The sequence below is a fragment of the Pseudonocardia sp. ICBG1293 genome, from assembly GCF_020131355.1.
Taxonomy (GTDB): Bacteria; Actinomycetota; Actinomycetes; order Mycobacteriales; family Pseudonocardiaceae; genus Pseudonocardia.
In genome coordinates, this window is the sequence record NZ_JAHLEL010000006.1 from 336,925 (window position 1) to 566,583 (window position 229,659).

General features: G+C 74.3%; 208 protein-coding genes, 1 other RNA gene, 6 pseudogenes and 2 riboswitches (1 of these 217 only partly in view). Of the genes and pseudogenes, 122 read left to right on the plus strand and 93 right to left on the minus strand.

The window, feature by feature from the left end:
* The first annotated feature begins 89 nt into the window (after positions 1–89).
* Positions 90–1,115, plus strand: a complete 1,026-nt coding sequence (locus KPF47_RS02215) for a M28 family peptidase (protein WP_224386509.1) — start codon at positions 90–92, stop codon at positions 1,113–1,115.
* A 24-nt stretch (positions 1,116–1,139) separates the two neighbouring features.
* Here KPF47_RS02215 and KPF47_RS02220 read toward each other — a convergent pair whose 3' ends face one another.
* On the minus strand, positions 1,140–1,490 hold the full coding sequence (locus KPF47_RS02220) for a VanZ family protein (RefSeq protein ID WP_224386510.1): 351 nt from the start codon (positions 1,488–1,490) through the stop codon (positions 1,140–1,142).
* A gap of 111 nt (positions 1,491–1,601) precedes the next feature.
* Here KPF47_RS02220 and pyk point away from each other — a divergent pair.
* The 5 genes and pseudogenes from pyk to KPF47_RS02245 all read left to right on the plus strand — a co-directional run bounded on the left by pyk (position 1,602) and on the right by KPF47_RS02245 (position 6,485).
* Positions 1,602–3,025 (plus strand): annotated as a pseudogene (gene pyk / locus KPF47_RS02225) (pyruvate kinase).
* A 24-nt stretch (positions 3,026–3,049) separates the two neighbouring features.
* Entirely contained in the window at positions 3,050–3,970 is a 921-nt protein-coding gene (locus tag KPF47_RS02230) for an acyl-CoA thioesterase II (RefSeq protein WP_224386511.1), read from the plus strand.
* A complete protein-coding gene (locus KPF47_RS02235) occupies positions 3,967–4,677 on the plus strand; it encodes a dienelactone hydrolase family protein (RefSeq protein ID WP_224386512.1) in 711 nt (236 codons plus the stop codon). The genes KPF47_RS02230 and KPF47_RS02235 overlap by 4 nt, the downstream gene beginning before the upstream one ends.
* Before the next feature lie 18 nt (positions 4,678–4,695).
* The gene (locus KPF47_RS02240; protein ID WP_224386513.1) at positions 4,696–6,009 is read left to right on the plus strand and encodes an O-acetylhomoserine aminocarboxypropyltransferase/cysteine synthase family protein; all 1,314 of its coding nucleotides are present in this window, start codon (positions 4,696–4,698) and stop codon (positions 6,007–6,009) included.
* Positions 6,006–6,485 carry a CoA-binding protein gene (locus KPF47_RS02245; RefSeq protein ID WP_224386514.1) on the plus strand — a complete coding sequence of 160 codons (480 nt, stop codon included), beginning with the start codon at positions 6,006–6,008 and terminating at the stop codon, positions 6,483–6,485. Before KPF47_RS02240 ends, KPF47_RS02245 begins: the two co-directional genes overlap by 4 nt.
* Before the next feature lie 354 nt (positions 6,486–6,839).
* Here KPF47_RS02245 and KPF47_RS02250 read toward each other — a convergent pair whose 3' ends face one another.
* From KPF47_RS02250 to KPF47_RS02260, 3 genes are all read right to left on the minus strand, one after another.
* On the minus strand, positions 6,840–7,061 hold the full coding sequence (locus tag KPF47_RS02250; RefSeq protein WP_224386515.1) for a hypothetical protein: 222 nt from the start codon (positions 7,059–7,061) through the stop codon (positions 6,840–6,842).
* A 251-nt stretch (positions 7,062–7,312) separates the two neighbouring features.
* On the minus strand, positions 7,313–7,987 hold the full coding sequence (locus KPF47_RS02255) for a hypothetical protein (RefSeq protein WP_224386516.1): 675 nt from the start codon (positions 7,985–7,987) through the stop codon (positions 7,313–7,315).
* Between the two features lie 112 nt (positions 7,988–8,099).
* The gene (locus tag KPF47_RS02260) at positions 8,100–9,341 is read right to left on the minus strand and encodes a DUF418 domain-containing protein (RefSeq protein WP_224386517.1); all 1,242 of its coding nucleotides are present in this window, start codon (positions 9,339–9,341) and stop codon (positions 8,100–8,102) included.
* Between the two features lie 99 nt (positions 9,342–9,440).
* Between KPF47_RS02260 and KPF47_RS02265 the strand changes: the two genes are divergently transcribed.
* Positions 9,441–10,427 (plus strand): malate dehydrogenase, encoded by a 987-nt coding sequence (locus tag KPF47_RS02265; protein ID WP_224386518.1) that lies wholly within the window; start codon positions 9,441–9,443, stop codon positions 10,425–10,427.
* A 395-nt stretch (positions 10,428–10,822) separates the two neighbouring features.
* Here the strand turns inward: KPF47_RS02265 and KPF47_RS02270 are convergent, their stop codons facing one another.
* The 5 genes from KPF47_RS02270 to treZ all read right to left on the minus strand — a co-directional run bounded on the left by KPF47_RS02270 (position 10,823) and on the right by treZ (position 17,026).
* The gene (locus KPF47_RS02270) at positions 10,823–11,905 is read right to left on the minus strand and encodes an ABC transporter ATP-binding protein (protein WP_224386519.1); all 1,083 of its coding nucleotides are present in this window, start codon (positions 11,903–11,905) and stop codon (positions 10,823–10,825) included.
* Between the two features lie 15 nt (positions 11,906–11,920).
* A complete protein-coding gene (locus KPF47_RS02275) occupies positions 11,921–13,252 on the minus strand; it encodes an ABC transporter substrate-binding protein (protein WP_224386520.1) in 1,332 nt (443 codons plus the stop codon).
* 47 nt (positions 13,253–13,299) lie between these two features.
* Positions 13,300–14,175, minus strand: a complete 876-nt coding sequence (locus KPF47_RS02280; RefSeq protein WP_224386521.1) for a carbohydrate ABC transporter permease — start codon at positions 14,173–14,175, stop codon at positions 13,300–13,302.
* Complete coding sequence (locus KPF47_RS02285) at positions 14,172–15,134, minus strand: carbohydrate ABC transporter permease (protein ID WP_224386522.1); 963 nt, start codon at positions 15,132–15,134, stop codon at positions 14,172–14,174. Before KPF47_RS02285 ends, KPF47_RS02280 begins: the two co-directional genes overlap by 4 nt.
* 146 nt (positions 15,135–15,280) lie before the next feature.
* Complete coding sequence (gene treZ / locus KPF47_RS02290; RefSeq protein ID WP_075305672.1) at positions 15,281–17,026, minus strand: malto-oligosyltrehalose trehalohydrolase; 1,746 nt, start codon at positions 17,024–17,026, stop codon at positions 15,281–15,283.
* 83 nt (positions 17,027–17,109) lie between these two features.
* On the opposite strand from treZ, the gene KPF47_RS02295 reads away from it, so the two are divergent.
* Positions 17,110–17,622, plus strand: coding sequence for a DUF5709 domain-containing protein (locus tag KPF47_RS02295; protein ID WP_224386523.1), 513 nt, complete (start codon positions 17,110–17,112; stop codon positions 17,620–17,622).
* Between the two features lie 67 nt (positions 17,623–17,689).
* On the opposite strand, the gene treY is transcribed toward KPF47_RS02295, so the two are convergent.
* The 3 genes from treY to KPF47_RS02310 all read right to left on the minus strand — a co-directional run bounded on the left by treY (position 17,690) and on the right by KPF47_RS02310 (position 22,865).
* Positions 17,690–20,056, minus strand: coding sequence for a malto-oligosyltrehalose synthase (gene treY / locus KPF47_RS02300; RefSeq protein ID WP_224386524.1), 2,367 nt, complete (start codon positions 20,054–20,056; stop codon positions 17,690–17,692).
* Positions 20,057–20,059: 3 nt separating this feature from the next.
* Positions 20,060–22,228: a glycogen debranching protein GlgX gene (gene glgX, locus KPF47_RS02305; protein WP_224386525.1), complete on the minus strand. Its 2,169-nt coding sequence runs from the start codon at positions 22,226–22,228 to the stop codon at positions 20,060–20,062.
* Positions 22,229–22,397: 169 nt separating this feature from the next.
* Positions 22,398–22,865, minus strand: a complete 468-nt coding sequence (locus KPF47_RS02310; RefSeq protein WP_224386526.1) for a PPOX class F420-dependent oxidoreductase — start codon at positions 22,863–22,865, stop codon at positions 22,398–22,400.
* 78 nt (positions 22,866–22,943) lie between these two features.
* On the opposite strand from KPF47_RS02310, the gene KPF47_RS02315 reads away from it, so the two are divergent.
* The 4 genes from KPF47_RS02315 to KPF47_RS39830 all read left to right on the plus strand — a co-directional run bounded on the left by KPF47_RS02315 (position 22,944) and on the right by KPF47_RS39830 (position 27,099).
* A complete protein-coding gene (locus tag KPF47_RS02315) occupies positions 22,944–23,369 on the plus strand; it encodes an HIT family protein (protein WP_224386527.1) in 426 nt (141 codons plus the stop codon).
* A gap of 4 nt (positions 23,370–23,373) precedes the next feature.
* On the plus strand, positions 23,374–23,970 hold the full coding sequence (locus KPF47_RS02320; protein WP_224386528.1) for a histidine phosphatase family protein: 597 nt from the start codon (positions 23,374–23,376) through the stop codon (positions 23,968–23,970).
* A 281-nt stretch (positions 23,971–24,251) separates the two neighbouring features.
* Positions 24,252–25,580: an MFS transporter gene (locus KPF47_RS02325; protein WP_224386529.1), complete on the plus strand. Its 1,329-nt coding sequence runs from the start codon at positions 24,252–24,254 to the stop codon at positions 25,578–25,580.
* Between the two features lie 274 nt (positions 25,581–25,854).
* Positions 25,855–27,099: a GGDEF domain-containing protein gene (locus tag KPF47_RS39830; protein ID WP_224386530.1), complete on the plus strand. Its 1,245-nt coding sequence runs from the start codon at positions 25,855–25,857 to the stop codon at positions 27,097–27,099.
* Here the strand turns inward: KPF47_RS39830 and KPF47_RS02335 are convergent.
* Entirely contained in the window at positions 27,021–28,397 is a 1,377-nt protein-coding gene (locus KPF47_RS02335) for a GGDEF domain-containing protein (protein ID WP_224386531.1), read from the minus strand. The genes KPF47_RS39830 and KPF47_RS02335 overlap by 79 nt on opposite strands.
* 657 nt (positions 28,398–29,054) lie before the next feature.
* On the opposite strand from KPF47_RS02335, the gene dxs reads away from it, so the two are divergent.
* Genes dxs through KPF47_RS02350 form a run of 3 tightly spaced genes read left to right on the plus strand, consistent with a single transcriptional unit; the run spans position 29,055 to position 32,852 of the window.
* The gene (dxs, locus tag KPF47_RS02340) at positions 29,055–30,995 is read left to right on the plus strand and encodes a 1-deoxy-D-xylulose-5-phosphate synthase (RefSeq protein WP_224386532.1); all 1,941 of its coding nucleotides are present in this window, start codon (positions 29,055–29,057) and stop codon (positions 30,993–30,995) included.
* Positions 30,995–31,672: a response regulator transcription factor gene (locus tag KPF47_RS02345; RefSeq protein ID WP_224386533.1), complete on the plus strand. Its 678-nt coding sequence runs from the start codon at positions 30,995–30,997 to the stop codon at positions 31,670–31,672. Before dxs ends, KPF47_RS02345 begins: the two co-directional genes overlap by 1 nt.
* 4 nt (positions 31,673–31,676) lie before the next feature.
* A complete protein-coding gene (locus KPF47_RS02350) occupies positions 31,677–32,852 on the plus strand; it encodes a cell wall metabolism sensor histidine kinase WalK (protein ID WP_224386534.1) in 1,176 nt (391 codons plus the stop codon).
* An 81-nt stretch (positions 32,853–32,933) separates the two neighbouring features.
* On the opposite strand, the gene KPF47_RS02355 is transcribed toward KPF47_RS02350, so the two are convergent.
* From KPF47_RS02355 to KPF47_RS02365, 3 genes are all read right to left on the minus strand, one after another.
* A complete protein-coding gene (locus KPF47_RS02355; protein WP_224386535.1) occupies positions 32,934–34,121 on the minus strand; it encodes a ribonuclease D in 1,188 nt (395 codons plus the stop codon).
* Between the two features lie 80 nt (positions 34,122–34,201).
* Positions 34,202–34,855 (minus strand): response regulator transcription factor, encoded by a 654-nt coding sequence (locus tag KPF47_RS02360; protein ID WP_224386807.1) that lies wholly within the window; start codon positions 34,853–34,855, stop codon positions 34,202–34,204.
* Positions 34,856–35,180: 325 nt separating this feature from the next.
* Positions 35,181–35,798 (minus strand): DUF3000 domain-containing protein, encoded by a 618-nt coding sequence (locus KPF47_RS02365; protein WP_224386536.1) that lies wholly within the window; start codon positions 35,796–35,798, stop codon positions 35,181–35,183.
* Positions 35,799–35,893: 95 nt separating this feature from the next.
* Between KPF47_RS02365 and hemE the strand changes: the two genes are divergently transcribed.
* Genes hemE through hemQ form a run of 3 tightly spaced genes read left to right on the plus strand, consistent with a single transcriptional unit; the run spans position 35,894 to position 39,279 of the window.
* Positions 35,894–36,988 carry a uroporphyrinogen decarboxylase gene (gene hemE / locus KPF47_RS02370; RefSeq protein ID WP_224386537.1) on the plus strand — a complete coding sequence of 365 codons (1,095 nt, stop codon included), beginning with the start codon at positions 35,894–35,896 and terminating at the stop codon, positions 36,986–36,988.
* Entirely contained in the window at positions 36,985–38,550 is a 1,566-nt protein-coding gene (gene hemG / locus KPF47_RS02375) for a protoporphyrinogen oxidase (RefSeq protein WP_224386538.1), read from the plus strand. The genes hemE and hemG overlap by 4 nt, the downstream gene beginning before the upstream one ends.
* 33 nt (positions 38,551–38,583) lie before the next feature.
* Positions 38,584–39,279: a hydrogen peroxide-dependent heme synthase gene (gene hemQ / locus KPF47_RS02380; protein ID WP_062404609.1), complete on the plus strand. Its 696-nt coding sequence runs from the start codon at positions 38,584–38,586 to the stop codon at positions 39,277–39,279.
* A gap of 39 nt (positions 39,280–39,318) precedes the next feature.
* Here the strand turns inward: hemQ and msrB are convergent, their stop codons facing one another.
* Entirely contained in the window at positions 39,319–39,771 is a 453-nt protein-coding gene (gene msrB, locus KPF47_RS02385; protein WP_224386539.1) for a peptide-methionine (R)-S-oxide reductase MsrB, read from the minus strand.
* A 42-nt stretch (positions 39,772–39,813) separates the two neighbouring features.
* Positions 39,814–40,095: a hypothetical protein gene (locus KPF47_RS02390; RefSeq protein ID WP_224386540.1), complete on the minus strand. Its 282-nt coding sequence runs from the start codon at positions 40,093–40,095 to the stop codon at positions 39,814–39,816.
* A gap of 35 nt (positions 40,096–40,130) precedes the next feature.
* Here KPF47_RS02390 and ligD point away from each other — a divergent pair, with 35 nt between their 5' ends.
* Both ligD and KPF47_RS02400 read left to right on the plus strand, forming a co-directional pair.
* Positions 40,131–41,159, plus strand: a complete 1,029-nt coding sequence (ligD, locus tag KPF47_RS02395; protein ID WP_374108774.1) for a non-homologous end-joining DNA ligase — start codon at positions 40,131–40,133, stop codon at positions 41,157–41,159.
* Between the two features lie 79 nt (positions 41,160–41,238).
* On the plus strand, positions 41,239–41,451 hold the full coding sequence (locus KPF47_RS02400) for a hypothetical protein (protein WP_224386541.1): 213 nt from the start codon (positions 41,239–41,241) through the stop codon (positions 41,449–41,451).
* 79 nt (positions 41,452–41,530) lie between these two features.
* Here KPF47_RS02400 and KPF47_RS02405 read toward each other — a convergent pair whose 3' ends face one another.
* The 16 genes from KPF47_RS02405 to KPF47_RS02480 form a co-directional block, all read right to left on the minus strand.
* The gene (locus KPF47_RS02405; RefSeq protein ID WP_224386542.1) at positions 41,531–42,493 is read right to left on the minus strand and encodes a DNA polymerase domain-containing protein; all 963 of its coding nucleotides are present in this window, start codon (positions 42,491–42,493) and stop codon (positions 41,531–41,533) included.
* 3 nt (positions 42,494–42,496) lie between these two features.
* Positions 42,497–43,471: a glycine betaine ABC transporter substrate-binding protein gene (locus KPF47_RS02410; protein WP_224386543.1), complete on the minus strand. Its 975-nt coding sequence runs from the start codon at positions 43,469–43,471 to the stop codon at positions 42,497–42,499.
* A gap of 155 nt (positions 43,472–43,626) precedes the next feature.
* Positions 43,627–44,598, minus strand: a complete 972-nt coding sequence (locus KPF47_RS02415) for a glycine betaine ABC transporter substrate-binding protein (protein WP_224386544.1) — start codon at positions 44,596–44,598, stop codon at positions 43,627–43,629.
* Between the two features lie 55 nt (positions 44,599–44,653).
* A complete protein-coding gene (locus KPF47_RS02420; RefSeq protein ID WP_224386545.1) occupies positions 44,654–45,460 on the minus strand; it encodes an ABC transporter permease in 807 nt (268 codons plus the stop codon).
* Entirely contained in the window at positions 45,457–46,530 is a 1,074-nt protein-coding gene (locus KPF47_RS02425; RefSeq protein WP_374108775.1) for an ABC transporter ATP-binding protein, read from the minus strand. Before KPF47_RS02425 ends, KPF47_RS02420 begins: the two co-directional genes overlap by 4 nt.
* Positions 46,523–47,206 carry an ABC transporter permease gene (locus KPF47_RS02430; protein ID WP_224386546.1) on the minus strand — a complete coding sequence of 228 codons (684 nt, stop codon included), beginning with the start codon at positions 47,204–47,206 and terminating at the stop codon, positions 46,523–46,525. The genes KPF47_RS02425 and KPF47_RS02430 overlap by 8 nt, the downstream gene beginning before the upstream one ends.
* A gap of 409 nt (positions 47,207–47,615) precedes the next feature.
* On the minus strand, positions 47,616–49,226 hold the full coding sequence (locus tag KPF47_RS02435) for an alpha/beta hydrolase (RefSeq protein ID WP_224386547.1): 1,611 nt from the start codon (positions 49,224–49,226) through the stop codon (positions 47,616–47,618).
* A 75-nt stretch (positions 49,227–49,301) separates the two neighbouring features.
* Entirely contained in the window at positions 49,302–50,054 is a 753-nt protein-coding gene (locus KPF47_RS02440; protein ID WP_224386548.1) for a 3-hydroxybutyrate dehydrogenase, read from the minus strand.
* Between the two features lie 67 nt (positions 50,055–50,121).
* A complete protein-coding gene (locus tag KPF47_RS02445; protein ID WP_224386549.1) occupies positions 50,122–50,796 on the minus strand; it encodes an alkaline shock response membrane anchor protein AmaP in 675 nt (224 codons plus the stop codon).
* Positions 50,796–51,344: a DUF6286 domain-containing protein gene (locus tag KPF47_RS02450; protein ID WP_224386550.1), complete on the minus strand. Its 549-nt coding sequence runs from the start codon at positions 51,342–51,344 to the stop codon at positions 50,796–50,798. Before KPF47_RS02450 ends, KPF47_RS02445 begins: the two co-directional genes overlap by 1 nt.
* A 36-nt stretch (positions 51,345–51,380) precedes the next feature.
* Positions 51,381–51,809 carry a hypothetical protein gene (locus KPF47_RS02455; protein ID WP_224386551.1) on the minus strand — a complete coding sequence of 143 codons (429 nt, stop codon included), beginning with the start codon at positions 51,807–51,809 and terminating at the stop codon, positions 51,381–51,383.
* Positions 51,806–51,982, minus strand: coding sequence for a hypothetical protein (locus KPF47_RS02460; protein WP_167410056.1), 177 nt, complete (start codon positions 51,980–51,982; stop codon positions 51,806–51,808). Before KPF47_RS02460 ends, KPF47_RS02455 begins: the two co-directional genes overlap by 4 nt.
* Positions 51,979–52,326 carry a hypothetical protein gene (locus KPF47_RS02465; protein WP_224386552.1) on the minus strand — a complete coding sequence of 116 codons (348 nt, stop codon included), beginning with the start codon at positions 52,324–52,326 and terminating at the stop codon, positions 51,979–51,981. The genes KPF47_RS02460 and KPF47_RS02465 overlap by 4 nt, the downstream gene beginning before the upstream one ends.
* A 20-nt stretch (positions 52,327–52,346) precedes the next feature.
* Positions 52,347–52,715, minus strand: coding sequence for a hypothetical protein (locus KPF47_RS02470; protein ID WP_224386553.1), 369 nt, complete (start codon positions 52,713–52,715; stop codon positions 52,347–52,349).
* 2 nt (positions 52,716–52,717) lie between these two features.
* Positions 52,718–53,212, minus strand: coding sequence for an Asp23/Gls24 family envelope stress response protein (locus KPF47_RS02475; RefSeq protein WP_224386554.1), 495 nt, complete (start codon positions 53,210–53,212; stop codon positions 52,718–52,720).
* Between the two features lie 116 nt (positions 53,213–53,328).
* Positions 53,329–54,030 carry a dihydrofolate reductase family protein gene (locus tag KPF47_RS02480; RefSeq protein ID WP_224386555.1) on the minus strand — a complete coding sequence of 234 codons (702 nt, stop codon included), beginning with the start codon at positions 54,028–54,030 and terminating at the stop codon, positions 53,329–53,331.
* Between the two features lie 159 nt (positions 54,031–54,189).
* Between KPF47_RS02480 and KPF47_RS02485 the strand changes: the two genes are divergently transcribed.
* Genes KPF47_RS02485 through KPF47_RS02500 form a run of 4 tightly spaced genes read left to right on the plus strand, consistent with a single transcriptional unit; the run spans position 54,190 to position 58,440 of the window.
* Positions 54,190–55,215 (plus strand): iron ABC transporter permease, encoded by a 1,026-nt coding sequence (locus KPF47_RS02485; RefSeq protein ID WP_224386813.1) that lies wholly within the window; start codon positions 54,190–54,192, stop codon positions 55,213–55,215.
* Positions 55,215–56,312, plus strand: coding sequence for an iron chelate uptake ABC transporter family permease subunit (locus KPF47_RS02490; protein WP_224386556.1), 1,098 nt, complete (start codon positions 55,215–55,217; stop codon positions 56,310–56,312). The genes KPF47_RS02485 and KPF47_RS02490 overlap by 1 nt, the downstream gene beginning before the upstream one ends.
* On the plus strand, positions 56,309–57,205 hold the full coding sequence (locus KPF47_RS02495) for an ABC transporter ATP-binding protein (RefSeq protein ID WP_224386557.1): 897 nt from the start codon (positions 56,309–56,311) through the stop codon (positions 57,203–57,205). Before KPF47_RS02490 ends, KPF47_RS02495 begins: the two co-directional genes overlap by 4 nt.
* An 8-nt stretch (positions 57,206–57,213) precedes the next feature.
* A complete protein-coding gene (locus tag KPF47_RS02500) occupies positions 57,214–58,440 on the plus strand; it encodes a PLP-dependent aspartate aminotransferase family protein (RefSeq protein ID WP_224386558.1) in 1,227 nt (408 codons plus the stop codon).
* Here KPF47_RS02500 and KPF47_RS02505 read toward each other — a convergent pair.
* Positions 58,430–59,572 carry an acyl-CoA dehydrogenase family protein gene (locus KPF47_RS02505; RefSeq protein WP_224386815.1) on the minus strand — a complete coding sequence of 381 codons (1,143 nt, stop codon included), beginning with the start codon at positions 59,570–59,572 and terminating at the stop codon, positions 58,430–58,432. The two genes, KPF47_RS02500 and KPF47_RS02505, sit on opposite strands and share 11 nt — an antisense overlap.
* Positions 59,573–59,656: 84 nt before the next feature.
* Here KPF47_RS02505 and KPF47_RS02510 point away from each other — a divergent pair, with 84 nt between their 5' ends.
* The 7 genes from KPF47_RS02510 (at position 59,657) to KPF47_RS02540 (ending at position 67,721) form a co-directional block, all read left to right on the plus strand.
* Positions 59,657–60,751 (plus strand): alpha/beta fold hydrolase, encoded by a 1,095-nt coding sequence (locus KPF47_RS02510; protein ID WP_224386559.1) that lies wholly within the window; start codon positions 59,657–59,659, stop codon positions 60,749–60,751.
* Positions 60,752–61,233: 482 nt separating this feature from the next.
* A complete protein-coding gene (locus KPF47_RS02515) occupies positions 61,234–62,298 on the plus strand; it encodes an IS630 family transposase (protein WP_255658826.1) in 1,065 nt (354 codons plus the stop codon).
* 140 nt (positions 62,299–62,438) lie between these two features.
* A complete protein-coding gene (locus KPF47_RS02520) occupies positions 62,439–63,101 on the plus strand; it encodes a FadR/GntR family transcriptional regulator (protein ID WP_224386560.1) in 663 nt (220 codons plus the stop codon).
* Positions 63,098–63,874, plus strand: coding sequence for a creatininase family protein (locus tag KPF47_RS02525; RefSeq protein ID WP_224386561.1), 777 nt, complete (start codon positions 63,098–63,100; stop codon positions 63,872–63,874). The genes KPF47_RS02520 and KPF47_RS02525 overlap by 4 nt, the downstream gene beginning before the upstream one ends.
* 134 nt (positions 63,875–64,008) lie before the next feature.
* Positions 64,009–65,154 carry a PHB depolymerase family esterase gene (locus tag KPF47_RS02530; protein ID WP_224386562.1) on the plus strand — a complete coding sequence of 382 codons (1,146 nt, stop codon included), beginning with the start codon at positions 64,009–64,011 and terminating at the stop codon, positions 65,152–65,154.
* Between the two features lie 50 nt (positions 65,155–65,204).
* A complete protein-coding gene (locus KPF47_RS02535; RefSeq protein ID WP_224386817.1) occupies positions 65,205–66,686 on the plus strand; it encodes an AbgT family transporter in 1,482 nt (493 codons plus the stop codon).
* A gap of 42 nt (positions 66,687–66,728) precedes the next feature.
* The gene (locus tag KPF47_RS02540; RefSeq protein ID WP_224386563.1) at positions 66,729–67,721 is read left to right on the plus strand and encodes an aldo/keto reductase; all 993 of its coding nucleotides are present in this window, start codon (positions 66,729–66,731) and stop codon (positions 67,719–67,721) included.
* Positions 67,722–67,725: 4 nt separating this feature from the next.
* On the opposite strand, the gene KPF47_RS02545 is transcribed toward KPF47_RS02540, so the two are convergent.
* On the minus strand, positions 67,726–68,430 hold the full coding sequence (locus tag KPF47_RS02545; RefSeq protein ID WP_224386564.1) for a dienelactone hydrolase family protein: 705 nt from the start codon (positions 68,428–68,430) through the stop codon (positions 67,726–67,728).
* 120 nt (positions 68,431–68,550) lie between these two features.
* On the opposite strand from KPF47_RS02545, the gene KPF47_RS02550 reads away from it, so the two are divergent.
* From KPF47_RS02550 to KPF47_RS02560, 3 genes are read left to right on the plus strand one after another with little or no spacing between them, the layout of a single operon-like run.
* On the plus strand, positions 68,551–69,915 hold the full coding sequence (locus KPF47_RS02550; RefSeq protein ID WP_224386565.1) for an FAD-binding oxidoreductase: 1,365 nt from the start codon (positions 68,551–68,553) through the stop codon (positions 69,913–69,915).
* A gap of 38 nt (positions 69,916–69,953) precedes the next feature.
* The gene (locus KPF47_RS02555; protein WP_224386566.1) at positions 69,954–71,231 is read left to right on the plus strand and encodes a class I SAM-dependent methyltransferase; all 1,278 of its coding nucleotides are present in this window, start codon (positions 69,954–69,956) and stop codon (positions 71,229–71,231) included.
* A gap of 47 nt (positions 71,232–71,278) precedes the next feature.
* Positions 71,279–71,731 carry an IS5 family transposase gene (locus tag KPF47_RS02560; RefSeq protein WP_224386567.1) on the plus strand — a complete coding sequence of 151 codons (453 nt, stop codon included), beginning with the start codon at positions 71,279–71,281 and terminating at the stop codon, positions 71,729–71,731.
* 165 nt (positions 71,732–71,896) lie between these two features.
* On the opposite strand, the gene KPF47_RS02565 is transcribed toward KPF47_RS02560, so the two are convergent.
* Both KPF47_RS02565 and KPF47_RS02570 read right to left on the minus strand, forming a co-directional pair.
* Positions 71,897–72,754: an IS5 family transposase gene (locus KPF47_RS02565; protein WP_224386568.1), complete on the minus strand. Its 858-nt coding sequence runs from the start codon at positions 72,752–72,754 to the stop codon at positions 71,897–71,899.
* Between the two features lie 254 nt (positions 72,755–73,008).
* Positions 73,009–73,851, minus strand: coding sequence for an IS5 family transposase (locus tag KPF47_RS02570; RefSeq protein WP_224386276.1), 843 nt, complete (start codon positions 73,849–73,851; stop codon positions 73,009–73,011).
* 180 nt (positions 73,852–74,031) lie between these two features.
* Here KPF47_RS02570 and KPF47_RS02575 point away from each other — a divergent pair, with 180 nt between their 5' ends.
* Positions 74,032–74,625, plus strand: a complete 594-nt coding sequence (locus tag KPF47_RS02575; protein ID WP_224386178.1) for a plasmid pRiA4b ORF-3 family protein — start codon at positions 74,032–74,034, stop codon at positions 74,623–74,625.
* A gap of 31 nt (positions 74,626–74,656) precedes the next feature.
* Here KPF47_RS02575 and KPF47_RS02580 read toward each other — a convergent pair whose 3' ends face one another.
* Positions 74,657–75,496: an IS5 family transposase gene (locus tag KPF47_RS02580; RefSeq protein WP_224386569.1), complete on the minus strand. Its 840-nt coding sequence runs from the start codon at positions 75,494–75,496 to the stop codon at positions 74,657–74,659.
* Positions 75,497–75,576: 80 nt separating this feature from the next.
* Positions 75,577–77,001 (minus strand): NF041680 family putative transposase, encoded by a 1,425-nt coding sequence (locus tag KPF47_RS02585; protein ID WP_224386384.1) that lies wholly within the window; start codon positions 76,999–77,001, stop codon positions 75,577–75,579.
* A 100-nt stretch (positions 77,002–77,101) separates the two neighbouring features.
* On the opposite strand from KPF47_RS02585, the gene KPF47_RS02590 reads away from it, so the two are divergent.
* Both KPF47_RS02590 and KPF47_RS02595 read left to right on the plus strand, forming a co-directional pair.
* Entirely contained in the window at positions 77,102–77,473 is a 372-nt protein-coding gene (locus KPF47_RS02590) for a transposase (RefSeq protein WP_374108776.1), read from the plus strand.
* A 54-nt stretch (positions 77,474–77,527) separates the two neighbouring features.
* Complete coding sequence (locus tag KPF47_RS02595) at positions 77,528–78,751, plus strand: IS701 family transposase (RefSeq protein WP_374108788.1); 1,224 nt, start codon at positions 77,528–77,530, stop codon at positions 78,749–78,751.
* 132 nt (positions 78,752–78,883) lie between these two features.
* On the opposite strand, the gene KPF47_RS02600 is transcribed toward KPF47_RS02595, so the two are convergent.
* Both KPF47_RS02600 and KPF47_RS02605 read right to left on the minus strand, forming a co-directional pair.
* Complete coding sequence (locus KPF47_RS02600; protein ID WP_374108777.1) at positions 78,884–79,723, minus strand: fructosamine kinase family protein; 840 nt, start codon at positions 79,721–79,723, stop codon at positions 78,884–78,886.
* Positions 79,720–80,178, minus strand: a complete 459-nt coding sequence (locus tag KPF47_RS02605) for a low molecular weight protein-tyrosine-phosphatase (RefSeq protein WP_224386570.1) — start codon at positions 80,176–80,178, stop codon at positions 79,720–79,722. The genes KPF47_RS02600 and KPF47_RS02605 overlap by 4 nt, the downstream gene beginning before the upstream one ends.
* A gap of 106 nt (positions 80,179–80,284) precedes the next feature.
* Between KPF47_RS02605 and cobC the strand changes: the two genes are divergently transcribed.
* The 5 genes from cobC to KPF47_RS02630 all read left to right on the plus strand — a co-directional run bounded on the left by cobC (position 80,285) and on the right by KPF47_RS02630 (position 84,782).
* Positions 80,285–81,376, plus strand: a complete 1,092-nt coding sequence (gene cobC, locus KPF47_RS02610) for an Rv2231c family pyridoxal phosphate-dependent protein CobC (RefSeq protein ID WP_224386571.1) — start codon at positions 80,285–80,287, stop codon at positions 81,374–81,376.
* On the plus strand, positions 81,373–82,557 hold the full coding sequence (locus tag KPF47_RS02615) for a Nif3-like dinuclear metal center hexameric protein (protein WP_224386572.1): 1,185 nt from the start codon (positions 81,373–81,375) through the stop codon (positions 82,555–82,557). Before cobC ends, KPF47_RS02615 begins: the two co-directional genes overlap by 4 nt.
* Positions 82,554–83,279 carry a zinc ribbon domain-containing protein gene (locus KPF47_RS02620; RefSeq protein WP_224386573.1) on the plus strand — a complete coding sequence of 242 codons (726 nt, stop codon included), beginning with the start codon at positions 82,554–82,556 and terminating at the stop codon, positions 83,277–83,279. The genes KPF47_RS02615 and KPF47_RS02620 overlap by 4 nt, the downstream gene beginning before the upstream one ends.
* 2 nt (positions 83,280–83,281) lie before the next feature.
* A complete protein-coding gene (locus KPF47_RS02625) occupies positions 83,282–84,427 on the plus strand; it encodes a bifunctional RNase H/acid phosphatase (protein WP_224386821.1) in 1,146 nt (381 codons plus the stop codon).
* Between the two features lie 187 nt (positions 84,428–84,614).
* A complete protein-coding gene (locus tag KPF47_RS02630) occupies positions 84,615–84,782 on the plus strand; it encodes a hypothetical protein (protein WP_224386574.1) in 168 nt (55 codons plus the stop codon).
* 160 nt (positions 84,783–84,942) lie between these two features.
* Here KPF47_RS02630 and KPF47_RS02635 read toward each other — a convergent pair whose 3' ends face one another.
* Positions 84,943–86,199 (minus strand): SLC13 family permease, encoded by a 1,257-nt coding sequence (locus tag KPF47_RS02635; protein WP_224386575.1) that lies wholly within the window; start codon positions 86,197–86,199, stop codon positions 84,943–84,945.
* Complete coding sequence (locus tag KPF47_RS02640) at positions 86,196–86,960, minus strand: sulfite exporter TauE/SafE family protein (RefSeq protein ID WP_224386576.1); 765 nt, start codon at positions 86,958–86,960, stop codon at positions 86,196–86,198. Before KPF47_RS02640 ends, KPF47_RS02635 begins: the two co-directional genes overlap by 4 nt.
* A gap of 73 nt (positions 86,961–87,033) precedes the next feature.
* On the opposite strand from KPF47_RS02640, the gene KPF47_RS02645 reads away from it, so the two are divergent.
* The 3 genes from KPF47_RS02645 to KPF47_RS02655 all read left to right on the plus strand — a co-directional run bounded on the left by KPF47_RS02645 (position 87,034) and on the right by KPF47_RS02655 (position 89,781).
* Positions 87,034–88,464, plus strand: coding sequence for a YdiU family protein (locus KPF47_RS02645; RefSeq protein WP_224386577.1), 1,431 nt, complete (start codon positions 87,034–87,036; stop codon positions 88,462–88,464).
* Positions 88,465–88,614: 150 nt separating this feature from the next.
* Positions 88,615–89,017, plus strand: an RNA gene (gene rnpB, locus KPF47_RS02650) — RNase P RNA component class A.
* Between the two features lie 419 nt (positions 89,018–89,436).
* Positions 89,437–89,781 (plus strand): hypothetical protein, encoded by a 345-nt coding sequence (locus KPF47_RS02655; RefSeq protein WP_224386578.1) that lies wholly within the window; start codon positions 89,437–89,439, stop codon positions 89,779–89,781.
* Positions 89,782–90,003: 222 nt separating this feature from the next.
* On the opposite strand, the gene KPF47_RS02660 is transcribed toward KPF47_RS02655, so the two are convergent.
* Both KPF47_RS02660 and KPF47_RS02665 read right to left on the minus strand, forming a co-directional pair.
* On the minus strand, positions 90,004–90,537 hold the full coding sequence (locus tag KPF47_RS02660) for a GNAT family N-acetyltransferase (RefSeq protein ID WP_178375149.1): 534 nt from the start codon (positions 90,535–90,537) through the stop codon (positions 90,004–90,006).
* Positions 90,534–91,319: a GntR family transcriptional regulator gene (locus tag KPF47_RS02665; RefSeq protein ID WP_178375148.1), complete on the minus strand. Its 786-nt coding sequence runs from the start codon at positions 91,317–91,319 to the stop codon at positions 90,534–90,536. Before KPF47_RS02665 ends, KPF47_RS02660 begins: the two co-directional genes overlap by 4 nt.
* A gap of 105 nt (positions 91,320–91,424) precedes the next feature.
* Here KPF47_RS02665 and KPF47_RS02670 point away from each other — a divergent pair, with 105 nt between their 5' ends.
* From KPF47_RS02670 to KPF47_RS02705, 9 genes and pseudogenes are all read left to right on the plus strand, one after another.
* Positions 91,425–91,847, plus strand: coding sequence for a plasmid replication, integration and excision activator (locus KPF47_RS02670; protein ID WP_178375147.1), 423 nt, complete (start codon positions 91,425–91,427; stop codon positions 91,845–91,847).
* A gap of 168 nt (positions 91,848–92,015) precedes the next feature.
* Positions 92,016–92,411: a hypothetical protein gene (locus tag KPF47_RS02675; protein WP_178375146.1), complete on the plus strand. Its 396-nt coding sequence runs from the start codon at positions 92,016–92,018 to the stop codon at positions 92,409–92,411.
* A complete protein-coding gene (locus KPF47_RS02680) occupies positions 92,408–92,767 on the plus strand; it encodes a WhiB family transcriptional regulator (protein WP_224386579.1) in 360 nt (119 codons plus the stop codon). Before KPF47_RS02675 ends, KPF47_RS02680 begins: the two co-directional genes overlap by 4 nt.
* Positions 92,764–92,934, plus strand: a complete 171-nt coding sequence (locus KPF47_RS02685; RefSeq protein ID WP_178375144.1) for a hypothetical protein — start codon at positions 92,764–92,766, stop codon at positions 92,932–92,934. Before KPF47_RS02680 ends, KPF47_RS02685 begins: the two co-directional genes overlap by 4 nt.
* A complete protein-coding gene (locus KPF47_RS02690) occupies positions 92,931–94,352 on the plus strand; it encodes a hypothetical protein (RefSeq protein ID WP_308015297.1) in 1,422 nt (473 codons plus the stop codon). Before KPF47_RS02685 ends, KPF47_RS02690 begins: the two co-directional genes overlap by 4 nt.
* Entirely contained in the window at positions 94,327–94,584 is a 258-nt protein-coding gene (locus tag KPF47_RS39835) for a hypothetical protein (RefSeq protein ID WP_308015298.1), read from the plus strand. The genes KPF47_RS02690 and KPF47_RS39835 overlap by 26 nt, the downstream gene beginning before the upstream one ends.
* Positions 94,581–96,266: pseudogene (locus KPF47_RS02695) on the plus strand (replication initiator). Before KPF47_RS39835 ends, KPF47_RS02695 begins: the two are co-directional and overlap by 4 nt.
* The gene (locus KPF47_RS02700) at positions 96,256–96,456 is read left to right on the plus strand and encodes an AlpA family transcriptional regulator (protein WP_075305716.1); all 201 of its coding nucleotides are present in this window, start codon (positions 96,256–96,258) and stop codon (positions 96,454–96,456) included. Before KPF47_RS02695 ends, KPF47_RS02700 begins: the two are co-directional and overlap by 11 nt.
* 2 nt (positions 96,457–96,458) lie before the next feature.
* Positions 96,459–97,718: a site-specific integrase gene (locus tag KPF47_RS02705; RefSeq protein WP_224386580.1), complete on the plus strand. Its 1,260-nt coding sequence runs from the start codon at positions 96,459–96,461 to the stop codon at positions 97,716–97,718.
* Positions 97,719–97,794: 76 nt separating this feature from the next.
* Here KPF47_RS02705 and KPF47_RS02710 read toward each other — a convergent pair whose 3' ends face one another.
* Both KPF47_RS02710 and KPF47_RS02715 read right to left on the minus strand, forming a co-directional pair.
* On the minus strand, positions 97,795–98,436 hold the full coding sequence (locus tag KPF47_RS02710; RefSeq protein ID WP_224386581.1) for a LysE family translocator: 642 nt from the start codon (positions 98,434–98,436) through the stop codon (positions 97,795–97,797).
* 118 nt (positions 98,437–98,554) lie between these two features.
* Complete coding sequence (locus KPF47_RS02715) at positions 98,555–99,319, minus strand: 3-keto-5-aminohexanoate cleavage protein (protein WP_224386582.1); 765 nt, start codon at positions 99,317–99,319, stop codon at positions 98,555–98,557.
* 134 nt (positions 99,320–99,453) lie between these two features.
* On the opposite strand from KPF47_RS02715, the gene KPF47_RS02720 reads away from it, so the two are divergent.
* The gene (locus KPF47_RS02720) at positions 99,454–100,047 is read left to right on the plus strand and encodes a DinB family protein (protein WP_224386583.1); all 594 of its coding nucleotides are present in this window, start codon (positions 99,454–99,456) and stop codon (positions 100,045–100,047) included.
* 118 nt (positions 100,048–100,165) lie between these two features.
* Entirely contained in the window at positions 100,166–100,870 is a 705-nt protein-coding gene (locus KPF47_RS02725) for a hypothetical protein (protein ID WP_224386584.1), read from the plus strand.
* A gap of 12 nt (positions 100,871–100,882) precedes the next feature.
* Here KPF47_RS02725 and KPF47_RS02730 read toward each other — a convergent pair whose 3' ends face one another.
* Positions 100,883–101,296 (minus strand): VOC family protein, encoded by a 414-nt coding sequence (locus tag KPF47_RS02730; RefSeq protein ID WP_224386585.1) that lies wholly within the window; start codon positions 101,294–101,296, stop codon positions 100,883–100,885.
* A 99-nt stretch (positions 101,297–101,395) separates the two neighbouring features.
* Between KPF47_RS02730 and KPF47_RS02735 the strand changes: the two genes are divergently transcribed.
* The 3 genes from KPF47_RS02735 to KPF47_RS02745 all read left to right on the plus strand — a co-directional run bounded on the left by KPF47_RS02735 (position 101,396) and on the right by KPF47_RS02745 (position 103,416).
* On the plus strand, positions 101,396–102,313 hold the full coding sequence (locus KPF47_RS02735) for a LysR family transcriptional regulator (RefSeq protein ID WP_224386586.1): 918 nt from the start codon (positions 101,396–101,398) through the stop codon (positions 102,311–102,313).
* Positions 102,314–102,364: 51 nt separating this feature from the next.
* Entirely contained in the window at positions 102,365–102,874 is a 510-nt protein-coding gene (locus KPF47_RS02740) for a hypothetical protein (protein WP_224386587.1), read from the plus strand.
* A gap of 65 nt (positions 102,875–102,939) precedes the next feature.
* On the plus strand, positions 102,940–103,416 hold the full coding sequence (locus KPF47_RS02745; RefSeq protein WP_374108778.1) for a hypothetical protein: 477 nt from the start codon (positions 102,940–102,942) through the stop codon (positions 103,414–103,416).
* Between the two features lie 11 nt (positions 103,417–103,427).
* On the opposite strand, the gene secD is transcribed toward KPF47_RS02745, so the two are convergent.
* Entirely contained in the window at positions 103,428–105,734 is a 2,307-nt protein-coding gene (gene secD, locus KPF47_RS02750; RefSeq protein WP_224386588.1) for a protein translocase subunit SecD, read from the minus strand.
* A 699-nt stretch (positions 105,735–106,433) separates the two neighbouring features.
* On the opposite strand from secD, the gene htpG reads away from it, so the two are divergent.
* Both htpG and KPF47_RS02760 read left to right on the plus strand, forming a co-directional pair.
* On the plus strand, positions 106,434–108,299 hold the full coding sequence (htpG, locus tag KPF47_RS02755) for a molecular chaperone HtpG (RefSeq protein ID WP_308015302.1): 1,866 nt from the start codon (positions 106,434–106,436) through the stop codon (positions 108,297–108,299).
* An 82-nt stretch (positions 108,300–108,381) separates the two neighbouring features.
* Complete coding sequence (locus KPF47_RS02760; protein ID WP_224386590.1) at positions 108,382–109,437, plus strand: ABC transporter substrate-binding protein; 1,056 nt, start codon at positions 108,382–108,384, stop codon at positions 109,435–109,437.
* Between the two features lie 324 nt (positions 109,438–109,761).
* On the opposite strand, the gene KPF47_RS02765 is transcribed toward KPF47_RS02760, so the two are convergent.
* Both KPF47_RS02765 and KPF47_RS02770 read right to left on the minus strand, forming a co-directional pair.
* Positions 109,762–110,382 carry a TetR/AcrR family transcriptional regulator gene (locus KPF47_RS02765; protein WP_224386591.1) on the minus strand — a complete coding sequence of 207 codons (621 nt, stop codon included), beginning with the start codon at positions 110,380–110,382 and terminating at the stop codon, positions 109,762–109,764.
* Positions 110,383–110,404: 22 nt separating this feature from the next.
* On the minus strand, positions 110,405–111,619 hold the full coding sequence (locus KPF47_RS02770) for a cytochrome P450 (RefSeq protein WP_224386592.1): 1,215 nt from the start codon (positions 111,617–111,619) through the stop codon (positions 110,405–110,407).
* Positions 111,620–111,796: 177 nt separating this feature from the next.
* Here KPF47_RS02770 and KPF47_RS02775 point away from each other — a divergent pair, with 177 nt between their 5' ends.
* From KPF47_RS02775 to KPF47_RS02795, 5 genes are all read left to right on the plus strand, one after another.
* Positions 111,797–113,500, plus strand: coding sequence for an L-lactate permease (locus tag KPF47_RS02775; protein ID WP_224386593.1), 1,704 nt, complete (start codon positions 111,797–111,799; stop codon positions 113,498–113,500).
* A gap of 37 nt (positions 113,501–113,537) precedes the next feature.
* Positions 113,538–114,086, plus strand: a complete 549-nt coding sequence (locus tag KPF47_RS02780) for a GNAT family N-acetyltransferase (protein WP_224386594.1) — start codon at positions 113,538–113,540, stop codon at positions 114,084–114,086.
* 95 nt (positions 114,087–114,181) lie between these two features.
* Positions 114,182–114,856: an HAD family hydrolase gene (locus KPF47_RS02785; protein ID WP_224386595.1), complete on the plus strand. Its 675-nt coding sequence runs from the start codon at positions 114,182–114,184 to the stop codon at positions 114,854–114,856.
* A 62-nt stretch (positions 114,857–114,918) separates the two neighbouring features.
* Complete coding sequence (locus tag KPF47_RS02790; protein WP_224386596.1) at positions 114,919–116,277, plus strand: MFS transporter; 1,359 nt, start codon at positions 114,919–114,921, stop codon at positions 116,275–116,277.
* A gap of 7 nt (positions 116,278–116,284) precedes the next feature.
* A complete protein-coding gene (locus KPF47_RS02795) occupies positions 116,285–117,184 on the plus strand; it encodes a pseudouridine-5'-phosphate glycosidase (protein WP_224386597.1) in 900 nt (299 codons plus the stop codon).
* Positions 117,185–117,199: 15 nt separating this feature from the next.
* On the opposite strand, the gene KPF47_RS02800 is transcribed toward KPF47_RS02795, so the two are convergent.
* The 3 genes from KPF47_RS02800 to sigB form a co-directional block, all read right to left on the minus strand.
* Positions 117,200–117,745, minus strand: a complete 546-nt coding sequence (locus KPF47_RS02800) for an NAD(P)H-dependent oxidoreductase (RefSeq protein WP_224386598.1) — start codon at positions 117,743–117,745, stop codon at positions 117,200–117,202.
* The gene (locus KPF47_RS02805) at positions 117,742–118,272 is read right to left on the minus strand and encodes a flavin reductase family protein (protein WP_224386599.1); all 531 of its coding nucleotides are present in this window, start codon (positions 118,270–118,272) and stop codon (positions 117,742–117,744) included. The genes KPF47_RS02800 and KPF47_RS02805 overlap by 4 nt, the downstream gene beginning before the upstream one ends.
* A gap of 259 nt (positions 118,273–118,531) precedes the next feature.
* Positions 118,532–119,674 carry a sigma-70 family RNA polymerase sigma factor gene (gene sigB, locus KPF47_RS02810; RefSeq protein ID WP_224386600.1) on the minus strand — a complete coding sequence of 381 codons (1,143 nt, stop codon included), beginning with the start codon at positions 119,672–119,674 and terminating at the stop codon, positions 118,532–118,534.
* Positions 119,675–119,924: 250 nt separating this feature from the next.
* On the opposite strand from sigB, the gene KPF47_RS02815 reads away from it, so the two are divergent.
* Positions 119,925–120,770: an IS5 family transposase gene (locus KPF47_RS02815; protein WP_224386179.1), complete on the plus strand. Its 846-nt coding sequence runs from the start codon at positions 119,925–119,927 to the stop codon at positions 120,768–120,770.
* 31 nt (positions 120,771–120,801) lie between these two features.
* Here KPF47_RS02815 and KPF47_RS02820 read toward each other — a convergent pair whose 3' ends face one another.
* The gene (locus tag KPF47_RS02820; RefSeq protein ID WP_224386178.1) at positions 120,802–121,395 is read right to left on the minus strand and encodes a plasmid pRiA4b ORF-3 family protein; all 594 of its coding nucleotides are present in this window, start codon (positions 121,393–121,395) and stop codon (positions 120,802–120,804) included.
* Between the two features lie 180 nt (positions 121,396–121,575).
* Here KPF47_RS02820 and KPF47_RS02825 point away from each other — a divergent pair, with 180 nt between their 5' ends.
* On the plus strand, positions 121,576–122,418 hold the full coding sequence (locus KPF47_RS02825) for an IS5 family transposase (RefSeq protein WP_224386276.1): 843 nt from the start codon (positions 121,576–121,578) through the stop codon (positions 122,416–122,418).
* A gap of 36 nt (positions 122,419–122,454) precedes the next feature.
* Here the strand turns inward: KPF47_RS02825 and KPF47_RS02830 are convergent, their stop codons facing one another.
* Entirely contained in the window at positions 122,455–123,879 is a 1,425-nt protein-coding gene (locus KPF47_RS02830; RefSeq protein ID WP_224386384.1) for an NF041680 family putative transposase, read from the minus strand.
* 401 nt (positions 123,880–124,280) lie between these two features.
* Between KPF47_RS02830 and KPF47_RS02835 the strand changes: the two genes are divergently transcribed.
* The gene (locus KPF47_RS02835) at positions 124,281–125,162 is read left to right on the plus strand and encodes an IS5 family transposase (RefSeq protein WP_224386601.1); all 882 of its coding nucleotides are present in this window, start codon (positions 124,281–124,283) and stop codon (positions 125,160–125,162) included.
* A gap of 260 nt (positions 125,163–125,422) precedes the next feature.
* Positions 125,423–126,265 (plus strand): IS5 family transposase, encoded by an 843-nt coding sequence (locus KPF47_RS02840; protein WP_224386276.1) that lies wholly within the window; start codon positions 125,423–125,425, stop codon positions 126,263–126,265.
* A 54-nt stretch (positions 126,266–126,319) separates the two neighbouring features.
* On the opposite strand, the gene KPF47_RS02845 is transcribed toward KPF47_RS02840, so the two are convergent.
* A complete protein-coding gene (locus KPF47_RS02845) occupies positions 126,320–127,606 on the minus strand; it encodes an alpha/beta fold hydrolase (RefSeq protein WP_224386602.1) in 1,287 nt (428 codons plus the stop codon).
* A 333-nt stretch (positions 127,607–127,939) separates the two neighbouring features.
* On the opposite strand from KPF47_RS02845, the gene KPF47_RS02850 reads away from it, so the two are divergent.
* The 4 genes from KPF47_RS02850 (at position 127,940) to KPF47_RS02865 (ending at position 132,356) form a co-directional block, all read left to right on the plus strand.
* Complete coding sequence (locus KPF47_RS02850; RefSeq protein ID WP_224386603.1) at positions 127,940–129,730, plus strand: alpha/beta hydrolase; 1,791 nt, start codon at positions 127,940–127,942, stop codon at positions 129,728–129,730.
* A 219-nt stretch (positions 129,731–129,949) separates the two neighbouring features.
* Complete coding sequence (locus KPF47_RS02855; protein ID WP_224386604.1) at positions 129,950–130,444, plus strand: helix-turn-helix domain-containing protein; 495 nt, start codon at positions 129,950–129,952, stop codon at positions 130,442–130,444.
* Between the two features lie 108 nt (positions 130,445–130,552).
* Entirely contained in the window at positions 130,553–130,912 is a 360-nt protein-coding gene (locus KPF47_RS02860) for a hypothetical protein (protein WP_224386605.1), read from the plus strand.
* A gap of 118 nt (positions 130,913–131,030) precedes the next feature.
* Positions 131,031–132,356, plus strand: coding sequence for a patatin-like phospholipase family protein (locus KPF47_RS02865; RefSeq protein ID WP_224386606.1), 1,326 nt, complete (start codon positions 131,031–131,033; stop codon positions 132,354–132,356).
* 5 nt (positions 132,357–132,361) lie between these two features.
* On the opposite strand, the gene KPF47_RS02870 is transcribed toward KPF47_RS02865, so the two are convergent.
* The 3 genes from KPF47_RS02870 to KPF47_RS02880 all read right to left on the minus strand — a co-directional run bounded on the left by KPF47_RS02870 (position 132,362) and on the right by KPF47_RS02880 (position 134,764).
* Positions 132,362–132,646: a YggT family protein gene (locus tag KPF47_RS02870; protein ID WP_224386607.1), complete on the minus strand. Its 285-nt coding sequence runs from the start codon at positions 132,644–132,646 to the stop codon at positions 132,362–132,364.
* Positions 132,647–132,716: 70 nt separating this feature from the next.
* On the minus strand, positions 132,717–133,187 hold the full coding sequence (gene dtd, locus KPF47_RS02875) for a D-aminoacyl-tRNA deacylase (RefSeq protein WP_224386608.1): 471 nt from the start codon (positions 133,185–133,187) through the stop codon (positions 132,717–132,719).
* A complete protein-coding gene (locus tag KPF47_RS02880; RefSeq protein WP_224386609.1) occupies positions 133,184–134,764 on the minus strand; it encodes a methyltransferase in 1,581 nt (526 codons plus the stop codon). The genes dtd and KPF47_RS02880 overlap by 4 nt, the downstream gene beginning before the upstream one ends.
* 10 nt (positions 134,765–134,774) lie before the next feature.
* Between KPF47_RS02880 and KPF47_RS02885 the strand changes: the two genes are divergently transcribed.
* From KPF47_RS02885 to KPF47_RS02895, 3 genes are read left to right on the plus strand one after another with little or no spacing between them, the layout of a single operon-like run.
* Entirely contained in the window at positions 134,775–135,365 is a 591-nt protein-coding gene (locus tag KPF47_RS02885; RefSeq protein WP_224386610.1) for an HhH-GPD-type base excision DNA repair protein, read from the plus strand.
* Between the two features lie 27 nt (positions 135,366–135,392).
* Positions 135,393–135,800, plus strand: a complete 408-nt coding sequence (locus tag KPF47_RS02890; RefSeq protein WP_224386611.1) for a helix-turn-helix transcriptional regulator — start codon at positions 135,393–135,395, stop codon at positions 135,798–135,800.
* Positions 135,797–136,987 (plus strand): AMP nucleosidase, encoded by a 1,191-nt coding sequence (locus tag KPF47_RS02895; protein ID WP_224386612.1) that lies wholly within the window; start codon positions 135,797–135,799, stop codon positions 136,985–136,987. The genes KPF47_RS02890 and KPF47_RS02895 overlap by 4 nt, the downstream gene beginning before the upstream one ends.
* 70 nt (positions 136,988–137,057) lie before the next feature.
* On the opposite strand, the gene KPF47_RS02900 is transcribed toward KPF47_RS02895, so the two are convergent.
* The gene (locus KPF47_RS02900; protein WP_224386613.1) at positions 137,058–138,794 is read right to left on the minus strand and encodes a GNAT family N-acetyltransferase; all 1,737 of its coding nucleotides are present in this window, start codon (positions 138,792–138,794) and stop codon (positions 137,058–137,060) included.
* A 40-nt stretch (positions 138,795–138,834) separates the two neighbouring features.
* Here KPF47_RS02900 and KPF47_RS02905 point away from each other — a divergent pair, with 40 nt between their 5' ends.
* The 3 genes from KPF47_RS02905 to KPF47_RS02915 are packed head-to-tail and all read left to right on the plus strand — an operon-like array spanning position 138,835 to position 140,442.
* Entirely contained in the window at positions 138,835–139,734 is a 900-nt protein-coding gene (locus KPF47_RS02905) for an alpha/beta fold hydrolase (RefSeq protein ID WP_224386614.1), read from the plus strand.
* Positions 139,727–140,161, plus strand: coding sequence for a DUF3099 domain-containing protein (locus tag KPF47_RS39840; RefSeq protein ID WP_308015299.1), 435 nt, complete (start codon positions 139,727–139,729; stop codon positions 140,159–140,161). The genes KPF47_RS02905 and KPF47_RS39840 overlap by 8 nt, the downstream gene beginning before the upstream one ends.
* 26 nt (positions 140,162–140,187) lie before the next feature.
* Positions 140,188–140,442 carry a DUF3039 domain-containing protein gene (locus KPF47_RS02915; RefSeq protein ID WP_062404655.1) on the plus strand — a complete coding sequence of 85 codons (255 nt, stop codon included), beginning with the start codon at positions 140,188–140,190 and terminating at the stop codon, positions 140,440–140,442.
* 7 nt (positions 140,443–140,449) lie between these two features.
* Here KPF47_RS02915 and KPF47_RS39845 read toward each other — a convergent pair whose 3' ends face one another.
* From KPF47_RS39845 to KPF47_RS40725, 3 genes and pseudogenes are all read right to left on the minus strand, one after another.
* Positions 140,450–140,998 (minus strand): GNAT family N-acetyltransferase, encoded by a 549-nt coding sequence (locus tag KPF47_RS39845; protein ID WP_224386615.1) that lies wholly within the window; start codon positions 140,996–140,998, stop codon positions 140,450–140,452.
* Positions 140,999–141,057: 59 nt separating this feature from the next.
* A complete protein-coding gene (locus KPF47_RS39850) occupies positions 141,058–142,770 on the minus strand; it encodes an alpha/beta fold hydrolase (RefSeq protein ID WP_224386616.1) in 1,713 nt (570 codons plus the stop codon).
* Positions 142,771–143,017: 247 nt separating this feature from the next.
* A pseudogene (locus KPF47_RS40725) lies at positions 143,018–143,848 on the minus strand (hypothetical protein); the annotation flags it as partial.
* A gap of 171 nt (positions 143,849–144,019) precedes the next feature.
* Here KPF47_RS40725 and KPF47_RS02935 point away from each other — a divergent pair.
* The gene (locus KPF47_RS02935) at positions 144,020–144,655 is read left to right on the plus strand and encodes a class I SAM-dependent methyltransferase (protein ID WP_224386617.1); all 636 of its coding nucleotides are present in this window, start codon (positions 144,020–144,022) and stop codon (positions 144,653–144,655) included.
* A gap of 165 nt (positions 144,656–144,820) precedes the next feature.
* The gene (locus KPF47_RS02940) at positions 144,821–146,548 is read left to right on the plus strand and encodes a DEAD/DEAH box helicase (protein WP_224386618.1); all 1,728 of its coding nucleotides are present in this window, start codon (positions 144,821–144,823) and stop codon (positions 146,546–146,548) included.
* Between the two features lie 308 nt (positions 146,549–146,856).
* On the opposite strand, the gene KPF47_RS02945 is transcribed toward KPF47_RS02940, so the two are convergent.
* Positions 146,857–147,720, minus strand: coding sequence for a DMT family transporter (locus tag KPF47_RS02945; protein ID WP_224386824.1), 864 nt, complete (start codon positions 147,718–147,720; stop codon positions 146,857–146,859).
* 362 nt (positions 147,721–148,082) lie between these two features.
* On the opposite strand from KPF47_RS02945, the gene KPF47_RS02950 reads away from it, so the two are divergent.
* A complete protein-coding gene (locus tag KPF47_RS02950; RefSeq protein WP_224386619.1) occupies positions 148,083–148,268 on the plus strand; it encodes a hypothetical protein in 186 nt (61 codons plus the stop codon).
* An 89-nt stretch (positions 148,269–148,357) separates the two neighbouring features.
* Here the strand turns inward: KPF47_RS02950 and KPF47_RS02955 are convergent, their stop codons facing one another.
* Positions 148,358–150,061, minus strand: coding sequence for a choline dehydrogenase (locus KPF47_RS02955; protein ID WP_224386620.1), 1,704 nt, complete (start codon positions 150,059–150,061; stop codon positions 148,358–148,360).
* Positions 150,062–150,179: 118 nt separating this feature from the next.
* On the opposite strand from KPF47_RS02955, the gene KPF47_RS02960 reads away from it, so the two are divergent.
* Entirely contained in the window at positions 150,180–150,608 is a 429-nt protein-coding gene (locus tag KPF47_RS02960) for a hypothetical protein (protein ID WP_224386621.1), read from the plus strand.
* 76 nt (positions 150,609–150,684) lie between these two features.
* On the opposite strand, the gene KPF47_RS02965 is transcribed toward KPF47_RS02960, so the two are convergent.
* On the minus strand, positions 150,685–151,407 hold the full coding sequence (locus tag KPF47_RS02965) for a hypothetical protein (RefSeq protein ID WP_224386622.1): 723 nt from the start codon (positions 151,405–151,407) through the stop codon (positions 150,685–150,687).
* Between the two features lie 228 nt (positions 151,408–151,635).
* Positions 151,636–151,749: riboswitch (TPP riboswitch) on the plus strand.
* Between KPF47_RS02965 and KPF47_RS02970 the strand changes: the two genes are divergently transcribed.
* The 7 genes from KPF47_RS02970 (at position 151,741) to KPF47_RS03000 (ending at position 159,313) form a co-directional block, all read left to right on the plus strand.
* Positions 151,741–152,757 carry an ABC transporter substrate-binding protein gene (locus KPF47_RS02970; protein ID WP_224386623.1) on the plus strand — a complete coding sequence of 339 codons (1,017 nt, stop codon included), beginning with the start codon at positions 151,741–151,743 and terminating at the stop codon, positions 152,755–152,757. Its footprint overlaps the riboswitch before it by 9 nt.
* Positions 152,754–153,521, plus strand: coding sequence for an ABC transporter permease (locus KPF47_RS02975; protein WP_224386624.1), 768 nt, complete (start codon positions 152,754–152,756; stop codon positions 153,519–153,521). The genes KPF47_RS02970 and KPF47_RS02975 overlap by 4 nt, the downstream gene beginning before the upstream one ends.
* Positions 153,518–154,246, plus strand: a complete 729-nt coding sequence (locus KPF47_RS02980; RefSeq protein ID WP_224386625.1) for an ABC transporter ATP-binding protein — start codon at positions 153,518–153,520, stop codon at positions 154,244–154,246. The genes KPF47_RS02975 and KPF47_RS02980 overlap by 4 nt, the downstream gene beginning before the upstream one ends.
* Positions 154,247–154,643: 397 nt before the next feature.
* Positions 154,644–155,789, plus strand: a complete 1,146-nt coding sequence (locus KPF47_RS02985) for a sugar ABC transporter substrate-binding protein (RefSeq protein ID WP_224386626.1) — start codon at positions 154,644–154,646, stop codon at positions 155,787–155,789.
* 74 nt (positions 155,790–155,863) lie between these two features.
* Positions 155,864–156,637 carry an ATP-binding cassette domain-containing protein gene (locus tag KPF47_RS02990; RefSeq protein WP_224386627.1) on the plus strand — a complete coding sequence of 258 codons (774 nt, stop codon included), beginning with the start codon at positions 155,864–155,866 and terminating at the stop codon, positions 156,635–156,637.
* The gene (locus KPF47_RS02995) at positions 156,637–158,139 is read left to right on the plus strand and encodes a sugar ABC transporter permease (RefSeq protein ID WP_374108779.1); all 1,503 of its coding nucleotides are present in this window, start codon (positions 156,637–156,639) and stop codon (positions 158,137–158,139) included. Before KPF47_RS02990 ends, KPF47_RS02995 begins: the two co-directional genes overlap by 1 nt.
* A gap of 1 nt (position 158,140) precedes the next feature.
* The gene (locus KPF47_RS03000; protein ID WP_224386628.1) at positions 158,141–159,313 is read left to right on the plus strand and encodes an ROK family protein; all 1,173 of its coding nucleotides are present in this window, start codon (positions 158,141–158,143) and stop codon (positions 159,311–159,313) included.
* A gap of 45 nt (positions 159,314–159,358) precedes the next feature.
* Here the strand turns inward: KPF47_RS03000 and KPF47_RS03005 are convergent, their stop codons facing one another.
* Positions 159,359–160,021 (minus strand): haloacid dehalogenase type II, encoded by a 663-nt coding sequence (locus KPF47_RS03005; protein ID WP_224386629.1) that lies wholly within the window; start codon positions 160,019–160,021, stop codon positions 159,359–159,361.
* 18 nt (positions 160,022–160,039) lie between these two features.
* Here KPF47_RS03005 and KPF47_RS03010 point away from each other — a divergent pair, with 18 nt between their 5' ends.
* Complete coding sequence (locus KPF47_RS03010) at positions 160,040–160,795, plus strand: cobalt-precorrin-6A reductase (protein ID WP_224386630.1); 756 nt, start codon at positions 160,040–160,042, stop codon at positions 160,793–160,795.
* Between the two features lie 100 nt (positions 160,796–160,895).
* On the opposite strand, the gene KPF47_RS03015 is transcribed toward KPF47_RS03010, so the two are convergent.
* From KPF47_RS03015 to KPF47_RS03025, 3 genes are all read right to left on the minus strand, one after another.
* Positions 160,896–161,222 (minus strand): transcriptional regulator, encoded by a 327-nt coding sequence (locus tag KPF47_RS03015; RefSeq protein ID WP_224386631.1) that lies wholly within the window; start codon positions 161,220–161,222, stop codon positions 160,896–160,898.
* Positions 161,219–161,683 (minus strand): hypothetical protein, encoded by a 465-nt coding sequence (locus tag KPF47_RS03020; protein ID WP_224386632.1) that lies wholly within the window; start codon positions 161,681–161,683, stop codon positions 161,219–161,221. Before KPF47_RS03020 ends, KPF47_RS03015 begins: the two co-directional genes overlap by 4 nt.
* A 218-nt stretch (positions 161,684–161,901) precedes the next feature.
* Entirely contained in the window at positions 161,902–162,642 is a 741-nt protein-coding gene (locus tag KPF47_RS03025; RefSeq protein ID WP_224386633.1) for an SDR family NAD(P)-dependent oxidoreductase, read from the minus strand.
* Positions 162,643–162,680: 38 nt separating this feature from the next.
* Here KPF47_RS03025 and KPF47_RS03030 point away from each other — a divergent pair, with 38 nt between their 5' ends.
* Positions 162,681–163,307: a TetR family transcriptional regulator gene (locus tag KPF47_RS03030; protein WP_224386634.1), complete on the plus strand. Its 627-nt coding sequence runs from the start codon at positions 162,681–162,683 to the stop codon at positions 163,305–163,307.
* A 37-nt stretch (positions 163,308–163,344) separates the two neighbouring features.
* On the opposite strand, the gene KPF47_RS03035 is transcribed toward KPF47_RS03030, so the two are convergent.
* The 6 genes from KPF47_RS03035 to KPF47_RS03060 all read right to left on the minus strand — a co-directional run bounded on the left by KPF47_RS03035 (position 163,345) and on the right by KPF47_RS03060 (position 169,590).
* Positions 163,345–164,361 (minus strand): alcohol dehydrogenase catalytic domain-containing protein, encoded by a 1,017-nt coding sequence (locus KPF47_RS03035; protein ID WP_224386635.1) that lies wholly within the window; start codon positions 164,359–164,361, stop codon positions 163,345–163,347.
* A 141-nt stretch (positions 164,362–164,502) separates the two neighbouring features.
* Positions 164,503–164,979: a GNAT family N-acetyltransferase gene (locus KPF47_RS03040; RefSeq protein ID WP_224386637.1), complete on the minus strand. Its 477-nt coding sequence runs from the start codon at positions 164,977–164,979 to the stop codon at positions 164,503–164,505.
* 58 nt (positions 164,980–165,037) lie between these two features.
* Positions 165,038–166,594, minus strand: coding sequence for a precorrin-2 C(20)-methyltransferase (locus KPF47_RS03045; protein ID WP_224386827.1), 1,557 nt, complete (start codon positions 166,592–166,594; stop codon positions 165,038–165,040).
* A gap of 68 nt (positions 166,595–166,662) precedes the next feature.
* On the minus strand, positions 166,663–167,304 hold the full coding sequence (locus tag KPF47_RS03050; RefSeq protein ID WP_224386829.1) for a precorrin-8X methylmutase: 642 nt from the start codon (positions 167,302–167,304) through the stop codon (positions 166,663–166,665).
* Positions 167,301–168,500: a precorrin-3B synthase gene (locus KPF47_RS03055; RefSeq protein ID WP_224386639.1), complete on the minus strand. Its 1,200-nt coding sequence runs from the start codon at positions 168,498–168,500 to the stop codon at positions 167,301–167,303. The genes KPF47_RS03050 and KPF47_RS03055 overlap by 4 nt, the downstream gene beginning before the upstream one ends.
* A gap of 76 nt (positions 168,501–168,576) precedes the next feature.
* The gene (locus KPF47_RS03060) at positions 168,577–169,590 is read right to left on the minus strand and encodes a C40 family peptidase (RefSeq protein WP_224386641.1); all 1,014 of its coding nucleotides are present in this window, start codon (positions 169,588–169,590) and stop codon (positions 168,577–168,579) included.
* 106 nt (positions 169,591–169,696) lie between these two features.
* Between KPF47_RS03060 and KPF47_RS03065 the strand changes: the two genes are divergently transcribed.
* The 6 genes from KPF47_RS03065 to KPF47_RS03090 all read left to right on the plus strand — a co-directional run bounded on the left by KPF47_RS03065 (position 169,697) and on the right by KPF47_RS03090 (position 176,247).
* The gene (locus KPF47_RS03065) at positions 169,697–171,010 is read left to right on the plus strand and encodes an extracellular solute-binding protein (protein WP_224386643.1); all 1,314 of its coding nucleotides are present in this window, start codon (positions 169,697–169,699) and stop codon (positions 171,008–171,010) included.
* 108 nt (positions 171,011–171,118) lie between these two features.
* Positions 171,119–172,390, plus strand: a complete 1,272-nt coding sequence (hisD, locus tag KPF47_RS03070; RefSeq protein WP_224386645.1) for a histidinol dehydrogenase — start codon at positions 171,119–171,121, stop codon at positions 172,388–172,390.
* A gap of 6 nt (positions 172,391–172,396) precedes the next feature.
* Positions 172,397–173,737: an ABC transporter substrate-binding protein gene (locus KPF47_RS03075; RefSeq protein WP_224386647.1), complete on the plus strand. Its 1,341-nt coding sequence runs from the start codon at positions 172,397–172,399 to the stop codon at positions 173,735–173,737.
* Between the two features lie 39 nt (positions 173,738–173,776).
* Positions 173,777–174,643: a carbohydrate ABC transporter permease gene (locus tag KPF47_RS03080; protein WP_224386649.1), complete on the plus strand. Its 867-nt coding sequence runs from the start codon at positions 173,777–173,779 to the stop codon at positions 174,641–174,643.
* On the plus strand, positions 174,640–175,536 hold the full coding sequence (locus KPF47_RS03085; protein ID WP_224386651.1) for a carbohydrate ABC transporter permease: 897 nt from the start codon (positions 174,640–174,642) through the stop codon (positions 175,534–175,536). The genes KPF47_RS03080 and KPF47_RS03085 overlap by 4 nt, the downstream gene beginning before the upstream one ends.
* A 3-nt stretch (positions 175,537–175,539) precedes the next feature.
* A complete protein-coding gene (locus KPF47_RS03090; RefSeq protein ID WP_224386653.1) occupies positions 175,540–176,247 on the plus strand; it encodes an alpha/beta fold hydrolase in 708 nt (235 codons plus the stop codon).
* A gap of 547 nt (positions 176,248–176,794) precedes the next feature.
* Here KPF47_RS03090 and KPF47_RS03095 read toward each other — a convergent pair.
* From KPF47_RS03095 to hisD (KPF47_RS03105), 3 genes and pseudogenes are all read right to left on the minus strand, one after another.
* Positions 176,795–177,271, minus strand: a pseudogene (locus tag KPF47_RS03095) (aldolase/citrate lyase family protein); the annotation flags it as partial.
* Between the two features lie 237 nt (positions 177,272–177,508).
* Positions 177,509–178,270 (minus strand): SDR family NAD(P)-dependent oxidoreductase, encoded by a 762-nt coding sequence (locus tag KPF47_RS03100; RefSeq protein ID WP_224386655.1) that lies wholly within the window; start codon positions 178,268–178,270, stop codon positions 177,509–177,511.
* Positions 178,267–179,586: a histidinol dehydrogenase gene (gene hisD, locus KPF47_RS03105; RefSeq protein ID WP_224386657.1), complete on the minus strand. Its 1,320-nt coding sequence runs from the start codon at positions 179,584–179,586 to the stop codon at positions 178,267–178,269. The genes KPF47_RS03100 and hisD (KPF47_RS03105) overlap by 4 nt, the downstream gene beginning before the upstream one ends.
* Positions 179,587–179,722: 136 nt before the next feature.
* Here hisD (KPF47_RS03105) and KPF47_RS03110 point away from each other — a divergent pair, with 136 nt between their 5' ends.
* The 5 genes and pseudogenes from KPF47_RS03110 (at position 179,723) to KPF47_RS03130 (ending at position 185,028) form a co-directional block, all read left to right on the plus strand.
* Positions 179,723–180,718: a LacI family DNA-binding transcriptional regulator gene (locus tag KPF47_RS03110; protein WP_224386659.1), complete on the plus strand. Its 996-nt coding sequence runs from the start codon at positions 179,723–179,725 to the stop codon at positions 180,716–180,718.
* Between the two features lie 96 nt (positions 180,719–180,814).
* Entirely contained in the window at positions 180,815–181,810 is a 996-nt protein-coding gene (locus tag KPF47_RS03115) for an ester cyclase (protein ID WP_224386660.1), read from the plus strand.
* 13 nt (positions 181,811–181,823) lie between these two features.
* Entirely contained in the window at positions 181,824–182,990 is a 1,167-nt protein-coding gene (locus KPF47_RS03120; RefSeq protein WP_224386662.1) for a hypothetical protein, read from the plus strand.
* A 10-nt stretch (positions 182,991–183,000) separates the two neighbouring features.
* Positions 183,001–183,816, plus strand: a pseudogene (locus tag KPF47_RS03125) (nitrilase-related carbon-nitrogen hydrolase); the annotation flags it as partial.
* 156 nt (positions 183,817–183,972) lie between these two features.
* Positions 183,973–185,028 carry an ABC transporter ATP-binding protein gene (locus tag KPF47_RS03130; RefSeq protein WP_224386833.1) on the plus strand — a complete coding sequence of 352 codons (1,056 nt, stop codon included), beginning with the start codon at positions 183,973–183,975 and terminating at the stop codon, positions 185,026–185,028.
* A 53-nt stretch (positions 185,029–185,081) separates the two neighbouring features.
* Here the strand turns inward: KPF47_RS03130 and KPF47_RS03135 are convergent, their stop codons facing one another.
* Together KPF47_RS03135 and speB are read right to left on the minus strand one after the other, a co-directional pair.
* Positions 185,082–186,560 carry a sodium:solute symporter gene (locus KPF47_RS03135; RefSeq protein WP_224386664.1) on the minus strand — a complete coding sequence of 493 codons (1,479 nt, stop codon included), beginning with the start codon at positions 186,558–186,560 and terminating at the stop codon, positions 185,082–185,084.
* 5 nt (positions 186,561–186,565) lie between these two features.
* Positions 186,566–187,507 (minus strand): agmatinase, encoded by a 942-nt coding sequence (speB, locus tag KPF47_RS03140; protein WP_224386665.1) that lies wholly within the window; start codon positions 187,505–187,507, stop codon positions 186,566–186,568.
* A 90-nt stretch (positions 187,508–187,597) separates the two neighbouring features.
* Here speB and KPF47_RS03145 point away from each other — a divergent pair, with 90 nt between their 5' ends.
* The 3 genes from KPF47_RS03145 (at position 187,598) to cobN (ending at position 193,690) form a co-directional block, all read left to right on the plus strand.
* Positions 187,598–189,124, plus strand: a complete 1,527-nt coding sequence (locus KPF47_RS03145; RefSeq protein WP_224386667.1) for a PucR family transcriptional regulator — start codon at positions 187,598–187,600, stop codon at positions 189,122–189,124.
* A gap of 7 nt (positions 189,125–189,131) precedes the next feature.
* Positions 189,132–189,758 carry a hypothetical protein gene (locus tag KPF47_RS03150; RefSeq protein WP_224386669.1) on the plus strand — a complete coding sequence of 209 codons (627 nt, stop codon included), beginning with the start codon at positions 189,132–189,134 and terminating at the stop codon, positions 189,756–189,758.
* Positions 189,759–189,812: 54 nt separating this feature from the next.
* Positions 189,813–189,886: riboswitch (cobalamin riboswitch) on the plus strand.
* 90 nt (positions 189,887–189,976) lie between these two features.
* A complete protein-coding gene (gene cobN / locus KPF47_RS03155) occupies positions 189,977–193,690 on the plus strand; it encodes a cobaltochelatase subunit CobN (protein WP_224386671.1) in 3,714 nt (1,237 codons plus the stop codon).
* A 528-nt stretch (positions 193,691–194,218) separates the two neighbouring features.
* Here cobN and KPF47_RS03165 read toward each other — a convergent pair.
* Positions 194,219–195,307 (minus strand): MFS transporter, encoded by a 1,089-nt coding sequence (locus KPF47_RS03165; RefSeq protein WP_224386673.1) that lies wholly within the window; start codon positions 195,305–195,307, stop codon positions 194,219–194,221.
* A gap of 382 nt (positions 195,308–195,689) precedes the next feature.
* Between KPF47_RS03165 and KPF47_RS03170 the strand changes: the two genes are divergently transcribed.
* Together KPF47_RS03170 and KPF47_RS03175 are read left to right on the plus strand one after the other, a co-directional pair.
* Positions 195,690–196,322 (plus strand): hypothetical protein, encoded by a 633-nt coding sequence (locus tag KPF47_RS03170; protein WP_224386675.1) that lies wholly within the window; start codon positions 195,690–195,692, stop codon positions 196,320–196,322.
* Positions 196,319–197,599 (plus strand): hypothetical protein, encoded by a 1,281-nt coding sequence (locus KPF47_RS03175; protein ID WP_224386677.1) that lies wholly within the window; start codon positions 196,319–196,321, stop codon positions 197,597–197,599. Before KPF47_RS03170 ends, KPF47_RS03175 begins: the two co-directional genes overlap by 4 nt.
* Before the next feature lie 216 nt (positions 197,600–197,815).
* Here the strand turns inward: KPF47_RS03175 and KPF47_RS03180 are convergent, their stop codons facing one another.
* Complete coding sequence (locus tag KPF47_RS03180) at positions 197,816–199,372, minus strand: acetolactate synthase large subunit (RefSeq protein ID WP_224386679.1); 1,557 nt, start codon at positions 199,370–199,372, stop codon at positions 197,816–197,818.
* A gap of 114 nt (positions 199,373–199,486) precedes the next feature.
* Between KPF47_RS03180 and KPF47_RS03185 the strand changes: the two genes are divergently transcribed.
* Complete coding sequence (locus KPF47_RS03185; protein ID WP_224386681.1) at positions 199,487–200,962, plus strand: MFS transporter; 1,476 nt, start codon at positions 199,487–199,489, stop codon at positions 200,960–200,962.
* Positions 200,963–200,965: 3 nt separating this feature from the next.
* On the opposite strand, the gene KPF47_RS03190 is transcribed toward KPF47_RS03185, so the two are convergent.
* The 3 genes from KPF47_RS03190 to KPF47_RS03200 all read right to left on the minus strand — a co-directional run bounded on the left by KPF47_RS03190 (position 200,966) and on the right by KPF47_RS03200 (position 204,714).
* Positions 200,966–202,294, minus strand: coding sequence for an MFS transporter (locus KPF47_RS03190; protein WP_224386683.1), 1,329 nt, complete (start codon positions 202,292–202,294; stop codon positions 200,966–200,968).
* A 107-nt stretch (positions 202,295–202,401) separates the two neighbouring features.
* Positions 202,402–203,604: an MFS transporter gene (locus tag KPF47_RS03195; RefSeq protein ID WP_224386684.1), complete on the minus strand. Its 1,203-nt coding sequence runs from the start codon at positions 203,602–203,604 to the stop codon at positions 202,402–202,404.
* 99 nt (positions 203,605–203,703) lie between these two features.
* On the minus strand, positions 203,704–204,714 hold the full coding sequence (locus tag KPF47_RS03200; protein ID WP_224386686.1) for a glycosyltransferase family A protein: 1,011 nt from the start codon (positions 204,712–204,714) through the stop codon (positions 203,704–203,706).
* A gap of 247 nt (positions 204,715–204,961) precedes the next feature.
* Between KPF47_RS03200 and KPF47_RS03205 the strand changes: the two genes are divergently transcribed.
* Together KPF47_RS03205 and KPF47_RS03210 are read left to right on the plus strand one after the other, a co-directional pair.
* Positions 204,962–205,852 carry an ATP-grasp fold amidoligase family protein gene (locus KPF47_RS03205; protein ID WP_224386688.1) on the plus strand — a complete coding sequence of 297 codons (891 nt, stop codon included), beginning with the start codon at positions 204,962–204,964 and terminating at the stop codon, positions 205,850–205,852.
* Positions 205,853–206,404: 552 nt separating this feature from the next.
* Complete coding sequence (locus KPF47_RS03210; RefSeq protein ID WP_224386690.1) at positions 206,405–207,637, plus strand: IS110 family transposase; 1,233 nt, start codon at positions 206,405–206,407, stop codon at positions 207,635–207,637.
* A gap of 316 nt (positions 207,638–207,953) precedes the next feature.
* Here KPF47_RS03210 and KPF47_RS03215 read toward each other — a convergent pair whose 3' ends face one another.
* Positions 207,954–209,402: a lipopolysaccharide biosynthesis protein gene (locus tag KPF47_RS03215; protein ID WP_224386692.1), complete on the minus strand. Its 1,449-nt coding sequence runs from the start codon at positions 209,400–209,402 to the stop codon at positions 207,954–207,956.
* Between the two features lie 219 nt (positions 209,403–209,621).
* On the opposite strand from KPF47_RS03215, the gene KPF47_RS03220 reads away from it, so the two are divergent.
* Both KPF47_RS03220 and KPF47_RS03225 read left to right on the plus strand, forming a co-directional pair.
* Positions 209,622–210,857 carry an FAD-dependent monooxygenase gene (locus KPF47_RS03220; protein WP_224386694.1) on the plus strand — a complete coding sequence of 412 codons (1,236 nt, stop codon included), beginning with the start codon at positions 209,622–209,624 and terminating at the stop codon, positions 210,855–210,857.
* 146 nt (positions 210,858–211,003) lie between these two features.
* On the plus strand, positions 211,004–212,257 hold the full coding sequence (locus tag KPF47_RS03225; protein ID WP_224386696.1) for an FAD-dependent monooxygenase: 1,254 nt from the start codon (positions 211,004–211,006) through the stop codon (positions 212,255–212,257).
* A 21-nt stretch (positions 212,258–212,278) separates the two neighbouring features.
* Here the strand turns inward: KPF47_RS03225 and KPF47_RS03230 are convergent, their stop codons facing one another.
* Positions 212,279–213,760 (minus strand): amino acid permease, encoded by a 1,482-nt coding sequence (locus tag KPF47_RS03230; RefSeq protein ID WP_255659034.1) that lies wholly within the window; start codon positions 213,758–213,760, stop codon positions 212,279–212,281.
* 213 nt (positions 213,761–213,973) lie between these two features.
* Between KPF47_RS03230 and KPF47_RS03235 the strand changes: the two genes are divergently transcribed.
* From KPF47_RS03235 to KPF47_RS03255, 5 genes are all read left to right on the plus strand, one after another.
* On the plus strand, positions 213,974–214,960 hold the full coding sequence (locus KPF47_RS03235) for a hypothetical protein (protein ID WP_224386700.1): 987 nt from the start codon (positions 213,974–213,976) through the stop codon (positions 214,958–214,960).
* 64 nt (positions 214,961–215,024) lie between these two features.
* Positions 215,025–217,538: an ATP-dependent Clp protease ATP-binding subunit gene (locus KPF47_RS03240; protein WP_224386702.1), complete on the plus strand. Its 2,514-nt coding sequence runs from the start codon at positions 215,025–215,027 to the stop codon at positions 217,536–217,538.
* A 52-nt stretch (positions 217,539–217,590) separates the two neighbouring features.
* The gene (locus KPF47_RS03245) at positions 217,591–218,514 is read left to right on the plus strand and encodes a cation diffusion facilitator family transporter (RefSeq protein WP_224386704.1); all 924 of its coding nucleotides are present in this window, start codon (positions 217,591–217,593) and stop codon (positions 218,512–218,514) included.
* Positions 218,515–218,552: 38 nt separating this feature from the next.
* A complete protein-coding gene (locus tag KPF47_RS03250) occupies positions 218,553–219,689 on the plus strand; it encodes an NADH:flavin oxidoreductase/NADH oxidase (protein ID WP_224386707.1) in 1,137 nt (378 codons plus the stop codon).
* Positions 219,690–219,903: 214 nt separating this feature from the next.
* Positions 219,904–221,076, plus strand: coding sequence for an NADH:flavin oxidoreductase/NADH oxidase (locus KPF47_RS03255; RefSeq protein WP_224386709.1), 1,173 nt, complete (start codon positions 219,904–219,906; stop codon positions 221,074–221,076).
* A 46-nt stretch (positions 221,077–221,122) separates the two neighbouring features.
* Here KPF47_RS03255 and KPF47_RS03260 read toward each other — a convergent pair whose 3' ends face one another.
* Positions 221,123–224,605 carry an ABC transporter ATP-binding protein gene (locus tag KPF47_RS03260; RefSeq protein WP_224386711.1) on the minus strand — a complete coding sequence of 1,161 codons (3,483 nt, stop codon included), beginning with the start codon at positions 224,603–224,605 and terminating at the stop codon, positions 221,123–221,125.
* 280 nt (positions 224,606–224,885) lie between these two features.
* Here KPF47_RS03260 and KPF47_RS03265 point away from each other — a divergent pair, with 280 nt between their 5' ends.
* Positions 224,886–225,455 carry a CHRD domain-containing protein gene (locus KPF47_RS03265; RefSeq protein ID WP_224386713.1) on the plus strand — a complete coding sequence of 190 codons (570 nt, stop codon included), beginning with the start codon at positions 224,886–224,888 and terminating at the stop codon, positions 225,453–225,455.
* A gap of 182 nt (positions 225,456–225,637) precedes the next feature.
* On the plus strand, positions 225,638–226,495 hold the full coding sequence (locus tag KPF47_RS03270; RefSeq protein WP_224386715.1) for an alpha/beta fold hydrolase: 858 nt from the start codon (positions 225,638–225,640) through the stop codon (positions 226,493–226,495).
* Positions 226,496–226,556: 61 nt separating this feature from the next.
* Here KPF47_RS03270 and KPF47_RS03275 read toward each other — a convergent pair.
* Positions 226,557–228,017 (minus strand): annotated as a pseudogene (locus KPF47_RS03275) (RNA polymerase sigma factor); the annotation flags it as partial.
* A gap of 229 nt (positions 228,018–228,246) precedes the next feature.
* Here KPF47_RS03275 and KPF47_RS03280 point away from each other — a divergent pair.
* Entirely contained in the window at positions 228,247–229,098 is an 852-nt protein-coding gene (locus KPF47_RS03280; RefSeq protein ID WP_224386719.1) for an inositol monophosphatase family protein, read from the plus strand.
* 15 nt (positions 229,099–229,113) lie between these two features.
* Here the strand turns inward: KPF47_RS03280 and cei are convergent, their stop codons facing one another.
* Positions 229,114–229,659 carry the 3' portion of an envelope integrity protein Cei gene (cei, locus tag KPF47_RS03285; RefSeq protein ID WP_224386721.1) on the minus strand. Its footprint extends 84 nt past the window's final position, so the window shows 546 of its 630 coding nt (coding positions 85–630); the start codon falls outside the window, past its right edge; it ends in the stop codon at positions 229,114–229,116.

Genomic DNA, 229,659 nt, shown 5'->3' on the forward strand with positions numbered 1-229,659 from the left:
CGAGACCCGGCGCGGTGATCCGGACGACGGCCGGGTCACGAACACCGGAGACGGACGGACGTCGTCCGGGCGACGCACGGGGGAGTGGCATGGGAGTGCAGGGGCGGGGCCGAGGCACCCGGGACGGGCTGCTGGCACTGGCGGCGGCGACGCTCGTCGTCGCCGGGTGCACCGCAGCCACGCCCGCCACCGCGCCGCCGCCCGCCGGGGCGCTGTCCCAGCAGGTCACGGGCGCCGCGACCGGCGAGGCCGCGATACCGCACCTGGCGGCCCTGGAACGCATCGCCGACGACAACGGCGGCAACCGCGCCGCCGGGACCCCCGGCTACGACGCGACGGTCGACTACGTCGCCGGCGTGCTGCGTGACGCCGGGTTCGACGTCACCACCCCCACCTACGACGCCGGCGACGGCCGCGAGCTGCGCAACGTCGTCGCCCGCACCCGCGGTGGCGACCCCGGCCGGGTCGTGCTGGCCGGCGCCCACCTCGACTCCGTGCCGGACGGCCCCGGGATCAACGACGACGGCAGCGGCATCGCCGGGCTGCTCGCCGTCGCCACCGCGCTCGGCCCGCAGCCGGGCGTCGGCGCCACCGTCTCCTTCGGGTTCTGGGGCTCGGAGGAGGACGACCTGCAGGGCTCGACCGGCTACGTGTCGTCGCTGTCGGAGGAGCAGCGCGACCAGCACCTGCTCTACCTCAACGCCGACATGCTCGGCTCGCCCAACGGCGGCTACTTCGTGCAGGGGGGACGCGGGGAGGACGAGGAGGAGCGGGGCCCGTCCGGGTCCGGGGTGGTGGCCTCGGTGCTGGCCGAGGAGCTCGCCGCCGCGGGTGCACCGCAGCCGGAGACCATCGGCCTCTACGGTGACGACGACGCGCCCTTCGCCGAGGTCGGCATCCCGGTCGCCGGTGCGGTCACCGGTGACGAGGACACCAAGTCCCGCGAGCAGGCACGGCTGTGGGGCGGCGAGGCGGGCCGTGCCTACGACGAGTGCTACCACTCGGCCTGCGACCGGACCGGCAACGTCGACACGGTGACGCTGGACCGCTACACCCGCGCGATCGCGGCGACCCTGGCCCGTTTCGCCGACGCCACCCAGCGCCCCTCCGGCTGAGCGGTCCCGTCCGCCCGGCCCGGCTCAGAGCCGGGACGACGCCGTACGGCCCGGGCGGCGCCGCGCCACCAGGGCGGCCAGGCCCAGCCCGAGCGCCGCGCCGGCCACGTCCACGAGCGCGTCGAGGACGTCCCCGCTGCGCCCGATCGGCAGCAGCGCCTGCGCGACCTCCGAGGCGGCCGCGTACCCGGCGAGCCCACCCAACAGCGGCCACACCCGGATGCCCGCGGTCCGCCCGGTCCACGCCAGCAGCGCGAACAGCAGCAGGTGGACGAGCTTGTCGGTGCCCGGGGGTGCCGTCGGGACCCCCGACGCCGGGGTGAACAGCACCACCAGGCTCAACAGGACCGACAGGACGAACGGCTGGACGCGCACGGCCCCAGTCTGCTCCACCGGTGACCGCCGGGATGAACACCGTCGACCCGGACGCCGACAGGCCGGGTTCCCGTCCTCCTGATCGTTCCAGACAGCGCTACCCTGATAGCCGTGACACGTCGAACCAAGATCGTCTGTACCATCGGTCCGGCCACGGCGACCCCGGACCGGATCCGTGACCTCGTGGAAGCGGGCATGGACGTGGCCCGGCTCAACTTCAGCCACGGGGACCGCGCCGACCACAAGCGCGTCTACGAGATGGTCCGCGACGCCGCCGACTCGACCGGGCGCGCCGTCGGCATCCTCGCCGACCTGCAGGGCCCGAAGATTCGACTCGGCCGCTTCACCGACGGGCCCACCGAGTGGGCGACCGGCGAGGAGGTGCGGATCACGGTCGACGACGTGGCCGGCGCCCGCGACCGGATCTCCACCACCTACAAGGGCCTCGCCCAGGACGCACAGGTCGACGACCGGATGCTGGTCGACGACGGCAAGGTCGGCCTGCGGGTCGTCGCCGTCGACGGCAACGACGTGGTCTGCCGGGTCACCGAGGGCGGCCCCGTCTCGGACAACAAGGGACTGTCGCTGCCGGGGATGAACATCTCGGTGCCCGCGCTGTCGGACAAGGACGTCGCGGACCTGGAGTTCGCGATGTCGCTGCGGGTCGACGTCGTCGCGCTGTCGTTCGTGCGCAGCCCCGCCGACATCGACCTCGTCCACAAGATCATGGACAACACCGGCGCCGGCCGCGTCCCGGTGATCGCGAAGCTGGAGAAGCCGGAGGCCGTCGACAACCTCGAGGCCGTCGTGCTCGCCTTCGACGGCATCATGGTCGCCCGCGGCGACCTCGGCGTGGAGCTGCCGCTGCAGAACGTGCCGCTGGTCCAGAAGCGCGCGGTGCAGATCGCCCGGGAGAACGCCAAGCCGGTCATCGTCGCGACCCAGATGCTGGAGTCGATGATCACCAGTTCGCGCCCGACCCGCGCCGAGGCCTCCGACGTCGCCAACGCCGTGCTCGACGGCACCGACGCGGTGATGCTGTCCGGCGAGACCAGCGTCGGCCGCTACCCGATCAAGACCGTGCGCACGATGGCCGAGATCGTCGAGGCCGTCGAGGCGGGCCCGGCGGACGTGCCGCCGCTCAACCACGTGCCCCGCACCAAGCGCGGGGTGCTGTCCTACGCCGCCCGTGACATCGGCGAGCGGCTCTCGGCGCGGGCGCTGGTCGCGTTCTCCCAGTCCGGCGACACCGTCCGCCGCCTGGCCCGGCTGCACACCCGGCTCCCGCTGCTGGCGTTCACCCCGGAGCCCGCGGTGCGCAGCCAGCTCGCGATGACCTGGGGGTGGAGACCTTCCTCGTCGACAAGGTCGACTCGACCGACGCGATGATCCGCCAGGTCGACCACGCGATCCTGTCGATCGGGCGCTTCAAGCCGGGGGACCTGGTGGTCGTCGTCGCCGGGTCGCCGCCCTCCACGGTCGGCTCGACCAACCTGATCCGCGTGCACCGGCTGGGCGAGGACGACCACGCCTGAGCGGCGCCGGGCATACTCCCCGGCGTGAGTGCCGATCCCGTACCCGCTCCCGAGACCGCAGCCGACGGTGAACCGCGCGGCCAGGCCGTCCTCGACGACCTGGCCGCGCTGCTGGACCTGGAACGCCTGGAGGACAACCTCTTCCGGGGCGTGAGCCCCCCGGTCTCGCTGCCGCGGGTGTTCGGCGGCCAGGTGGCGGGGCAGGCGCTCGTCGCGGCCGGGCGGACGGTGCCCGCCGATCGGGGCGTACACTCCCTGCACGCCTACTTCATCCGCCCCGGGGACCCGAGCATCCCGATCGTCTACGCGACCGAGCGGGTCCGCGACGGCCGCTCGTTCACCACCCGCCGGGTGCTCGCCATCCAGCGCGGCGAGGCGATCTTCTCGCTGTCGGCGTCGTTCCAGCTGCCGCAGAACGGTCTGGAGCACGCCCAGCCGATGCCGTCGGACGTCCCCGCCCCGGACGCCGTCGACGACCTCGGCACCCGGGCCGCCCGCGGGGACGGTGGCTGGATGGCCGGGCTGCCCCGGCCGCTGGACATCCGGCTGATCGACGAGCCGTCGTGGTCGCAGGACCACCCCGGCCCGTCCGACGACCCGATGCGGCTGTGGCTGCGCGCCGACGGCGAGCTGCCCGACGACCCGTTGCTGCACGTGTGCCTGCTCACCTACGCCAGCGACCTCACCCTGCTCGGGTCGGTCGTCGCCCGGCACGACGTGCCCCGCACCGGGCTGCAGATGGCGAGCCTGGACCACGCGATGTGGTTCCACGCCCCCGTCCGTGCCGACGAGTGGCTGCTCTACTCGTGCTTCTCCCCGGCCGCGTCCGGGGGCCGCGGCCTGGCGAGCGGCCGGTTCTTCACCGCCGACGGCCGTCTGGTCGCCACCACCATGCAGGAGGGACTCGTCCGGGTCCCCCGTGACCGGAGGGACACCCGCCCGTGACCGTCGAGTCCGAGGTCTCGCTGCCCAGCGTCAACGGCGGGAGGCTGCCCGGTTTCCTGGCCCGCCCCGAGACCGACACCCCCGGCCCCGCCATCGTGATGATCTACGAGATCTTCGGGATGACCCCGGAGATGCGCCGGATCGCCCGCGAGCTGGCCCGCGACGGCTACACCGTCCTGATCCCCGACCTGTTCGCCCGCGGCCGGGTGAAGCCGCTGTGCATCGCCTCGACGGTCGCGACGATGGCGACCGGCCGCGGCGCCGCGCTCGGCGACTGCGAGTCCGCGCGACGCTGGCTGGCCGACCAGCCGACCGTCGACGCCGGGCGGATCGGCGTCATGGGGTTCTGCATGGGCGGCGGTTTCGCGATGCTGCTGTCCCAGAGCGGCCTGTACCGGGTCGCCGTGCCGTTCTACGGCCGCGCCGGCACCGCCGTGGAACCGGTCTGCCCCGTCGTCGCGAGCTTCGGCGGGCGGGACGCGCAGTTCGCCGACGGCTACCCGCAGCGCCTGGAGGCCGACCTGGAGCAGCGGGGGATCCCGCACGACGTCGTCGTCTACCCCGAGGCGGGACACTCGTTCATGACCCGCACCCCGGGCGTGAAGGGGGCGGTCGCCCGGCGGACGCCGCTGCACGCGGAGTACCACGAGCCCTCGGCGACGGATGCGACCGAGCGGGTGCGGGCCTTCCTGCGCGAGCACCTGTAGCCGGGGCAGGATGGGGGTGTGAGCGAGCGCGATGATCAGCAGGACCGGGCCTGGGGCTTCCGCACCCGAGCCGTGCACGCCGGGACGGTGCCGGACGCCGCGACCGGGTCGCGTGCGGTCCCGATCCACCAGACGACCAGCTACGTCTTCCGCGACACCGACGACGCCGCGGCGCTGTTCGCGCTGCAGAAGTACGGGCTGATCTACTCCCGGATCGCGAACCCGACGGTGTCGGCGCTGGAGGAGCGTCTGGCCAGCCTCGACGGCGGCATCGGTGCGGTGTGCACGGCCAGCGGGCAGGCCGCCGAGTTCCTGACCTTCGCCGCCCTCGCCGGGGCGGGCGACCACGCCGTCGCCGCGGCGGGGCTCTACGGCGGCACCATCACCCAGCTCGACGTGACGCTGCGCCGCTTCGGCGTCGACACCACCTTCGTACCGGGTACCGACCCGGCCGACTACGCCGCCGCGATCCGGGAGAACACCAAGTTCGTCTTCGCCGAGGTCGTGTCCAACCCCGGCGGCGAGGTCGCCGACATCGCCGGGCTCGCCGAGGTCGCGCACGCGGCCGGGCTCCCGCTGACCATCGACGCGACACTGGCGACGCCCTACCTGTGCCGGCCGCTGGAGCACGGCGCGGACATCGTGATCCACTCGGTGACCAAGTTCCTCGGCGGGCACGGCACCACCCTCGGCGGCGTCGTGATCGAGTCCGGCCGGTTCGACTGGGGCAACGGCCGCTTCCCCGGGATGACCGAGCCCGTTCCGTCCTACGGCGGGCTCACCTGGTGGGGCAACTTCCAGGAGCTCGGCTTCCTCACCAAGCTGCGTGCCGAGCAGCTGCGCGACGTCGGCGCCACGCTGTCCGCGCACTCGGCGTTCCTGCTGATGCAGGGCGTCGAGACGCTGCCGCAGCGGATGGAGGCCCACGTGGCAGGAGCGCGAAAGGTCGCGGAGTGGCTCGAGGCCGACCCGCGGGTGGAGTACGTGACCTACCCCGGGCTGCCGTCGCACCGTCACCACGAGCGGGCCCGCCGGTACCTGCCCGCGGGGCCGGGCGCGGTCTTCGCGTTCGGGGTGCGCGGTGGCCGGGCGGCGGGGGCGCGGTTCATCGAGGCGGTACAGCTGTGCAGCCACCTCGCCAACGTCGGCGACGCCCGCACCCTCGTTCTGCACCCCGGGTCCACCACCCACCAGCAGCTGACCACCGAGCAGCTCGAGCACGCCGGCGTCCCCGAGGACATGATCCGGATCTCGGTCGGCCTGGAGGACCCGGACGACATCGTCTGGGACCTCGACCAGGCCCTGACCGTCTCGCAGAAGGAGGACGCGTGAGCTGGGAGAACCCGCCGGCCTGGCGGAGGCAGCAGATCCTCGCGGCGACCCGCACCGTCGCCGTCGTCGGGGCGAGCGCGAACCCGGCCCGGGCCAGCAACTTCGTCGCGACCTACCTGCTGGCCTCGACCCGGTTCGAGGTGTACTTCGTGAACCCGAACGCCCGCGAGATCCTCGGGCGGCCGGTGTACCCGTCGCTCGCCGAGCTGCCGGTGGTGCCGGACCTGGTCGACGTGTTCCGTCGCCCGGAGGACCTCGGCGGGGTGCTCGACGAGGTGCTGGCGCTCGACCCGCACCCGTCGACGTTCTGGCTGCAGTTCGGCCTGTTCGACGATGACCTGGCCCGACGCGCGGAGGCCGAGGGCCTGAGCGTGGTCATGGACCGCTGCCTCAAGGTGGAGCACGCGCGGTTCGCCGGGGGGCTGCACCTCGCCGGGTTCGACACCGGAGTGATCACGTCGCGACGCCGCGAGTGATCTGCCACGACCGGCCCGTCGCCGGGGGACAGCCGCGAGGGATCCGCCGCGGTTGATCCCGCGCGGATGAATGCAGCGGATGCCCCGCGTCCGGCCCGTCATGGGGACCGCCGCGAGTGACGCGCCGCGACCGGCCTGCCGCGAGTGACGCGCCGCGATCGACCTGCCGTGCCCGACCCGCCGTGCCCGACCCGTCGCGGGTGGCCGCAGCAGATGATCCGCTGCGACCGAGGTGCGGAGACCGACGTGCTGCGATCGACGTGCCCCGACCGACGTGCCCCGACCGACGTGCTGTGACCGGTCTGCGGCGACCGATCTGCTCGGGACCGGTCCGCGGCCGGGGCGCCGCGGAGGTCAGATCCGCTCGGGGGCCCGGCCGTCGTCGTCGAGGACGTCGTCGACCGCAGGCTCCCGCCCGGCCGGCGGGCCGGCCTCGGCGCGGGCCCGCTCCGCCGCGTCCTCGGCCTCGTCCCGCGACGCGTACTGGGTGAACACCCCGCATCCGCAGTCGCACCGCACCACCCACCGGTCGGCGACGTCGGCCATCTGCAGCACCTGCGGGTCGTGATCGTCCACCAGGACCTCCTCGGCGGCGGGTGAGTGAGCGGCATCATTGCGCGCCGCAGCACCCCCGCGCCATTCGGGACCGGGCGTCGTCTGCCGACGGTCCGGGCGCGACGCGCCACGGCACCGCACGCGCGACGGCCGCCCCGATCCCGGCGGCGGGATCGGGCGCCGCGCCCGCGTACACACCCGTCCGGACGCGACGCCCGACGCCGGCCGCACGACACCCCGGCCGGCCGGTGTCGGGCGGGACCGCGGCCGCCTCACCAGCCGAGCAGGCCGACCAGGAAAGCGTGGACGATCCAGAACGGGGCGAACGCCAGCGCGACCAGCCCGCCCGGCCCCACCCCGCGCCGGGCGGGGAACACCAGCGCGAGGGACGCGAGCCCCCACGGCACGACCAGCGCGAGCCCGCGCAGTGGCCACGATCCGACCCCGGCGAACAGGGCGAGCAGCAGCGCGACCGCGACCCACCCGGCCGCGGCGGCCACGCAGCGGGGCAGCACCGCGCCGGTGCCCGGCGTCGCGGACCCGTCGGCCACCGCGGCGCGGTCCGGCTCGGTACCCAATGGGTACGGCGGTGCCCCCGGCAGCGGGGCGTGCGGCGGGACCGACGCGGGGTCGACCCCGGAGAACCCCGGGGCCCCCTGCCACGACGGTGTCGCCTCGTCCGTGCCGGGACGTCCCGGCCGCCCCGACCGGTCCAGCTGCTCCGGCTGGTCGGACTGCTCCTGCTGGTCGGGATCGTCCGGCCTGACAGGCTGCGCCGGCTGGTCGGGGTGGTCCGGCCTGACAGGCTGCGCCGGCTGGTCGGGGTGCTCCGGCCTGACGGACTGCGCCGGCTCGTCGGGGTGCCCCTGGCCGATGGGCTGCACCGGGTCGCCCGGCCGCACCGGGTCGCCCGGCCGGGGCCGGTCGGCGGGGTCGGTGCCGCTCATGTCGGGAGCCTAGACCGCCACCCGCCCCGCGGACCCGGCCGAACCCCACCATGATCGGCACGGGTCGAACGCGGGACGCAGCGGACGCCCTCCGGCGCTCCACCCGTGGCGTTCACTGTCCGGCCGGGCGGTCCGCGGGAGCCGGGTGGCGGCCGTAGGTGAGCCTGCGCAGCAGCACCTCGGCCGGCCCGCGGTGACCACGGCGCCCGGCCACCACGGCGACGAGGACGGTCACCAGCCACACCCCGGCCCCGCACAGCGTCGCCGCCCACAGCGGCAGGCCTGCGCCGAGACCGAGCGTCCAGGCCGGGAACAGGGTCACGAACGCGAGCGACTGCGCCAGGTAGCCGCTGAGCGAGCGCCGCCCCAGCGCGACCAGCGCACGGGCCACACCCCCGCCCGGAACCGGCCCCGTGTCGCCCGGGACCCGGTCCGTCGCCCACGGACCGTCCGGCGCCGCGTCCGCGGACCGTGTCCACCGGGCGACGACCAGCCCGGCCAGCGCGGCGTACCCGGCGCCCGCGGCGTAGCCGGTCACCGCGTGCAGTACGCCGACCACGAGGGCCACCGGCTCCGACGGCGTCCACACCCCGGCGGCGACGAGCCCCAGCGGCAGCCCGCCCAGCACCCCGGCCCCGATCCCGAGGACCGCGGCCCGGCGCAACGCGCGACGGTGCCGGGCCGGGTCGTCGAGCCACCCGGCCCGCGCCACGAGTACCCCGGCGACCGCTGCCCCCAGCAACCCGACCGCGCTGATCAGCAGGTTGCCGAACAGCCACTCGCCGAACCGCTCCGCCGCCGCCGACAGCGCATCCGGTGCGACCAGCGACGGCGACGCCGACGCCGCGTCGGACCGGGTCAGGGCGACGGGGGAGTAGAGCAACGCGAGCACCGTCGTCGCGGCCGTCCCGAGGAGCACCAGGACGGCGGTGGACCCACGGACCAGCACCGGCGCGAGGACCACCGCGATCAGCCCGTAGGCGGCGACGAAGTCCCCGTGCCACAGCAGCACCGCGTGGGCCGCGCCGATCGCACACAGTGCCCCGCCCCGGCGTCGCACCAGGGCCAGCACCTCCTCGGGCCCGGCGCCGGCCCGGGCGGCGCGACGGGCGAGCCCGGCGATGCCGTAGCCGAACAGCAGCGCGAACAGCGGGTAGGCACGGCCGTCGACCAGGGTCAGCTGCGCCGCGGCGAGCCAGGCGTCGACGCCGGTCGGGTCCAGCGGGTACGTGCGCACCCCGATCCCGCGATGGGTGATGAAGGTGTGCACGTTCGCGACGGCGATCAGCAGCAGCGCCGCACCGCGGGCCAGATCCGGCGCCGGTGCACGACCGGCCACCGGGACGTCACGCATCCCGGCCCACGCTACCGTCGGTGTGGTTCCCGCCACGCGTGGCGGTGGGTGTGCTCCCCGTCGCGGTACGCAGGTGCGATCCGGGCTAGGGTCCGTGGCGTGTCTGCTACCCCCGTTACCGTTACCGTCACCGGAGCCGCTGGCCAGATCGGTTACGCGCTGCTCTTCCGGATCGCCTCCGGGCAGCTGCTGGGGTCCGACACCCCGGTCAAGCTGAACCTGCTGGAGATCCCGCAGGCCGTCAAGGCGGCCGAGGGCACCGCGATGGAGCTCGACGACTCGGCGTTCCCGCTGCTGCGCGGGATCGACATCTTCGACGACGCGAACGCCGCGTTCTCCGGCACCAACGTCGCGTTGCTGGTCGGCGCCCGCCCCCGGAGCAAGGGCATGGAGCGCGGCGACCTGCTCGAGGCCAACGGCGGCATCTTCGGCCCGCAGGGCAAGGCGATCAACGCCGGTGCCGCGGACGACGTGCGCGTCCTGGTCGTCGGCAACCCGGCCAACACCAACGCCCTGATCGCCCAGGCCTCCGCCCCGGACGTCCCGGCCGACCGGTTCACCGCGATGACCCGCCTCGACCACAACCGTGCGCTGGCGCAACTGTCGAAGAAGCTCGGCGTGGGCCTGGACGAGATCAGCAAGCTCACGATCTGGGGCAACCACTCGGCGACCCAGTACCCCGACCTGTTCCACGCCGAGGTCGGCGGCAAGATCGCCGCCGAGCAGGTCGAGCGGGAGTGGCTGGAGAACGACTTCATCCCGACCGTCGCCAAGCGCGGCGCCGCCATCATCGAGGCCCGGGGCGCGTCCTCCGCCGCGTCGGCCGCCAACGCCGCCATCGACCACGTCCACGACTGGGTCAACGGCACCCCGGCCGGCGACTGGACCTCCGCCGCGATCCCGTCGGACGGCTCCTACGGCGTCCCCGAGGGCATCATCTCCTCCTTCCCGGTCACCTCCGAGAACGGCGAGTGGAAGATCGTCCAGGGTCTGGAGATCGACGAGTTCTCCCGCGGGAAGATCGACGCGAGCGTCGCGGAGCTGGTCGAGGAGCGCGACACCGTCGCCAAGCTCGGCCTCATCTGAGCCGACCGCACGCACGCCGCGGCCCCGCCCCCGTCCCGGGTGCGGGGCCGCGGTGCGTCCGGGCCCGTCCCATGGACGCCCCCTCGCCCCACCGAACGCCCCTGCCCACGGAACGCCGCCGCCCACGGAGCGCGCCGGAACGCCTCGCCCACGGAACGCCTCGCGCACCGACCGCCGCGCGCACCGAACGCCCCGCCCCGCCTTCGCACGAGCGGGCCGTTCGCACGAAAGGTTCGTACGAAGGGTCCGCTCGTGCGAACGAGGCGGGTCGTGCGAACGGGGCGAGGCGTGCGAACCGGGGGCGTGTGGACGGGGCGAGGCGTGCGAACGGGGTGAGGCGTGTGGACGGCGAGGGGGAGGCGACGTGGGGGGGCGAGGACGGGGACCGGGCCCGGTCAGGACAGGCGAGCGCCGGTGTCGCCGTCGAAGACGTGCGTCCGGTCCGGGTCGGGTACCAGACGCAGCCGGGTCCCCCGCTCCGGCGGGGTGCGCGCGTCGACCCGGGCGACCAGCGTCGTCCCGGCCCCGTCGTGCCCCGAGCCCTCGGTGAGGGTGCCGTAGACGTAGGCGTCGGCCCCCAGCTCCTCGACGACGTCGACGGTCACCTCCAGCCCCTCCCCGGCCCCGGCCGGACGCAGGTCCTCCGGCCGGATCCCGACCGTCACCGCGCCCGAGGACGGGGAACCGGGGACCGCGACGTCGACGCCGCCGAGCGACACCCGGCCCGCGGTGGCCACCGGCACCGTCACCAGGTTCATCGCCGGCGACCCCACGAACCCGGCGACGAAGGCGTTCACCGGCCGGTCGTAGAGCTCGCGCGGGGTGGCGCACTGCTGCAGCACCCCTCCCGAGAGCACCGCGACCCGGTCGCCCATCGTCATGGCCTCGACCTGGTCGTGGGTCACGTAGACGGTGGTGACCCCCAGGCGCCGCTGCAGCGACGCGATCTGGGTGCGGGTCGAGACCCGCAGCTTCGCATCCAGGTTCGACAGCGGCTCGTCCATGCAGAACACGGCGGGCTCGCGCACGATCGCCCGGCCCATCGCGACCCGCTGCCGCTGCCCGCCGGACAGGGCACGCGGTTTGCGGTCCAGCAGCCCTTCCAGGTCGAGGATCGTCGCCGCCTCGGCGACGCGGCGGGCGATCCCGTCGCGCGGGCGGCTCGCGTTGGTCAGCGCGAAGCCCATGTTCGCCGCGACCGTCATGTGCGGGTAGAGGGCGTAGTTCTGGAACACCATCGCGATGTCGCGGTCCTTGGGCCGGACGTCGGTGACGTCGCGGTCGCCGATCCGGATGGCGCCGGCGTCGACGTCCTCCAGACCCGCGAGCATCCGCAGCGATGTCGACTTCCCGCAGCCCGAGGGCCCGACGAGCACCAGGAACTCGCCGTCGGCGATCTCCAGGTCGAGCCCGTCGACGGCCGGGGTGTCCGACCCGGGGTAGATCCGCGTCGCCGCGTCGTAGGTGACCGTTGCCATGTCAGCGTCCCGCCGTCAGATGTTGGGCTTCACGTCGGTGTCGAAGATGCCGGTCAACGTGGTCCTGAGCGTGGTCAGCTCGGTCTGTACGTCGGCCCGTTGGTTGAGGATGTTGGCACAGGTCCGTGCGATCTCCTGGTCGGCGCCCGGGAAGAACGCGCGGGCCCGGTCCTGGGTGCGGGTCCGGTCGAGCTGGTCGATGGCGATCTTGCGCAGCGGCGTCTCGGCGAGCAGCGGGCCGGTGTCGGCCGAGGTCCGCAGCGGCAGGTACCCGGTGGCCTGGGAGAACAGCACGGTGTTCTCCGGGCTGGTCAGGAACTTCGCGAACGCCGCCGCGGCGAGCTGGCGCTCCGGCGGGACCCCGGCCGGGATCCCGAGCCCCGCGCCCCCGGTTGGGCACACCGGCCCGGCGACCGGGCCCGCGGGCAGGAAGCCGGCGCCGACGTCGAACTGGGCCGCGTCGAGCACGGTGACCAGCGAGCCGGTGGAGCCGACCGTCGCCGACACCGCCCCGGCACCCAGGTCGGTGGTGCCGTCGGTGGCGGCGACGCCCGCCCAGCCCGAGGTCACCGCGTTCTGCAGGGCCGAGACCGCGCGGACCGCCTCGGGGGAGTCGCAGGTGACGTCCCACTCGTTCGACCAGGCGCCGCCCTCGCCCCAGAGGTTGTTCTGGAACGACCAGCCGGCGTAGTCGGCCAGGGCGGGGAGCTGGTACGCCTTCTGCGCGCCGGTGCCGGCGGCCTGCAGCCGCGGGCCCCACTCGGCCATCTCGGTCCAGGTGGCGGGTGCGCGGTCGGGCAGACCGGCCTTCTGCCAGTGCGCCTTGTTGTAGTAGAAGATCGGCGTCGAACGGGCCCAGGGCAGCGCCCAGAGCTTGCCGTCGTAGCGGTAGTCCTCGATCAGCTGCTGCCGGTAGTCGGCGGTGTCGATGCCGGTCGCGGCGATCAGCGGGTCCATCGGCACGATGGAGCGCTGCATGTAGTAGCGGAACCACCAGACGTCGGAGAGCACGACGAGGTCGGGCAGCTGGGAGCCGCCGCCGGCCTGCGCGGTCTGGAAGCGCTGCGCGATCTCCTCGTAGTTCGCGCCCGCGGTCACCAGGTTGACCTTCGTGCCCGGGTTGGCCCGCTGGTAGGCATCGATGATCTGGCGCGACACCGTCTCCGAGCTGCCCGGGTTGTTCGTCCACCAGGTGATCTCCTTCGCCGGCTGCACGCCGGAGTAGTCGACCTCCGGGACGTCGGCGGGCCCGCCGCCGCTGGTGGACGGGCCACCGCAGGCGGCCAGCGCCGCGGCGGCGCCGGTGATGCCGGCGAACTTCAGGAATCCGCGACGGTCGAGGTGCATGGCAGCTGGCGTCCTTTCGGGGAGGGGAGAGCGGGAGCGGAGTGGTCTCAGTCCTTGACCGCGCCCTGGGTCAGCCCGGCGATGATGTGGCGCTGGAGCGCGATGAACACGATCAGGACCGGCACGATCACGGCGACCGACCCGGCCATGAGCTGGCCGTACGCCGCGGCCCGGTTGTCCACGTTGGCGAGCAGGGTGAGCCCGACCGGCAGCGTCATCATCTCCGGCCTGGAGATGATCACCAGGGGCCACAGGTAGTCGTTCCACTCGTAGACGATGGTGATCAGCGCGACCGTGGCGACGGTCGGCGCGGACACCGGCAGCACGACCCGGGTGAGGCGGCGCCAGTGCCCGGCCCCGTCGAGCTCCGCGGCCTCCAGCAGGCTCGGTGGCAGCGTGCGGAAGTGCTGGCGCAGCAGGAACGTGCCGAACGCCGTCCCCAGGCCGGGCAGGATGATGCCCCAGTAGGTGTCCGCCCCGCCGAGCGCGGTGATCAGGGTGTAGTTGGGCAGCAGCGCCACCTGTGGCGGCACCATCAGCGTCACCAGCAGCCCGGCGAAGATCCAGTTCTTGAACGGGAACCGGACGAACACCAGCCCGTAGGCGGTGAACACCGCCAGGGCCACCTTCAGCGCGGCGCCGACCGCGGTGACCAGCACCGAGTTCAGGAAGACCCGGCCGAACGGCAGGCGCTCGGCGACGGTGGCGTAGTTCTCCGTCGTCGGCGCCGCCGGCAGCAGTGCCGGGGTCTGGGTGATGATCTCGGTCAGTGGCTTGAACGACGACAGGGTCATCCACAGCAGTGGGAACAGCACGACCAGCACGGCCACCAGCAGCGGCACGTAGGCGCTGGTCACGACGTCGAACAGGGCCCGGGGCGACAGCGCGCGCGACGACCGGGGCCCCGGAGCGGTGGTGGTCATGCGTAGTGCACCCGCCGTTCCATCCACCGCAGCTGGACCAGGGTGAAGACCACCAGCACCACGAACAGGACCGTCGACACGGCCGCCGAGTAGCCTGCCCGGTTGCTCGACCCGAACGCCTGCAGGTACGCCTCGTAGATCAACGTCGTCGTGCCCTGCCCGAGCGGGGTCATGATCCGGATCAGGTCGAAGGCCTGCAGGGAGTTCAGCGCGCTCGTGACGACCAGGAAGAACGTCACCGGCGAGAGCAGCGGCAGCACCACCCGGAAGAACGTCCGCGTCGCCGACGCCCCGTCCAGCGCCGCGGCCTCCAGCAGGTCCTTCGGGATCGACTGCAGGCCCGCCAGGTAGATCACCGCGGCGTAGCCCATGTTCTTCCAGACGTAGACGATGCAGATCATCGTCAGCGACATCGACGGGTCGTTGAAGAAGTCCGGTGCGGTGCCGCCGAAGGCCCGCACCACCGCCCCCAGCACCCCGATCGACGGGTCGAACACGAACAGCCACACCAGCCCGACGCCGACCCCGGACAGCACGTAGGGGGAGAACACCGCGGCCCGCGCGACACCGGTACCCGGCACCCGCCGGTTGAGCGCCAGTGCGATCAGCAGCCCCAGCACCATCGAGCCGCCGACCGTGACGACGGTGAACACCAGCGTCGTCCCGACGATCCCCGCCGACGACGGCGAGGTCAGGAACGTGACGTAGTTCCCGAGCCCCACGAACGTCGCCGACGGCGACCCGAGGGTCCAGTTCAGCATCGAGTACCGGACGTTCTCGATCACCGGCCGGTAGGCGAAGGCGACGATCAGCGCCGCGTTGGGCAGCACCAGCGCGAGGAACACCCAGAAGTCGTGCCGGTCCCGGGCGGTGAAGCGGCGCCGTCGCCGCGGCGGGGGGCGTGAGGTCGCACCCGGCGCCGTCGGCGTCGAGGCGGACCGGGTGGGGGTGGACGTCACGTGACCTCACGTCTGTTGCAGGGGCGGCGCGCGGCCGCATCGTCGCGACCTCGCAGACCCTCGCAGACTCGTGTGGCCCGGCCGCGTCACGTGTCCGGCGAACAGGTGAACGGCGGCACTCGGACGGGTGATGCGCAGGGTCCCCGCTACTCCGCCACGCGGCAGATGGCGAACGCCTCCGCCGGGACGGTGAACGAGGAGCCGTCGCTGGTCGTCGGCTCGGACGCCAGCAGGATGCGGGTGATCTCCGATCCGAGCGACAGCGTCACCGGCTCCGGGCCGAGGTTGACCACGACCCGCATCCGCCCGCGGGCGACGACGAGGGTGCGCGCCTGCTCGTGGACGTCCACACCGATCCGGTCCAGCCACGGGTCCGACAGCTCCGGCCAGGCGCGGCGCAGGGCGATGAGCTCACGGTGCATGCGCAGCAGGGTCGCGTGCGGCTCCTGCTCGGGCTCGGACCAGTCCAGCCGGGAGTCGGCGAACGTCGACTCGGCGTTGGGGTCGGGCACCTCGGCGGCGTCGTCCCAGCCGTGGTCGGCGAACTCGGCGCGCCGGCCGTCGCGGACGGCCTTCTGCAGGTCCGGGTCGCCGAAGCGGGAGAAGAACTGCCACGGCGTGCGCGCGCCCCACTCCTCACCCATGAACAGCATCGGGGTGAACCCGGAGGTGAACAGCAGCGCCGCACCGCAGGCCAGCAGGCCGGGCGAGAGCGTGTGGGTGAGCCGGTCACCGGTGGCGCGGTTGCCGATCTGGTCGTGGTTCTGGAGGTAGGTGACCAGCCGCGAGCCCGGGATCCGCGCGGTGTCGATCGGGGCGCCGTGGCTGCGCTGCCGGAACGACGACCAGGTCCCCTCGTGCAGGAAGCCGCGGGTGAGCACGTGCGCCAGCCCGTCGAGACCGGCCTCGGCGAAGTCGCCGTAGTAGCCCTGGCCCTCGCCGGTGAGCACCGAGTGCAGGCAGTGGTGGACGTCGTCGGCCCACTGCGCGTCCAGGCCGTACCCGCCGCCCTCCCGCGCAGTGATCATCCGCGGGTCGTTGAGGTCGGACTCGGCGATCAGCGACAGCGGGCGCCCGACGTGCGCCTCCAGCGCGGTCACCTCGACGGCGAGCTGCTCCAGGACGTGCTGGGCCCGGGTGTCGCGCAGCGCGTGCACGGCGTCGATCCGCAGCCCGTCGACGTGGAAGTCGCGCAGCCACATCAGGGCGTTGTCGATCATGTAGCGGCGGACCTCGTCGGAGCCCGCGGCGTCGAGGTTCAGCGACGGACCCCAGATGTTGGAACCGGCGAAGTAGGGGCCGAACCGGTCCAGGTAGGCCCCGGACGGGCCGAGGTGGTTGTAGACGACGTCGAGGACGACACCCAGGCCGCGGGCGTGGCAGGCGTCGACGAAGCGCTTGAACGCGTCCGGGCCGCCGTAGTTCTCGGTGACGGCGTACCAGCCGACGCCGTCGTAGCCCCAGTTGACCGGCCCGTCGACGGCGTTGACCGGCAGCACCTCGACCAGGTCGACCCCGAGCGAGACCAGGTGGTCGAGCCGGCCGATCGCGGCGTCGAAGGTGCCCGGCCCGGTGAACGTGCCGATGTGGCACTCGTAGAGCACCGACCCGGCCAGCGCCCGGCCGGTCCAGGTCTCGTCGGTCCACCAGAACGCCTCGTGGTCGTAGACGCGGGAGCGCTCGTGCACCCCCTTCGGCTGCCAGCGGGAACGGGGGTCGGGCAGCGGCGTCGCGTCGTCGTCGAGCAGGAACGCGTAGTCGGTCCCGTGCCCGTGGTCGGGCGCCTCGGTGCGCCACCAGCCCCCCGGGGAGGGATCGAGCGCGATGCGCTGGTCACCCACCAGCACGCTGACGCGGTTCCTGTCGGGGGCCCACACGGCGAACTCCGTCACGGGCGCCGATCCTTCCGCACCCGGTGGGGTCGGCGCGCGCCCGGCGGGGGGTGGGCCGGGTCACGCGCCGCTAGGCTGCCCCGATGAGCGACCCCGACGCCGGCGACGACCTCGACTCCGACGCGCAGCTGCAGCCCGAGGACACCCTGGAGTACGGCGGCGTGACCGACGTGCTCGACGAGGGCTACTCGCCGCCCGAGCGCCCGTGGAACGACCGCGACGACGAGACCCTCGACGAGCGCCTGGCCGACGAGGAGCCCGACACCTGGACGGCCGAGCTGGACGCGACCGCCGACGAGGAGGACCGCGACGACGCCCGCGCCGCCGGGGTCGTCGGCGCCCCGGACTCCCGGGACGACTTCTCCGACGTCGACGACGCCACCGGCGAGCTGCTCGGGGACGCCCCGGGTGCCGACGGCGAGCTGCTCGCCGACGACGAGGTGGGCGACCGCCGTGCCGGGCGCCTCACGATCGACGACGCGAGCTTCGACGGCAGCGACGGTGGGGAGAAGGACCTGGTGGCCGGCGACGCCGGCATCGACGGTGCCGGCGCCTCGGCCGAGGAGGCCGCGGTGCACGTCGTCGACGAGCCCTGACCCGCCGGACCCCGTACGCGTCGCGCCCCGGCCGCCTGCGGGCGACCGGGGCGCGACGGGTGACGGATCAGGCGGGGCGGACCAGCAGCGCGACGGGGTAGCGGGCGAGCAGGTCGGCCAGCGCGGGCGCGGGCCCGTCCACCGGACGGTTCGCGATCATGTCGTGCCAGTCGTCGAAGCCGCCGGGAAGCGGCAGCCGGGTGTCGTCCCAGCCGCCCCGGCGGGCCAGCCCCTCGGGCAGCCGGGTCGCCACGGCGACGAGCGCGCCCCCGCCCCGCGAGAACGCGACGGCGTGCTCCGCCGCCGGGCCCTGGGCGTCGACCCTGCCGTAGCCGCTGAACAGCTCGGGCCGGAACCGCCGCAGCCGCGCCGTCGCCGAGGTGACCAGCAGCTTGGCCGCGCCGGTCGCGTCGACCGGCGGCTGCTCGCCCGCGTCGAGGCGCTCCAGGATCGCCCGCCGGGCGTCCCAGTCGACCGGGCGCCGGTTGTCCGGGTCGACCAGCGAGTACTCGAACAGCTCGGTGCCCTGGTAGACGTCCGGCACGCCGGGCCCGGCCATCTGGAGCAGCTTCTGGGCCAGCGAGTTCGACCGGCCCGGGTCGGCGATCTCCCCGACGAACGCCTCGATCTCGGCGACGAGCTCGGCGTCGGCGAGGACCTGCTCCGGCCAGGCCGCGATCGCCTCGTCGACCTCGGGCACGGCGTCGATGTGCGAGGTCACCAGCTTGGCCTCCTTGGAGGCCTTGCCCAGGTAGCCGGCGAGCCGGTCGGCCGGGATCGGCCACGCCCCGACCAGCGACTGCCAGGCCAGCAGCTCCAGCGAGCGGTCGGGCAGCGGGTGGCGCACCGACCACTCGCGGACCTTCGCCGCCCAGTCCGCGGGTCGCTCGGCCAGGACGGCGAGCCGGGCCCGGACGTCCTCGGAGCGCTTCGTGTCGTGGGTGGACAGCGAGGTCATCGTGCGCGACCGGCCGGCCTCGCGGCGGGCCAGCCCGACGTGGAACTCCTCGGGGGTCACCCCGAACCGGGCCGGGTCGCCGCCGACCTCGTTCAGCGCGACCAGCCGGTTGTACCGGTAGAACGCGGTGTCCTCGACGCCCTTGGCGGTGACCATGCCCGAGGTCTGCTGCAACCGGGTCGCGTACTCCGAGCCGGGCTCGCGGACCAGCCCGCTGTGTAACGCGGTGAGCACCGCGCCCAGGTCCGGTCGCCGGGTGCGGGCCACGGCGACGGCGGTGTCGGCGGCCGCGCGGCCCTCGGTGATCCGCGGCGTCAGGTACGAGCGGTAGACCGGGAACCCGCACAGCAGCTCGGCGACCGCGTCGTGCAGGTCCTCCGCGGTGACCTCGGCCAGGTCGAGCCCGGTCGCCGCCGAGTCCGCACCGGGGCCGGCCCGGAAGGCGTCGGCGATCCGGCGGACCTCGGCGACCAGGATCTCGCGGGCGACGAGGTGGCGGCCGTCGTCCTCGACGGCGTGCGCGGAGCGCTTCTCCCCGGTGTGTTCGGCGGCGAACTGGGTGAGCAGCCCGGCACCGTCGGGGTCGACGAGCACCCCGCAGACCTCGCGCAGCGCCTCGTAGCCGGTGGTGCCGTCGACCGGCCAGGAGATCGGCAGCTCCTCGTCGACGCCCAGGATCTTCTCCACCAGCAGCCACTTGCCGGGGCCGAGCTCGGCGCGCAGCCGCCGCGCGTAGGCACCCGGGTCGGACAGGCCGTCCGGGTGGTCCACCCGCAGCCCGACGACGGTGTCGTCGGAGCGCACGAGGTCGAGCACGGTGTGGTGGGTGTCGGCGAAGACCTCCGGGTCCTCGACCCGGACCGCGGCGAGGTCGCTGACGTCGAAGAACCGCCGGTAGGTCAGCTCGGCGGCGCCGCGTCGCCAGGACACGAGCCGGTAGTGCTGGCGCGCGTGCACCTCCTGGGCGGTGCCCTCGCCGGTGCCGGGGGCGATCGGGAAGCGGTGCTCGTAGTAGCGCAGCTCCCCGTCGAGGACCGACAGCTGCGACAGCGCGGTGTCCTCGTCGGCGTCCAGCACCGGGAGCAGCAGCGCGCCGGCGCCCCAGTCGATGTCGAAGTGCCGGGCCCAGCGCGAGGCCTGGCCGTGCGTGAGCACGTCCCACCACCACGGGTTCTCGGCGGGCTTCGCGACGCCGACGTGGTTGGGGACGATGTCGATCAGCATCGTCAGGCCGTGCTCGCGCAGCACGGCCAGCAGGGCGCGCAGGCCCTGCTCACCGCCCCGCTCGCCGGACACCCGGGTCGGGTCGGTCACGTCGTAGCCGTGGTTCGAGCCGGCGGTGGACTCCAGCAGGGGGGAGGCGTAGAGCGCCCCGATCCCCAGCCGGTCCAGGTAGCCGGTCAGCGCGGCGGCGTCGGCGAACGTCTGGTCGGCCGACAGCTGCAGCCGGTAGGTCGATCCCGGAAGGCGGGTCACGCCTCAGCCCTTCGATCGCAGGACGAGCAGGGAACGGGCGGGCAGGGTCAGCACCGAGCCGGCCGAGACCGGGTCGAGGTCGGTGCCGGTGACGCCGGCGGCGTTCGGCGGGTGCACCTCGCCGGAGTGGGTGTCGACGACGATCTCCCACGCCTGGCCGAACTCGACGGGCGGCAGCGTGGTGTCGATGTCCTCCCAGTAGGAGTTGAAACACAGCAGGAACGAGTCGTCGACGATCCGCTGGCCGCGCTGGTCGACGTCGGCGATCTGGCTGCCGTTGAGGAACACGACGACCGAGCGGCCCAGGTCGTTGTCCCAGTCCTCCTCGGTCATCTCCCGCCCGGCGGGGGTGAACCAGCCGATGTCGGCCACGTCCTCGCTGGTGGAGGACCGGCCGATCGGGCGGCCGGCGAAGAACCGGCGGCGGCGGAACACCGGGTGGGCGTGCCGCAGCGCGGCGACGCCCGCGGTGAAGGTGGTCAGCTCGTCGTGCTTGCCCGCGAGCTCCCAGTCCTGCCAGGCGATCTCGTTGTCCTGGCAGTAGACGTTGTTGTTGCCGCCCTGGGTGCGCCCGGCCTCGTCGCCGTGCAGCAGCATCGGGGTGCCCTGGGAGAGCAGCAGCGTCGCCAGGAAGTTGCGCTGCTGGCGGGCCCGCAGCTCGACGACGGTCTCGTCGTCGGTGGGGCCCTCGACGCCGCAGTTCCAGGACCGGTTGTGGCTCTCGCCGTCGTTGCCGTCCTCGCCGTTGGCCTCGTTGTGCTTCTCGTTGTAGGACACGAGGTCGGCCAGGGTGAACCCGTCGTGCGCGGTCACGAAGTTGATCGAGGCGTAGGGACGGCGGTCGTCGCCCTGGTAGAGGTCCGAGCTGCCGGTGATCCGGGACGCGAACTCACCGAGCGTGCCGGCCTCGCCCCGCCAGAAGTCGCGCACCGTGTCGCGGTACTTGCCGTTCCACTCGGTCCACAGCGGCGGGAAGTTGCCGACCTGGTAGCCGCCGGGGCCGACGTCCCACGGCTCGGCGATCAGCTTGACCTGGGAGATCACCGGGTCCTGCTGGACGAGGTCGAAGAAGGTCGAGAGCCGGTCGACGTCGTAGAACTCGCGGGCCAGGGTCGAGGCGAGGTCGAAGCGGAAGCCGTCGACGTGCATCTCGGTCACCCAGTACCGCAGCGAGTCCATGATCAGCTGCAGGGTGTGCGGGTTGCGGACGTTGAGCGAGTTCCCGGTGCCCGTGTAGTCCATGTAGTAGCGGGCGTCGTCGTCGACCAGCCGGTAGTAGGCGTGGTTGTCGATGCCGCGCATGGACAGCGTCGGGCCCATGTCCGAGCCCTCGGCGGTGTGGTTGTAGACCACGTCGAGGATGACCTCGATGCCCGCGTCGTGCAGGTCGCGCACCATCGCCTTGAACTCCGCGACCTGCGACCCGGACCGGACCGAGCCCGCCGAGTAGGCGTGGTGCGGGGCCAGGAAGCCGATGGTGTTGTAGCCCCAGTAGTTCGACAGGCCCTTCTCGGTGAGGTGGTGGTCCTGCACGAACTCGTGCACCGGCATGAGCTCGACGGCGGTGACCCCGAGCCGCTTGTAGTGCTCGATCATCGCCGGGTGCGCGACACCGGAGTAGGTGCCGCGCAGGTCCTCCTCGACGTCCGGGTGCCGGATCGTCAGGCCCTTGACGTGCGCCTCGTAGACGACGGTCTCGTTGTAGGGGATCTTCGGCGGGCGGTCCGAGCCCCAGTCGAAGTAGGGGTTGACCACGACCGACTTCGGCACGTGCGGCGCGGAGTCGGTGTCGTTGCGCGAGTCCGGGTCGCCGAAGTTGTAGCCGAACACGGCCTCGTCCCAGTCGACCGGTCCGTCGAGGGCCTTGGCGTAGGGGTCGATGACGAGCTTGTTCGGGTTGCAGCGCAGACCCTGGGCGGGGTCGTAGGGGCCGTGCACCCGGTAGCCGTAGCGCTGGCCGGGCTCGATGCCGGGCAGGTAGCCGTGCCAGACGAAGCCGTCGACCTCGGTCAGCGGCACCCGGGTCTCGGCGAGTCCGCCGGGCGCTCCCGGGTCGGGCTCGAACAGGCAGAGCTCCACGCCCTCGGCGACCTCGGAGAACAGTGCGAAGTTGGTGCCGGTGCCGTCGTAGCTGGCACCCAACGGGTAGGCGTGCCCGGGCCAGGCCTGCATGGTCTGTGTCCTCTCGTCGCGCGCCCCGGCCGCAGGCCGCGAGCACGCTCACACTGTGTGGGGCGGGCACCGTTGCCGCATGGTGGACGGGACCGTCGGCGGTCCACGCCACATCACCCCCGCATCCGCACCGGGTGCGGAAGGGAGCGGTCGATCGTCCCAGGAGGGGTCAGGAGTCGGCGAGCCGGGCGGGGAAGCCACCGGTGGCGACCGGGCTCCACCGGGTCGGGGTGATCCGGATCAGGGCCTTGCCCTGGTCGGACATGGCCTGCCGGTACTCGTCCCAGTCCGGGTGCTCGCCGGAGATCGCGCGGAAGTAGTCGACGAGCGGCTCCAGCGCCTCCGGCAGGGTGATGAGCTCGGCCTCGCCCTCGACCTGTACCCAGGCGCCGTCGAACTCCTCGCTCAGCACGACGACCGCGGCCCGCCCGGACTTCGCGACGTTGGCCGACTTGGCGCGCTCGGGGTAGGTGGAGATCACGATCCGCCCGTCGTCGTCGACGCCGCCGGTGACCGGCGAGGCCTGCACCCCGCCGTCGGAACGGGTGGTCATCAGCACCATGTGGTGGCGGGGGCGGACGAACTCGAGCAGCTCGTCCCGGTCGACGCGGTCGCTGCGGGCGATGGTGCGGGGCATGCCGGAATCCTAGGGTGGCCGGGGGCCGGGCGCCCGCCGTTCCTCGCCCCGGTGCCCGGGCCACTAGGGTCCGGATCCGTGGCCACCGTCTTCACCAAGATCATCAACGGCGAGATCCCCGGCCGGTTCGTCTGGGCCGACGAGCAGTGCGTCGGGTTCCTGTCGATCAACCCGCTCGGTCCGGGACACACCCTGGTCGTCCCGCGCGCGGAGATCGACCAGTGGGTCGACGCCGACGCCGGGCTGCTCGCCCACCTCACCGAGGTCTCGCGCATCGTCGGCCTCGCCGTGCGGGAGATCTGGTCACCGCCGCGTGTCGGCCTGCTGGTCGCCGGGTTCGAAGTGCCCCACCTGCACGTCCACGTCTTCCCGGCCTGGGACATGCGGGCGTTCGACTTCGCGAACGCGGCCGCCACCGTCGCCGGCGCCGAGCAGGACGGCCACGCCGAGTCCCTGCGCGCCGCGCTGCGCGCGGCCGGGCACGACGCGCACGTCCCGGGCTGAGCGGGTGCACCTGCTGCTCGTCCGGCACGCGCTGCCCGAGGCCGTCGAGCACGACGACGGCACCCACGCCGACCCCGGTCTGGCACCGCAGGGCGGCGACCAGGCCGCCCGCCTGGTCGCCGCCCTGGCCGGGAGCCCGGTCGACGCGCTCTACACCAGCACGATGCGGCGGGCGGTGCAGACCGCCGAGCCGCTGGCGCGCGACCGCGGGATCACCCCGGTCGTCCGTCCCGAGCTGCGCGAGTACGACGCGGAACGCTCGTCGTACGTCCCGGTCGACCGGATGGCGGCGGCCGACCCGGGGGCGTGGGAGCGGATGCGGGCCGGGCACCTCCCCGACCACGTCGACGGCGCGGCGTTCCGGGGGCGGGTCCGTGCCGCGGTCGAGGAGATCGTCGGCGCGCACCCGGGGCGGGCGTCGGTGGTCGTGGTCGCGCACGCGGGAGTGGTCAACGCCTACCTCGCCGAGGTGCTGGGCATCGCCCGGGACCTGCCGTTCCCGCTCGACTACGTCGGGATCTCCCGGGTGGTGTGCGCGCGCGACGGGATGCGCAAGGTCCGTTCGGTGAACGAGTCGGCACACGTCGCCGACCTGCTCTGAGCCCGGGCGGCCACGCGCACCGACCGCGGGTCGTCGACCGCTTGCCGTGGTCGCGGGGCGCGCAGCCGGGGCTGTGACGCCACTCATACGCCGTTCGCCGCCGTCGTTGCGCCGCCCGGCTTCACGCGGATCGTCCGGCGCGACGACCGGACGGGCGGTACCTAGGCTCGGCGGGAACTCCTACCCGTCCGCCGATGCCGAGGTGGCAGGGCCCGTGCCGAGTCGGGTGCCGGGTCCGTTGCGGGACACCCGAGCCGGACACCGAAGGGAACCCCACGCCGATGGTCGAGCGCGGCGGCTCCGGAGCGGGCGGCGACGACAGCCGCGACACCGCTCCCGCCGGCGTCCGCGGCCCCTTCTCGGTCCCCGACTTCCGCGCGCTGTGGACCGCCGAGGTCCTCTCGGTGGCCGGCGACCAGGTCGCCCGGGTCGCACTGACCGTCCTGGTCCTGAACGAGACCGGGTCGGTCGCGTGGTCGGCGGGGGTCTACGCGCTGACCTTCCTCCCCGCCCTGCTCGGTGGGCTGCTGCTCGGCCACCTCGCCGACCGGTGGCCCCGCCGCCGGCTGCTGATCGGGACCGACCTGCTGCGGGCCGGCCTCGTCGTCGCCATGGCGGTACCGGGCCCGGGGCTGCCGGTCCTGGCCGTGCTGCTGATCCTGATCGTCCTGCTCGGCGGCCCGCACACGGCGGCCCGCTCGGCGCTGCTGCCCGATCTGCTCTCGGGCGACCTGCTCGCCCGCGGCCTGGCACTGCGGCAGGTCTCGGTGCAGATCGCGCAGGTGGTGGGCTTCGCCGGCGGTGGCCTGCTGGTCGCGACCCTGACCCCGCGCGGCGCGCTGCTGGTCGACGCCGCGACGTTCGTGCTGTCCGCGGTGGTGGTCGCCATCGGCGTCCGGTCCCCGCACGCGTCGGTGGCCGCCGGACCGGCAGCGGACCCCGGCGCCCCGGTGGCCGAGCCGGGGTCCGCACCGGCGACCCCGGTGCGGTGGACCGCGCGGTCCGGCGCCTGGTGGCGGTCGGCCCTCGGCGGTCTGCCGGTGGTGTTCGGTCATCCCCGGCGCCGCTCGCTGGCCCTGGTCGCCTGGATGCTCGGGATCTTCGTCCTGCCCGAGGCGCTCGCTGCGGCGTACGCCGTCGGGATCGGGGCGGGCCCCGCCGCGACCGGGCTGCTGATGGCGGCCGATCCGGCGGGCAGCGCGGTCGGAGCCCTGGTCGTCGCCTACCTGCTGCCCGCCCGGCTACGCGAACGCGGCATCGTGCCGCTGGCGGTCGGGGCGGCGCTGCCGCTCGCCCTCACACCGCTGGCGGCCGGCCTGTGGCAGGCGGTCGCGCTCTGGGCGGTGTCGGGTGCCTGTGCCACGGCCTGCCTCATCGCCGCCCAGTCCGGGTTCGCGCGGGCGACGCCCAGCGCGGTACGGGGCAGCGCCGTGGGGGTGGCGGCGTCCGGGCTCGTGGCGAGCCAGGGCGTCGCGGTGTTCGCCGGCGGGATACTGGCCGAATGGACCGCTCCCGCGACGGCGCTCGGGGTGTTCGGTGCGGTGGGGATCGTGCTCGCCCTCGCCACCGTCCGGATGCTCCGGTCGGCGGGCCCGGAGGCGGTCGCATGATCCCGGCACGGCCACCGTGCGGTGCTCACCAGCCTCGGTTGCGCACAACGTCACCTCCTGTCCACCTGAACGCCGTGATATCCGCCGCATGTGTGACGGAGCGTGATATTGCGACCACCATGATACCTGGTCGGGTGATTCAGACGCCCTTTCGGGAACAGGTTGTGACGACCGGACCCGTCCGTTCGGGTAGGTACCGATGACCGGCGCCCGGGACGGTGCCGCCGAGCGCCCGCGCCGAGCCTCTCGTGGCCTGCCGCTGCCGGTGCTCGTCGTGGTCGTTCTCGTCGAGCTCGCGGCGGTCGCCCTGGCGGCGGCCGATCTGGCCCGGCTCCCGTGGAGCCCCGACACCGGGCAGCTGGCGCTCGGCGCGGTCGGCCTCGCCGCACTCGGCGTACTGCACACGGAGCTGGCCACCGGGATCGAGCGGGTGCGGCGCCGGGTCTCGCACCTCCTGTACTTCGACCTGTCGACGGTCTGGACCTTCGCGGCCGCGCTGCTGCTGCCGCCGGGGATGGCGGGCCTGGTCGTCGTCGTGGTCTACGGGCACCTGTGGTGGCGGGTCTGGCGGCCGGCCGGGGCCCCGCTGTACCGGCACGTCTACACCACCGCGACGGTCGTGCTGGCCGCGATGGCGGCCTCGGTCGTCGTCTCTCCCGAGGCACTGACGGCGGCCGCCGGCACGGGGGGTGGGAGCCGGATCATCGGCTACCTGTCGCTGCTGCTGGCGATGGCCGTCTACGGGCTGATCAACCAGCTGCTGGTCGCGACCGCACTGGCGCTGTCGGCCCCGGACCGTCCCGGCTGGCGCCGGCTGGTGGGGGACTGGGACGACCACATCCTGGAGGGGTCGACCCTGTGCCTGGCGGTGCTCGCCGCACTGGCCGCGCAGCGGCAGGTACTCCTCGTGCTGCTGGTGCTCCCGCCGCTGCTCGTCCTGCACCGGGCGGTGCTGATCCGCCAGCTGGAGGAGCGCGCCAACACCGACGCCAAGACCAACCTGCTCACCGCCGTCGCGTGGCGGGGGCGGGCGCACCGTGCCCTGGCCAGGGCACGGCGGCAGCGCGGCGCCGTCGCGGTGCTCATCCTCGACCTGGACCACTTCAAGGCCGTCAACGACGGCTACGGACACCTCGCGGGCGACGAGGTGCTCTCGGCCGTCGCCGGGACGTTGAAGGCGCAGGTCCGCGACGTCGACCCGGTCGGGCGCTTCGGCGGCGAGGAGTTCGTCGTCCTCCTGGCCGGGCTCCCGGTGGGGGCATCACCATCTGCGACCTGTCGGTGTCGGTGGGGGTCGCGGTGGCCGGCGGCGACGGCGAGTCCCTGGACGAGCTGCTGCAGGTCGCCGACCACGCGCTCTACGCGGCCAAGCGCGGCGGGCGCGACCAGGTCCGGACCGGCCGCGACGGGAGCGTCCCCGGCCGCTGAGGCCGGGCGGGATCAGGCGGGCTCGGACTCGGCGGGGAAGGTGTGGCGCCCGATCCGCACGGCGTCGCGCCCGGCACGCTTGGCCGCGTAGAGCGCGGAGTCCGCGACCTCGAGCAGGTCGGTCATGGCGTGCCCGTCGTCGGGGAACAGCGCCCCGCCGATCGAGACGGTGATCCCGGTACGGGGTGGCGGGGGTGCCTCGGGACCCACGGACCCGTCGGCCGGGGCCGGGAGCCGCTGCGCCGGCACGCCGTCCGGCGGTGCCACCGGGGCGGCGGTGTCGCCGGCGACCCGCCTGCGCAGCCGTTCGGCGATCTGACGGACCTCCTCGCGCCCGTCGTGCCCGGACAGCCGGGGGAGCAGGACGACGAACTCCTCCCCGCCGAACCGGCCGACGAGGTCGTGGTCGCGCAGCTCCTCGCGCAGCATCTGGGCGGTCGCGGCGAGGACCTGGTCGCCGTAGAGGTGGCCGTGGGCGTCGTTGACGTCCTTGAAGTGGTCCAGGTCGAGGATCAGCAGCGCCGCGGGGCGTCGTTCGCGTTCGGCGATCGTCAGCTCGTGGGCCCCGCGCAGGTGCCACGCCGCGTGGTTGAGCAGCCCGGTCTTGGCGTCGGTGTCGGCCCGTTCGCGCAGCTGACGGACCAGGATCGTGCGGTGCAGGGCCAGGATGGGCGGCACCGCCAGCACCGCGACGAACGGTCCGCTCGCGGCGAGCGCCCCGGCCGTCAGGGCGCCCAGGCAGAGCGTCGCGAGCTCCAGGGTGAGCTCGTCGCCACCGAACAGGATCCGGGCCACGCGGGTGTCCGGGCTCGCGACCGCCACCACGCCGAGCACCAGGCAGGTGTTGACGACGGTGTAGGTCAGCAGCGCCAGCAGCAGTGCGACGGCGCCGGGGACGCTGCCGTAGACCTCCCCGGGGCGCGTCGCGGCCAGCACCCCGGCCGCGGCGTGCACGGAGAGGATCACCGTGGCGGCGTTGTAGACCTCGCGGTAGACCGGCCGTCGGTCGGGGGGCGGCACCGGCCGCAGCACCCGGACATAGAGGTGGGTGTAGACGACGACCACCACGAGCGCACCCAGCGCGGGCGGCAGCAGCAGGGCCGAGGCGAAGGTCCAGACCGAGGTCAGGTTCACGTGGTGGGTCTCGGCCGTGTAGCGCCGCACGCGTTCCACGCCGGACACGACCTCGGTGTGCACGATCCCGGCCACGGTCAGCGTGGCGAGCAGCACCAGTGTCGGCCGGTCGAGGCGCGGCGCACCGAGCAGTCCGGCGACGACGAGGCACAGCGCCAGCAGCTCCACGGCGAGGACCGGGCCCAGCAGGCGTCCGGGGATGGACCAGACCGGCCAGCGGGTGACCTGGCGCAACCGGACTGGTTCCGGGGCCATACGTCCCTCCCTCGCCGGCGTCGTTGCACCCGATCCTGCCCGTCCACGACCGGGACGGGCGTGACGCCCCTGCGTGATCCTAGCCGCATCGGTCGCGGTCAGTGATCGATACGGCTTCGTGATCCCGTCGTAGCTGCTCGGACGAGCGTCGCGATCACGCTGAGTACAGGCCGTCCGGCCGACCCGGTGATTGTTGATATCGCAATGGTGCCCCCTGGTTTGTTCGCCGGTCGACGCCGGGTCACCCTTTTCGGCGGCGGCATCGCCGAATACCTGAGAGACCATGTCGGTATGCCGGTAATTGCCGTGGCGTGACGCCACGACGTGCGGGATGTCGATCAGGAAAGGAGTCATTCGTGCGCAACTGGGGTTGGTGAACACATCCGCGGTAAGTGCCGCGGCGATTAGTCGATCATCTGTGGGCCGTGAGTGCGAAAGGAGATCCACAATGCGTAACTGGGGTTGGTGAGAGCAGCGGACGTCCGCGTCGCAGCACGGGACGCGGCGGGCACGTCCGGATGACGGACGACGCCCGCCGCGCCCGGCAGCGCCGTCGGGTCGCCTCGGCTACCGGTCCGTAGAGTGGGACCACGAGTCGATGCCGGTCCTCCGTCGTGGAGGACACCCGCACCGGGGCCGGCGGCGAGGAGGCAGTACGTGACGACGAACCAGGGACTCCCGGCGATCCGGCGACCGGCCGATCTGCGGGGGCTGGGGCCCGACGAACTGGCCTCGCTCGCGGCCGAGATCCGTGGGTTCCTGATCAGGGCGGTCTCGCGCACCGGCGGTCACCTCGGCCCCAACCTGGGCGTGGTCGAGCTGAGCATCGCGCTGCACCGGGTGTTCGAGTCCCCGCAGGACACCCTGATCTGGGACACCGGCCACCAGGCCTACGTGCACAAGCTGCTGACCGGTCGCCAGGAGGGCTGGGACCGGCTGAAGAAGACCGGTGGACTGTCGGGCTACCCGAGCCGCTCCGAGTCCGAGCACGACCACGTGGAGTCGAGCCACGCGTCGTCCTCGCTGTCCTGGGCCGACGGGATTGCCCGCGCGCACGCGCTGACCGGGGTCGACCGGCACGTCGTCGCCGTGATCGGTGACGGGGCGCTGACCGGTGGCATGGCCTGGGAGGCGCTGAACAACATCGCGGCCGGTGAGGACCGCAACGTGGTGATCGTCGTCAACGACAACGGTCGGTCGTACTCGCCGACCATCGGCGGGCTCGCCGACCGGCTCGCGTCGTTGCGGCTGCAGCCCGGCTACGAGCGGGTGCTGGAGGCGGGCAAGCGCACCGTCCGCGGCACCCCCGTCGTCGGGCCGGCGCTCTACGCGGGCCTGCACGCCTTCAAGGCCGGGGTGAAGGACGCGCTCGCCCCGCAGGAGCTGTTCTCCGACCTGGGGCTCAAGTACTTCGGCCCGGTCGACGGCCACGACATCGGGCAGCTCGAGTCCGCGTTGCGCCGGGCGAAGCGCTTCGGCGGGCCGGTCATCGTGCACACCGTGACCCGCAAGGGCAACGGCTACCCGCCTGCGGAGAACGACGAGGCCGAGCAGATGCACAGCCCGGCCGCGTTCGACCCGGAGACCGGCCTGCCCACCGGCACCCCGGTCACCGGCTGGACCGACGTGTTCGCCGAGGAGATGGTCGCGCTGGGGGCGCGGCGCACCGACGTCGTCGCGATCACCGCGGCGATGCTCGGCCCGACCGGGCTCGCCCCGTTCGCGGCCGCCTACCCGGACCGGATCGTGGACGTCGGGATCGCCGAGCAGCACGCGCTGACCACGGCCGCCGGGCTGGCCCGGGCCGGGCGCCATCCCGTCGTCGCGCTGTACTCGACGTTCCTCAACCGCGGCTTCGACCAGCTGCTCATGGACGTGGGCCTGCACCGCGAGCGGGTCACCCTGGTGCTGGACCGCTCCGGGGTCACCGGCAGCGACGGCCCGTCGCACAACGGGATGTGGGACCTCTCGCTGCTGGGCATCGTGCCCGGTATGCGGGTCGCCGCCCCGCGCGACGAGGACACCCTGCGCGAGGAGTTCGGCGAGGCCACCGCGGTCACCGACGGCCCGACCGCGCTGCGCTACCCGAAGGGCTCGGTGATCGGATCGGTGCCCGCGCTGCGCCGGCTCGACGGGCCGGCCGGGGTGGACGTGCTGCACGAGCCGGCCGACCGGCGTTCCCAGGTGCTGCTCGTCTGCGTCGGGGCCTTCGCGAAGGCCGGCGTCGCCGTCGCGCAGCGGCTCGCCGACCAGGGCGTCGACGTCACCGTCGTCGACCCGCGGTGGGTGCTGCCGGTGCCGCGCGAACTGCTCACGCTGGCCGCCGACCACCAGCTCGTGGTCACCGTCTCCGACTGCGGCACGCACGGCGGGTTCGGCTCGGCGCTGTCCGACGCGCTGCGAGCCGCCGAGCTCGACGTACGCCAGCGCGACCTCGCCCTGCCCCAGCAGTACCTGGAGCACGGCAGCCGCGACGACGTGCTGGCCGCGACCGGGCTGACCGAGCAGGACATGGCGCGCCGGATCATCGAGTGGGCGGCCGCCGCGGTCCCCTCGACCCCCGAGGGCGCCGTCCCCGGGCGGGAGCGCAGCGGCTGATGCGCGTCATCGTCGTCGATGACGAGCCGGCGATGGCCGACGCCGTCGTCCGGGGCCTGCGCCGGGACGGGATGGCCGTCGACGTCGCCTACGACGGCGACGAGGGCTCGGAGAAGCTGTCGGTGACCCGCTACGACGTCGCCGTGCTCGACCGGGACCTGCCCGGCCGCAGCGGCGACGACCTCTGCGACGAGGTGGTCGCCGCGGGCGGCCTGACCCGGGTGCTGATGCTCACCGCGTCGGGCACCCCGGCGGACAAGGTCGAGGGGCTGTCCCGCGGTGCCGACGACTACCTGGCCAAGCCGTTCGACTTCCCGGAGCTGGTCGCACGGGTGCGGGCGCTGGGCCGGCGCGCCACCCCGGCGGTGCCCCCCACCCTGCGCACCGGTGACGTGGTGCTGGATCCGGCGCGGCGCACCGTGCTGCGGTCCGGGCGGCCGGTCGAGCTGACCCGCAAGGAGTTCGGGGTGCTGGAGGTGCTGCTCGCCGCGGGCGGCGCCGTGGTGTCGTCGGAGGAGCTGCTCGAACGCGTCTGGGACGAGAACGCCGACCCGTTCACCACCACGGTGCGGGTCACAGTCATGACCCTGCGCAAGAAGCTCGGCACGCCCGGACTGATCGACACCGTCGTCGGTGCCGGGTACCGGGTGCCCGCCGACGGGACCCCCGCGGCGTGACGGCGTGGGCGACCTCCGGCCGCGCCTGACGCTGCTCGCGACCGCGCTCGTCGCGGCGGTCGCCGCGCTGCTGCTGTGGCTCGGCTGGATGCTCGTCGGCGCCGTCGTCGCCGGTACCCCGGCGCTGCCCGGGACGGTGTTCGTCGGCGGGGTCGCCGTGCCCGCCGAGACCGCCCGCGACGCGGTCGCCGCCGCCGCCCGGGCCGAGGTCCTGCGGGCCGGGCTGATCGCGTTCCCGCTGGTGGTCGCGGCCGGGGCGGTCACCTCGTGGGTACTGGTCGGACGGGTGCTGCACCCGTTGCGCCGGGTCGTGGAGACCACCTCGCGGCTGTCGGCGAGCTCGCTGGACGAGCGGGTCGCGCTCGCCGGAGCCCGCGGCGAGGTCGCCGAGCTGGCCGGCGCGGTCGACGCGATGCTCGACCGGCTGCAGGCCGCCTTCGACGCGCAGTCGCGGTTCGTCGCCAACGCCGGGCACGAGCTGCGCACCCCGCTGGCCGTGCTGCGCACCGAGATCGACGTGACCCTGTCCGAGCCCGACGCCGACGCCGAGGAGCTGCGCCGGATGGCCGGGGTGGTCCGGGAGGCGGGCCGCCGCTGCGACGAGCTGGTCAGCGGGCTGCTGCTGCTCGCCCGGACCGAGGCCGGGGGAGGGCTGCAGGGCTCCGACCGGGTGCCGGTGGACCTGGCCGCGGTCGTCGCCGCGGAGCTCGCGGCCGTGACCGGGGACGCCGCCGCCCGGGGGCTGGTCGTGCGTACCGACCCGCGGCCCGCGGCCACCCGGGGCAACGAGCCGCTGCTGCGGCGGATGGTGGCCAACCTGCTGGAGAACGCGGTCCGGCACAACCGGGACGGCGGCTGGATCGAGGTCGGCTGCGGGACCGGTGCTCCCGGCCCGGCGGGGACGGGGGTCGTGCTGCGGGTCGCGTCCTCGGGGCCGGAGCTGGCCCCGGACAAGGTGGCCGAGCTGTTCGAGCCGTTCCGGCGCGGCCCGGTCGCGCGGACCGCGCACACCCGCGGGTCCGGGCTGGGCCTGTCGATCGTCCGGTCGGTCGCGACCGCGCACGGCGGGAGCGTGCACGCCGAGGCGGTGCCGGGCGGGGGACTGTCGGTGCAGGTCGCCCTGCCCGACGGGGCCGCTGCGCCCGCACCGTCGGGAGGTGACCCCGCGCCGGTCCGGTGACCCGCGCGCGGTGTCCCCGAGCCGGGGTCCCCGAGTCCTCGCGGTGGGGCGTGGCCCGGCCGGCTGCGCCGGGAGCCGGGCTCAGCCGGCCCGGGTGGCCAGGGCCGGTTCGAGCAGCGGCGCGAGCAGCTCGACCTGCCACGGGCGGGCACCCCCGGCGGCGAGAGCGGCCGGGAGGTCGCCGTCCGCGGGCGGGGTCCAGCACACCCGGCGCAGCAGGTCGGGCTGGAGCAGGTTCTCCACCGGCACGTCGTGCCGCTCGGACACCGAGGTCAGCGCCGCGCGGGCGGCCGTGAGCCGGGCCGCCGCGTCGGGGTCCCGGTCGGCCCAGCGCGACACCGGCGGGGGCCCGTCGGTGGTCGCGGAGCCGCGGGGGAGCTCCGACTCGGGGAGCTCCGTGGCACGGCGCAACGCGTCGAACCAGTAGCGGGCCAGCCGGCGCTGGGAGCGTCCGCGGAACACGGGCAGGTCGGCCAGCGCCTGCGGGGAGTCGGGGTTGCGCACCGCGGCGTCGACGATCGCGGCGTCGGGCAGCACCCGGCCGGGCGCGATGTCGCGTTCGGCGGCCAGGGAGTCGCGGGCCTGCCACAGCTCCCGGACCGCGGCGAGCGGGCGGGGGCGGCGGACCTTGTGGATCCCGGAGGTACGCCGCCAGGGCTCCGCGCGGGGGGCCGGCGGCGGCGCGGTGCGCACCGCCTCGAACTCCTGGCGGGCCCACTCGAGCTTGCCCTGCTCGTCGAGCATCCGGGTCAGCACGTCGCTTAGGTCGATGAGGACCTCGACGTCCAGCGCGGCGTAGACCAGCCAGTCCTCGGGGAGCGGGCGGCGCGACCAGTCGGCGGCGCCGTGCCCCTTCTCCAGGCCGAGACCGAGCAGGTTCTCCACCATCGGGCCGAGACCGACCCGCGGCAGCCCGGCGAGCCGGCCTGCGAGCTCGGTGTCGAACAGCGACGCCGGGCGCAGGTCCAGCTCGGCCAGGCACGGAAGGTCCTGGGACGCCGCGTGCAGCACCCACTCCGGCCCGTCGAGGGCCTCGGCGAGCGGGACCAGCGCGCCCCGCAGCGGGATCGGGTCGACCAGCGCCGATCCGGCCCCGGCCCGGCGCAGCTGCACCAGGTAGGCGCGCTGGGAGTACCGGAAGCCGGAGGCGCGTTCCGCATCGACGGCGACCGGACCGCTGCCCCCCGCGATCGCCGCCGCCACACGGGCGAGGTCGTCGGGGGTCGCGGTGACCGGGGGGAGGCCGTCGGCGGGACGGAGCAGCGGCACCGGATCGGGTGAACCGTCCGGGGTCGCCGAGTCCGGCGGCCGGGTCGTGTCCGTACCGCCGGCGGCGCCGGTCCCGGGAGTCAGCGAATGACCCCCGCGCGCATGGCGAGCGCGACCATCTGGGCGCGGTCGCCGGTGCCGAGCTTGCGGCCGATCCGGGAGAGGTGGCTCTTCACCGTGAGGGCGGAGAGGTTCAGGGCCTCACCGATCTCCTTGTTCGACTGGCCGTCCGCGACGAGCTGCAGCACCTCGACCTCGCGGGCCGAGAGCTCCCGCGGGGTGTTGTCGGTGCCCGGCACGCGGGATCCGGTGGCCAGCAGCGGGGCGACCGTCGGGTCGGCGTAGACGCCGCCGTCGAGCACCCGCTTGACGCCGTCGGTCACGACCGAGGGCGACGCCGACTTGAGCAGGTACGCCTGCGCGCCCGCCTGGAACGCCGACCGGACCGCGTACGGGTCGTCCGAGGAGGCGAGCACGACCAGCCGGTTCCAGCCGAGCGAGCGGAGTTCGCTGACCAGGTCCAGGCCGCTGCCGTCCGGCAGGGACAGGTCCAGGATCGCCAGGTCGCAGGGACCCGCGGCGTGGGCGCGTGCCCGTGCCTCGGTGACCGAGGCGGCCTCGTGCACGGTGCCCGCCCCCATGGAGCGCAGCCGCCCGGCGATCGCCTCCCGGAGCGGCGGGTGGTCGTCCACGACGAGAACCGTGAACAGCTCCTCCCGCGGCTGCGGGACGATCCCCGGCGAGAGCGCTGCTCCACCGATCGGAGCGCCACCTGCGGTGGTGCTGCCGGAGCTCTGCGCCGGCACTTGCTGGCCAAGTACAGCCACGTCGTCAACCTTCCTGGAGTCGGTCGTACGCCCCCGACCAACACCGGAACCCGAGGGACGGAGAGTGGCGCTCGGCCGCCCGGGCGGGTGCCATGGAAGAGATGGTATCCCTCCATGCGGCCTAACGTCTGGTGTGCATTCGTCTTTCCGGCTCGGAAAGTTACATGCATGTGGGCGCGGTCCCACCCCTCCGGGTGAAACTTTTCCGACGTGTGCCGCTGACCTGCGACGTTCAGCCGGGTGATCGGCTCAACGGTACTGCGCCGACCGGCGGCAGACCCGCGGCGGTCGACACGAGGGAGGCGAACGCGACGGCGTGTCGGGCCAGATCCCCGTCGCTCTCCGTGGGCGACCAGGAGGCGCGCAGCTCGACGTCGTCCTCCCGCGGCGGCTCCTCGCCGGGGCCGCCGCCTCCGCTCAGCCCACCGAAGCGGACCGAGGAGGTCTGGGTGACGGTGCCGCCCAGCGCGGTGAACCCGGCGCCGGCGTGCTCGAGCGCGTCGGTCAGCCAGGACCAGCCGATCCGCGGGAGCATGTCGTCGCCGAGCTGGCCGGGCTCGAGCCGGGCCTGTACGAAGCAGACCAGCCGGAAGGTGCCCTCCCAGCGTTCCTGGCCGTCGGGGTCGTGCAGCAGGATCAGCCGGCCGGAGGTGTCCGGCTCGTCGAGGTCGTCGGTCCCGTCGCCGCGGTGTCCGATGTCGGCCTCGACGCTGGTCGCCCAGCTGAACGGCGCGAGCCGGGGTGGGGCCTCGAGCGACCGCACCACGAGCTCCGGGCGCGGTCGGACCGACGCGAGCGAGCGGACCGCACTGCGGAACGCTGCTGGTGGTGGTGAGTTCGGGTCCGGCACGGCGTCGGACTCTAGGGTGCGATACCCGTCGTACCTGGCAGGCGCGCCGGGGCGCCCGCGCACCGGGCCGGTCCGCGTGGGACCATCCGGAGGTCATGACTGCAGGCATCGTCTCCGCGCCCCCCGCCCGCCGCGACCTCGCGGGGGCACCGTTCCTCGACGCGGCCCGGGGCGTGACCCCCTCCCGGCTGCCGGTCTGGTTCATGCGTCAGGCGGGCCGGTCGCTGCCGGAGTACCGGGCCCTGCGTCGGGACAACGCGATGCTCGAGGCGTGCCTGACGCCGGACCTGACCTGCGAGATCACCCTGCAGCCGGTCCGCAGGCACGACATGGACGCGGCCATCCTGTTCTCCGACATCGTGGTGCCGCTGTACCTGGCCGGCATCGGGGTGGACATCGTGCCGGGGACCGGTCCGGTGGTGGACTCGCCGGTCCGCACCGCCGCCGACGTCGACGCCCTGCCCGAGCTCGCACCGGAGCAGGTGGCGCGCGTCACCGAGGCGATCGGCCTGCTGCTGCCGGAGCTGGGCCGGGTCCCGCTGATCGGTTTCGCGGGGGCGCCGTTCACCCTCGCCTCCTACCTGATCGAGGGCGGGCCGAGCCGCAACCACGAGCGGACCAAGGCCCTCATGCGCTCCGCGCCGGAGGTCTGGCACGCCCTGCTCGGCAAGCTCGCCGTGCTCACCGGCACGTTCCTGCAGCAGCAGGTCGCGGCCGGGGTCGACGCGGTGCAGCTGTTCGACTCCTGGGCCGGTGCCCTGTCCGAGCGCGACTACCGGGAGTTCGTGCTGCCGCACTCGGCGACCGTGCTCGGGGCGCTGGCCGGGGCCGGGGTACCGCGGATCCACTTCGGGGTCGGCACCGCCGAGCTCCTGGGCGCGATGACCGACGCCGGCGCCGACGTGATCGGCGTCGACTGGCGGACCCCGCTCGACGTCGCCGCCCGCCGCGCCGGGGGAGCGGTGCCCGTGCAGGGCAACCTCGACCCGGCCGTGCTGTTCGCCGGCCAGGACGCCGTCGACGCCGAGGTCGTGCGGATCGCCGCCGAGGGCGCCCGCACCCCCGGTCACGTGTTCAACCTCGGCCACGGGGTCCTGCCGCCCACCGACCCGGACGCGATCACCCGCACCGTCGAGACGGTGCACGCCCAGCCCGTGGCCGGGCCGACGGGCGACCGCACCCCGCGATGACCCGCGTCGCCGTCGTCGGCGGCGGGGTCTCCGGGCTGGCCTGCGCGCACCGGCTGCGGACACTGCTGGGCCCGGCCGCGGAGATCGTCGTCCTGGAGCAGCGTGACCGCCTCGGCGGTGTGCTGCGGACCGTCGACCTGGCGGGGACGCCGTTCGACGTGGGCGCCGAGGCGTTCCTCGTCCGGCGTCCCGAGGTCCCGGCGCTGCTGGCGGAGATCGGCCTGGCGGACGCCCTGACCCACCCGACCCCGGCGACCGCGACGATCCGTGCCGGTGGACGCACCGTCGGCCTGCCCCGCGGCACCCTGATGGGCGTGCCCGGCCGGGACGCCGACCTCGGTGGCGTGCTGTCCACCGCCGGACGGGCCGCGGTCGCCGCCGAGCCCTCGGTCCCCCTGGACTGGGAGCCCGGTGGCGACGTCGCGCTCGGGACGCTGCTGCGCCGCCGGTTCGGTCCCGAGGTCGTCGACCGGATCGCCGACCCGCTGCTCGGCGGCGTCTACGCCGGCCGGGTCGACACGCTCGGCCTGCGCGCCACCGTCCCCGCGCTCGCGGCCGCACTCGACGCCGGGGCCGGGTCGCTCACCGAGGCCGCGAGCACCGGGATGAGCGCGTCCGGCCAGCGCGCCGGCACCCTCGCCGCCGGCACCCCCGCCGCGGACTCCCCGGCCGGCGCCACCACGACGTCCCGGGCCGGCGGCGCCGGGGCACCGGCCGTCGGCGGCGGTCGCGGTGCGGCGCGGGCCGCGGGAGACGCCCGGGAGCCGTCCGCCGTGCCCCAGCCGGTCGCGGCCGGGCCGGTGTTCGGCGCCGTGCGCGGCGGCTACCGGGAGCTGCTCGCGGGGCTGGTCGCGGCCGCCTCGGCGACCGTGCGCACCGGGGTCACCGTGCGGGAGCTGCGGCGCAGGCCCGACGGCTGGCGGCTGGTCCTCGGTCCCGTCCCGCAGCCGGAGGCGCTCGACGTCGACGCCGTCGTGCTCGCGGTCCCCGCTCCGGCCGCCCGCAGGCTCCTGGAGCCGGTCGTGCCCGCCGCCGGCGCCGCGGCCGGACGGATCGAGCTGGCGTCCTCCGCGGTCGTCGCGCTGGCCTACCGGGCCGCCGACGTCGCCGGCATGCCCGCCACCTCGGGCTGTCTGGTCGCCGCGGACGAGCCGTTGTCGGTCAAGGGCGTCACCCACGCGTCGACGAAGTGGGCACACCTCGGCGACGACGGCCTGGTCCGGGTGCGGGCCTCGATCGGCCGGTTCGGCGAGGAGCCGAGCCTGCAGGTCGACGCCGCCGAGCTCGTCGCCCGGGTGCGCGCCGACCTGGCCGTCCTCGACGGTGTCGACGCCGTGCCGGTCGCGTCGGTCGTGCAGCGGTGGGGCGGTGGCCTGCCGCAGTACGGCGTCGGTCACGGCGGCGTCGTCGACGCGCTGGAGGGCGCCGTCGCCGCCGTCGGGGGCCTGGAGGTCGCCGGATCCATGCTGCGCGGGGTCGGCGTGCCCGCCTGCGTGGCGACCGCCCGGGCCGCCGCCGAGCGGCTCGCCCGGGCCCTGCCCCCGGCCCCCACCGGTCGCTGAGGGCACCCTCACCGGCCGCGTACCATCCCCGGCATGGCCCGCGTGGACGTCAAAGCGATCAACGACACCATCCGCTACACCATGTGGTCGGTCTTCCGGGTCGAGCCCGGGCGCCTCGGTGACGACCGGTCGGCCGCCGCCCGCGAGGCGACCGAGTACCTGGACTCGCTCGCCAACAAGGACGTCACCGTCCGCGGGGTCTACGACCTCGCCGGGGTCCGGCACGACGCCGACTACATGATCTGGTGGCACGCCTCGGAGATCGAGTCGCTGCAGGCCGCCTACTCCGACCTGCGTCGCACCACCGCGCTCGGCCGGGCCAGCGTGCCGGTCTGGAGCCAGACCGCGCTGCACCGCCCGGCGGAGTTCAACAAGAGCCACGTCCCGGCGTTCATGGCCGGGGAGGACCCGAAGCGCTACGTCTGCGTCTACCCGTTCGTCCGGTCCTACGAGTGGTACCTGCTGCCCGACGCCGAACGGCGGACGATGCTCGCCGACCACGGCAAGGAGGCCCGGGACTACGCCGACGTGCGCGCCAACACCGTGCCGGCCTTCGCCCTCGGCGACTACGAGTGGATCCTGGCCTTCGAGGCCGACGAGCTGTACCGCATCGTCGACCTGATGCGACACCTGCGCGGCACCGAGGCGCGCCGCCACGTCCGCGAGGAGATCCCCTTCTACACCGGGCCGCGGGTCGAGGTCGGCGACCTCGTCGCCTCGCTGCCCTGAGCACCGGGCGGGGCCGCCGACCGGCGGCCCCGGGGCGGGTCACCCGTCGGCGGGCTCGAGGGTCAGCGACACCGAGTTGATGCAGTAGCGCAGGTCGGTCGGGGTGCCGTAGCCCTCCCCGGCGAACACGTGACCGAGGTGGCCGTGGCAGGTCGCGCACAGCACCTCGGTGCGCGTCATCCCGAGGGTGGAGTCGGTGCGCTCGATGACGGCGTCACCCGCGAGCGGGGTGAAGAACGACGGCCACCCGCAGTGCGACTCGAACTTGGAGTCGCTGCGGAACAGCTCCGCCCCGCAGGCCCGGCAGCGGTAGACGCCGGTGGTCGTGGTGTCGGTGTACTCGCCGGTGAACGGGCGCTCGGTCCCGGCCTTGCGGAGCACCTGGTACTCGTCCGGGCTGAGCTGGGCCCGCCACTGCTCGTCGGTCTTCTGCACCGGCGCCGCCGGCAGCTCGGCGTCGGAGGTGGTGGTGTTGCGGCTGACCAGACCCATGCATCCACGGTAACCCGTTGATCGGTCGTGTGCCGCCGGTCCTCAGACCCAGGTGGCGACGACGAACCCCGCGGCGTTCGCGATGACCCAGGCCGCGACGAGCAGCAGCAGCACCGTCACCGCGACCGCGGCGGTGCGCTGCGGGCCCCGGAGCCGGTTCGCCGACTCCGCGAAGTCCCCGACGCCGCGGATGTAGCCCTCCACCGAGCACGACGGCACCCGCTGCATGCGGTCCAGGTGCGCGGCGAAGGCCCGCGCCTCGGGGTCCTCGGGGTCGAGACCGAGAAGGTCGTCGTCGAACCGGGGGGACCGGTCGGAACTCATGGGCACACGATAGCGGCCGGGGGTAGGTTCGCCGCGTGGCGAGCCGTGAGGTCGTGATGCTGCAGGTGGACGGGCCGGACGGTCCGCGTGAGGTCCGCCTGACCAGCCCGGACAAGGTCGTGTTCGGCGAGCTCGGCATCACCAAGCGCGAGGTGGTCGAGTACTACCTCGCGGTGGGGGAGCCGATGGCCGCCGCACTGCGGGACCGCCCGACGAACCTGAAACGGTTCAACTCGGGGGTGGACGGTGAGCCGTTCTTCGTCAAACGGGTCCCGAAGGGCGCACCGGACTGGGTGCGGACCTGCACCGTGACCTTCCCCAGCGGCCGGACCGCCGAGTCGGTGTCGGTCACCGAGCCGGCGACGATCGCCTGGGCGGCCAACCTCAACACCCTCGACTTCCACCCGTGGCCGGTGCGCTGCGCCGACACCGACCACCCCGACGAGTTGCGCATCGACCTCGACCCGCAGCCGGGCACCGACTTCGGTGACGCCGTCGTCGTCGCGCAGACGCTGCGCGAGGTCCTCACCGAGGCCGGGCTGACCGGCTGGGCGAAGACCTCCGGCGGGCGGGGCGTGCACGTCGCCTGCCCGATCCGGCCCGAGTGGGACTTCGTCGAGGTGCGGCACGCCGTGATCGCGGTCGCCCGTCGGGTCTGCCGGCGCATCCCGGAGCTGGCCACCGTGGACTGGTGGAAGGAGGAGCGTGGCGAGCGGGTGTTCCTCGACTACAACCAGGCCGCCCGTGACCGCACCATCGCCTCGGCCTGGTCGGTGCGGGGCCTGCCCGCCGCGACCGTCTCCATGCCGGTCACCTGGGACGACCTGGGGGAGGTGGACCCGGCCGCGTTCACCCTGCGCACCGTCCCCGGCCTGCTGGAGCGCCACGGCGACCCGCACGCCGGTGCGGACGGGGAGCGCGGGAGCTGCGCGACGGCGTTGGAGTGGTACGCCGAGGACGAGGCCGAGCGGGGCCTGGGGGACCTGCCCTATCCGCCGGAGTACCCGAAGATGCCCGGCGAGCCGTTGCGGGTGCAGCCGAGCCGGGCGCGACGGCAGGACTGAGCCACCGGGCGGTGCCACGTGCGGCCGTGTCCCGGGGTGGTGCACCCCTCGTCCGGTGGGGTCGGCCGGATCGCCCGGGGTGGCAGAATCGTCTGCCATGTACGCGGTCCTCGACGACGGCCCCTACGCGGGCGAGCAGGTGCGCGTGGACCCCGACGCGACCGGCCGCCCGCCGCGGACGATCGAGCTGGCCGACCCCGGCGGGGACCCGAGGGGCTACGTCCTGGTCGGCCCGCACGCCGACGCCGACCGCTGGATCTACCGTCGCACCCGCGGCGACGTCGACGAGTGATCCGGTCGCGGGGAACGAGTGATCATCGGTTGTGGAGCGCAGCGACCGCGGGGCGGGCCGGATCCTCCACAACCGGTGATCATCCGTCGCGTTCGCGGGCGCGCTTGCGGCGCTTCCCCTCGTGCATGGCCGCGACCCGCGGCACCGGGATCGCCCGGCCCTCGGTGAGCAGGACCTCCGGCAGCGGGGTCGGCTCGGGCCGCAGCGCCGACCAGGTCGGACGCCCGTCGAGCAGCCCCGCGACCGTGGTCACGGTGAAGTCGGTGGGCGTCACCGAGTCCAGCTCGTCCCAGGTGAGGGGGAACGACACCGGCAGACCGGGGCGGGCGCGCGGGCTGTAGGGCGCGGCCAGGGTGGCCCCGCCCACGCGGGTCGGGTCGAGGAAGACCCGGTCGCCGCGGTCGTCCCGGATGAACGCGGTCGTCGCGACGTCGGGGGCCAGCGCTGCGGCGCGGGCGCACACCGCGCGGGTCGCGGCGGACGCGTCGTCGACCGGGAGCGGCTCCGACAGGGGCACCACCAGGTGCAGGCCGGTCGCACCGCTGGTCTTCACCGCGGCGGCGAGGCCCAGCTCGGCCAGCGCCGCCCGGACCGGGTGCGCGGCGGCGACGACCCGGTCGAACCCGGCGTCCCCGGGCGGGTCGAGGTCGACCACGAGCTCGTCGGTGGTCGTCGCGCCGTGCGGGACGAGCGTCGGGTGGAACTCGACGGCACGCTGGTTGCCGAACCACAGCAGGGTGGCGCGGTCATGACAGAGCGGGTAGTGCACGGTGCGCTGCGACGAGTCCGCCCACACGTCCACGGTCGGGATCCAGTCCGGCGCCCCGCGCGGCAGGTTCTTCTGCATGAACGGCGCCTGGCCGGGGCGGGCCCGCACCACCGACAGCGGGCGGCCGGCCAGCGCGGGCAGCATCAGCCCGCTCACCTCGTCGAGGTGGTCGAGCAGGGCCCGCTTGGTGACCCCGGCGCCGTCGAAGGCCTCGGCGTCGAGGCTGGTCAGCTCCACCCCGTCGCGGACCTCGTCGACCTGCCGGCGCGCCACCGCTCAGCTCCCGATGAACCCGCGCCCGGCCAGCCAGGACCGTGCGACGTCGCGGGGGCTCTGGCCGCCTGCGGAGACCCGGCCGTTGAGCTGCTGCATGGTCTGCTGGTCCAGGGCCGCGGTGATCGGGGCGAACAGCTCGGCGACCTGCGGGGCGCGGTCGAACACGTCGGAGCGGAAGACCGGTACCGCGCTGTAGGCGATGTGGTAGCCGCGGTCGTCGCGCAGCACCCGCAGGCCCAGGGCGGGGATGCGGCCGTCGGTGGCGGCGACCTCGCCGAACAGGCACACGCCGTCCGCGGTGGACTGGAAGATCAGCCCCTGCTCCAGGGCCTGGCGCCGGTCGCGGGGGATCTCGAAGCCGTAGGCACGCTGGAGCCCGGCGAGCCCGTCGGTGCGGGAGGCGTACTCGGTCTCGACGCAGACGACGCCGGGCTGCCCGGAGCGCACGTAGGCGGCCATGTCGCTGATCGTGTCCAGGTTCAGCCGCGCCGCCGTCGCCCCGTCGACGACGAAGGAGTAGGTGTTGTCGAACCCGGCCCGGTCCAGCCACACCACGCCGTTCTGCGCGCGGTCGCGGGTGCGCAGCTCGGCCAGCACCCGGTCGTCGGACAACGTGCGTGTCTCGCGCAGGTACGACGCCCACGCGGTGCCGGTGTACTCCCAGTAGGTGGAGATGTCGCCGGACAGCAGTGCCTGCCGGGTGACGTCGGAGCCCCCGACGTTGCACCGGTCGGTCACCGAGGCCCCGGCCGACTCCAGCACGGCGATCGAGATCTGGCAGAGGATCTGCTGCTCGTCGAAGTTCTTGCCGCCCACCACGTAGCTCCGGCCCGACAGGTCGGCACCCGGTGCCAGCGTCCCGGCGGAGGCGCGCGGCCCGCCGCCGGCGAGCCCGGTACAGCCGCCCGCCAGCAGCGCGACGACGAGCAGGACTGGGACCAGCGTCCGCAGCCTGCGGACGGGGAAGGGGCTCACGGTTTCGTCCTGGTTCGCAGGGGTGGTCCGGTCAGCCGACCACGATCGGCCCCCCGGCGCAACGCTCATCGGCACACGGTGACCGAGCCGGAACACACGGCGACCCCGCACCCGGTGGAGCCGGGGGCGGGGTCGCGGTGGGCGCGTACCGAGGGTCAGCCGATGAAGCCCTTCTGGGTCAGCCACTCGCGCGCGACGTCGCGCTCGTTCTGGCCGAAGGAGGACACCTTGCCGTTCAGGTCCAGGATGGTGTTGTAGTCCAGGGCCTGGGAGATCGGCGCCAGCACCTGCCGGACGGCCGGGTTGGCGTTGTAGACGTCGGCCTTGATGGTCGGCGCCGCGTTGTAGGTGACGTGGTAGCGCTTGTCGTCGTCGAGGACCTTCAGCTTCAGGCCGGGGATCCGGCCGTCGGTGGTGAAGACCTCGCCGAACAGGCACTTGTTGTCCGCGGTGGCCTGGTAGATCACGCCGGTGGCGAGCACCTGCGGGTTCTGGGCGGTGAAGTCGTAGGTCGACTCCAGCCCGCGCAGGCCGTCGTCACGGGAGTTGTACTCGGTCTCCACGCACATCGAGCCGGCCGGTGCCCGGCCCGACTTGATGTAGTCCGCCATCTGCGACAGCGTCGTGATGCCGAGCTCCTGCGACTTCGCCTCGGTCATGGCGAAGGCGTAGGTGTTGTTGAAGTTGGCCTTGTCCAGCCACTGGATCTGGTTCTGCTGCAGGTCACGCTGGGCGACGAGGTCGTAGAGCTCGTTGTCGTCGGTGATCCGGCGGGTCTCCTTGAAGAAGGACGCCCAGGCGGTACCGGTGTACTCCCAGTAGATGTTGATGTCGCCGGCCAGCAGCGCCTGGCGGGTGACGTCGGTGCCGCCGGTGTTGCACCGGTCGGTGACGTTGCCGCCCGCCGACTCGAGCGCGGCGACGGTGATCTGGCAGAGCACCAGCTGCTCGTCGAAGTTCTTGCCGCCGACGACGTAGTTCTGCCCGCTCAGGTCGCCGGCCTGGGCCAGGGAGCCGCCGGAGGCCGAGGGGCCGCTGCCGCTCAGGCCGCCACAGCCCGCGAGGGCGACGGCCGCGGCGGCGGCCATCGCCGTCAGGGCCAGATGCCGGGATCGTCCGAACTTCACGTGTCCTCCAGGGAATGCGGTGCTGCGGGGATTCGGGGGCGAGGGGGGTCGCGCGTCAGCCGGCGTTGCGGCGGACGGCGTACTCGGCGAGACCGGCGAGCCAGTCCACGAGCAGGGCCAGCGCGGCCACGAAGGTCGCCGCGACGAGGGTGCCGGTGGGACGCCCGAGCTCGAGCATTCCCTTGATCGGCTCGCCGAGACCGCCGGCGCCGACGTAGGTCGCCAGGGCCGCGGTGCCGACGTTGAGCACGAGCGCGACGCGGACGCCGGCGACCATGACCGGCGTCGCGAGCGGGAGCTCGACGCGCAGCAGGGTCTGCCGCGCGGACATCCCGATCCCGCGGGCCGCCTCGATCAGCGACGTGTCGACCTGCTGGAGCCCGACCACGGTGTTGGTGAGCACCGGTAGCAGCGCGGCCAGGGCGAGCGCGACGACGGCGGTGGGCAGCCCCAGGCCGAGCGGGGAGAACGCGAGCAGCACGATCACACCGAACGCGGGCAGCGCCTGCATGAACCCGGTGAACGCCAGGATCGGACGCTGGATGCGGCGGGCCGCCGGGCGGCTGATCGCGATGCCGGCCGGGATCGCCACGATGATCACGACGAGGGTGGACAGCCCGGTGAGCAGCAGGTGCTCGCCGAGCCGCTGGCCGAGCGAGGCCGCGTTGATCACCGAGGCCTCGACGTCGTCGAGGCCCTGGGAGGCGGCGTAGAGCAGCACCAGCACCACACCGGCGACGGCGATGAGCGGGTTGACGACGAGCGACCGGTCCAGCCGCCGCGTCCTGCGGACGGTGGTCTCGTCGGCGGCGGCCTCGGACGGTCCCGCGGCGCCGGTCGCCTCCGGGGCGGGGGCGCTCACGAACCGGCCTTGGTCTTGAGGCCCTCGACCAGGTCACGCCACCAGAGCGCGCCCTGCAGCTTCTGCTGCTCGTCGACCACCCCGACCAGCTCGGTCTGGGAGTCGAGCATGACGTCGACGGCGTCGTAGACGGTGCCGGTGCGGGGCACCGTCACCAGCTTCGGCAGGTCCGCGGTACCCGGCAGGTAGGCCCAGCGCACCGGACGGCCCTGCGCGTCCGCCTCGTAGGTGGGCGATCCGTTGCGCGCAGCCGTGCCGTCGAGGTCGACCGACTGCAGCTCCAGGCGGGACAGCTCCAGCAGCGACAGCCGTCGTACCGCGGCACCGGCGCCGACGAACTCGGCGACGAAGTCGTTGGCCGGGTGGGTCAGGATCGTGTCGGGCGTGTCGTACTGCTGCAGCGTGCCGCCGGGCCCGAAGACCGCGATCCGGTCGCCGAGCTTGACCGCCTCGGTGAGGTCGTGGGTGACGAAGCAGATGGTCTTGGCGATCTGCTGCTGCAGCTCCAGGAACTCGTCCTGGATGCGCTCGCGGGTGATCGGGTCGATGGCGCCGAAGGGCTCGTCCATCAGCATCACCGACGGGTCCGCGGCGAGACCGCGGGCGACGCCGACGCGCTGCTGCTGGCCGCCGGAGAGCTGGCGCGGGTAGCGGTCCCGGTAGTCCTTGGGCTCCAGCCCGACCAGGTGCAGCAGCTCGTCCACCCGGGCGGTGATCCGGTTGCGGTCCCAGCCCAGGATCCGCGGGACGACGGCGATGTTGTCGCCGATCGTGAAGTGCGGGAACAGCCCGACCTGCTGGATGACGTAGCCGATGCGGCGGCGCAGCTCGTCGGCGTTGACGTCGGTGACGTCGTCGCCGTCGAGCAGGATCCGGCCGGTCGTGGGCTCGATGAGCCGGTTCATCATCTTCAGCGTGGTCGTCTTGCCGCAGCCCGACGGCCCGATGAACATCGAGATGGAGCCCTCGGGCACGTGCAGGTCGAGTTCCTGCACGGCCGGGGTGGTGGACTTCGGATAGGTCTTGCTGATGCCTTCGAGAGCGATCATCGGCTTGCCGGAATCAGACACGGATCCCCCTCGGGGTGGTGAAGCGCTGCACGATCCAGAAGACGACCTCGTAGACCGCAGCCACGACGAGGCAGCCGAGCGTGGCCGCCAGAACCTGGTTGAACGAGTTGACCGATCCCAGCCGTTGCAGGCCGAGGAAGAGCGAGGAGCCGAAGCCCGGGCCGTTGATGGCGCCGGCGACCACCGCGATCCCGATGATGATCAGGACGGCGACCCGGATACCGGATAGGATCACCGGCCAGGCCAGCGGGAGCTGGATGGTGAACATCCGCCGGACCGAGCCCATGCCCATGCCGCGGGCGGACTCGAGGACGGCGTCGTCCACCGAGGAGAGCCCGGCGACCACGTTGCGCAGCACCGGGTAGATCGCGTAGATCGTCAGCGCCGTCAGCGACGGGGTGACGCCCAGCCCGAGGATCGGCTGCAGCAGACCGAACAGCGCCAGGGACGGGATCGTGAGGGCCGCGGAGAACACGATCAGCAGCGCCTCCCGGGACCCCGCGCGCACCGGCCTGCTCCACGACTCGGGGGTCAGCCGATTGGTGTGCAGCAGGGTGCCCGCCACCAACGAGATCACGACCGCGATTCCGACCGAGATCGCGACCAGCAGGAAATGCTGCTGGCCGTAGAACACCAACTGGCTCAGTTGGGTGCCGACATAGGTGAAGAAATCCACCGTGCTCCTTCCGCCCGGGGTCCGTGCCCGCCGCTCGGGGCAGGGCCACGGTCCTTCCGCACCACTCGTCGTCGGGTCCGTTCGGCGTTACACCCTCCCGAACGACGTGACCGGGAGCTCGCGGGTACCCGCCGGTGCGGTGGGTACGACCTGCGACGACCCGGTCGCCGGACGAAGCCTAGCCGCAGAACGGGGCCCCGGTCAGCCGACGGGACCGTTCCACGACGATGGCATGGCCATTCCGGAAACGTTTCGCACGCCCGTTCTCGCAGGTGGGGATGGGCGACATCGGTGGTCCCGCAACCGCGCCGGAAAACGGCGGATACGCAATCGTGACCTTCCGGGTCGGATTCGTCGCATCCCGACGACGGTCCGGACCTACCCAGGGTGAGCCGCTCGGAGCACGCTGTTACGGCGGGCAGACCACCGGCTGGGACGGCGCCCGGCCGTCCAGCAGGGCACGGTCGACCACGTCGGTGACGCACGGGGTCCGCGGGTAGGCCCCGGTGCCGCTGCCCTGCCAGCGCACCAGCCGCCCGGTCGCGAGCTGCTGGGCGGTCCGCTCGGCACCGCTCTGCGGCGAGCGGGGGTCCTGCGCGGTCCCGATCACCACGACCGGGGGCGGGGGAGTGCCCCCGGGCGCCGCGGGGGCGACCGGCCCGCCCGAGGGCCACGGCCCGCACGTCACCAGCTCCTGGGCGGCGGCCACGCCGAACAGCGGGAAGCGCTGCGCCCACTGCCCGGCCAGGTCCGCGGCCTCCCCCGGGGTGACCCGCCCCCGGCTGTCGTTGCACCGGGTGGCCAGGGCGGCGTCGAAGCGGCCCTGGGGGCCCCCGAGCGGGGCGAGGATGCGGACCAGGCCGGCCGGGTCGCCGTCGCCGGCGGCGACCAGCGCGGACTGCAGCTCCGGCCAGCGCGCGGGCTGGGACATGACCGACCGGACCGCGCGCAGCGTCGCCCCGGCGGTGACGGCGTCGCCGTCGCCGACGGGCAGCGCGGTGCGCGACAGCCGGAACACGAGCTCGTCGAGGTAGCCGCGCGGGTCGGGGCCCAGCGGGCAGGCGGGGGACGCGGTGCAGGCGCCGGCGAAGGCGTCGAAGGCCCGCTCGGCGGCGGCGGTCGTGGTCTCGGTGCGGGCCGGCTCGTCGAGGGTGGGGTCGCCGGGGCCGTCGAGCACGACCCGCCCGGCGGAACCGGGGTGGGCGGCGACCCAGGCGGCCCCGGCGTCCGCGCCGTCACCGACGGCGAGCAGGTCGAGCCGGGCCGGCCCCAGCACCGCGCGCAGCGACTCCAGGTCGTCGGCGCCGCTCGCGGCCCGGTAGCTGGTCAGGGTGCCCGACAGCAGCAGGTTGCAGTCCTGCACCACCTCGCGGGCGCGCTGCAGCAGCGCCGACATGGCGGCCTCGTCGCGGCGGTCGGGGCCGGCGTCGAGCAGCGCGATGCGGGCGTCGACCGGGGCGCAGTCGAGCAGGTCCTCCCCGGCGCCACGCCGGTCCATGCCGATCACCTGGTAGCGGTCGAGCACGGCGGCGGGCAGCCGTGCGGCGAGGCTCACCGCGGCCCGGGCCGAGCCGTCGGTGCCGGTGTCACCGAGTACGACCAGCGCCGGACGCCCGTCCGGCGCCCCCGGGGTGGTGACCCGGGTCAGGCCGAGCCGGGCCGGGCCCAGTTCGGGCCGGTCCCGGTCGGCGGGGACGGTGAGCCGGGCGCAGCCGACGGACAACGCGCGCCCGGCGGGCAGCGGGGTGCCCGCGGTGGTCAGCGCGGCGACGGTGTCGGCGGTGCAGTCGGTGAACCCGGTCGTCCGGACCGGGTCCGGGCCGGGCAGCAGGTCGGGGTCGGCGGGCGGGCCCGCGGCCGAGGTCGGGGGAGCGGCGGGCAGCTGCTCACCGCGCACCGCCACCGGCGGTCGCTGCGACGGCCCGACGGCGCATCCGGCGAGCAGCAGGGCGGCGAGCAGCAGGGCGGCGAGCAGCAGGGCGGCGAGCAGCAGGACCCCGAGCACACTCCACCGCCGCACGAGCACCGATCATGCCCGGACCGGGGTGTGGCCACGGTGAGCGGCCCCCGCCGCGCCGCTCCTGCCGCCCCGCTGCTACCGCGCGGTCCAGCCGCCGTCCTGGGACAGCGAGGTTCCGGTGATCGACGCCGACGCCGGGCCCCAGAGCAGCGCGGCCAGCTCCGCGGTCTCGGCGGGCTCGATCAGCCGCTTCACCGCGACCGGGGTGAGCATGATCTTGGTGACGACCTCGTCCTCGGAGATGCCGTGGGTGCGGGCCTGGTCGGCGATCTGGGCCTCGACCAGCGGCGTGCGGACGTAGGCGGGGTTGATGCAGTTGCTGGTCACGCCGTGCTCGGCGCCCTCCAGCGCGGTGACCTTGGACAGTCCTTCGAGGCCGTGCTTGGCCGAGACGTAGGCCGACTTGTACGGCGAGGCCCGCAGACCGTGCGCGGAGGAGATGTTGACGACCCGGCCCCAGCCGCGGGCGTACATGTGCGGCAGCGACCGGCGGATCAGCCGGAACGGCGACTCCAGCATCAGACGCAGGATGTGGGAGAACGTGTCCGGGTCGAACTCCTCCAGCCGCGAGACGTGCTGGCGGCCGGCGTTGTTGACCAGGATGTCGACGTCGGTGGGCAGCCGCTCCACGGCGTCGAGGTCGGACAGGTCACAGCCCAGCGGTGTGACCAGGTCGCTCTCGGCGGCCAGCGGAGCCACCCGGTCCTCGGCGAGGTCCACCGCGTAGACCCGTGCACCGTCGGCGACGAGCCTGCGGGCCACGGCGGCCCCGATCCCGCTGCCCGCCCCGGTGACGAGGGCCGTCCTGCCGTCCAGCACTGCGCTCATGCCGACGACCGTACGGTCGCCGGTCGGCCCAGCAGATGTGAGCCGGATCACCGGCCTCGTCGGTGGGTCAGGAGACCCGGGGGCGGTCGTCCCGGCGGGCCGCGTCGAGCTCGAGGCGGACCGCGACGGGCAGGTCCGCCCGGCCCAGTGCGTCGCGGATGTCGGGCAGGACCTCGGCGTCCAGACGGCGGCAGATCTCGGCGACCTCGCCGTCGGCGATGTCCTCGCCGACCCACACGGTGGCGCGGACCGCGGGCGCCGAGGCACTGCCGACCGTCCGGGCCCGGGCCCGGGTCACCCCGGGCAGCGACGCGGCGCCGTCGGCCACGGCGTCGGCGGCGGCGGAGGCGCCGATCCGGATCTCGGTGTCGGGACCGCCGTCCAGGACCAGGTCGGGCCGGGTCTCCGGACGCAGCGAGCGCGCGGCCCACCACAGCCCGAGCAGCACCAGCAGCAGGCCCGCGACGCCCGCGACCACGCGGGCGGCGGTGCCGTGGGCCAGCAGGAACTGCTCGACCATCGGGTCCAGCAACGGGCGCCGGGGCCGGTTCCCGCCGAACACCCCGGCCACCAGGAGGACGGTGAGGATCCCGGCGGCGAGCAGCACCGTACCGGCCACCACCAGCCCGGTACGGGCGCCGCCGGCGGACCGGTACTGGGCGCGGCGCGCGGTCCGCGCGGCGCGCCGGGGGTCCCCGGAGGTCGTACCGGTGCTCCCGGTCGGGGTCACGGCGTCGGCCATCACTGCACTCCCTTCGCACCCGGCTGTTCCGGGGTGGCGCGCACGGTCAGACGCGGGCGCCGCGTCAGCGGCAGCGCGTCGAGCACCCCCGAGGCGGCGCCCCGGGCCGCCTCCCGCAGCGCGTCGGTGTCGCCACGGCCGCGGGCGTTCACCACGACCGACCGGGCGGACGCGGTCACCGACGCCGCCGTCACCGGGTCCACGGCGCGGACGCGGGAGCCGACCAGCCGGGCCAGCACCCGGGGGGCGGTGGCGACGGTGAGCCCGGGTGACGGGGAGTCGAGGGCGACGTCGTGGCGGCGGGCGAGCAGGCCGACCAGCAGCAGTACCGCGCCGACGACGATCGCCCCGACCGCGATCCAGAGCACCGGCGGTGCGGTCCACAGGGTGTTCTGGACGGTGGTGCGCCAGTCCCGCCAGGGGACGAGCAGCCCGGCCCCGGAGACCCGGCCGACCCACGCGGCCACCACCTCGGCGACGACGAGCGCGCCGACGGCGGCCACCACCAGGCTCAGCAGGGGCGCGAGAACGCGGAGCAGGACACGCACGGTCCGGCCTCCTCTTCCGACTCGAACAGGGACGGTCTACTGCACGCGCGGGGAGTCCGGGCGCGGCCGGGCGTCGTCCGGCGCGAGGGCCTCGACCTCGACGGTCAGGCCACGCAGCCGGTGCCCGGTGCTACGGCGCAGATCGGCGTCGATCCGCTCCCGGACGTCGGCGACGGCGGCCCGCACCGACCCGGGATGGGCCAGGGTCAGCCGCAGCCGGACGTCGACCTCGCCGGCGTCGCCGGTCGCGGCACCGACGGCGGCCCCGACCGTGCCGCGCGCCGGGCCCGGCCGCCGGGTCACCCGGGCCGTCGGGCCGGACTCACCGACGTCGACACCGGCCACCCGCCGGGCGCGGTGCCGGGTCGCGGGCGCGGTGTCCGCGGCGTACTCGACGATCCGGCGCAGCACCGCCGGGTCGATCTCCAGGACCCCGCGCTCGGCGGGGTCGGGGAGGCTGCTCACCGGTCGCGGCCCCGGCCGAGGCCGGACAGGTCCAGCTCGCCGTCGAGGAGCCGGCCGACGACCAGCCCGATGATGCCGAGCACCAGCGTGATGACGAAGGCCAGGAAGCCGCCGGTGGCGCCGGCGACGCCCAGCAGGAGGCCTGCGAGCAGGCCGGTCTGGGTGGCGTTCATGAGAGGTCCTCTCCGGGACGGGTGGTGCGGGGGTCGAACCAGCCGGGCCGGTCGACCCGGGGGTGCGTGCGACGCCGGACGGTGCGGATCAGGGCGACCAGGACCCGGGTCGGCAGCGGCAGGTCGCGCACGATCTCGATCGGGGCGTCGTAGCGGCGGTCGTCGGGGTCGGGCGCGCGGTCGCCGTGCGGGTCGGCGGCCAGCGCGCGGAACCGGGCCAGCCCGGCGCGGAAGACCTCCGGGTCACCGCCGCGGTCGGGGTGGTGGGTGCGGACGAACGAGCGGTAGGCCGACCGCTGCGCGGGGGTCAGGCCCCCGTGCCCGCCGGGATCCGGCTCGTCCATCCGTCGCCACCTCCACCACCTCAGGGGACCTCCACGTCGACGACCGTCACGTCGATCGGGACCCCGCCGACCACCGGTGCGACAGCGGCCCGCAGCGCCGCGACGGTAGCCGGGATCGGCCGGTCCAGGTGCAGCACCACCCCGATCTCGACCGGTTCGTCGGCACGTCCGACCAGGACGCCCACCACGCGCCGCCCGGGCAGCCAGGTCGCGACGGTGCCGAACGCGCCGCCGTCGAGCCGGACGACCGACGGGTGCGCGAGGACGGCCTCGGCGACCAGCTCGGCCGGCTCGGGTTCCCGCCGGCGCGCGGCCACCTCGGCGGCGCCGGGCGGACCGGTGACGACGGCAGCGGGGGACCGGGCGCTGCGCGCGGTCGGCTCGCGCATCGTCACTCCACGACGCGGCCGGTCGGGGCGGGTGCCACCGGCACCTCGTCGCGGCCGTCGTCCTCGCCGGCCAGGTGGATGTCGTTCACCGAGATGTTGACCTCGATGACCTCCAGCCCGGTCATCCGCTCGACGGCGCCGACGACGTTGCGGCGCACGGCCGTGGCCAGGTCGGCGATGGCCACCCCGTACTCGACGACGACGTCCAGGTCGACCGCGGCCTGCTTCTCGCCGACCTCGACGGCCACGCCCGCCACGGTCGAGGCACCGCTGGTGCCGCCGCCGGGGATGCGCTCGCGGAGCGCACCGAAGGCGCGGGACGCGCCCGAGCCCATCGAGTACACGCCGGACACCTCACGGGCGGCGATGCCGGCGATCTTCTGCACGACGGACGCGGCGATCGTGGTGCGCCCCTGGCCGGTGCCCTCGGCCAGGCGGGCGGCGGGTGCGGCGCCCGGTGTGGTGGTGGGGGTGGTGGTCGGGGTGCCGGAGGTCATCGGGTGCTCCTCTCACGGGCCGGTCCCGGGTGGGGGCCGGCCGCGGTGCGTCTGCTGTCCCCCGTGAGATGCCCATCCCGGGCGCTCCCTCACGGTGGTTCACTCGTTCGGACCGGTCACGCTCGGGGAGCGGTGCGGACGTAGTGCAGCAGCAGCGTCCCGTCCGCGGCCGCCTCGTGGCCGGCCAGCCGCAGCGCACGGGGCACCGGCAGGGTCCGGGGCCCGGTCGCGATCCGCCCCTCGGGGCCCCCGGCCAGCACCGGGACCAGGGTGAGCCGCAGCTCGTCGACGACGTCGGCCTCGACCAGCGACCCGAGCAGCGTGGGCCCGCCCTCGCACAGCACCGACCCGTGGCCGCGGCGGGCGAGTGCGGCGAGCAGCGTGGTGGGGGAGAGGTCGTCGAGGAGCACGACCTCGGCACCCGCCGCGGCGAGTGCCGCCCGCCGCTCGGCGGGGGCGGCGGCCGTGGTCAGCACGACCGGCGCGGTGACGGTGTCGGTGAACAGCCGCGCGCCGGGGTCCAGCCCGGCCGACCCGGTCACCACGACGACCGGCGGGGGCGACCCCGGCACCCGGCCGTCCGGGCCGGGCCGCCGCGGCCGGATCCCGCGGTAGTCCTCGTCCCGCGCGGTGCCCGCCCCGACCAGCACGCAGTCGGCCGACCGGCGCAGGGCGCGGAACAGGTCCCGGTCGGCCGGCGTGGACAGACCGCCGGACCCGGCCCCGCCCGCGGTCACCGCCCCGTCGGCGGAGCTGACCATGACCGCGGTGAGCCGCGGCCGCGGAGGCGGGTGACCGGACGAGGGCGCGGTGGACACGTCCCGAGCATCCCGCCGTGCGGGCGACGTGACGCACGGGGGTGTTCTGCCGTAGGGCAGCCTCACTTATGGTGAGCGGAGCCGCACCGGACGGGTGGGGTGTCGGTCGAGCAGGGGGCCACGAGCAAGGTGAACGCGATCCGTGTCCGGCCACCGTCGGTGCAGGAGCCGGCGTCCCCGCGTCGGTCACTGCGCCGCAGGCGGCTGATCGGCCTCGCCGCGCTGGCCGCGGCGCTGCTGCTGGCGGTGCTGGCCAGCATCGCGATCGGGACCAAGGTCATCCCGGTGCACGAGGTGTTCTCCGCGCTGGTCGCCCCGACCGGCAGCGAGAACGACGTGGTGATCCGCTCCCTGCGGATCCCGCGCACCCTGCTCGGGCTGCTGGTCGGGATCGCGCTGGGCCTGGCGGGTGCGCTCGTGCAGGGGTTCACCCGCAACCCGCTCGGTGACCCGGGCCTGCTGGGCGTCAACGCGGGCGCGGCGTTCTTCGTCGTCATCGGCATCTACGTCTTCGGCGTGAGCACGCTGTTCGGCTACGTCTGGTTCGCCTTCGCCGGCGCGCTGGTCGCCAGCGTCGTGGTGTTCGTGATCGGCACCCGGGCGCCCGGCGGTGCCACCCCGGTGTCGCTGGCACTGGCCGGCGCGGCGGTGAGCTTCCTGCTCCAGGCGGGCACCTCCTCGGTGGTGCTGCTCGACGAGACCAGCCTCGACGCGTACCGGTTCTGGGTGGTCGGCTCGCTCGCGGGGCGCGACGCCGCGGTCGGCGGCCAGGTCGTGTGGTTCATCCTCGCGGGCACGGCGCTGGCACTGGCCAGCGCGCCCGCCCTGAACGCGCTGTCCCTCGGTGACGACGTGGCCACCTCGCTGGGCCACTCGGTCCGCCGGACCCGGGTCGTCGGCGTCGTCGCGATCACGCTGCTCGCCGGGGCCGCCACCGCCGCCTGCGGGCCGATCGCGTTCCTCGGGCTGATCGTGCCGCACGTCGTGCGGGTGTTCACCGGGCCCGACCACCGATGGCTGCTGCCCGCCTCCGGGCTGGCCGGCGCGGTGCTGCTGCTGCTCGCCGACGTCGTCGGTCGGGTGGTGGCCCGCCCCGGTGAGCTGCAGGTCGGCATCGTGGTCGCACTGATCGGCGGGCCGTTCTTCATCGCGCTGGTGCGCCGTCGCAAGCTCGGGGCCGTGTGATGGGCACCGTCACCGGACCCCGGCCGGCCGAGGTGGTCGTGGCCGGTCGCCGTGCCGTCCGCGCGGGCCGCTTCTCCGGCGTGCTGCGCGTGCGCACCGCGGTGGTGCTGCTCGCCTGCGCCGTCGCACTGGTGCTCGCCGCCGCGGTGAACATGGGCCGCGGCGACTACCCGATCGCGATCACCGACGTGCTGGCGACGCTGTTCGGCGGCGGCGATGCGGGCCAGCAGCTCGTCGTGCTGGAGCTGCGCCTGCCGCGCACCCTGGTCGGGGCCCTGGTCGGCGGCGCGCTCGCCGTGTCCGGGGCCATCCTGCAGGCGGTCGCCCGCAACCCGCTGGCGAGCCCGGACATCATCGGCGTCCAGTGGGGGGCCAGCGCGGCGGCGGTGTTCGTCATCGTGCTGGGCGGCGGCGCGGCCGGGGTCGGCGGCGCGTTCGCCTCGCTCGGCATCCCGCTCGCCGCGCTGGTCGGCGGGCTCGTGGCCTCGGTCGCGGTGTACGTGCTGGCCTGGCGCAAGGGCATCCAGGGCTTCCGGCTGGTGCTGATCGGGATCGGCATCCAGGCCGTGCTCGTGGCCGCGGTGCAGTGGCTGCTGACCGTCGCACAGATCTACCAGGCCGCGCAGGCCCAGGTCTGGCTGAACGGCAGCCTCAACGCCCGCAGCTGGAACGAGGTCGTCCCGCTGTCGCTCGCGATGCTGGTGCTGGTTCCCGCGGCACTGGTCCTGGTGCACCTGCTGGGTGCCCTGCGCTTCGACGACGACACCGCCCGCGGCCTGGGCGTGCGGGTGAACGGCGCCCGCACCGCGCTGCTGCTCGTCTCCGTCGGTCTCGCCTCGGTCGCCACCGCGGCCGCGGGCCCGATCGCCTTCATCGCGCTGGTCACCCCGCAGATCGCGCGCCGGCTCTGCCGGGTCGGTACCCCGCCGATCGGGGTCTCGCTCGTGCTGGGCGCGGCGCTGACCGTGCTGTCCGACCTGATCGCCCGCACCGCACTGGGGTCCGTCGAGCTCCCGGTCGGCATCGTGACCGCGGTGCTCGGCGCCCCGTTCCTGCTGTACCTGCTCGCCCGCACCCGCCAGGAGGCCCGTCGATGAGCACCGTCGAGGACATCAGTGTCGCGGGGGCCACCGCCTCCCCGACGACGACCGCGGGTGCGCCCGTCCGCCCCGGCGAGGTCCGGCTGTCGGCGGAGCAGGTCACGCTCGGCTACGGCGACCGCACCATCGTCGACGGGCTCGACCTGGAGGTGCTGCCCGGTGCGGTCACCACCGTGATCGGCCCGAACGGCTGCGGCAAGTCCACCGTGCTGCGCGCGCTGGGCAGGCTGCTGCCCGCCCGGGTCGGGCAGGTGCTGCTCGACGGCAAGCGGATCGACCGCACCCCGACCAAGGAGGTCGCGCGGGTGCTGGGGATCCTGCCGCAGTCGCCGCTGGCGCCCGAGGGGCTCACCGTCGGCGACCTGGTCGCCCGCGGTCGACACCCGCACCAGGCCTGGTACCGGCAGTGGTCCTCGGACGACGAGCGCGCCGTCGCCGAGGCGCTGACCTGGACGGGCCTGTCCGACCTCGCCGAACGCCCGGTCGACGAGCTGTCCGGCGGTCAGCGCCAGCGGGCCTGGATCTCGATGGCCCTGGCCCAGGAGACCGACCTGCTGCTGCTCGACGAGCCGACCACCTTCCTCGACCTGGCCCACCAGGTCGACGTGCTCGAGCTGGTGCGGCGGCTGCAGTCCGAGGCCGGCCGCACCGTGGTCATGGTGCTGCACGACCTGAACCTGGCGGCGCGCTACGCCGACCGGCTCGTCGCGATGAAGGACGGCCGGATCGTCGCGGCCGGGGCGCCGGCCGAGGTCATCACCGAGGAGCTGCTGGCGGAGGTGTTCGGGCTGCGCGCCCGGGTGCTGCCCGACCCGGTCACCGGCACCCCGCTGGTCGTCCCGGACGCGGGTCCGTCGCTGCGCGCCCCGGAGCCGATCGCCGAGGCATGATCTCCGGCGTGACCTCCGGCGACGACCGACCGCCCTTCCTCGCGACCCGCGCGGTGCACGCGGGCAACGACGTCGACGCCGGGACCGGCGCGATCCGCCGCCCGATCGTCGCGGCCAACTCCTACGCCCTGCCCGAGGATCCCTCGGAGCTGGACTGGTCGGGCACTGCGACCCGGCTCTACACCCGCAACGGCGGGGCGAACCAGGGCTGGCTGGAGGACAAGCTCGTCGCCCTGGAGGACCCGGCCGGGGTGTCGCCGGGCGGGTGCGCCGCGGTCGCCCTGGCCTCGGGCGTCGCGGCGTTGCACGCGGTCTTCTTCACGTTCCTGCGCACCGGCGACCACGTCGTCAGCTCCGACGTCACCTACGTCGCCACCCACCGGCTGCTCACCGAGCTGCTGCCCGACCGGTGGGGGATCACCGCCACGCTGGTCGACTCCTCCGACCCGGACGCGGTGCGCGCCGCGATCGGCCCGCGGACCCGCCTGGTGCACGTCGAGACCCCGGCCAACCCGACCACCCGGATCACCGACGTCGACGCCGTCGCCGCGATCGCGCACGAGGCGGGCGCCCTGCTCAGCGTCGACGCCACCTTCGCGACGCCGGTGCTGCAGCGTCCGCTGGAGCGGGGCGCGGACCTCGTCGTGCACTCGCTGACCAAGTACGTCAACGGCCACGGCGACGCGATGGGCGGCGCCGTGCTCGGTCGCCGTGAGCTCGTGGAGCGAATCCGGGCCGACGCGATGGTCGACGCCGGCGGCGTGATCAGCCCGTTCAACGCCTGGCTGATCGCCCGGGGCGCGGTGACCCTGCCGATGCGGATGCGCGCGCACTGCGCCGGTGCGCAGCAGGTCGCGGAGTACCTGGAGTCCCGCCCGGAGGTCGCCTACGTTGCCTACCCGGGCCTGGCGTCGCACCCGCAGCACGCGCTCGCGACCCGCTCCCTGGACGGCGGGTACGGCGGGATGCTGGCCTTCGCCCTGGCCGGGCCGCCGGAGCTGCAGAACCGGTTCGTCGCCGCCCTGCGCGTCATCACCTCGGCGGTGTCGCTGGGCCATGACGAGTCGCTGATCGTGCACGTCGGCGCCGGCGGTGAGGGCCGTGCGGCGTACTTCCCGCCGGAGTTCCGCCGCTGGGGCCACCTGCGGCTGTCGGTGGGGCTGGAGGACCCGCGCGATCTCGTCGCCGATCTCGCGCGGGCCCTGGACGCCGTCGCGGGCGGCCTCAGCCGATGAGCGACCGGCCGACGATCTCCTTCATGATCTCGTTCGTGCCGCCGTAGATCGCCTGCACACGGGAGTCCACGAACGCACGGGCGATCGGGTACTCGAGCATGTAGCCGTAACCGCCGTGCAGCTGCACGCAGCGGTCCACGACCCGGTTCTGCAGGTCCGAGCACCACCACTTGGCCTTCGCCGCGTCGGGGACCGACAGCTCGCTCCCGCCGTTGTGCTCGGTGATGCAGCGGTCCACGAACACCCGGGCGATGGAGACCTCGGTGTCCATCTCGGCGAGCTCGAAGCGGGTGTTCTGGAAGTTCGCCACCGGGCGGCCGAACGCCTTGCGCTCCTTGGTGTACTCCAGCGTCATCTTCACGGCGGCCTCGGCGCCGGCCACCGAGGCGACGGCGATCGAGAGCCGCTCCTGGGCGAGGTTCTGCATGAGGTAGACGAAGCCCTGACCGACCTCGCCGAGCCGGTTCGCATCGGGCACCCGGACGTCGGTGAAGCTCAGCTCCGCGGTGTCCTGGGCCTTCATGCCGACCTTCTTCAGGCGTCGGCCGCGCTCGAAGCCCTCCATCCCGCGCTCCACCACGAACAGGGTGAAGCCGAGGTGCTTGGCGTCGGGGTCGGTCTTGGCGACGACGATGACCAGGTCGGCGAGGATGCCGTTGGTGATGAAGGTCTTGGAGCCGTTGAGGATCCAGTCGTCGCCGTCGCGCCGGGCGTTGGTGGCGATGCCCTGCAGGTCCGAACCGGTGCCCGGCTCGGTCATGGCGATCGCGGTGATCAGCTCGCCGGAGCAGAAGCCGGGTAGCCAGCGCTTCTTCTGCTCCTCGCTGCACAGCCGCAGCAGGTAGGGCTGCACGACGTCGTTGTGCAGCGGGAAGCCGATGCCGCTGGCCCCGGCGGCGACGATCTCCTCGGCCAGGATCGCGTTGTAGCGGAAGTCCTCGACGCCGCCGCCGTACTCCTCGGGGACCGCGGTGCCGAGCAGGCCTGCCGCACCCGCCGCGGTCCATACCGCCCGGTCGACCTGTCCGTCCTCCTCCCACTGCTCGTGGTGGGGGGTGACCTCCTTCGCGATGAAGGTCCGGCACAGATCGCGGAACGCGTCGTGTTCGTCGTCGAAGATCTCGCGCTGTATGGTCGGCAGTCTCACATACCGGCCGGTAACTCCGGGCGTCTCCACGGGCCGTCGCTGACCCGCGCGTGCCGGTAGGGTGCGCCCGTGGATCTCGTCGACGCCGTCGCCAACGTGTGGGACCGGGCCGTGGTCGGCCATCTCGCCGACCTGCGGCGGATGCCCCGGGACGCCGTGGTGGGCTTGCCGCAGGGGATCCTGTTCCGGTACCGGCCGCTGTCCGGCGTGGATCCGTCCGACGGGGACCCGGTGCTGCTCGTGCCCCCGTTGGGCGCCCCCGACTTCGCCTACGACCTGCGCCGCGGCTGCTCGCTGGTGGAGCACCTGCTGCAGCAGGGCCGCACCGTCTACCTGATCGACTACGGCCCCAAGTCGTTCTCCGACCGCACCCTGGGCATCGAGAGCTGGGTCGACGAGCTGCTGCCCGCGATGATCCGCCACGTCGCCGAGGACACCGGCGGGAAGGTGCACCTCGTCGCCTGGTCGCTCGGCGGGATCTTCGCGCTGCTCACCGTCGCCGCGGCGGTGCAGGCCCGCAGCCCGCTCCCGGTGCGCTCGATCGCCACGATCGGCACGCCGGTCGACATCTCCCGGGTGCCGCTGGTGGCGCCGATCCGCCCGCTCGCGCAGATCACCGGTGGCCGGTTGATCTCCTCGATCTACCGGGGCGTCGGCAGCTTCCCGGCGCCGATGGTCAGCTGGGCGTTCCAGCTGACCGCGGTGGACAAGCTCGTCACCAAGCCGCTGGCGATCGCCTCCCGGATCGACGACCGGGACTGCCTGGCCCAGATCGAGGCCGTCGACCACCTGATGAGCAACATGCACGGTTACCCGGGCCGGGTGTTCGGGCAGATCTTCCACCTGCTGCTGCGCAGCAACGATCTCGCGAGCGGCGGGCTGCGCCTGGGTGGGCGGGACGTGGAGCTGTCCGACGTGCCGGTCCCGGTGCTCGTCGTCGCCGGGCGGGACGACGTCATCGCCCCGCTGCGGGCGGTGCGTGCCGGGGTGCCGCTGCTGACCGGGAGCCCGGAGGTGCGGTTCACGACCTCGCCGGGCGGGCACCTGGGCGTGCTCACCGGGCGCCGGGCCCGCGGGACGACCTGGCCGGAGCTGGACCGGGCCCTGGCCGACTGGGACGCCGACGCCCCGGCTGCCGAGGGCCCGGCCGCCGCCGGCGCCTGATCCGCGCCGGTCCGGCCGCCGTGGGCGCCTGATCCGTCCCGGTCGGGCCCGGGCCGCGCCTGACCGGGTGTGGCCCGCTGACCGGGTGCGGCCCGCTGACCGGGTGCGGCCTGCCGGCCGGCTCCGGTCCGACGACCGGGTGCGGGAGCCGCTCGGTGTCGTCCGTCCGGTCCCACGGCCCCGGCGGGTCCACGGCCGACGGGAGGCCCGCAGCTCGCGATGATCCGCGGTTCGCGCGGTGATCCGGCGCCCGCGCGCGTCCGGACGCGCGCGGGCTGCGGATCACCGCGCGGGCTGCGGATCACCGCGCGGGCCACGCCCCGGTGGGCGCGGGCCGGTGCGCGCGGGGGCGGATCGGGGCGGACCGGCGATCATCGTGGGGTCCGGCGGACGCGGCGACGGTTGACCGGATAGGTCTCTAGTGTTGCGGTAACTAGGTTACTTTACTCACGGGCTGGTTTACGGGATCATGAGCTGTGCCGTTGACTGTGACCGTGGACGTTCCGGCCGCCGACCGCGAGGTGCTGGAGTCCTGGCTGCGTTCCTCGTCGGTTTCGGCGGGACTGGCCCGACGGGGCAGGATCGTGTTGCTGGCCGCGGACGGGGTGGCGGTCAAGGACATCGTCACACTGGTCGGGGCGTCGAAGGCGACGGTGATCGGGTGGAAGAAGCGTTACGCCGCTGAGGGGATCGCCGGGCTGGCCGACCGGCCCAAGGCGGGCCGGCCGCCGGTGATCGACGAGGTCGCGGTCGTGCTCGCCACGCTGGAACCGCCGCCTGAGCGGCTCGGAGTCACGCACTGGTCGTCACGGCTGCTCGGTGCCGAGCTCGGGATCTCCCACGTGTGGATCGGCAAGATTTGGCGGCGGTGGGGGCTGCAGCCGTGGAAGTCCGAGACGTTCAAGTTCTCCACCGATCCCGAGCTCGAAGCCAAGGTCCGCGACATCGTCGGGTTGTATCTGAACCCGCCGGACAAGGCCGTCGTGCTCTGCGTCGACGAGAAATCCCAGGTCCAGGCCCTGGACCGGACAGCGCCGATCCTGCCGATCATGCCCGGTATCCCGGAGAAACGGACGCATGACTACGTCCGTCACGGCACCACCACGCTGTTCGCGGCGTTAGAGGTCGCGACCGGGCGGGTCGAGCAGGCGTGCCTGCCGCGGCATCGCCATCAGGAGTTCCTGCGGTTCCTCAAGCAGGTCGCGAAGGCCTACCCGCGGCGCAAGCTGCACCTGGTGGTGGACAACTACGCGACCCACAAGCACCCCGCAGTGAAGGCCTGGCTGGCCCGCAACCCGCGGATCACCCTGCACTTCACCCCGACCTCGGGATCGTGGCTGAACATGGTCGAGGTCTTTTTCGGGGTCATCACCCGCCAGGCCATTCGCCGTGGCAGCTTCGGCAGCGTCAGAGAACTGATCGGCGCGATCGGCCGGTTCATCGACGGCTGGAACGAACGCTGCCACCCGTTCATCTGGACCAAACCCGCAGACCACCTACTCAACCACTGCCGACCCGGTCAAAGAACATCGTTTACGCGACACTAGGCGATTTAGAGGTCATTTCAGAACGAGGTCGACGTGTCTGTTGTAGACGACAAGCGGCTATCTGACCTGCCGTTTGATCTGTCGTCGAGGGGTCAATGGAAACTCGACAAGTCGTTCTGAAACGACCTCTTAGTCACTGTATGAGTGCAGGGGAGACGCTGTCGGAGCGCCTGGCCGACGACATCATGGAGATCATCCGGGCCGGGAACCTCGGCCCGGGGGACCAGCTCGCGTCCTCCCGCGACCTGGCGCGACGGTTCGAGGTCACCACCCCGACCGTCCGCGAGGCGCTGCGACGCCTGGAGGCCACCGGCGCGGTCGAGTTCCGGCACGGCTCGGGCACCTACGTCGGGGCCGGGGTCGGCAGGCGGCTGCTCGCCAATCCGCACCGGCCGTCCCGGACCTCCGACGGCGTGCACGAGCTCGTCCGCGCCCGGCTCGTCCTGGAGCCGCCGATCGCGGCCGCCGCGGCCCGGGAGCGCGACGCCGCGGGGCTGGCGATGCTCGCCGAGAGCGTCACCAACGCCCTGCACCCGCCGGTGGGGGACCTCCGCCCGGCCGTGCACTTCCACGTGGCGCTGGCCGCGACCAGCGGCAACGCGCTCCTGCGGGAGACGGTGGAGGCGCTGCTGCACGTCCGCGCGCACGACCAGGTCGAGATCCGGCACCGCTACGACGACCGCGAGCGTGACCACGCCGAGCACGTCGCACTGCTCGACGCGGTCCGCTCCGGCGACGCGGACCGGGCCGAGCGCCTCTGCCGCGAGCACCTCGCCTCGATCGCCGCGGCGGTGGGCGCATGAGCGGGCGGGCCGGGACCCGGAGGCTGGGGGAGATGACGACGGTCGAGGCGGCCGCGGCCGTCGTCGACAGTCCGGTCGTGCTGCTGCCGGCAGGAGCCTTCGAGCAGCACGGACCGGGACTGCCGCTGGCGACCGACCTGATCCGGGCCGAGGCGGTCTGCGACCGGGTCGCCGACGCGCTGGGCGGTACCGCGGTCGTCGGGCCGTCGCTCCCGGTGGGGGTGTCGCCGCACCACCTGGCCTTCGCCGGGACCGTCAGCCTGACCACCACGACGTTCGCCACGCTCGTGCGCGAGTACGTCGACGGCCTGTACCGGCACGGCTGGCGCCGGATCTGCGTCGTGACCGGGCACGGCGGGAACGACGCCACCCTCGCGACGGTCGCGCAGGACCTCCTCGCGGCGCGCCCGGACCTGCAGTTCGCCTGGAGCCCGCTCACCCCGCTGGCCGCCGAGGTCGTCGCCGCGGCCGGACCGCCCGAGGTCAGTGGGCACAGCGGGCAGGCGGAGACGGCGCAGATGCTCGCCGTCGCGCCGCACCTGGTGCACACCGACCGGCTCGAGGCCGGGACCACCCGCACGGCCGAGCTCGACGCGTTCGGTGCGCTCGCCCGGCGGCGCGGCGGTCCGTCGCTCACCGCGGCCTACGACCGGCTGTCCGGCAACGGGGTCCTCGGCGACCCCCGCCGGGCCGACGCCGAGCACGGCGAGGCGATCGTCGCCGCGATCGTCGAACGCATCACCGACTTCGTCACGGCCTGGCTCAAGGCCTGACGCCGGCTCCGACCCGTACCGACCACAGCACTCCCGCGGTGGCGCCGCCCGGTGCCCCCGTCGCACGACCCTGCCCGGGACCGGGCGGGGCCACAGCACCGGCCGTCGACGACGCCGACCGAAGGGGAACTCCGATGACCGCACCGCGACCACACACCCCGTCCCGTCCGCCGCGCCGTCCCGTCCGCCGCGCCCTGCGGTCGCGCCGGCTGCTCGCCACGGCGGCCGCCTGCCTGACCGTCGCGGCGCTGACCACCGGCGCCGCCGCAGCCGCCGTGGGCCCGGCCGCCGTGGGCCCCGCCGCAGGAGCCGCCGTGGGCCCGGCCGCCGTGGGCCCGGCCGCCGTGGGGCCCACGGGCGCGGTCCCGGCCGGCTCCCGTACCGCCGTCCCCGCCGGCGGCCCGCCGGCCACGACCGCGCCCGCCAGACCCGGTCCTCCGTCGAGCCCCGGCTGCGGCACCGCTCCGGCCTGGGCCCCGGGCACCACCGCCGTCCGGACCCTGGACAGCGGGGGCCTGCAGCGCACCGTGCGCGTGCACCTGCCCGACGGCTACCGCGCCGACCGGCCCACCCCGGTGGTGCTGGTCTTCCACGGCCGCGGCAACGACGGGGCCACCACCGAGAACGTCTCCGGCCTGTCCGGGCTGCCCGCCGTCGTCGCCTACCCCGACGGGGTGCCCGGTGGCGAGGACAAGCGCGCCTGGCAGGGCGCGCCGTACTCGGCGCCGGGGGTCGACGACGTCGTCTTCACCGGCTCGCTGCTCGACGAGCTGGAGTCCACGCTCTGCGTCGACCCCGGCCGGGTGTTCGCCACCGGCAAGTCCAACGGTGGCGGCTTCACCGAGATCCTCGCCTGCCGGATGTCCGACCGGATCGCCGCGATCGCCCCCGTCGCCGGGGCCTACTACCGCGCGGGCGAACCGCCGTGCCGCCCCGGCCGTCCGGTGCCTGCGCTGTTCGTGCACGGCACCGACGACGCCACGATCCCCTACACCGGCGACGCCGACCGCGGACTGCCCGCCATCCCGGCGAAGGTCGCCGAGTGGGTCGCCCGCGACGGCTGCCACGCCCGGCCGCAGACCCGCCGGATCGAGCCCGACGTCACGATCGCGACCTGGCGCGGCTGCCGCGACGGCGCCCGGGTGTCCCACGTCGCCGTCGACGTCGGCGGCCACACCTGGCCGGGCGCGACCGCCTACTCCGGCGGCGGCGTCACCACGCAGACCGTGCGCGCCACCGCGCTGGTCGGGGACTTCTTCGGGCTCGGGGGCCGGAGGTGAGCGCGCCCGCCACCACCGAGGACCGGGAGCTGCCCCGGCTGGTCCGCGCGATGGCCGTCGTCGAGCGGGTCGGGAACGCGCTGCCGCACCCGTTCTGGCTGTTCTGGGTGCTCTCGGCGATCCTCGCCGTGGTCAGCGCCGGGCTCGCCGCGGCGGGCGTCGCGGTCGTCGCCCCCGACGGTGAGCCGGTCGCGGTGCGGAACCTGCTCTCCGGCGACGGTCTCGCCATGGCCGTCTCCTCGATGATCGACAACTTCGCCGAGTTCCCGCCGATGGCCACCATCGTCACCGTGATCATGGGTGTCGCCGTCGCCGAGCGCAGCGGGCTGCTGGCCGCCGCCATGCGGGCCGGGGTCGCCCGGGTCCCGGCGTCGCTGGTGGTGTTCGCGGTCGCGTTCGCCGGAACCGTCGCCCACGTCGCCTCGGCGGCGGCGTACGTGATCCTGGTGCCGCTGGGCGGGCTCGCCTTCCGCGCGGTCGGCCGGTCGCCGATCCTCGGGATCGTCGTCGCCTACACCGCCATCGCCTCGGGCTACGACGCCAGCCCGGTCCCCACCCCGAACGACGCGATCTTTGCCGGCATCACCACCGCCGCGGCGCGGATCGTGGACCCCGCGGTGGTGGTGACCCCGGTCGGCAACTGGTTCTTCAACATCGCCTCCTCCGTCGTCCTCGCACTGGTGATCACGGTGGTGACCCGGCTGGTCCTGGCCAAGCGCCCGGACCTCGACCCCGACCCCGACGCCCCCGACGACGACGTCGCCGGGCTGAGCCTGTCCGCGGCCGAACGGTCCGGCCTGCGCCGCGCCGGCTGGGTGCTGCTGGGTGGCGCGGTGCTGCTCGTCGCGGTCATGGCCCCGGCGTGGTCCCCGCTGCGCGGCGAGAACGGGTCGATCGTCGAGTCGCCGCTGGTGGAGGGGATCGGCGCGGTCATCGCGCTGCTGTTCGGCCTGCTCGGCACGGTCTTCGGACGCGCGGTCGGGACGATCACCACGGCCGCCGACGTCCCGCGGCTGATGGCCGACGGGATCCGGCAGATGGCCCCGGTGCTGGCGCTGTTCTTCGCGATCGCCCAGTTCCTGGCCTACTTCGACTGGACCCACGTCGGGGACGTGCTCGCCGTCGTCGCCGCGGACGCGTTGCGCACCACCGGTGTCCCGATCCCGGTCGTGTTCCTGATGGTGCTGGCGGTGCTCACGGTGGTGAACGTGATGGTCACCAGCGGGACGGCGATGTGGTCGATCGCGGCGCCGGTGATCGTGCCGATGCTGATGCTGGTCGAGGTCCCGCCGGAGACCACCCAGGCGCTGTTCCGGATCGCCGACTCGGGCTCGACGGCGATCACCCCGATGAGCCCGTACTTCGTGATGGCGCTGGGGTTCCTGCAGCGCTACCGCAAGGACGCGGGCATCGGGACGCTCGCGTCCTACACCCTGCCCCTGGCCGTCGCCATGACGGTGGTCTGGACGTTGCTGTTCTTCGCCTGGTGGGCACTGGGGATCCCGCTGGGCCCGGGGGCACCGGTCCGCTGAGGGGACGGACCGGGGCGGTGACCGGGGGCGTGGGGGAGACTGGTGCAGGTGCGCCACCTCGACGTCCCCGGTTCCGGTCCGGCCCCGTGGTCGGTGATCGGCCTGGGCACCTGGCAGTTCGGCACCGGCGAGTGGGGCTACGGCGACGCGCTGGAGGCCGGGCGGATCGTCGCCCGCGCCCGCGAGCTGGGCGTCACCGTGTTCGACACCGCGGAGCTCTACGGCCCGCTGCGCAGCGAGCGGATCCTGGGCGACGCGCTGCGCGCCGCCGGCGGACCCGGGTGGCGCGAGGAGGTCGTGCTCGCGACGAAGTTCTTCCCGATCCTGCCGCTCGGCCCGGTGCTGCAGCAGCGCGCGGTCGCCTCCGCCGCCCGGCTCGGCGTCTCCGCCCTGGACCTCTACCAGGTGCACAAGCCGCACCCGCTGCTCGGCGACTCCTCGGCGATGCGCGGGATGGCGGCCCTGCAGCGGATCGGGCTGGTCCGTGACGTCGGGGTCTCGTCGTACCCGCTGCACCGCTGGCAGGCCGCCGAGGCGGCGCTGGGCGGGCCGGTGCTGTCCAACCAGGTGGAGTTCAGCCTGCTGCGTCGCGAGCCGGCGGTGGACCTGGTGCCGCACGCCGCCGCGCACGGGCGGGTCGTCATGGCCTACAGCCCGCTCGCCCAGGGCCTGCTCACCGGCCGCTACGACCCCGGGCACCGCCCGACGAACACGGTCCGCGGCAGCAAGCCCGAGTGGCTGCCGGAGAACCTGGCCGCGCTGGCCCCGCTGACCGACGCCCTGCGCGACGTCGCCTCGGCCCACGACGCGACGCCGTCGCAGATCGCGCTGGCGTGGGTGGTGCACCACCCGAACACCGTCGCGATCCCCGGGGCGTCGAGCGTCGCGCAGCTGGAGTCCAACGTGGCCGCGGCGGGGATCGCGCTGACGCCGGGCGAGCACGCCGGGCTCACCGCGGTCGCGCAGCGGGTCCGGCTGCGCACCGGACCCGCCACGCTGCCCGCCGTCGCGCGGGAGCTGCTCACCCGCCGCTGAGCGGCTACTTGACGTGCTCGCGCAGGAACTGCGTCGCGCGGGCCCAGGCGATCTCGGCCTGCTCGGGGTCGTAGGTCCCCATGTGGTTCTCGTCGTTGAAGAACGCGTGCCCGGCCGGGTACTGCAGGAACTCGGGGCGGGTGCCGGACTCGGCCTGGATGCGGTCGGCGAGGGACTCCACCGCGTCCGGCGGGGCCATGGTGTCCTCGGACCCGAAGTGGCCCTGCACCGCCGCGGTCAGGTCGGCGAACGAGGGGTAGTCCTCCTTGAGCACCCCGTAGAACGGCACCGCGGCCGCGACCTTGTCGCCCTGCTGGGCGGCGAGGACCAGCACGAAGCCGCCGCCCATGCAGAAGCCGACCGCGCCGACGGCCGAGGAGGTGACGTCGTCGCGCCCGAGCAGGAACTCCACGGCCCCGGCCAGATCGGTCGCCGCGCCGTTCACGGGCAGCTCGCCCATCAGCGCCCCCGCCTCGTCGGAGTCGTGCGTGGTGCGCCCGCCGTACAGGTCGGGGGCGAGCGCGACGAAGCCCTCGGCCGCGAACCGGTTCGTGACGTCGACGATGTGGTCGGTCAGGCCCCACCACTCCTGGATGACGATCAGACCGGGTCCCGCCCCGGACTCCGGCAGGGCCAGGTAGCCGTGCGCGGTGCCGCCGCCGGAGGGGAAGGTGACGTTCTGCGCGGGGTTCTCGTTGGTGTGTGCCACGGGCGCGATGACATCACGACGGTGCCGGTGCCGCCCGCCGGGAAGATCGTTGCGTCGTGTGACGGAGGACCCTCCGTTAATCATGAGCCTCGCAAACGATATGGGTCTATCGTCACCGCCATGCTCGCCGGGACCGCCACCCGCACCGCGCACGACGCCGCGGTGGAGAACCTGCGCCGGGCGCGCGCCGGAGCCGGCGCCGTCCAGCTCGGGAAACCGTCGTCGAACCTGTTCCGGTTCGGCGACCGTGACACCGGTGCCGCCGCGCGCCGGCTGGACACCTCCGCACTGGACGGTGTGCTCGGTGTGGACCCGGACCGGCGCACGGCCGAGGTCCAGGGCATGGCGACCTACGAGACCATCGTGGACGCCACCCTCGTCCACGGGCTGATGCCGTTGGTCGTGCCGCAGCTCAAGACCATCACCCTCGGGGGAGCGGTCACCGGCCTCGGGGTCGAGTCGACGTCGTTCCGCGCCGGGCTGCCGCACGAGTCGGTTCTGGAGATGGACGTGCTCACCCCGGCGGGGGAGCTGCTGCACGTCACCCCCGACGGCGAGCACGCCGACCTGTTCGCGGCGTTCCCCAACTCCTACGGCACGCTCGGCTACGCGGTGCGGCTGGTCGTGGAGCTGGCGCCGGTCACGCCGTTCGTCAAGCTCACCCACCACCGGTACCCGAGCGCGTCCGCGGCGTCGGCGGCGATCGAGCGGTTCGTGGCGGCGGGCGAGGTGGACTTCCTCGACGGCGTCGTGTTCGGACCCGACGAGCAGTACCTGACCACCGGGGAGTTCGTGCAGGCCCCGATGCCGGGCGCCCGGATCTCCGACTACACCGGCCAGGAGGTGTTCTACCGGTCGCTGCAGCGCCGTCCGGTCGACCACCTGACCGTGCACGACTACCTGTGGCGCTGGGACACAGACTGGTTCTGGTGCTCGCGCGCGTTCGGCGTGCAGCACCCGCTGGTCCGCCGGTTCTGGCCGCGCCGTCTGCGGCGCTCGGACGTCTACCGCCGCCTCGTCGCCCTCGACCAGCGCTACGGCGCGTCGAACCGGGTCCGGGAGGCACTCGGCGGGACCGCCGAGGAGATGGTCGTGCAGGACGTCGAGATCCCGGTGGAGCGGCTCGCCGAGTTCCTGGAGTTCTTCCACCGGGAGATCCCGGTGCTGCCGGTCTGGCTGTGCCCGCTGCAGCTGCGCGGGGAGCGGAGCTGGCCGCTCTACCCGATGGAGCCGGGCAGGCTCTACGTCAACGTCGGGTTCTGGTCCTCGGTGGCGGAGAAGCCGGGGGACCGGTGGGCACACAACCGGCTGATCGAGCAGTGCGTCGCCGACCTGGGCGCGCACAAGTCGCTGTACTCGACCGTGCACTACGGCGAGGACGAGTTCTGGTCGCACTACAACGGTGCGGCCTACCGGGCGGTGAAGCAGCGGTACGACCCGGACGGTCGGTCACCCGACCTGTTCGCCAAGGTCACCGGCCGCTGACGAGCGCACCGCGGGGATCGACAGGGGAGGGATCGGCGATGACAGGAGTACTGGAACGGCGGGCCACGACGACCGAGCCGGTGGCGGGGATCCTGTCCCACGTCCTGGGTTCCACGCGTGAGCTGCGGGTGGAGGGGTTCGACGGGTCGAGGTCGGGTCCCGACGACGCCCCGGTCACGTTGCGGGTCAACTCGCCCCGGGCACTGGCCCGGCTGGTGAGCGCCCCGGGATCGCTCGGGCTGGCCCGGGCGTACGTGACCGAGGAGATCGACGTCGACGGGGACCTCTACACCGCGCTGCGGGCGATGGCCGAGGTGACGCTGCACTCGATCCCGCGCCGGGAGCAGCTGTGGCTGGCGCGCCGGCTGCTGCCCTACTGGCGCGAGCACCGGATGCCACCGCCCGAGCTGGAGGCCCGTCCGAAGGGGCTGCTGCACTCCCGTCGGCGTGACTCGCAGGCCATCTCGCACCACTACGACGTGTCCAACCGGTTCTACGAGTTCGTGCTCGGCCCGTCGATGACCTACACCTGTGCGGCCTACCCCGACGCGGACGCGTCGCTGGAGACGGCACAGGCGACGAAGTACGAGCTGGTCGCGACCAAGCTGGACCTCGAGCCGGGGATGCGGCTGCTCGACGTCGGCTGCGGCTGGGGCGGCATGGTCCGCCACGCCGCCCGCGAGCACGGCGTCCGCGCGCTCGGGGTGACCCTGTCCCGCGAGCAGGCCGCCTGGGCGCAGGAGGCCATCGAGCGGGAGGGGCTGTCCGAGCTGGCCGAGGTCCGTCACCTCGACTACCGCGACGTCCCCGACGGCGTCTACGACGCGGTGTCCTCGATCGGGCTGACCGAGCACATCGGCAAGGCGAACCTGGACTCCTACTTCGCGTCGATGTATGCGAAGCTGCGCCCGGGCGGGCGGATGCTCAACCACTGCATCACCCAGCCGCACCGCCCCGACCACCGCCACACCGACGCCTTCATCGACCGCTACGTGTTCCCCGACGGGGAGCTCGAGCCGGTCGCGGCGCTGGTGGACGCGATGAACGAGGCCGGCTTCGAGATCCGGCACGAGGAGAACCTGCGCGAGCACTACGCCATGACGCTGCGGGACTGGGGCGCGAACCTGGAGCGCAACTGGACCGACGCCGTCGCCGAGGTCGGTGTCGGCCGGGCCCGGGTGTGGCGGCTCTACATGGCCGCGTGCCGGCTGGGCTTCGAGCTGAACAACATCCAGCTGCACCAGGTGCTGGGCGTGAAGCTCGCCGACGGCGGAGCCGCCGGCTTCCCGCTGCGCGGGGAGCACGGGGCGTACTAGGGCGCGTCTCCTAACCCGGCTGGTCGGGCCTGCGCGATGATCAGTAGGTGTCGCGCCGTGCCGTCCTGACCGATGCCCAGTGGGACCGACTCGAGCCGTTACTGCCCTCGTCGGACGGGATGCCAGGGCGCCCGTTCGCCGATCACCGCAGAGTGATCGAGGGGATCATCTACCGGTTCCGCTGCGGGCGGGCCTGGCGTGATGTCCCGGTCGAGTTCGGGCTGTGGCAGACCCTATGGAAACGCCACCGCCGCTACTGCGGTGACGGCACCTGGGACCAGGTTCTCGCAGCTCTGCTCGCCGATGCCGACTCCGCCGGTCTCGTGGACTGGGCCGTGTCGGTCGACTCGACGATCATCCGCGCTCACCAACACGCCGCGACCCTGCAGCGGGACACAGGGGGCCGGATCGAACTACAAGAATCTGCTGATCGAGCCGCCCGATCACGCGTTGGGCCGCTCCCGCGGAGGGCTCGGCACGAAGATCCACCAGCTCGTTGACGGACACGGCCGCCCGCTGGTCGTACTGGTCGGCCCTGGCCAGGCCGGTGACGCCCCGATGTTCGCGCACCTGATGTCACATCTGAGCGTCGGACGGGTCGGTCCGGGCCGACCGCGGACCCGACCCGAGCGGGTCCGCGCATAAGAGCGTCCGGCGATTGATGGTTATCGGAGTCGACGGGTCGTGGGTCGGGTTGTCCAGCGGTAGCGGCTGCGGGCACGGTTGATCAGCCGGCGGATCACGGTGAGCGCGGCGGCGAGGTTGAGGTAGAACTCGACGATGATCTTCCGGCGATCGGTGAACCGGCGCAGCTTGCCGTAGCCGTTCATCCAGGAATGGGTGCGCTCGACCGGCCACCGCTTACCGACCTGGATCGGGGCGGGCCGGCCCTTGGTGGCGATCTGTGCGTCGAACCCGAGTCGTTCGAGCAGATCGCGGGTCTTGCCTGAGTCATAGCCCCGGTCCAGGTGCAGGCACGGTCGCTCGGGCAGCGGCCCGATCATGTCGTAGATCCCGATCAGGGTCGGTTTCAGCAACGGCGAGTCGTGGTCATTGGCGCGGGCGCTGATCAGGTGCAGCGGGATCCCCGCACCGTCGCAGACCACGGAGCGTTTGGTGCCCTGTTTGCCCCGGTCGACCGGGTTACAGCCGGCGCCCTCGCCACCGCAGGGAGCCTTGGTGATCGCTCCGTCGGCAGACAGATCGTCGAGGTCGAGACCGATCATCTGGTCATAGCCGGCCAGCGCGGCCCGAAGGACCTGCTCCCCGACGCCGGCGGCGGCCCACTGGGCGAGACGGCGGCGGATCGTGCGGTCCGAGCAGCCGGGGGTGGCGATGCGTTCGTAGCCGCTGCCGTGCACCAACGCCGCGAGCACGTGCTCGAACACCAGGCGGTCGGGGATACGGCGGCGGTGACATCCCCACGGATGGGCCGGGTCGAACTCCGGGCGCCGCTCTGCCTCGATCAGGGCAGCGAACTCGACCCAGAGGGGGTCGATCAGCGATTCTGGCAATAGAGGCACGGACCCTCCAGGCGACCATCAGGACATCAGCAATCCCATGATCACTTGCAGGTCCGTGTCTCTACCAACACCGACACACGGCCACCTCTACTGCCGGACGCTCTAAGAGGTCGTTTCAGAACGACTTGTCGAGTTTCCATTGACCCCTCGACGACAGATCAAACGGCAGGTCAGATAGCCGCTTGTCGTCTACAACAGACACGTCGACCTCGTTCTGAAATGACCTCTAAGAGGTCGCGCGGATTGGTTGGTGATCATGGACGTCGTGCAGGTCGGGCGTTCCAGCGGTGTGTGGTCCAGGCCTGCCGAATCAAGCTACGGAGTGTGACGATCGTGTCGGCGAGGTCGAAGAACGCGTCGACGACGATTTCTCGTCGTTCGTAGCAGCGCTGCAGCCGGTTGAAGCTGTTGTGCCAAGCGTTGGTCCGCTCGACGTGCCAGCGGCGGGTGGCCTGGATCGGCGCTTTCTCACCCTTGTGCGCGATCTCGCCGTGCAGGCCTCGTTCGGCCAGCGTGTCGCGGGTCTTGCCGGAGTCATAGCCGGCGTCGAGGTGCACGGTGATGTCGTCGGGCAGCGGGCCGAGAGCATCGAGGCGGTCGAGGGTGGGGCCCAGTAGCGGGGAGTCGTGCCGGTTGGCTCCGGCCAGGACTCGGCCCAGCGGGATGCCGTATCCCTCGACGAGCACCGAACGTTTCATACCCTGTTTGCGCCGGTCCACCGGCGACGGACCGGCGACCTCGCCGCCGCCGGGGGCCTTGGTGATGGCGCCATCGACGGCGATGTCGTGCAGCAGCAGACCGACGATGCGGTCGTAGGCGTCCAGGACGATCCGACGCAGCTGGGCGAAGACCCCGAGCCTGATCCACTCGTCACGACGATCGCGGATGGTGGTCGCCGAGCAGGTGCTGTCAGCGATGCCCTCATACGAGCAGCCGAACCGCAGTACCTGCAGGAGCTTGTCGAACACGATCCGATCCGCGATCCGGCGGCGATGGCAGCCCAGCGGATGGGTGGGATCGAACTCGTCTCGATGAGGCAGCAGCGCGGTGAACTGGTCCCACAACGGCTCGGTCAGCCATGATGGCAGGGTGGGCACGCGGCCTCCAGACGATCACGAAGCGTAGATAACTTCATGATCGGCAGGCCCGTACCCGCCCTCGCCCCCAGACACTCGACCGCGGCCAAGCTGTGACCAATCCGCGCGACCTCTTAGACGTCGTTTCAGAAGTGGTGGGCCCGGTTCTGCCGGTGACGGCGGGGCTGGCAGCATCGGCTGATGGTCGCGCCTCGTGTGTCTGAGAAGACGAAGATTTTCGAGTTGGAGATCGTCCTGACCGAGGTGGTGCCGGCGGTCCGGCGTCGGGTGCAGGTGCCGGGCGAGGTCGACTTGGCGGTGTTGCACGAGGTGGTGCAGTCAGTGATGGGCTGGACGAACTCTCATCTGCACGAGTTCGAGATCGTCGGGCGCCGCTACGGGATCCCAGACCCGGACTGGCCCGGACAGGATGTCGCCGACGAGACGAAAGAGAAGCTGTTTCGGCTGGTCAAGGCTGGTGACCGGTTCGGTTACGTCTACGACTTCGGTGACAACTGGGCCCACGAGATCACCGTCGAGGCGGTCGCGGCCGTCGAGCCGGGAGTGTGCTATCCGCGATGCGTCGCCGGGCAGGGGGCGTGCCCGCCCGAGGACGTCGGCGGGATCGGGGGGTATGAGGACTTCCAGGCCGTGCTCGCCGACCCTGACCATCCCGACCGCGCCGAGCGCCTGGAGTGGGCGGGCGGGCCGTTCGACCCGCACCGCTTCGACCCTGACGAGGCCGACCGGGCCTTGGAGTGGCTGGCCTGGCGGCCGCTGGCCCCGACCTCGTAGGCGAGTGCCTCAGCGAGGGCTGGGTCGACCATCACTTCGGCTTCGGCTTGGTGAGGCGGCGGTGGCAGATCAGGGCGCAGGCCAGCGATAACAGCGCGGTGATCGTGGATTCGGCGCGGTCGTAGCGCAGCGCGAGGCGGCGGAAGTCCAGCAGCCAGGACATGGTGCGCTCGACGACCCAGCGGACCCGCCCGAGCCGGGTGGAGTCCTCGATCCCGCGCCGGGCGATCCGCACCCCGATCCCACGCCCACTCAGGTAGCGGCGGCAGCGGGGATAGTCGTAGCCCTTGTCGGCGTGCACCTTGTCCGGCCGACGTCGCGGACGCCCCGGCTGTCCCGCCCGTTCGCGGACGCCGGGGTTGGTGTCCAGCAGCGGGGCGAGCATCCGACTGTCGTGGGTGTTCGCCCCGGTGACCAGCGCATGCAGCGGGAGCCCGCCTCGGTCGCAGAGCACGTGGTACTTGCTGCCCGCCTTCCCGCGATCGGTCGGCGAGGGCCCGGTGGCCTCGCCGCGGCGCTTGGCCCGCACGCTCACGCTGTCCACCGCCGCCCGCGACCAGTCCAGCAGGCCCTGCTGGGCGAGGCGGTCGAGCATCACCCGGTGCAGCTGGGCCCAGACCCCGGCCTGCTGCCACTGCCGTAGCCGCCGCCAGCAGGTCACTCCGGACCCACAGCCGAGCTCGGCGGGCAGCGCGTTCCAGCTGATCCCGGTCTTGAGCACGAACACGATCCCGGCCAGAGCGGCCCGATCCGGCACCCGCGGACGGCCTGTCCGTCCCCGCTTGTGCTTGCGCGGCTTGGGCAGCAGCGGCTCCACCAGCGCCCACAGCTCGTCGCTCACCAATCGCTCGACACAAGATCGCCGCGCCACGACCGGACATGATCAGCTACCAGCGCCGATCCACACAGGACCGACACGCCGACTTCTGAAACGACCTCTAAGCTTGGTTTTTAACCTGTGTGTTGTCGTCGCGCGGTGATGGTGCGGTCGCGTTTGACCGTTTTCCCGACGTCGTGGCTGGTCGGGGTGTGCCGGTTGCGGGAGCCGGGTGGGCGGCCGGGACCGGGTCGGCTGGGTTTCGGTGCACTGGCCGGGAGGACGGTCCGCGCGCGGATGTTCCGAAAGGCGCGGCGAACCCGGGCCGGGGTGAGCCGGGTGGGGGCGGCGGGTCGTTCCCAGGGGCGGCGTAGGTCGGCGGCCAGTGGTCGGGCCAGGCGGAGTTGGGTGTGGGAGGCGATGATCAGCCAGGTCCAGCGGTCGGCGGCTTCGGGGGTGCGCAGCTTCGGGGTTGTCCAGCCGAGGGTCTGCTTGAGCAGGCGGAATGTGTGCTCGAGATCGAATCTGCGGAGGAACGCCTGCCACCAGCGGTCCACGTCGGCGGCGCTCGCGTCGGTGGCGGAGCTCCATAGCCACACGGGCTTCGGGTCGCGGTCGCCGGGTAGGTGGTCGACCTGCAGCCGGAGCAGGGTGCCCTCGATGATCGGCAGTTCGCCGGCGTGGTCGATCCAGCACGTGCGCCGGGTCAGCCGGGGGTGGACCCGGTCCCAGCTGGTCGCGACGGCAGTGCCGTAGCGGGTGGTCTTGGTCGTCGTGGTGTGCACCGGTTCGATCCAGGTGGCGGGCCGGTTCAAGGCGATCTCCGGGCCGTGCTTGGGTGGGCGCCCGGTCGTGCCGGGCAGCCGTGGCGGCTTGGGCAGGCGCAGGACCCGGTCCGAGCGCAGTCGTCCGACCAGCTCGACGGGCAGATCGGCCAGTACGTAGGCGAGGCGGGTGATGTCGTATCCGGTGTCGGTGACGATCACGATGTCCGGGTCCCCGGGGCGCCAGTGCCCGGCGCTGGTCAGTCGCTCGATGACCGCGCGTAGCTGGGTGGCGGTCACCGCGGTGGCGTCGTCGGCCGGGCCGAGTCGAACCGCGTCCAGGACCGCCGTCCACGACGTCCGGCCCGTCTCCAGGGCGGCGACGAACGAGTATGGCCAGCCCGGGATCAGCTGCGCGTTGCCCTTTCCGCGTCCGTAGACATGGCAGAACAGCCGCTGATCGCTGGTCGTAGCGTCCGGGCGCAGCCACGGGCTGACATCCACGGCGAGCACGATCCGACCGTCGACGGCACGGGGCAACGGGAGACCGGCCAGCACCCGGCGCAGCCTCCGGGCGGAGATCCTGCCACAGGCCAACGCGTCGTACATCGCGCCGTGCCCGCGACGGTGCTCAGCCACCAAGGTCAGCTCCGGTAGCGAGCGAACCGGGCCGTCCGCGCACAACACGGCGTCGGTGAGCTCGAACAGCGCATCCGCTCGCGCAGTCAACGACGCGTAGAACTCCTGCCGAAACCCGGCAAGATCACCCCGCCCGACCGGAGTGTCACCGAGCACCACTGGCCCGGCAGAAGCCACACTGACCACCACGGCCACCGCTTTCGTCTTCGATGTTCTGTGGAAGGAACCCGAAGATGATCAAGCGGTGGCCGTACCCATGTCCCGCCGACACGCCGCCCGAACTACATCAACCTCCCAGCAGCAGCTCCGGAAGGTTAAAGATCAAGCTAAGGCCTACTCCTCACGCGCCATCCGCGCCCACCTGCGCGGACGACGGATCGTCGCGGTCATCCCGGAGCCGGCTGACCAGCAGGGACACCGGAAACGACGCGGCACACGCGGCGGCCGACCACCGGCGTTCGACCGGGTCGACTACCGCGGCCGCAACGTCGTCGAACGCGGGTTCTGCGAGGTCAAGCAGTGGCGCGGCCTCGCGACCCGCTACGACAAACTCGCCCTGACCTACCGCGGCGGAGTTGCACTGAAGGCCATCGTCACCTGGTTGCGCACTTTAGGAGACACGCCCTAGTACTCCAGCCGCAGTTTGTGATGTTGATGTGCGCTAAGCTTCGATCTTGTGCAGGTGGAGGAGGATCTCGAGGCGTGGGCCGGTGGCCTGGATGGGCTGTTCGGGCTGGTGGCGGGCCGGTTCTTCCGGACGGAACCGCGGCGTCGGGCGCGGGCGTATGTGCGGGGGTTGTTGGCGCCGTTGGCGGGGAAGAACGGGTGGACGCTGGCCGAGGTCGCCGGTGACACGACTCCGGATGGGATGCAGCGGCTGCTCAACTCCGCGACCTGGGATGTCGACGGTGTCCGTGATGACCTGCGGGATTACGTCGTCGAGCACCTCGGCGAGTCCGGTGGGGTGCTGATCGTCGATGAGACCGGGTTCCTGAAGAAGGGGACGAAGTCGGCGGGGGTGCAGCGCCAGTACTCGGGCACTGCCGGGCGGGTGGAGAACTGCCAGCTCGGAGTCTTCTGTGCCTATGCCACGAGCAAGGGCCGGACGTTGATCGACCGCGAGCTCTACCTGCCCAAGTCCTGGACCGGTGATCGGGAACGCTGCCGAGCCGCGGCGGTGCCTGAGGAGATCGAGTTCGCCACCAAGGCCACGCTGGCCAAGGAAATGCTCGGCCGTGCCCTCGATGCCGGGGTTCCCGCAGGATGGGTGACCGCGGACGAGGCATACGGGCAGGACTACAAGTTCCGCACCTGGTGCGAGCAGCGCCGGATCGGCTACGTCGTCGCGGTTCCGCGCAGCCAGTCCGTCCCGTTGTCCCTGGACGCCGACATCTGTCAGATCAGCGGCTCACGACGGGCCGACGACCTGGTCGCCCGCGCTCCCGGACGGGCGTGGAAGCGCCGCTCAGCCGGTCCGGGTGTGAAGGGAGAACGCTTCTACGACTGGGCCGTGGCCTCGCTGTATCCGCCCGAGAACGCCCCGGCCGGATGGGGCCGATGGCTACTGGTCCGACGTCAGATCCTCACCGACACACAGCTCTCCGCCGGCGAGGAGCCCGATCTGGCCTACTACCTGTGCGCCGGCCCGCCCGGCACCACCGACGACGATCTCATCCGCGTCGCCGGCCCGCGGTGGGCGATCGAGGAGTGCTTCCAGACCGCGAAGAACGAGGTCGGGCTCGACCACTATCAAGTGCGGCGTTACGACGCCTGGTACCGCCACGTCACCCTGGCTATTCTCGCCCACGCCTACCTCTCGGTCACCGCGGCGATCGCCCCAAAAGACCTGATCACGGGCTCATCCCGCTCACCCTCGCCGAGATCCGACGTCTCCTGGCACCTCTGATCCACATTCCCACCCAGGCGCCGTGCTGGGCCTGGTCGACCTGGCGACGTCGCCACCAACACCGAGCCCGCGAAAGCCACTATCGACGACGAAGACAGCTCAGCTAACGAAGTGCGGCTGGAGTACTAGGGGTCAGCGGAGACGGCGCGTGGCCGCGACGGCCCGCGCGCCGTACCCGCCCCCGAAGAGCACCGCGTGCACCAGCAGCGGGAACAGCTGGTGCAGGTCGACCCGCTCGCGCCGGCCGTCGGCGAGCGGGAACCGCTCGTCGTAGGCGGCGAGGACGACGTCGAGGTACGGCAGCCCGAACAGGGCCAGCATCGCGAGGTCGGACTCCCGGTGCCCGCCGTGCGCGGCCGGGTCGACCAGCCACGTCGCGCCGTCCGCCGCCCACAGCACGTTGCCCGACCACAGGTCACCGTGCAGCCGGGCGGGCGGCTCGTCCGGCCCGGCCAGGACGTTGATCCGCCCGCACACCCGCTCGACGACGGCAGCACCGGCCGTGTCCACGGCACCGCGGTCCCGGGCCGCCCGCAGGTAGGGCAGCACCCGATCGGCGGCGAACCAGGCGCCCCAGGGCCCGTCGTGGCGCCGGTTGTCCATCCGCGCGTGCCCGATCCACGCCCGTACCGGTCCGCCCGGTGGCGGCGTCCCGAAGCCGTCGGCGCCGGCGGCGTGCAGCGTCGCCAGCTCCCGGCCGAGCCGTTCCGCGGCGGCGGGCGTCGCCCGGCCCGGGGGGACGAGCCCGGTGACCAGGAGCGCGTCGTCGAGGCCGAGCACGTGGGGGACCGGTGGCCCGCCCGGCACGGCGATCCAGCGCAGACCGGCGGCCTCGGCCCGGGCCGCGCCCGGGTCCGCGGAGGCGTCCTTGACCACGACGTCGGTGCCGTCGTCGAGGGTGGCGCGCGCCGGGTACCCGGAGGGCCCGTCCCGCACCGCACGACCGGTCAGCCGGGCGACGCGGTCGGTCACGCGTTCCGGGTGACGTACTCGACCAGGCCCGGCATCGCCGCGACGATCATGGCGTGGACCTCGGCGAACCCGTCCGGGCCGCTGTAATAGGGGTCGGGCACCTCGGCGCCCGCGGGGGCCGCCGGGTCGAACGAGCGCAGCAGCCGTACCCGCTTGGGGTCGGGCACCGACTGCTCGAGGGTCCGCAGGTGCCCCATGTCCAGCGCGACCAGCAGGTCCGAGGAGAGGATCTCGGAGTCGACCTGGCGGGCGCTGTGCTCGGTGTCGTACCCGTGCTCGGCGAGCACCTGGGCGGCGCGGTCGTCCATCGGCTGCCCGATGTGCCAGTGACCGGTCCCGGCGCTGGTCACCCGCACCCGGTCGGCGAGCCCGGCGGCCTCGACCTCGGCGGCGAGGATCTTCTCGGCGATCGGGGACCGGCAGATGTTGCCGGTACAGACGAAGACGACGTTCACTGCGACGTTCCTCCGGGGAGCGGGGGTACCGACGTCGACCCTGACGCTCGGGTGGGTGGCCGGGCCATTGTCCACCGCGCACCGGTGCGCGCCGTAGGGTGGCCCGATGCCGTTCGATCACCATGCGGCCGGGACGGATCACGCGGGCGGGCACGACCTGCGGCACCACGGCGACGCCGAGGCCACCGACGGGCTCGTCGACTTCGCCGTCAACGTGATCGGCGACGGCCCCCCGCCGTGGCTGCGCGACCGGATCGCCGCCACCCTCGACGGCCTCGGCCGCTACCCGCGCGCCGACCACGACGCCCGCGCCCGCGCCGCCGTCGCCGACCGGCACGGCCGCCGGCCCGACGAGGTCCTGGTGCTCGCCGGCAGCGCGGAGGGCTTCGCCCTGCTGCCGGCGCTGCGACCGCGGCTGGCCGCCGTGGTGCACCCCGGGTTCACCGAGCCGGAGGCCGCGCTGCGCGCCGGCGGGGTGCCGGTGGTGCGGGTGCCGACCGACGCCGCCGCCGGGCACGCGCTCGACCCGGCCGCGGTGCCCGCGGACGCCGACCTGGTCGTCGTCGGGAACCCGACCAACCCCACCGGGGTGCTGCACCCCGCCGCGACGCTGCGCGGGCTGGCCCGTCCCGGGCGGGTCCTGCTCGTCGACGAGGCGTTCGCCGACGCCGTCCCCGGTGAGCCGGAGACCCTCGCCGGCGACGCCGGTGTCCCCGGCCTGCTGGTCCTCCGGTCGCTGACCAAGACGTGGGCGCTGGCCGGGCTGCGTGCCGGCTACGCACTCGGCGACCCCGGGCTGCTCGCCCGTCTCGCCGCGCCCCGTCCCCCGTGGCCCGTCTCGACCCCCGCGCTGGAGGCGGTGATCGCCTGCTGCGAGCCCGACGCGGTCTCCGCGGCCGACCAGCGGGCCCGCGAGCTGGCCGCGCACCGGGTCGCCATGGCCACGGCGCTGTCCGCGATCGAGGGCGTCGCCGTGTCCGCCGGGGTCGCCCCCTACCTGCTGCTGCACCTGCCCGACGGCACCGGCGAGCGGGTCCGCCGGATGCTGCGCGAGTCCGGGGTCGCGGTGCGCCGCGGCGACACCTTCCCCGGGCTCGGACCCGACCACGTGCGTGTCGCCGTCCGCCCGCCGGAGACGGCGCGACGCCTGGTCGAGGCCCTCGACGAGGCGCTGCGCCGGCTGGAGGTGTCGGCGTGAGCGCGCTGCGCGACGTCGTCGCCGCCCTCGACGCCGCCTACCCGCCGCGGCTGGCCATGGACTGGGACGCGGTCGGGCTGGTCTGCGGCGACCCCGACGACACCGTGTCGCGGGTGCTGTTCGCGGTCGACCCGACCCCGGAGACCGTCGACGAGGCGATCTCCTCCGGTGCGCAGCTGCTGGTCACCCACCACCCGCTGCTGCTGCGCGGGGTGCACGGCGTCGGTGCCGACACCCCGAAGGGTGCGCTGCTGCACCGGCTGATCCGGGCCGGGGTCGCGCTGTTCACCGCGCACACCAACGCCGACGTCGCCGACCCGGGCGTGTCCGACGCGCTCGCCGCCGCGCTGGGCCTGGGTGTGTCCGGCCCGCTGGAGCCCACCCCCGGCGAGCCGCTGGACAAGATCGTCACCTTCGTGCCGGTCGGGCCGGCCATCGGCGCCGTGCACGCCGCCCTGTCCGGGGCCGGGGCCGGGGCGATCGGCAACTACTCGCACTGCTCGTTCGCCACCGCCGGGACCGGGCAGTTCCTCCCGCTCGACGGCGCCGCACCGGCCATCGGGGCGGTGGGGAGACTGGAGCGGGTCGCGGAGACCCGGCTGGAGATGGTGCTGCCGCGCTCCCGGCGCCGTGACGTCGTCGCCGCCCTGCGGTCCGCGCACCCCTACGAGGAGCCCGCGTTCGACCTGCTCGAGATGGCGCCGCTGCCGTCGTCGCGGGGGCTGGTCCGGATCGGGGAGCTCGACGCCGCCGAGCCGTTCGCCGCGTTCACCCGCCGGGTCGCCGCCGCGCTGCCCGCGACGGCCTGGGGGGTGCGCGGCGCCGGTGACCCGGACCGCCCGATCCGCCGGGTCGCGGTCTGCGGGGGCGCAGGCGACTCGGCGCTGGACACCGCCGCCCGGGCCGGGGTGGACGCGTTCGTGACCGCCGACCTGCGCCACCACCCGGCGTCGGAGCACGCACTGGCCGGGACCGGCCCCGGCGGTCCCACCCCCGCACTGGTCGACGTCGCGCACTGGGCCTCCGAGTGGCCCTGGTGCGGCCAGGCCGCCGACGTCGTGGCCGCCGCCCTCGGCGGTAGCGTCACCGTCGCGGTCTCGCGGGCCCGCACCGATCCCTGGACCACCGCTGCGCGCAGCGGGTCCGACCCCACAGCAGGACAACCGGAGGCGAGTGCATGAAGGCCGATCCCACCGCGCAGGCGAAGCTGGTGACGCTGGCCGAGGTGGACGCCGAGATCGGCCGGCTCACCCACCGGCGGTCGACGCTGCCCGAGCTGGCGCAGCTGGCCGAGGCCGAGCAGCGGGTCCGCGCGGCCCGCGACGCCCAGGTCCGAGCCGAGACCCGGGCCGGGGACCTCGACCGCGACATCGCCCGCCTGGAGCGCGACGTGGAGGGCGTCCGCGCCCGCACCGACCGTGACCAGCAGCTGCTCGCCGGGTCCGGGATCGGCGCGAAGCAGGCCACCGAGCTCCAGCACGAGCTGGAGACCCTGGCCCGGCGCCAGGGCGTCCTGGAGGACGAGCAGCTCGGCATCATGGAGGAGCGCGAGGCCGTCGGCATCGAGCTCGACCACGCCCGCGGCGAGCTGGCCGAGGCCGAGACCGCGGTCGACGAGGTGACGGCGAAGCGCGAGTCGGCCGAGGGCGACATCGACGCCACCCGTGCCGGGCGCGACCGGGCCCGCGCCGAACTCGTCGCCGCGCTGCCCGCGGACCTGCTCGCCGACTACGAGCGCATCCGCGCCGGCGGCCGGGTCGCGGCCGGGCAGCTGCGCGAGTCCCGCTGCGGAGCGTGCCGGCTCGAGCTCGACCGGACCTTCCTCAACCAGGTCCGCACGGCGCCCGCCGACGAGGTCGTCCACTGCGAGGAGTGCGGCGCGATCCTGGTGCGTGGCCGGTGAAGCTGGTCATCGAGGCGGACGGCGGCTCCCGCGGCAACCCCGGGCCCGCCGGCTACGGGGCGGTCGTGCTCGACGCCGGAGCCCGCCAGGTCCTCGGGGAGGTCTACGACGGCCTCGGGACCACCACCAACAACGTCGCCGAGTACCGCGGCCTGATCGCCGGGCTCACCGCCGCCCGTGACCTGGGGGCCACCGAGGTCGAGGCCCGGATGGACTCCAAGCTCGTCGTCGAGCAGATGAGCGGGCGCTGGAAGATCAAGCACCCGGCGCTGGCCGAGCTCGCCGACACCGCGCGCGAGCTGGCCGCGGACTTCGACGCGGTCACCTTCGTCTGGATCCCGCGCAAGGACAACGCCCGCGCCGACGCGCTCGCCAACCGTGCGATGGACGGGGGGTCCAGCCCGACCCTGGACCCGTCCGCCGCGCCGGGCCCGGCTCCCAAGCCGCCCGCGGGAGTGTCCGCGTCGACCGACTCGGCGGCCACCGCCGCGGCGTGGACCGGGCAGACGGGGTCCCCGGTGCGGCTGATCCTGCTGCGCCACGGTCAGACCGAGCTGTCGGTCGAGCGCCGCTACTCCGGCCACGGCGACCCCGAGCTGACCGGGCTGGGGCAGCAGCAGGCCGCCGCCGCGGCCCGTGCCCTCGCGCAGCGGCTCGCCGGCCAGGACGTCGAGCCGGCCGCCGTGCTGTCCTCGCCGCTGCGCCGGGCCCGCCAGACCGCGGCCGCGGTCGCCGAGACCACCGGCGCGGACCTGGAGATCCGGGACGCCCTGATCGAGACCGACTTCGGCGGTTGGGAGGGACTCACCTTCACCGAGGCCCGCGAGCGCGACCCCGAGCTGTACGGCCGCTGGCTGGGCTCGGCCGACGTCGAACCGCCCGGCGGGGAGAGCTTCCGCGCGGTGGGGGAGCGGGTCGAGGCCGAGCGGGCCCGGATCGTCCGGGAGTTCGCCGGCCGGACGGTGATCCTGGTCAGCCACGTCACGCCGATCAAGATGCTGCTGCGTACCGCGCTGGGCGCGGGCGACGAGGTGCTCTACCGCATGCACCTGGACCTGGCGTGCCTCAACATCGCCGACTTCTACCCCGGCGGGGGCGCCTCGGTGCGCCTGGTCAACGAGACGTCCTACCTGGACGACCTCCGGTAGCCACCGGACCGGCGCGCCGTCCTGGATCGATACCGTCCTGACCCGTTCGGGCGGTGTCGACTCCGGACAGTTGTTCCCCTTCCTCGCCTGAGCGATGCTGCGCGTGCACCGTACGGGGTGGTCGACCTACGGAGCGTGAACGGCGGTCCCGGTGTCGGCGGGGAACAGGGAGACGGTGAGGACAGCGATGTCGCAGATCCACGAGCACGACTACGGCTACGACCTGGCACACGAGATGAAGGTGGTCGCGCGGCTGCCGCAGCAGCGGCGCGGCAGCTCCCGCCCGCTCGGCGTCCCGGCCCGCGAGATGGACCCGGACACCGACCTCGGCCACGACATGGCCCACGAGTTCTGATCCCCGTCCCACCGTCCGCGACCGGCCCCGCCCCCTTCCGGGCGGGGCCGGAGCGCTGTGCGGACCGTGCGGCGCGGACCGTGCGGTCCCCGCGTCGCGGCCCGCGCTCCGCGCTGCCCGCGGCGTCCGCAGACCCCGCCGGCCGCGTCGGGCCGTCCGGCTACTGTGGCACCACCGCGAGCGCGGCCCAGAGCGCGGTCGTCGCGGCGAGCAGGCCCAGCGGCACGGAGACCGCGCCGAGCCGCAGGAACGTCGCGAGCCGCGGCGGGTCTCCGTGGGCGGTGGCGATGCGGCGCCACAGCAGGGTGGCGAGCGACCCCGCGTAGGTCAGGTTCGGCCCGATGTTGACGCCCAGCAGCATCGCCAGGATCAGCCCGGGGTGCGCGGCCGGGCCGAGCGCGGTGAGCAGCACCAGCGTGGCGGGCAGGTTGTTCACCAGGTTCGCCAGAACCGCCGCGACGGCCGCGGTCACCAGCAGCCCGGCCAGGTCCGGGGCGTCGGGCAGCAACGAGCCGATCCAGCCGGACAGTCCTTGCGCTCCGAGCCCGGCCACGACCACGCCCAGGGCGAGCACGAACAGGCAGAAGCCGGGTGAGGCCGCGGCGACCAGGCGCAGCGGCCCGGTCTCCCGGCGCACCAGCGCCCGCACCGCCAGCACCGCGGCCCCGGCCGCCGCGACCCAGCCGGGACCCACGCCCAGCGGTGAGGCCACCGCGAACCCGGCCAGGGTCAGCCCGAGCACCGTCAGCGCGACGACCGGCGCGTGTGGTGCCGGCACCGCGGGGTCGACCGGTGGCGGCTCCGGCGTCCCGGCCAGGTCGCGCCGGAACACCCACCTCAGCACCAGGTACTCGACGACGATCACCGTCAGCCAGGGCCCGACCATCAGCCCGGCGAAGGTCAGGAAGCCCACCCCCGACGCCGAGAACGCGAGCAGGTTGGTCAGGTTCGACACCGGCAGCAGCCCCGACGCGGAGTTCGACAGGTGCGCGCAGGCGAACGAGTGCGGTCGCGAGGCCACGCCGAGGCGCGTCGCCGTCGCCAGCACCACCGGGGTCAGCAGCACCACCGTCGCGTCCAGGCTCAGCACCGCGGTCGTCCCGGCCGCGGCGGCGAACACCGCGACCAGCAGCCGTCGCGGGGACCCGGCGGACGCCGTCGCGAGCCGCGCGCCGAGCCAGCGGAACACACCCTCGGCGTCGGCGAGGTGCCCGAGCAGCAGGATCGCGGCGAGGAAACCGACGGTCGGGGTGAGCTCGCCGATCTCGGTCCACGCCCCGGCCGGGGTCACCAGCCCGGCGCCGACGGCGACCAGCGCGGCGGGGACCGCGACCACGGCCTCGGGCAGCCCGAACGGGCGCAGCGTCGCGGCGGCGAGGACCGCGGCCAGCAACGCGACCGCGAGCAGCAGGCTCACGTGAACAGCAGCGCGACGCCGACGGCCAGGCCGAGCAGGACCACCGCCCAGCGCAGCAGGGTCTCCGGCATCCGGCGCGCGACCAGGGCCCCGACGTACCCCCCGACCAGCGTGGTCGGAGCGAGCAGCGCGACGGCGAGCCAGTCGACCGGGGCGCCGAGGGCGAACACGACCACGGTCACCGTCGCCACGACCAGCGACAGCACGCCCTTGAGCGCGTTGAGCCTGCGCAGCTCGTCGTGGGCGAACAGCGACAGCGTCGAGATCAGCACCACGCCCAGCGCCCCGCCGAAGTAGCCGCCGTAGACCGCGGCGAGGAACACCGCGACGAGCAGCGCCCGGGTGCGGTCGCGGCCGTCGGCGACCGGGCCGCCGATCCGCCGTTTCAGCCACGGCCCGGCCGCCATCGTCAGGCTGGCCACGATGACCAGCACCGGGACGACGGCGTCGAACACCGAACCGGGCAGCACCAGCAGCAGCCCGCAGCCGACGGCGCTGCCCACAGCCGCGGCCACCGCGGTCAGCGCGATCCGGCGGCCCTGCCCGGGCAGCTCGCGCCGCGCGCCGGCCACCAGCCCGGCGTAGCCCGGCCACTGCGCGACGGAGTTCGTCACGTTCGCCGCCAGCGGCGGAAACCCCACCCCGAGCAGCGCCGGGAACACCAGCAGCGATCCGCCGCCCGCGACGGCGTTCACCGCACCCGCGAGCAGCCCGGCCACCAGCAGGAACACCAGCGCCCACGGCTGGGAGAGGTCGATCACCACCGGACGGTATCCCGGTGGAACGGCGCGCTGCTCCCCGGCAGCGGGCCGCGCGGGTCCGTAGCCTGGAGCGATGACCGCAGCCACCGAGATCGCGTTCGAGAACACCTTCGTCCGCGACCTGGACGGGCTCTTCGTGCCCTGGCAGGCCGCCCCGGCGCCGGACCCGCGGCTGGTGCTGCTCAACGAGTCCCTGGCCCGCGAGCTGGGCCTGGACCCGGCGCAGCTGCGCACCCCCGACGGGCTGGCGCTGCTCACCGGCACCGCCGTGCCCGACTCGGCGACGACCGTCGCGCAGGCCTACGCCGGGCACCAGTTCGGCAACTACTCACCCCGGCTGGGCGACGGCAGGGCGCTGCTCGTCGGCGAGCTCGTCGCCCCCGACGGCACCCGCCGCGACCTGCACCTCAAGGGCTCCGGGCGGACCCCGTTCGCCCGCGGCGGCGACGGGAAGGCCCCGCTCGGGCCGATGCTGCGCGAGTACGTGATCTCCGAGGCCATGCACGCCCTCGGCGTGCCGTCGACCCGCTCGCTCGCCGTCGTCGCGACCGGGGAGCCGGTCCTGCGCGAGCGCGGCCCGGAGCCGGGCGCCGTCCTCGCCCGCACCGCCGCCAGCCACCTGCGGGTCGGGACGTTCCAGTTCGCGGCGGCGACCGGCGACACCGCGCTGCTGCGCCGGCTCGCCGAGTACGCCGTCGCCCGGCACCACCCCGGCGCGTCGTCACCGCGGGAGCTCTACCGCGCGGTCATCACCGCGCAGGCCGAGCTGGTCGCGCGGTGGATGCAGATCGGGTTCGTGCACGGGGTGATGAACACCGACAACATGACGATCTCCGGCGAGACCATCGACTACGGCCCCTGCGCGTTCCTCGACGCCCACGACCCGGCGACCTGGTTCTCCTCGATCGACTCCGGCGGCCGCTACGCCTACGGCAACCAGCCCGGCATCGCCCAGTGGAACCTGGCCCGCTTCGGCGAGGCCCTGCTCCCGCTGCTCGCCGACTCCCAGGACGAGGCGGTCGAGCTGGCCACCGAGGAGCTGACGGGCTTCGCCGACAGCTATCTCGCCGCCCGCGACCGCGGCTACCTCGCGAAGATCGGAGTCGGCACGCCCGAGCTGCTCGGTGGCCTGTTCGCGCTGCTGGCGGACCAGAGGCCCGACCACACCCTGTTCTTCCGGCGCCTGTCCGACGCCGCCCGCGGCGACACCGGGCCGGTGCGTGCCCTGCTCGGCGACCCCACCGCGCTCGACGCCTGGCTGGAGTCCTGGCGCGCCGCGGGCCCGGACGCCGACGCGATGGACCGGGTCAACCCGGTGTACGTGCCGCGCAACCACCTGGTGGAGGAGGCGCTCGGGGCGGCCGTCGTCGACGGCGACCTGGAGCCGGTGCAGTGGCTGCTGCAGGTCCTGGCCGACCCGTTCACCGAGCGGGAGGGCTACGAGCGCTACGCGCAGCCGGCCGGTCCGGACGCGCCGCCGTTCATGACGTTCTGCGGGACCTGAGCGGCGCGCCGCGGTCGTCGGCGGGGTGCCGCGCCGGGGCGCCCACCGGCGCGGACGGCGCCCCCCGGGCCGACGGCGGCCCGGGCCGCGCCGCGCCGGCGGAGGCCGTGCGGACCGCGTGCGCGGCGCGGGTATCCTCGTCAACGCGGACGAGTCGGTCGGGCGGCCGCGGCGGGACCCCCGGGTCCCGCCGAGGAAAGTCCGGACTCCACAGGGCAGGGTGGTTGTCAACGGCAACCCGGGGCGACCCGCGGGACAGTGCCACAGAGAACAGACCGCCACGCGGCTCCCCGGAGCCGCGGGGTAAGGGTGAAACGGTGGTGTAAGAGACCACCAGCACCCCGGGTGACCGGGGTGGCTCGGTAAACCCCACCCGGAGCAAGGTCGAGAGGCCGTACGTGTACGGCTGCGCAGGCGCACGAGGGCTGCCCGCCCGAGCCTGCGGGTGGACCGCTGGAGCCTGCCGGCGACGGCAGGCCGAGATGGATGGTCGCCGAACGGAGCACCGCGAGGTGCCCGGGAACAGGATCCGGCTTACAGACCGACTCGTCCGCCCCGCTCTCCCCGACATGCGCCGGGGGAGCGGGGTTCGATCGTTGACCAGCGGAAACTCTCTCGCGACCTCTCGTCGTCTCTCGACGGTCTGCGACGTCCCACGGCCCAGCGACGGCCCGGGACATGATCATGCTCGTCGCGCTGTCCCGGCTCTTCCCCACACGCCCGGCCCGCTGGTGATCTCCTCGCGGCGCGGGTTCACCCCTGCCAGGCCGGGGAGCGGGGTGCAGGGCACGGGGTCCCGCCTTGCACCCCGCTCCCCGGCCTGGCTGCCGTTTCGGCGCGCCGTGAGGAGATCACCAGCCCCGCCGCACTCCCCTGATCTCCGAGCAGTGTCGGGTCCGGGCGGAGCCCGGGTCCTTCGGTCTTCATGGCGGCTCCGGGATTCGCCGAGTCTCCTGCTCTACGGTGAGCGGTGTGACACCCGATCCGGAAGGCGCGGCCGCCGAGCTGGCACGAGCCGAGCACCTCTTGGAGCGCTCGGAGACTGAGCTGACCGAGTGCTCGACCGCCTACGACTCCGATCCCACCGAAGGCAGGAGGATCGAGTACCGGGCCGCGCTCGAACGGTGGCGCGACAGGAGCCGCGGGATGAAGGCTGCAGAGGACCTATGCCTGACCTACCAGCTCGTCGAGCTTGACGCTGCGCAGGTCGAGTTCCTGAACCGCTTTCGCGTCGACCGTGAGCAGGACGCCCAGAAGGCCGAGCGGATGATCGAGCTGCTCGACCGGCTCGGCGAAGCGCGACGACGTCTCGGCTGACGACTGCTCCCGAGCCTGGCTCTGGAGATCCGGCGCGTCCTCCGTTGGCCTGGGGCCGGGTAGCCGAGCCACGGCGCCGCGAACGGGCCGGAGGTGTAGTGAGCGAGCGACGGGGCCGGCGTGGCCGGCCCCGCGCCGCCGGAGGCGGCGCCTTGATCCTCAAGAGGCGGATTCGGCAGCACGCGGACGTGAGCCGTCGTTTCGGTCCGGTCGGGCTGTTGGTCAGCCTGCGACCCGCGGGGCCGAGAAGACGTAGACCAGGGCGGGTTCGGTGAGGCCGTCGCCGAACCGGTGGGTGACCTCGGCGATCCGCTCAGCGCCGGAGCGGTCGTAGAGCCCGGCGGCGGCGGTGTCCTTGGCCATCACGTCGAAGACCACAGTCCGGCCGATGAGCTGGGCGTGGTGACGTAGGGCGAGGATCAGGAAGCCCGCGAGGCCCGTCCCGCGGTGCCCGGGGTCCAGGAACAGGCGAGCCATGACGGCGATGTCGGTGCCGTGGCCGCCGGTGTGTTCGATCCAGGCGCGGGCCGCGTCGTCGTCCGGCTGGGCATCGGTGAGCGTGACCTGCCCGACCGGGACGTCGTCGACGACGGCGGTCCAGCTCCGGATCTCGTGCGGGTGCTCCAGCCATGCCCGGGGATCGGCGATGCCCTCCACCGGGTATCCGTCGTGGGCGTGGACCCGCTCCAGTACTCCGGCGAGTGCGGGAAGGTCGCCGTCCTGGCGTTCGCGGACGGTGCGCACTGGCTCGGTCACTGGTCCTCCACCGGCATGTCGTAGTCGAGAGCGGAGTAGTCCGCGCGCATCACGAAGCGGGTCACCTCGAACGGTTCTCGGTCGGCGTTGATCCCGGTGTGCCACAGCTCGATCACCGGGACGCCGTCGGGGATTGTCATGCGCTGGGCCTCCTCGCGAGTGGGCATCCTCGCCGAGATCTCCTCGCGGACGTGGGTGATCACGTGGCCGAGGGCGGCGAACTGGCCGTAGATGCCCTCCGGACCGAGGTCGGCGGAGTGGCCGAGGGGGTTGCCCTCGACCAGGCTCCACGCGGCGTAGGTGACACCGATCTGCAACGGCTCGTCGTCGGCGAAGTACCAGTTCTCGCGCTGCACGACCGGGGTCCCGGGGTCGATCCCGAGCCGCTCGGCGACTTCCGCGGGTGCCTCGACCCTGGTGATGCGGGAGTCGACGTGCGGGGTCCGGCCCTGGGCGACGGCCTCGGCGCCGAACGGGCCGAGCTCGTTGGTGGAGCGCATCGCGGCGCTGTAGCGGCGGCGACCGAAGCGCATCCACCGCGGCTTGCTGCGGACGAACACTCCGCGGCCGTGGTGGGCGCTAACCAGGCCCTCGCGGCGCAGGGCGGCGATGGCCTCGCGGGCGGTGTTGCGGGCGGCGCCGTGCTGCTCGGCGAGCGCGCGCTCTGAGGGGAGCTTGTCGCCGGGCGGGTACTCGCCCGAGGTGATCGCCTCGCGCAGCTCGTGCGCGATGGCTCGGTAGTCGCTGTTGGCGCCCCGCGGCGCCCGTGCCGAAGACGTCATGTCTTCACGATAGCGAACTGGCCTGAGCCAGCCACTTGACCCGCTGGCTCAAGGCTGCTGTACTGGCTCAAGCCAGTGAGGCGACACACAACCAGGAGGTCAGTCATGGCGATCACCAACAAGTTCCCCGTCGCGATGGGCGACGTGTTCCCGCACGGCGCGTTCGTCGTCTCGGAGGTCGAGCCGGTGCGCGACTTCGACAAGTCCACGCCGGGGCGCCCGGTGCAGCAGCTCGACAAGGAGTCCGGTCTCCCGGTGTGGTCGGTGTCGGTCCTCGACGCCGACCCCGCTGCACGCCGGACGGACAAGACGGTGACGGTGAAGATCGCCGCGCCGCACCAGCCGGTCCCGCCCGAGGCCGCCGCGGGGTTGCCGTTCCGCCCGGTCGAGTTCGACGGGCTGACCGTGACGCCGTATGTGCAGGAGTCCGGGGGCCGGCCCCGGGTGGCCTACAGCTTCCGGGCGGCCGGGATGCGCGCTCCCGGGCACCAGCGTCCCGCCCCGGGCAAGAACCAGGACGCAGCCTGAGACGCGCTCTCGCCTGCTCTCGCAGGTGGAGGGGGGCCCGCTGCAACGGGCTCCCCCTCCGGATCTCCCTCACCTCACGCCCTAGCCAGGCATCAGAGTTCGGAAGGACACCGACCCTAGATGAACACCCAGCTTGTACCCGCCCCCACTGCCTCGACGGTGGTTCCGGTGGCCCTGCTCGTGGAGGCCGGCCTCCGTCGGGTCGCCGCCGCGATCCGCGATACCGCCCCGCCGCCGCCCGGGGACCCGCTCGCCCACGCCGCCCGTGCCCGTCGTCTGGCCGAGCTGCACTCGCGCCGGGCCCGCTGGTGGGCGGTGTTGGAGCGCAGCATCGTCGGCGACCACGCCATGCCACTCATCCACGCCCAGGCCGCCTACGCCGCCGTGACCGCCGCCGAGCGCGAGGCCCGGTTCTGGTCCGACACCGCCGCCGACTGGCAGGCCCGCGCCGAGCAGCGTCCGACCTCGGAGGTCGCGGGGGCCATGTCGAACTGGGCCGACCTCGGCCTGATCGAGCCGGTCGCCCCTGGCCTGCCCGGCGCCTCGGCGGTGGTGGCCCGATGAGTGCGGTGTCGTCCGGGCGGCCGGTGCTGCGGCTGGTCCCGATCACCGACCCGGCTGTCGTCGTCTCCGGGCCCGGGTGGCGTGACGACGCGGCGTGCGCTGGGTTGGACACCGAGCTGTTCTTCCCGGTCGATGACCGCGCCGTCTCGGTGGAGCCGCCGCGTCGGGTGTGCCGGGGCTGCCCCGTGCGCGCGGCGTGCCTGGCCGACGTCCTGGCCACGGAGGACCCGGCGCGGCGGTTCGGGATCACCGGCGGCACCACCCCGGCCGAGCGTCGGACCCTGCACCGCGCCGGACTCACCATCACCACCGTCCCCGCCAGCACGGTCCCGACGGCTGGGGGTGACGTCGCGTGAGCGCCACCGCGAAGCCACCGCGCCTGCCGCGGTGCGAGGTCTGCCGTGTCCCGCTGCATGAGCGGCCCGACCCGCGGCGCCGTCGGTGCGCCGACCACCTCGACCAGCTCGTCCTGGTCTCGCTCACCACCGTCCGCACCACCCGCCGGAAGGGGAACCGTCGATGATCACCACCACCACCGTCACCACCGTCACCGCCGTCACTCCGGCCGCCGAGGTGCCGCTGTCGTGGGAGCAGATCAGCATGGTCGGCGGCGCCGCCCTGGCAGCCGTGCTCTACGTGCTCTACCGGATCGGGCACTACCTGGCCCGGGTCCTGGAAGCCCTCGCCACGGCCGCCGTTGTGTTCGTCGCCCTCTACCTCGCCGCCAAGGGGATCGTCCTCGCGCTGGTGTGGGCGGTCCGGCACTGGCGCACCACCTCCACGGTCACGGTGGTGTCGGCGTGGTGCTGGTTCCTCGGCTGGGCCTCGCTGCTCGCCGTCACCCTCGCCCTGGCGGCCGCGCTGGGGCTGTGGCGGATCGCGGCGCCGCTGCCGTTCGACCACTGGGCGGGACGGCGGATCCGGTCGTGGTGGCAGCGCTGGGCCGTCTACGCCCCGCGGATGCCGCGCTGGCTGCGCTCCTGCAACCTGACCGTCCCCGACCGGGCCGGGGCCACGGTCATCCAGGTCAACCCGCTCCGACGGACCGCGACCGCGCCCCGGTCCCGGCCGCGCCGCGACCAGCTCCCGCGCATCCTGTCGGTGCGTTCCGGCCCGTCCTGGGACGAAGTGACGGTGCGTCTGGTGCCGGGGCAGACCCCGGAGGACTTCGACACCGCCGCCCGGGCGCTGGCCGTCGCTCGCGGGGTGAACCGCTGCCAGGTCCGCGAGCTGGGCCCGAACGTGGTGTCGATCGACTACCAGCGCCGCAACCTGCTCGACCGCGTCATCGACGCCCCGGCCCTCGACGCGATGGCCGGCCTCACCGGCGACGCGATCGACCTGGACCGGGTGCTGTCCGGGGCGACCGAGTACGGGACCGAGTGGCGGCAGTCGATCCGCGGCAGCCACACCCTCGTCGGCGGCGCCACCGGCGCGGGCAAGGGCTCCCTGATGTGGGCACCCCTGCTCTCGATCGCCCCTGCGATCCGGGACGGCCTCGTGCGGGTCAACGGGATCGACCCGAAGGGCATGGAACTCGCGTATGGCCGGCGACGTGTTCCACCGCTACGCCGTCACCAGCAAGGACGCTCTGGCGCTGCTCGACGACTTGGTCGAGCAGATGGAGACCCGCAAGCGCGAGCACGCCGGAACTACCCGGCTCGTCCCGATCACCGCCGAGACGCCGTTGGAGATCGTGGAGTTCGACGAGATCGGCGCCCTGCTGCGCTACGTCGGCGACCGCAAGACCCGGGAGGCGATCACCGAGCGGATCGCCTTGTTGACCACCCAGGGCCGTGCCCTTGGGTTCACCGTGCGCGGGTACGTGCAGGAGCCGACCAAGGACACCGTCCCGGTCCGGGAGCTGTTCCCGCGCCGCATCTGCCTGCGCGTGGCCTCCAAGTCCCACGTCGGGATGGTGCTGGGGGATCAGGCGTATGACCGGGGTGCGTGGGCGAATCGCATCGGGGAGTCCGAACCCGGCGTCGGCTACCTGTTCGGCGAGGGCGTCCGCGAACCCCTGCGGGTCCGGGCGTCCTGGGTGCCGGACGAGGCGATCAAGGCTCTCGAACGGTTCGTGACCGCACCCTCCCCGGACCCGGCCCGGCGGCCGGCGCCGGTGCTGCCGTTCCGGCCTGGCACACCCGCCCTGCCCGCCGGAGGTGCCGCATGACGGCCCCGGAGAGCCCCGCCGCCCCGATCGACCAGGACAAGCTCAGCCGAGCACAGAAAGCCATGCTGGCGCTGTCCAACGAGGTCGCCACGCAGCTCGCGGAAGACCACGGCGTCTGCGTCCGCCCGCTGGCCATGCGGCGGATCGACCAGAGCAGCGGGCGGGTCGACGTCGTCCCCGTCCCGTGCGGGTCGACGCGGGAGGACCAGTGCCGCCCGTGCGCGGAGAAGGCCCGACGCCTGCGGATGGTCCAGTGCCGCGAGGGCTGGCACCTCGAGGACGAACCGATCGCCAAGCCCGCTGACCCGACCGCCGCGCAGAAGGAGCTGATGACGGTCCGGGCGGACCTGCACGCCGCCTACACCGACGCCCGCGCCTAGGGCGACGAGGAGGAGTGCGAGGAGATCCGCGAGACCGTCGCCGAGGTCGACCAGGAACTACGCGCTCTCGGGGTCCGCGGGCGCCTGGCGCCGCTCGACCCGACACCACAGACCGTGCGCCGCTCGACCCGCCGTCGGCAGGACGCACCGAACCTGCCCCGCCGCCCGGTCGAGGACCGCACCCTCGGGCGGGTGTTCGGCGGCAAGTACCGGCCCTCCACGTTCCTCACCCTGACCCTGGACACCTACGGGCGGGTGGACAAGCACGGCGCCGCGCTCGACCCGGACTCCTACGACTACCGCCGGGCCGCCCGCGACGCGATCCACTTCCCCAAGCTGCTCGACCGGTTCTGGCAGAACACCCGCCGCTGTGTGGGCTGGGACGTGCAGTACTTCGGCACCGTCGAGCCGCAGAAGCGTGGGGCACCGCACTTCCACGCCGCCATCCGGGGCACGATCCCGCGCTCGGAGCTGCGGGCGATCACCGCCGCGACCTACCACCAGGTGTGGTGGCCGCCCCACGACGAGATCGTCTACAGCGGGGACCGGCTCCCGCGCTGGGACCACCACCACCGCGCGTTCGTCGACCCGCAGACCCGCGAGCCCCTGCCGACCTGGGACGAGGCCACCGACCCCGACACCCTGACCACCCCGGCGCACACAGTCGTGTTCGGGCCGCAGGTCCACGTCAAGGGCATCCTCGGCGGTTCTGAGGAGGCCGGCCGCCACATCGGCTACCTGACCAAGTACCTCACCAAGTCCGTCGGGCAGGCCGCGGGCCTCGACGAGTCCGCCACCGCGCGCCAGCGGGAGCACGCCCGCCGCCTGGCCGCCGAGCTGGCCGTCACGCCGTGCTCGCCGCGCTGCCCGATCTGGCTGCTCTATGGCATCGAGCCCAAGGGCGTCCGGCCCGGGACGACGCCAGGGCATTGCAAGGGCAAGGCGCATAAGCCCGAGCACCTCGGGATCGCCGGTCGCCGGGTGCTGGTCTCGCGCAAGTGGTCCAACAAGAGCCTGTCGGACCACCGGGCGGAGCGGACGGCGTTCGTTCGGCAACTCCTTGACCGCGCCGGGGTCCAGCCCGCCTACGCCGTCGACGACGGCCCGTTCGAGTGGCAGACCACGAAGCCCGGTGACACCGACGTGCCACCCCGGACCGTGCTGCTGCTCCACGCGATCAACCAACGGAGCCGATGGCGCGCGGACTACGACGCCGCCGTCCTCGCCACCATCGACGCACCACCCGACGACCGTTCGGCAACCGGGCCCGGCGACGCCCCGGAGGACCGTCGTGCAGCGTGAGCGACCGGAGATCCATCCGCTGTGGACGGCCGCTGAGCTGTCCCACTATCTCGGCGTTCCCGTCCAGACCCTCTACCAGTGGAAGTGGCTCGGCCAGGGCCCGCCCGTGCACAAGATCGGCCGCCACCTGCGGTACGACCCGTCCGAGGTGCGTGCCTGGATCGCCGCTTCCCGCTCGGAGGTGGCGTAGCCATGGGACACGTCGAAGACCGCTGGTGGCGCGAGGAGCGAGATCCCGCCACCGGCCGAACGGAGCGGCGCAAGACCGAGCGGTTCGGCCGTGGACACCGCTACCGGGTCCGGTTCCTCGACCCCGACGGCCGCGAGCGCAGCCGCAGCTTCCCGGACCGCCGGAAGCGCGCCGCCGACGAGTTCCTGGTCAGTATGGAGAGCGACAAGAGCCACGGCAGTTACATCGACCCGAAGGCTGGTCGGATCACCTTCGGCGACTACGCGGGCCGCTGGCTCGCCTCGCAGACGTTCGAGGCGTCGACCCACAACAGCGTGACGTGGAGGCTGAACGCGCAGATCCTGCCGTTCTTCGAGCGGCGCGAGCTGGGTGCCATCAGCCCGACCGACGTCCGCACCTGGATCCGCGGAATGCAGGATCGCGGCGTCGCCGAGAGCTACCAGGCCGGATGCTTCGCGCACGTCTCGTCGATCCTCACCGCGGCGGTCGACGACCGGCTCATCCGCGAGAACCCGTGCCACGCCCGGTCGGTGGTCCGGCCCAAACGCCCGCCGGTGAAGGTGATCCCGTGGTCCCGCCAGCGGGTGGACTCGATCCGGGCGGCGATGCGAGACCGACTCGCGATCTTCGTCGCGCTCGGCGCCGGGTGCGGGCTGCGCCAGGGGGAGGCGTTCGGCATGTCCCCGGACGACATCGACCGGAAGGCCGGCGTCCTGCACGTCGTTCGGCAAGTGCGCCTCGTCGACAGCCGACTCGTGTTCGCGCCGCCCAAGCGCAACAAGACCCGCGACGTCCCGATCCCGACCAGCGTGCTGGACCTGGTCGACGACCACATGAATCGGTTCCCGCCGGTGCCGGTCACGCTGCCATGGCGCACCCCGTCCGGCGAACCGACGACCGTCCCGCTGTTGATCACCGACGAGCGCGGGGGAGCGCTGCGGCGCAACCACTTCAACGAAGCCGTGTGGAACCCGGCCCGGAAGGCTGCCGGTGTCCAGAACCCGACCCGGCAGGACGGGACGCACGCACTCCGCCACTACTACGCCTCGGTCCTGCTCGACGCGGGGGAGAACATCCGGGCGCTCTCCGAGTACCTCGGCCACCACGACCCCGGGTTCACGCTCCGGACCTACACCCACCTGATGCCGTCCAGCTCGGCCCGCACCCGCCGCGCCATCGACGCCGCGTTCGGGGGCCGCGAGGATCGACCCGACGGCCCCGGGCCGGCCCAGAGCGATTCACAGGTCTCTGACCTGCGGTGACATCTGCATCCGGCTTACAGACCGGCTCGTCCGCACCCCAGCCTCCGACCTGCCGGTCGACCCGGACCGGCCGGGCTCAGGTCGTGGTCGGGGAGGGGCCGAGCGCGGTCCTGACCGCGAACCCGCCGAGCACGGTGCCCGCGACCCATCGCTGGACGGTCATCACCCGCGGTCGCGCGGCCAGGAACCCGGAAACCGATGCCGCGGTGAGGACGATCAGGCCGTTGACGGTGACGGCGACGGCGATCTGGACGGCCCCGAGCTGGAGGAGCTGGCTCCCGGTGGCGCCGTCGGCGGGAGTGACGAACTGGGGCAGGAGCGCGGCGTACATCAGCGCGATCTTGGGGTTCAGCAGGTTGGTGAGCAGCCCCATGCCGAACAGGCGGCGGTCGCGTTCGGGGGCGAGGTCGCGGGCCTCGAACGGCGATCGCCCACCCGGGCGCAGCATGCCCCAGGCCAGCCACGCGAGGTACAGCGCTCCCGCGATCTTGACCGTGGTGTAGGCGGCGGGGACGGCAACGAACAGCGCCGAGAGACCGGCCGTCGCGGCGAGGAGATAGCAGCCGAAGCCCACCGCGGTACCGGCCAGGGACACGAGCCCGGCGCGTCGGCCCTGCGAGATGGCTCGCGAGGTCAGGTACACCATGTTGGGTCCGGGCGTGAGGACCATGCCGAGGGCGATCACGACGACCCCCAGCGCTGCGGACGGTTCGATCACGGCGGCTCCCTACCGAGGGGTTCGTGACCGCGAGCCAAGCACGGCGGTGGCCGGGTGGACCAGGGGTGCCAGGAGTGGTCTGCGTCGCGCGAGGGGCCCCGATCCGCCCCGTGGGTGCTCACCCCCGGGGACGGCCCCGGCGGCCCCGCGCGATCGTCAGCGCCGCCTCGACGAGCTCGGGGTTGCCCGCCGCCACCCGGCCGTCGGGCAGCTCGCCGGTGTCCTCCAGGCCGATCCGGAAGCCGTGCCCCCGCTGCACGGCCTGCCGCAGCACCGGCCAGGTCGCGGCTCCCATGCCGTGCTGGACCTGTTCGAGCGCCACGCCGTTCTCCGCGAGCAGGGACTCCATCCGGACCGCGTGGTCGCACGCCGCCGACGGTTCGGGTTCCATCGGCTCGACCACGATCCGGACGAAGCGGTCGTGCCGCCCGCGCTCGAGGAACCGCTCGACGTCGGCGACGGAGAAGACGCAGGCCTCGACACCGACGCCCCGCGCGACGAGCAGATCGGTGAGCTCGGTGATGCCGTCCTCACCCTGGTTCGCCGGGACCAGGTCGGGGAGCTCGTCCCACGCCGCGACGGTGGCCAGCCGCCGCGCCGGATCCGGCTCGATCTGGGCGAACGTCGTCATGGAGACCGGGACACCGGGGCACCGGGCACGGACCGCGCGCAGCGTGCGGCCCACCTCCTGCTCGGCGAGGGTCTCGACCCCCTCGTCGTCGAAGGCGTGCAGGTGCAGCACGGTGGCGCCGGCCACCACGCAGGCCGCCGCGTCGGCGGCGATGTCGGCGGGGGTGCGGGGCATCGCGGGATGGTCGCTGTCGCCGTTGAGCGCCACCTGCACCGTGCGGGAGGACGGCGTCACCGGGCCGGTCGTGGTCATCGCGACAGCCTGTCACGACGCCCGGAGCCGGTCCCGGCCGCGGCGTCGCGAACCTGCCGGCCACCGCGGACCGGATCTGTCCTCGATCCCCGGGAGAGTCGTCCCCGACGCACCCGCACCCCCGGGAGGACCCGATGTACGCACCCGCCCGCCACGACGAGACCACCGGCCTGCTGCACTACGTCGACCAGCAGCTCGAGGCCCTGCGCTCGGCGCTGTACGGCCTCACCGAGGAGCAGGCCCGCGCCACCCCGTGCCGCAGCGCACTGTCGGTCGGTGGCCTGGTCAAGCACGCCGCCTACTGCATGCGCGGCGCGGTGCTCCGGCTGACCACCGAGGTCACCACCCAGCCCCTCGACGCGGCGGCGGTCGCCGGGTTCACCGGCAGCTTCGCGATCGGCGACGACGAGACCGTCGCCGGCACCCTCGCCGAGTTCGACCGCGCGCGGGCCGAGCTGCTCGCCGTCGTCGCACGGACCGACCCGGGGGCGGAGTCCACGGCGCCGCCCGCGCCGTGGCACGGGATCCACGACGCCCGCCCGATCCACACCCGCTTCTACCTGGTCCACCTGGTCGAGGAGTTCGCCCGGCACGCGGGGCACGCCGACATCATCCGTGAGCAGATCGACGGTGTGGCCGTCCCCGCGCTGGTGCTCACCCTCGCCGGGGCCCCCGCGAACGACTTCTTCACCCCGTACGAGGCCGCGCCGGGCACCGTGCGGGTCTGAGCGTCGCCGCCCGCGCCGCCGTGCGGGCCGAGCCGGGGATCGCCACCCGTCGGTGACGCGGGGGTATCCCCGCGCCGGGCCGGTCGTTGATCAGCACGGACCCGCGCGAGGAGGACGGATGCGTCGACGACGACGGAACGGGGCGGTCGCCGCGGCCCTGGCGGTCGCGGCCCTGGTCGGGCTCGCCTCGCTGCAGCCCGCCCTGGCGATCGGCCCGTTCGGCCCCTCGGGGCGGGTGACCGTCACCCCGGCGGCGTCCAACCAGTTCGCCGGCACCCTGGACGAGGGTTCCGGCAGCCGGGTGTTCACCGCGCGCCACGGCGCTCCGCCGAACGGCGGCACCGGCGCGCTGGAGCTGGGTACCCCCGCCGACGGCGACAAGACCCAGTACATCACCGACGAGGTCGCCGGCCCGTTGTCGCGGTTCACCGACACCAGCTACTGGGCGCTGCGCGACCCGGCGTCCCCCTCGGACGCGATGCCGTCGTTCGCGATCGCGGCAGACGTGAACGGCGGGACCCTCGAACCCCGCGACCTGTACGTGCTCACCTACCTGCCCGACCGGGCGCCCGCCGGCACCTGGACCCGCTACGACGTCGGCGCCGGCACCTTCTGCCTGACCCGGCAGATCGGCCGGGTGGACGCCTACCGGGAGTGCCGCGACGGCGGCGAGCAGCACACCCTGGAACAGATCATGGCCGCGTACCCGCAGATGACCGGGTACGCGGCCGGGTTCAACCAGGGCGGCGGCGACGGCGGGCTGGTCGGCGCGGTGGACCTCATGCAGGTCGGCGGGCGGACCTACGACTTCGAGCCCGCCTGAGCCACCCGGCCCTCAGCTCACGCAGAACTCGTTGCCCTCGGGGTCGCCCAGCGTGGTCGTGACCGGGCCCCGGTCGGCGGTCGTCCACAGCACCTGCGCCCCGAGCGCGACCAGGCGCTCCACCTCGGCGGGGGCGGCGTCCGCGCCGACCTGCAGGTCCAGGTGCATCCGGTTCTTGGCCGTCCTCGGCTCGGGGACGCGTTGCACGAACAGCCGGGGGCCCGCGCCGCGGGCGGCCGCGACGTCCCGGAAGCGGCGGCGGTCGCCGTCGTCGAGGACCTCCTCGGGCGTCAGGTGCCCGGCGGCGAGCAGCCCGTCGACGACGGCGGTGTGGTCCTCCACCTCGTAGTGCAGCGCCGCCGCCCAGAACCGGACCAGCGCGTGCGGGTCGGTGGCGTCGAGGACGATCTGCAGGGTCGGGGTCACGACGGCGATCCTCGCCCACGACGCGGACAACCGCGGTCCGCATCGACGGCCGCGGCTCCGGGGACGGCACTGCGTACGGCACAGCCGTAGGCTCGGCCGGTGCAGTACGACTTCACCGATCTGCGGCTGTTCCTGCACGTCGTCGCCGAGGGGTCCATCACCGGCGGCGCCGCGCGGGCGAACCTGAGCCTGCCGTCGGCGAGCGCGCGGGTGCGGGCCCTGGAACGCCACGCCGGGGTGGAGCTGCTGGCCCGCGAGCGACGCGGGGTGCGCACCACCCCGGCCGGGCGTGCGCTGGCCCGACACGCCCGCGACGTCCTGGACCGGGCGGCCCGCCTGGACGGCGCCATCGCCTCCTACGCCCGTCCGGTCAGCGCCCCGCTGTCGCTGCTCGCGGGGAGCTCGGCGATGCACGACCTGGTGCCGCGCGCGGTGACGGCGTTCCTGCTGGCCCGGCCGGAGTCCGACGTCGACGTCACGCTCCGGCGCAGCGCCGAGACCGCCCGCACCCTGCGCGACGGCGGTGCCGACCTCGGCATCGTGCTCGACGACGTCGCGGCCGCACACGGCCTGGCCGCCGAGCCGCTGTGCGACGACTCGCTGGTCGTGGTGGGCGCCCGGGACGGCGTCCTCGACGGGCGGACGACGATCGGGTTCGCCGACGCCGCCGAGCACCCGATGGTCGGGATGGCCGCGTCGGCGCCGCTGCAGCTCTCGCTGGACGCCCACGCGCGGGCTGCCGGCCTGGCCCCGCGCCACCGCACCCGCGCCGCCGACCTCGGGACGGTCGTGGCTCTCGCCGAGGCGGGCGCCGGGCTCGCCGTGGTGCCGCGCCGTGCGGTCGCGGTGCCGGCCCGCGCCGGGCGGCTGCAGGTGTGTGCCCTCGACGAGCCGTGGGCGCGCCGGGCGCTGACGCTGTGCCGGGGCGCGGCGCTGGAGCGTGGCTCGCCCGGCTGGCCCGCCGTCTCCGCGCTCGCCGATCACGTCCGGGCTGCCTCTGTCCCGGCCGAAGGCTGAGGCCGGAACTTCCGCATTGTCGTCCGAGGCCGGCGGGCCGATCCTCGTCCCATGCCCCCCGACGACCCGACCGATCCCGTCGAGCGGGCCCTCTCCGGTCTGCGACGGGTCGTCGTGCCGGCCGCCGCCGGGCTGCTCCTGCTGCTCGCGATCGCGCTGGGCAGTGCGGCCGAACGCGAGCTGGGCACGGCGGCGGGGGGTGACCTGCTGGCGGCGACCGTGCTGGCCGCCACCACCGGGCCGGGGCCCGCGCGGGTCGGCTGGACCGACGCCGACGGCCGCACGCACACCGCGACGGTGGTGCTCCGCGGCCGCGCCGACCCGGGCCGGACGGTCGGGCTGTGGCTCGGCCCGGACGGTGCGCCCGCCCTGCCGGAGCACCCGACCGGGATCCGCACCGCCGGGATCCTGGGCGCCGCGTCCGTGCTCGTCGTGGGCGGTGCGGTGCTGGCGGCGGTGTACGCCGGCGCCGGCGTGGCGGCCCGGGCGCGGGCCTCGGCACGCCTGGACCGGGAGTGGCGTGCGGTCGAGGCGCACTGGCGGGGGCCGGCCGGCGGCTGAGCCGGAACTGTCGGTGCCCGGGTGCAGCATCCGTCCCGACCCGCCGCCGAGCCCCGGAGGACCCCGTGGACCAGCCCGCCGCCACCGACCCCGTCATGGACGCCGTCGGCGCCGCCGTCGAGGCGGGCCGCGCCGGTGACCGGGCCGGGGCCCGCGCCCGGTTCGGCGCCCTGTGGGAGCAGGTGACCGCCGACGGTGACCCGTTCCACCGGTGCGCGCTGGCGCACTACGCCGCCGACGTGCAGGACGACCCGCACGCCGAGCTGGTGTGGGACGAGCGCGCGCTGGCCGCCGCGGACGAGCTGACCGACGAGCGCGCCCGGCGCCACCACGCGGGGCTGACCGTCGGCGGGTTCCTGCCGTCGCTGCACCTGAACCTGGCCGACGTGCACCGGCGCCTCGGCGACGACGACCGGGCGCGCCACCACCTGACCCTGGCCCGGGGGCGGGTGGGGGCGCTGCCGGACGACGGCTACGGGACGATGATCCGTGCCGGGATCGACCGCTGCGGCGAACGCCTCGACCGCGGGGACCGCGGGTGAGGGGGCCGGACTCAGACGACCGCGCCGTCGCCGGCGCGGCGCCGAGCCCGGTCGGCCTTCGACGGGTGCCGCCGTCCCGACTTGCCTACTGGCTGCTTCGCTCCGGAGGTCCGCGGCGCGGGCCCGGTCCAGCGCTGCTGCAGCAGGATCGACACCGGCCCGGCGACGACGATCGTCGACACCGTCCCGACCACGATCCCGACGATCAGGGCCAGCGCGAAGTCCCCGAGGGTCGCCCCGCCGAGGAACAGCAGCACGACCAGGATCGTCAGCGTCGAGATGCCGGTGTTCACCGTGCGCGGCAGCGTGGAGAGCACCGCCGACCCCACGACCTTGTGGAACGGCACCTTCGCGTTGCGTGCCCAGTGTTCGCGGACCCGGTCGAACACGACGACGGTGTCGTTGACCGAGTAGCCGATGACGGTGAGCAGGGCCGCGAGGAACACCCCGTCGGCGGTGCGGCCGGTCCAGGCGAACACGCCCACGACCACCAGCACGTTCGTCAGCAGCGCCGCGACCGCCCCGGCGCCGAGCGTCCAGCGGAACCGGAACGCCAGGTACAGGAACTGCGCGGCGAGCGCGACACCCAGCGCGATGATGCCACCGCGGGCCAGCTCGGCTCCGAGGCTGGGGCCGATGAGCTCGTCACGCAGCACCTCGGCGCCGCCGCCGGCACCACCGACGACCTCGCGCAGCTGCCCGACCTGGGCGTCGGTGAGGTCGCCCGAGCGCAGCGCGACCGCGCCGTCGCCGGTCTCGGTGACCGTGAGCCCGCCGATCCCGGTGGTGCCGACGGCCTCGCGGACCTGCTCCACACTCACCGGGTTCGACGTCGTGAACTCGACCAGCCGGCCGCCGGTGAACTCGACGCCGAGCTCCAGGCCGCGCACGAACAGGCCGGACACCATCACCACCACCACGACACCGGCGACCGCGAGGTAGCGCCCCGGCCGCCGCAGGAAGCCGGGGTCGCTCGCCTCGAGGCGGCGCCGGACCGGGCCGATCTCGGTGATACCGGTGATCCTCGGCCTGCGCTTCACCGCGGGGATCTTGAGCACGGCGAGGGTGAGCAGCCGCGAGAGCACCAGGGCGGAGAACAGCGACACGACCACACCGATGACCAGCGTGACGCCGAAGCCCCGGACCGGACCGGAGGCGAGCTCGAACAGCAGCACCGCGGCCAGCAGCGAGGTCACCGCGACGTCCCCGACCGCGGACAGCGAGTTCGCGTAGCCCATCTCCGAGGCGCGTTCCAGGCGTGGCTTGGCGGCGTACTCCTCACGGGAGCGTTCGGCGATCAGCACGTTCGCGTCCACGGCCATGCCGACCGCCAGGACGAACGCGGCCAGGCCCGGGAGGGTGAGGGTCGCGCCGAGCCCGGTCTGCACCGAGTAGGCGACGAGCGCGTACCCGCCGAGCGCGACGACGGCGACCAGCCCGACCAGCCGGTACACCACGATCAGGAACGCACCGGCGAGCGCGGATCCGATGATCGCGGCCCAGGCGCTCGCCGAGATCGCGTCCGCACCCAGGGTCGGGCCGACGGTCCGCTGCTCGATGATCTCCACCGGCAGCGGCAGCGCGCCGCCCTCGATCAGCACGGCCAGCTCGGAGGCCTGCTCGGGGGAGAAGTTGCCCGTGATCTGGGTCTGGCCGCCGAGCATGCCGACGTTGCACGGGATGTTCTCGACGACCTGCGGCGAGGAGATGACCTGCTCGTCGAGCACGATCGCGACCCGGCGCTGCGGGTCGCCGGACGGCGCGCACGCGGCCTGACCGGTGAGGGACTGCCAGCGGGCGGGACCGTCACCGTCGAAGTTGATGTTCACGATGTGCCCGACGCCCTGCGGGTTGGGCGAGGACATCGCCGAGCCCACCATGTCGCCGGTCAGCGCGGGTGGCCCGAGTTGCAGCGGCTGGCCCTGCTCGTCGGTGCCCGGTGCGCCCCCGGCGGCCGGGTCACCGACACCGAGGACCGGGTGCATGGTCAGCTGCGCGGTACGGCCCAGCGTCTCGGCCGCCTCGGCGGGGTCGGTCAGCCCCGGAAGTTCGACGATGATCCGGTTCTCGCCGGACCGGGCCAGGCTGGGCTCGGCCACGCCGAGCCCGTCGATGCGCCCGCGCAGCACCTCCAGCACGCGGTCGGTGGCCTCGCCGTCGGCGGCGACCTCGGGGGTGTCGCGGGTCTCCAGCACGATCTGGGTGCCGCCGCGCAGGTCCAGGCCCAGCGTGGGGGCGGTGGTGAGCGCGACGACGGAGGAGAGGACGAGCACGGCGAGCGCGATCAGCGCCCGCCAGAGAACGGGGCGTGGCTTCACAGGGGATCCTCGGCGGCGGGCGCCCCGGTCGGGACCGGGGCACGGCGGGGTGGAGCGGGAGGGCGGCGGACGCGGCGGACCGGCGGGGTCGTCCGGTCAGGCCCGTGGGGGTCCTCGCGACCCGATGTCCGCGCCGGTCCCGGGGCTCGGGGCGGTGGCGGGGATCCGGTCCGACGGCATCGGGCGCGCCGTGCGCCGTCCCGGCCGCGTCGAGGACCAGCACGTCCAGGGCGGGGCCGGGATGACCGGTCGCGTCCGGGGCGACCGGGCCGTCGTGGGCCGAGCGGCCGAGCCCCGCGGGCCGGGGTGCCTCGGCGGGCGCGACGTCCTGCCCGACCGACGCCGCCGCCGTGGCCGGCACGGCCTCGGCGGTCAGGGGCCCGGCGAGCGGGGCGAGCGCGGCGACCAGCGACAGCAGCAGCACCGCGACGAGGCGGCGGGCGGGGCTGCGGGTCGTGCGCACGAGAGGGTGATCCGTCCGGTTCGGGGGTTTCCGGGGGCGACGGTACCGGTCACCGCGGCGGCGCCACCGGCGCAGGGGTCGGGCTGGGGGGCGCGCGACCGTCCCGGTTCGGCACAATCGCGCTCGCACCACCCGGCGAAGACCCCGAGAGGACGACTCACGTGAGCACGGATCCGTCGACCAGCCAGAGGACCGACTCCGCGGAGACCGGTGGCGGCACGACCGGCGGCGAGACGATCGAGTTCCAGGCCGAGGCCCGTCAGCTGCTGCGGTTGATGATCCACTCGATCTACTCGAACAAGGACGTCTTCCTGCGCGAGCTGATCTCCAACGCCTCGGACGCGCTGGACAAGCTCCGCCTCGCGGCCTACCAGGACAAGGACCTGGGTGCCGACACCGAGGACCTCCACGTCGAGCTCGTGCCGGACGCCGAGGGCCGCACCCTCACCGTCCGCGACAACGGCATCGGCATGACCCGCGACGAGGTCGTCGACCTGATCGGCACGATCGCGCGGTCGGGCACCGCGGAGCTCCTCGCGAAGCTCAGGGAGGCCGGTGACGACGCCCGCCAGGAGCTGATCGGGCAGTTCGGCGTCGGCTTCTACTCCTCGTTCATGGTGGCCGACCGCGTCGAGCTGGTCACGTGCAAGGCCGGCGCGGGCGAGGGCGTGCGGTGGACCTCGACCGGGGAGGGCACCTACACGATCGAGCCGGTCGCCGACGCGCCGCAGGGCACGGCGGTCATCCTGCACCTCAAGGCCTCCGACGCCGAGGACCAGCTGCACGACTACGCCGACCCCTCGGTCCTGCGCCGCATCGTGAAGACCTACTCCGACTTCATCACCTGGCCGGTCCGCATGCCCGCCCAGGGCGTGGAGGAACCCGGGTCCGAGTCCGGGCCCGAGACGCTGAACTCGATGAAGGCGCTGTGGGCGCGCCCGCAGAAGGACGTGTCCGACGAGGAATACGCCGAGTTCTACCGGCACGTCAGCCACGACTGGCAGGAGCCGCTGGAGACGATCCGGCTCGCCGCCGAGGGCACCTTCGAGTACCAGGCGCTGCTGTTCCTGCCGAAGGTCGCACCGATGGACCTCTACATGCGCGAGGCCCGCCGCGGTGTCCAGCTCTACGTCCGGCGCGTGTTCATCATGGACGACTGCGAGGCGCTCGTCCCCGAGTACCTGCGGTTCGTCAAGGGTGTCGTCGACGCCGCGGACCTGTCGCTGAACGTGTCGCGGGAGATCCTGCAGCAGGACCGCCAGATCTCCGCGATCCGCAGGCGCCTGGTGAAGAAGGTGCTGTCGGTGATCGGCGCGCTGCGCGACACCGAGCCGGAGAAGTACGCCACCTTCTGGGAGCAGTGCGGCCGCGCGCTGAAGGAGGGGCTGCTCTCCGACGCCGACAACCGCGACACCATCCTCGGGGCCTCGGCGTTCGCGACCACCCACGACGCCGACGCGCCGACCTCGCTCGCGGCCTACAAGGAGCGGATGCACGAGGGCCAGGACGCGATCTACTACATGACCGGGGACTCGCGGACCGCGATCGAGGCCTCGCCGCACATGGAGGCCTTCCGGGACAAGGGCTACGAGGTCCTGCTGCTGACCGACCCGGTCGACGAGGTGTGGGTCGACGCCGTCGACGGCTTCGACGGCACCCCGCTGCGCTCCATCGCCAAGGGGCAGGTCGACCTGCAGACCGAGGAGGAGAAGGAGGAGGCGGCGGCGAAGCAGACCGAGTTCGCCGACCTCTGCACCTGGATGGGCGAGGTGCTCACCGAGGACGTCAAGGAGGTCCGGCTCTCCACCCGGCTGACCACCTCGCCGGCCGTCCTCGTCGGCGACGAGTTCGACATGACCCCGACCCTGGAGAAGATGTACCGGGCGATGGGGCAGGAGCCGCCGAAGGTGAAGCGGATCCTCGAGCTGAACCCGTCGCACCCCCTGGTCACCGGACTGCGCGACGCGCGGGCCGCCGGGAAGGACGAGAGCGGCACGGTCGAGCTGCTGCACGGCATGGCGCTGCTGGCCGAGGGTGGCGAGCTCGCCGACCCGTCGCGGTTCGTGGGGCTGCTCGCGGAGCGCCTGCAGCACTCGCTCTGAGCCGGGCGGCGTGGGGGACCGTGCCGCACTGATGGCCACGACACCTGAAGAACTGCTCAGGTGTCGTGGCTATGCTGTCGTGGTGATCGGGAACCCGCGCCGCTGGGCGCCGCTGCTCGCCGGGCTGGTGCTCCTCGCGGGGTGCGGCACGGGTGACCCGGGCACGTCCTCCGCCCGGGACGGCGGGGACGGTGACGGCGGCGCGGTCCCGGCCGCGGGAGCGGTCGCGAACTGCGGCGTCGACGTCCCGGTGCAGCGCCCGGAGCGGGTCGTCGCGATGTTCCAGAACGGCATCGAGGCGGTCCTCGCGCTCGGGGCGGGGGACCGGCTCGTCGGCGCCGCCTACCTGGACAACCCGATCCCGGCGCAGCTCGACGCCGACTTCCGGCCGGAGAACTACTGGCCCGAGGAGTACCCCTCGCGCGAGGAGGTGCTGCGGGTCGCCCCGGACCTGGTCGTCTCCGGCTTCACGGGCGCGTTCACCCGGGAGGGCCTCGGCACCCGCGCCGAGCTGGGGGCCGCCGGCGCGCGGACCTTCCTGTTCAGTGCCTACTGCCCGGACGTCGACGGCGGGAACCAGCAGAGCATCCGCGCCACCGACGTGTCCTTCGCCGCGGTCGAGCGCGACCTCACCGACCTCGGCCGGCTGCTCGGTGCGCCGGACCGCGCCGCCCGGGTCGTCGACGGCATGCGCGCCACCCTCGACGAGGTCGCCCGCCGGCTCGACGGCGTCACCGGGCGCCCGCGGGTGGCGATGCTCAACTCACCGGGCAGCACCGGCGAGCTGCGCGTCTTCGGCACGGGCGACGTCGCGACGACGATCATCGAGGCGGCGGGCGGGCGGCAGGCGTTCGACACCGTCGCCGGCCGGCAGCGCACCGTGTCGCTGGAGGGCGTCGTCGCGGCCCGTCCGGACGTGATCGTGATCCCGGCCTGCTGCGGGCGCGACGTCGGCCCGGAGGGTGCGGAACCGCTGGCCGAGCGGCTGCGGAACGACCCGGCCCTGGCCACGGTCCCCGCGATCCGCGACGGACGGGTGTTCACCACGACCTTCGCCGAGGTCAGCCCCGGCATCCGCAACGCCGACGCGGTCGCCGCGCTCGCCCGGCGCCTGCACCCGGACCGGTTCGGCGGCTGAGCGCCGGTCGGCCCCGTCGGTGCGGGCGGCGCGATCATGCTCGGCGCGGACGACGGCGCGCGGCACTGCCACGCCGGCCGCCGGCCCGCGGCGTCGTGACGCCGGCCGTCGGACGACGGTGCGCGACGGCTGTCACGCCGGACCACGGTCCGCGGCCCTGCCGCGCCGGACGAGGGGTGTGCGGGCGGCATCGGTGTCACTCCCGGCCGTCGTGGCGTCCCGGCGCGGGGAGAGTGCGGATCCGCCCGGCGCCGTTGCCGAGCGGACGGCCAGAACCGTAGCTGCTCCGCGCTGCCGGGGGCAGCAATCGTGCCCCGATCGTTGCTACGGGTCCTCGCACCCCGGAGGCAGCGCCGGGTTCCCGGGGCGCAACCCGTCGAGCAGCAGCGCCAGGTAGCGGGCACGCTCCTCGCCCGACGCCGTCGCCGCCGCGTCCGAGCCCTCGGCGACGGCGAGCGCCATCACCAGCACCGCCGCCAGGTCCCGGGGGGTGAGCTCCGGGCGGACCGCACCCGCCTCGCGCGCCCGGTCCAGCAGCCGGGCCAGGGTGCGTCCGTAGCGGTCGGCGGCCTCCACGTCGAACGCCCCGGCCTCCCGGGCCAGCTGCAGGATCGTCCGCCGACCGGCGATCGCCTCCACCGCCCGGCCCAGCGACCCCGCCAGGTCGGCCCACGGGTCGCCGTCCCCGGCGGCGGCGGTCGGCTCGATCTCGGCGACGAACACCTGGTCCAGCACCGCCCGCACCAGCACGTCCCGGGTCCGGAACCGGCGGTACAGCGTGGCGACACCCACCCCGGCCCGGCGGGCGATCTCCTCCAGCGGGACGTCCGGTCCGTCGGACTCGAACGCCGCGGCCGCCGTCTCGACGATCCTGCGGTGGTTGCGGGCGGCGTCCGCGCGCAGCGGCCGGCCTGCGGGGGAGCCGTCGAGCGAGGAGGCGGTCATCACTGCACGGTATCGCCCGCCCTCACCACGTCACCGGCAGCGTGTGCATGCCGTAGACGAAGTGGTAGGCCCGGAACGCCGCGTGCGGGACCGGTCCCGCCGGGGCGAGGGTGGGGAAGCGGCGGAGCAGCGCGGGGAACGCCGTCGCCATCTCCATCCGGGCCAGCGGGGCGCCGAGGCAGTGGTGGACGCCGTGCCCGAACGCGACGTGGCCGGCGGCGCCCCGGGCCAGGTCGAGCCGGGCGGGGTCGTCGAACCCGGCCGCCGGGTCGCGGTTGGCCGTGGGCAGCGAGCACATCACCAGCGACTGCGCCGGGATCGGGGTGTCGCGCAGCACGGTGTCGGTCGTCGTCACCCTGACCACCCCGGTGTGCACGATGGACAGCCACCGCAGCAGCTCCTCCACCGCCGGACGGGCCCGGTCCGGGTCGTTGCGCAGCAGCGCGGCCTGTTCCGGGTCCTCCAGCAGCGCCAGGGTGCCCAGCGACAGCATGTTCGAGGTGGTCTCGTGCCCGGCGACGAGCAGCAGCGACGCGATCCCGACCAGCTCGTCGTGGCTGATCTCCTCGCCGTGCTCGCGGATCAGCATGCCGAGGATGTCCTCGCCCGGGTCGGTCAGGGCGGCGTCGACGAGGCGCGCCATGTAGGCCCGGTTCTCCCGGCCGACGGCGAGCCGCTCCTGGATCGGCAGCGACACGTCGAGCAGGCGGGTCGAGCGTGCGGTGAACTCGTCCCGGTCGGTGTAGGGCACCCCGAGCAGCTCGCAGATGACCATCGAGGGCACCGGCAGGGCGAACAGCGACACCAGGTCGGAGCCCGGCCCGGCGGCCTCCAGCGCGTCGAGGTGGGTGTCCACGATCTCGGTGATCCGCGGCTCCAGGCGGGCCATCCGGCGCTGGGTGAACTCCCGGGTGAGGAAGCGGCGCAGCCGGGTGTGCTCCGGTGGGTCCTGCAGCAGCAGCTGCCCGGCCCGCATCTGCTCCTGCTCACGCTCCGACAGCGGCGGGGCGTCCGGGCGGGTGAGGTTCGCGCTCGCGGCGTTGGAGTAGGTCGCGGCGTCGCCGAGCACCTGACGCACGTCGTCGTAGCGGGTCACGAGGTAGGCGTCGGCGCCGAAGGCGGTGCGCACCCGGGCGATCTCACCCGAGTCGCGGATGCGCTCCAGCTCGGCGTCGGGCAGGAACCGGTCGCGCCGCATGTGCAGCGGGAGCGTGAAGTCCGTGGCGGTGTCGGTCATGGTGGGCCTCCGGGTCGCGGGCGCGTCGGCACCCACGATAGCCGGGAAAACGACAGTGCGCTCTCGTTTCGTGCGTCCTGTCCGGAACGCCCGGGATGCCCCTCGGAGCGGTGAGATCGGGCGAGCCGTGACAGGCTGCGACCGTCATCGGCGACGACCACTCCCGGGAGCCCTTCCGTGTTCCAGCAAGATCCTGAACCGCTCGGCAGCCTCTGGCTCTCCGCCCTCGTGGCCCTGCTCCCGTTGGTGGCGATCTTCGTGACGCTGGGTGCGCTGCGCTGGAAGGCGCACTGGGCCGGGCTGGCCGCACTCGGTGTCGCGGTCGTGGTCGTGGTCGCGGTGGCGGGGTTCGGGATGCCGGTGCACCTGGCCCTGCTCTCGGCCACCGAGGGCGCGGTGTTCGGGCTGTTCCCGATCATGTGGATCGTCTTCACCGCGATCTGGCTCTACCAGCTCACCGTGGCCGCCGGCCGCTTCGAGGACCTGCGCGCCGCGTTCGGTCTGATCTCCGACGACCCCCGGGTGCAGGCGATCATCATCGCGTTCTGCTTCGGCGGCCTGCTCGAGGCGCTGGCCGGGTTCGGCGCCCCGGTGGCGATCACCGGCGTCATGCTGATGGCGCTCGGGTTCTCCCCGGTCCGGGCCGCGGTCGTCGTCCTGCTGGCCAACACCGCGCTGGTCGCGTTCGGCGCGGTCGGCACCCCGATCATCACCGCGGGCACCCTGACCGGGATCCCGTACAACGAGATCGGCGCCGTCGTCGGTCACCAGACCCCGGTGCTCGCGTTCATCGTCCCGACCCTGCTGGTCCTGCTGGTCGACGGGAAGCGCGGGGTGCGTCAGGTCTGGCCGGTCGCGCTGGTCATCGGGCTCGCCTTCGCCGTCGCGCAGTGGCTGGCGGCCACCTACCTCTCGGTCGAGCTCACCGACATCGTCGCCTCGCTGGCCGGGCTGGCCGCCGGCGTGGTCCTGCTCCGCTTCTGGCAGCCCCGCGGTGGCGCCGAGGCGATGGAGACGCTGCGCATCGAGCGCACCGCCGACGCCCCCGCCGAGGACCCGGGCGGCGACGGCTCCGGGTCGGTCGCGACCGAGCAGCGCACCCTCGCCGAGCGCTCGCAGGCGCTGTCGGTCGGCCGGCTGTTCATGGCGTTCGCGCCCTACCTGCTGATCATCGTGGTCTTCTCGGTGGCGAAGCTGGTCGGCCCGGTGTCCTCGTTCCTCGCCGGGACCGACCTCAAGATCGGCTGGCCCGGCCTCGACGGGCAGGTCCTCGGCGCGTCCGGGGACCCGGTGTCGACCACGACCTACAGCTTCCAGTGGCTGTCCTCGCCCGGCTCGCTGCTGCTGATCTGCGGCATCGGTGTCGCGGTGATGTACCGGCTCACGCCCGCGACGGCGGTCCGGGAGTTCGCCGCCACCGCGTACAAGCTGCGGTTCGCCTTCCTGACCGTGGCCACCGTCCTCGCGCTGGCCTACGTGATGAACCTGTCCGGGCAGACGATCTCCATCGGCACCTGGATCGCCGGGACCGGCGCGGCGTTCGCGTTCCTCTCGCCGATCCTCGGCTGGCTCGGCACCGCGGTCACCGGCTCGGACACCTCGGCCAACGCCCTGTTCGCGACGCTGCAGCAGACCGCGGCCGAGCAGGCGGGCCTGGACCCGCACCTGATGGTCGCGGCGAACACCTCCGGCGGCGTCGTCGGGAAGATGATCAGTCCGCAGAACCTGACCATCGCCGCGACGGCCGTGGGCATCGCGGGCCGGGAGTCCGAGCTGTTCCGGCGGACCATCCTGTGGAGCGTCGGGCTGCTGGTCGTGCTGTGCGTGCTGGTGTTCCTGCAGTCGACCCCGGTGCTCGGATGGATGCTCCCGACCTTCTGACGCGCGCCGCCGGGAACCGGGGGGAAGGATCTCCCGGGTGCGTCTGACCGTCCTGCCCACCGCCGATCTCGGGTGCGAGGGGCTCCGGGCCCTGCGTGCCCTGCTCGACGCCGCGTTCCCCGCCGGGGCCGAGGGCGCCGGCGGGTTCGACGACGCGGCGTTCGACCACGCGCTCGGCGGGGTGCACGTGCTCGCCGGCCCCCGTCACGACCCGGTCGGGCACGCGGCCGTCGTGGGGCGTCGGCTGCTGCACGACGGCGTCGCACTGCGTACCGGCTACGTCGAGGCGGTCGCGGTGCGGCCGGGCCGCCAGGGCGCCGGGCTCGGCGGACTGCTGATGACCGAGGTCGGCCGGATCGTGCGCGGCGGCTACCGGCTCGGGGCGCTCGGCGCCGGCGCCCGCGCCGCCCGGCTCTACCGCAGGCACGGCTGGGAACCCTGGTCCGGCCCGCTCGCCGCGCTCACCCCGGACGGTGTCGTCGACACCCCGGCCGAGCGCGGTGCCGTGCACGTCCTTCCCGTCGATGCGCCGCTCGACCCGGCTCGTGCCCTGGTCTGCGACTGGCGCGACGGCGAGCTGTGGTGACGCCCGGCCGACCGTCCCCGGAGTGACGCGGCCGGTTCACCCGGACGTCGACCGGGAGTCGGGTGATCGTCATCCGGCGCCGGTGGAGTTCACCCGTGCAGCTGGCGGTGCTCGACCTGGCGGGTACGACGATGGCCGACGACGGGCTGGTGCTCGCCGGTCTGCGGGCCGGTCTGCGCGCCGCCGGGGTCCGGATCGACGGTCCCGGCTACCCCGCCCTCGACCGGCAGGCCCGCGCGACGATGGACCGCCCGGTGATGGCGGTGCTCGGTGAGCTGCTCGACGGCGACATGTACCGCGCCCGCCGGGCGCACACCGCGTTCGTCGAGCACCTGCACGCCGCGCTCGACGCGGGCCGGGTCCGGCCCGTGCCCGGCGCCGCCCGGACCCTCGACGCGCTGCGCGACGCCGGTCTCACCATTGCCCTGACCTGTGGTTTCGACCCCGAGCTGCGGGACCGGCTGGCGGTGGCGCTGGACTTCGCCGAGCGGGCGGACATGGTCCTGTCACCGGCCGACGTCGACGGCCGCGGCCTGCCGGAGCCGGACCTGCTGCACGTCGCCGCCCGTCGCGCCGGGACCGAGCCCGCCCAGGTCGCGGTGGCCGGTGACGCCACCGCCGACATCGATGCCGCCGTCCGGGCGGGTGCCGGGCTCGCCGTCGGCGTACGGGGCGGGGCGCACGGGGAGCTGCGGCTGCGTGCGGCCGGCGCCGACGCCGTCATCGACTCCGTCGCCGACCTGCCCGCGCTGCTCGGGCTCCCCAGCTGAGCCGGGGCGGCGTAACGTCCGTCCCGATCTTGGGCGGTCGTGGCGGGGACGGGGGTGGCGGCATGGCCCGACGCACGGTGGCGGTGGCGTCGCTCGGTACGGCACTGGCCCTGGTCAGCTACACCGCGCCACTGGCCACCCTGGCCCCGATCGCGGCCGACCTGGGCTCCTCGCCGTCGGGCCGGTCCTGGATCCTCAGCTCGATGAGCCTCGGGCTCACCGCGGTGCTGCTGACCGCCGGGACCCTCGCCGACCGGCTGGGCAGACGCGCGGTGTTCACCACCGGCGCGGTCGTGCTGGCGCTGGCCTCGGCGGGCGGGGCGTTCGCCACCGGCACCGCCGGGTTCGTCGCCGGCCGGATCGGGCAGGGTGTCGGCGCGGCCGCCGTCGTCGCGTGCAGTCTCGCCCTGATCGGGCACGCGCTGCCGCCGGGCCCGCGCCGCTCGGCCGCCACGGGGCTGTGGGGCGCGGCGCTGGCCGCCGGGATCGCGGCCGGCCCGCTGCTCGCGGGCCTGCTGCCGTGGCGGGTGCTCTACCTCGCCGTCGCGGTGGCCGGGCTGGTGCTCGCCGTCGCCGGCGCGACGCTGCTCACGGAGTCCACCGCCGGGCGTCCGCGCCCGGTCGACGTCGCGGGGATGGTGCTGCTCGCCGCCGGGCTGGCGGTGCTGCTCGCCGGTCTCACCCAGGCGCGGCGGCTGCCGGTCACCACCGCGACCGTCGTGCTGCTGGTCGCCGGCGCGGTGCTGCTCGCGGGGTTCGTGGTCGTCCAGTTCACCGTGGCGCACCCGATGGCGGGGCCCGAGCTGTTCCGCCACCCCGGGCTCGTCGCGGCGACCGTCGCGAGCCTGGTCACCGGGCTCGGCATCATCTCGCTCAGCTCCTACCTGCCCGCGCTGCTCGCCCCGGTCCACGGCACCGCGCCCGCGACGGCGGCGCTGCTGCTGCTCGGCTGGTCGGGCACCAGCATCGTGACCGCGCTGCTGACCCGCCGGATCAGCGAACGCGTCACGGGCGGGGTCCGGCTCGGTGTCGGGCTCCTGGTGATGACGGCCGGGCAGCTCGGGCTGCTCGCGACCGGCTCCGGGAACGGGGCGGTCCTGGCCGCGCTGGTCGTCGTCGGTGTCGGCACCGGGGTCGTGAACGCGACGCTCGGCCGGGAGGCGGTCGCCTCGGTGCCGCCGGACCGGGCGGGGACCGGCAGCGGCATCAACAACACCAGCCGCTACCTGGGGGCCGCCGTCGGCGTCACGGTGACCTCGGTGCTGACCTCGCCGGCGGGCGACGAACCGGTCCCGGTGCTGCTGGCGGGCTGGCACGTCGCCGTCCTGGTCGCGACCGGGTTCACCCTGCTCGGGGCGCTCGTGGCGCTGGCCTGCGCCCGCTCGGCCGCCCGCACCCCGGTACCGGCTCGGCAGGGGTGAGGACGGCGTGCGGGTGGGGGAGCGGGTCGCCGCCGCGCTGGCCGCGGGCCGCCCGGTGCTGGCGTGCGAGTCGACGATCGTCACCCACGGGCTGCCCGCGCCGCGCAACCTCGCCGTCGCCCGGGAGGCCGAGGAGCTCGTCGGCTCGCTCGGCGTCGTCCCGGCGACGATCGGGGTGCTCGACGGCGAGGTCGTCGTCGGGCTGACCGGCGACGAGCTCGCCCGGCTGGCGGGCGCCCCCGGCGTGGCGAAGGTGTCCGCCCGGGACCTGCCGGTGGCCGTGGCGACCGGCGCGAGCGGGGGCACGACGGTCGCGGCGACCGCGCACCTCGCGCACCGGGCCGGCATCCGGGTCTTCGCCACCGGTGGGCTCGGTGGGGTGCACCGCGGGGCCGCGCGCACCTTCGACGAGTCGGCCGACCTGCCCGCGCTCGCCGCGCTGCCGCTGGTCGTGGTCAGCGCCGGGGTGAAGTCGGTGCTCGACGTGCCGGCCACCCTGGAGCGGCTGGAGACCCTGGGCGTCACCGTCGCGGGCTACCGCACGCACGCCTTCCCGGGCTTCTACGTCGCGGACTCCGGCCACCGGGTCGGGCAGCGGCTGGAGTCCCCGGAGCAGGTCGCCGCGGCCTGGCGGGCCGCCCGCGACCTCGGGCTGCCGGGCGCACTGCTGGTGGCGAACCCGGTCCCGGCCGCCGAGCAGCTCCCGCCCGAGGTCCACGACGCCGCCCTCACCGAGGCCCTCGCGGCCCTGGACCGGGCCGGCATCGGTGGGCAGGACGCGACACCGTTCCTGCTCGCGCGGGTCCGCGACGCGACCGGCGACGCCAGCCTGGAGGTCAACGTCGCGGTGTACCGCCACAACGTGGCGCTGGGCGCCCGGATCGCCACCGCCCTGTCCGGGCGGTGACGACGCCGGTGACGCTCAGACGACGGGGGTGATCGCCCGCAGCGCCTCGGAACCGCGCACGGCCGTGGTCAGGTCGGCCAGCGCCCGCCCGTGCGCCGCCGCGAGCTCCGCGGACTGCTCGGTCAGGGTATTGCGGTCCACGTAGCCGGAGTGGTCGAGGTAGAGCCCGGGGGCCAGGACCTGCACGGCGAAGAACCCGGCCAGCACCGACCGCAGCCCGTCGACGGCCAGGAAGTGGTGCCCGCTCGCACCGGTCAGCACGACCGCGGCGGCCTTGCCCTGCAGCGGGGCGGTCTTCTCGCCCCACTTCCCGCGCTCGGTGGCCTCCAACAGCGCGCGCAGCGACGCCGTGTGCCCCGCCCGGTAGACCGGGCTGCCGAACACCACGGCATCGGCGTCGGCGAAGGCCGCGGTGACCTGGTCGACGGTGGTCTGCGACAGCTCGATCAGCTCGGTGTCGGCCCCGGTGCCGGCGAGGATCCCGGCGACGGCGGCCGCCGTGCGCCCGCCCGGCTCCGGCCCGGCGACGACCCCGATGATGCGACCCGCGGTGCCGGTCACGACGCGGCCCGCGGGGTGAGGGCGTAGGTGCCGCGGTGGAACAGCAGCGGCAGCCGCTGCGGGTCCGCACCGAGCGCGTCGACCCGCGCCGCGACGATCGTGTGGTCACCGCCGTCGTACTCGTTCCACAGGGTGCAGTCGACCCAGGCGCCGACGCCTTCGAGGACCGGCGCCCCGGACGGTGCGGCCGCCCAGGAGACCCCGGCGAACTTGTCGACGCCCGAGCGGGCGAACCCGGCGCTGTGGTGTTCGTGGTCGGCGGCGAGCACGTTGACGCAGAACCGGCCCACCTCGCGGATGCGTGGCCAGGTCGAGGACCCCCGCGACGGCGCGAACGTCACCAGCGGCGGGTCCAGCGACAACGAGGCGAAGGACTGACAGGTGAACCCGATCGGCCCGTCCGGTCCGAGGGCGGTCACGACGACGACGCCGGACGCGAAGGCGCCCAGTGCGTCACGCATGGTCTCCGGTGTCACCGGGGCGGCGGCCTGGGCGCCCACGGCCGGTCCGGTGGAGGAACGGGACATGACCCGACTGTAGGCGCGCCGTGCCGGACGGGACAACGATCACGGCCGGGGGTGGTGCGTACCACCCCCGGCCGCCGCCGTCGCGGGCCGGGCCGCCGCGCCGGCTCCGGAATCGATCCGGTAGAAACTCCTCTGCCGTGCACCCCGAACTCGTGGGGAGCCCCGGGGTGCCCGAGACGGCAACGGCCGTGCGGAGCGATCGCTCCGCACGGCCGTCCTTCACCGGGGGCCGGGTGGGGGGACGCCCGGCCGACCCGGATCAGCTCGCGTAGGCCCGCAGCTTGTCGGCGCGCTCGCCGACCCGCAGCTTCGACATGACCTCACGCTCGATCTGGCGCACCCGCTCACGGGAGAGCTTGAAGGCCCGTCCGATCTGGTCGAGCGTGTGCGGCTGGCCGTCGTCGAGCCCGAACCGCATCCGGATGACCTTCTGCTCGCGGTCCTCCAGGGTGGCCAGCACCCGGCGGAGGTCGTCGTGCAGCAGGCTCGAGATCACGGTGTTCTCGGCGTCGGTCGCCTCGGCGTCCTCGATGAAGTCACCGAGCGGTGCCTCCTCCTCGGACCCGACCGGCATGTCCAGGCTCACCGGGTCGCGGGCGTGGTCGAGCAGGTCCTGGATCTTGTGCTCCGGGATGCCGGACTCGGCCGACAGCTCGGCGTCGCTGGGCTCGCGGCCCTGGCGCTGGTGCATGTCCCGCTTGATCCGCGCCAGCTTGTTGACCTGCTCCACCAGGTGCACGGGCAGCCGGATGGTGCGGGCCTGATCGGCCATGCCGCGGGTGATGGCCTGGCGGATCCACCAGGTCGCGTAGGTCGAGAACTTGAAGCCCTTGGTGTAGTCGAACTTCTCCACCGCGCGGATCAGACCCAGGTTGCCCTCCTGGATCAGGTCCAGCAGCGGCATCCCACGGCCCGTGTAGCGCTTCGCGAGGCTGACCACCAGACGCAGGTTCGCCTCCAGCAGGTGGTTCTTCGCCAGCAGGCCGTCGCGGACCACGGCGCGCAGGTCGCGGCGGTACTGCAGGTCCAGCCCGTCCAGCGTGCCGTCCGCGGCGGCGCTGTCCAGCCGGTGCTGGGCGAACACGCCGGCCTCGATGCGCCGGGCCAGCTCGACCTCCTGCGCCGCGGTCAGCAGCGCGGTCTTGCCGATCCCGTTGAGGTAGACGCGCACCAGGTCCGCAGCCGGGCTCTGGGCGTCGAGATCCTCGGCCACGGCGGCGGCGGCACCGGGTACGGTGGTCTCCAGCGCGGTGCCGCCGTCGCCGTCGGACCGACGGCGGGAGCTACGAGCGACCTTGGGGGCGGTCCGCTTCGCGCCGGAGGACGACACGGTGGCGCGAGCGGGGGCCTCGGTCGTGAGACGCGGGCCGGGTACGGCCGCAGCGGTCGTGGTCACGGTCATGTGCATTTCCTCCCCTGCTCGGGCTGCGGCGGGCGATTGATGGGCCTCGCCGCTTGCCCTGTACGGAGTCAACGCATCCGTTCCGGGGATCGTTCCCGCGACGCGGCCCGCAGGCCGATGAATGTGCCTGCGGGGCCGTGTCGTCGGTCACATGCAGTTGCGGATCTCTCAGGGTCCTCTTAGAGGTCGTTTCAGAAGTCGGCGTGTCGGTCCTGTGTGGATCGGCGCTGGTAGCTGATCATGTCCGGTCGTGGCGCGGCGATCTTGTGTCGAGCGATTGGTGAGCGACGAGCTGTGGGCGCTGGTGGAGCCGCTGCTGCCCAAGCCGCGCAAGCACAAGCGGGGACGGACAGGCCGTCCGCGGGTGCCGGATCGGGCCGCTCTGGCCGGGATCGTGTTCGTGCTCAAGACCGGGATCAGCTGGAACGCGCTGCCCGCCGAGCTCGGCTGTGGGTCCGGAGTGACCTGCTGGCGGCGGCTACGGCAGTGGCAGCAGGCCGGGGTCTGGGCCCAGCTGCACCGGGTGATGCTCGACCGCCTCGCCCAGCAGGGCCTGCTGGACTGGTCGCGGGCGGCGGTGGACAGCGTGAGCGTGCGGGCCAAGCGCCGCGGCGAGGCCACCGGGCCCTCGCCGACCGATCGCGGGAAGGCGGGCAGCAAGTACCACGTGCTCTGCGACCGAGGCGGGCTCCCGCTGCATGCGCTGGTCACCGGGGCGAACACCCACGACAGTCGGATGCTCGCCCCGCTGCTGGACACCAACCCCGGCGTCCGCGAACGGGCGGGACAGCCGGGGCGTCCGCGACGTCGGCCGGACAAGGTGCACGCCGACAAGGGCTACGACTATCCCCGCTGCCGCCGCTACCTGAGTGGGCGTGGGATCGGGGTGCGGATCGCCCGGCGCGGGATCGAGGACTCCACCCGGCTCGGGCGGGTCCGCTGGGTCGTCGAGCGCACCATGTCCTGGCTGCTGGACTTCCGCCGCCTCGCGCTGCGCTACGACCGCGCCGAATCCACGATCACCGCGCTGTTATCGCTGGCCTGCGCCCTGATCTGCCACCGCCGCCTCACCAAGCCGAAGCCGAAGCCGAAGTGATGGTCGACCCAGCCCTCGCTGAGGCACTCGCCTACGAGGTCGGGGCCAGCGGCCGCCAGGCCAGCCACTCCAAGGCCCGGTCGGCCTCGTCAGGGTCGAAGCGGTGCGGGTCGAACGGCCCGCCCGCCCACTCCAGGCGCTCGGCGCGGTCGGGATGGTCAGGGTCGGCGAGCACGGCCTGGAAGTCCTCATACCCCCCGATCCCGCCGACGTCCTCGGGCGGGCACGCCCCCTGCCCGGCGACGCATCGCGGATAGCACACTCCCGGCTCGACGGCCGCGACCGCCTCGACGGTGATCTCGTGGGCCCAGTTGTCACCGAAGTCGTAGACGTAACCGAACCGGTCACCAGCCTTGACCAGCCGAAACAGCTTCTCTTTCGTCTCGTCGGCGACATCCTGTCCGGGCCAGTCCGGGTCTGGGATCCCGTAGCGGCGCCCGACGATCTCGAACTCGTGCAGATGAGAGTTCGTCCAGCCCATCACTGACTGCACCACCTCGTGCAACACCGCCAAGTCGACCTCGCCCGGCACCTGCACCCGACGCCGGACCGCCGGCACCACCTCGGTCAGGACGATCTCCAACTCGAAAATCTTCGTCTTCTCAGACACACGAGGCGCGACCATCAGCCGATGCTGCCAGCCCCGCCGTCACCGGCAGAACCGGGCCCACCACTTCTGAAACGACGTCTAAGAGGTCGCGCGGATTGGTCACAGCTTGGCCGCGGTCGAGTGTCTGGGGGCGAGGGCGGGTACGGGCCTGCCGATCATGAAGTTATCTACGCTTCGTGATCGTCTGGAGGCCGCGTGCCCACCCTGCCATCATGGCTGACCGAGCCGTTGTGGGACCAGTTCACCGCGCTGCTGCCTCATCGAGACGAGTTCGATCCCACCCATCCGCTGGGCTGCCATCGCCGCCGGATCGCGGATCGGATCGTGTTCGACAAGCTCCTGCAGGTACTGCGGTTCGGCTGCTCGTATGAGGGCATCGCTGACAGCACCTGCTCGGCGACCACCATCCGCGATCGTCGTGACGAGTGGATCAGGCTCGGGGTCTTCGCCCAGCTGCGTCGGATCGTCCTGGACGCCTACGACCGCATCGTCGGTCTGCTGCTGCACGACATCGCCGTCGATGGCGCCATCACCAAGGCCCCCGGCGGCGGCGAGGTCGCCGGTCCGTCGCCGGTGGACCGGCGCAAACAGGGTATGAAACGTTCGGTGCTCGTCGAGGGATACGGCATCCCGCTGGGCCGAGTCCTGGCCGGAGCCAACCGGCACGACTCCCCGCTACTGGGCCCCACCCTCGACCGCCTCGATGCTCTCGGCCCGCTGCCCGACGACATCACCGTGCACCTCGACGCCGGCTATGACTCCGGCAAGACCCGCGACACGCTGGCCGAACGAGGCCTGCACGGCGAGATCGCGCACAAGGGTGAGAAAGCGCCGATCCAGGCCACCCGCCGCTGGCACGTCGAGCGGACCAACGCTTGGCACAACAGCTTCAACCGGCTGCAGCGCTGCTACGAACGACGAGAAATCGTCGTCGACGCGTTCTTCGACCTCGCCGACACGATCGTCACACTCCGTAGCTTGATTCGGCAGGCCTGGACCACACACCGCTGGAACGCCCGACCTGCACGACGTCCATGATCACCAACCAATCCGCGCGACCTCTAAGCTTGGTTTTTAACCTGTGTGTTGTCGTCGCGCGGTGATGGTGCGGTCGCGTTTGACCGTTTTCCCGACGTCGTGGCTGGTCGGGGTGTGCCGGTTGCGGGAGCCGGGTGGGCGGCCGGGACCGGGTCGGCTGGGTTTCGGTGCACTGGCCGGGAGGACGGTCCGCGCGCGGATGTTCCGAAAGGCGCGGCGAACCCGGGCCGGGGTGAGCCGGGTGGGGGCGGCGGGTCGTTCCCAGGGGCGGCGTAGGTCGGCGGCCAGTGGTCGGGCCAGGCGGAGTTGGGTGTGGGAGGCGATGATCAGCCAGGTCCAGCGGTCGGCGGCTTCGGGGGTGCGCAGCTTCGGGGTTGTCCAGCCGAGGGTCTGCTTGAGCAGGCGGAATGTGTGCTCGAGATCGAATCTGCGGAGGAACGCCTGCCACCAGCGGTCCACGTCGGCGGCGCTCGCGTCGGTGGCGGAGCTCCATAGCCACACGGGCTTCGGGTCGCGGTCGCCGGGTAGGTGGTCGACCTGCAGCCGGAGCAGGGTGCCCTCGATGATCGGCAGTTCGCCGGCGTGGTCGATCCAGCACGTGCGCCGGGTCAGCCGGGGGTGGACCCGGTCCCAGCTGGTCGCGACGGCAGTGCCGTAGCGGGTGGTCTTGGTCGTCGTGGTGTGCACCGGTTCGATCCAGGTGGCGGGCCGGTTCAAGGCGATCTCCGGGCCGTGCTTGGGTGGGCGCCCGGTCGTGCCGGGCAGCCGTGGCGGCTTGGGCAGGCGCAGGACCCGGTCCGAGCGCAGTCGTCCGACCAGCTCGACGGGCAGATCGGCCAGTACGTAGGCGAGGCGGGTGATGTCGTATCCGGTGTCGGTGACGATCACGATGTCCGGGTCCCCGGGGCGCCAGTGCCCGGCGCTGGTCAGTCGCTCGATGACCGCGCGTAGCTGGGTGGCGGTCACCGCGGTGGCGTCGTCGGCCGGGCCGAGTCGAACCGCGTCCAGGACCGCCGTCCACGACGTCCGGCCCGTCTCCAGGGCGGCGACGAACGAGTATGGCCAGCCCGGGATCAGCTGCGCGTTGCCCTTTCCGCGTCCGTAGACATGGCAGAACAGCCGCTGATCGCTGGTCGTAGCGTCCGGGCGCAGCCACGGGCTGACATCCACGGCGAGCACGATCCGACCGTCGACGGCACGGGGCAACGGGAGACCGGCCAGCACCCGGCGCAGCCTCCGGGCGGAGATCCTGCCACAGGCCAACGCGTCGTACATCGCGCCGTGCCCGCGACGGTGCTCAGCCACCAAGGTCAGCTCCGGTAGCGAGCGAACCGGGCCGTCCGCGCACAACACGGCGTCGGTGAGCTCGAACAGCGCATCCGCTCGCGCAGTCAACGACGCGTAGAACTCCTGCCGAAACCCGGCAAGATCACCCCGCCCGACCGGAGTGTCACCGAGCACCACTGGCCCGGCAGAAGCCACACTGACCACCACGGCCACCGCTTTCGTCTTCGATGTTCTGTGGAAGGAACCCGAAGATGATCAAGCGGTGGCCGTACCCATGTCCCGCCGACACGCCGCCCGAACTACATCAACCTCCCAGCAGCAGCTCCGGAAGGTTAAAGATCAAGCTAAGAGGTCGTTTCAGAACGACTTGTCGAGTTTCCATTGACCCCTCGACGACAGATCAAACGGCAGGTCAGATAGCCGCTTGTCGTCTACAACAGACACGTCGACCTCGTTCTGAAATGACCTCTAAGAGCGTCCGGCAGTAGAGGTGGCCGTGTGTCGGTGTTGGTAGAGACACGGACCTGCAAGTGATCATGGGATTGCTGATGTCCTGATGATCGTGTGGAGAGTCCGTGCCTCTGCTGCCAGCATCTCTGATCGAGCCCTTGTGGGGCGAGTTCGCCGCTCTGATCGGGTCTGACCGGCCCGAGTTCGACCCGACCCATCCGTGGGGCTGTCACCGTCGCCGGATCTCTGATCGGGTCGTGTTCGACCACGTCGTTGCCGCTCTGGTGCACGGTAGTGGCTACGAACGCATCGCCACGCCGGGTTGCTCGGACCGCACCATCCGCCGCCGTCTCGATGACTGGGCCACCGCGGGAGTCAGCGAGGAACTGCTCCGCACCGCGCTGGCCGGTTACGACCAGATACTCGGCCTGGATCTTGACGATCTGGCGGTCGACGGATCGATCACCAAGGCACCAGGCGGAGGCGAGGTGGCCGGCCGCAGCCCTGTCGGCCGCGGCAAGCAGGGCACGAAACGGTCCGTGGCCTGCGATGACCAGGGCATCCCGCTGCACCTGGTCGCGGCGCGAGCCAACGACCATGACTCGCCCCTGCTGGAACCGACCTTGACCGGCATCGTGACGATGATCGGCCCGCTGCCCCGCCACCGCGACGCCCACGGTGGTGATCTGTTCCCGACCGTGCACCTGGACCGCGGCTATGACTCCGGCAAGACCCGTACTCTGCTGCACACCCTGGGCTTCACCGGCGAGATCGCGACCACGGGGGTCCCGGCTCCGATCCAGGCAGGACGACGGTGGCCCATCGAGCGCACGCACTCCTGGATGAACGGCTACGGCAAGCTGCGCCGGTTCACCGATCGCCGGAAGATCATCGTCGAGTTCTACCTCAACCTCGCCGCCGCGCTCACCGTGATCCGCCGGCTGATCAACCGTGCCCGCAGCCGCTACCGCTGGACAACCCGACCCACGACCCGTCGACTCCGATAACCATCAATTGCCGGGCGCTCTTAGAGGTCGTTTCAGAACGACTTGTCGAGTTTCCATTGACCCCTCGACGACAGATCAAACGGCAGGTCAGATAGCCGCTTGTCGTCTACAACAGACACGTCGACCTCGTTCTGAAATGACCTCTTAGAGGTCGCGCGGATTGGTCACAGCTTGGCCGCGGTCGAGTGTCTGGGGGCGAGGGCGGGTACGGGCCTGCCGATCATGAAGTTATCTACGCTTCGTGATCGTCTGGAGGCCGCGTGCCCACCCTGCCATCATGGCTGACCGAGCCGTTGTGGGACCAGTTCACCGCGCTGCTGCCTCATCGAGACGAGTTCGATCCCACCCATCCGCTGGGCTGCCATCGCCGCCGGATCGCGGATCGGATCGTGTTCGACAAGCTCCTGCAGGTACTGCGGTTCGGCTGCTCGTATGAGGGCATCGCTGACAGCACCTGCTCGGCGACCACCATCCGCGATCGTCGTGACGAGTGGATCAGGCTCGGGGTCTTCGCCCAGCTGCGTCGGATCGTCCTGGACGCCTACGACCGCATCGTCGGTCTGCTGCTGCACGACATCGCCGTCGATGGCGCCATCACCAAGGCCCCCGGCGGCGGCGAGGTCGCCGGTCCGTCGCCGGTGGACCGGCGCAAACAGGGTATGAAACGTTCGGTGCTCGTCGAGGGATACGGCATCCCGCTGGGCCGAGTCCTGGCCGGAGCCAACCGGCACGACTCCCCGCTACTGGGCCCCACCCTCGACCGCCTCGATGCTCTCGGCCCGCTGCCCGACGACATCACCGTGCACCTCGACGCCGGCTATGACTCCGGCAAGACCCGCGACACGCTGGCCGAACGAGGCCTGCACGGCGAGATCGCGCACAAGGGTGAGAAAGCGCCGATCCAGGCCACCCGCCGCTGGCACGTCGAGCGGACCAACGCTTGGCACAACAGCTTCAACCGGCTGCAGCGCTGCTACGAACGACGAGAAATCGTCGTCGACGCGTTCTTCGACCTCGCCGACACGATCGTCACACTCCGTAGCTTGATTCGGCAGGCCTGGACCACACACCGCTGGAACGCCCGACCTGCACGACGTCCATGATCACCAACCAATCCGCGCGACCTCTTAGTGAACGGCCCGGTCGGGCCGCGCCGGTCAGGGTGCCGGCACCCGCGGGGTGTCCCAGGGGTCGGACACCGCGCGGACGCTGCTGCGCCGCCGCGAGGCCTTGCCGGCTCCGGTGTCCTTCTTCGCCGGCACCGAGTGGCCGTACACGGTCTCCATCAGCACCGGCCAGTCGTGACGCAGTGCGTCGCGGCCCATGAACAGCCCCAGGTGTCCCGCGGTCGCCGTCCGGTAGGTGACGTCCTTGGCCGGGGTCCCCACCTTCTCCGCCGCGGCGAACAGCTGCGGGGCCGGGGTGATGTGGTCCGACGAGCCCGCGAGCAGCAGCAGCGGGCAGTCGATCGCGCCCATGTCCACGGCCCGGCCGTCGACGGTGAGCGTGCCCTTGATCAGCCGGTTCTTCCAGAACAGGTTCTCCACCAGCCACAGGTAGAACGCGCCGGGGATGTCCTGGGTGTACTTGAACCAGTCCTCGAACACCCGGTAGCGCTCGACGTGGGTGGGGTCGTCGATGTTCTCCAGCAGCTGCAGCTGGCGCGAGATCTCCGACTGCGGCTGGATCGAGATGAAGTTCGACAGCACCGCCGAGCCCGGCATGTTGCCCCCGCCCGCGGCGACCAGCGCCTTGTACGGCGCCATCCCCATCGTTCCCGCCATCAGCCGGGTGGAGGCGGCGATGACCGACTCGCCGGCGTGGAAGTCGATCGGCGCCCCGGCCAGCGTCAGGGTGTTCACCCGGTCCGGGTGCAGGGCGGCGTAGATCGTCGCGAGCCAGCCGCCCTGGCAGTCGCCCACCAGGTTGGCCTTCCCGCCCATCCGCCGGATGGACCGGTCGATCACCTGCAGGTAGTCGGTGATCGTCACGTTCTTCGTCGCCGTGGTCGCGGGCCGCCAGTCCAGCGCGTAGACCTTCGTCAGCCCGGACGCGCGGATCATGGCGATCTGGCTCTGCTGCGGCGAGTAGTCCACGACGGTCGAGGAGTGCCCGGCCTGGGGCGGCAGCACCAGGGTGGGGACGACGTCGTCGTCACGGTGCTCGGCGGCGGTGAAGTCGCGCAGCGACGCGAACGGGGTCGACAGCACGACCTCGTTGGCCAGGTGCCAGGTCGGCTCCCGGCGGTCGGCCATCGCGGAGATCCACAGCAGGCCGCGCCGGGCGGCGTCCCCGGGCCGGGCGATCCGCTGGACGGCGTCGATCCAGTAGGCGCCGGTGGCCCGGCCGACCTCGGCCACCACCTTGGTCAGGTTCCGGGTGTTGTACGACACGAGGTACCGGAGCGGGTCCGGCCGGTCGTCGCTCCCGGCGGCCGCGGCCACGGGAGTGTCGGGAAGGGCACGCGGTCCGTGCTCCCTGGCGGGTGCGGACCGTCGGGTGGTAGCCGTGCTCATGGGCCTCTCCCATCAACTCTGATGACCGGGGGCTATCCGGGTTACCGAACGGTAAAACGCGATCGGTATGCCAAGCAAGCGCTGGCCTACTCCGGAGTAGTGCTTGCTTCGCTTAGCGCAGGTGAGAGGCCTTACAGGAATCCGGGGCTGCCTACCGGTGAGTACGCGGTCACCATGTGTCCATCCCGTTGCGCATCCCGACATCCGGGGAGCGCGGGAACCAGGCACGGAGACCGGACCGGCCGTCAGGAGTGACGAACAGTGACCACGCAGCCCGTATCCCAGCCCGCGTCCGAGAACGGCAGCGCCGCCGCGTCGAACCAGGCCGCGGAGGTGCTGCGACGGCAGGCGGCCGGTCTCGTCCGGGACCTGCGCGAGCTCGCCAGCCCCGAGGGGCTGGCCGCGAAGGTCGACCCGGTCGGCTTCGGCGGGGCGCTCGGCGAGGCCGCCCGCTCGCTCGTCACCCGGCCCGGCGCGGTGCTGCGCACCGGCCTCGGCTTCGGCGTCGACTCGGCCAAGGCCGTGTCCGCCGCCGCCGCGCGCGCCGTCGGGGGCACGACCACCGGGCCGGCGTCGCTGCCGGAGAAGGACAAGCGCTACGCCGACCCGGCCTGGGAGGGCAACGCCTGGTACTACCTGGCGCGCCAGGAGCACGCGCTGCTCGCCGACCGGCTCACCGAGCTGTCGCAGGCCGCCGCCGTCTCGCCGACGGCGCGCCGCAAGCTGGACTGGCTGGTCGGGCAGATCGTGGAGGCGCTGGCCCCGTCGAACGCGATCGTGACCAACCCGGCCTGGCCGAAGAAGATCGTCGAGACCGGTGGGCTGAACATCGTGCGCGGCGCGCGCAACCTGCTGCGCGACGCCGTCCAGAACCAGGGGATGCCCCGCCAGGTCACCCCCGGCGCCTTCCAGGTGGGCAAGGACCTGGCGGTCACCCCGGGCCACGTGGTCTTCCGCAACCGGCTGATCGAGCTCATCCAGTACGAGCCGCAGACCGAGAAGGTCCACGAGATCCCGCTGCTCATGAGCCCGCCGTGGATCAACAAGTACTACATCATGGATCTCGCGCCGCAGAAGTCGCTGGTGGAGTGGGCGGTGCAGCACGGCCACACCGTGTTCATGATCAGCTACCGGAACCCGGACTCCTCGCTGGCCGACGTGACGATGAGCGACTACCTGCAGGAGGGCCCGGTGACGGCCCTGGAGGTCGTCCGCGAGATCACCGGGCGGGAGAAGGTCAACGTCGCCGGGCTCTGCCTGGGGGGCGCGCTGTCCGCGGCGATGACGGCCTGGCTGGAGGCCAAGGGCGACCAGCGCGTCCACTCGCTGACCCTGATGAACACCCTGCTGGACTACTCCGGTCCCGGCCAGCTCGGCGTGTTCACCGACGAGAAGACGGTCGACCGCCTCGAGCGGAGCATGCGCAAGGACGGGTATCTGCCCGCCACCAGCATGAAGACCACCTTCGACCTGCTGCGTGCCACCGACCTGGTGTGGAACTACGTCGTCAACGACTGGATGCTCGGCGAGGACCCGAAGCCGTTCGACATGCTGACCTGGAACTCCGACTCCACCCGCATGTCGGCCGCGATGCAGACCGAGTACCTGCGCACGCTGTACCTGGAGAACCGGTTCGCCGAGGGCAAGCTGGAGCTCGCGGGCGAGCGGCTCGACGTGGCCGACATCCGGCCCGACAGCTACATCGTCACCGCCGAGTCCGACCACATCGCCCCCTGGAAGTCGGTCTACACCGGCGCGTCCAAGCTCGGCGGCACCGTGCGCTTCGTGCTGTCCAACTCCGGTCACATCGCCGGCGTGGTGAACCCGCCCTCGCCGAAGTCGCGGCACTGGTTCTCCGAGAGCGACGCCCTCCCGGCCCGGGCCGAGGACTGGCGCGACGACGCCACCGAGCGCAAGGCCTCCTGGTGGGAGGACTGGACGCCGTGGATCGCCGAGCGCGGGGGCAAGCAGGTCGCGGCGCCCCGCACGATCGGGTCGGACGCGCACCCGCCGCTGGAGCCCGCACCCGGTCGTTACGTGCTGCGGGGCTGATCCGCCGCCTCGACCGGCCGCCACCCCGGGCGATCATCGCTGGTCGTCCGAGGTGCCTCGTGTCCGGTGTGGATGGTCGGGACACACGTCCATCGTGGACACGGCATCGGATGCGTGCGCAACCGCCGCGCGGCGGGGAGAATGCGGCGCCATGGACCGCGTACGTTCTGTGCCCGCGCGCCGCCGGCCGCCGCGTGGGTTCCCCCGGGCGGGTAGGCCGTGAGCCGGGCGGGGGAGACTCGCACGCACGGTGGGCGACGGGCGGCCGACGCCGGCGAGGAGCTGCGCGACAGCGGCCGTCGTGCCGCCGAGGAGGCCTGGAGCGCGCAGGTGAACGCGCTGGGCGGGTTCATCCGGGCGCAGCGGCAGATGGCCAAGCTCTCGCTGCGCGAGATGGCGGCGATGACCAAGGTGTCCAACGCCTACCTCAGCCAGGTCGAGCGCGGCCTGCACCAGCCGTCGCTGAAGGTGCTGCGCTCGATCGCGGACGCGCTGCACCTCAACACCGACCAGATGCTCAGCCGCGCCGGCTGGTCGGTCGGCGACCCGGAGGCCTCCGCCGAGGCCGCGCCCGCCGAGGAGGCCGCGCCCGCGGCGGGTGCCGGAGTGCCGCCGCCGGGGGTCGAGGCGGCGATCCAGGCGGACGGGCGGCTGTCCGCCGAGCAGAAGGCGGCCCTGCTCGGCGTGTACCGGAGCTTCCTCAACCGGGACTGACCAGCACTGCTTGACATACTTAACGGGCATGCGTAGTTTCTCTGGCATGCCGGGACGGTCCTGCGCGTCCCGGCCACGCCGAGCACCGTCCCCGGGAGGGAAGAACCGATGACCGCCTCCACCGAGCAGTTCGTCGACATCGCCAAGCGCGGCCAGGACCTGGTCACCGAGTCCGTCCGCGGCTGGACCGAGGCCGCGAGCGGTCTGGCCCGCCAGTTCGGTGCCGGCGACCGCCCGCAGCTGCCCGACGCGGGCGCCGCCGTCGAGCGCGTCTTCGACTTCTACGAGCAGGTGCTGGGTCACCAGCGCGAGTTCGCCCGCACCGTCGTCAGCGCCGGGACCTCGGTCCTCGACCAGGACACCGAGCAGGCCACCCAGGCCGCCGAGGCCGTGACCGAGCACGCCGGGCGCAGCACCGGGGACGCCGCGGAGAAGACCGCGCGGGCCACCCGCAGCGCGGCGAAGTGACCCGGCCGACGACTCGCTGAACGACGCGACGGCCCCGCCCGGCCACACCCGGGCGGGGCCGTCGCCGTGTGACGGGGCGGGGGTGTCCCTACCGGCGGGTCGGGGCGAGGCTGGCGGCATGAGCCCCCGCACCCGGCCCCGACGGATCGCCATCGCGCTGCAGGGCGGGGGCAGCCACACCGCCTTCACCGCGGGCGTGCTCGCCCGGCTGCTGCGCTCACCGGCCCTCGGCGCCGCCGACGACCCCGTCGAGCTGGTCGCGGTCTCCGGCACCTCCGGCGGCGCGATCTGCGCGCTGGTGGCGTGGGACCGGCTGCGCGAGGGGCAGACCGCCGACCGGCGCGAGGCAGCGGCCGCCGCGCTGGAGGCGTTCTGGGCCGACAACGCCGCCCGCGGCCCGCTGGAGCGCCTGGCCAACCTCGGCCTGGTCGCCGCGGGCGCGCTGCAGGGCCTCGGGCTCGTCCCGGCGGGCACCCCCTATCTGGTGCCCCGGCCGATCGACGGCACCCGCCAGTTCCGCGACCTGGTCGCCCGGCACGTGCGGTTCGGGCCGGACGGCGCCGTCGCCCCGGACCCCGACCCGGCCCGGCCGCTGCTGCTGCTCGGTGCCGTCGACGTGCTGACCGGTGGGTTCCGCGCCTTCTCCAGCCGCACCGACCCGATCACCGCCGACACCGTGCTGGCGTCGGCGGCCGTCCCGACCCTGTTCCGGGCCGTCCACACCGGCGGCGGCGTGTACTGGGACGGGCTGTTCTCGCAGAACCCGCCCACCCGGGACCTGCTCGACACCGACCCCGACGAGCTGTGGGTCGTCCAGATCAACCCGTCGCGGATCGACCGCGAGCCACGCACCCCGGTCGAGATCGCCGACCGGCGCAACGCCCTGGCCGGCAACCTCTCGCTGCACCAGGAGCTCGGGTTCGTCGAGACGATCGACCGGCTGCTGGCCGACGGCACCCTCGGCCCGGACTCGGGCTACCGGCAGGTGACCGTGCGGGTGCTGGAGATGCCCGCGAGCACGATCCGGTCCCGGCTGCTCGGGTCGGCATCGAAGATCGACCGCGACGTGGCCTTCCTGGAGCACCTGCAGCGCCGCGGCGCGGTGCAGGCCGAGCGCTTCCTCGGCGCACTCGCCCTCGAACGCGCCGTACGCGACCGCGACCCCGTCGCGCTGGCCGCCGCCGTCACCCCGGACGCGGTGCTGACCTCGACCGCCCCGTTCCGGGAGCGCGACCCCGCCGGGGTGCCCCTGCTCGCGCACGTCGACGCGCTGCTCGACGGCGAGGTCACCGTCGACGCCACCCGCAAGCAGGTCGCGGCCGAGACCGCCCGGTGGGCCGTGCGCGTGCACCGCGACGCCGGCACCGCCGACGGGATCGCCGAGGCCGACCTCGACGACGCGGGCCTGGTGACGGCGTTGCGGCTGGGCCCGCCGTCGCCCTGACCCGGTCAGAACGGGATCAGCGGCACCACGACGACCCTGGCCAGCAGCACGACCACGAACACGATCAGCACCGAGAGGTCCAGCCCGACCGCACCCATCCGCACCGGCTGCACCCGGCGGCGGAGCGGGGCGACGACCGGTTCGGTGAGGCCGTGGGTGATCCGGCGGGCGGTGTCGAGCACGGCGCCGCCCCGCCCGGACCCGAGCACCTCGATCCAGTCCACGACCACCCGGGCGATCAGGACGAGCTGGAACAGCCCCAGCAACCAGGACAGCAGAGACGCGACCATGCCCACATCGTCCCCTTTCCGGCTGAGAGTCCGGTGAGAGAACGCTGTGACGCGGTGACGAGACCGGCGCTCACACCTCGACCAGCACCGTGAACGGTCCGTCGTTGACCGACTCCACGGCCATCCGCGCCCCGAACTCGCCGGTCTCCACGGTCGCGCCGCGCCCGCGCAGCGCGGCCACGACGGCGTCGACGACCGGCTCGGCGTCCTGCGGGCGCGCGGCCGCCGACCACGACGGGCGACGCCCCTTGCGGGTCTCGCCGTACAGCGTGAACTGGCTGACGACCAGCAGCGGGGAACCGGTGTCGGCGCAGGAGGTCTCGGTCCCGCCGGGCCCGGACAGGATCCGCAGCTCGTGCAGCTTGCGGGCCATCGTCGAGACCGTGCGGTCGGTCGTCGCCGGGTCGGCGACGTCGTCGACGTGCACCCCGAGCAGCACGAGCAGGCCGGGACCGATCGCCCCGCGGACCCGCAGCGGATCCCCCTCGGGCGACTCGACCGTCACCGACGCCCGCCGCACCCGGGCGGCGACGGCCCTCATCCGACCGGCCCGGCGGGCGACGCCGCCGCGTCCCGCGCGGGCACCGGGTGCGGCCAGCCGTCCACCGGCTGCAGCAGCCCGTGCCGCACGAACTCGCGCACCGCGGGCAGGGTCGCCGCGGCCAGGGCGTCGGCCGGCAGGTCGTGGGCGTAGGACAGCAGTGCCAGCAGCTCCGAGAGGGGCAGCTCGCCGCGGCAGCCGGCCAGCAACGCCGCGGCCGGGCCGTCGACCGGGTGCTCCCAGCCGGGCCCGCCCCAGCGGCGCACCGTGCTCGACAGCGCGGCCCAGCCGCCATCGGGGTCGACCGAGGACGCCGACTCCAGCACCGTCTCCGGGGCGAGGAGCAGCCGCGCGCCGAGCAGGTCCTCGTCGCGGGGGTGGGCCCGCAGCCAGTCCACCCGGTCCAGCCAGCCCGTCATCTCCCGGCCCAGTCCCTCGCCCAGCTCCCCGGGCAGGTCCTCGACGACCACGGTGGGCTCGGCGTCGGTGCGGCGCAGCAGGAGGAACCCGAACCCGACCCCCTCGACCCTCTCGGCGGCCATCCAGTCCAGCCACGCCCCGGCCTGCGCCCGGGCGGCGGGGGAGGACGGGACCAGCCCGGCGTCGCGCTGCCAGGTGCCGACGTGCATCGCCGGGTCGACGACCTCGCGCTGCAGCACCCAGGCGTCGACGCCGTCGGGCAGCCAGGACCGCACCCGGTCCGGCCAGTCCTCGCCGCGCACGTGCAGCCACGAGCCGAGCAGCTGCGCCACGCCGCCCGGGTTGAGCAGCGCCGGCAGCTCACCCAGCAGCGCGGCCAGTGCGGAGTCCCCGGCCGCGCCGGAGTCGCGGTAGACGTAGTCCACCCGCGGCGGGCCCGGGACGAACGGCGGGTTGGACACCACCTGGTCGAAGCGCTCGCCGGCGACCGGGGCGAACCACGGCCCCTCGCGCAGGTCGGCCTCCACCCCGGACAGCCCCAGCGACAGCCGGGCCAGCGCCAGCGCGCGGGGCAGCACGTCGGTCGCGGTCACCCGCAGCGCGTGCCGCGAACCGTGCAGCGCCTGCACCCCACAGCCGGTGCCCAGGTCGAGCAGGGTGCCGACCGGACGGCGCACGGTCGCCGCGGCCAGCGTCAGCGACGCCCCGCCCACCCCGGTGACGTGCTCGCGGTCCTGCCGCGACGCCGGGGAGTCGATGTCGGACACCACCCACCAGTCCGCGCCCGGCTCCCCCTCGGCGGCGGGGCCCTCGCCGTAGGGGCGCACGTCCAGCGCGGCCCGGATGCCGTCCGGGGTGCGGCGCAGGATCCGGCCCGCCAGCAGCGGGTCCAGGTCGCCCAGCGCCGCGGTCACCGCGGGCTCGGGCTCGGTGTCCTCGAGCAGGAACAGCCGCACCAGGGTGCCGAGCTCGCCGCCGTCGCGGCTGGCGCGGGCGGCAGGCTCCGGCTCGCCGCGGGTCAGCGCGTCGTGCGCCGCGCGCCCGAGCAGGGACCGGACGCCGTCGGGGGTGTAGCCGGCGTCGAGCAGGCAGCCGCGGACACGGTCGATGTCGCCGGCGTCGAGATGGGGGAGCACCCCGCCATTGTCGCGTGCCATCCTGTGCGGCATGAGCGGGATCTGTATCGCCCAGGAACCGGAGGCCGACGCCCTGCTGGAGCGCGACCCCCTCGCCCTGCTGATCGGCATGCTGCTCGACCAGCAGATCCAGATGGAGGTCGCGTTCCGCGGCCCGCTGAAGCTGCACGAGCGTCTCGGCGGCCTCGACGTCCGGGTGATCGCCGACCACGACCCCGACGGGTTCGCGACCCTGGCCACCACCCCGCCGGCCATCCACCGCTACGGCGGCTCGATGGCCGGGCGGGTGCAGGAGATGTGCCGGGCGATCGTCTCCGACTGGGACGGCGACCCCACCGCGATCTGGACCCGCGACGAGCCCGACGGCCGCGAGGTGCTGCGCCGGCTCAAGGCCCTGCCCGGCTACGGCGAGCAGAAGGCGAAGATCTTCCTGGCGATCCTGGGCAAGCAGTACGGGGTCACCCCGGACGGCTGGCGCGAGGCCGCCGGGGACTACGGGAAGGACGGCACCCGGCTGTCCGCGGCCGACGTCGTCGACGGGCAGACCCTGCTCGAGGTCCGCGACACCAAGAAGGCGATGAAGGCCGCGGCGCGCGAGAAGAAGGCCGCTGCGGCGAAGTGACCGGCACCGGCGGCTAGCATCGTCGGTGTGCACAAGGTTCCGGAGGCGCTCGCCGGCGCACGCGTGATCGACCCGGACCAGGTCTGCGACGCCGTCGCGGTGCTCGCCGACTCGGGAAAGGTCGCCGAGGTGGCCACCGTCCTGGACGTCCTGGGCGAGGTCAACCGACTGTCGTTGCTGCTCGCGCTGCAGCACGCCGGGGACCTGTGCGTCTCCGACCTGGCGGTCGCGGTGGGCATGAGCGACTCGGCGGTGTCGCACGCGCTGCGGCTGCTGCGGGCCCACGGCATGGTCACCGCGCACCGCGAGGGACGCCTGGTCCGCTACCGGCTCACCGACGGCGTCGCCCGCCGCGTGCTGGAGATCGTCTCGGCGGTCGCGGTCGCACCCGGTGCGCTGCACGCCCACGGCGCCCAGGACGGGGAGGCGGTGTGACCCCCGCGATGATCGAGCAGGTCCGCCCGCCGGTGCCCGCGGAGAAGGTCGACCACGAGATCGGCAGGCTGCTCGACGCGCTGCAGTCGGTCTACGACGACGGCTGGTACCCCGAGCTGGAGGTCGTGCGTCCCTGGTCGACGCACAACCCGCGGATCTCCGGCGAGTTCGCCCGCCCGTGCGCGATCCGCCGCTACCTGCACCGCGAGCTGCGCGGCCTGCTCGCCGCCGGCGCCACCGTCACCGCCCGCGCGGCCCGCCCGGCCCGGGCGTTCACCGACCCCGAGTTCTTCGCCGCCCTCGACGAGGACCGCTTCGACCTGCGCGTGAAGAAGCTGTTCCTGTTCGGGCCGGAGCGGATGGCGCTCTCGCTCGACCGGCTCTCGCACTACACCGGCACCCCGGCCGAGTCCTTCCAGCGGCACGTGCTGTTCACCAACTACGCCATGCACGTCGAGTCGTTCCTGGAGCGCTTCCCCGACGCCGAGCGCCCCGACCGTGCGGGCGTGCAGATGCCCGCCTACCACCACCCGCGCCCCGACGGCGACGGCGTCAGCCTGGTCAACATCGGCGTCGGCCCGGCCAACGCCAAGACCGTCACCGACCACCTGGCCGTGCTCCGCCCCGACACCATGATCATGATCGGGCACTGCGGGGGTCTGCGGAACCGCCAGGAGCTCGGCGACTTCGTGCTCGCCACGGCCTACCAGCGCGCCGACCACGTGCTCGACGAGGTACTCCCGGCCGACGTGCCGGTCATCCCCAGCATCCGGCTCAACGGGTACCTGATGGACGCCCTCGGTGCGGCCGAGGCCACATGGCGGCCCGGGGTCGTGCACACCACCGACAACCGCAACTGGGAGTTCAACCAGGCCGCGACGCTGCACCGGATGCGGCTGGCCCGCGCCGTCGCCGTCGACATGGAGTCCGCGACGATCGCGGCCAACGGGTTCCGCTACCGGATCCCGAACGCGACCCTGCTGTGCGTGTCGGACAAGCCGCTGCACGCCGAGCCGAAGCTGGCCGGCGGGGCACGGGCGTTCTACGAGGCCAGCAAGCGCAAGCACCTGGGGATCGCGCTGGACGCGCTGGACCGGGTGCGCACCGAGCACCCCGACGGCCTGCCCGGCTCCGAGGTCCGCTCGGCCGACGAGCCGCTGCTGGGCAACGGTCCCGACGGGGCGTGAACCACTCCGGCCCCCGGCCCGTCGGTCGGGGGCGGTCGGGTCGGTGCCACCGGGACCGGTGCCGCCGGGGTCAGAGGCGCCGTGTGTACCCGGTCCGGTCGGGCTCGTAGCCGAACCGCGCCAGGAACCGGTGCGGGCCGTCCCCGGTGGCCTCCCCGGCCCGGGCCGCGACGGCGCCGCGGGCGCGGCCGTGCTCGTGCGCCCACTCCAGCAGCGCCGACCCGACCCCGCGCCGTCGCCACCCGACGGCGACCCGCAGACCCTCGACCTGCAGCCGGGGCGCGCCGCGCAGGCCGGGCCCGGCCAGGACCGTGAGCTGCACGGTCGCGACCACCCGGCCGTCACCGGCGCGGGCGACCGCCAGGAAGCGGCCGGGGTCGCGGTCCAGGGCGTCGAACGCCTCCTCGTAGGGCGCGAGGTCCGGGTCGTCGGCGGCGGCCCCGCCGTCCGACAGCAGCGCGACGACGGCCGCGACGTCGGCGCGCCCGGCCCGGTCGACGACCAGCCGGTCACCGGCCAGCACGACGTCGGTGCCTGCCGGTCGGGCCGAGGCCCGGACGCCGTCGACGACCCGGTCCAGCCAGGCCCCCACGCTCTCCCGGGCCTCGTCGGTGTCGGGGTAGCGGCAGCGCAGGTGCAGGCCCGCCTCGTCGAGGACGAACCAGACCATGACGCCGTCGGCGTCGCCCGCCGAGCTGACGTACTGCGCCTCCAGACCGGCGTGGTCGATGCGCACCGGCAGCCGTCGCAGGTCCAGCCAGGAGATCGCGAACATGCCGGGGGCCTCGGGCATCCCGCCCCACGGCGCCAGGACGTCCTCCAGCGGCCAGGAACCCAGCCGGACCGCCTCACGGACGGCGTCGGCGCAGGCCCGCGGGTCCGGGTCGCGCGCGGCGATCACGGCGTTGGTGATGAACCAGCCGACCGAACCGTGCCAGCGGTCGTCGTAACGGCTGTGCACGGGGAACACCGCCCGCAACGGCGCGTGCGCCAGCTCCCGGGTGGTGCGGGTCATGACCAAGGTGACCAGGGCCAGCGTCGACACCCCGGAGTCGCGGGCCCGGCGCTCGAACAGCGCGCAGGCGTCGACGCCGAGCACGTCGCGCACCTCGACGCGTTCCGGGGGAGCGGGGGTGAGCTCGCCGAGCGGCAGCGGGAAGCGGGGCATGACGTCGCCGCCGGCGGCCAGGATCTCGGCCCAGCGCTGCCGGACCTCCTCCGGCGCGGGCTCGCGGCCCGCGAGGGCGGCGGTGTGCTCGGCGAAGGGACGCACGGTGCCTGCCGGCAGCGTCCCGCCCAGTCCCTGCACCAGGTCGCGCAGCACCACCAGCAGCGACCACATGTCCACGTGGGCGTGGTCGGCGGCGACGACGAGCGTGGGCCGGTCCGCGGTGAGGATCACGCAGAGCCGGTGCGACGGTGCCGCGTACGGCGTGCAGCGTCCGTCGAGCATCCGGCGGACGGCGTCGTCGACGGACTGGCCGGGGGCGATCGGGTGGGTGACCCAGCGGCCGGGCCGCAGGTCCACCTCGTGCAGCCGGGGCCCGTCCGGGCCGGGGGAGAACACCGTGCGCAACGTCCCGTGCCGGCGCAGCACCGCGAGCCAGGCGTCGGCCAGCGCGTCCAGGTCGACCGCGGGCAGCCGGCAGGTGATCGCCATCCAGGACCCGGGCCGGTCGCCGCGGGCGACGTGGCGGCGCTGGTCGAACGAGACCGGGACCGGTGCGCCGGTCCGGCCGACGGTGACGTCGTAGCCGAGCAGCGTCCCGTAGGGGAGGCGCAGGTGCGTCACGCTCGTCAGCCGCATGGCCATAACCTAGGCGGGCGAAGATCAGGAGGCGTAGACCATGGGTACGTTCGGGATCGCCGGGGCGACACTGGACTTCGACGTCCGCGACGAGCCCGGCGGCCCGGCGGTGGTGGCGCTGCACGGCCTCACGTCCAGCCGCCGGCGCGAGTCGCTGATGCGGCTCGACGTCGCCTCCCGGGTCGAGGGCATCCGGCTGCTGCGCTACGACGCGCGCGGCCACGGCCGCTCGGGCGGCACCACCGACCCCGCGACCTACCGGTGGCCGGCGCTGGCCCGGGACCTGCTGGGGCTGCTCGACCACGTCCTGCCGGGCGAACGGGTGCACGGCGTGGGGCCGTCGATGGGTGCCGGGACGCTGCTGCACGCCGCGCTGGCCGACCCCGGCCGGTTCGCCAGTCTCACCCTCCTGCTGCCGCCGACGGCCTGGGACACCCGCCGGGCGCGGTCCCGCGACTACGAGCGGTCCGCCGAGGCGGTGGCGGCGCACGGGGTCGCCGCCCTCGACGCCGGCGCCGACGACGCCGACCTGCCACCGGCGGCCCGCGGCCGCCCGCACACCGACCCCGACGTGCGCGCCGACCTGCTGCCGGCGATCCTGCGCGGCGCGGCCACGACCGACCTGCCCGCGCCCGACGAGCTGGGACGGATCACGGTCCCGGTGCAGATCCTGGCCTGGACCGGGGACCCGGGGCACCCGGAGTCCACCGCCGCGACGCTGCGGGAGCGGCTGCCCGCGGCCGGGCTGTCCATCGCCGCGACCCCGGACGACGTCGTCTGGTGGTCACGGCTGCTCGCCGCCCGGCTGCGTCGCTGGGAGACCGTCGACCCGACCGTCGCCGGCGGTGCCGCGGGTGTGCGCGAGGCGACGGGCAGGCGCCCGCGCGGGGAACGCGCCGGGGTGTCACCATGGAAAGGGAGGTGGTTCGACAGTGGCTGACCAGCGACGCGAGGACCCCGTTCTCATCACGGACGCGCAGATGTCCTACGAAGAGGAACTGGAGATCCGCAAGCGGCGCTACAAGTGGACGATGGGCATGCGGATACCGTGCATGATCCTCGCCGGCGTCTTCTACCAGATCCCGTGGGTCGCGGTGACCCTGCTCGCGATCTCCGTGCCGCTGCCGTGGATCGCGGTGCTGATCGCGAACGACCGGCTGCCGCGCAAGGCGGAGACCCCCAACCGGCACCGGCAGGACCACCGGGCCATCGAGGCCCGGCCGCACCAGGTGATCGACCAGGGCGGCGACGCCCCCCGGGACCCCGGGGCCGGCCCGGACGACGCGCCCTCCCCGAACAGCACCGGGAGCAGCCCCGCGGGCGGTTCCGGGGCCGGTACCGGGAACGACACCGCCTCCCCGCCCTGAGCCCGGGTTCGGGCATCATGGGCGCCATGTCCACGACGACGCTGCCCGAGGTCGACACCCGGCCGGAGACCACCGACAAGACCGGTGACGACCGGCCGGACATGTTCCACTACGTCAAGAAGGACCGGATCGCCGAGAGCGCCGTCCTGGGGAACATGGTCGTCGCGTTGTGCGGCGAGACCTTCCCGGTGACCAAGTCGCCCAAGCCGGGGTCGCCGGTCTGCCCGCAGTGCAAGGAGATCTTCGAGGGGCTGCCGCCGGGCGGCGGCGACGGGGAGTGAGTCCCGGTCAGCCCCGGGCGAGCAGCAGCCGCAGCGGGGCGGAGCCGGGATCGCCGGGCACCGCGCGCAGCACGGTCTCGGTGACCATCCCGGCCGCACGGTAGAGGGTCAGCGCCGCGGTGTTGTCCGCGGCGACCTCGAGCCACAACCGGCCCGGGCCCGCCCACCCCGGCACGTCCGCGGCCGCACCGGGCACCCCGGCGACGGCGAGGGCCGCACCGAGCAGGGCCCGTCCGGCCCCGGTGCCGCGCCGTTCGGGGTGGACCACGAGCCGGTGCAGCTCGACGCCGGGTTCCGGTCCGCGCGGTGCCGCCAGCACCACGTAGCCCGCCGGCCCGGGCTCCCCGGGGCGGTCCAGGAGCAGGTGCCACCGCGCCGGGTCGGCTGCGGTGGCGTCGTGCCACTCCGGCCCGGTGGCGACGCCGATGTCGGGGGCGCCGTCGTCGAGCGTGGACAGCACGGCGGAGTCGGCCGGTCCGCGCCACGGGCGCACGAGGGCGGCACGCGTCGTGCGCGCGGGCGTACCGCGGTCACCGGTCGTCCGTGCGGGGGTCACCACCCGGCCATCGTGGCGCCACCCGGGCGGTCCCGCTCGGCCGGGGCCCGGGCGCCCGGTCAGGACCGCAGGAAGGCGTCGATCTGCGCGGCGAACGGCTCCGGGTCGAGCAGCAGCTCCAGGTGGCCACCGGGGTAGCGGCTGATCCGGGAGCGCCGGATCCCGCGGTGCAGCATCGTCGCGTTGCCACGCGGGACGATCGGGTCGTCGTCCCCGGCGATGATCAGGGTGTCCGCGGTGATCGCTGGCAGCAGCGGCAGGCTGGTCCAGCCCGACAGCGCCATCAGCTGGTAGTAGTAGCCGCGCATCGGCCCACGCCGGGCACCGGCACCGAGCGCCTCCGCCGCGCGTTCCGGGTGGTCGCGCAGCGTCCCGCCGTAGATGCGGGCGGCGACGGCGTCGACGTAGGTCGGGTCCTGGTGACGCTTCGGCGAGGTCATCACCGCCATCACCCGTGGCGAGGCCGGGATCATCAGCGCCCCCGGTCCGGTGGCGGCGAGCACGAGCTTGCGCACCCGGCGGCGACGGCTGATCGCCAGCTGCTGGGCCAGCATCCCGCCCCAGGAGAACCCCAGGACGTCGGCCTCCCGCACCCCCAGCTTCGTCAGCACCTGCCCGAGCCGGTGCGCCATCCAGGTCAGGTGGTACGGCATCCGCGGCGCCGCCGACCCGCCGATGCCCGGCGGGTCGAACCGGATGACGTCGAGGTCCGCGGGCAGCGCCGCGACCAGCGGGTCGAGCACGTCGGTGGCGGCCCCGATGCCGTTGCACAGCAGCAGCGGGGTCCGGCGCGCGCCCGGGCCGGAGGCGGGGCGGCGCACGACGCGCAGGGCACGACCGCCGACGAGCACGTCGTGCTCCTCGAGGCCGGCGCCGCCGACGGGACGGGAGCTGGAGGTGGTCATCGTCGCCGAGCCTAGGCGTCGCGGCCGGGCGGTGGGGTGCCGGAGCGCCCCGGGTGTGACGATCCCGGACCGACCCTCACACCGGGGCGGGCTCGCCCAGGTAGGTCCCGGGGGCGGGGAAGAGCGGGGGCAGGCGACGTCCGCCCAGCTCGGGGGGGGCGCGTCGCGCAGCGCGCCGGACCGCTCGACCAGCCACCCGGCCAGGTCGTCCCACCAGGAGCCCTCCACGGCCGCGGCGCCGGCCCGCCAGCGCTGCGCGACCCCGTCGCCGGTGGAGCACGGGGCGGCCCGGAAGCCGGTCGCCACCGACGGCGGTGCGATCAGCGCGCCGGCCTGGTCACCGGGGGCCAGCACGAGCCGGCAGCCGCCGCCGAGGCGCTGCGCGGTCCGGAACCCACCGGTCCAGGGCTGGACCGGGTCGTCGTCGGCCGCGACGAGGTAGCTGTCGCGGCGCAGCTCGGCGAAGCGGACGGGCGTGCCGAGCACCCGGACATCGGGCCGGTCCGGGGCGTCGGCGCCCGACGCCGCGGCCAGCGCGGCGAGGTCGGTGTGCAGCCCGGCGGGCAGTGGCAGCAGGTCGGCCACCCAGGCGCGCATCGCCCGCGCGGCCGGCCCGTGCAGCTCGGCGGCCCCGCCCCCGCGCGGCACCGACCAGGGCAGCACACGGTCCGGGCCGCGCCGCCACGCCCGGACCGCCGTCGCGCCGTCCAGGACCCCGTCGCGGGCGGCCCGCTCCGCGGTCTCGGACAGGGTCGCCGGGTCGGGGGCGAAGCCGGGCAGCGCGTCGGACTGGTCCAGGACGGTCGCGAGGTAGGCGACGGCGGCGACCCGGTCGTCCAGCCCGATCGCGGCCTGGTGGGCCTGCACCGCGGCGGTCAGCAGCCCCCCCGGTGCGCACCCCGAGCAGCGACACCCGGGGGGCGCGGGTGATGCGCCCGCAGGCGTCGACGGCGTCGAGGACGGCGGCGGCGTGCGCGTCGAGATCCCGGTCGGCGTCGGCGGGGCCTGCCGGGCGCCAGGACAGCGCGAACACTTGCAGGCCCTTCCCGAGCAGGTGCTCGACCAGTGAGTACCCCGGCGCGAGGTCCGCGAGCCAGTAACGGTGCACCAGCGGCGGCACGACCAGCACCGGGGTGTCGTGCACCCGCTCGGTACGCGGCAGGTACTGCAGCAGCTCGAACATCGGGGTGCGCAGCACGACCGCCCCCGGGGTGGCGGCGACGTCGCGGCCGGGGACGGGGCCTCCGCCGGCGTCCCGGGCCCCGGTGTCGAACGGCACCGGGGGCGTGTCGGCGCCGGGCGGGGTGAAGACCCGGTCGGCGACGTCGGCCGCGGCCGGCGGGGACGCGGGGTCCGCCCCGGCCGGGTCCGTGCGGGACGCGGGATCGGCCGGGGATGCGGGACCGGCGGGGGACACCGGGCCGGTCCCGGGCCCGGGGGGTCGCGACGGGCCCGTGGCCGCGCCCCGGCCGTGTCCGGCGACCGGGACCGCCCGACCATGACCGCCGCGCGGGAGGGGATGGGTGCCGTGCGCGGCACCGATCCCCTCGGACGCGGTGACCTCCGGCAGGGCGATCCCCGGCAGCAGCAGTGCGGTCAGCCCGGAGAGGGTGGCCCGCAGCCGCTCGGCGTCCGCGGCGGGCAGCGGCGCGTCCGGGCTCGCGACGGCGTCGTCGAGCAGCCCGCGGACCGCGCCGGTCGTCGCCAGCAGCACCTGGGCCGCACGCCGCGCCACCGGCGCGACCGGGCCCGCCGCGACCCCCGTCGCGAGGGCGGAGCGGCCCAGCCCCACCCGCCCCAGCTCGGCCATCCAGCCACCGCCGTGGCGCAGGAGCAGCAGGGGCCGGGCGGACACCGCGGCCGCCAGCCGCAGGCCCGCCGCGGGCAGCGCGAGGGGGCCTGCGTCGGCCGGGGTGCGGTCGTGCTCGCTCATCGGCTCCATCATCCCCACCGCCACCGGTCGTGGCGCGTTCACCCCGCCGTCGCACGGCGGTCAGGCCGGACCGGCACGGTGGCCCGGTCGCGGACGGCGCCGGTCCCACCGGCACCACGCCGCCCGGCCGGAGCCACGCCCGGACCGTCCACCCGTTCCACGGCCACGAGAACCCGGAGCCCGATGAGCACCGTCGCACCGTCCACCCCGTCGCCCCGGACGTCCCCGGCCGGGGCGGGGTCGTTCCTGCGGGAGTTCCTGCGCGACCCGCTGCGCACGGCCTCGGCGCTGCCCAGCTCCCGGACGCTGGCCCTCGCCGCGACCGCGCCGGTGCCCGGGACCGGGGACCCGGTCGTCGTCGAGCTGGGGCCCGGGACCGGGGCGTTCACCGATGTGATCGCCGAACGGCTCGGCGGGCGGGGCCACCACCTCGCCGTCGAGCTGAACCCGCGTCTGGCCGCGCTGCTGCGGGCCCGTCACCCGCGGCTCGACGTCGCCGTCGCCGACGCCGCGGAGCTGCCCGCGCTGCTCGCCGACCGCGGGCTCGGTGGGGCCGACGTCGTCGTGTCCGGGCTGCCGTGGGCGGCCTACCCGAGGGCGGAGCCGTGGCTGACCGACGTCGTCGCGGGCTGCCTGCACCTCGACGGCGCGCTGACCCAGTTCGGCTACGCGGCGACCCGGGCCCTCCCGCCCGCCCGCCGGCTGCGGACCCGGCTGGCCGCGGCCTTCGAGGAGGTCGTGCACGGCCGCACCGTGCTCGCCAACGTCCCGCCCGCATTCGTGCTGACCGCCCGCCGCCCGCGGCCGCCCCGGGGCTGACCTGGCCCGTCGCCGCCGGGGGAGGACGGGGCCCGCCCACCGGCCGACGACGGTGCGGCGCCCGGCTACCCTGATCCGCGCCCCGCAGCCGGGTCGGCGTCGACGCGCGGACTGCGGGGATCGCCGGTTCCCGCCCGGGAACGACCCACGGACCAGGGGAGACGTGTGTCGCAGACCCAGCTCGTGTCGCCCGAGACCCGCCCGCTGCGCGCGTGGCAGCGCAGCGCACTCGCCCGCTACCTCGCGACCTCGCCGCGGGACTTCCTCGCCGTCGCGACCCCGGGCGCGGGCAAGACGACCTTCGCCCTGCGCGTCGCCTCGGAGCTGCTGCGTGACCGGGTCGTCGACGCGATCACCGTCGTCACCCCGACCGAGCACCTGAAGTACCAGTGGGCCGAGTCGGCCGCGGCCGCCGGGGTCGCGCTCGACCCCGAGTTCCGCAACTCCGCGGGCGGCACCTCGCGGGACTACCAGGGCATCGCGATCACCTACGCCGGCGTCGCCGCACACCCGATGCTGCACCGCAACCGGACCGAGAACCGCCGGATGCTGGTGATCCTCGACGAGATCCACCACGCCGGGGACGCCAAGAGCTGGGGCGAGGGCGTCTTCGAGGCCTTCGAGCCCGCCACCCGGCGTCTCGTCCTGACCGGTACGCCGTTCCGCTCCGACGACAACCCGATCCCGTTCGTCGAGTACGTCCCCGACGCCGAGGGCGCCCCGCGCAGCCGCGCCGACCACCAGTACGGCTACGCGGAGGCCCTGGCCGACAACGTGGTCCGGCCGGTCGTCTTCCTGGCCTACTCCGGGACGTCCAACTGGCGCACCAGCGCGGGCGAGGAGATCTCGGCCCGGCTGGGGGAGCCGCTGACCCGCGAGCAGACCGCGATGGCCTGGCGCACCGCGCTGGACCCGTCCGGGGACTGGATGCCCGCGGTGCTCGCCGCGGCCGACCGGCGCCTGCAGAGCCACCGCGACGGCGGCATGCCCGACGCGGGCGGCCTGGTCATCGCCACCGACCAGACCGCGGCACGCGCCTACGCCGCGCTGCTGACCGGGATCACCGGCGTGCGGCCCGCGGTCGTCCTGTCCGACGAGGCGGGCGGCTCGGACCGGATCGCGGAGTTCTCCCGCTCCACCGAGCGGTGGATGGTCGCGGTCCGCATGGTGTCCGAGGGCGTCGACGTGCCGCGCCTGGCCGTCGGGGTCTACGCCACCAGCGCCTCCACCCCCCTCTACTTCGCCCAGGCGATCGGCCGCTTCGTGCGGTCGCGGCGCCAGGGTGAGACCGCGTCGGTGTTCGTCCCCAGCGTGCCGGTCCTGCTCGGCCTGGCCAGCGAGCTGGAGGCCCAGCGCGACCACGTCCTCGGCAAGCCGCAGCGTCCCGAGGAGGTCTGGAACGACGCCGAGCTCAACGAGGCCAACAAGGTCAAGGACGAGCCCGGCGAGCAGGAGCAGGCGTTCACCTCCCTCGGCGCCGACGCCGAGCTGGACCAGCTCATCTACGAGGGCGCGACCTACTCCGCCGACGAGGAGGACTACCTCGGGCTGCCCGGCCTGCTGGAGCCCGACCAGGTGCGCACCCTGCTGTCCCAGCGGCAGGCGGACTGGATCGCCAAGGGCTCGCCGCGCACCGGCGCCCAGGCCCGCGCGACCCCGGCGACCGAGCCCACCCCGCCGCCGCCCGCCGAGCGCGGGCAGAGCGTCCGCGAACGGCTGCAGACACTGCGCAAGGAGCTGAACACGCTCGTCGCGCTGCACAACCACAAGACCCGCAAGCCGCACGGAAAGATCCACAACGAGCTGCGGGCGCACTGCGGTGGGCCGCCGGTGGCCATGGCGACCATCGAGCAGCTCGAGGAACGCATCGCGACCCTGCGTTCCTGGCGCTGAGCGCCGCTCCGGCGGGCCGCCACGGCGCCGGCGCACCCGGAGGACGGCGCGGCGGCGCGGGCGCCGTGGCGGGCGGCTCGTCGCCGCACCATGGCCGGACCGCCGCACCATGGCCGGACCGCCGCACCACGGCCGGACCGCCGCACCACGGCCGGACCGCCGCACCACGGCCCTGACGACGCGCCGCCGGGCACGCGGTGCCGGGGTGCGCGCGCTGATCCGCTCGGCGCGCGCGTCCGGACACGCGCGGACCGCGGATCAGCGCGCGCACTCCGGATCACCGTGCGGGCGTCGCGCCGCAGCAGCGGTCAGGACGGGGCGGCCCGATCCCGGGCGGAGGTGGTGGGGCCGGGGACGGGCTCGTCGCCGTCGCGGGACCTCAGGGCCACGGCGAGGACCACCAGCGCGATCCCGGCGGCCTCCAGGGCCCCCGGGAGCTGCCCGAGCACGACCAGGCCCACCAGCGTCGCGGTGGCCGGCAGCAGCGCCAGCAGCACCGCGAACCGGGCCTGGCCGACCCGGCGCAGCACCACCTGGTCCAGCACGTAGGGGACCACCGAGCTCAGCACACCCAGCCCGACGGACAGGCCCAGCACCGACGGATCGGCGAGCGGCGCCAGGTTCGCGGCACCGAAGCCGGTCGCGGCGCCCGCACCACCGACGAACAGCAGCGGGACCAGCAGGACCGCCGCCACCGTGAACCCGGTCGCGAGGTCGTCGATGCCGGAACCGGCGCGCGCGACCCGCTTGCCGAGCAGGATGTAGGCGGCCCACATCGCCGCCGCGCCCAGCGCCCAGAGCACCCCGGCCGGGCTGCCGGACCAGCGGACGTCGGCGATCAGGAGCACGCCCGCGGCAGCGAGGCCGACCGCGCCGACGTCCCGGAACCGGCGCGCCGCCAGCGCCGCGACCAGGACGGGACCGGTGAACTCGATCGCGACCGTGGTGCCCAGCGGCAGCCGGGCGATCGCCTCGTAGTAGGCCACGTTCATCAGGGCCGTGGCCAGCCCGAACGCCCCCGCCCGCAGCAGGCGGACACCGCGCCAGGCGTCCCGGCCGGGTCGGCGCCAGGCGAGCAGCACGAGCGCGGCACCGATCAGCCGCAGCTCGGCGACCGCCGAGGGGGCCAGCCGGTCGAACAGCCCCACGGCGAGCGCGGCGCCCACGTACATCGAGGTCCCACCGGCGAGGAACAGCAGGGGAGCGGGGACACGGTCGGGGGACGGGCGGTCACTCACCCGGCCACGGTAGACCGCGACACACCGTATTTACCGCGGTGTGCTTGCACGACGGCCGTGTTCCCCGCATGATTCACACGCAGTCAACTTCATACGCAATCGGTCACCGCGGGTACATCGCGGCGTCACCGGCCCGCTCGGTGCACGCCAAACGTGACGGTCGTCGCGACGCATCCCGGGAACACGTACAGGGGCCTCGAGCGTCTGTACAGGTGTGGGCGAACCGCTCGTGCGGTCGTCACAGTGATACGGCGGCGAGCGCCCGAAGCCCGCCGCCGCGACGGAGGGAGACCGCTATGCAGCCCGAAACGCTGACCCGGCCCGAATTGACCCTTGCCGACCGTTGCGACCGCTGCGGTGCGGCTGCCAAGGTGCGCGCGATCCTGCCCTCCGGTGGGGAACTCCTGTTCTGCAACCACCACGGTCGTGCCCACGCCGACAAGCTGCGTGAGTCCGGGGTGCAGGTGCAGACCGGGGAGTGACACCCGGGGCGCCACCCGCGCCCCCACCACAGACCCGCGAACGGGGCGGGGATCCGATCGGATCCCCGCCCCGTTCGGCGTGTCAGGGGTCAGGACACCGGCGCGAGCGGCTCCGGACCGGTTCCCGGACCGCCCTGCGCGCCGGGGGACCGGGACGGAGCCGGGTCGGCGGGCAGCGGCGTGGCACCGGTGACGATGTCGGCGGCCCGCTCGGCGACCATCACCACCGGGCCGTACGTGTTGGCGTTGGGGACGTCGGGGAACACCGACGCGTCGACGACCCGCAGGCCCTCGGTGCCGTGCACGCGCAGCGTCGAGGGGTCCACGACGGCGTCGGCGTCGGTACCCATCCGCGCGGTGGAGGTCGGGTGCAGACCGTTCTGGGCTCGCCGGGACACCCAGTCGAGGATCTGGTCGTCGGTGCGGACGTCGGCTCCCGGGAAGGTCTCCCCGGCGTCGAGGTCGGCGAACGCGGGCTGGGTGAGGATGTCCCTGGCCAGGCCGACGGCCTCCACCCAGCGGCGCCGGTCGCCCTCGGTGACCAGGTAGTTCTGCACCAGGCGCGGCGGCACCGCGGTGTCCCGCGAGACCGCCTGCACCGTCCCGCGGACGTCGCCGGCCATCACCGAGACGTGCATCTCGTACCCGTGCCCGACCGGCGGGACGTCCGGCGCGAAACGCATCGCGACCGGCGCGAACAGCATCATCACGTCCGGGATGCCGCCCGCCATCGAGGTGGAGGCGAACCCGCCGATCTCGAAGTGGTTGCTCGCGCCGACCCCGGTGCCCGAGACGAGCCAGCGGGCCGCCGCGGCGGGCAGCCGGTGCGGTGCCCGCTGCGGGGCCAGCGAGATCGGCTGGGTGCAGGCGTGCTGCAGGTGCACCGCGAGGTGGTCCTGGAGGTTCGCGCCGACGCCGGGCAGCGCCACCCGGGTCTCGACGCCGAGGCCCGCGAGGTGCTCGGGGTCGCCGAAGCCGGAGACCTGGAGCAGCTGAGGGGTCGCGATGGAGCCGGCGGCCAGCAGCGTCTCGCCGGCGTCGACGTCGCGGATGGTGCCGTCCGAGGCGCGGTAGCGGACGCCGATGACCCGGGTACCGCGGGCGTCGGTGCGCAGCGCGCGGACCAGCGCGCCGGTGCGGACGGTCAGGTTCGGCCGGGACGCCGCGACCGGGTGCAGCCAGGCGTCGGTCGCCGAAAAGCGGCGCCCGCGCGAGATGGTGCGCTCGGTGCGCGAGAAACCCTCCTGGACCGGGCCGTTGGTCGAGTCGAGCAGCGCGTGCCCGGCCTGCCCGGCCGCGGCCAGGAAGGCCGCGTTGAGGGGGCCCGTCGCCGCGGCGCGCTCGAGGATCTGCGGGCCGTGACCGCCCCCGGGCAGCGGGGTGCCGTGCTCGGACATCCGGCGCTCGAGCCGGCGGAAGTACGGCAGCAGGTGCGCCGAGCTCCACTGCTCGCAACCGGGCTGCCGGGACCAGCGGTCGTAGTCACCGGGGTGGGCCCGCTGGTAGACCATCCCGTTGATGCTGCTGCTGCCGCCCAGCACCTTCCCGCGCGGGACGGCGATCCGGCGCCCGGCCAGGCCGGCCTCCGGCTCGGTCACGTAGCACCAGTCGTAGCGCGGGTTGCCCCACGCCTTGGACAGCGCCGCGGGCATCCGGATGATCGGGTCCCAGCGGTGGTCGGGACGACCGGCCTCGAGCATCAGCACCCGACGTGTGGGATCCTCGGTGAGCCGTGCGGCCAGCACCGCCCCCGCGGATCCTCCTCCGACGATGACGACGTCGTACCGGCCCATAACGTGCCCTCCACACCTGCTGTCGGGATTGCCCTGTTCGAGGGAGCAACCCCCCTTGCGTGGGTCACGGTACGCCGGGCCCACCGGCCCCCCACGCCACCCCCGTACGCTCGATCGCGTGAGGACGACCGAGCGCGCCGCGGACGACGGGAAGGAGTCCCGGGACGGGGCCACCGGCGACGCCGACGCCGCGCTGGCCACGCTCGCCGCCCAGTTGGAGACCTCGATCGCCGAGCTGTCCTCGGCCCGTGCACGGGTGGCCGAGCTGCAGGACCTGCGGGCGCAGGGGCTGAGCTGGCGGGCGATCGTCCCGCGCGAGGAGCGGCCGCTGATCGTCGCGACCCTCACCCGCACCCTCGACGGCCTGGGTGCGGTGGGCGGCCGGTTCCGCCGCGAGGAGGCGGTGGCGCTGCACGGCGAGGGCGAGACGATCGCCGGGATCGGCAGGCTGTTCGGGGTCAGCCGCCAGCGCGTGTCGGCCTACCTGCAGGAGCACCAGCAGCTCCTCGAACGAGCCGCGGGCCGCGACGGACACCGGGGGCGCTGACCCGGCCGCCGGGCGGGCGGCTGCGCCCCGAGGTGCGGCCGGGACCGGTCGCGGAGCGTCAGCCCTGCGCGGAGGGTCAGCCCTGGTCGTGGCGGCGGTGCCGGGCCTGGCGCTGGGCGGGCACCCGGGGGGTCACCGGCACGACGGGGGAGCGGCGGGCGGCCGGGATCAGCGCGGTGCGGTCGAGCGTGTCCGGCTGCTCCGGTGCGGCGGGGCGGGTGGCACGTCGCTGCAGCCGGGCCAGCTCGTGGACGTCGGTGAGCCGGGCGGCGAGCGCGGTGACCACCGGCGCCAACGCGACCACCAGCCGGTCGCCGAGCGGGTCGTCGGGGCCGCCCCGGGCGAACAGCTGCAGGGCCCCCGCGGTGCGCCCGGCGATCGGGACCGGCACCGACAGCGCGCGGACGAGGCCGCAGTCGGCCGCGGCGGCGGCCAGCCCTGGCGGACCCGACCGCGTCAGGTCCGGCGTGGTGAGGGCGCGGTCGCCGCGCTCGGCGGCGGGGCCGGGGCCGGCGTCGGCCCGGCGCTGCAGCTCGCCCAGGCGCAGGGCCGCGGTGTCGGAGGCGAACACCCGGCGGGCGTCCGGGTCACGGGGATCGGCGGGCTCGCGCAGCAGCAGGGCCGCACCCCCGACCCGGGCCGCGGGCACCAGCGCCACGCAGATCCCGGACAGCAGCGCGGCGACGTCGGCGTGCGCGACGGAGGTCCCACCGGCCTGCAGCGCGACCCGCACGAGTGCGGGCGCCGGGTCGGGCGACGGGCGCCCGGTCGGGCCGGAGGTCCAGAGCGAGGCCGCCATCTCGTCCCTTCCGCATCAGCTCCCCACGGACGGGGTTCGTGACACAGCGTCGCGGGTGTGGTGGCGAGGATAACGATCGTGAATGCCACTGCGGACGGCGGCCGGTCCGGCGCGCCGCGACGATCACCGCAGGTGACGGAGTCGGCGGCTCCGGTGACCGTGGGTGTCCACCCCGGTCCGGTGCGACGGAGGTCGCCCCGGCGGGACCGGCCGGGCCGCGTAGGGTGCGCCACGTACCGCGGGAGCCCGCGCACCGAGGCTGAGAGGGCGGCAGGACCGGCCGCCGACCGTTCGAACCTGATCCGGGTCACACCGGCGTAGGGAGGCCGCTCCGTGCTGTCACGTGTTCCCCGCCCGCTCGCCGTCGTCCTGGTGCTCGCGCTGGCCCTGTCCGGCTGTGCCGCCGGCGGCGGGTCCGGCGGTGGCGGACCGATCCGCGTCGCGCTGGACTGGACGCCGAACACCAACCACATCGGGCTGTTCGCCGCCCAGCAGGCGGGCTACTTCCGCGACGCGGGCCTCGACGTGGAGTTCCTGCCCTACAACCAGACCTCCCCGGACACCCTGGTCGACTCCGGCGCCGCGGACTTCGGCGTCGGCTTCCAGGACTCGTTCACCTTCTCCAAGGCCGCCGGGGCCGACATCACCTCGGTGATGGCGATCCTGCAGCACTGGGCCACCGAGATCGCCGTGCGGGCCGACCGCACCGACATCCGGCGGCCGCGCGACCTCGACGGCAAGGTCTACGCCGGGTTCGGCGGGCCGGGCGAGAACCAGAAGATGCAGGCCGTCATCCGGGCCGACGGCGGGCGCGGCGACTTCCGCACCGAGGTGCTGTCCACGGCCGCCTACGAGGCGCTCTACGCGGGCCAGGCCGACTTCACCGAGCCGTTCGTCAACGTCGAGGGCATCGAGGCGCAGCTGCGGGGTGAGCCGATCCGCACGTTCCGCTACACCGACTACGGCTTCCCGGACGCCTACAACGTGCTGCTGCTGGGCAACTCGACCTGGCTACGGGACAACCCGGACACCGCGCGTGCGTTCGTGCAGGCGGTCCAGAAGGGCTACGCCCTGGCCGCACGGGACCCGGCGACGGGCGTGCGGATGCTCGAGGAGGCCAACCCCGGGGCGTTCACCTCCGACGAGCTGCTCGACCGCGGCGCACGGATGCTCAGCGAGCGCTTCCTGCGCGACGCGCAGGGCCGGGTCGGCTTCCAGACCCCGCAGCAGTGGGCCGGGTTCTCCGGGTTCCTCTACGACACCGGCACCGTCGCCGGGCCGGACGGCGCCCCGGTGCGGGACGCGCCGGACTTCTCGACCTGGTTCACCAACGAGTACCTGGCACCGTGATCCGCCGGCTGTGGCCTGCCGTCGCACTGGTCGGCGCCCTCCTGGTCGTCTGGCAGGTGGCGGTCACCCTCGCCGGCACCCGCCCGCAGGTCCTGCCCTCGCCGCTGCGGGTGCTCGAGCAGGGCTGGGCGTTCCGCGCCGAGCTCTGGGCGAACACGCTGCCGACGGTGCAGGTGACGCTGATCGGCTTCTCGATCTCGATGGCGCTGGCCTGGGCGGCCGCGGTCGCCGTCGACTTCTCGCCGTGGCTGCGCCGCGCGCTGACCCCGCTGCTGGTGGCCTCCCAGACGCTGCCGGTGGTCGCGATCGCCCCGCTGCTCATCATCTGGTTCGGTTTCGGCCTGCTGCCGAAGGTCCTGGTCATCGCGCTGGTGACGTTCTTCCCGGTGGCGGTCGGGCTCATCGAGGGATTCGCCGCGACCGACCGGTCCGCGACCGCGCTGCTGCGCTCCATGGGCGCCTCGCGGTGGCAGCGGTTCCGCCACGTGCGGCTGCCCGGGGCGCTGCCCTCGTTCTTCACGGCCCTGCGCATCGCGATCACCTACGCCGTCACCGGCGCGATCTTCGCCGAGTACGTCGGTGCCCGCGCCGGCCTGGGGATCTTCATGCAGCTGCAGAAGAACCAGTTCCGCACCGACCTCGTGCTCGCCGCCGTCGCGGTCACCGCCGTGCTGTCGGTGACGCTGTTCGCCCTGACCTTCCTGCTGCAGCGCCTGGTCACGCCCTGGTACGTGGCCGACCACGACGGGGGCGGTGTGCGGTGAAGGTCGCCGTGCGCGAGCTGTCGGTGTCCTACGGCGACCTGCCGGTGCTGTCCGGGGTGAGCCTGGACGTCGCGCCGGGGGAGTTCGTGTCGCTCGTCGGACCGTCGGGCTGTGGCAAGTCCACCCTGTTCGGGGCGCTCGCGGGCATCCTCGACGGGGCGACGGTCACCGGCGGGATCGAGGTCGACGGCGGCCCGGTGTGCGGCGCCCCGTTCGGCCTGATGCCGCAGCAGGACCTGCTGTTCCCGTGGCGCACCGTCCTCGACAACACCACCCTCGGGCTGGAGATCGCCCGGGTGCCGCGTCGCGAGGCCCGGGAACGCGCCCGTGCGCTGTTCGAGCCGTTCGGGCTGGCCGGGTTCGAGGACGCCCGTCCGGCCGAGCTGTCGGGTGGCATGCGCCAGCGCGCGGCACTGCTGCGCACCGTCGTCGGCGGGCGCGAGGTGCTGCTGCTCGACGAGCCGTTCGGCGCGCTGGACGCGCTCACCCGGACCGCCATGCAGGACTGGCTGGAGTCGGTGCGCGCCCGCTACGGCTGGACCACCCTCCTGATCACCCACGACGTACGTGAGGCGGCCCTGCTCTCCGACCGGGTGCTGGTGTTCTCGCCACGCCCGGCCACCGTGGTGCGCGAGGTCGTCGTCGACGCGGTACGGCCGCGTCGCCGGACCGACCCGGCGCTGGCCGCGGTCGAGGCGGACCTGCTCGACACGCTGCGCGGCTGACCCGCCCACCCGGGGAACGCCCAGGCGGCGGGCACGAGGTCGTCGAGTCGCCCCGGCTCGCGGTCGTCCCCGGCTCGCGGTCGCCCCGGTGAGCCGTCGCCCCGGGCCGCGATTGCCCGGCCGCTGTTCCCCGGTTGCTGTCGCCCCTGTCCGCGGTCGCCTCGGGCCGCCGTCACCCCGGGCCGCCGTCACGGCACGATCCGTGGCCTGATCGACGCCGACCCGTGCGGCTGCGCAACAAAGTCGATGTTCGTGACCGGATCGTGATGCTCCGAGGGGAACTCGCTCGATTCAGAAGACTGTTGCCGGACCGGTGCGGACCAATAGGTTGGCGCTCGCAACATTCACCCGTTCGTGATCATGCGAGCGGTCCACAACGTGGTGGAGGGAGACCCCGATGGGGGCACGGAACACAGGGCGCGGGCCCCGGCTGCGCCGGGCGGTCGCGGCGGCGGGCCTCGGCCTGCTGCTGGCCGTCGCGGGCTGCGGTCAGAACAGCGCGGGCGGCGGCGCGGAGGCCCCCAGTGGCGGCTCCGAGGGGGCCGGTGGCGTGAAGGTCGGGGTGATCCTCCCCGAGACGGACTCCTCGGCCCGCTGGGAGGGCTTCGACAAGCCCATGCTGGACGCGGCGCTGCGCGCGCAGGGCATGGACCCCGACATCCAGAACGCCCAGGGTGACGAGCAGAAGTTCTCCACCCTGGCCGACGGCATGATCTCCAGCGGCGTCAAGGTCATGATCATCGCCTCGATCAGCAGCGACGGCGGGACCGCCGTCGCGCAGAAGGCCAAGGCCCAGGGCATCCCGGTCATCGACTACGACCGGCTCAACCTCGGCGGCGTCAGCGACTACTACGTCTCCTTCGACAACGAGAAGGTCGGTGCGCTGCAGGGCGAGGGCCTGGTCCAGGGGATCGGGAACAAGCCGGGTGCGCAGGTCATCGAGATCGAGGGCGCGCCGACCGACAACAACGCGACCCTGTTCTACAACGGCCAGCAGACCGTGCTGAAGCCGAAGTACGAGGCGGGCGCGCTGAAGCTCGTCCAGAGCCAGCCGATCGACAAGTGGGACAACCAGGTCGGTGGCACGACCTTCGAGCAGATCCTCACCGGCAACGGCGGCAAGGTCGACGGCGTGGTCGCGGCCAACGACGGCCTGGCCGGGGCGATCGTCACGGTGCTGGCCAAGTACGGCCTGAACGGCAAGGTCGTGGTCACCGGCCAGGACGCCACCGCCGACGGGCTCGCCGCGATCCTGCGCGGTGACCAGTACATGACGGTGTTCAAGCCGATCGAGCAGGAGGCCGAGGCCGCCGCGAAGCTGGCCGGTGCGCTGGCCAAGGGCGACACCGCGGGTGCCGACGGCGTCGCCACCCAGTCGGTCCAGGACCCGAAGGGCAACCGCGACGTCAAGTCGGTGCTGCTCGAGCCGCAGCTGATCACCAAGGACTCGGTCAAGAAGGTCACCGACGCCGGCTACGTCAAGGCCTCGGAGATCTGCAACGCCGAGACCCAGGCCGCCTGCGACCAGCTCGGCATCAAGTAGGACCCGCAGCCGGACCGGGCCGCGGCGGACACCCCGCCGCGGCCCGGCCGGCGCCCACGTGGAAGGTGCCCGAAGTGGCCGACCCCATCCTCTCCCTGCGCGGTGTGTCGAAGAGCTTCGGCGCCGTGCAGGTCCTCCACGACGTCGATCTGACCGTGCGCGCCGGTGAGGTCACCGCGCTCGTCGGGGACAACGGCGCAGGCAAGTCCACCCTGGTCAAGTGTGTCGCGGGGATCCACCCGATCGACTCCGGCGAGGTGGTGTTCGAGGGGGCGCCGGTGACCGTCGCCGGCCCGTCGGACGCCTCCCGGCTCGGCATCGAGGTCGTCTACCAGGACCTTGCGCTGGCCGACAACCTCGACATCGTCCAGAACATGTTCCTGGGCCGCGAGCGCGGCCGGTCCTGGATGCTCGACGAGGGCTCGATGGAGCAGGCCGCCCGCGACACGCTCGCGTCCCTGTCGGTGCGCACCGTCACCTCGGTGCGCACCCCGGTGGCGTCGCTGTCCGGCGGGCAGCGCCAGACCGTCGCCATCGCCAAGGCGGTGCTGTGGGACTCCCGGGTCGTGCTGCTCGACGAGCCGACCGCCGCCCTCGGCGTCGCCCAGACCCGCCAGGTGCTCGACCTCGTGCGACGGCTGGCCGAGCAGGGCCTCGGCGTCGTGCTCATCAGCCACAACATGGCCGACGTCTTCGAGGTGTCCGACCGGATCGCCTGCCTCTACCTCGGCCGGATGGTCGCCCAGGTGCCGACCCGCGAGGTCACCCACTCCGACGTCGTCCAGCTCATCACCGCGGGCCGCTCCGGCGAGCTCGGGCTGCCGCGGCCCGAGCAGGCGGTGAACTGATGGCCCCCCACCCCGACCCGTCCGGCCCCGCCGGCCCGGGAGGAGACACCGTGACCGATCGGACGCCCGCTCCCGAGCAGGAGCAGAGCGCCGCCCGCCGGGCGAACCCGGGCAACCGGGCCGCCGACTTCGGCATCGACACCACCGCCCGGACCACCCGGGAGGCGATCACGGCCTACCTGCGCGGGCTGCGCGGCGGCGACCTGGGCTCACTGCCCGCGCTGCTCGGGCTGGCCGCGCTGTTCGTGCTGTTCAGCGTGCTCGACTCCGGCGGCACCTTCCCGAGCCTGCTCAACCTCGCGAACCTGCTCCAGCAGGGCGCCGGCCCGACCATCATCGCGATGGGCCTGGTGTTCGTGCTGCTCACCGGCGAGATCGACCTGGCGGCCGGCACGGCGTCCGGACTGGCGGCGGCGCTGATGGCGCTGCACCTGATGAGCGACGGCAACGTGCTCGGGGCCACCGGCACCACCGTGTTCGTGCTGCTGGTGGCGGTGATGCTCGCGGGTGCCGTGCTCGCCGCGCTGGTCCGGGTGTGGGCCGGGTCGGTGATCAGCCTGCTCACCGCGGTCGTGCTGGTCATCGGGGTGCCGGCGAACGCGTTCACCGTGATGGGCCTCGCGGTCGGCGTCGGGGTGGTGATCGGCTGCCTCACCGGCTTCCTCGTGGCCCGGATCGGGATGCCGTCGTTCGTCGTGACGCTGGCGTTGTTCATCACCTGGCAGGGCGTGATCCTGCAGCTCATCGGCGACGGCGGCACCATCGCGCTGCGCGACCCCTTGATCAACGCCGTGGCGAACGGCAATCTCTCGGTCACGGCGTCCTGGGTGCTGTTCGTGGTCGCCGCCGGCGCCTACGCGACCGTCCAGGTGGTCCGGCTGCGGACCCGGCTGCGCGGCGGCCTGGTCGCGCCGCCGACGGGACTGGTCGCACTCAAGATCGGAGCGGTGGTGGTGCTCGGCGGGTTGGTGACCTTCGCGCTGGTCCAGGACCGCTCGCCCGGGGTCATCGCCATCGCCGGCATCCCCTATGTCGTCCCGGTCGTGCTGGTGCTGCTCGTCCTGGGCACCTGGGTGCTGGACCGGACCCGGTTCGGCGGCCACGTCTACGCCGTCGGCGGCAACCGGGAGGCCGCGCGCCGGGCCGGGATCGACGTCGCCCGCATCCGGGCGTCGGTGTTCGTCATCTCCACCGCCTTCGCCGCGATCGGCGCGATCGTCTACTCCTCGAAGATCGGGTCGGTGAACCCGGCGGCCGGTGGCGGCAACACCCTGCTGTTCGCCGTCGGTGCCGCGGTCATCGGTGGTACCTCGCTGTTCGGCGGCCGCGGGCGGATCAGCAACGCCGTCATCGGCGGGACGGTGCTGGCCACGGTGCAGAACGGGCTGGGCCTGCTCAAGCAGCCGGCCGCCGTCGTGTTCGTGGTGACCGGGCTGGTGCTGCTGCTCGCCGCCGGTGTCGACGTGGCCTCCCGGCGCCGGGCGGCGGCCACCGGCCGGTGACATGACCCAGCCCGGATCGGGGACCCGACCCGACGACGCGCGCCGGCACAACCGGGCCGTCCTGTTGCGCCGGCTGCACGTCGAGGGTCCCTGCACCCGCGCGACGCTGGCCGGCGAGCTCGGCCTCAACCGCAGCACGATCAAGGCGGTGGTGGACGGGCTCGCCGAGGCGGGCGTCGTCACCGAGGCCGTCCCGGCCCAGCGCTCCGGGGCCGGGCGGCCCTCGCTGCTGGTACTGCCCGACCCGCAGGCGGCGGTGGTGCTCGCCGTCGACATCCGGGTGGAGCAGGTGGCGCTGGCGATGGTCGGCATCGGCGGGCAGATCCTGGGCCGGCACAGCTGGAACCTGCACCGCACCACCCGGCTGCCCGGCGAGGTGATCACCCACCTCGCCGAGTCCGCCGCCCTGCTGCGCGACGAGCTGGGTGTCACCGAGCAGGCGGTCGGTGTGTCGGTACCCGGCGTCGTGCGGCGTTCGGACGGCCTCGTGCACGAGGCGCCCAACCTCGGGTGGCGCGACGTCGAGCTGGGCTCCCGGCTGGCCGCCGTCCTCGCCCGGCCGGTGCAGGTCGCCAACGACGCGGAGGCCGGGGCGCTCGCCGAGCACCTGCGCGGGATCGGCCGCGACGTCGCCGACATGGTGTACCTCTCGGCCGACGTGGGCGTCGGCGGCGGCGTGGTGTCCGGCGGGCAGCCGCTGCGCGGCACCGGCGGCTACGTCGGCGAGCTCGGCCACCTCATGGTCCGCCCGGACGGGCGGGAGTGCTTCTGCGGCTCGCACGGCTGCTGGGAGACCGAGGTGGGCGAGCCGGCGTTGTGCCGCGCGCTCGGCCTGCCCGAGGACACCCCGCGCGGGGTGCTCGTCGCGGAGCTGCGCGACCTGGCCGTCGTGCCGGGCCGGGCGGACCGGCTGCTGGCGGGCTACGCCGGGTGGATGGCCGCCGGGCTGGTCACCGTGGTGAACATGCTGGCCCCCGAGCTCGTCGTGCTGGGGGACCTGTTCGGTGCGCTGCCGCCCTCGGTGGTCGAGCGGATCGGGTCCGAGCTGCGCCGGCGCAGCCTGGTCAGCCGGGCCGCGGGCGGGACCCGGCTCGCGGTCTCCCCGCTCGGCCGCGACGGCGCGCTGGTCGGCGCGGCCGAGATCGCGTTCGAGCCGGTGCTGGCGGCGGTCTGAGGCGGTGCCGGGACCGGCCGGCACGGCCGCCGGCGCCCCGCGGGCTCAGGCCAGGTGGCCGGCCAGCTCGGACAGCGCCCCGACGGTGAAGGTCGGTGGCGTGAGGTACCCGGGCCAGGTGTCGCCGTGGCGGTCGAGCCAGGCCGTCGCCATCCCGGCACGGGCGGCGCCGTGGAGGTCCCACGGGTGCACCGCGACCATCACCGACTCGGCTGCGTCGACCCCGCAGGCCCGCAGCGCGTAGGCGTACGAGGCGGGGGCGGGCTTCCAGATCCCGGCGTCCTCCACCGACAGCACGGCGTCGAACTGCGCGCGCAGACCGTGGTCGCCGAGCAGCCGCTCGGCCACCGACGCGGCGCCGTTGGACAGCGTCACCAGCCGCAGCCCCGCGGCCCGCAGCGCCGCGACGCCGCCGTGGACGTCGTCGTGCACCGGCAGCTCCAGGAACCCGTCGACGACGTGGCGGGCACCCTCGTCGGGGTCGGCGACGCCGTGCCGGCGCAGCAGCCCGGCCGCGGTCGCCGTCGCCAGCTCGGCGAAGGTCGTCAGCTCCCCGCCCGCGGCCTGCGCCATGCCCTCGCGCAGGGTCGCGGCGAACCACAGCGGGCCGAGCCACTCCGGGGCGCCCAGCCCCGCGAACCGGGCACCCATCGGGCTCAGGTCCGACAGGGTCTCGTTGACGTCGAACACCACGGTCGAGATCGCCATCCGCCTACCCTGACGGGTGTGAGCGTTCCCCGCACGGTGCTCGTCCTCGGCGGCACGACCGAGGGCCGTGCCGTGGCCGCCGCGCTGGCCGGCCGGGACGGCGTCCGGGTCGTCTCCTCGCTGGCCGGGGCGGTGCGCAGCCCGGCGCTGCCCGAGGGCGAGGTCCGCATCGGCGGGTTCGGCGGCGCCGCCGGTCTGGCGGCGCACCTGCGTGCCGAGCGGGTCGGCGCGGTGCTCGACGCCACCCACCCCTTCGCCGCCACCATGACGGCGAACGCCGCCACCGCCTGCGCCGCGACCGGGGTGCCGCTGGTGGTGCTGCGCCGTCCGGGCTGGACGCCCGGGCCGGGGGACCGGTGGTACCGGGTCGGCTCGGCCGCGGCCGCGGCCGCCGCGTTGCCCGCGCTGCTCCCCGGGGCCGACGGCCGGGTGCTGCTGACCACCGGTCGCGGGGGGCTGGTGCACTTCGCCGAGGTCGACGCGGCGTTCTGGGTCCGGGCGGTCGACCCGCCGGAGGGGCCGCTCCCCGCCCGGTGCGAGCTCCTGCTCGACCGGGGCCCGTTCGCCCTCGACGACGAGCGCGCCCTGTTCGCCGCCGTCGACCCGCACGTGCTGGTGACCAAGGACTCCGGCGGTGCCGCGACGGCGCCCAAGCTCACCGCCGCCCGGGAGCGCGGGGTGCCGGTGGTGGTCGTCGACCGGCCGCCGCTGCCCGTCGGGGTCGCGGTGGAGTCCACGGTGGAGGCCGCACTGGCGAGACTGCTCGGTCCCTGACCGGCCGGGGCCGGGCCACCCGTGCGTCCGCCCGGCGTCCGGTGACCCTGCCGGGCCGCCGGGGGCGGGGCCCCGGGTGTCGAGCCGGTGGTGCCTGCCCTCAGTCGTCCCCGGCGTCGGTGATCGCCTCGCCGAGGCCGTTGAGCCAGGCGAGGTGGCTGCGCAGGGCCGCCCGCCCGGTCGGGGACAGTCGCATCCACGTCCGGGGGCGCCGCCCGACGGCACCCTTGCGGATCTCGAGGTAGCCGGCGTCCTCGAGGGTGTGGCTGTGCTTGGACACCGCGGAGTCGCTGACCCCGATCATGTCCCGCACGGTCTTGAACTCGACCCAGTCCGCCCCCTGGAGCAGCGCGCACAGGGCCAGCCGCGGACCGGTCTCGAAGATCGGCTGCCGTCCGGTCATCTCCTCGGGCGGCGCGCCGGTCACTGCTCGACCCGGCCGGTCGCGATGTCCTCGGCCATCTTCTGCCGGATCCGGTACTGACCGGCGAGGACGAGCGCGGCGAGCGGCACCAGCACGGCCATGGCGATCCCCGGCCGGTCGGCCCCGACGAGCGCGTACCCGGCGATCACCCCGACGACCGTGAGGGCCAGGACGCCGGCGTGCAGCCGTCGTGCACCGGGGTAGGCGGTGATGCGCCGCGGCAGCGCGACGCCCGACCGCCGGCGCGTGCGGATCGAGTACATCGCCGAGCCGAGGGCCACGACCAGCAGCCCCAGTGTCAGATAGGGGGTCACGGACGGGAGCGCCGAGACCCACACCGGGATCGACATGATCACGACCAGCAGGACCGAGTAGACGATCCAGTAGGACAGCGGGAACAAGGCGTGTGTGGCGAGCTTGCGACGCATCTCGGTGACCTGGTCGAGCTCGGGGTTGTGCGACATCGTGGGTCCCTCCGTTGTGCTTGCGATATGGAAAACATATGCAGGCTAGACAGGATTCGTCAACGGGACAGAAGTTTCGATGCCGTGGGGTGCCGCCGGGGAGGTGTCGCCGCCGTCGGCGGGCCGGTGGTGGTCGTGGACCGGCTCGTCGCCCCCCGCCGGGGTCGCGGCGGGCGGAGTCGGTGGGCGCCGTGCGGGTCCGGCCGGCGGGCGGCGGATCACCAGGGGACCGGCGTGCCGGTCCAGTCGACGAACGTGCCGGTCGGTCCCCCGTCGGGGGTCAGCAGGAGGGCGACGGCCCCGTCGGCGGCCTCGGCCGGATCGCCGCCCGAGGCCGCCGCACGGGCGTTGAGGTTGGTCGCCCGCAGGCCCGGGGCCAGGGCGTTCACCGGGATCCCGGCGTCGGCGAGGGCCTGGGAGTAGTAGACGGTGAGCGCGTTGAGCGCCGCCTTCGACGACCGGTAGGCGGCCGCGCCCCCGCCGCCGCGGTGGTCGAACTGCGGGTTCGGGCCGGTGCTCCAGGTCAGCGATCCGGTCCCGCTGGAGACGTTGAGCACGCGTGGGTGCGCCGACCGGCGCAGCGCGGGCAGGAACGCGTTGGTCACCGTGACCACGCCGAACACGTTGACCTCGTAGACCCGGCGCAGGTCCTCGGCGGTGCAGTCCACGGCCGTCGCGAGGTCGTCACCGACCCCGGCGTTGTTCACCAGCAGGTCCACCTCCGGGACCCCGGCGGCGGCCGCGGCGACCGAGGCCGGGTCGGTCACCTCCAGGTCGAGCGGCCGGGCGCCCGCGCCGAGGGCGGCCACGGCGGCCGCGCCGCGCCCGGGTTCGCGGGCCCCGACGTACACGGTCAGGCCTGCGGCGAGCAGTCCCCGTGCGATCGCGAACCCGATACCGCTGGTGGCGCCGGTGACGACGGCGACGTCGCCCGCGCCCGGTCCGTGTGCTGTTCCCATGACGTCTCCCGACTCCAACTCCAACGATGATGTTGGAAATGAGGCTACGCCGGTTCCGCTACCGTCCGGTCATGGCCTGGGACACCGAGGGCACCCGCCGCCGGCTCAGGGAGGCGGCCACCGCCGAGTTCGCCGAGCGCGGCCGCGAGGGCACCACCATGAGCCGCATCGCGGCGCGGGCCGGCATCAACAAGGAGCGCCTCTACAGCTACTTCGGCGACAAGGACGCACTGTGGGACCTGGTGCTGGCCGACCAGCTGGAGCAGCTGGCGGCCGGGGTCCGGGCGACCGGCACCGGGCTGGACGACCTCGGCGCGTTCGCCGGGGCGACGTTCGACCACCACGCCGAGCACCCGTGGCTGGCCCGGCTGCTGCAGTGGGAGGGCCTCGACGGCACCGGTCACGTCGCCGCGCGTGCCGAACGCGGCCGGCACTACCGGGAGAAGGTCGAGCGCGTCGCCGCCGCCCAGCGGGCGGGCACGGTCGACGACGGGGTCGACCCCGCCCACCTGGTCTTCGCCCTGATCGCGCTGGCCGCCTGGTGGCACACGGTGCCCCAGCTCGCCTCGATGCTCACCGGCGCCGCTCCGGACGACCCCGCCGAGCGGGCCGCCCGGCGGGCGTTCGTGGTCGAGGCCGCCCGCAGGCTCGGCGCGCCCCGCTGAGCGTCCCCGCCCGGGCGCACCGCGGACCGGGCGCGGGTCAGGGCAGCGCGACCAGGACCTCGCCCGGCTCCGGCGCCGTGCCCAGTGCGTGGGCGAGCCCGGCGAGCCCGGTGCGCCGGGTGACCAACCGGCCCGGGTCGAGTCCGCCGTCGGCGACGAGCCCCATCAGCGCCGGGTAGTCCGCGGCGGCCATCCCGTGGCTGCCGGTCACGGTCAGCTCGTGCGCGATCATCAGCGGCACCGGCACCACCGGCTCCCGGGCGAGCAGCCCGACCTGCACCAGCGTCCCCTGCCTGCGCAGCGACCGGACACCGAGGTCGAGGGCGTCCGTGCGACCGGCGGCCTCCACCGCCAGGCGGGCGCCGCCGTCGCCGACGGCCTCGCGCACCGCGTCCGGGCCGTCCGCGGTGTCCACCACCGCGGACGCACCCAGCTCGACCGCCCGGGACCGCGCCGCGGACGAGGGGTCCGCGACGACCGCCTCGGCGCCCAGCGCCGACGCGATCAGCACCGCGGCCAGCCCGACCCCGCCCGCGCCGAGCACCAGGACCCGCTCCCCGGCGGCCAGCCCGCCGCGCCCGACCAGCGCCCGGTGCGCGGTGGCCACCCGGCAGCCGAGCAGCGCCGCACCCGCCGCGTCGACCGCGTCGGGGACCGGTACCAGGTTGGCGTCGGCGTGGTGCAGCGCGACGAGCTCGGCGCAGGACCCGTCGTCGGTGAAGCCGGGCTGACGCTGGTGCGGGCACACCTGCGCGCGGCCCGCCCGGCAGTCCGGGCAGGTGCCGCAGCCGCAGACGAACGGGGTGGTCACCCGGTCCCCGGTACGGACCCGGCTCACCCCGGCACCGGTGGTGACGACCCGTCCGACGAGCTCGTGCCCGGGCACGTGGGGGAGCGTCACATCGCCGTCGTGCCCGGCCCAGGCGAACCGGTCGCTCGCGCACAGCCCGGTGGCCTCCACCCGGACGACCACCCCGCCGGGCGGCGCGACGGGGTCGGGCACCTCGACCACCCGGGGCTCGGTGCCGAACTCGGTGATCCGTACGGCGCGCATGCCGCGATCCTCCCAGGCCGGTCGTACTCGTCGCCCGAGTGGACGAGGTGGTCGGGTGTACGCCGCGATCCTGTTCGACATGGACGGCACGCTGGTCGCCTCCGACGCCGCGGTCGCCCGGTCCTGGCGCGCGGCTCGGGCTCACGACACCGGCCGGGCCACCACCGGGCGGGTCATGACCAGCAGCCCCGGACCGGGGGAGGGCTCCGCGACGAACCCGGTGCGGGCGTAGAAGGCCAGCGCGCGGGCGTTGCCCGGCTCCACCCTGAGCGACAGCGTCGCCGAGCCGTGCTCGCGGGCCGCCGCGTCGACGGCCTCGACCAGTGCGTCGGCGAGCCCGGTCCCGCGGAACCCGGCGGCCACCCACATGCCGTAGAGCTGCCCGTCGCCGTCCGGGCCGGGCCGCCAGCAGGCGGTGCCGACCGGGCGGTCGCCGTCGTCCACGGCACCGAACCGGACGTGCTCGGCCAGGACCACCCGCCAGGCAGCCGGGTCGAGGGCCGCCTGCTCGCGGTAGAAGTCGCTGTCCTCGCCGAACCCGTCCCGCACCGAGGCGAGCCGGGCCGCGCGGGCCGACTCCCAGTCGTCGGGACCGAACCGCCGCACCTGCAGTCGCACGGTGTGACGCTAGCGCGGAACCGGAACCGGTCAGGGTGTCGTCAACCGGCGGATCCGATCAGCCGGTGGTCGTCCCGCCGGGGCCGTAGTGGCGCGGGGTGAACACCACGGTCGTCCCGGCGCGCTCGACGGCGCGGGTCGTCGAGGACCCGACGACCACGAGGGTCCGCATGTCGACCAGCTCGGGATCCAGCGCGCCGAGCGTGGTGACCACGATCCGCTCCCCGGCGCCGCCGACGTCGCGACCGAGCACCACCGGGGTGTCCGGCGCGCGGTGCTCCAGGAGCACGTCCCGGGCGGCACCGACCTGCCACGGCCGTGCCTTCGACCGCGGGTTGTAGATCGCGATCGCCAGGTCGGCCGCGGCCACGGCACGCAACCGGTCCGCGACCACGTCCCACGGCTTGAGCCGGTCCGACAACGAGATCAGCGCGTGGTCGTGGCCGAGCGGGGCACCGGCCGCCGCGGCGACGGCCTGGGCCGCGGACATGCCGGGCAGCACCCGCACCGCGACGTCGTGGTACTTCGGCTCGGCGGCCACCTCCAGCACCGCCGTCGCCATCGCGAACACCCCGGGGTCGCCCGCGGACACCACGGCGACCCGCCGCCCCGACGCGGCCAGGTCCAGCGCGTGCGCGGCGCGCTCCGACTCGACCCTGTTGTCCGAGGGGTGCCGGGTCTGGCGCGGGTTGGGCGGCACCCGGTCCAGATAGGGGCCGTAGCCGACCAGGTCGTCCGCCTCGGACAGGGCGCGGGCGACCTGGGGGGTCAGCCAGTCCCGCCCGGCGGGCCCGGTCCCGACGACGACGACCTCCCCCGGACCGCGGACCGACCGCTCCTCGGCGGGGACGGCGCCGACGGCGCCGGCGGGCGCCTGGCCGTCCCCGGGGACCGAGGCGGCGACCTCGCCGGGCAGCAGCGCGATCGCGAAGTACGGCACGTCGGAGGCGTCGACGTCGGCGAGGGACCCGGTCCGCTGGCCCTCCATCGTGGCCCGCTCGACGTAGCGGGCCCGGTCCAGCACCCCGGCGTCGGACATCGCCTCGCGGACCGTGGTGAAGGTGCGTCCGAGCTTCATCACCGCCGCCGAGTCGGTGCCCGCGAGCCGCCGCGCCAGCTCCTCGCGCGACAGGGTGCCCGGCAGCACGGTCAGCACCTCGTCGCGCTCCACCAGCGGCTGGCCGATCGCCGCGGCCGCGCCGCTGATCGAGGTGACGCCGGGGACGACCTCGGTGCGGTAGCGCCCGGCCAGGCGCTTGTGCATGTGCATGTAGGACCCGTAGAACAGCGGGTCGCCCTCGGCCAGCAGCACCACGTCGCGGCCCGCGTCCAGGTGCGCGGCGAGCCGGGCCGCGGCCTCGGAGTAGAACGCGTCGATCGCACCCTGGTAGCCGCCGGGGTGGTCGGTGGCCTCGGTCGTGACCGGGTAGACCAGCGCCTCCTCGATCGCGGTGCCGGACAGGTGCGGCTCGGCGATCCGGCGGGCGATCGACCGCCCGTGCCGGGCGGAGTGGTAGGCGATGACGTCGGCGTCGCGGACCAGCCGGGCGGCCTTGATGGTCGTCAGCTCGGGGTCGCCGGGGCCGAGCCCCACGCCGTAGAGGGTGCCGGTCACGCCGGGCTCCTGCGGGGCACTCGCACGCTCGCCCACGCCGTGTTCCTGCGCTGCACTCGCACGCTCGCTCACGCGATGATCTCCTGCTCGTGGGCCAGCGCGTTCAGCGCCGCCGCGGTGATCGCCGACCCGCCGCGACGGCCGTGGACGACGAGATGCTCCAGGTCGGTGCGCTCGGACAGCGCGACCTTGGACTCGGCGGCGCCGATGAACCCCACCGGGATGCCGATGACCGCGGCCGGGCGGGGGGCGTCGCCGCGGTCGATGAGGTCCAGGACGTGGAACAGGGCGGTCGGGGCGTTCCCGATCGCGACCACCGCGCCCTCGAACCGGTCGGCGAGCAGCTCCAGCGCGGCGGCGGAGCGGGTGTTGCCGATCCGGCGCGCGTGGTCGGGCACCCGGGCGTCGCGCAGCACGCAGAGCACCTCGTTGTCCGCGGGCAGCCGGGCGGCGGTCACCCCGGAGGCGACCATCATCGCGTCGCACAGGATCGGGGCGCCGGCCCGCAGCGCGGACCGGGCGGCCGCGACCACGCCGTCGGAGGCCGCGATGTCCTCGACCAGGTCGACCTGGCCACAGGCGTGGATCATCCTCACGGCGATGTCGTCCACGCCGGGCGGGAGTCCGGACAGGTCGGTCTCCGCGCGGATCGTCGCGAACGAGCGGCGGTAGATCTCGTTGCCGTCGGTGATGTAGTCGTACCCGCTCAGCGGAGCTCCTCGGTCGTGATCGTGTGTCCGTCGATGACGTAGGTGTCCGGCCCGGTCGCGACGGCGTCGCGGTGCGGGGTGTGCGGGGCACCGCAGCGGCGACCGCAGCCGACGACGTGCACCGCCTCCGGCCCCGCGTCCGCTCGCGGGCCACCCCGCGCGACCAGCGCGAGCGCGTGGGCGCGGACGTCGGCCAGGGACCGGGCGCAGCCCGGCGAGCCCGCGCAGGCGCTGACCCGCAACGCCGGGTGCCCGGGGTCGACGACGAGCCCCGCCGCCAGCCGGTCCGCGGCACCGGGTGCGGGGACGGGCAGGACGAGGGTGCGCCACGGCGTGACCAGCAGCTCCGGGGCCCCCTCGGCGGCGAGGCGCTCCAGCTGTCCCGCCGACAGCGCCCCCAGGACCGGCGCGACACCCAGTGCCCCGCCGTCCGACGCGCCGACGAGCACGTCTCCGCCCTCCGGAGGGCGGAGACGTGCAGATCGATCGTCGTGTCGGGAGGGCGATGGTGTGTGGTCGCCCAGACGGGACGCGACGGCGGTCGCGGCACCGGGCAGCTCCGCGGCGCGCCAGGCCCGCGCGGCCGGGTCGGCGGCGTGCGCGGCCCGCACGTCGAGGAACGCCGTGGCCGCGTCGAGCAGCAGCCCGGGGGCCTCGGCGGGGGAGCAGGACACGCCGGTCGGGGTGTCTGCCACCAGGAGCTCGCCCCGGTCGGGGCCCTCCGCACGCCAGCACAGGTCGGGACGCTCGGCGGCGACGTCGCCGCGGCCGTCGTCGAGGGCGAACAGGAAGCGGCCGGGCAGCGCCGACAGGGCGGGGCGCGCGCACAGCCCGCGGTCCAGCGCCGCGGCCAGGCCGCGGACGTCGGCGAGGCCGCCGTCGAGGCCCGACAGCGGGGAGGCCAGCACGTTGCGGACCCGCTCGTGGGTCCGGGACGGCAGCAGCCCGGCCGCGGTCAGGTGCTCGACCGGGCGCGGGTCGGCCGGGTCGAGGCCACGCAGCTGGAGGTTCCCGCGCGAGGTCAGGTGGACGGTGCCGTCCCCGGCCTCGCGGGCCAGCGCCGCCACCGCGCGCAGCGCCGGCGCGCCGATCGTCCCGCCGGGGAGCCGGATCCGCGCCAGCGCCCCGTCCGCGGCCGCGTGCGGCGAGACCACACCGGGGCAGGCGTCGGTGCGGGTACGGATGGTCGGCGGCACGCCGGTCACTGTAGGCATCCGTGCCCGGCGGGAGGACCCGCCCAGGGCGGTGGTCACATCGCGTCAGGTGTTCAGGTCACGGCAGGTACCGGCGGGCCCCGGAGTACTCGGCGTCGAACCGCACCGGGCTGCCCCGGACCGGGGTGTCCGCGTCGAACGCCTCGATCATCGTGCCCGCCCCGGCGTACATCGCCACGTGCGTCGCGGGGGAGTTCCAGAACAGCAGGTCACCGGGCCGCAGGTCGGCGGGGTCGTCGACCGGCCGTCCGCCCCGCGCCTGGTCGGAGGCGTCGCGCCCGACGGTGATCCCGTGCAGGGCGTAGGACAGCCCGGTCAGCCCCGAGCAGTCCGGGCCGAACCCGGAGCGTCCGCCCCACAGGTAGGGGCGGTCCAGGAACAGCCGCGCGGTCGCGACCAGACCCTCTCCGGTCGGGGAGGGCGGGGCCCCTCCGCGCAGCTCACCCGCCGCCAGCCACGCCTGGTCGCCGCCGGGCAGCGCGACCCGGACCGCGTCGCCCGCCTCGCCGACGACCGGCAGCCGGGTGCCCACGCTGACCTCGCGCAGCCGCTCGGTGCGTGCCGGGTCGCGGTACAGCCACGCCGTCGCGACGCCGTCGACGGTGCCGGTCGGCGCCCCCGCGGCCAGGGCACCGAACGCCGGGTCGTCGACGAGCTGGGACGCGGGCACCCAGCCGGGGTAGCCGCGGTCGTCCTTGCCCGAGGGCTGGCCGGGGACGACGACGTGCGCCCAGCCGTCGCGGCGCTCGGTCACGGTCACCGGGGCGCCGAGCAGCGCCTGGGTCTGGGTACGCGAGGCGGTGGTCAGCTCACGACGGTCCGCGCTGCTCATCGACCCCATCCACGCCGCCGGGTCGGCGGGTGCGGCGACGGCGGCCCGGTCCCGGTCCCGGGGGCTGTCCGGGGAGGTCCACACGGTCGCGACCGAGACCGCGACGAACGTCCGCCCCGGTGTGTCGGCGGCGGGCGCGGCAGCGGCGCCGGGCACGGCAGCGGCGGCGGGCACGGCGGCGGCGGGCACGACGGCGCAGGCGAGCACCGCGGCGAACAGGACGGACAGGACACGGGGCACACCGGGCATTCTCGGCGGCCGGGGTCACCGGGGCAACCAGCCACACCGCCGGGTCACCGCGACGGGTGGAGTGGCCCCGGCCACACCGGTGGGTTCTGATGGTGCGGTGCGCCCCCACCGGATGACCGCGGCCGTCGTGACGGTGCTGGCCCTGCTGCTGGCCGGCTGCGGTGCGGGCTCCCGCACCCCGGCCGCCACGGCGACGCCGGTGCCGTGCGCGTTCCCGCCGCCCGCGCAGAGCCTCGACGTGCGGGTCCTGGCCTACAACTCCTCGGCCGTCGACCCGTTCACGAACACGATGGTGCGCAGCTGCTCGCGCGACGGCGTGACGTTGCGGCACGAGCCGATCGACTTCGCCGGCCAGACCCAGAAGACCATCGCGACGCTGTCCGGGCGCTACGGCACCTACGACATCCTCGAGACCTACGGGCTGGTCGTGCCGCAGTTCGCCTCGACCGGGAAGCTGCGCCCGCTCGACGACCTCGTCGCCCGGTACCGCGAGGAGTACGGCCTGGACCGGCTCAGCCCCGAGATGCTGGCGGCGCTGTCCTACGACGGGAAGCTCTACGGGCTGCCGACGATGGCCCAGCCGTTCACGCTGGTGTACCGCCGTGACGTGTTCGACCGGCTCGGCCTGGCCCCGCCGCGCACCTTCGCCGAGCTGCGCGAGGTCGCCGCCCGGGTGCAGCGCGACGGTGGGATCCGCTACCCGCTGGCGCTGCCGCTGCTGGCGAGCGCGGACATCGCCACCGCCTACGACGCCGCACTCGGCTCGCTCGGTACCGACTACGTGGACCGCGACACCGGTCGTCCGAACTTCGACACCCCGGCGGCGACGCGGGCGTTCACCGAGCTGCGCTCGCTGCTCCCGTTCATGGATCCGCAGGTCACGACGTTCGCCCAGCCGGCGGTGCAGCAGCAGATGTACAACGGGTCGGCGGCGATCGCGATCATGTACAGCGGCCGGATGTTCGACCTGGTCCAGGAGCGCAACAGCCGTTTCGCCCGGGACTTCGCGTTCTCGGCCCCGCCGTCGGTGGCCGGGGGCGACGTGCTCTACAACTCGCTCTCGGTCGACGGCTGGGCGATCCCGGCCAACACCGAGGTCGACCCGGACCTGCTGTTCCGGTTCCTGGCCGCGTCGGTCGGGCCGGAGTCGGCGCGCGCGGCCGTGCCCGCGGCGTTCCCGTCGCGGCTGGGCAGCGTGACGCCGGCGAGCAGCCCCTTCGCGCCCGCGCAGCTCGAGGCGCTGGAGAAGGCGCCGCCGCCGGAGCCGTTCCCGTGGACCTCGCGGATCTCGGTCGCGACCCGGCCGGTGGTGGCCGACGTACTGGCCGGGCGGGTTCCGGTCGAGCAGGGACAGCAGCGGATGCAGGACATCGCGACGGCGATCGTCGCCGAGTACCGGACCGTGGGCTGAGCAGGGCCCACCGCGCCCGACCCCTTGTCAGGGTCGGTGGCCGACTCTTAATGTATGCGTATGTACCTGACTGAAGCCGACCTCCGGCGTATCGGGTCGCCCGTCACCGTGGTGAAGGCGCCGGCCGTCGTCGACAGCGCGGACCTCCGCGACCCGGCCGTGGTGGCCACCGTCTCGGAGATGCTGCGCACGATCTCCGCGGGCGGGATGGACGCGGTCCTGCGCTACGCCCGCGAGCTCGACGGGTTCACCGGCACCGACCTGCTCGTCGGTCCCGCCGAGCTCGCCCGGGCCGGTGACGCGCTGCCCGCGGACCTGCGCGCGGCGCTGGACGCGGGGGCCGAGCGGACCCGCCGGTTCGCCGGGATGCAGCGGGCGCGGCTGCAGGACTTCGAGGCCGAGGTCCTGCCCGGGGTGGTCTGCGGGCAGCGTCTGGTCCCGGTCGGGAACGTCGGTGCCTACCTGCCCGCCGGCCGGTTCCCGCTGCTGGCCAGCGCCTTCATGACGGTGGGGGTGGCCGGGGTGGCGGGCGTGCCGAACGTCGTCGCGGCCACCCCGCCCTCGCGGGACGGGCGCCCGCACCCGGCCGTGCTCTACGCGGCGCACATCAGCGGCGCCGACGCGGTCTACGCCGTCGGTGGGGTGCAGGCGCTCGCCGCCATGGCGTTCGGGCTGCTCGACGGGACCCCGGCGGACATGATCGTGGGCGCGGGCAACGCCTACGTCGCCGAGGCCAAGCGCCAGCTCTACGGGCAGGTGGGCATCGACGTCCTGGCCGGGCCCTCGGAGGTCGCGGTGATCGCCGACGACACCGCGGACGCCGCGACCGTGGCCGCGGACCTGCTGGCCCAGGCCGAGCACGGGCCGACCTCGCCCGCGTCGCTGGCCACGACCTCCGAGCGGCTGGCCGACCAGGTCCCGCGGGAGATCGAGAAGCAGCTCGCGGGCCTCGCGACCGCCCCGATCGCCGGGGCCGCCTGGCGCGACCACGGCACGGTCTACCTCGCACCCGACCGCGAGACCGTCGCCCGGGTCATGGACACCCTGGCCCCCGAGCACCTCGAGGTGATCGCCGAGGACCTGGACTGGTGGCTGGAGCGGCTGCGCAACTACGGCTCGTTGTTCCTCGGTCCGCACTCGACGGTGGTCTACGCCGACAAGGGCATGTCCGGCACCAACCACGTGCTGCCGACGACGCGGGGTGCGCGCTACACCGGCGGGCTGTCGGTGGCCGGCTTCCTCAAGCAGCTGACCTACCAGCGCGCGACCCGGGAGGCGACCCGCGCCCAGGCCGAGCCGACGGTGACCGTGTCCGACTTCGAGCAGCTCGTCGGGCACCGCGACAGTGCCCGCATCCGGCTCGACGCTCTCCGGGGCTGATCGCGCATGCGTATGTACGACGGGCAGGCGGCTGCGGCCCGCGGCGCCCGCCCGCTCGTGGTCGCACTCGGGCTCGCGGTGGTGCTGCTGCTGGCCGGGTGCGGCGCCGGGTCGCGGACACCCGCCGCCACCGCCACGCTCGTCCCGTGCGACTTCCCACCGCCACCGTCGTCGGTGGACGTCAACGTCCTGGCCTACAACTCCTCGGCCATCGACCCGTTCACCAACTCGATGGTGCGCAGCTGCTCGCGCGACGGGGTCACGCTGCACCACGAGCCGATCGACTACGCGGGCCAGGCCCAGAAGACGATCGCGACGCTGGCCGGCCGCTTCGGCACCTACGACATCCTCGAGACCTACGGCTTCGTCGTCCCGCAGCAGGCCGCGACCGGCAAGCTCCACCCGCTCGACGACCTGGTGGCCCGCTACGGCGCGCAGCTCGACCTGGACCGGCTCAACCCGGCGATGCGCGAGGCGATGTCCTACGACGGCACCCTCTACGGCATCCCGATGCAGGCCCAGATGTTCGTCATGGCCTACCGCCGCGACGTGTTCGACCGGCTCGGGCTGACGCCGCCGCGCACCTTCGCCGAGCTGCGGCAGGTGTCCGAGCGCATCCAGCGCGACGGCGGCATCCGCTACCCGCTGGCGCTGCCGCTGCTGGCGAGCTCGGACCTCGCCACCGCCTACGACGCCGCACTGGGCTCGCTGGGCACCGACTACGTGGACCGCGACACCGGTCGCCCGAACTTCGACACCCCGCAGGCGGCGGAGGCGTTCGAGCAGCTGCGCTCGCTCGTGCCCTACATGGACCCGCAGGTGACGACGTTCGCCCAGCCCGCGGTGCAGCAGCAGATGTACAACGGCTCGGCCGCGATCGCGATCATGTTCAGCGGCCGGATGAAGGACCTCACCGAGGTGGAGAACAGCCGGTTCGCGGCCGACTTCGCGTTCGCCCCGCCGCCGTCGGTGGCCGGCGGCGACGTCCTCTACAACACGCTGTCGGTCGACGGATGGGCGATCCCGGAGAACACCGACCTGGACAAGGACCTGCTGTTCCACCTCGTCGCGGCCTCGGTCGGGCCGGAGTCGTCGCGGGCCGCGGTGCCCGGCGCGTTCCCGGCCCGGGAGGGCATGGTCACCCCGGACAGCAGCCCGTTCGCGCGGGCCCAGCTGGACTCGATCGGCAGGGCCTCCCCGCCGGAGCCCTACCCGTGGACGTCGCGGATCAGCAACGAGACCCGCCCGGTCGTCGCCGACGTGCTGGCCGGCCGGACGTCGATCCCCGACGGCCAGCGGCAGATGCAGGAGATCGCCACCGCGATCGTCGCCGAGTACCGGCGCTGACCCCTACCCACCACCCCACGAGAGCGAGGTGAGGCGATCATGCGCAGGCGCGAGTTCCTGGGGCTGGTCTCCCCGAGCCTGCTGGTGATGCTCGGCCTGCTGCTGTTCCCGCTCTACAAGACCGTGGAGTGGAGCCTGCAGCGGGTCAACTACGGCGAACCCGGCACCTTCCTCGGCCTGGACAACTACACCCAGGCCCTGTCCGACCCCCGGCTCGGGCGGGCGGTGCTGTTCACGGTCGGCCTGACCGCCGCCGTCGTCGCCGTCCTGCTGGTCGGGGGATACCTGCTCGCCGTGCTGGTCAACGGGCTCGGCCGGTCCCGGCCCTGGGTACTGGGGGTGCTGCTGGTGTCCTACGTCGTGCCGAACGTCGTCGGCGCCACGATGTTCTCCTGGCTCTTCGACTCCAACTTCGGCGGCGTCGTCAACTACCTGATCACCGAGCTCACCGGCGCCGAGATCCTCTGGTTCACCGAGCCGTGGGCGAACCGGCTCATGATCGGCCTGAACACCGTCTGGTTCATGCTGCCGTTCGCGATGCTGGTGATCCTCGCCGGGCTGCAGGGCGTCCCGGGGGAGATCGTCGAGGCCGCCCGGATCGACGGCGCCACCGGCTGGCGGGTGCACTGGCACGTCATCGTGCCGAGCATCCGGGGCGTCCTCACCTTCGTCTCGATCGTCTCGATCATGGACGTGCTGCGGACGTTCGACCAGCTCGTCCCGCTCTCGCCGCAGGCACCGCAGATCGGCAACGAGTCGATCATGCTCTACATCTACAACATCGCCTTCCAGGACGGCGGCCAGCAGCTGGGGCTCGGCAGCGCGATCAACGTGCTGCTCATCGTCCTGATCGTGCTGCTGCTCTCCCCGTTCATCCGGGACATGGCCAAGGAGGCTCGCCAGTGAGCACCGTGCAGACCGCCCCGCCGGCGACCACTCCCGGCCCGCCCGACGACGCCGGCGCCGCCCCGGCCCGCCGTCGTCCGCGCGGGCGGACCGTCCTGGTCGGCGGCCTGCTGCTGGTGATCTGCTGGGTGATGCTGAGCCCGGTGCTGTGGACGGCGATGTCGGTCACCAAGCCGACCGACGTCGCCTTCCTCGACCCGCCGGTGTTCACCTGGGAACCCACCTTCACCGCGTTCGTCGACCTGTGGCAGACCACCGAGTTCTACCGGTACCTGCTCAACACCCTGGTCGTCGCGCTGATCAGCACGGTGATCGCGCTGCTCATCGGCATCCCCGCCGCGTACGCGCTGTCGCGCTACCCGGGGTGGGTCTCGGTGGCGCTGCTCATCGCCGCACTGATCTTCCGCGCGCTGCCCCGGTTCGCGGTCGTGCTGCCGATGTACGAGCTGTCGCGCTCGCTGGGGATCTACGACACCACGTTCGCCGTCGCCGCCGCCCTGGTGGCGATCAACCAGCCGTTCTCCATCTGGCTGCTGCGCAACTTCTTCGCCGAGATCCCCAAGGAGCTCGACGAGGCCGCGATGCTCGACGGCTGCAGCCGGTTCCAGACCCTGTGGCGGGTCATGGTGCCGCTGATGGGGCCGGGGATCCTGACCGCGGGGATCTTCATGTTCCTGTTCGCCTTCCAGGAGTACCTGACGGCGAACGTGCTCACCGACGTCGTCGCCCGCACGGTCCCGGTCTTCATCGCCACCCAGCTCGGGCAGACCCTGCCGATGCTCCAACAGGCCGGTGCCGCCGCGATCCTGCTGACGCTGCCGGTGATCGGGTTCGCCTTCATCGCCCAGCGCTACCTCGTGGCGGGCCTGGGCGCCGGGTCGGTCAAGGGCTGAGCGGTGCCCGCGCCGCCGCCCCCGCCGCTGGTCCTGCTGCCGGGCATGAACTGCTCGGCCCGGCTGTGGGGCCCGGTGGGGGCCGGGGCGCTGCACCCGGTCCTGGACCGGCCGACCCTGTCGGAACAGGTCGAGGCCCTGCTCGCGGCGCTGCCGGAGCGGTTCGCCCTCGCCGGGCTCAGCCTGGGCGGCATCGTCGCGATGGCGCTGGCCCGGCGGGCCCCGGACCGGGTGGCCGGGCTGTGCCTGATGGCGACCAACGCCCGCCCGCCGACCCCGGAGCAGCGCGCCGGCTGGGACGCGGCGCTGGCCCGTCTCCACGACGGCGCCCCGTCCCGTGCCCTGCAGCCCCTGGACCTGCTGCTGCACGACCGGTCGCTCGACGACACGGCCCTGCGGATGGCCGACGAGGTGGGGGAGCGCCGGCTCACCGCCCAGCTGCAGCTGCAGGGCTCCCGGGTGGACGAGCGCCCCGGGCTCGCCGCGGTGACGGTGCCGACCCTGGTGCTGGCCGGCGAGCACGACCGGCTGTGCCCGGTCGCCCGGCACACCGAGATCGCCGAGCTGGTGCCCGGCGCCCGGCTGCACGTGCTGCCGGGCGCCGGTCACCTGCTCCCGGTCGAGGCGCCGGACACCGTGGCGACGCTGGTGGCCGGGTGGACGGCCACGGTGCACGCCCGGGAGCGGGCCCGGGCGGCGGACCGGCACTGACCGGGCCGGCCGCGCCCGGTCGCGGGCCCCGGCCGGGTCGGGCACCGGTGTCCGGCCGCACGATCGGCACGAGCGGTCCGCCCGCCGATCACGGTTCGGAGCCCGGTCCGCGCCGTGACCCCGAGCTCGCGTGCTGGTCCCGAGCGGGCCTGCTGATCCCGATCTCGCGTGCTGATCCGGAGCTCGCGCGGTGATCGGCTGTTCGCGCGCGTCGGGACGCGCGCGAGGTCCGGTTCTGCGCGCGCACCGCGGATCACCGCGCGACCGTCGGCACGCGGGGGAGCCGCGGTGCCCGGAGGCGGGGACGTGCCGAGCCCCGGCCCCGGGGCGTCGCGCCGCCGGGCCGGCCGCACCCGTCCGCGGGCCCGGCGTCGTTCGGGCCGGCCGCACCTGTCCGCGGGTCCGGCGTCGTTCGGGCCGGCCGCACCCGTCCGTGGGCCCGGCCCCGATCGGGCCGGCCGCACGAACGGCACGAGCGAGGGTTCCGGTGCCCGCAACCCTCGCTCGTGGTGGGCATGGCCGGAGCCGCCGCTTCCGGCGACGGCGCTCACCCCGTCGCCGCGGCCAGCTCCCGGAACGACGCCATCATCACCGCGGCCAGGTTGTAGACCACCAGCTGCGCCCCACCCGCGAACGACGCCGCGGCCGCCTCCGCCGACCCCGCCAGGTCGGCCCGGACGGCGTCCCGGACCGCCGGGTCGGTGCGCACCGCCGCCAGCAGCTCCGCGACGGACGGGTCGGCGTCGGTACGGGACGCGCCCAGGTCCGCGACGCCGACCAGCCAGCCGTCGACCCCGTCCACCCCGACGATCTCCCCGGCCCGTTCGAGGGCGCCCGGCGACTCCAGCATCGCGATCACCAGCACGTCCTCGCCCGCCGCCCGGTGCTCGTCGGCGGTGACGCTGCCGAACCGGCCGGACCGCGGGTACGTCGCGAACCCGCGCGTGCCGTGCGGCGGGTGGCGCAGCGCCCGCACCAGCGAGGTGGCCTGTGCGGCGTCCTCCACGTGCGGCGCGACGATCCCGCGGGCGCGCGCGCTGGGCCAGGTGGTGCTCGCCCTCCCCGGGCCGGACGAGCACCGGGAGCCCGTGCGCGTCGGCGTGCGCGATGTGGGTCCGGAGCATCCCCACGTCGGCCGGGCCGTGCTCGCAGTCGATCAGTACGAAGTCCAGCCCGGCGACGCCGAGCATCTCCACGACCTCCTCGCAGGGCATCCGCACCAGTGCCCCGGCGAGCCGCTCCCCGGCGGCGACCCGGGCCCTCACGCGACCATCCCCGCGGACAGGTCGACGTCGGCGCCGGACAGCCCGGGCATGGCGAGCATCGCGACGCCGGCCGCGCCCACCTCGTCGGCGGTGATCATCCGGCCGAGCGCGGCCCGTCCGACGAACGCGGCCCGCGCGGCGGCGACGTCGGTGCCGGTGCGCTCCGCCTCGAGGGCGAAGTTCCGGTCCATCCGGTCACCCTCGACCGGGCCGGGGGACAGGGCGTTCACCCGCACCCCGGCCGGGCCGGCCTCGAACGCGAGCGTGGAGGTCAGGCCGAGCACCGCGGTCTTCGAGGCGCAGTAGGGCGTGCGCCGCGCCAGCGGCCGCTTCCCCGACACCGAGGCCACGTTGACCACGTCGCCGTCGCCGCGCTCCAGCATCGGCGGCAGGAACGCCCGGCACACCGGGTAGGTGCCGCGCACGTTGACCGCGAACACCTCGTCCCACTCCTGCGGGGTGACCTCGACCAGCGGGGCGACCGGGCCGGCGATCCCGGCGTTGTTGACCACGACCGAGACCTCCTCGTCGGCGAGCCGGGCCGCCAGGTCCGCGACGGAGTCCGGGTCGGCGACGTCGCACACCTCGGCCCGGGCGGCGGGCCCGATCCGGGACGCGGTCGCGTCCAGGGTGCCGGCGTGGCGTCCGGCGAGCACCACCCGGGCGCCGGCGCGGGCCAGGTGCGACGCGATCGCCGCCCCCAGGCCGCTGCCGCCGCCGGTCACCAGCGCGGTGCGCCCCGCGACCGGCGCGCTCACGACCCGGCCACCGGTGTCGCCGTGACCTCGTCCAGCCAGCCGACGCGGTCCCCGCCGTGCCGCCAGGCCCGCAGGTCCCCGGAGCGGGCGTGGCCCTCGAACAGCTCCACCCGCGACGCCCGCCCGCACACCCGGCCCAGTTCCGCGCTCGCCGCCGGGTCGTGGACCTCCTGGTAGGTGCAGGTCTTGAGGTACTTCCCGACCCACAGCCCGCCGGTGTACCGCGCGGCGCCCAGGGTCGGCAGGACGTGGTTGGTACCGATGACCTTGTCGCCGTAGGACACGCAGGTGTTCTCCCCGAGGAACAGCGCGCCGTAGTTGCGCATGCGGTCCAGGGCCTCGCGCGGACGTGCGGTGAACACCTGCACGTGCTCGGCGGCGAGGTCGTCGGCGACGCGCCACATCTCGTCGGCGTCGTCACAGACCACGATCCGGCCGTGGTCGCGCCAGGCGGGGCCGGCCAGGTCGTTCGTGGGCAGCCCCGGCAGCAGCCGGTCGACCAGCTCCAGCACCGACCGGCCCAGCGCGGCGGAGGTGGTGACGAGCACCGCGGGGGAGTCCGGCCCGTGCTCGGCCTGGGAGAGCAGGTCGACGGCGACGGTGAGCGGGTCGGCCGTCGCGTCGGCGACCACCAGGATCTCGGTGGGGCCGGCGAACAGGTCGATGCCGACCTCGCCGAAGAGCTGGCGCTTGGCCTCGGCCACGTAGGCGTTGCCCGGGCCGGCGAGCATGTCCACCGGGGTGACCGACGCGGTGCCCAGCGCCATCGCCGCGACCGCCTGCACCCCGCCCAGCACGTGGATCTCGTCGGCGCCCGCCAGGTGCATCGCCGCGACCGTCGCGGCCGGGACCTCACCGCGGATCGGTGGCGTGCACGCCACCACGTGCCCCACCCCGGCCGCCTTCGCCGTCACGATCGTCATGTGCGCCGAGGCGGTCAGCGGGTACCGCCCGCCCGGCACGTACGCGCCCGCCGAGCCGACCGGGACGTGCCGGTGCCCGAGGACCACCCCCGGCAGGGTCTCGACCTCGACGTCGCGCAGGGACTCCCGCTGCACCCGCGCGAAGTTCCGGACCTGCTCCTGCACGAAGCGGATGTCGTCGACGACCTGCTGCGGCAGCGAGGCGACCAGCTCCTCGACCCGCTCGGGTGCCAGACGCTCCGGGGCGCGCCCGTCGAACCGATCCGCGTACTCCCGCACCGCCGCACCGCCGCGTCGCCGCACGTCGTCCACGATCGCCCGGACCCGCTCGGCGACGTCCGCGTCGCTGCGGCGCGGGGCCGCCCCCGTCGCACTCTTCAGTTCCTGCGCCATACCGCCCTCTCTTGGTAGCATACGTATGTGCTACGGGTCAGCAGTGAACGGCGGGGACGCGCCGCTGTCAAGGGCGCTCCCAAGGGCGCTCCCGGGGGCGCACTAGGCTCGGCGAGCGGTCGGGGGAAGGGCGGACATGGTCACCAGTCGCGACGTGGCGAAGCTCGCCGGTGTCTCGCAGCCGACGGTGTCGCGCGCCCTGACCGACCACCCCCGGGTGTCGGAGGCGACCAAGCGCAGGGTCCGCGAGGCCGCGCTGGCGCTGGGGTACTCGACCAACGCGATCGGCCGGGCCCTGTCGGTGGGTCGGTCCAACCGGATCGGGCTGGTCGTCGCCGACCTGGAGAACCAGTTCTACGCGAACATGATCGGCCCGCTGCACCACGAGCTGGAGGGGCTCGGGCACGAGCTGGTGCTGATCACCGAGTCCGCGGGCAGCGCCCCGCTGCCCGAGCGGGTCGCGGCGCACGGGCTGGCCGGGGTGGTGCTGTCCACGACGACGGTCGACTCGATCCAGCCCGCCCGGCTGCGCGACCGCGGCGTGCCCTTCGTCTACCTGAACCGGACCGCCCCCAGCGTGGCCGCCGACGCGGTGACCGTCGACCCCGAGCAGGGCGTGCGTGCGGTGGTGGGCGAGGCGGTGCGGCTGGGGCACACCCGGATCGGGGCGATCTTCGGCCCGCGCAACACCAGCACCGGTGAGCTGCGCGAACAGGTCGTCCGCACGGTGCTCGACGAGCACGGGCTCGCGCTCGCCCAGCGCGACGTCCTGCACGGCCCCTTCGACTTCGCGACCGGTCGCGAGGGTTTCCGCACGCTGCACGAGCGGGCCGGCGGACCGACGCTGCTGCTGTGCGGCAACGACGTCGTGGCGCTCGGGGTGCTCGACGCGGCGGCCGAGGCGGGTGTCCCGGTACCCGGGCACACCTCGGTGGTCGGTTTCGACGACCTGCCGACCTCGCGCTGGGCGCTGGTCCGGCTCAGCACCGTCGCCTACGACCTCGACGAGGTCGCGCGGGAGTCCGCCCGCCTGGTCGTCGCCCGGCTGACCGACCCCGATGCCGAGCCGCGGCACGTCGTGTACCCGACCCACTACGTCGCCCGCGCCACCGTCGCGGCGCCGCGGGCGTAGTCGCAGCCGTCGCCGGAAATCCCCGTGCGGCTCTTGCTGCCCGGTTGTGCATGCGCATACAGTGCGAGGCACGGACCACAGCGAGGAAGGACGACCATGGCGCTCGACCCGGTCGCGTATGAGCCCTACCACGACCCGGACGACTTCATCCGCGAGGTGACCGACCGGATCTGGGTCCAGCGGGACGTCTCCTACATCGTCGACAACTACGAGCCGGACTCGATCGTGCACGGCGGGCTCGGCACGGTCGTCGGTCGCGACGGGGTGATCGAGGGCAGCCTGATGCGCATCGCCGGCACCCCGCAGCACGTCGGCCAGGCGGAGGACGTGGTGTGGGAGGCCCGCGGCGACGACGCGTTCCTCAGCTCGCACCTGGTCTTCTCGGCCGACGAGATCCTGGTCGACGGTGTCGTGAAGCGGATCCGCAAGCGCACCATCGCCAACTGCCTGTACCGGCGCGGCCGCATGGTCGAGGAGTGGGTGGTCCGCGACGAGCTCGCGAGCTGCCTGCAGCAGGGCATCGACCCCGCCGCGGCGGCCCGGTCGCAGCGCTTCCGGGGCTACCAGGGCTCGATGACCGAGCAGCCCCCGAAGGACGTCCTCGCCGTCGGCGACAGCGGCCCGCGGCCGGACGACTTCCGGCCCGAGTGCGAGCGGGTGCTGGAGTTCATCGAGGAGGTCTGGAACTCCCGGCGCTACCAGAAGGTCACCGACTACATGCACCGGGACCTGTTCCTGCACACCGTCGGCGACCAGACCGTCGTGCGCCCGGACGGCTACCAGCGCGACCTGCTGGCCCTCGTCGCCCCGTTCCCGGACGCCCGGTTCGAGGTCCGTGACGTCCAGACCAACCACGCCGAGCGCTACGCGGGGCTGCGGATCGCGGTGACCTGGGTGATGCGCGGGACCTACCGCGGCACGCCCGCGTTCGGCCCGCTCACCGGCGGTGAGGTGGAGCTGCTGGGCGTCTCGCAGTTCCTGGTCCAGGACGGCCGCATCGTGAAGGAGGTCCGGGTCTTCGACGAGATCGCGCTGCGTGCGCAGATCGACGCCGGCCGGACCGAGACGTTCGACGACACCAACATCTACTGACCGGAGCACCGACATGCACGACACGGTGGTCAGCGCGGGCGAGCTCGCCCGCCGCACCGTCCGGCACGCGGACTGGGTCCCGTGCAAGGCCGCGTTCATCGACTGCCGCACCCCCGGCTCGGACCGCAAGGACAACTACTCCTTCATCGGCCCCGGGGTCACGCAGAACGCGTCCCAGCACATCAACCTGCGCGAGCCGCACGGCTTCAACCTGGGTGCGGCGGGCATGCCGCACGGCACCACGAACAGCCTGCACCTGCACTTCACCGCCGAGGTCTTCATCAACCTCGACGGCGACTACGAGCTGCGCTGGGGACCCGACGGCACCCAGGGCACCTACCGCAGCGTCGACGGCGACATCGTCTCGGTCCCACCGTGGATCTTCCGCGGGTTCACCAACGTCGGTGGGGACGACGGCATCCTGCTCACCGTCCTGGGCCGTGACGACACCGGCGGCATCATCTGGGGCCCCACGGTCCTCGCCGAGGCGGCGGGCCACGGCCTGCACCTCACCGCGGACAACCGGCTCATCGACACCGTCGCCGGGGACGCGCTGCCCGAGGACGTCGCGCTGATCCGGCCGATGGAGCAGGCCGAGATCGACCGGCTCGACGTCTACACCCCCGAACAGTTCCGCGGCCGTGTCGTGCACGCCGCCGACCGGCCGTGGGTCGCCGAGCCCTACCTGTGCTCGCGGCTGCCCGGCGGCGGCGCCGAGCTCGCCCCGGTCATCGGCTGGGGCACCGTCGAGAGCCGGGCCGCGGTGCCGCGGCTGCTCGACCCGCACGGCTTCGCGCTCGCGTGGCTGCGGGCCCTGCCCGGGGAGGGCGTGCTCACCCACCGCCACGACGCGACCCAGGTGCTCACCGTGAAGGCCGGGCACTGGGCGGTCACGCTCAACACCGGTGCCGACGCGCGCACCGTCGAGCTGGGCCCGCGGGACACGCTGTCGGTGCCGCCCGGCGCCTGGCGGTCGGTGACCGCGCTCGACGCCGAGGGCGGCCGGACCGCCACCCCCGGCACCGGAGAGCTGCTGGTCGTCACCGGTGGCGACGGCCGGACCCGGCCCGAGTGGGCGCGCGAGGTCGTGACCGGTGCCCGGGAGCGCGGGCGGGTCCTCGACGCCGACGGCTACCTCGCCCCGGCCGCGGTGCTGGTGTTCGCGGCCGAGGACGACTGAGGCCGGGCGGATGCCGGCGACGGGGCCCACCGGGCCGGTGACGGCGGGCTCCGGCGGGCCGGTGCAGGCGGGCCCCGGCGGGGCAGTGCCGACGGGACCCGCCGGGGCTGTGTCGACCGGCCCCGGCGGGGTGGTGCCGGGGCCTGCCGGGGCGGTGACGGTGGCGGCCTGCCGGATCCCGGCGCGGATCGACGCCCCGGACCCGGCGATCGCCGAGCGCGCCGTGCGCGAGGCGGTCGCCGGCGGCGCCCGGCTCGTCGTCCTGCCCGAACTGACCGTCTGCGGGTACGCCTTCGCCGACGCCGCCGAGGCGCGGGCCGCCGCCGAACCGGACGACGGACCCACCGTCGCCCGGTTCGCGACCCTGTCGGCGGAGCTGGGCTGCGTCGTCGTCGCCGGGTTCGCCGAGCTCGGCGCCGACGGCCGGGTGTACAACAGCGCCGTCGTCGTCGAGGACGGGGTGCGGCGCGCGGTCTACCGCAAGGTCCACCTGTGGGACCGCGAGCACACGCTGTTCACCCCCGGCGACGCCGCACCCCCGGTGGTCGCGACCGCGGCCGGCCGGATCGCCCCGATGGTCTGCTACGACCTGGAGTTCCCCGAGTGGGTGCGCCGCGCCGCGCAGGACGGCGCCGAGATCGTCGCCGCGCCGGTGAACTGGCCGTGGCGCCCGACCCCCGACGGTCAGGACCCGCTGGAGGTGGCGAAGGTCCGCGCCGTCGCCGGGGCGTACCGGGTGCACGTGGTCGCCGCGGACCGCTGCGGCACCGAGCGCGGGGTCACCTGGTTCGGGGCGCCGGTGATCGCCGACGCCGACGGGAACCTGCTCGCCGGGGCCGCCGGGGGAGCCCGGCGTGCTGCTGGCCGCGCTCGACCCGGCCGCCGCCCGCGACAAGCACCTCACCCCGCACAACCACGTCCTGCGCGACCGCAGGCCGCAGCTGTACCGCGAGCCCGACCCCCCACCGGAAGGACCACCACCATGGCCGGCGTGACCTACGACGCGGTGACGCGGCGCTACCCCGGGTCGACCCGGGCCGCCGTCGACGCCCTGGACCTCGAGATCGCCGACGGCGAGTTCCTCGTGCTGGTCGGGCCGTCGGGCTGCGGCAAGACCACCTCGCTGCGGATGCTCGCCGGGCTGGAGGACGTCGACGGCGGCCGCATCCGGATCGGCGACCGCGACGTCACCGGCGTCGCACCCAAGGAACGCGACATCGCCATGGTGTTCCAGAACTACGCCCTCTACCCGCACATGTCGGTCGCCGAGAACATGGGCTTCGCGCTGCGGATGGCGGGGACCGCGAAGTCCGAGATCGCCCACCGGGTCGCCGAGGCCGCGCGCATCCTCGACCTGGAGGCCTACCTCGACCGCAAGCCCAAGGCGCTGTCGGGCGGGCAGCGCCAGCGCGTCGCGATGGGGCGCGCCATCGTCCGCCAGCCGCAGGTGTTCCTGATGGACGAGCCGCTGTCCAACCTCGACGCCAAGCTGCGGGTGCAGACCCGCACCCAGATCGCGTCGCTGCAGCGCCGGCTCGGCGTCACCACCGTCTACGTCACCCACGACCAGGTCGAGGCCATGACGATGGGCGACCGGGTGGCCGTCCTCAAGGACGGTCTGCTGCAGCAGTGCGCCGCGCCCGGCGAGCTGTACGCCCGCCCGGCCAACGCGTTCGTCGCCGGGTTCATCGGCTCGCCCGCGATGAACCTGCTGAGCCTGCCGGTGACCGCCGACGGCGTCCGGCTGGGCGGCGTCGACGTCGCGGTGCCGCGCGGGGCGGGGGACACGGTCACCCTCGGGGTCCGCCCCGAGGACCTGCACCTCGCCGACGACGGCATCCCGCTGGACATCGACCTCGTGGAGGAGCTCGGCGCGGACGCCTACGTCTACGGCCGCACCCGCATCGACGGCGTCGAGCACCCCGTGGTCGCCCGGGTGGACGGGCGCCGGCCCCCGGTGCGGGGCACCGGGGTGCACCTGGCGCCGGACCCGGCGCGCACCCACCTGTTCGCCGCGGACGGGGCCCGGCTGGACTGACCACGGGAGCGTCCGGGCCGGGCGCCGCCGCCCGTTCCCGGCCGGGTCCCTGCTCAGCCCCGGTCCCCGGTGGCACCCACCCGTCGGTCCCAGCCGGTGCGCACGCCGTCGTCGACGGGGCGGGTCGCCAGCGACACCACGACGAACGCGACCAGCCCGGAGCCGAGCCCGGCGAACACCGGCTCGTTGGCGTAGAGGTCCCCCAGCACGAGCATCGTGCCCAGCGTGACGACGGTGCCGACACCCATCGCGGCCAGCGCCCCGGCCCGGGTCGCACGACGCCAGAGCAGCCCGCCGAGGACCGGGACGAGCAGCCCCCCGACGAGGATCCCGTAGGCGAGGGTGAGCGCGGCGACGACGTCGCGCAGCAGGCAGGCGATCCCGATCATGACGACGCCGAACACGGCCACCGCCCACCGGTTCCCGGACAGCTCGTCGTGCGGGCCGGCGCCGGTGTCGCCGTCCGCGCCGCCGTCCGGGCCGGTCGCCCCGGTGCCGCGGGCGGCCCGGCGGCGGCGCAGCGCGGCGAGCAGGTCCTGGTCGAACACGGTCGCCGTCGCGAGCAGCGCCCCGCTGGAGGTCGACATCACCGCCGACAGCGCCGCGGCCAGCACCAGCCCGGCGAGCACCGGGGGCAGTGCGGCCTCGACGACCGCGGCGAACGCGTCGTCGCGCTCGGCCAGGCCGGGTACGACCACCTGCGCCGCCGTGCCGATCAGGGCGCCGACGACGCCGTACGCCAGGCAGTACACGCCCGCGCCGAACCCGGCCCAGCGGGCGACGCCCGGGGAGCGCGCGGTGAACACCCGCTGCCAGATGTCCTGACCGATGAGCAGACCGAAGCCGTAGGTCACGAAGTAGGTGACGATCGTGCCGCCGCCGATGGTGGTGAGCGACAGCGCGTCGGCCGGGACCGCGGCGACCAGCCCCTCCCAGCCGCCCGCGCGCCAGAGCACCACCGGCAGGAGCACCAGGAAGATCCCGACCGTCTTGATCAGGAACTGGACGAAGTCGGTGAGGGTCACCGACCACATCCCGCCCAGCGTCGAGTACACGACGACGACCGCGCCGCCGATCAGGATCGACGGGACCCGGGGCAGGCCCAGCAGGACGCCGAAGATCGTCGCGTAGGCGATGGTCGAGGTCACCGCGAGCATCAGGGTGTAGGCCCACATGACGATCCCGGACGGGGCGCCGAGCCCGGTGCCGTAGCGCAGCTCCAGCATCTGGCCGACGGTGAAGACCCCCAGCCGCTGGATCCGTCCGGAGAACGCCAGCGACAGCACCAGGATCCCGGAGCCGATCGCGACGACCAGCCACATCCCGGACAGCCCGTACTGGTAGCCGAGCCCGACCCCGCCGATCGTGGAGGCGCCGCCGAGGACGACGGCGGCCATCGTCCCGGAGTACAGCCACGGCCCGAGCCGGCGTCCGGCCACCAGGAAGTCGGTGCGGTCGACGGTACGGCGGCGGCCCCAGAACCCGAAGGCGATCATGGCGGCCAGGTAGAGCACGACGACGGCGACGTCCATCGCCCTCACCCCTTCCGGTTGGCGGCGAGGACCGACAACAGCTCGTAGGCCACGTGGGCCGCGGCGATCCCGGTGATCTCCGCATGGTCGTAGGCGGGGGAGACCTCGACGACGTCGGCCCCCACCACGTCGACCCCGACCAGCCCGCGCAGGCAGTGCAGCAGCTCCCGGCTGGTCAGACCGCCCGCCTCCGGGGTCCCGGTGCCGGGGGCGTGCGCGGGGTCGAGCACGTCGATGTCGACCGAGACGTAGACCGGGCCGGTCCCGAGCCGGTCCCGCATCCGCTCGACCACGGCGGGCACGCCGTCGGTCTGGAACACGTCGGTCTCGATCACCTGGAAGCCGAGGACCTCGTCGTCGGCGAGGTCGTGCTCGCCGTAGAGGGGGCCGCGGATCCCGACGTGCAGGCAGCGCCGCGGGTCGAGCAGCCCCTCCCGGGCGGCGTTGCGGAACGGGGTGCCGTGGGTGATGTCGGCGCCGAAGTAGGTGTCCCAGGTGTCGAGGTGGGCGTCGAAGTGGACGACGCCGACGGGGCCGTGCGTGCGGGCCACCGACCGCAGCAGCGGCAGCGCGACGGTGTGGTCCCCGCCGAGCGCCAGCAGCGTCGTCCCGTCCGCACGCAGGCGGTCCGCGGCCTGCTCGACGGTGCGGATCGCCTCGTCGATGGAGAACGGGTTGATGCTGAGGTCCCCGGCGTCGGCCACCTGCTGGGCGGCGAACGGCGACACCCCCAGCGGTGGGTGGAAGGGCCGCAGCAGCTTCGACGCGGCCCGGACGTGGGCCGGCCCGAACCGGGCGCCGGGACGGTAGGACACCCCGGCGTCGAAGGGGAGGCCGAGCACCGCGACGTCGGCGCGGTCGACCTCGTCCAGCCGCGGGAGCCGGGCGAAGGTGGGCGGGCCGGCGAAGCGGGGGACGACGCTGGCGTCGACCGGGCCGACGGGCATGGCGGACCTCCTCGGGGGCGGGGTGGGGTGGGGCCCACGGTCGGGTACGGCAGCGGCGAACAGAAGTGACGAAACGTCGAAGATCGGAGAATGCTGGTGGACGTGATGTCCATCCCGCCCTCCGGGGTCACGCTGACGACCCTGCTCGGGGACCCGGCCCTGCGGCTCGGCCGCGCCGCGGTCGACGACGCCGACCTGGGTCTCGCGGTGACCGCCGCCGCGGTGTCCGAGCTGACCGAGCCGGGCCCCTGGCTGGAGGGCGGGGAGCTGCTGCTCACCGTCGGGTTCCTGCTGCCGGCCGACGTCGAGGGGCTCACCGGCTACTGCCGGCACCTGCGCGAGCACGGCGTGGCCGCCCTCGGGATCGGCCTGGGGGCCGACCTGCCGCACCGGCGCACGCCCGACGCGCTGGTCACCGCGGCCCGCCGGGCCGGGCTGCCGCTGCTGGCGGTCCCGGACGGGGTGCCCTTCGTCGCCGTCACCCGCGCGGTGTTCGCCCACCGCGACGCCGCGGAGCGGTCCCGCCTGCAGTGGGCGCTGCGCACCCAGCGGGCGCTGACCGCGGCCGCGGTGGTCCCCGGCGGGCCCGCGGCGGTCCTCACCGCGCATGCCGGGGCCACCGGACGGCCCGCGGTGGTCGTCGACCTGCTCGGACGGGTGCTCGCCGCGGCGCCGCCCGACGGCGCGGAGGCGCTCGCGGCCGAGCTGGCAGGCACCGTCGCCACGGTGCGCCGGCAGGGGCTGCTCGGTGCCGCGGTGGAGACCGCGGGCGGGCGTCGTCGTGAGGTGCACCCGCTCGGCTCGCACCGGATCCGGGCGCTGCTGCTGGTGGACGGCCCGGCCCGGGGCCGGCACTCCAACCAGGTCACCGGGGACCTGGTGTCGTTGCTGTCGCTGGACCTGGAGCGCCGCGCCGGGCTCGACGCCGCCGCCCGCCGCGAACGGGCCCGGCTGCTCGCGACCCTGGAACGCGGGGTGGTCGACGACGCCGTCGCCGGGCACGGGCTGGCCGCCGCCGACCTCGCCGCGGTGCTGCCCGACGCCCTGGTCCGGGTGGTCCGCGACGCGCCGGGCGCCCCGGCCGGGCGGGTCGAGCTGGCCGCACCCGCGTCGGCGCCGCTGGACACCGTGCTCGCGACGCTCGCGGCGGGCCGCCCGGCCGGGGTCGGGATCGTGGTGCGGCCCGGTGCCCTGGCGGTGTCGCTGCGCCAGGCCCGGTCGGCGCTGCCGGTGGCCCGGATGAGCGGGCGCCCCGTGCACGCCGCCGACGTCGCGTCGGCCCGGATGCTGCTCGCCCTGCTCGACCACGAGCGGCTCGGCGGGTTCGCCGACGCCGTCCTCGGCCCGTTCGACGCCGACCCGCGCGGCGCCGAGCTGCTGCGCGCGGTGGCGGCGTTCGTCGAGCACAACGGCCACTGGGAGGCGACGGCGACCGCGCTGGGCGTGCACCGGCACACCGTGCGGAACCGGATCACCGCGGCCGAGCAGGTCAGCGGACGACGCCTGTCCGCCGCCCAGGATCGCCACGAGCTGTGGCTGGCCCTGCAGGCCCGTGACCTCGGCCGGGTCGGTACGGACGGGGTCTCCCCGGGCGGGAGCGGCGCCGATCGGCTCTGATGGCGGGATGCGTACCCCCGGTTCCGCCGTCCTGGACCGCTTCGACGGCTGGATCTGCGGGCTGGGCACGACCTCGGGCAGGCGGATCGTGGTCGGCCACTGGCCGGACACCCCGCTGGGGGCGTTCACCGACGTCATGACCGAGTCCGCGGGTGGGCACCGCACCCTGCTCGCCCCGACCGGGGAGGTCGCGGAGTTCGTCGCGGCCACCTACTCCTTCGACGAGGTCCGCGTCGTCCCGGTCACCCACACCGGCCACGACGACCGGCGACGGGTGGTGGCCGGCCCGCTCGAGGTGAGCTGGCGGATCGGTGGACGCCCGCTGCTCGGCAGGCTGCTGCGCGCGGTCCCGGGGCCGCTCGCGGTGCACCCGCGGTGGCTGCGGGCGATCGACCCGCTCGCGCGCCGGGTCGTGCCCGGGGTGCGGACCGTCGGCAGTGCCGGCGGCGGCCGTCGCGAGTACTACGGCGCCCGCGACCTGCACCGCGTCACCGCCGCCTCGGCCCGCTGGGGCGACGGCGACTGCGGCGCACTGGCCCCGGTCGTCCCGCCGGTCCGGTTCGGGTTCGGCTCGGCGCCCGCCACACCGTCGTACGTGCGGATCACCACCCTGGTCGAGCGCTCCTTGACGTGACCCGGTGGCGCCACCGATGGTGACTGACGACAACCGAAGACGGCGAGCGGAACCCAGGAAGCCGGTGCGAGTCCGGCGCGGTCCCGCCACTGTGACCCCTCGCCCCGGCGAGGGGGAGCCAGACACTGCGCCCGTTCGCCGCGCCACCCCACCCGGGACGAGGATCCCGAGGAAGGTCCGTCGATGACGCGCGCCCACTCCGTCCCCGGAGCCGTCCGGTGATCCTGCTGCTGTCCACCTCGGACACCGACCTCCTGTCGGCCCGGTCCTCGGGCGCGGACTACCGCCTCGCCAACCCGAACCGGGTCACCCACGACGAGCTGGCGGCGATGGCCGATGCCGCCGACGTCGTGGTCGTCCGCGTGCTCGGCGGCTACCGCTACTTCGAGGAGGGGCTGGACCTGCTGCGGGCCCGCGCGACGCCGCTGGTCTGCCTGGGCGGCGAGATGGCCCCCGACGCGGAGATGATGGAGCTGTCCTCGGTGCCCGCCGGCGTCGCGGCGCAGGCCCACACCTACCTCGCGCAGGGTGGCACCGAGAACCTGGCGCAGCTGCACGCGTTCCTGTCCGACACCGTGCTGCTGACCGGCGAGGGCTTCGCGCCGCCGGTGGAGCTGCCGGAGTGGGGCGAGCTCCCGCTTCCCGCGACGCGGTCCGACGGGCCAACGGTGGCGGTGCTGTTCTACCGCGCCCAGTTCCTCGCCGGGAACACCCGCTACATCGAGGCGCTCTGCGAGCAGATCGCCGCGCAGGGGGCCCGCGCGCTGCCGATCTGGTGCGCGTCGCTGCGCCAGGCCCCGGCCGCGCTGCTGGAGCGGCTGCGCGAGGCCGACGCCATGGTCGTCACCGTGCTCGCCGCGGGCGGGACCAAGCCCGCCGGCGCCCAGGCGGGCGGCGAGGACGAGGAGTGGGACGTCACCGAGCTGGCCGCGCTGGACGTCCCCATCCTGCAGGGACTGTGCCTGACCAGCTCCCGCGCCACCTGGGAGGCCAACGACGACGGGATGTCCCCGCTCGACGTCGCCACCCAGGTCGCGGTGCCGGAGTTCGACGGCCGGCTGATCACCGTCCCGTTCTCGTTCAAGGAGACCGACGCCGACGGCCTGTCGGTGTACGTCCCCGACGACGAGCGGGCCGCCCGGGTCGCCGGGATCGCGGTGAAGCACGCTACGCTGCGCCGGGTCCCGAACGCGGACAAGAAGATCGTGCTGATGCTGTCGGCGTACCCGACCAAGCACGCGCGGATCGGCAACGCGGTCGGGCTGGACACCCCGGCGTCGACGGTGGCGCTGCTGCGCACCATGGCCGCGGCCGGCTACGCGGTGGCGACCGAGGGGGAGGCCGCGTTCCCCGGCGTCGAGTCCGGTGACGGCGACGCCCTCATGCACGCCCTGATCGAGGCGGGCGGGCAGGACCCGGACTGGCTGACCGAGGAGAAGCTGGCCGGGAACCCGGTCCGGATCTCCGCCGAGATCTACCGGCGGTGGTTCGACACGCTGCCGGCCGACTTCCGCGACGGCGTGGTCGAGCACTGGGGCGAGGCGCCGGGCGAGCACTACGTCGACCGGTCGCAGAACCCGGACGGCGACATCGTCGTCGCGGCGCTGCGGCGCGGGAACGTCACGCTGATCGTGCAGCCGCCGCGCGGGTTCGGGGAGAACCCGGTCGCGATCTACCACGACCCGGACCTGCCGCCGTCGCACCACTACCTCGCGGCCTACCGCTGGCTCGCCGCCCCGGCCGCCGACGGCGGCTTCGGCGCGCACGCGATCGTGCACATCGGCAAGCACGGCAACCTGGAGTGGCTGCCCGGCAAGACGCTGGGCATGTCGGCCTCCTGCGGCACCGACGCCGTGCTCGGCGACCTCCCGCTGGTGTACCCGTTCCTGGTCAACGACCCGGGGGAGGGCACCCAGGCCAAGCGCCGGGCGCACGCCACCCTGGTCGACCACCTCATCCCGCCGATGGCGCGCGCCGAGTCCTACGGCGACATCGCCCGGCTGGAGCAGCTGCTCGACGAGCACGCCAACATCTCCGCGCTGGACCCGGCGAAGCTGCCCGCGATCCGCCAGCAGATCTGGACGCTGATGACCGCGGCCCAGATGCACCAGGACCTGGGCCTGGAGCAGCGTCCCGACGAGGACGTCTTCGACGACATGCTGATGCACGTCGACGGCTGGCTCTGCGAGATCAAGGACGTCCAGATCCGCGACGGCCTGCACGTGCTCGCCCAGGCCCCGGCCGGGGAGCAGCGCGTCGACCTGGTGCTCGCGGTGCTGCGCGCCCGGCAGATGTGGGGCGGCGAGCAGTCCGTCCCGGGCCTGCGCCAGGCGCTCGGCCTGACCGAGGACGGCTCGGAGTCGAACGCCCGCACCGACGCCGTCGAGACCGTCGCCCGCGCCCTGTGCGCCGCGATGGAATCCCGTTCCTGGGCCCCGGACGCCGTCGACGCCGTGCTCGCCGAGCACCTCGGCACCCCTCCCGGCCCGCACGAGCGGGCCGTTCGTACGGAAGGTTCGGACGAGGGGCCCGCTCGTGCGACGGCGACGGCGGCGGCGGCGGGGCTCCCGGGGGCCGACGTCGACGCGGTGCGGGCGGTGCTGCGGTTCGCGGCCGAGGAGGTCGTGCCGCGCCTCGACGCCACCGCGCACGAGCTGGACCGGGTGCTGCACGCCCTGGACGGCGGGTTCATCCCGGCCGGCCCGTCGGGCTCGCCGCTGCGCGGGCTGGTCAACGTGCTCCCGACCGGGCGGAACTTCTACTCCGTCGACCCCAAGGCGGTCCCGTCGAAGCTGGCCTGGGAGACCGGGCAGGCGATGGCCGAGTCGCTGGTCGAGCGCTACCGGGCCGACCACGGCGAGTACCCGCGCAGCGTCGGCCTGTCGGTGTGGGGGACCAGCGCCATGCGGACCTCCGGCGACGACGTCGCCGAGGTGTTCGCCCTGCTCGGCGTCCGCCCGGTGTGGGACGACGCGAGCCGTCGCGTGCGCAGCCTGGAGGTGATCGACCTCGACGAGCTCGGCCGGCCGCGGGTCGACGTCACGGTCCGGATCTCCGGGTTCTTCCGCGACGCGTTCCCGCACGTCCTGGCCCTGCTCGACGACGCGGTGAAGCTGGTCGCCGAGCTCGAGGAGACCCCCGAGCAGAACTACGTCCGCGCCCACGTCGACGCCGACCGGGCGCGCACCGGCGACGACCGCCGCGCCCGCACCCGGATCTTCGGCTCGAAGCCGGGCACCTACGGCGCCGGGCTGCTGCAGCTGGTCGACTCCCGTGACTGGCGTGGCGACGCCGACCTCGCCGAGGTCTACTCGACCTGGGGCGGCTACGCCTACGGCCGCGGCCTCGACGGGGTCCCGGCGCGCGACGACATGGAGACCGCCTACCGGCGGATCGCGGTCGCGGCGAAGAACATCGACACCCGCGAGCACGACATCGCCGACTCCGACGACTACTACCAGTACCACGGCGGCATGGTCGCCACGGTGCGCGCGCTGACCGGCGCCGCGCCGGCCGCCTACGTCGGGGACTCCACCCGCCCCGAGGCCGTCCGCACCCGCAGCCTGCACGAGGAGACCGCCCGGGTGTTCCGCGCCCGGGTGGTCAACCCGCGCTGGATCGCCGCGATGCGCCGGCACGGCTACAAGGGCGCCTTCGAGATGGCCGCGACCGTCGACTACCTGTTCGGCTGGGACGCCACCACCGGCGTCATCGCGGACTGGCAGTACGAGACGCTCACCGCCGAGTACGTGCTGGACCCGGACAACCGCAAGTTCCTCGCCGAGTCCAACCCGTGGGCGCTGCACGGCATGGCCGAGCGGCTGCTCGAGGCCGTCGACCGCGGCCTGTGGGAGAGCCCGGAGAAGGCGACGCTCGACGCGTTGCGCCAGGCCTACCTGGAGTCCGAGGGCGACATCGAGGGCGAGGGCTGAGCCGCCGGGGCGCCACGACCCGCTCCTCGGCGGGTCGTGGCCCCCGGTCCTCGGCGGGTGGCGCCACGCACGGGCCCGGGCGTCCTGCTCCCGGCCGCGCCACCTGCTCACCGTGCTCGACACCTGGCGCGGCGACGTGGGCACCACCCCCGGCGCCGGTTCGACCGAGCGGGCGCCGGCCTCGATCCGGGCGACGGCGATCGTCGTGCCCGCCGGGAAGGACCTCCACCTCCCGCCCGAGGACGAGGCCCGGGCGGTCTCGCACGGGCGAGCGGGCACCGAGCTGCGCGTGATCCCCGGGGTGTCGGGGGCACGTCGCCGGCGGCGGGCGGAACCCGGTCGACACTGCCGTCGTCGACGGGGCCGTCGCCGAGCTCCTCGCCCGGCCGTCCGGTATCCGAGCCCGGCCGTCCGGGATCCGACGCCCGACCCTGCGGTTTCCGAGCCCGGCCGTCCGGGACCCGACGCCCGACCGTGCGGGACCCGACGCCCGGGATCCGTGCCCCGCCGCCCTGGACCGGTCCCGGCTCAGGGCGGTGGCACCCGCGTCCGCGACGCCGTCAGCGCCCCGGCGACGGCGGGCACGGCGACCACGACCAGCAGCACCGGCAGCGCGACGGCCGGTGACACCAGGGCCACCAGCAGCGCCCCGCCCAGACCGACGAACGCCGCCGTCGCGAGCTGGTCGAGCAGCTGTGCCGCCGAGGAGTGCGAGCCGACGTCGCGGGCGTCGGAGTGGGCGAGGGTCAGGAAGGCGATCGCGGAGAACGCCACGCCCATCCCGAGCCCAGACACGCCCCAGAACCCGATCGCGAGCCACCCCGGCAGCACCCCGGCGGCGACGGGGACGAGCGCGACCTGACCGGCGGCGATCGTCGCGAACCCGGCGCGCAGCATCACCGACCGGTCGGCGTCGGGACGGCGGGCCTGCCAGGCGGCGGCCGCCGACCAGCCCAGCGACGCGACGATCAACGGCGTCCCGGCGGCGGTCAGCGACCAGCCGTGCGTCGCGGTGAGCACCAGCGGCAGGAACGACACCACGGGGAAGAACGCCCCGGCGACCAGCCCACGGGCCGCGACGACGGCGGCGATGCCCGGGCGCGCGGTGACCGTGCCGCGGGGCAGGAGCCGTCGCAGCGACGGCACCAGCACCGCCACGGCGACGACGGCGGCCGTCGCGCCGCGGGCGTCGAGGGTCTGCAGCGCCCAGCTGAGCCCCGCGATGCCGATCGCCGCGCCCAGCGCCGCCGGCACCTGCCCCGCCCCGTGCCCACCCGCGACCGGCTCCGGCGGTGGCCGCAGCGCGCGCACCACCGGGGCGACGAGCACCAGGGCCGTCCCCACCACCGGCAGCAGGCCCAGGAACACCCAGTGCCACGACAGACGGTCGGTGACCAACCCGGCCAGCGGCGGCCCGACGAGCGCGGGCAGCACCCACGCCGAGGAGATCAGACCGAACACCGCCGGACGCGCCCGCGTGGGGTACACCTCGGCGACGAGCACGTACACCGCGACACCCTGCGCCCCGGCGCCGAGCCCCTGCAGGACCCGACCGGCGAGGAGCCCGCCCATCGTCGTCGCGAACCCGGCGACGAGCAGGCCCGCCCCGAACAGCACCGGCGCGACGACGAGCGGGACCCGCGGGCCCCGTACGTCGCACCAGCGACCGGCCGGCGACGGTGCCGAACACCGCGGCGGCGAGGAACAGCACGAACGGCCAGGCGTAGAGGGCGACCCCGCCCAGGTCGGCGACGACGGCGGGCATCGCCGTCCCCACGCCCATCGCCTCGAAGGCGGTCAGGCTGATCAGCAGCAGGATCCCGACGGTGGTCGGCGCGCGCCCGTGGGACCAGACCCCCGTCCCGTCCGACCGCGCCTCGACCACGGCGCCACCCTGCTCCCTCAACCCCGCTGCAGGTCAAGTCGATTCAGTGATCACCTCTCGTGATCGACAGACACGCTCCGTGTTTGCGGCTCACGCGATCGGGTATCCCGCGCCATGACCGACATCACAACGATCGTCCTCGTCGCCGTGGTGGTGATCGTCGTCGTCGTACTCGCCGTGGTCGCCGCGACGATGCTCCGCCGCCGTCGTTCGGCGCAGCTGCGCGACCAGTTCGGGCCCGAGTACGAGCGCACCGTGCGCCGCGCGGACGACCCCCGCGACGCGGAGAAGGAGCTCGCGCAGCGCCGCTCTCGGCACGATGCGCTGACCTTGCGTTCCCTCGGTCCGCAGGAGCGGGACGACTACCGCCGCCGGTGGCAGCAGGTGCAGGAGGGGTTCGTCGACGACCCGTCCCGGGCGGTGCACGACGCCGACGCGCTCGTCGCCGACGTGATGGCGGCCCGCGGGTATCCCACCGAGGACGTCGACCGGCGCGAGGAGGACCTCTCCGTCGCCTACCCGGTCGTCACGCAGCGCTACCGGGAAGCACGCGCGATCTCCCGGGAACACTCCGCCGGTCGGGCCGGGACCGAGGACCTCCGGCACGCGGTGACGAGCTACCGGGCGTTGATCGGCGCCCTGCTCGACGACGGCGACGGCACCGGTTCCGGCGGCCGTCCCGAGCACGACGGCCGCCACCGCCAGGGCGGACCGGACCAGGACACCCGACGGGAGACCACGGCATGAGCGAGCACCAGGGCAGCAGCAAGGCGGCCCGGCTGGCCGACTCGATCAAGGACGCGTTCACCGGCCGCAGCGAGGACGAACGTGACGCCGGCTGGGAGCGCCGGGAGGCGGCGGCCACGGCCGAGCAGGACGCGGGGGTCCCCGGTCGCGGGCACGACCCGGACACCCCGCCGCTGGCGGGCTCCGGAGCCGGTCCGGGAGACGCCCCCGGGGGTCGGCTGGCCGAGGACCGCGTGGCCGGCGGGGCCCCGCGGGCCGCCGCGGCACCCACCGCCGACCCGCGGGGTGACGCACCGGGCGGTGACCTGCCCGCAGCCGATCCCCGCGGTGGCGATCCCCGCGGTGGCGATCCCCGCGGTGGCGATCCCCGCGGCGGCGATCCCCGCGGAGCCGATCCCCGCGGGGCCGATCCGCTCGGCGCGGATCCGCACGCGGCCGCGCCGCACGCCGGGCAGCCCCGGGACCCCGGCGCGCGGGGTGCGGACCCGCGCGGCGGCGACCCGCTGACGGCCGACCCCCGGGACGGGCACCTGTCCGGCGGCGACCCCCGGGGCGGCTCGGGATCCGACCCGCGCGGACCCGGCACCGCACCCGGCGACCCCGGTGCGGCGGGTGGTCCCGGCCGGGGACCTGCCGCCGGGGGCGGGGTCCCGGCCGGTGGCGGGATCGGGACCGGCGCACCGGGTGCGGCCGCGCCGCCGCCCGGCGCCGCGACCGGGGCCCCCGGTGCAGCGGGGGGCGCGTCCGGACCCGTGGGCGGAGCAGCCGGAACCGCGGGCGACACCGGTCCTGTCGCCGTCGCGGGCGGAACCGCGGCCGGTGCGGCCGCCGCGGCGACCACCCGTGGCGCACCCGGTCGGGAGGAGGCGACGCCCGGCCCGGCCGGTGGTCGGCACCACGACGCGACACCGGGGCGCGACCACGGCGACCTGCGCGACCCCGGTGGGCCGGCCGGCGGCGCCGCCCCGGGGGCCGGTGCCGGTCCGGCCGCGGCCGACCCGGCGGCCGGCGGCTCGTCGCTGATCCCGGCCGACCGCGCCCGCGAGTACCAGGACCGCTGGTCGATGCTGAAGGGCGAGTTCGTCGACGAGCCCCGCCGCGCCGTCCACGGGGCGAACGCGCTGGTGGGGGAGATCCTCGACGAGATGGAGTCGCTGTTCCGCCGCCAGCGCGACGACCTGGAGGCCCAGTTCTCCCGCGACGACGCCTCGACCGAGGACCTGCGCCAGGCGCTCACCCGCTACCGGGAGTTCTTCGACCGCCTGCTCTCGCTCTAGTACCCCGGGCCCCACACCGCGCCGCACAGGTTCCTCCTCGCGCCGCACAGGGAGGAACCGGTGCGGCGCCCCGTGGACCGGTGCGGCGCCCCGTGGACCGGTGCGGCGCCCCGTGGACCTGTGCGGCGCACCGCGGACCCGTGCGGCGTCCGGCCGCGGGCCGCCCGGCCGGTCGCACGGCCGGGCCGGGCCGCCCGGCCGCAGCCTCCGGGTCGCTCAGCCCAGCGCGGGGACGATCGCCTCGACGAGGTGCGGGCCCGGCTCGGCCTGCGCCCGGCGCAGCGCGTCGAGCAGGCCCTCGGTGGTGGTGACCCGCTCGGCGGGCACCCCGAGCCCGGTGGCCAGCGCGGTGAAGTCCGGTGTCGGGTCGGACAGGTCCAGCATCCGTCCCGCCCGCCCCGAGTGGGCCGCCTCGCCGGCGCCGGTGCGGGCCAGCTCCACCCGCAGGATCGAGTACGCGGCGTTGTTGATCAGCACGACGGTGACGTCGAGCCGCTCCCGGGCCATCGTCCACAGCGCCTGGACGGTGTAGAGGGCGCTGCCGTCGGCCTGCACCGCCACCACCGGACGGTCCGGGGCGGCGACGGAGGCGCCGACCGCGGCGGGCAGGCCCATCCCGATCGCACCACCGGTCAGCGCGAGCTGCGTGTGCCGCGCCGCGGTCTGCAGCGACGTGCCCAGCGCCGCGGCCGCCGTCAGCGCCTCGTCCACCACGATCGCGTCCTCCGGCAACGTCGCGGCGACCGCCGCGCACAGGCCGCGGACGTCGAGCGGTCCCGGCGCGGGCTCCGGCGCCTCGTGCGGGGCGGGCACCGCGGCGGTGTCGCCGGCGACGGCGTCGGCCAGCGCCTCCAGCGCGGCCGTCGCGTCCGACGACGGGTCGGCCAGCCCGACCACGGCCGTGCCGTCGGGCACCAGGTCCCCGGGCACACCCGGGTAGCCGAAGAACGAGACCGGCGACCGCGTCCCGGCCAGCACCAGCGACGACGTGCCCGCCAGCTGCTCGATCGCCTGCTCGGCGAAGTAGGCGAGCTTGTCGATGCGGGTCCGCCCGGCGCCGGTCTCCCAGCACCGCGGGAAGGTCTCCACCAGCAGCCGTGTCCCGGTCGCGGCGCCGATGCGCCCGGCGGCCTCGACCCCGGCCGCGCTCAGCGCGGGCCCGCCCAGCAGCAGCGTCGCACCGGGGGCGCGCACGGCGTCCGCGGCCGCGGCGACCCGCGACGGGGCCGGCGGGAACGGCGTCGCGACCGGCAGCGGCGGGGCGAGCTCGGCCCCCTCGGACCAGGACACGTCGGCGGGCAGCACCAGCGTCGCGACCTGCCCGCCGCGCTCACCGGTCGCGGCGACGGCGCGCATCGCGTCGGCGGCGACGTCGCGGACGTCGCCGCTGGTGTGCACCCACCCGGACACCGTCCGCGCCACCGCGGTGATGTCGGACTCCAGCGGGGCGTCGAACCGGACGTGGTCGGTCGCGTGCCCGCCGACCACGCACAGCAGGGGCGTCCCGGCACGGCGGGCGTTGTGCAGGTTCGCCATCCCGTTGCCCAGCCCCGGTCCCAGGTGCAGCAGCACCGCCGCGGGCCTCCCGGCGATCCGCGCGTAGGCGTCGGCGGCGCCGGTCGCGACGCCCTCGAACAGGGCCAGCACCCCGCGCATCTCCGGCACCGCGTCGAGCGCCTGCACGAAGTGCATCTCCGAGGTACCCGGGTTCATGAAGCACACGTCGACACCGGCCGCGGTGAGCGAGCCGACCAGCGCCTCGGCGCCCCTCACGACCGGATCCCGATCTGCACAGTCCACATGCCACGAGTCCACACGATGTGACGTGTGCCCGCACGACCCGGTTCGAGTTGCGGCCCGCAGCGCCAGGACGCGGAATGAGTGACTGTGAGCGACGACCGCACCGCGCCCGAGGCGTACACCCCCGATCCGCGGCGCTGGCGGGCGCTGTCGGTCTGCCTGGTCGCCGGGTTCATGAGCCTGCTCGACGTGAGCATCGTCAACGTCGCGCTGCCCGCCATGCAGACCGGCCTGCGCGCCTCGGCCGCGCAGCTGTCCTGGATCGTGTCCGGCTACGCGCTGACGTTCGGTCTGGTCCTCGTGGCCTCCGGGCGCCTGGGCGACGACCGCGGCCGCCGTCGCATGTTCGTCACCGGCCTCGCGTTGTTCACCCTCACCAGCGCGGTCGCCGGGTTCGCACCGAGCGCGGAGGTGCTGGTCGCGGTCCGGCTGGTGCAGGGCGTCGCGGCCGGGCTGCTGTCCCCGCAGGTCGTCGGCTTCATCCAGGACCTGTTCCGCGGCCCGGAGCGGGGCTCGGCGTTCGGGATGTTCGGCGCCGTGGTCGGGATCTCCACCGCGGTGGGCCCACTGCTCGGCGGGCTGCTGCTGGCCTGGGCCGGCGACGCCGACGGCTGGCGCTGGGTCTTCTTCGTCAACATCCCGATCGGTGTCGTGGCGCTGGTCGCGGCGTTCCGCCTGCTGTCGGCCGACGCCGTCACCACGGGGGAGCGGCGCCCGCTGGACGTGGTCGGTTCGGTGCTGCTCGGCGTCGCCGTCGTCGCGCTGATGCTGCCGCTGGTGCTGGCCGAGCGGGACCCGGCGTCGGCACCGTGGTGGCTGGTCGCGGTGGCGGTCGCGGTGCTGGCGGTGTTCGTGGTGTGGGAGCGGCGGGCCAAGCGCGTGCACGGCCACCCGCTGATCGACTTCGCGCTGCTGCGGACCCGCGGCTACGCCGTCGGCGCCGCGCTCGGCACCGTCTACTTCGCCGGGTTCACCTCGATCTTCTTCGTGCTCACGCTGTACCTGCAGAACGGCCTGGGCTACACGCCACTGCAGACCGGCCTGACCATGACCTCGTTCGCCCTCGGCTCGGCGGTGACCTCCGCGCTGAGCGGGCGCCTGGTGGCGCGCTTCGGACAGCCGATGATCGTCGTGGGGCTGGCCACGGTGATGGTCGGGCTGGGTGTCACCGCACTCGTCCTCGCGGCGACCGCGCACAGCCCGTGGACCGGGCTCGCGATCGCCGGGCCGCTGCTGCTCGCCGGCGCGGGCGGCGGCCTGGTGATCGCCCCGAACCAGACCCTGGCCCTGTCGCAGATCCCGCACACCTCCGGCGGCACGGCGGGCGCGGTGCTGCAGACCGGGCAGCGGATCGGGACCGCGGTCGGCCTGTCCGCGGTCGGCGCGGTGTTCTTCGGGAGGCTGACCGCGTCCGGCGGCGACTGGGCGGACGCCATCTCGCACGGCCTGCTGATCACCGTCGGGCTGGTGGCGCTGGCCCTGGTGCTCGGTGTCGGCGACCTCGTCGCGGCCCGGCGTGCCCGGGAGCCGGGCACGCCGGTGACCACCACCGGCGGACGGTAGCGGTCAGGTCCGCGCGACGACGGCGGCGTCGTCGCGCAGTCCCGACCGCAGCGTCTCGGTCATCAGCCAGGAGCAGACCATCGACACCAGCGCGATCCCGACCACGTAGCCGGCGACGGCGTAGAGGGACCCGGTCAACGCGACGAGCGCGGTGCACAGCAGCGGTGCCAGTCCGCCCAGGATCGACGCGATCTGGTACGCCAGCGACGCGCCCGAGTACCGCATCCTGGTGGTGAACTGCTCGGCGAAGAACGCCGACTGCGGCCCGTACACCGCCGAGCGCGCCACCTGCACGATCAGCCCGCCCAGCAGGAACAGCCAGATGCTGCCGGTCGAGACCAGCCAGAAGTAGGGCACCGCGAACACCGCCAGCAGTGCCATCCCGCCGACGAACATCGGGCGCCGCCCGATCCGGTCCGACAACAACCCGAACGCCAGGATCAGCGGGATGTCCGACAGCGACAGCACCGAGTTCGCGGCGAGGATCGTGGTCCGGTCGTAGGACAGCTGCTGCGTGGCGTAGGTGACCAGCCAGACCGAGGAGACGTAGAACGTCGAGTTGGTCGCCAGGAACGACCCGGCCGCGAGCAGAATCTCCCGCGGGTAGGTGCGCAGCGCCTCCAGCACCGGCATCCGGTTCGCGGACTTCTCGTCCATCGCCTGCTGGAACACCGGCGACTCGTGGACGCCCAGCCGGATCCACATGCCGACCGCGATCAGCGCGATGCTGGCGAGGAAGGGCACCCGCCAGCCCCAGGCCAGGAACTGCTCGTCGGTGAGCGTCGCGGACAGGACCGCGAACGTCGCCGTCCCCAGCACCAGCCCGAGCGGGACGCCGACCTGCGGCCAGCTGCCGTAGAACCCGCGCCGGTGCGCCGGGGCGTGCTCGACGGCCATCAGCGCCGCCCCGCCCCACTCGCCGCCGACGCCGAACCCCTGCAGGAACCGCAGTGTCACCAGCAGGACCGGTGCCCACACCCCGAGGGTGTCGTAGCCGGGCAGCAGACCCATCCCGACGGTCGCGGCGCCCATCAGCAGCAGCGAGTACACGAGCATCGGCTTGCGGCCGACCCGGTCGCCGAAGTGCGCGAACACCGCCCCGCCCAGCGGGCGGGCGATGAAGCCGACGGCGAACGCGCCGAACGCGGACAGCGTCCCGGTGACGGGATCGACCGAGGGGAAGAAGACCTGGTTGAACACCAGGGCCGCGGCCGTGCCGAAGATGAAGAAGTCGTACCACTCGATGGTGGTGCCGACCAGGCTGGCGGTGGCGACCTTGCGGGACGACCGGAGCGTGGGTCCCGGCGACGCCGGCGGGACGGTGGGTGACATGCGTCACGACGCTAGGGCGCCGACCGATTCGTGTCGAGACGTACCGATGATCCTGTCGGATCCTGTCGGATCCTGTCGGATCCGGTCGTGATCATGTCGACCGGTGCTCAGTCGGGCCGGTGCCGCCCGGCCAGCACCCCGGCGACGAGCACCACGACCAGCCCGGCGAGCGGGACGACCAGCAGCCCGACCCGCAGCGACGTCGCGTCGGCGACCAGCCCGACCACCGGCGGCGAGACGAGGAACCCCACCCGCATCAGCCAGGTGACGATCGTCAGCCCGGTGCCCGGCGCCAGCCCCGGCAGGTGGTCGGCGGCGGTCATCGCGGCCGGGACGAGGGTCGCCACCCCGAACCCGGCGACGCCGAACCCGGCGACGGTGCCCGGCACCGACGGGAACGCGAGCGCGAGCCCCGCCCCGGCCAGCACCAGCCCGCCACCGGCGCGTGCGACGGCCCGCTGCCCGAACCGGTCGACCATCCGGTCGCTGACCAGCCGCCCGACGAACTGGCAGCCCTGCAGCGCGACGAAGCCGAGCCCGGCGACCGCCGCCCCCGCCCCGAGGCCCTGCAGGTACACCGCGGCCCAGGTGGCGCCGGAGTCCTCGACCAGCGTGCCGGAGATCGCGACCAGCCCGAACACGGCGAGCAGCGCCACGGTGCGGGGCGCGAGACCGCTCCACGGCCTGCGCGGCGGGGCCCCGGCGACCCCGTCGTCGGCCGGGCGGTCGTCGCCGTCGGCGCCGCGCAGCAGCAGCGGGTACACCGCGACCGCGATGATCACCGAGAGCAGCGACGACAGACCCAGGTGCACCGGCAGTGCCAGCCCGGCCCCGGCGGCGGCCGCGCCCATCAGCCCACCCACGACCGCGCCGACCGACCAGAGCGCGTGGAAGCCGTTGAGGATCGACCGCCCGTAGCGGCGCTGCACCCGCAGCCCGTGCGCGTTCTGTGCCACGTCGACGACCGCGTCCGACGCCCCGACCAGCAGCATCGCGGTGGCGAACAGTGCCCAGGACGGCGCGAACGCCACCAGCACGACGCCGAGCGCGATCACCGCCATCCCGAACGAGGCGACCTTCGCCGAGGTGAACCGGGCGATGAGCGGCCCGGCGGTCAACCCGGCCAGCAGCGCCGCGAACGGCATCGCGGCCACCGCCAGCCCGAGCTGGGTGTTGGACAGACCCAGGTCGGCCTTGATCTGCGGGAAGCGGGGCAGCAGGTTCGCGTACACCAGGCCGTTGGTGAGGAACACCAGGGCCACCGCCGCCCGGGCCCGTCGTTCCGTCCGGCCCGCCCCTACCGCCACCACCGGCCCATCATGCGGGAGCGGGCGGGCGCCCGCGGGCCGCGGGGTCGGGAGTGGCGTCCCGGCAGGCGCGGCACCGCCCGTCCGCCGGCGCGGCCGGGATCACCCTCGCAGCGAGTTGAGCTTCTCCGCGGTGCGCAGTGCCCCGGACACGCCCTTGTAGGCGCTGTTGCGGGCGCTGTCGCGGACGTTGCGCAGCTGCGCGCGCCGCTCGCGACCCGCGCTGCTCCACGCCAGCAGCGACCGGCCCCACGAGTCCTTCGCGAGCTCCTTCGCCCCGGCCTCGCGGGCCAGCAGCGCCCAGCGGTCGCCGAAGTCGTCCAGCCCGTCGCGGTAGGCGAACACCGCGGGCCGGACGTAGGCCATGCCCGGGTGCTGGCGGGTCATCCGCGGCGCGTAGTCGGCGATGACCTTGTCCAGGCACTCGAACCGGCGCTGGCGGTTGGAGCTGATCGAGCCGGTCCGCATCAGCCGCATGTCGAGCAGCCAGCGACGGGTGCCCCACATCAGCGGGTAGTTCGAGCCGGCGGCGATCCGCAGCCACATCTCGAAGTCGACCGCGGAGGGCAGCGAGCAGTCGAAGCCACCGACCTGGTCGAAGCAGGCCCGGCGGATCATCAGCGAGCTGCCGTTGTGCGGCGGGTTGTTCTCGACGAGCTGCTTGTCGATGTCGACCTTGCCCGTCGGCTGCCAGCGCAGCGCCACGACCTGGCCGGACTCCAGCATCACGCGGGTGTGGCAGTACGCCATGCCGACCCCGGGCGGGGCGGTGTGCATGGTCTCGAGCATGTGCGCCAGGAAGTCGGGGTGCCAGCGGTCGTCGCCGTCGAGGAAGGCCACGAACGGAGCCTCGCTGTCGGCCAGCGCCCGGTTGCGCGCGGCGCCGGACCCACCGTTCTCGACCTGGATCAGCCGGACCCGCGGGTCGCGCTCGGCGCGCGAGCGGACGACGGCGGCGGTGTCGTCGGTCGACCCGTCGTCCACGACCAGGTACTCGAACCGCGACTCGGTCTGCGCGAGCACCGAGTCGATGGCCTCACCGATCCACGGACCGACGTTGTAGGCCGGCGTGATCACGGTGACCAGGACGTGGGGGTTCCGCACGATCGGCACAGTCGGAGCTCCTTCCGGGGCGCGCCCGTCTTCGACGCCGTCGTCCCCGCATTCACCGTAGGGGGTGACGCAGAGCGTTCGGCACGCCCTCGAACGGGGCTCGTGCTGCGGGCATTCCTCGCGAATGGCAACGAGCGCGGACACCGTTGGTGACGTCGCTGTGGCGTACGGGGTTGCCTCGCCCCCGGATCCCGCGGTCCGGGGCCGGTGCGCCGGGTGGTGGGACAGGGTCGCTATCGTCCGGAGAATGTCGTTCGACGCACGGGTGATGCTGTCCCGACGGCTCCGGTTCCTGCCGCACCGCGCCTTCGCGATGGCCCATCACGCGCTGTTCCAGGGCGAGCTGACGACGTTCCGGCGGCCACGGACGTGGTCCCAGCTGCTCGCGAAGAAGAACCTCGACGACCAGCCGGAGCTGGTGCACGTCACCGCGGACAAGTACACCGCGCGCGAGCACGTGGCCGAGCGCATCGGTGCCGAGCACCTCATCCCGCTGATCCAGGTGGTCGAACGCGCCGAGGACCTGGACCTGGACGCCCCCGCGGGCCCCTACGTCGTCAAGGGCACCCACGGCTGCGACATGACGATCCTGGTGCGCCACCCGGCCGCCGCCGACCACGCGAAGATCCGGTCGACGGTCGCCCGCTGGCTGCGCACCGACTTCTTCACCCACGGCTGGCGGGAGCGTCCCTACGAGGGCCTCACCCCGCGCGTCGTGGTCGAGGAGATGATCGGCGACGGCACCAAGCCGCCCGCCGACTACAAGTTCTTCGTCTTCCACGGCGAGCCCGCGATGGTGGTCATCGACCAGGACCGGTTCGTCGCCCACACCTCGACGATGCTGCACCCGGACTGGGTCCCGTTCCGGATCTCCGGACGCTTCTCCCAGGCCGACGCCCTGCCGGAGAAGCCCGCGTCCTACGAGCGGATGCTGGAGATCGCCCGCGCGCTGGGCAAGGACTTCACCTTCGCCCGCGTCGACCTCTACGACGTGGACGGCCACGTCTACTTCGGCGAGATCACGCACAACCCGGGCGGCGGGCTCGTCCGGCTGCGTCCGCGCGCCTTCGACCGGGCCCTGGGCAACCTGTGGCGCAACGGGACGCCGATCCCGGAGAAGTTCATCCGGCGCTCCTGACCGGCCCTCGGGCCCACCCGGCTCTCGGCCGACCCCGGCACGCGGCTCCACCGGGGCGCACACGCATCGCTCGTGCATCCGGCTGCCTGTGTGTCCGGCGGCCCCGTGCGTCCCGCGGCCTCGTGCATCCTGGCGGCCTCGTCCATCCGGCGGCCTCGTGCATCGCGTCCGCCGCCCTGTGCGTCCGCCGCCCTGTGCGTCCGGTGGCCCTGTGGGTCCGGCGGCCCTGTGCATCCGGCGGGCCCGTTCACTCACCGGGCCCTCGCGCGCCCCGGCTCTGCGCGGCCCTCGCCGCCGCACACCGTCCGCCGTGCCGAGGCCCGACGACCCCGCCCCCGTTACCTTCTTGATCAAGCCCGCTGAGGGCTTGCAGGCCGCCGGCCGCGGTATGACTGACTGCCCCTGTCGCCCGATGATCTGGGGGGTGTTGTCGCCGTGGCCGGAGGGCGCCAACGACCGCTGATAGAGACCTGACCCGTGTGGTCTGCTCGTAACGTGGCTGCCGGCGCGGGTGCTCGTGGTCGGCCTGCCGCGACGAGAAGGGAGCGGCGGTTGCCCGATCCTGACCAGCACCCGACCGGGTTCGCGGTGTTCTGCGGCCTGGACGTGGGCAAGTCCGAACACCACGCCTGCGCGGTCGACACCAACGGGAAGCGGGTGCACGACAAGGCCCTGCCCAACGACGAATCGGCGCTGCGCACCGTGCTGTCCGGGCTGGCCGAGCACGGCGCGGTGCTGATGGTCATCGACCAGCCCGCCTCGATCGGAGCGCTGGCCATCGCCGTCGCTCGTGATCTGGGGATCACGGTGGCCTACCTGCCCGGGCTGGCGATGCGCCGCATCGCCGACCTGCATCCCGGGCAGGCCAAGACCGACGCCCGCGACGCCCACGTGATCGCCGAGGCCGCCCGGACGATGCCGCACACCCTGCGCCGGGTCGGCACCGACGACGAGACCCTCGCCGAACTCACTGTGCTCGCCGGTTACGACGATGACCTGGCTGGGCAGAGCACCCGGCTGACGAACCGGCTGCGCGACGCCCTGCTGCATGTTCATCCCGCCCTGGAACGCCTGCTCGGGCCACGCCTGGACCGCGGTGGCGTGCTCGACCTGCTCGCGGCCGCGCCCACCCCGCAAGCCCTGCGAGAGCTCGGCGCTGACGGGATCGCCGAGACGATGCGGGCCCGGTCGCCTCGACTGGCCCGCACCCTTCCCGCCCAGATCCTGACCTCGCTCGACGCCCAGAGCCTGACCGTTCCCGGCACGGCCGCGTTCGCCCGTGTCATCACCGGCGTCGCCGGGCAGCTGCGCCAGGTCCACACCGAACGCGACCAGCTCGCCGACGAGCTCGAAGCCCGCCTGGAGGCCCACCCTCTTGGACCGGTCCTGACCTCGATGCCCGGACTCGGGGTCAGGACCGCCATCAAGATCCTCACCATCGTCGGCGACGGCTCCGGGTTCCCCACCGCCGGGCACCTCGCCGCTTACGCCGGCCTCGCCCCAGTCACCCGCCGCTCCGGCACCTCGATCAAAGGCGAAACCCGATCCCAGCGCGGCAACCACGCCCTGAAATCCGCGCTGTTCCTGTCCGCATTCGCCGCCCTGGCCGACCCCGCCAGCCGCGCCTACTACGACCGCAAACGAGCCGCCGGCAAACGACACAACGCCGCCCTGATCTGCCTCGCCCGACGCCGCACCGACGTCATCTACGCCATGCTCCGCGACCGCCGCCCCTACAACCCGCCCACGGTCAACAACCCCGATCCAGAACTCGCCGCCGCTTGACGAACCCATAGAGACACCCCCCGCAGCCGGGAGCGGCACCCCACACACCGGGTCGCCGCACGTCGCCGCGGGTCCACACCCCTCGCCCGCGCCCACACCCGTCGCAACGGGTGTGGCCGCCCGCGAAGGGGTGTGGCGACGGCGCGCAGCCGGCCCCGGCCCCGGGGCGGCGCGGTGACCGTCGTCGAGGCGCCACCGGGGCCGAACCGTGCACACATCCCGCGACGACGGCGCCCGCCGCCGATCGATCAGTACCCGAGCGCTGTCGACGCCTGGTCGGACAGCACTCAGGTACTGATCGACAGGGTTGTCGCGGTCAGTCGCGGACGCGGGGGAACTCGTGGGTCCGGTCGTGCGGACCCCCGAGGGGTCGGGGGTCGTGCGGACCCCCGAGGGGGCGGGTGTCGTCGTCCCGGTCGAGCGGGTCCGTGTCGCCGGGGCCGGCGTCGCCGGGCGGGTGCGGGGGGACCGGCCGGCGCAGCCAGCGCACCACCGAGGGGGCGAACACGATGGCGAGGACCAGCTCGCCCGCGAGCCACATCCAGCCGACGGCGTCCACCCCGAGCGTGGGCGCGAGCAGCGGGATCCCACCCAGCACGATCGCGCAGTGCACCAGCTGCTGCACGGCCAGCGGGAAGGTGCGGTTCGCCAGCCGGGACTTCGTCATCCACATCGTCACGACGACGCGCGGGAACATCGACACCATCAGCAGCTGCAGCAGGGTCGTGGAGTTCTCCACGTACTGCGGACCGTAGAACCACAGCAGTAGCGGGGCGGCCAGCGCGATGATCAGCGAGGCGGGCCACACCAGCAGGCAGATCCGGCGCAGTACCGCGCGGGCGAACACGTGCGCGTGATCCGGGTTGCGGGAGCCCTCCACGACCAGCGCCGAGGTGATCGCCATGGAGAGCATGCTCATCGCGAGGAAGACGGTCTGGGCGGGCAGCAGGTAGGCGCTGGCCGCCTGGCTGATCGTCATCACGACCAGCACCGGCAGGAACGACGACATGGCCTGGTTGAACACCTGGCCCAGGTAGTCGCCGCCCATGTAGCGGGCCAGCGTGGCGCGGTCCGGGGCGCCCGCGTCGTCACGGTCCGCGGTCTCCGCGGTGTGCCGGGGCAGCAACCGTCGGGAGATGAGCAGGGTGAACGGCACCAGTAGTGCGATGACCGGCGCGCTCCACGAGGTGAACACGCCGTCGGACACCGAGGTGAACGCGACGACCACGAGCAGCCCGAGCTTGACGACGCCGTAGACGCCGTTCTCCAGCACCACCCACATCGCCGAGCGCAGCCCGGTGAGGACCTGGTCCTGCAGGTTGAAGATCGACCACGCGGCGGTGGACACGACGAACCACGCGGCGAAACCGGGGGAGACGTGCAGCGGGTCGCCCGGGGCGTAGGCGAGGTGGCAGTAGGTCATGACCGCCGCCGAGCCGACGACGGCCATCGCGGCGCTGATCCCGTACGCGAGCCGCACCAGCGAGCGTGAGTCGCGCCCGGCCGTCGGGAGGAAACGGATGAGGGCCTGGCCGAAGTTGAGCGAGGTCAGGACCGAGATCAGCATCATCAGGTTGACCATGGCGTTGCCACGGCCGACCTCCTCGGTGCTGAACACCCGTGCGGCGAACACCCAGTAGAGCAACCCGAAGCCGGAGTTGACGACGGTGTTGAGCATCAGGGCGTAGGCGTTGCGGTACAGCGGGTTGCCCATCTCGCGGCGGACCGAGCGGACCCGCCCGGCGACCAGCTCGCCGACGCTCATCGCGCACACCGCCGGTCGACGGCGCGCGAGGACCCGCTGAGTTCAGCCACACCTCCACGCTAACCAGGTGTCGACCGCCCGGGTGTCCGGGGGAGGGCCTGCGCACGCGGAGCGACCGCCCAGGACGGACACCGTGGACATACACGCCCGGTCGCGGTCTGCAACCCCTGCGCTACGGTGCATCCATCTTGGTGACGTCATGAACCGAAGGGGGTCCGCGTGCGTATCGCCTGCGCGGGAGGGGGGCCGGCCGGCCTCTACCTGGCCGTCCTCGCCACGCTCCGATCCGGTGGACGCGACGAGGTCGTCGTGTACGAACGCAACGAGGCGGGACGGACCCACGGGTTCGCCGTCACCTACGGCGAGGACATGCTCGACGACGCGTTCCGCAACGACCCCGAGGGCGGGGAGGCCCTGCGTCGCGCGTCGCGGCTGTGGAACGCCCAGGAGATCCGGGTGGGCGACCACCGCCCGGTCCACGTCGGCGGCAAGTACGGCTACGCGATCGCCCGGGTCGACCTGCTCGACGTGCTGGCCCGCCGGGCCGAGCAGCTGGGCGTGAAGATCGAGTACGGCTCCCCGGTCGAGCGCGACGCCCTCGACGCCGACCTCGTCGTCGCCGCCGACGGCGTCGGCAGCCGGATCCGCACGGCGCGCGCGGAGCACTTCGGGACCACCGTCGAGGAGGGCACCAACCCCTACGTCTGGCTCGGCGCCGACAGCGACTCCGACACCTTCGTCTGGGACTTCCAGCCGACCGACGCGGGCTGGATGTGGATCCACCTGTACCCGTCGTCGAACGGGGTGAGCACCTGCATCGTCGAGTGCGAGCCCGACACCTGGCAGGGGCTGGGCCTCGACCACATGTCCGGGGCCCAGGCGGTCCGGCTCGTGGAGTCGGTCTTCCACCGCACGCTGGCCGGGCGCCGCCTCATCGAGCCGCTCGGCGGGCTGGGGGACAAGCCCTGGCTGCGTTTCCGCGAGGTCCGGAACCGGACCTGGCGCGACGGCGACCTGGTGCTGGCCGGCGACGCCGCACACACCACGCACTTCGGCATCGGCTCGGGCACCGTGCTGGCCATGCAGGACTCGATGGGCCTGGTCGACGCGCTCTACGGCGTCGCGGGCCGGTCCGCGCCGGCCGACCTGACCCGGCTCAACGGGCGCGGGGCCGCGCTGTCGGCCTACGACGCGCGCCGGCGCGCCCAGATCGGCCCGATCCAGGACGCCGCGCGGCGCAACATGCAGTGGTTCGAGCAGGCCGGGCGCCAGCTCGAGCAGGTGACCGACCCGGTCGACTTCGCCTGGTCGCTCACCGACCGCCGGGGCGACATGGGGCGCCTCCACCGCACCCTGCACCGGGCCACCCAGGTGCCCGCGCTGCGCCAGGTGCGGCGCGGTCTGACCACCGCCCGGCGCGTCCGGCGGTCGAACCTGCGCGGTCGGCAGGGCTGAGCCCCGGCGCCGAGCCGCTCGCCGACCGTGGGCGCACCGTCACCGCCGGTGGCCGGACCCCACGGTCGGACCCGGTGTCCGGCCGGGTCCACCGGATTCGTAGGGTCGTTGCGTCGCAGCTCGATTCCATCCGATGGAGGTCCGGTGTGAAGATCGTGGTCGTCGGTGGTGGACCGGCCGGTCTGTACTTCTCGATCCTCGCCCGGCTGCGGTCGGGTGGGCAGGACGAGATCGTCCTCGCGGAGCGCAACGCGCCCGGCACCGCCTCCGGCTTCGCGGTCACGCTCGGCGAGGACATCCTCGACGAGCTCTTCCGCACCGACCCCCTCGGCGCGGAGCGGGTGCGCGCCGCGGCGCACGTGTGGGACTCCCAGGTCGTGGAGGTCTCCGGGCGGCCGGTGCACCTCGGTGGCCGCTACGGCTACTCCATCGGCCGCGCGCGGCTGCTGGAGATCCTGGGCGAGCGGGCCCGCCAGGTCGGCGTGAAGCTCCTGTTCGACACGGCCGTCGCCGCGGACGGGGACACCGCGGGCGACCCGCTGACCGCGGGCGCGGACGTCGTCGTCGCCGCGGACGGGGTGGGGTCCGCGATCCGCGCGGCCCGGGCCGACGCGTTCGGCACCCGGGTCGAGCACGGCTCGAACCGCTACGTCTGGTTCGGCACGAGCAAGCCGTTCCGGCCGTTCACCTTCGCCTTCGAGAAGACCCACGCCGGCTGGATCTGGTTCCACGCCTACCCCGCCGCGGACTGCGTCAGCACCTGCATCGTGGAGTGCACGCCGGAGACCTGGAAGGGCCTCGGGCTCGACACCATGGCGCCGCAGGAGGCCATGCGGATGCTGGAGGGCGTCTTCGCGCGCTCCCTGGACGGGCACTCGCTCATCGCCCCGCCCGGCATGGGGTCCTCGCCGTGGCTCCAGTTCCGCGAGGTGCGGAACATGTCCTGGCGCGACGGTAACGTCGTCCTCGCCGGCGACGCGGCCCACACCACGCACTTCGCCATCGGGTCGGGCACCGTGCTCGCCGTCGCCGACTCGATCGCGCTGGCCGAGGAGCTGTACCCGCGCGGCACCCGCGGCACCGACGACGTCGAGGCCGCACTCGCCGGGTACGACGCCCGCCGGCGGACCGCGATGGCGCCGATCCAGCGGATGGCCCGGGCCAGCATGGAGTGGTTCGAGACGGTCCCCGAGAGCCTCGACGGCGCCGAGGACGCGCTCGCGTTCTCCTGGTCGCTGCTCGACCGCCGGCACGACCAGGGCCGGCTCAACGAGCGTCTGCACCGCGCGACGCAGGTCGAGCCGGTCCGTCAGGTCCGCCGCAGGCTGACCGCGGCCCGCCGGGTCCGGCGGGCCCTGGCCCGCGGGGAGATCACCCCCCGCGAGGCCCTGCACCGCTGAGCCGCCCCCGGCGGGGCCGGCTCAGTCCCGGTCCCGCCCGGCGGCGGACTCCCGCGCCAGGAACGAGTGCGTGCGGCCGTAGACGGCGTAGACCAGCAGTCCGAGCACCAGCCAGCCGACGAACCGGATCCAGGTGTCCAGGTTCAGGTTGAGCATCAGGTACAGGCAGGCGACGGCGGTCAGCGCGGGCACGACCGGGGAGAACGGGACCCTGAACGGCCGCTCCAGGTCCGGGCGGGTCCGGCGCAGCACCGGCACCGCGACCGCCACGATGATCATCGCCGAGAGCGCGCCGATCGACACCATGTCGGCGAGTGCGGTGATCGGGGTGAACGCCGCGATCACCGCGCAGACGACGCCGCCGATGATCGTCATGCGGTGCGGGGTGCCCCACCGCGGGTGTGCGGTGCCGATGGCCTCGGGCAGCAGCCCGTCGCGGCCCATCGCGAAGCCGATCCGGCCGATCGTCACCAGCTCCACCATCATCACCGAGGTCAGACCGGTCACCGCGCCGAGCGCGATCAGCGCCCCCACCCACGGCAGCCCGACGCCGGCGAACGCCGACGCCAGCGGGGCTCCGGTGTCGATCTCGGTGTAGGGGACCATCCCGGTGAGCACCAGCGAGACGCCGACGTAGAGCACCGCGCAGACGGCGAGCGCGCCGAGCAGGCCGATCTTCAGGTCGCGGTCGGGGCGCTTCGCCTCCTCGCCGAGGTTGGCCAGCGCCTCGAAACCGGTGTAGGCGAAGAAGACCACCGCGGCCGCGGTGAGCATGCCGCCGACGCCGAACACGGTCGGTGCGAGCCCGAACACCCCGGAGATGATCGGCTGGGTGAACACCGAGCCGCCGTCGTCGGGGGCCTGGGCCGGCGGGATGAACGGCTGCAGGTTGGCCGGGTCGACGTAGAACACGCCGACCGCGAGGATCAGCACGCACACCGCGAGCTTCACCAGCACCAGCAGGTTGGTCAGCCGGGCCGACTGCTGGATCCCGGCGACGGCGACGACGGTCAGCACGGCGATGATCAGGACCGCGCCGACGTTGACGGTCGCGTCCTCCCCGAACCAGGCCGAGGGCAGCCCGAACAGCGACGTCAGGTAGCCCGACCAGCTGCGCGAGACCACCGCGAGCCCGAGGCCGAACTCCAGCAGCAGGTCCCAGCCGATGATCCAGGCGAACACCTCGCCGAGGGTGGCGAAGGCGTAGGTGTAGGCCGACCCGGCGGTCGGGACCGAGGAGGCCAGCTCGGCGTAGCAGACGGCGGCGAGCCCGGCGACGACCGCACCGATCAGGAACGACAGCGTCACCGCGGGGCCCGCGTGCTGCTGGGCCTCCACCCCGGCCAGGGTGAAGATGCCGGTCCCGATGATGATGCCGACCCCGAAGCCGACCAGGTCGCGGGCCTTGAGCGTGCGCTTGAGCGGGGTGCCCCCTCCGTCACCGCCACCGCCCGCGGATCCGTCACCGGACCTGCTCCGGGCCAGGATCCGTTCCACCGGCATCGTGCGCGTCCAGCCCACCCCGCCACCCCCACTCGTCGTCGGTCGGTCGATCGTTGCGGCACGGTATGTCGGCGGCGCGGTGCCCTGCCGGTCGGGGCGGCCGGAACCTGAAAATCCTGTGTGAACCCCGCGTCCTCCCTGTCCGGTTCGTCGATCGGCGGTGCACCATCGATGACGGGACGGCTGTCGGGTCGTCCACGACCGGAGAGGCCCGTGTCCCGACCTGCGCACCGCCCTCGGCGGTTCTCCCGCGCCCGCGCGCTGACGGCCGCGGTCGTGACGGCGGCAGTGGTGGTGGCGCCCGCGCTCTGGGGCGCCGCCGGTGCCGCCCCCGGCGGTGCCACCCCGCACCCCGCGCAGCACCAGAGCGCACCGACCGACGCCGACCCCGGTCCCCGCGCCCCCGCGCCCGACGCCGACGCCGACGGCTCCGGCGACGGCGACGGGACGCCCGGGCCGGGCACGCTGCGCGAGCTGCTCGCGGCGATCACCGGCTCGGCCACCGCCGACCCGCTCGACCTCGCGCCCGGAACGCTGTCGGTGGACCGGGAGGGCGAGGACGGCCTCACCGTCAACTGGGCCCTGCTCGACACCGGGGACGGCCGCTGGACCGGCTCGGCGGACGCGGCGACCGACCGGTCCGAGGCCGAGTCGACGATCAAGGCGTGGCTGGCGGCCGACACCCTGCGCGCCGCCGCGGGCCGCCCGGTGACGGCCGGTACGCGTGCCGACATCGCCGCCGCCGTCCGCGCCTCGGACGACGACGCCGCCGAGCGTCTCTACCGCGCGCTCGGCCGGGACGCGAGCACCGCGCGGCTGGGACCGGAGTGCGGGGTGGACGTGGCGACGTCGCGGCCGGGGTGGTGGTCCTACACCCAGCTCACCGCCCTGGACGCCGCCCGGATCCTGGCCTGCGTGCGCGACCGCGCGCCGGAGTGGCCCGGCGGCGAGGCTCTGCTCGCCGATCTCGACGCCGTCACCCCGGACGGTCGCTCGGGGATCCGTGACGTGCTGCCCGGTGCCGTCGCGGAGAAGAACGGCTGGGCCCTGCACGGTGCCGACGGGTGGAACGTGCACTGCGTCCTGGCCTGGGAGGACCGCGCCCTCGCGGTGCTCACCACCTATCCCGCCGAGCGGGGCGTCGAGTACGGCTGGGCCGTGTGCCGCGACGTCGCGGCGGACGTGCTCGCCGCGTCCTGAGCAGTGGTTTCGGCGTCCGCGACATCGGGGAACCGTTCGTCACCGAACCGACGAGAGGTGGACGATGACCGGCTTCTTCGGCCCCGGCGACCCCCGTGGCCCGGTGCACCGGATCGACCTGACGCGCCTGCTCAGCGGGGGCGCACGCGAGATCATGGCGCGCGCCGGCCAGGAGGCGATGGAGCGCGGCGACACCGACCTCGACGCCACGCACATCCTGCTGGCCTGCGCGCGGACCGGGACCACCCGAGCCTGGATCACCCGGGCCGGAGGGGATCCGGACGCCATCGCGCGGATCCTGGAGGAGCGGCTGCCGCGGCCGGGCAGCGGTGACCCGGATCCGGCGCGGCCGCCGTCGCTGACCCCGTCGGCCAAGCGCGCCCTGCTCGACGCCCACCAGGTCTCGCGCTCCCTCGGGTCCAGCTACATCGGCCCCGAGCACCTGCTGCTCGCGCTCGCCGCGAACGAGGACTCCGCCGCGGGCCGCCTGCTCGCCCGCTCCCGGTTCACCCCGGGCGCGATGGCACCGGGCACCCCGTCGGGGTCGCCGCAGCCGGGAACGGTGCCGACCGACGCCGCAGCGCCCGAGACCGGCACCCCGACCCTGGACCAGTACGGCCAGGACCTGACCGAGGCCGCCCGCGGCGGCCGTCTCGACCCGGTCATCGGCCGCGCGGACGAGATCGAGCAGACCGTCGAGGTCCTGTCGCGCCGGACGAAGAACAACCCCGTGCTGATCGGGGAGGCCGGGGTCGGCAAGACCGCCGTGGTCGAGGGGATCGCCCAGCGCATCGCCGACGGCGAGGTCCCCGACACCCTGCGCGGGCGCCGCGTGGCGCAGCTCGACCTGGCCGGGGTCGTCGCCGGGACCAAGTACCGCGGCGACTTCGAGGAACGGATGCGCACCCTGATCGAGGAGATCCGCGCGCACAGCGACTCGGTGATCGTGTTCGTCGACGAGCTGCACACGATGGTCGGTGCGGGCACCGGCGGTGGTGAGGGCGGCGGGGCGATGGACGCCGGCAACCTGCTCAAGCCCGCGCTGGCGCGGGGCGAGCTGCACGTCATCGGGGCGACCACGCTGGAGGAGTATCGCCGCTACATCGAGTCCGACTCCGCGCTGGCCCGCCGGTTCCAGCCGGTCCTGGTGCCCGAACCCTCGGTCGAGGACGCCGTCGCGATCCTGCGCGGTCTCGCCGACCGCTACGAGGCCCACCACCAGGTCCGCTACACCCCCGAGGCGCTGCGCGCCGCGGTCGAGCTGGCCGACCGCTACGTCACCGAACGGTTCCTGCCCGACAAGGCCATCGACCTGCTCGACCAGGCCGGTGCGCGGGTGCGGCTGCGGACCCGCACCCCGACCGTCGACCGGCGCGCGGTCGAGCAGCGCCTCGACGCGCTCACCCGGGACAAGGACCAGGCCGTGGCCCACGAGGACTACGAGAAGGCCTCCCAGCTGCGCGACGAGATCACCGCTGCGCGCGAGGAGCTGGCCGGCGACCCCACCGACCCCGAGACCCGGGCGCCGGTGGTTGGGGTGGAGGAGATCGCCGAGGTCGTGTCCCGCTCGACCGGCATCCCGGCCGCCCAGCTCACCGAGGCCGAGCGGGACCGGCTGCTCAAGCTGGAGGACGAGCTGCACCAGCGGGTCGTCGGGCAGGACGCCGCGGTCACCGCCGTCGCCGAGGCGATCCGCCGGTCCCGGTCCGGGCTCGGCGATCCCGACCGGCCGGTCGGCAGCTTCCTGTTCCTCGGCCCGACCGGTGTCGGCAAGACCGAACTGGCCCGCGCGCTGGCCGCCGCGCTGTTCGGCGACGAGGACCGCACCGTCCGCCTGGACATGAGCGAGTACGGCGAGAAGCACACCGTCGCGCGGATGGTCGGCGCCCCGCCCGGCTACGTGGGCTACGGCGAGTCCGGCGAGCTCACCGAGGCGGTGCGCCGCAGGCCGTACTCGGTGCTCCTGCTCGACGAGATCGAGAAGGCGCACCCCGACGTGTTCAACACGTTGCTGCAGGTGCTCGACGACGGCCGCCTGACCGACGGCCAGGGCCGCACCGTCGACTTCCGGCACACGGTGATCATCATGACCTCGAACGTCGGGTCCGAGCTGATCACCGGGCACGGCACCACGCTCGGCTTCGGCCCGGCCGCGGGGCCGGACACCACCGCCGCCGAGCGGGAGGACGCGGTGCTGCGCGACCGGCTCATGCCGCGGCTGCGCGAGGTGTTCCGGCCCGAGTTCCTGAACCGGATCGACGAGACGATCGTCTTCCGCCGTCTCGACGCCGACCAGCTCGCCCGGATCACCCGGCTGCTGCTCGACGACACCCGCGACCGGCTCGGCCGACTGGACATCGGCTTCGAGATCGGCGACGACGCCGTCGCGCTGCTGGCCGAGCACGGGTTCGCCCCCGAGTTCGGCGCGCGTCCGCTGCGCCGCACCATCCGCCGCGAGCTCGACAACCCGCTGTCGTCGATGCTGCTCGACGGACGGATCGGTGCGGGGGACACCGCACGCGTCGGCGTCGCCGACGGTGCCCTGACGATCGAGGCGGTGGCCGCCGCGCCGGCGTGACGGACCCCTCCACCGGTTATCGCATGCGTATATGTGCATGTATGGTGCGGGCATGGGGCACGGACACGGCGGCGGGTCGGGCCACGGGCACGTCGGGGCCGGTACCGACCGGCGCCGGCTGGCCACGGCGCTGGGCGTCACGCTGGTCACGGCGGTCCTCGGCGCGGCGGGTGCGGTGTACACCGGCTCGCTCGCGCTGCTGGCCGACCTCGGCCACCTGCTGACCGACGCGGGCGCCCTGGCCGCCGCGCTGATCGCGAGTGTGCTCGCCGCGTGTCCGGCGACGACGTCGCGGACCTACGGGATGGGCCGGGCGGAGGTGCTGGTCGCCGCCCTCAACGCGCTGACCCTCGTCGCGGTCGTCGTGTGGGTCGGGGTGGAGGCCGTGCAACGGCTGTTCTCGCCCGCCGAGATCCCCGGGCTGCCGCTGCTGGTCATCGGGGTGCTCGGGCTGATCGGCAACCTCGTGTCGCTGGCCGTGCTCGCCGGGGGCGACCGCGGCAACATGAACATGCGGGGCGCCATGCTGCACGTGCTCGGCGACGCGCTCGGCTCGGTCGGGGTGCTCGCCGCGGCCGTCGTGCTGATGACGACCGGCTGGCCCTACGCCGACACGATCGCCTCGCTGTTCATCGTCGCGCTGGTCCTCCCGCGCGCGGTCGCGCTGTTGCGCGAGGCGGCGCACGTGCTGCTGGAGGGCGCGCCCAAGGGGGTCGACGCCCAGGAGGTCAAGGCGGCGCTGCTGGCCGTGGACGGGGTGGCCGACGTCCACGACCTGCACGTGTGGGCGATCAACGACCGCACCCCCGCGATGTCGGCGCACGTCGTCGTCGACGAGGAGGTGTCCGCACACTGCGGGGACACCTCGGTGCTCGACCGGGCCGGGCACGTGCTGCGGGAGAGGTTCGGCCTCGACCACTCCACCCTGCAGGTCGAGCACGCCGCCCACACCGGGCACGAGAACCACTGCGGCTGACCCGCGGTGACCCACCGCCGTCCGGGGTAGTCCCCGGCATGCCGCACCTGTTCAGCCCGTACACGCTCCGGGGCGTGACCCTGCGCAACCGGATCGCGATGTCGCCGATGACGATGTACCGCTCGCGGGGCGGGCACATGGGTGACTTCCACCTGATGCACCTGGGTGCCCGGGCGGCGGGCGGGTTCGGTCTGGTCTTCGGCGAGCAGATCGCCGTCACCGCCGAGGGCCGCACCTCGGTGCACTGCGCCGGGCTGTGGGACGACGACCAGGTCCCCGGTCACGCACGGGTCGTCGCGATGGTCGAGGCGATGGGCGGTGTGGCCGCGGTGCAGCTCGCCCACACCGGGCGCAAGGGCAGCGAGCAGCTGCCGTGGGAGGGCAAGGCCCAGCTGCCGCCCGAGCACCCCGACGGCTGGCCGACCTCCGGGCCGTCACCGGTGCCCTTCGGCGGTCCGAAGCACGGCCACCCGGTGCACGAGCTCACCGTGGGCGAGATCCACGGCCTGCACCGCTCCTGGGCGGACGCGGCCCGGCGCGCCGCCGAGGCGGGCTACCGGTGGGTCGAGCTGCACTTCGCGCACGGCTACCTCGGGTCCAGCTTCTTCTCGCCGATCGCCAACCGGCGCACCGACGCCTACGGCGGCAGCCTGGAGAACCGCGCCCGGTTCCTGCTCGAGGCGATCGACGCCGTCCGCGAGGTGTGGCCCGAGGAGTACCCGCTCACCATGCGGCTGGGTGCCGACGACCTGCACCCCGACGGCACCCGGTTCGACGACGCGGTCACCGCGATCGGGTGGATGCGCGAGCACGGTCTCGACCTGGCCGACCTGTCCTTCGGCGGGAACACCCCCGACTCGCACGACGGCATGCGGGGTGAGCAGGGTGCCTGGGTGGAGCGCGCCCGCCGGATCCGCTCCGAGGTCGGGATCCCGGTCGCCGCGAGCTGGAACCTCAGGGTGCCGCGGACCGCCGACGACGCCGTCCGCTCCGGTGCGCTCGACGTCGTCCTGCTCGGACGGCCCGCGCTGGCGAACCCGCACTGGCCGGTGTGGGCCGCCCGCGAGCTCGGCCACGACGACCCGTTCTCCCTCGTCCCCGAGGACTACGCCTGGTGGCTGCGGACCATGCGTGGCCACGCGCCGAGCATCGGATGGCCGCAGCCGGCGCCGTGACCGCGTCCGGCTCCGAGCGGCACCGGATCGCCGCGGTCCGGGCCCGCACGCCGCGCGCTGCACCGATCGGCGCACCCCGCGCCGCCGTCCGGGTCCCCTCACGGCGGGGGCCCGCCCCGCTGTGAGGGGACCGTTACCGGACGGGAACCGCAGGTCATCCGGGCGTGACGGCGCCACGGAACGGTGGTGCACGACCGACCCCCGAGGAGTGACCGTGCCGGACCTGTTCAGCCCCTACACGCTCAAGGGCGTGACCCTGCGCAACCGCATCGCCATGTCGCCGATGACGATGTACCGCTCGACCGACGGCAGGATGAACGATTTCCACCTCATGTACCTCGGTGCGCGCGCCGCCGGCGGGTTCGGGCTGGTCTTCCCCGAACAGGTCGCGATCGCTCCCGAGGGCCGCACCACACCGCACTGCGCCGGGATCTACGACGACGACCTGATCGAGGGACACGCGCGGGTCACCGCGATGATCAGCGAGATGGGCGCGGTGCCGGCGATCCAGCTCGGCCACACCGGGCGCAACGGCAGCGAGCTCAAGCCCTGGGTGGCGAACGAGCTGGGCCGTCAGCTCCCGCCCGAGCACCCCGAGGGCTGGCAGGTCGTCGGCCCGTCGGACGTCCCCTACGGCTTCGGCAAGCGCCCCTACCCGGTGCACGCGCTCACCGTGGAGGAGATCAAGGACGTGCACCGGCACTACGCCGACGCCGCCCGCCGTGCCGCCGACGCCGGGTACCGGTGGCTGGAGATGCACTTCGCCCACGGCTACCTCGGCGCCAGCTTCTACTCCCCGCTGGCCAACCGGCGCACCGACGCCTACGGCGGCAGCAAGGCCAACCGGGCCCGCTTCCTGCTGGAGGCGATGGACGCCGTGCGCGAGGTCTGGCCGGAGGAGTACCCGCTGACCTTCCGCCTGGGCGCCGACGACTACCACCCCGACGGCGTGCAGTGGGAGGACTCGATCGAGGTGGTCGGGTGGCTCGCCGAGCACGGCGCCGACATGGCCGACCGGTCCTTCGGCGGCAACACCGACGACATGCGCGACCCGCACTTCCCGCACGTCTCGGCCTGGGTCGAGCGCGGCGCCCTGGTGCGCCGGGAGATCGGCATCCCGGTCGCGGTCAGCTGGAACCTCGGCATCCCCGCCAACGCCGACCGCGCGATCCGCGAGGAGAAGCTCGACCTGGTGCTGCTGGGCCGCCCGGCCCTGGCGAACGCGCACTGGCCGGTGTGGGCCGCCCGCGAGCTCGGCCACGACGACCCGTTCTCGCTGGTCCCCGAGGACTGGAGCTGGTGGCTGTCGAACTTCCGGGGGCACGACGCGAGCATCGGCTGGCCCGCCCCGTCCACCGGGCCGGAGCAGCACCTGCGCTCGGCCTGAGCGGTCACCGGCCGCGGCGTCGCCCCGCCGCGGCCGGTCGACCGGCTCAGCCGGCCAGGTGCGACCAGCGCGGCGCGAGGTCCTCCCAGGTGCCCTCGTCGGCGACCCGCCCGCGGTCCAGCACGACCACCCGGTCGGCCCGGGCCAGCGCCGCCCGCTTCGTGCTCGCGCCGACCACGGTGCTGCCCCGGCGGCGCAGCGCCGCCCAGAGCTCGATCTCGGTGCGGACGTCCAGCGCGGAGGAGACGTCGTCGGCGACGATCAGCTCGGCCCCGGTCGCCAGCGCCCGGGCCATGGCGACCCGCTGCACCTGCCCGCCCGACAGCCGGATGCCCCGGTGCCCGACGACCGCGTCCGGCCCGCCCGCGGCGGCGACGTCGCGGTCCAGGCGGGCGTCGTCGACCGCATCGACGACCGGCCGGTCGTGCCCGAGGGCGATGTTGTCGCCGAACGAGCCCGACAGCACCCGCGGGACCTGCCCGACGTAGGCGACCTGACCGGGACGCAGGAACGTCTGCGGGTCCTCCACCGCTCGTCCGTTCCACCGGATGACCCCCTCGTGCCCGACCAGCCCGGCCAGGCCCGCGAGCAGGCTGGACTTGCCCGACCCGACCCGGCCGGTGATCAGCACCAGCGAGCCCGCGTCGACGTCGAGGTCCACGCCCTCGACGCCGACGGTGCCGTCGTCGTGCACGGCGCTGACCTTCTCCAGGCTCAGCCGGTGCAGCGGCTCGCGGTCCACCGGCTCCGGGGCGGGCGCGGCCCCGGTGGTCAGGTCGACCCCGGGCGGCAGCCGGGTCAGGTCCGCCGGGCCGGCGAACGGGGCGACGGCACGCAGCCAGCGCCGCGCGATCGGGGCCTCGGTGACCGCGGCCGCGCAGACCTGCCCGAGGAACCCGGCCCCGTTCAGGGTGGTCGACACCAGCAGCGCCGTCGCCAGCGGCCAGGTCCCGGCCAGGTAGAGCGACCAGGTGAGCACCACCGCACCCTGCAGCAGCACCCCGGGGACGCCGTCGAGCAGGGTGCGCACCCGGTACTCGCGGACCGTGGCCCGCACCCGGTCACCGTCGACGCCGGCCAGGTGGGTCCGCAGAGCACCGGTCGCGGCGGCGAGCTTCACCGTGCGCACCGACTCCAGGACCGATCCCAGTGCCGTGCCGAACCGCGCCCTGGCGTCGGCGGCGATCCGCCCGGAGCGCCCCGCGAAGGGCGCCCCGACCGCCGCGACACCCGCGCAGACCAGCAGGAACCCGCCGATGACGGCGGCCGCGCGCACGTCGGCGGCCACCAGACCGGCCACCACGACCACGATCACCGAGTTGGTGACGTCGACCCAGCGGTCCACGTAGAGGATCATCCGGTCCGAGTCCAGCGCCCGGGCCACGACCTCGCCCGCGGGGGAGCGCGGCCCGCGCCGCTGCATGGTCTGGCCGCGGAGCACCCCGAGCCGCAGCCGCAGCGTCGTCGCGGACCACCAGCGCGGGTAGGTGCGGAACGCGACCGCGATCCACACCGGGAACAGCATCAGGACCACCGTCAGCGCGACGGCGGGCCCCCACGGGGGGTCACCGCCCTCCGCACCCGCGACGACGAGCCCCCACAGCCAGCCGGTGAGCACACCGGTGGCCGAGCCCAGGGTGGCGAGGGAGAACATCGCGCCGCCGGCCAGCCCCCAGCGCGGGTGGGCCAGCGCGAGTCGTACGACGACCCGCCACAGCGGGGGAGCGGGCACCGGGTCCGGGGGCGGCACGGCGCGCCGGGCGGCCCGGTGCAGCACCGGCGACCCCGGGTCGGCGTCCCCCGTGCTGTCGTCCGTGCCGCCGCCACCCCGTGCCGCGGCGGGTGCGTCGGCGTCGGTGCCCGCGTCGGTGCCGGTGTCGGTGCCGGTGCCGGGGAGCCCGGGCAGCGACCGGTCCGCGGCGAGCAGGTCGGCGTAGCGGCCCGGCTCGGTGGCGAGCGTCTCCCGCGCACCGTGCTGGACCAGCCGGCCGTCGGACAGCACCGCCACGGCGTCGGCGCGGCGGATCGTGGACAACCGGTGCGCCACGACGATCCCGGTGCGGCCCGCGAGCAGCGCCCGCGACGCGCGCGTCACCCGCTCCTCGGTGCGCGGGTCCATCCGCGCGGTGGCCTCGTCCAGCACCACGACGGCGACGTCGCGCACCAGCAGCCGCGCGAAGGCCACCAGCTGCTCCTCACCGGAGGACAGCGCGATCCCGCCCGTGCCGAGACGGGTGTCCAGGCCGTCGGGCAGCGCGTCGACCCACTCGTCGAGCCCCAGCGCCGCCGTCGCCGCCGCCACGGCGGTGCGCGGCACCGCGGGATCGAACAGGGTGATGTTCTCCGCGAGCGTCGCGGCCAGGATCTCGGTCCGCTGGGTGACGACGCCGACCGCCCGGCGCAGCCCGTCCAGGTCGAGGTCGCGCACGTCGACCCCGGCCAGGAAGACCTGGCCGCGCGGCGGTTCCACGGCGCGCGACAGCACCTTGGTGACCGTCGACTTGCCCGAGCCGGTGCGACCGAGCAGCGCGCACGTCGTCCCGGCCGGGACGGTCAGGTCGAGCCCGGCGAGGCGGAACCCGCCGTCGTACCCGGCGGTCAGGCCGCGCAGCTCCACCGGGGCGGGCCCCGGCGGCAGCGGACGCCCGCCCTCGGGCTCCCGTTCGGTCTCCAGCAGCGAGGAGACCCGGGTGAGCGCGCCCAGACCGGCCTGGATGTCGGGCATCCGGTCGACGATCGCGTCGACCTGGCCGACGAACGCGGTGGCCAGCAGCCACAGGGTGACCAGCGCGGCGATGCCGCCCGGGTCCCCGGCGACCAGCCACACACCGCCGAGCGCGAGCGCTCCGAGCAGCGCGTGCGCGACGGCGCCCGTCCGCAGCCCGAGCCGGGTGGCGATCCGGCACACCTCGTGCGTACGGGCGACGACCGTCGCGGCCCGGCGGGCGAACCCGGCGACCACGTGCGGCTGGCCCAGACTGGTGCGCACGTCGTCCTGCCCGGCGATCGACTCCTCCAGCTGCGCCGCGTGGTCCGACCAGGCCGTCTCCTCGGCGACCTTCGCCCGCGCGATCTGCGGCGTCAACGGCCGGGCCACCCCCACGACCACCGCGGCCACCAGCGGGAACACCACGAACGCCGGCCAGAACACCAGGCCGGCGACGATCCACGCGACGACCGAGCGCAGCAGCGCCCGACCGGTCTCCCAGCCGATCCGCCGGATGAGCTGGGCGAGCTGGCGGCAGTCGTCGTCGACCCGGTCGAGCAGCTCGCCGACCGCCTGGTCCTCCAGCGCGGGCAGCGGCTGCGCCAGCGCGGACGCGACCAGGTCCGCGCGGAGCGTGCCCTCCGCGCGCCCGACCACGCCGGAGAACAGGACCCGGCCCAGGGTGTCCAGCAGCGCGGCACCCAGCAGCAGCGCGGCCAGCGCGGCCACCAGCGTGACCGTCGGTCCGCCGACCACCGCCCCGACCACGGTCGCCGCCGACGCCTCCGCGACCGCGGCGACCACGGCGGCGGTCACCGCCACGACCGACACCGGTCCACCCAGCCGACGCCATGACAGCGCGCGCACCCCGACCCCCCGACACCGGCCGCGCTCCGGGATCTCCGGCGCCGCCGGTGATCGACGTTAACCGCGACCTCCGACAGAATCGCCCGGTTTTCCCGGCGCTGCCCCCGATCGCCGGGTCGAAACCGGATCGGGCCCAGGGCCACCCGAAGCGGTCGACAACGCCCCGAGGGGGCGCGGCCGGGACCGTCGTGTCCGCATGCTTGCCCGCAGCGACGCGCGAGCACGAGGGGGAACCATGGGACTCAGGGCGATCAGGTGGGCCGGGGGCGCGCTCTGCGCGGTGGCGGGGCTGGCGCTGACCGCGGCACCCGCGCTCGCCGAGGACGCACCCGTGCCGGAGCCGCCGACGTTCACCAGCACGCTCACCGCGACCCTCACCCCGGACGCGGTCCGGGCCGACGACGGCGCCCCGGTGCCCGGTCAGCAGGGGGCGAACGGGACGTTCACCCTGCGTCTGAACAGCGAGCAGAACATCGTCTGCTACGACATCCAGCTGACCGGGGTCACCCCGCCGTTCAGCAGCCCCGCACGGACCGCCACGCACCTGCAGGAGGGGCAGCCGAACGAGTCCGGCAACCCGCGGATGGTCTTCCCGGACCCGCAGGGCCCGCCCGGTGGACCGATGACCAGCAAGGGCTGCCTGCAGGGGCCGTTCACCACCGGCGTCGTCGTCGGCGGCGTCGACACCGGCACCGGGTTCACGGTCAAGGACCTGGAGGCCAACCCGGCCGCCTGGTTCGTCGACACCCACACCGAGCAGTACCGGACCGGCGCGGTGCGCGGGCAGCTGTCCAAGAGCGGCTGACGGCCGCGGCCGGCGCCCCGCACGGGCGCCGGCGCGGCCCGCGGGCGGGCACCGCACCGGCGGCGTCGACGACCGCCGGTCGCCGACGCCGTCGCGCGACACCGGCCTCGACGGGCCGATGAGTCCGGCGTCGGGGCGCGGTCGGAAGGGGGACGGACCCTCGACCCACTGCGGGAGGCACCATGACCGGAGCAGCCACCACCACGCCGTCGCCGACCTCGAGCGGGCACCTGCCGGTCAACGGACTGGACCTCCACCACGAGGTGTACGGCGAGCTCGGGACCTCGCCACCGCTGCTCCTGCTGCCGGGCGCGTTCATGGCCGCCGGCTCGATGGCAGCGTGGGCGGCCGGGTTCGCCGCCGACCGCACCGTGGTCGTCGCCGACATGCAGGGCCAGGGCCGCACGCCGGACGCGCCCCGCGCACTGTCCTACGAGCAGTTCGCCGACGACGCCGCGGCGCTGCTCCGCGGGCTGGGCGTCGACCGGGCGGACGTGCTGGGCTACTCCCAGGGCGGCGGCGTGGCGCTGCAGCTCGCGATCCGGCACCCGGATCTGGTCGGCAAGCTCGTCGTGATGGCCGCGACGTTCCGCCGGGACGGCTGGTACCCCGCCGTGCACGCCGCCGTCACGGGGATGGACGTGACGATGCTGGCCGGCACCCCCGTCGAGACGGCGTTCCTGGAGCACACACCGGACCCGGCCGCGTTCGCGGCCTGGGTGGAGAAGGTGAAGGTGCTCAACGCCGAGGACCAGCAGATCGACGACGCCCGGATGCGCGGCATCACCGCCCGCTCCATGGTGGTCGTCGGGGACGCCGACGGCGTACGACCCGAGCACGCCGTGGAGATGTTCCGGCTGCTCGGCGGCGGCGACGAACGGGCCGCCGCGACCGGGATGCTGGAGGAGGTCCCCCGGGCACGCCTGGTGGTGCTGCCCGCGACGTCGCACATCGGGCTGGTGGGGGAGACGGCGACCCTCGTGCCCGCGATCAGCGCGTTCCTCGACGATGCGGTGTCCCCGACACCGACCCTGTTCTGACCGGACGACGAGGGCCCCGCCGGATGCTCCGGCGGGGCCCTCGTCGTGGAACGGGTGGTGCTCAGTCCAGGTAGTCGCGCAGCACCTGGGACCGCGACGGGTGCCGCAGCTTCGACATCGTCTTCGACTCGATCTGACGGATCCGCTCCCGGGTCACGCCGTAGACCTGGCCGATCTCGTCGAGGGTGCGCGGCTGGCCGTCGGTGAGCCCGAAGCGCAGCCGGACGACGCCCGCCTCGCGCTCGGACAGCGTGGCCAGCACCGACTGCAGCTGGTCCTGCAGCAGGGTGAAGCTCACCGCGTCGACCGCGACGACGGCCTCGGAGTCCTCGATGAAGTCACCGAGCTGGCTGTCGCCCTCGTCGCCGATGGTCTGGTCCAGGGAGATGGGTTCCCGGGCGTACTGCTGGATCTCCAGCACCTTCTCCGGGGTGATGTCCATCTCCTTGGCGAGCTCCTCGGGAGTGGGCTCGCGCCCGAGATCCTGGAGCAGCTCACGCTGTATGCGGCCGAGCTTGTTGATGACCTCCACCATGTGCACCGGGATGCGGATGGTGCGGGCCTGGTCGGCCATCGCGCGGGTGATGGCCTGCCGGATCCACCACGTGGCGTAGGTCGAGAACTTGTAGCCCTTGGTGTAGTCGAACTTCTCGACCGCACGGATCAGGCCGAGGTTGCCCTCCTGGATCAGGTCCAGGAACGCCATGCCACGACCGGTGTAGCGCTTGGCCAGCGAGACCACGAGCCGGAGGTTCGCCTCGAGCAGGTGGTTCTTGGCGCGCTCGCCGTCCCGCACGATCCAGCGCAGGTCGCGCCGCAGCTGCGGGGACAGCTTCTCGTTCGACTCGAAGACCTTGCGGATGCGCTCGGCGCCGTACAGGCCGGCCTCGATCCGCTTGGCGAGCTCGACCTCCTCCTCGGCGTTGAGCAGCGCGACCTTGCCGATCTGCTTCAGGTACGCGCGGACCGAGTCGGCCGAGGCGGTGAGCTCGGCGTCCTTGCGCGCCTGGCGCAGGGCCTCGGACTCCTCCTCGTCCCAGACGAAGTCGGCCGACTTCTGCTGCGAGGCGCGGGTCGTCGGCGCGACCCGGTTCTTGCCGGTGTTGGTCTCGTCGTCGGAGTCGTCGTCATCGTCGTCGTCGGACGACTCGTCGGCGTTCTCCTCCTTGGCCGCCTCGGCCAGGTCGGCCTCGATGTCCGAGGCGTCGACCTCGCCGTCCTCGAGGACGACCTCCTCACCGTCGCCGTCCTGCTCCTCGCCGTCGGCCTTCTTGGTGGAGGCCTTCTTCGTGGCGGGCTTGCGCGGACCGGTCGCCGGGGCGGTCCTGGTCGCCGTGCCACCCGCCGCGGCGGGCTTGCGGGTGCGTGCGGCCGGCTTCTTGGCGGTGCCGGTCGTCGCCGACGCGGTGCTCGTGGTGCCGGAAGTACGGCGGCTGCGGGATGCGGTACCCGACGTCGGTTCGACGGTCGAGTCGCTGCGTGCTGCGGAGTCTGCGGCTGCCACCTGGGCCCTCTCGCTACGTGCGCTGGAGTCGTTACGCGGCCCGGTCGCGGCGCGCTCGTCGGGGGAGACGAGGCCACGACGGCCGGGATGTCCTGTCCTGCCACCGCCTCGGTCGCCGGCGTCGATGGTGGTCGCCGCGCGTCCCGGAGACGGGGTACGCGTTCCATTGTAACTGCGTACCGGCCGGGGGACGCACCTCACGCCGCCCCGCGCGTCCGAGGGACCCCGCACGTGGTCGGATGGGGCGGTGAGCCCGTACCGGAGCAGCGATCCCGCCACCCTGCGCGCCGTCGCCGAGCAGGTCGCGGCGGAGGCCGCGGAACACCTGCGCGGCCTGCCCGCGCCGCGGGACGACGGGGGCGCCGGGGGAGCGTCGACGGTGACCACGAAGTCCTCGCCGACCGACGTCGTCACCGCCTCCGACGCCTCGGTGGAGCGGTTCGTGCGGGACCGGCTGGCGCAGCTGCGGCCCGGTGAGCCGGTGTACGGCGAGGAGGGCGCGGGCGACGCCACCGCCGCGCGCTGGGTCGTCGACCCGATCGACGGCACGGTGAACTACCTCTACGGCCTGCCCTGGTACGCGGTCTCGATCGCCGCGGTCGTGGACGGCGAGGGCGTCGCCGGGGCCGTGTCCGAGCCGGCCTCGGGCCGGCTCTGGTCGGCCGGGCGCGGCCTGGGCGCGAGCCTCGACGGGCGTCCGCTGCGGGTCGCGGCGACCACCGAGCTGGGCCAGTCCCTGGTCGGCACCGGGTTCGCCTACCGCGCGGAGCGCCGCGCCCGGCAGGCCCGGATGGTCGCGGCGATGCTCCCCGAGGTCCGCGACGTCCGCCGGGCCGGCGCCGCGTCGCTGGACCTGTGCGCGGTCGCGGCGGGCTGGCTCGACGGCTACCTCGAGCACGGCTGCAACTGGTGGGACTGGGCGGCCGGAGCGCTGATCGCGGCCGAGGCGGGCGCCCTCGTGCACGTCGCGGGGACCCCGGGGGTGCCCGGCCTCGACGACGGCGACGCCCTCGGTGCGGACGTCACGCTCGCCGCCGCGCCCGGGATCGCCGCCGCACTGGCGGCGCTGGCCCGCCGCAGCGGCGCCGGCACCGTCTGAGCCGGGCGGCGGCGCTCAGCAGGCCGCCGCGCGGGCCTGGGCCAGCAGGCCCGGGTCCGCCCGCGGACCACCCTCGGTGCCCGGCGCGGACAGCTGGTCCAGCACGTCGCGGGCCGCGCGACCCGGCGCGACGTCGGTGAAGGCCGACCCGACGACGACGTCCACCACCGCCCCCTGCCGCTCGTCGCGGATCGGCTCGACGCAGGGCAGCGCGAGCGCCAGCGTCGACGCCGCCGCGGCCCCGGCCGGGCCGAAGCGCATCTGCCCGATGCAGTCCAGGTCCCCGTCGGGGAAGGCGGGGTCGTTGCCGGGCGTCCCGGCCTCGCCGAACTGCAGGTCCTTCAGCTCGGCCGACACCAGGTTCGCCTGCCCGCGCTGCCCGCCGGCGTTGAGGACCTGGAACCGGACGTCGTCCGGGGCGGCCGGGGGCTCGGCGTCCAGCTCGGCCCGGTCGATCTCGGAGCCGGCCAGGGTCCCCGACGAGGGGGCCGGGCAGTTCGTCGACGCCGAGCCGTCCGAGGCGGTGCCGAGCACGACCGACCAGGTGGCGACGGCCAGCAC

Excerpts from the sequence above, each read along its gene's own strand:
- hemG (WP_224386538.1), top strand. The coding sequence starts at position 36,985 with ATGACCCGCGTCGCCGTCGTCGGCGGCGGGGTCTCCGGGCTGGCCTGC.
- KPF47_RS02535 (WP_224386817.1), top strand. The coding sequence starts at position 65,205 with ATGGCCGTCGTCGAGCGGGTCGGGAACGCGCTGCCGCACCCGTTCTGG.
- KPF47_RS02870 (WP_224386607.1), bottom strand. The coding sequence starts at position 132,646 with ATGGTCGCGTCTCTGCTGTCCTGGTTGCTGGGGCTGTTCCAGCTCGTC.
- KPF47_RS02495 (WP_224386557.1), top strand. The coding sequence starts at position 56,309 with ATGAGCACCGTCGAGGACATCAGTGTCGCGGGGGCCACCGCCTCCCCG.
- KPF47_RS03135 (WP_224386664.1), bottom strand. The coding sequence starts at position 186,560 with ATGGACGTCGCCGTCGTCGTGCTCTACCTGGCCGCCATGATCGCCTTC.
- KPF47_RS02590 (WP_374108776.1), top strand. The coding sequence starts at position 77,102 with ATGTCCCGCCGACACGCCGCCCGAACTACATCAACCTCCCAGCAGCAG.
- KPF47_RS03120 (WP_224386662.1), top strand. The coding sequence starts at position 181,824 with ATGCACGACACGGTGGTCAGCGCGGGCGAGCTCGCCCGCCGCACCGTC.
- KPF47_RS02530 (WP_224386562.1), top strand. The coding sequence starts at position 64,009 with ATGACCGCACCGCGACCACACACCCCGTCCCGTCCGCCGCGCCGTCCC.
- KPF47_RS02520 (WP_224386560.1), top strand. The coding sequence starts at position 62,439 with ATGAGTGCAGGGGAGACGCTGTCGGAGCGCCTGGCCGACGACATCATG.
- KPF47_RS03265 (WP_224386713.1), top strand. The coding sequence starts at position 224,886 with ATGGGACTCAGGGCGATCAGGTGGGCCGGGGGCGCGCTCTGCGCGGTG.
- KPF47_RS03270 (WP_224386715.1), top strand. The coding sequence starts at position 225,638 with ATGACCGGAGCAGCCACCACCACGCCGTCGCCGACCTCGAGCGGGCAC.
- KPF47_RS02915 (WP_062404655.1), top strand. The coding sequence starts at position 140,188 with ATGTCCACGACGACGCTGCCCGAGGTCGACACCCGGCCGGAGACCACC.
- KPF47_RS02880 (WP_224386609.1), bottom strand. The coding sequence starts at position 134,764 with ATGGCACGCGACAATGGCGGGGTGCTCCCCCATCTCGACGCCGGCGAC.
- KPF47_RS02260 (WP_224386517.1), bottom strand. The coding sequence starts at position 9,341 with ATGCGTGACGTCCCGGTGGCCGGTCGTGCACCGGCGCCGGATCTGGCC.
- hisD (WP_224386657.1), bottom strand. The coding sequence starts at position 179,586 with ATGGCGCAGGAACTGAAGAGTGCGACGGGGGCGGCCCCGCGCCGCAGC.
- KPF47_RS03000 (WP_224386628.1), top strand. The coding sequence starts at position 158,141 with ATGACCCAGCCCGGATCGGGGACCCGACCCGACGACGCGCGCCGGCAC.
- KPF47_RS02900 (WP_224386613.1), bottom strand. The coding sequence starts at position 138,794 with ATGCGGCTGACGAGCGTGACGCACCTGCGCCTCCCCTACGGGACGCTG.
- KPF47_RS03080 (WP_224386649.1), top strand. The coding sequence starts at position 173,777 with ATGCGCAGGCGCGAGTTCCTGGGGCTGGTCTCCCCGAGCCTGCTGGTG.
- KPF47_RS02215 (WP_224386509.1), top strand. The coding sequence starts at position 90 with ATGGGAGTGCAGGGGCGGGGCCGAGGCACCCGGGACGGGCTGCTGGCA.
- KPF47_RS02270 (WP_224386519.1), bottom strand. The coding sequence starts at position 11,905 with ATGGCAACGGTCACCTACGACGCGGCGACGCGGATCTACCCCGGGTCG.
- KPF47_RS02905 (WP_224386614.1), top strand. The coding sequence starts at position 138,835 with ATGGGTACGTTCGGGATCGCCGGGGCGACACTGGACTTCGACGTCCGC.
- KPF47_RS03170 (WP_224386675.1), top strand. The coding sequence starts at position 195,690 with ATGACCGACATCACAACGATCGTCCTCGTCGCCGTGGTGGTGATCGTC.
- KPF47_RS03030 (WP_224386634.1), top strand. The coding sequence starts at position 162,681 with ATGAGGCTACGCCGGTTCCGCTACCGTCCGGTCATGGCCTGGGACACC.
- KPF47_RS02325 (WP_224386529.1), top strand. The coding sequence starts at position 24,252 with ATGGTCGAGCGCGGCGGCTCCGGAGCGGGCGGCGACGACAGCCGCGAC.
- KPF47_RS03215 (WP_224386692.1), bottom strand. The coding sequence starts at position 209,402 with ATGAGCGTCGGCGAGCTGGTCGCCGGGCGGGTCCGCTCGGTCCGCCGC.
- KPF47_RS02720 (WP_224386583.1), top strand. The coding sequence starts at position 99,454 with ATGTACGCACCCGCCCGCCACGACGAGACCACCGGCCTGCTGCACTAC.
- KPF47_RS02995 (WP_374108779.1), top strand. The coding sequence starts at position 156,637 with ATGGCCCCCCACCCCGACCCGTCCGGCCCCGCCGGCCCGGGAGGAGAC.
- KPF47_RS02475 (WP_224386554.1), bottom strand. The coding sequence starts at position 53,212 with ATGACCTCCGGCACCCCGACCACCACCCCCACCACCACACCGGGCGCC.
- KPF47_RS02550 (WP_224386565.1), top strand. The coding sequence starts at position 68,551 with ATGCTCGCCGGGACCGCCACCCGCACCGCGCACGACGCCGCGGTGGAG.
- KPF47_RS02275 (WP_224386520.1), bottom strand. The coding sequence starts at position 13,252 with ATGCACCTCGACCGTCGCGGATTCCTGAAGTTCGCCGGCATCACCGGC.
- KPF47_RS02790 (WP_224386596.1), top strand. The coding sequence starts at position 114,919 with ATGGCCCGACGCACGGTGGCGGTGGCGTCGCTCGGTACGGCACTGGCC.
- KPF47_RS02945 (WP_224386824.1), bottom strand. The coding sequence starts at position 147,720 with ATGTACGTGGGCGCCGCGCTCGCCGTGGGGCTGTTCGACCGGCTGGCC.
- KPF47_RS02470 (WP_224386553.1), bottom strand. The coding sequence starts at position 52,715 with ATGCGCGAGCCGACCGCGCGCAGCGCCCGGTCCCCCGCTGCCGTCGTC.
- KPF47_RS03075 (WP_224386647.1), top strand. The coding sequence starts at position 172,397 with ATGCGTATGTACGACGGGCAGGCGGCTGCGGCCCGCGGCGCCCGCCCG.
- KPF47_RS02985 (WP_224386626.1), top strand. The coding sequence starts at position 154,644 with ATGGGGGCACGGAACACAGGGCGCGGGCCCCGGCTGCGCCGGGCGGTC.
- KPF47_RS03130 (WP_224386833.1), top strand. The coding sequence starts at position 183,973 with ATGGCCGGCGTGACCTACGACGCGGTGACGCGGCGCTACCCCGGGTCG.
- KPF47_RS02555 (WP_224386566.1), top strand. The coding sequence starts at position 69,954 with ATGACAGGAGTACTGGAACGGCGGGCCACGACGACCGAGCCGGTGGCG.
- speB (WP_224386665.1), bottom strand. The coding sequence starts at position 187,507 with ATGCCCGTCGGCCCGGTCGACGCCAGCGTCGTCCCCCGCTTCGCCGGC.
- KPF47_RS02885 (WP_224386610.1), top strand. The coding sequence starts at position 134,775 with ATGAGCGGGATCTGTATCGCCCAGGAACCGGAGGCCGACGCCCTGCTG.
- glgX (WP_224386525.1), bottom strand. The coding sequence starts at position 22,228 with ATGCAGGCCTGGCCCGGGCACGCCTACCCGTTGGGTGCCAGCTACGAC.
- KPF47_RS02310 (WP_224386526.1), bottom strand. The coding sequence starts at position 22,865 with ATGCCCCGCACCATCGCCCGCAGCGACCGCGTCGACCGGGACGAGCTG.
- KPF47_RS02820 (WP_224386178.1), bottom strand. The coding sequence starts at position 121,395 with ATGGTCGCGCCTCGTGTGTCTGAGAAGACGAAGATTTTCGAGTTGGAG.
- KPF47_RS02465 (WP_224386552.1), bottom strand. The coding sequence starts at position 52,326 with ATGGACGAGCCGGATCCCGGCGGGCACGGGGGCCTGACCCCCGCGCAG.
- KPF47_RS02765 (WP_224386591.1), bottom strand. The coding sequence starts at position 110,382 with ATGACCGCCTCCTCGCTCGACGGCTCCCCCGCAGGCCGGCCGCTGCGC.
- KPF47_RS02445 (WP_224386549.1), bottom strand. The coding sequence starts at position 50,796 with ATGGCCGACGCCGTGACCCCGACCGGGAGCACCGGTACGACCTCCGGG.
- KPF47_RS02630 (WP_224386574.1), top strand. The coding sequence starts at position 84,615 with ATGTCGCAGATCCACGAGCACGACTACGGCTACGACCTGGCACACGAG.
- cobC (WP_224386571.1), top strand. The coding sequence starts at position 80,285 with ATGCCGTTCGATCACCATGCGGCCGGGACGGATCACGCGGGCGGGCAC.
- KPF47_RS03035 (WP_224386635.1), bottom strand. The coding sequence starts at position 164,361 with ATGCGCGCCGTACGGATCACCGAGTTCGGCACCGAGCCCCGGGTGGTC.
- KPF47_RS03245 (WP_224386704.1), top strand. The coding sequence starts at position 217,591 with ATGGGGCACGGACACGGCGGCGGGTCGGGCCACGGGCACGTCGGGGCC.
- KPF47_RS02335 (WP_224386531.1), bottom strand. The coding sequence starts at position 28,397 with ATGGCCCCGGAACCAGTCCGGTTGCGCCAGGTCACCCGCTGGCCGGTC.
- KPF47_RS39835 (WP_308015298.1), top strand. The coding sequence starts at position 94,327 with ATGGTGCTGGGGGATCAGGCGTATGACCGGGGTGCGTGGGCGAATCGC.
- KPF47_RS03240 (WP_224386702.1), top strand. The coding sequence starts at position 215,025 with ATGACCGGCTTCTTCGGCCCCGGCGACCCCCGTGGCCCGGTGCACCGG.
- KPF47_RS02390 (WP_224386540.1), bottom strand. The coding sequence starts at position 40,095 with ATGAGTTCCGACCGGTCCCCCCGGTTCGACGACGACCTTCTCGGTCTC.
- KPF47_RS02860 (WP_224386605.1), top strand. The coding sequence starts at position 130,553 with ATGACCGCCTCCACCGAGCAGTTCGTCGACATCGCCAAGCGCGGCCAG.
- KPF47_RS02965 (WP_224386622.1), bottom strand. The coding sequence starts at position 151,407 with ATGGCGGCCTCGCTCTGGACCTCCGGCCCGACCGGGCGCCCGTCGCCC.
- KPF47_RS02705 (WP_224386580.1), top strand. The coding sequence starts at position 96,459 with ATGGGACACGTCGAAGACCGCTGGTGGCGCGAGGAGCGAGATCCCGCC.
- KPF47_RS02670 (WP_178375147.1), top strand. The coding sequence starts at position 91,425 with ATGGCGATCACCAACAAGTTCCCCGTCGCGATGGGCGACGTGTTCCCG.
- KPF47_RS02950 (WP_224386619.1), top strand. The coding sequence starts at position 148,083 with ATGCAGCCCGAAACGCTGACCCGGCCCGAATTGACCCTTGCCGACCGT.
- KPF47_RS03175 (WP_224386677.1), top strand. The coding sequence starts at position 196,319 with ATGAGCGAGCACCAGGGCAGCAGCAAGGCGGCCCGGCTGGCCGACTCG.
- KPF47_RS02680 (WP_224386579.1), top strand. The coding sequence starts at position 92,408 with ATGAGTGCGGTGTCGTCCGGGCGGCCGGTGCTGCGGCTGGTCCCGATC.
- KPF47_RS02690 (WP_308015297.1), top strand. The coding sequence starts at position 92,931 with ATGATCACCACCACCACCGTCACCACCGTCACCGCCGTCACTCCGGCC.
- KPF47_RS03250 (WP_224386707.1), top strand. The coding sequence starts at position 218,553 with ATGCCGCACCTGTTCAGCCCGTACACGCTCCGGGGCGTGACCCTGCGC.
- KPF47_RS02620 (WP_224386573.1), top strand. The coding sequence starts at position 82,554 with ATGAAGGCCGATCCCACCGCGCAGGCGAAGCTGGTGACGCTGGCCGAG.
- KPF47_RS02805 (WP_224386599.1), bottom strand. The coding sequence starts at position 118,272 with ATGTCCCGTTCCTCCACCGGACCGGCCGTGGGCGCCCAGGCCGCCGCC.
- KPF47_RS02865 (WP_224386606.1), top strand. The coding sequence starts at position 131,031 with ATGAGCCCCCGCACCCGGCCCCGACGGATCGCCATCGCGCTGCAGGGC.
- KPF47_RS03190 (WP_224386683.1), bottom strand. The coding sequence starts at position 202,294 with ATGTCACCCACCGTCCCGCCGGCGTCGCCGGGACCCACGCTCCGGTCG.
- KPF47_RS02725 (WP_224386584.1), top strand. The coding sequence starts at position 100,166 with ATGCGTCGACGACGACGGAACGGGGCGGTCGCCGCGGCCCTGGCGGTC.
- sigB (WP_224386600.1), bottom strand. The coding sequence starts at position 119,674 with ATGACCGTGACCACGACCGCTGCGGCCGTACCCGGCCCGCGTCTCACG.
- KPF47_RS03230 (WP_255659034.1), bottom strand. The coding sequence starts at position 213,760 with ATGCCGGTGGAACGGATCCTGGCCCGGAGCAGGTCCGGTGACGGATCC.
- KPF47_RS02715 (WP_224386582.1), bottom strand. The coding sequence starts at position 99,319 with ATGACCACGACCGGCCCGGTGACGCCGTCCTCCCGCACGGTGCAGGTG.
- dtd (WP_224386608.1), bottom strand. The coding sequence starts at position 133,187 with ATGAGGGCCGTCGCCGCCCGGGTGCGGCGGGCGTCGGTGACGGTCGAG.
- hemE (WP_224386537.1), top strand. The coding sequence starts at position 35,894 with ATGACTGCAGGCATCGTCTCCGCGCCCCCCGCCCGCCGCGACCTCGCG.
- KPF47_RS03115 (WP_224386660.1), top strand. The coding sequence starts at position 180,815 with ATGGCGCTCGACCCGGTCGCGTATGAGCCCTACCACGACCCGGACGAC.
- KPF47_RS02740 (WP_224386587.1), top strand. The coding sequence starts at position 102,365 with ATGCCCCCCGACGACCCGACCGATCCCGTCGAGCGGGCCCTCTCCGGT.
- hemQ (WP_062404609.1), top strand. The coding sequence starts at position 38,584 with ATGGCCCGCGTGGACGTCAAAGCGATCAACGACACCATCCGCTACACC.
- KPF47_RS02490 (WP_224386556.1), top strand. The coding sequence starts at position 55,215 with ATGGGCACCGTCACCGGACCCCGGCCGGCCGAGGTGGTCGTGGCCGGT.
- KPF47_RS02295 (WP_224386523.1), top strand. The coding sequence starts at position 17,110 with ATGAGCGACCCCGACGCCGGCGACGACCTCGACTCCGACGCGCAGCTG.
- KPF47_RS02280 (WP_224386521.1), bottom strand. The coding sequence starts at position 14,175 with ATGACCACCACCGCTCCGGGGCCCCGGTCGTCGCGCGCGCTGTCGCCC.
- KPF47_RS02345 (WP_224386533.1), top strand. The coding sequence starts at position 30,995 with ATGCGCGTCATCGTCGTCGATGACGAGCCGGCGATGGCCGACGCCGTC.
- KPF47_RS02955 (WP_224386620.1), bottom strand. The coding sequence starts at position 150,061 with ATGGGCCGGTACGACGTCGTCATCGTCGGAGGAGGATCCGCGGGGGCG.
- KPF47_RS02575 (WP_224386178.1), top strand. The coding sequence starts at position 74,032 with ATGGTCGCGCCTCGTGTGTCTGAGAAGACGAAGATTTTCGAGTTGGAG.
- KPF47_RS03145 (WP_224386667.1), top strand. The coding sequence starts at position 187,598 with ATGCTGGTGGACGTGATGTCCATCCCGCCCTCCGGGGTCACGCTGACG.
- KPF47_RS03205 (WP_224386688.1), top strand. The coding sequence starts at position 204,962 with ATGTCGTTCGACGCACGGGTGATGCTGTCCCGACGGCTCCGGTTCCTG.
- KPF47_RS03110 (WP_224386659.1), top strand. The coding sequence starts at position 179,723 with ATGGTCACCAGTCGCGACGTGGCGAAGCTCGCCGGTGTCTCGCAGCCG.
- KPF47_RS02645 (WP_224386577.1), top strand. The coding sequence starts at position 87,034 with ATGACCGCAGCCACCGAGATCGCGTTCGAGAACACCTTCGTCCGCGAC.
- KPF47_RS03005 (WP_224386629.1), bottom strand. The coding sequence starts at position 160,021 with ATGGCGATCTCGACCGTGGTGTTCGACGTCAACGAGACCCTGTCGGAC.
- KPF47_RS02770 (WP_224386592.1), bottom strand. The coding sequence starts at position 111,619 with ATGACCGACACCGCCACGGACTTCACGCTCCCGCTGCACATGCGGCGC.
- KPF47_RS03025 (WP_224386633.1), bottom strand. The coding sequence starts at position 162,642 with ATGGGAACAGCACACGGACCGGGCGCGGGCGACGTCGCCGTCGTCACC.
- KPF47_RS02665 (WP_178375148.1), bottom strand. The coding sequence starts at position 91,319 with ATGACGTCTTCGGCACGGGCGCCGCGGGGCGCCAACAGCGACTACCGA.
- msrB (WP_224386539.1), bottom strand. The coding sequence starts at position 39,771 with ATGGGTCTGGTCAGCCGCAACACCACCACCTCCGACGCCGAGCTGCCG.
- KPF47_RS02935 (WP_224386617.1), top strand. The coding sequence starts at position 144,020 with ATGAGCACCGTCGCACCGTCCACCCCGTCGCCCCGGACGTCCCCGGCC.
- KPF47_RS02525 (WP_224386561.1), top strand. The coding sequence starts at position 63,098 with ATGAGCGGGCGGGCCGGGACCCGGAGGCTGGGGGAGATGACGACGGTC.
- KPF47_RS02440 (WP_224386548.1), bottom strand. The coding sequence starts at position 50,054 with ATGAGCGCAGTGCTGGACGGCAGGACGGCCCTCGTCACCGGGGCGGGC.
- KPF47_RS03150 (WP_224386669.1), top strand. The coding sequence starts at position 189,132 with ATGCGTACCCCCGGTTCCGCCGTCCTGGACCGCTTCGACGGCTGGATC.
- KPF47_RS02255 (WP_224386516.1), bottom strand. The coding sequence starts at position 7,987 with ATGAGCGGCACCGACCCCGCCGACCGGCCCCGGCCGGGCGACCCGGTG.
- KPF47_RS03020 (WP_224386632.1), bottom strand. The coding sequence starts at position 161,683 with ATGTCGCACAACCCCGAGCTCGACCAGGTCACCGAGATGCGTCGCAAG.
- KPF47_RS02460 (WP_167410056.1), bottom strand. The coding sequence starts at position 51,982 with ATGAACGCCACCCAGACCGGCCTGCTCGCAGGCCTCCTGCTGGGCGTC.